This window comes from Parasphingomonas zepuensis (assembly GCF_036663735.1).
Taxonomy (GTDB): domain Bacteria; phylum Pseudomonadota; class Alphaproteobacteria; order Sphingomonadales; family Sphingomonadaceae; genus Sphingomonas.
In genome coordinates, this window is record NZ_JAXOJO010000001.1 from 623656 (window position 1) to 850370 (window position 226715).

Here is a 226715-nt window from a genome sequence, read left to right on the forward strand (position 1 = left end):
CTGTCGATCGCGGTCGGCGTGCAGGCCTCGGCACAAAAGGCGTTCGACGAGACGGTCGCCTTCACCAAGGATCGCAAGGCCTTTGCCGGGGTGGTGTTCGATTTCCAGAACACGCGTTTCGTGCTGGCCGATATCAAGGCCAAGCTGCAGGTCGGCTGGGCGCATCTCGACTGGGCGATCCGGCGGCATCTGGCCGGCGAGCTGACCGCGACCGAAGGCGCCGCGGCCAAGTTGTGGCACACCGAGCTGCAATGGGAGGTGATGGACAAATGCCTCCAGCTCCATGGCGGCGCCGGATACATGAACGAATATCCGATCGCGCGGGCCTGGCGCGGCGCGCGGGTCAGCCGGATTTACGGCGGCACCAACGAGATCATGAAGGAACTGATCGGCCGGTCGCTCTGACCGCCCCAGCTCAGCTCGACAGACCGTTCAGCAGGGCGCGACGGTCCGGAAGGCGTGGCGCACCGTCGCATCGACTACTGGCTTGCCCAGCACGATCGCCAGCGCATCGCGCGGCGTGCAGGCTTCGGGCGTTGCGGTGATGAAGATCACCGGCAACGGCCCCATCTCGCCCTGGATCGCCTGGACGGCGTTCGGGCCGGTGCCTTCGCGCAGCATCACGTCGGACATGATCACGTCGGGCCGGTGCAAACGGGCGGCGGCCAGTGCCTCGAACTCGGTCTCGGCAAAGTCAAAGGTGGTGGCGCCGGCGGTCGACAGCATCTGCTGAAGATCGAGCGCGATCAGCGCTTCGTCCTCGATGATCAACACATGGCACACGGGTAGTCTCCCTAGTCTGTGCAAACGTCCCATTGCGGGAAACGGGTGCGGGAGGGCGCAAGATTATTGAATCAAAGCGATTCCTCGCGGCGCCGGCACGTTATGTCGCAGGAAGAGACGGCTCGGCGGGAATGAGCGGCTTGCGGCCCACCACGCCGGTGGCGCAGCCGAAGAAATAGCGCCGGAACGACACCTCCATGCCTTCCGCCCGCAACAGACTGGCCATGCCGGACGCATCGCCGAAATTCATGCTGTAGGTGCCGATCATCGCGAAATCGCGCGCACCGCTCAGCAACAGCCGCTCGACCAGCGGCAACACGATCCGCAGGTGGAACAGATAGAGCGGCCGCAGCCACCAGCCCTTCGGATCGGATGCCTCGATCAGCGAGAAGCTGCCGCCGGGTTTCAGCACATGCGCCATCAGCGCCGCGAGCCGGGCGTGCTGGGCCGCATCGAAGGTCTTCAGGCCGAAGGTCGAGATGACGAAATCGGCGCTGTCGCTTTCCAGCGCGCTGGCCAGCACGTCATCCTCGATGAAATCGATGCGGTGCGCGCGGTGGGCGTGCAGCCTTTCGAGCGCCAGCCGGTGCATGCCGCTCGAGATATCGACCGCGACGATTCGCCTGGTCGCGGGAAAGCGCGCCAGCAGATGCGGCCACGCCTCGCCGGTGCCCGCCATCAGATCATAACCGGTCGGCGCGGCGGCGCCAGGCTCCGGCATCGCCGCGACGCATTGCCGCCGCCAACGCTCGGTGAAGCCAAGCGAGCAGACGTAGCTGAACGCGATATAGCGCTGCGAGCAGCGATCGAACACGCCCTTCACAAAGGCCGGGGCATAGATGTCGTCACCGGGCATGGCCGCGCCTCCATGAAAGATGGCCGGCACCCTGAAGGCGCGAGCGTTAAAAATCGCCACGCTCGCGTCGCATTGACTTTTTGCACCGCAACATGCATATACGGCCCATCGAGGCGTCATGCAGCGTGATCGGACTTTCGGGTCCAAGCTCCGCCTCGGTCGTTTTTAACGGGCTTCCCTTTTCACGCGGGGTGTCATTCTCCCCCGCCACTCGTGCGTCCATCGGACTCGCGAGCCCGGCAAATAATGGACTGTCTATATCATGACTTTCGCTTATCTCGGCCTGGCCGAGCCGCTCGTCCGCGCGCTCGAAGCCAAGGGCTACACCACGCCGACCCCAATCCAGCAGCAGTCGATCCCGACCCTGCTCGAAGGCCGCGACCTGCTCGGCATCGCGCAGACCGGCACCGGCAAGACCGCCGCTTTCGTCCTCCCCTCGATCCAGCGCCTCACCAATGAGGGCAAGAAGGCATTGCCGACGCATTGCCGCATGCTCGTCCTCGCCCCGACGCGCGAGCTGGCCAGCCAGATCGCCGACAGCGCACGCGATTACGGGAAATTCTCGAAGATGTCGGTGGCCACCGTGTTCGGCGGCACCAGCATCAACAAGAACCGCACGGACATGGCGCGCGGCGTCGACATCCTCGTCGCCACGCCGGGCCGCCTGCTCGATCTGATCGAGCAGCGCTTCGTCAGCCTGGCCACGCTCGAGATCCTCGTCCTCGACGAGGCCGATCAGATGCTCGATCTCGGCTTCATCCATGCGCTGCGCAAGATCGTCCGCATGCTGCCCAAGCAGCGCCAGACTTTGTTCTTCTCGGCGACCATGCCCAACGCGATCCGCGAGCTGGCCGACCAGTTCCTGAAGGATCCGGCAACGGTGAAGGTCGCGCCCGTCGCGACCACTGCCGAGCGCGTCGACCAGCATGTCACCTTCGTCAGCCAGAGCGAGAAGCAGGCGCTGCTCACCATCCATCTCCGCAACCCGGAGATCGAGCGCTGCCTGGTCTTCACCCGCACCAAGCACGGCGCCGACCGCGTCGTGAAGCTGCTCGGCCATGCCGGCATCGCGTCCAACGCGATCCACGGCAACAAGAGCCAGCCGCAGCGCGAGCGCGCGCTGGGCGAGTTCAAGACCGGCAAGGTCAAGGTGCTGATCGCGACTGACATCGCCGCGCGCGGCATCGACGTGTCGGGCGTCAGCCACGTCTTCAACTTCGAACTACCCAACGTGCCGGAGCAATATGTCCACCGCATCGGCCGCACCGCGCGCGCCGGCGCGTCGGGCGTGGCGATCAGCTTCGTGGCGGATGACGAGCGGTCCTATCTGCGCGACATCGAGAAGCTGACGCGCGTGAAGGCCGATGTGAAGCCGCTTCCCGAGGATTTCCTCGCCGAGGCCGCCAAGATCAAGGCGAACCGCCCGGCCGGATCGGACGATGATCGTCGCCGCGACGAATCGGGCCGTCACCGCGCCCCGCCGCGCGCAACGCATGCCGCCCGCCCGACCGGGGCTCGCCCCGAGGGCGCTGGCCGTCCGCAGGGCGCTCGCCCTGAAGGCGCCGGCCGTCCCGCCGGCGGCGGACGTCCCGGTGGCCAGGGTCGCCCCGGCGGCCAGGGTCGTCCCGGTGGCGGTGGCCGCCCCGGCGGCGGCGGTCGCCAGCATTCGGGCGGCGGTCGCCGCTCGCCCGCAGCGGGCTAAGGGATATTAGCGACGTCCTGATGGTTTGATCCGGGGAAACCCGAGGAGACCATCATGGACGTCGCCACTACCCCGATCGCCGAACGGATCGCCCGCGTGCTCGCGGGCCAGCGCATCAGCGCCAACGCGGCGGGCGACGCCGAATCCGCCGCCGACCTGGTCGAGCGCGCCTGGACGCATCATCTCAGCGACGCGATCGCCGTCCTGCACACCTTGCGGGCACCGGACGCGACAATGGCCGCCGCCGGCGATCCCGCGATATGGGAACGCATGGTGCTGGCGGCACTTGAAGAAGCAAAACCGGAAACGGTCGTATTTTAGCTCCTCCTCGGAACGGGGAGGATCAGGAGGACCGCCGCTCCAGGCTCACCGACACCGCCAGGATCGCCAGCCCGCCCAACGCGAGGCCACAACCGACCCAGCCCGTCGAGGTCCAGCCGAACCCCGCCGCGATCGCGAGCCCGCCAAGCCATGGCCCGAGCGCGTTCGCCACATTGAAGGCGGAATGGTTCAACGCCGCGGCCAGCGCCTGCGCATCCCCCGACACATCCATCAGCCGCGTCTGCAGCACCGTCCCCAGCGCGCCGCCGATGCCGATCGCGCAGACGTCGATCAGCATCGTCCAGAAATTCTGCGCGGCGAGCGGATAGAGTGCCAGCGCGACCAGGCTCCAAACCAGCAACGCCGCTGCCGTCGGCATCAGCGCGCGGTCAGCGAAGCGCGGGATGATGAGATTGCCGGCCGTCATGCCAACGCCGAACACCATCAACACCACCGGCACGAGCAGCGGCGACACGCCGGTGACTTCGGTCAGCGTGGAGGCGAGATAGGTATAGACCGCAAACAGCCCGCCGAACCCGATCGCGCCGATGCCGAGCGTCAGCCACACCTGCCCGCGCTTCAGCGCATCGAGCTCGGCGAGCGGGCTGCGCGTCCGGTCCGGGAGGTCGCGCGGCGCGTAGATCGCGACGAGCGCCGCCGTCAACAGCGCCAGCACGCCGACGATCGCGAAGCTCCAGCGCCAGCCGATCGTCTGGCCGAGGAAATTGGCCAGCGGCACCCCGGCGATCGTCGCCACCGTCAGGCCGAGCAGCACGCGCGCCACCGCCTGGGTGCGCTTGCCCGGCGGCACCAGCGACGCCGCGACCAGCGTCGCGATGCCGAAATAGGCGCCGTGCGGCAGGCCACTGAGGAAGCGCAGGCCCATCATCATCGTGTAGCTGGGCGAGAGCGCGGTCAGCACATTGGCCACCGCATAGAAACTCATCAGCAGGATCAGCAAGGTGCGGCGCGACATGCGCGCCGAAAGCACCGCGATGGTCGGCGCCCCCACCACCACGCCCAGCGCATAGGCGCTGATGACATGGCCGGCGGTCGGCGCATCGATATGCAGGTCGCGCGCGAAATCGGGCACCAGGCTCATCGTCGCGAATTCGGTTGTGCCGATTGCGAAGCCCCCGACCGCAAGCGCGAGGTGCGTCAGGCCGACTCGGTGGGCCGGGGCGGCAGGTTCGGCGAGCAGCGCCGGTGCGGTCGTATCGAGCATCGGCCACAGGTGGCGATGCTGCAGTGCAGCGTCAATTGCGGAATCGAATCGCGGGCGAGCGTCTGGTGCAATTGGCTTTCATGCCGGATCAGCTCCGAACCGTCAGCCACTCCGCTTCCGGCGCCCGCGGACTCCGCAACCGGTTCGCCGGCTCGGCCTTATCCTCGAACCCGATCGCCATGCCACAGAACAGCATGCGCTCGGGCGGCGTCCCCAGGAATGTCGTCACCGCCTCCGGAAACACCGCCCAGCATTCCTGCGCGCAGGTGGCGAGCCCCGCCTCGACCGCCAGCAGCATGACGGTCTGCAGATACATGCCGAGATCGGCCCATTGCGGCGGCCCCATCTGCCGGTCGACGGTGCAGAACAGGCCGGCCGGCGCGCCGAAGAACTGGAAGTTCCGCGCGAACCACATCCGCCGCGCCGCCTTGTCCTCGCGCGGGATACCGATCTCGGCATACATCGCCTCACCGATCGCGAAGCGCCGGTCGCGATAAGGCGCGGTCAAGCCGGGCGGATAGATCGCGTAGGCAGGCTCCTCCATCGCGCCCGACAGCAGCTTCGCCATCATCATCGCCTTGAACTCGGCCATGGCCGAGCCGGTCACCAGATCGATATGCCAAGGCTGGAGATTGCCCCCGGTCGCCGCCCGCGCTGCCCTGGTCAGGATATCTTTCAACACATCGGTCTCGACCGGCCTGTCGAGAAATCCGCGTACCGATCGCCGCGCCGCTACGGCATCCGTCACATTCATCGCTTAGGCTCCACGTTTCGACGATCGGGTACGTCAGGGCACCCTTGCCGACCCGTTCCGATTGGGCAAGAGTGCGTTGCAAACAGGAACCTGATGGGAGAGTCGAGCATGGCCGAGGCCTATATCGTGCAGGCGGTACGCACCGCCGGCGGCAAGCGCGGCGGCCGGCTCGCTGGCTGGCATCCCGCCGATATGGCCGGCGCAGTGCTCGATGCGATCGTCGACGGCTCGGGCATCGATCCCGCGGCGATCGAGGACGTCATCATGGGATGCGTAAGCCAGGGCGGCGAACAGGGTTTCCAGATCGGGCGCGGCGCGGTGCTTGCCTCGAAGCTCCCCGAAAGCGTGCCCGCCGTCACGATCGACCGGCAATGCGGCAGCTCGCAACAGGCCATCCAGTTCGCGGCCCAGGCGGTCCTGTCGGGCACGCAGGACGTGGTGATCGCCAGCGGCGTGGAGAGCATGACGCGCGTGCCGATGGGCTCCACCGGCATGTTGTTCGCCCAGGCCGGCCTCGGCAAATCCAAGTCGCCCCGCCAGGAAGCGCGGTATCCCGGCGTTCAGTTCAGCCAGTTCCTCGGCGCGCAGATGATCGCCGACAAATATGGCTTCGACCGCGAGCAACTCGACCGCTACGCGCTGGAAAGCCACCGCCGCGCCGCCGAGGCTACCGAGCGCGGTGATTTCAGCGCCGAGATCGTCGGCCTGGAGATCGAGACGCCCGACGGCACCGCACTCCACACCACCGACGAGGGCATCCGTTTCGACGCGACCTTCGAGGGCATCCATTCGGTCAAGCTGCTGCAGGAAGGCGGGGTGATCTCCGCCGCCAATGCCAGCCAGATCTGCGACGGCGCCAGCGCAGTGCTGGTGGTAAGCGAACGCGCGCTGAAGGAGCACGGCCTCACGCCGCTGGCGCGCATCCATAATCTTACCGTCACTGGCGGCGATCCGGTGATCATGCTGGAGGAGCCGCTGTTCGCGACCGACAAGGCGCTGAAGCGTGCCGGCATGCGGATCGAGGATATCGACCTGTACGAAGTCAACGAAGCCTTCGCGCCCGTCCCGCTTGCCTGGCTTAAGCATGTCGGCGGCGACCCCGAGAAGCTCAACGTCAATGGCGGCGCGATCGCGCTCGGCCATCCGCTCGGCGCTTCCGGCACCAAGCTGATGGCCACCCTGGTCCACGCGCTGCACTCACGCGGGCTTCGCTACGGGTTGCAGACGATGTGCGAGGGCGGCGGCATCGCCAATGTGACGATCGTCGAACGGCTTTGATTCATCCCATTACTCCGGAGACCAACGCATGAAACTCGACTCGAACATTGCCGCCGTCGTCACCGGCGGCTCCTCCGGCCTCGGCGAAGCGACCGCGCGGGCGCTGGCCGCCAAGGGCGTGAAGGTCGCGATCTTCGACCTGCAGGCGGAGAAGGGCGAGAAGGTCGCGGCCGAGATCGGCGGCGTCTTCTGTGAGGTCAACGTGACGTCCGACGAAAGCGTCGACGCCGGCTTCGCCAAGGCACGCGCGGCCAACGGGCAGGAAAGCATCCTGGTCTGCTGCGCCGGCACCGGCAATGCGATGAAGACGGCGAGCCGCTCGCGCGAGGACGGCAGCATCCGGCACTTCTCGCTCGAGGCGTTCAACTGGCTCATCCAGATCAACCTGGTCGGCACCTTCCGCTGCGTCGCCAAATCGGCCGCGGGCATGCTCACGCTGGAGCCCGGCGAGGACGGCGAGCGCGGCGCGATCGTGATGACGGCCAGCGTCGCGGCCGAGGACGGCCAGATCGGCCAGGCCGCCTATTCCGCGTCGAAGGGCGGCGTGGTCGGCATGACCCTGCCGATCGCGCGCGACCTGATGGGCGAGGGCATCCGCGTCAACACCATCCTGCCCGGCATCTTCAACACGCCGCTGATGCAGGGCGCGCCGCAGCAGGTGAAGGACAATCTCGCTGCCTCGGTGCCGTTCCCGAAGCGGCTCGGCAACGCGCCCGAATATGCCCAGCTGGCGCTGGCGATGATCGAGAACAGCTATTTCAACGGCGAGGATGTGCGCCTCGACGGCGCGATCCGCATGGCCCCGCGGTGAGCCCTTGGCGCGACCCGATCCCTTTCGGCTGAACCTGCCGGCCTATCCGCACAGCGCGACGATCCAGACGCGCTTCCAGGATCTGGATCCGCTCGGGCACATCAACAATGTCGCGATGGCGGCCTTGTTCGAGAGCGGTCGGGTGCGCTTCAACCAGGCGATCGGGCTGGCCGGGTGGAAGGGCCATCGCTGGCTCGTCGCGCGGATCGAGATCAATTACCTCGCCGAGGGGAGCTTCCCCGCCGATGTCGAGATCGCGAGCGGCATCGGCGAGATCGGCACGCGCAGCTGGGAGATCCAGTCGGCCGCCTTCCAGGACGGTTTCGCCATCGCCACCTGCGACGCGTCGATCGTGCTCAGCGGCGCAACCGGCGCCTCCCGCCTCCCCGACGAGTTCCGCGCCGGGCTCGAACGCTACCGGATGAAGCTGTCGCCGCCTTTGCCTAATCTGTGAGGGGCGAGAGCTGCGGTGCCAAGCCCCCGCGGCTCCGGGTGGATGGTCGACTAGGACAGAGGCTGACGCTTTAGAGCGAGATGACGTCGCGCGGAATCGGCTTTCCTCTCCGTTCGTTTCGAGCGAAGTCGAGAAACCGCCAAGCAGCCCTCCACCAATGTTTCTCGACTTCGCTCGAAACGAACGGATCTAGCTAAGTCATCCCGCTTTAGCCGGCGTTCCGGCGCAATGTTTTCGCGATCAGCCAAAAATGGGCAAGCTGTATGGCAATGAAGAGTGCCCCCAGACCAAGTAGCGTAGGAAGCACGAGGCCTTCCTGCCCGGCTCTGGGCTTTACCGCCAACGACATGATGGCGACAAAGCTCAGAAGAGCGATGGCCAATGCTGGAATGAACGCCAGAGCCAGCCGGCGCGGCGCAGACCAGGTAACCTCCCCGCTCAGCCCCCATTGCATCGGCAGCCGATTCTCACCGCGAAAGCGTGTGTTTGCTCGATAAGCCAACGCACACATCACCAGACCGAAGATCCCTGCGACGCTCAGCATTTCCATAGAGCTACCCTCCAAAGCTGGCATAGCATATTTTGCGGCGACCGGCAGCTTTCAGGAAGACGCGGCGACCGATGCAACGGGGGTCGTTGGGGCGCCTCTTGTCAGGCAACTTCAGCCGAGGCGCGCGCAGGCGCCTCCCGCCTCTCCGACGAATCCGCGCGGGGCTCGAACGCTATCGGATGATAGCTGCCGCCGCCGTTGCCTAATTTGTGAAAGGCGTGGATCGCAGGGTTAAAGACGTGACTTACCGAGTGTGGCGGATGCGGTGGTTGGCGTTTATAGGGCTTCGACCGCAGCCATGCCGATGGCAGGAGCGGTTTCAATGGTCGCGGAGAAGCCTTCGCCGGGGCGGAGCAACCTGTGGACTACAACGCTTATCCAAGGACTATTTGCAAGTTGATCAGAGAGCGATGCAACCTGACGCGAAGTTATGGCGACATATTCGCCCACATATCTGCCGCTGATTAACCGTAACGGATATGCCTCTCCGCGCGGGAAAGTGGAGGTAAACCAAGGTTCGGACACGCGGAGACCGATCATCGGCTGACCGAAGAAATCCTGATCTCCATCACCGCCATCGATCTTAAAAGTCGAACCGATTTCGCCGCGCATTGCCCTTTATAGGCGATCATTCGAAAGCCCGCTACTGGGTGCTCGTGCCCGGCAACTTTCAGCGAACGGCGCGCAGGCAAGCCCCGCCCTTAATCCCGGAACGTCGGCACCCGCTTCTCCATATTGGCCATCACTGCCTCGATCTGGTTGGGCTGGCGGATCACCTTAAGCTGTTCGACCGTCTCCGCCGCCAGGATTTCCTTGGGATCGGCATCGGCGGCGAGGTTGAACAGCCGCTTCGATCCGCGCACGGCGTGCGGGCTGCGGCCGGCGATCTCGCCGGCCAGCGCCATCGCCGCCGCATGCGGATCGGCCTCGATACGGGTGACGAAGCCATAGCCAAGCGCTTCCTCGGCGGTGAATTCCCGCGCGGTATAGGTCAGCTCGCGCAGGACGTCGTCGCGCGCGAGCGTGCGCCATAACGCCACCCCGGCCATGTCGGGCACCAGGCCCCAATGGCCTTCGCGGATCGCCATGCGCGTGCCCGGCGCGGCGATGCGGATATCGGCGCCCGACATGATCTGGAATCCCCCGCCCAGCGCCACGCCGTGCACCGCGGCGATCACCGGCATCGGCAGCATCCGCCAGCCCCAGGACACCTGCTGCACCAGGTTCGCGCCGTCCGGCCGGCGGCTGCCCAGATCGATGCCCGATCCGCCGCCCGCCATGCTCTGCATGTCGAGCCCGGCGCAGAAACCGCGCCCCTCGCCCGACAGCACCACCGCGCGCACGCCCGCCATGCCGGTCAGCTGGTCGATCGCCGCCACGATGCCCTTGAACATCGCCGGATCGATCGCGTTCAGCTTGTCGGCGCGGGTCAGGCGGACATCGGCGATGTGATCGGCGACGGTGATGGAAACGCGGTCGGTCATGCTATTCTCCGTCAAACGATCCGCCCGCCCTCGACGCCCCAATAGCGATCGCGCAGCAGGCGCTTGTAGAGTTTTCCCGTCGCATGGCGCGGCAATTCTGCGGCGAAGTCGATCTGGCGCGGCGTCTTCACGCCGGACAGCTCGGCCCGGCACCAGGCGGTCAGCTCGGCCGCGAGATCCTCGCCCGCCTCGGCCATGTCGACCGGCTGCACCACCGCGACCACGCGCTCGCCCATTTCCGGGCAGGGTGCCCCGATCACCGCGACATCGGCGACGCGCGGATGGGTGATCAGCCGGTTCTCGATTTCCTGCGGATAGATGTTCACCCCGCCCGAGATGATCATGAAGCTCTTGCGATCGGTAAGGTAGAGATAGCCCTCGGCATCGATCCGCCCGATATCGCCGAGCGTTGTCCAGCCATTGGCGTTGCGCGCCTCCGCGGTCCTGGCCGGATCGTTATGATATTCGAACTGTCCGCCGCCCGCGAAATAGACCAGCCCCTCCTCGTCCGGCCCGAGCTCCTCCCCGGCCTCGTTGCAGATGTGGAGCGTGCCATAAGCGGCCTTGCCGACCGAGCCGCGGTGCGACAGCCACTGCGCCGAATCGATCGTGGTCAGCCCATTCCCCTCGGAGCCGGCATAATATTCGTACAGCACCGGCCCCCACCAGCCGATCATCGCTTCCTTGACCGGGACCGGGCACGGCGCCGCGGCATGGATCGCGACCTTCAGCGTCGACAGATCGTGCCGGGCGCGCGCGGCCTCGTCGAGCTTCAGCATGCGCACGAAATGCGTCGGCACCCACTGGCTCGCGGTGACGCCGTAGCGCTCGATCGCGGCAAGCGCTGCCTCGGGCGCGAAATGCTGCATCATCACCACCGTGCCGCCCAGCCGCTGCACCGTCATCGACCAGCGTAGCGGCGCCGCGTGATAGAGCGGCGCGGGGCTGAGATAGATGCTGTCCGGCCCGAGCCCGTACAGCCCCCGCGCCAGCATCGCGAGGACATTGGCCCCGGCGATATCCGGATCTTCGGGCAGCGCGACGCGCACGCCCTTAGGCCGGCCGGTCGTGCCGGAGGAATAGAGCATGTCGACCCCGGCGCGCTGGTCGGCGATCGGCGTGTCGGGCATCGCCGCCACCGCATCCTCCCAGGACGACCAGCCCGGCACGGCGCCGCCGACCGTGTAGCCCGCCACCGCCAGATCGGGCGCCAGCCGCCCGATCGCGGCGGCCAGCCCGGCCGAGGCGACCAGCAGCGAGGCGCCGCTGTCCCGCACGATATAATCCACCTCGGGCGCGGTCAGCTTGGTCGAGATGCAGACATAGAACACCCCGCTGCGCTGCGCGCCCCAGGCGATATCGTAGAATTCGGGGACATTCTCCAGGAACAGCGCGATCGTGTCGCCCACCGCCAGCCCGGCCGCGCGGAACAGCTGCGCGGCGCGGTTCGATCGCCGGTCGAGCTCGGCAAAGCTCACCGTCTCACCGGTCTCGGCTACGATCAGCGCCGGCTTGTCCGGCGTCGCCGCGGCATGGACGCTGGGATGCATCCGCCTCTCCATTGGTTGTTCTTTGCAACCGAAGCTAGACGGCCTCGGGCGCACCCGCAATCGCCATGTCGTCTTTGCGGATTCGCCGTGCTGCACTAGGGAAGCAGCAGATGACGAGCACCGACACCCCCCGTTTCGATCCCGAACGCTTTCTCCGCCACGGCATGGCCGGGCATGGCGGGCGGCTGGGCATGCATTATGCCGCCCACGGCGCCGACTGGGCCGAGCTTGCCCTGCCCTATGATCCCGCACTGATCGGCGATCCCGACAGCGGCGTGCTCGCCTCTGGCCCGATCCTCGCGATGATGGATATGGCGACCAGCCTCGCGGTATGGCTGAAGCTCGGCAGCTTCCGCCCGCACGCGACGCTTGATCTGCGCATCGATTATCTCCGCCCCGCGACCCCGGGCAAGACGGTGATCGGGCACGGCGAATGCTACCGCATCACCCGTTCCATCTCCTTCATCCGCGGCCAGGCGCATGACGGCGATCCGGACGATCCGCTCGCGCATGTCGCCGGCACCTATATGTTCCTGGAGGCGCTGCCATGAAGCTGCCGCCTTATGCCGATGTGCTCGGCCTGAGCCGCGATCCGGACGACCGGACGATCCTGGTGATGCCGTTCAGCGAGGACGTGCTCGGCCGTCCGGGCTTCGTCCATGGCGGCGCGATCGGCGGGCTGCTCGAGATGGCAGCAATCGTCGCGCTGAAGGAAGCGCTCGAGGCCGAGGGCGGCGGCCGGATCAAGCCGATCAACGTGACGGTGGATTTCATGCGCGGCGGCCGCGAAAAGCCCACGCGCGCGCAGGGCACGATCACCCGGCTCGGCAACCGCGTCGCCAATGTCGAGGCGACGGCGTGGCAGGACGACCGGACCCGGCCGATCGCGGCGGCGCGCATGAACTATCTGATCGCGCGCCCATGACCGGGCCCGCGGCCCAGGCTGCGGTCTATGCCGCCGAGGCGCAGCGCCTGCGCGACGCCGGCGATCATTATGAAGCGCTGGTCCGCCAGCGCCGCGCCGTTGCGCTGCTGCGCGACGCCGGGGATTCGCTCGCGCTCGCCCATGCCGTCCGCCACCTCGCCGATATCCTGATCGAGGCCGGCCAGGCTGCGGAGGCCGCCCCGGCAGTATCCGAAATGCTCGCGCTCTATCGCAGCGCGCCGGATGCCCCGCCGCTCGATGTCGCCAATGCGCTGCGCAGTGCCGCGCTGCAGGCCGAGGCGATCCAGGACAGCGACACGGCCTGGATCTTCTGGATCCAGGCCCGCGCCCGCTACGAACCGCTCGATGCGCTGTTCGAACAGATGACCGGCACCCCCGGCAACCCCGGCGTCGCCGAGGCCGACGCCCACCTCGCGCGGTTGCGGCTGTAGATCGTCGTTCGTTAAATCGGCGCCAACGGACACGCTCTTTTTTCTGCTTCCCCGGCGAAGGCCGGGGTCCAGTTGGGAAACGATCGCGGCGAAGGGCTGTGCGCTGTTATGACGACCTTTCCTATTGGGCCCCGGCCTCCGCCGGGGAAGAGCACCTGTACGAATGTTGGCCAGATTTAGCGCTCGCAACCGTGGCGGCACAGCCCCCCGATCAGCGCGGCGTGAGCTTGATCAGCCGCCCGCCGCCGCCGCGCGTGCCGTCTTCGATCACCCAGATCGCGCCGTCCGGGCCCTGCGCTGCCTCGCGGATGCGCGCGCCCATCGGCCATTGATCGCCCTTCTTCGCATTGGTGCCGTCCAGGTCGATGCGCAGCAGCGCCATGCTGGAAAGCCCGCCGATAAAGGCGTCGCCCTTCCACGCCGGGAACATGTCGCCCGAATAGATCATCAGCCCGCCTGGCGAGATCGACGGATTCCACCAGACCTTCGGCGCCTCGAACCCGTCGCCGGGCGCGTGATCAGGGATGTCCCGGTCGTCATAATGGCTGCCGTTGGAGGCCTTGGGATAGCCGTAGTTGCGGCCCGGGAGGATCAGGTTGACCTCGTCCCCACCCTTCGGCCCCATTTCCTGCTCCCACAGATTGCCCTGCGCATCGAACGCGATGCCGAGCAGGTTGCGGTGGCCATAGGACCAGATCTCCGGCCGCGCCCCGGCCTGTCCGGCAAAGGGGTTGCCCGGCGCCGGCTTGCCGTCGGGCGTCAGGCGCAGCACCTTGCCCAGCGTCATCGTCAGATCCTGTGCCGGATCGAATTTCTGCCGCTCGCCATTGGTGAAGAACAGATATTTGCCATCGGGCGAAAAGGCGATGCGGCCCGAATAATGGCCATTGCCTTCGACAGCCGGGCTGGCGCGGAAGATCACCGTAAAGAAGTCCAACCGAAGTCCACCGGGTTTCGAACAATCGGCGCCGTTTTCGGTCATGCAGTCAGCCGCGACGGAATCGACCAGATGCCCCCGCGCCAGCGCCACGCCCTTGCCGCCCGGACCATTTTCCGAGAAACTGAAATAGATCAGGCCATCCTTGGCGAAACCGGGCGAGAGCACCACGTCCATCAGCCCGCCCTGCCCGGCGCTGTCGACGCCCGGGATCGTCGCGATCGTCGCGATCTGCTTCGCATCGGCCGATACCAGCAACAGCTTGCCGGCCTTTTCCGTGACGAGCAGGCGCCCGTCGGGGAGGAAGGCGATCGCCCAGGGCGATTCGAAATCCGCCATCACTGTCTCGACGAAAGGCTTCTCCGCGGCCTTCGCGGCGGCCTGGTCCTGCGCCGGCGCGGTCGAAGCCGAGCAGGCAGTGGCAATCGCCGCGCAGAGCGGCAACAAGGCGTAGGCGGCAAATCGCGTCATTGCACCCTCTCAAAATATCCGTTTCCGGCGCGCCGCCAGGCGATTCGCCGCGGCCGCCGGAGCGTAGCCCGGCCATCCTAGAGCATCGAATCCCCGGATCAAGGAGGGGGATCGGCCATTCCACCAGCCAGATTGCCTGATCGCTTAGGCCCCTTGCCGCGCCGGCCATCCCACCGTATATCGCACTCGCATTCTCTACATCGTTATGGGTGAAGAGGTCGGAGCCGCTCGGTTCCGACGCCGAGAAGACATGTTTGGAGATCTATGACGGATATCGCGCAGCTATCGCGGATGATCGAGCCGGAGGCCAAAGCCCTGGGCTTCGATCTGGTGCGCGTGAAGCTGTTCGGCGCGGCCGGCGACATCACCCTGCAGGTGATGGCCGAGCGCCCCGACACCCGCCAGCTGACGATCGACGATTGCGCCGCCCTGTCGCGCCGCATCTCCGATCTGTTCGACGAGAAGGATCCGATCGAGGACGCCTATCGGCTCGAGGTCAGCTCGCCTGGGATCGATCGTCCGCTCACCCGCCTGTCCGATTTTGCCGACTGGGCCGGCCATGAGGCGCGCATCTTTCTCGCCGCGCCGGTCGATGGCCGCAAGCAGCTGACCGGCATCCTGAAGGGTGTCGCCGACGGGCGCATCACGATCGACGTGAAGAAACATGAGCCGATGACGATCGGCTTCGATCAGGTCGCCGACGCCAAGCTCTTGCTGACCGATGCGCTGATCGCCTCCACCCGGCCGCTTTCCACTGAAGGCGCCGACGAATTCGAAGACGAACCGGTGTCCGAGGATGCCGACATGAACCAGAACGAAGGGCAAGACTGATGGCCACTGCCGTTTCCGCCAACAAGGCAGAACTGATCGCGATCGCCAACGCGGTCGCCACCGAGAAGATGATCGACAAGGCGATCGTGATCGAGGCGATGGAGGACGCGATCCAGCGTGCCGCCCGCTCGCGCTACGGCGCCGAGAACGACATCCGCGCCAAGCTCGATGCGACCAGCGGCGATCTGCGCCTGTGGCGCGTGGTCGAGGTGGTCGAGGCCGTCGACGATTATTTCAAGCAGGTGAACCTGAAGGAAGCGCAGAAGCTTCAGCCGGGCGCGGTCGTCGGCGATTATATCGTCGATCCGCTGCCCCCGATCGAATTCGGTCGCATCGCCGCCCAGGCCGCCAAGCAGGTCATCTTCCAGAAGGTCCGCGATGCCGAGCGCGAGCGCCAGTACGAAGAATTCAAGGATCGCATGGGTGAGATCATCACCGGCGTGGTGAAGCGCGTCGAGTTCGGCCATGTCGTGGTCGATCTGGGCCGCGCCGAAGGCGTGATCCGCCGCGACGCGCAGATCCCGCGCGAAGTGGTGCGCGTCAACGATCGCATCCGCTCGCTGATCCTCAACGTGCGCCGCGAAAATCGCGGGCCGCAGATCTTCCTCAGCCGCGCGCATCCCGATTTCATGAAGAAGCTGTTCGCGCAGGAAGTGCCGGAAATCTACGACGGCATCATCGAGATCAAGGCCGCCGCGCGCGATCCGGGCAGCCGCGCCAAGATCGGCGTCATCAGCCATGACAGCTCGATCGATCCGGTCGGCGCCTGCGTCGGCATGAAGGGCAGCCGCGTCCAGGCCGTCGTGCAGGAAATGCAGGGCGAGAAGATCGACATCATCCCCTGGTCGCCCGACACCGCGACCTTCGTCGTCAACGCGCTGCAGCCCGCATCGGTCAGCCGCGTCGTGATCGACGAGGAAGAGGATCGCATCGAAGTCGTCGTTCCCGACGATCAGCTGTCGCTCGCGATCGGCCGCCGCGGCCAGAATGTCCGTCTCGCCAGCCAGCTGACCGGCAAGGCGATCGATATCCTGACCGAGGCCGACGCCTCGGAGAAGCGCCAGAAGGAATTCCTGGAGCGCACCGAGATGTTCCAGACCGAGCTCGACGTCGACGAGACGCTGGCTCAGCTGCTCGTTGCCGAAGGCTTTGGCGCGCTGGAAGAGGTCGCTTATGTCGAGGCCGAGGAAATCGCCTCGATCGAAGGGTTCGACGAGGATCTCGCGGCCGAGCTGCAGAACCGCGCGACCGAGGCGCTCGAGCGCCGCGAGGAAGCCAACCGCACGCTGCGCCGCGAACTCGGCGTGTCCGACGATCTCGCCACCATGCCTTATATCACCGAGGCGATGCTGGTGACGCTCGGCAAGGCCGGGATCAAGACGCTCGACGATCTCGCCGATCTGGCGACTGACGAGCTGATCCAGAAGAAGCGCCAGGAGCCGCGCCGCCGCAACGAGGACGCACCGAAGCGCCCCGAGGACAAGGGCGGCGTGCTCGGCGAATATGGCCTGAGCGACGAACAGGGCAACGAGATCATCATGGCCGCCCGCGCCCACTGGTTTGAGGACGAGGCGGCACCCGCCGCCGACTCCGCAAGCGAGGAAGCGTAAGCGCCCATGCCGTTCGTCAGCATCCGGATCGCGGGCACCGCGACGCGCGAGCAGAAAGCGGGGATCGTCGCCGACGTGACGCGCTCCCTGGTCGAGCGCCTCGGCAAGCCCGCGGGCGCGGTGCAGATCGCGATCGAGGAAATCTCCACGGAGAATTACGGCGCCGGCGGCCAGCTTCTGGCCGACCGCGACGCGCCCAAGCCATTGCAGGAGGACGCGCATGCGGAATCCTCGCAATGAAACGCTAGGGCTTCCACCCATAGTACCGTCACCCCGGACTTGTTCCGGGGTCCACGGTGCCGCGCTCTCCACGCTCGAGGCCCCTGCGGCACCGTGGATGCCGGAACGAGTCCGGCATGACGGTTTCGCCATGGGGCACGCACAATGACCGCCGCCGACCCCATCCGCCGCTGCATCCTGCTCGGCGACCGCGCACCGCGCGCGGCGCTGGTGCGGCTCGCGCTGTCGCCCGACGGCGATGTCCTGCCGGACGTCCGCGCCAAGGCCCCCGGCCGCGGCGCGTGGATCGGCGTGACGCGGTCCGAGCTGGAAACGGCGATCGCCAAGGGCAAGCTCAAGGGCGCGCTCGCCCGTGCCTTCAAGACGGGCCCGGTACTGATTCCCGATAATCTGCCGGCGCTGATCGAATCCGCGCTGGAGCGCGCCGCGCTCGACCGGCTCGGGCTCGAATCCCGCTCCGGCGGCGTGCTGATCGGTGCCGAGCGCATCGAGACGGCGGCCCGATCGGGCAAGCTGCGCCTGTTGCTTCACGCGTCAGACGCGGGCGAGGACGGCAACCGCAAGCTCGATCAGGCCTGGCGCGTCGGCAACGATGCGGAAGGCAGCGCTTTGAGGGGCTTGGCGCTGCCGGTGTCACGCACCATATTGGCCGTGGCACTAGGCCGGCAAAATGTGGTACATGTCGGTCTGACTGATCCCGATGCGGCGAAGCGGGTGGGCGAAGCGCTCCATCGCTGGCTGCATTTTATCGGCCCTGACCCGAGTACAGCGCCTTGCGAAACGGTCTCGCAGGGCGCAACGCCGTTTGAAACCGAGCCGACGGGCAATGGCACGCCCGATACGGCCGAAGATTGACCTACGAGGAATTTGAGTGAGCGATACCGACAACGAGAAGCCGAAACTGGGCATGCGCACGCCGCTTGGGCTGAAGCGCACGGTCGAGACCGGCAAGGTGAAGCAGAGCTTCAGCCATGGCCGTTCCAACACCGTGGTCGTGGAAGTGAAGAGCAGGCGTGTATTGCGGCGTCCCGGCGAGGCCGAAGCGCCCGTGGTCGAGGAAGCACCGGCGCCGGCGCCCGTCGCCGCTGCGCCCGTGCGCGCGCCGGAGCCGCCGCGCCCGGCGCCCGTCTCGCCCGCCAATTCGCTACTGTCCCGTCAGGAGCTGCAGGCCAAGCTGCTCCGCGAGGCCGACGAATCGCGCATGAATGCGCTCGAGGAAAATCGCCGCCGCGAGGAGCGCGAGCGCCTTGAGGCAGTCGAGGAAGAGCGCCGCCGCGCCGAGGAAAATCGCCGCGCCGGCGACGCGCCCGATTCCCCCGCCGCGCCGGACAAGCCTGCGGTCGAAGTACCGGCAGCGCCGGCGCCGGTTGTTGCCGAGGCCCCCTCTGCCGCTCCGGTTGTCGCAGCGCCCGCTGCTGCCGCGCCGGCTCCGGCCGCTGCGCCGGTGGCCCCACCTGCCCCGCCGCCCCCACCCCCGGCACCGCCCGCGCCGATCGGCATCACGCTCGATCCGAGCATGCCGGCCCCGCGCCGTTTCACGCCCGTCGCGCGCCCCGAGCGTCCGCGCCCGCCGCCCCCGCCCGTCGCGCCGGCGCCGGCTGCCGCCGCTCCGGCTGCGCCGTCCGGCACGGCAGCGCCCAAGCGCCCCGGTCCCGGCGGCGCCCCGGTCAATGACAGCCCGTCGCGGCCGCAACAGCGCGATCGCAAGGGCGATGACCGCCGCACCGCCGGCAAGCTCACCGTCAACCGCGCCCTGGGCGATGGCGACGGCGCGCGTGCCCGGTCGCTCGCAGCGCTCAAGCGTGCGCGCGAGAAGGAACATCGCCGGATGGGCGGCCCGCGCGAAGCGCAGGCCAAGCAGATCCGCGACGTCGTCGTGCCGGAAGCGATCACTGTCCAGGAACTCGCCAACCGCATGGCGGAAAAGGGCGCCGACCTGGTCAAGGCGCTGTTCAAGATGGGTATGCCCGTCACGATCAACGCCACGATCGACCAGGATACGGCTGAGTTGCTGGTCACCGAATTCGGCCACAACATCACCCGCGTCAGCGATTCGGACATCGATCTGGCGAACGACACGCACGAGGAAGAGGACGGCGCAGCCGTGCCGCGTCCGCCGGTCGTGACGATCATGGGCCATGTCGATCACGGCAAGACCTCGCTGCTCGACGCGCTCCGCGGTACGGACGTGGTGAAGGGCGAAGCCGGCGGCATCACCCAGCATATCGGCGCCTATCAGGTCACCCTGAAGGACAAGTCGAAGATCACCTTTCTCGACACGCCGGGCCATGAGGCCTTCACCGAAATGCGCGCGCGCGGCGCCAACGTCACGGATATCGTGGTGCTGGTGGTTGCGGCCGACGACGGCCTGAAGCCCCAGACGATCGAAGCGATCAACCACACCAAGGCGGCCGGCGTGCCGATGATCGTGGCGATCAACAAGGTCGACAAGCCCGACGCCAACCCGCAAAAAGTCCGCGAGGCACTGCTTCAATATGAAGTCGTGGTCGAGGAGATGTCGGGCGACGTCCAGGACGTGGAAGTGTCCGCGCTCAAGAAGACTGGCCTGGACGAGCTGATCGAGAAGATCCAGCTCCAGGCCGAACTGCTCGAACTGAAGGCGAATCCGGACCGCGATGCCGAAGGCACCGTGATCGAGGCGAAGCTCGACAAGGGCCGCGGCCCGGTCGCGACGGTCCTCGTCAACCGCGGCACGCTCAAGGTCGGCGACGTGTTCGTCGTCGGCGCCGAGAGCGGCAGGGTCCGCGCGATGACCAACGACAAGGGTCAGCAGATCAAGGAAGCCGGCCCGTCCATGCCGGTCGAGGTGCTCGGCCTGTCCGGCGTGCCGCGTGCGGGCGATCAGCTGACGGTCGTCGAGAACGAAGCTCGTGCCCGCGAAGTCGCCGAATATCGCCAGAGCGTGATCACCAGCAAGCGCACCACTTCCGCGCCGGCCAGCCTGGAGAGCATGTTCTCTGCGCTGAAGGACAAGCAGGCGATCGAATATCCGCTCGTCGTGAAGGCCGATACGCAAGGCTCGGTCGAAGCGATCGTCGGTTCGATCAACAAGATCTCGACCGCCGACATCAAGGCGCGCGTGCTGCACGCCGGCGTCGGCGGCATCACCGAGAGCGACGTGACCCTGGCGGGTGCGTCGGGCGCGCCGATCATCGGCTTCAACGTCCGCGCCAATGCCAAGGCGCGCGAGATCGCCGAACGCCAGAAGGTCGCGCTCAAATATTATGACGTGATCTACGACCTGATCGACGACATCCGCGCTGGCATGGCGGGCGAGCTTGGCCCCGAGGCATTCGAGACGGTCGTCGGCCGTGCCGAAATCCGCGAGGTCTTCTCCGCCGGCAAGCATGGTCGCGCGGCGGGTCTGCTCGTCGTCGACGGCTTCATCCGCAAGGCGCTCAAGGCTCGTATCACGCGCGACGACGTCATCATCTACAATGGCGAGATCGCGTCGCTGCGGCGCTTCAAGGACGATGTCCCCGAAGTCCGCGCCGGCCTGGAGTGCGGCGTGACCTTCGCCAGCCACACCGACATCAAGCCGGGCGACTTCCTCGAGACCTATGAAGTCGAGATGCGCGAACGGACGCTGTAACGATGCTGCGGTTGCGGACCGGTGCGGCACTGGCCCTTGGCCTGGTGCTGGCCGGCTGCGGCGAGCCGACGATCGAGTGGCAGCGGGCGGTCTCGCCTGACGGCAAGATCATCGCCACCGCCGAATATGACGCGCCGGTACTGGATCGGAAGGACACTTATGTGTTCCTCCAGTCCGGCCGGCCCTTCACCCGGCGGGCAGTGTACCGCACGCGACTGCACGATTGCGTGGTGCTGCGCTGGACCGGCCCCAACGCGCTGACGATCAGCCATCTGTCCGGTGCGCCGGTGCAGCGGGATCCGGAATGGACCCCGCTCTGGGGCGGCGACACGGTGAAGATCAGCTATCGCAATTTCAGCATAGCCGGGCTTGCGATGCCCGCCGAATGTATGGTGACTCAATGAGACCTGCCGAGACCCCCGAGACCCGTGCCGTCCGGCTGCTCCGCGTCGGTGAGCAGGTGCGCCATACGCTCGCCGACATCCTCGCGCGCGGCGACGTGCATGACGAGACGCTGGCCAAGCATGTCGTGACCGTCACCGAGGTGCGCATGTCGCCCGATCTGCGCCTGGCCACCGTCTTCATCAAGCCGCTGCTCGGCAAGGAAGAGGAGGCTGTGCTCAAGGCGCTGCGCACCAACACCGCCTATCTCCAGCGCGAGGTCGCCGCCCGCGTCAACACGCGCTACGCTGCCAAGCTGAAGTTCGTCGCCGACGAAAGCTTCGACGAAGGCAGCCATATCGACAAGCTGCTGCGCGACCCGCACATCGCGCGCGATCTGACGCCGGAGGGCGACGACGCGGCTTGACGAAAGCAGCGGTAAGACGCATCTTACCATCATGAATGCCAAGACAACCATGTCGGCCAAGGGCCAGGTCGTCATCCCCAAGGACGTTCGGGATGAGCTGGGCCTGCATCCCGGACAAGCGCTTGATGTCGTCAAGATGAACGGTGGCGTATTCCTGCGGCCCGTCGCGCAAAAGTCGGGCCGGTCGTTCGACGAAATCCTGCGAGAGATCAGGTCGCTTTACAAGCATGAGGGCCCGCCGGTGTCGATCGAGGAAATGAATGCGGCGGTAGATCAGATGTTTCGGGAAACATGGAAAGATTGATGGCGCGTGCGCTGGATACGAATGTCGTTGTCCGTTTCCTGATCAACGATCATCCCGAACAGACCGCCGTTGCTCAACGCCTGTTCCAGCAGGATTTCATTATCTCGGCCTCGGTCTTCATGGAATCGGAATGGGTGTTGCGGTCGGTCTTCCGATGGAACCGGACCAGCATTGCCACTGCTTTTCGCTCCATCCTCGATCTGCCGGCCTTGGTATCGGCGCCTCCCGATATCGGATGGGTGCTCGAACACTTCGCGGCAGGCGCGGATTTTGCCGACATGATCCACCTCACCGCCGCCCAGGGTGCCTCCGTCTTCGCGACCTTCGACAGGGCCATCGCGCCGATCGTCGGCACCGGCACGCCCATACCGATCGAGACCCTCGCCTGATGGCCAAGCTCTATTTCTACTACGCCTCGATGAACGCGGGCAAATCGACCAATCTGCTCCAGGCGGACTTCAACTATCGCGAGCGCGGCATGCGCACGATGCTGTTCACCGCCGCGATCGACGATCGCTTTGCCGCGGGCACCGTCACCTCCCGCATCGGGCTCGGCGCGGACGCCATCGCCTTCGAGCGCGATACCGATCTCGCCACCATCGTGGTGCGCGACGGCGAGACCCCACCGGCCTGCGTGCTGGTCGACGAAGCGCAGTTCCTCACCGCGGCGCAGGTTGATCAACTCGCGGCGCTCGCCGATTTTCACAATGTACCGGTGCTGGCCTATGGCCTGCGCACGGATTTCCAGGGGCAGCTGTTCGAGGGTTCGGCGCGACTGCTGGCGATTGCGGATTCGCTGATCGAGATCAAATCGGTCTGCGCCTGCGGGCGCAAGGCGACGATGAACCTGCGCGTCGATGCCGCCGGCAAGCCGATCAGCGAGGGCGCGCAGACCGAGATCGGCGGCAATGACCGCTATATCGCGATGTGCCGCCGGCACTTCGTCGAACGCATGGCCGGGCTGGGATAGCCCCGCTGGCGCGGGACCGCTCGCGTCCCTAGATGCAGGCGATGAACATCGGCTCCATCATCTATTCGGCCGCGATCTGGATCATTCCGCTGACCATCGCCATCGTGCTGCACGAAGTCTCGCATGGCTGGGTCGCCAATGCGTTCGGCGATCCGACCGCGAAGCGGCTCGGCCGCCTGTCGGTCAATCCCGTCACCCATGTCGATCCGGTCGGCACGATCCTGCTGCCGCTGTCGCTTGCCATCGCGCAGCTGCCGGTGTTCGGCTGGGCCAAGCCAGTGCCGGTCGTCGCCAGCCGGCTGCGCAATCCGCGCGTGCACATGATGATCGTCGCGCTGGCCGGGCCAGCGATGAACCTCGTCCTGGCCGTGATCGGCGCGCTCGCCATCGCGCTGTTCGTCAGCCTGTGGCCGGGCGGCCCGCTGACCGGCGCGAGCGAATTCGTGTTCAGGAATCTCATCAACTTCGTGATGATCAACGTCTTCCTGGCGATCTTCAACCTGCTGCCGATCCCGCCCTTCGATGGCGGCCATGTCGTCGAGGGCCTGCTGCCGCGCCCGCTCGCCGCGCGCTATGCGCAGATCGGGCGCTACGGCTTCCTGCTGCTGATCTTCCTGCTGGTGATCCTGCCGATGCTGGTGCCGGGCGCGAATGTGGTCGGGCGCATCGTCGGCCCGCCCGCCCAGGCGCTGATCGGCTTCCTGCTGCGCGCCGCCGGCGCCCTGGGCTGATCCGGTGCACGGCTGGATCATCCTCGACAAGCCGCTCGGTCTCGGCTCGACTCAGGGCGTGTCGGCGGTCAAGCGCGCGCTGCGCGACGGCGGCTATGGCAAGTTCAAGGTCGGGCACGGCGGCACGCTCGATCCGCTCGCCACCGGCGTGCTGCCGATCGCGATCGGCGAAGCGACCAAGCTCGCCGGGCGCATGCTCGACAGCGACAAGATCTATGATTTCACGATTCGCTTCGGCGTTCAGACCGCCACGCTCGACCTCGAGGGCGCTGAGATCGCTACCTCCGACGTACGCCCGACGCTCGCCCAGGTCGAAGCCGTGCTGCCCCGCTTCACCGGCCCGATCGACCAGGTCCCGCCAGCCTATTCCGCGCTCAAGGTCGACGGCCAGCGCGCCTATGCCCTCGCGCGGGCGGGCGAGGACGTCGTGCTGCCGAGCCGGTCGGTGACGATCCACTCTTTAAGCTCCTCCCCGGAACGGGGAGGGGGACCGCCGAAGGCGGCGGAGGGGGTTGGAGCGCGGGCCAGCAGTTCCGGGGAGGAACTCCAGGAAATCACCCTCACCGCCCATGTCTCGAAGGGCACCTATATCCGCAGCCTCGCGCGCGACATCGCGCTGGCGCTCGGCACGGTCGGCCATGTCACCATGTTGCGCCGCGTGAAGGCCGGCCCGTTCACCCTCGCTGACTCGATATCGCTGGACAAACTGGCCGAACTCGGCCATGGGCGCGCCCTTGAAGACAAACTCCTGCCATTGAGGGCGGGGCTGGACGACATCCCGGCTCTATCCCTCTCCCCCGATCAGGCAGGGCTGCTCCGACAGGGGCGGGTGTTGATCGGGATCGCCGCAGACGATGGCCTCCATTTCGCGACGTCGGACGATGTTCCGGTCGCTCTGGTGGAGGTTCTGGACCGCGAGGTCAGCGTCGTCCGTGGTTTCAACCTCTAATCGAAAGGATCACGATGTCGATCACGCAAGAGCGCAAGGAAGCGCTCGTCAAGGATCATAGCCGCGCCGAAGGCGATACCGGCTCCCCCGAAGTCCAGGTTGCGATCCTCACCGAGCGCATCCGCAACCTGACCGAGCATTTCAAGAGCCACAAGAAGGACAATCATTCGCGCCGCGGGCTGCTGATGATGGTCAACAAGCGTCGCTCGCTGCTCGACTATCTCCGTCACAAGGACGGTCAGCGTTATACCGATCTGATCGCGAAGCTCGGCCTTCGCAAGTAAAGGACGGCGCCCTCGTGGCGCCGTTTTTTCATCCCGACCTCACGGCCGGGACAACCCCATAAACCCCGCGCAAGCGGGGCTCCCAGCTCGAACCCGAGACTGGCCCTCCCGAGTGGAGGAACATGGACGAGAAGCAATTCGGCCGATCGTCCCGGGAGCGACAACTCGCTCCAGACCGCGCGGGCCGGCTTAGCCCGCACATTGGCCCCGGCCCGCATCTGGCGGCCGGCGTTGAAGGAAATAAAATGTTCGATACGAAAACTGTAAGCATCCAGTGGGGCGGCAAGACCCTCACGCTGGAAACGGGCCGCGTTGCCCGCCAGGCCAACGGCGCGGTGCTCGCGACGCTCGGCGAGACCGTCGTGCTGTGCGCCGTCACGGCTGCGCGCTCGGTCAAGGAAGGGCAGGATTTCTTCCCGCTCACCGTCCACTACCAGGAAAAATTCTCGGCTTCGGGTCGCATCCCCGGCGGCTTCTTCAAGCGTGAGCGCGGCGCCACCGAAAAGGAGACGCTGACCAGCCGCCTGATCGATCGCCCGATCCGTCCGCTGTTCCCGGAAGGCTTCTACAACGAGATCAACGTCATCGCCCAGGTGCTGAGCTATGACGGCGAGAACGAGCCGGACATCCTCGCGATGGTCGCCGCTTCCGCCGCCCTCACCATCTCCGGCGTGCCGTTCATGGGCCCGATCGGCGCAGCGCGCGTCGGCTATATCGACGGCGAGTACATCCTGAACCCGACCCTGGAACAGGCCAAGGAAGGCGAGCTCGATCTCGTCGTCGCCGCCACCGGTGGCGCCGTGATGATGGTCGAATCCGAAGCCAAGGAGCTTTCGGAAGAGGTCATGCTCGGCGCCGTGCAGTTCGCCCACAAGGCGTGCCGCGAAGCGTGCAACGCGATCATCGATCTCGCCGAGCAGGCCGCCAAGGAGCCGTGGGAAATGGCCGAGCAGGCCGATCTGTCGGCCGCCAAGGACAAGCTGAAGAAGCTGATCGGCAAGGACATCGCCGCCGCCTACAAGGTGACCGACAAGTCCAAGCGTTCGGACCTGCTGAACGCAGCCCGCGCCAAGGGCAAGACGGCGTTCGCCGATGCCGCCCCGCAGGACCAGATGGCTGCCGGCAAGCTGATGAAGAAGCTGGAAGCGGAAATCGTCCGCGGCGCCATCCTCAAGGACGGCCAGCGCATCGACGGCCGCACCACCACTCAGATCCGTCCGATCGAGGCAATGGTGCACTTCCTGCCGCGCACGCACGGCTCGGCGCTGTTCACCCGCGGCGAGACTCAGTCGATCTGCACCACGACCCTCGGCACGCGCGACAGCGAGCAGATGATCGACGGGCTGACCGGCCTGTCCTACGAAAACTTCATGCTGCACTATAACTTCCCGCCCTATTCGGTCGGCGAAGTCGGCCGCTTCGGTGCGCCGGGCCGTCGTGAAGTCGGCCACGGCAAGCTCGCCTGGCGCGCGCTGCACCCGGTGCTGCCGTCGAAGGAGGACTTCCCCTACACGATCCGCGTCCTCTCCGACATCACCGAGTCGAACGGCTCGTCCTCGATGGCGACGGTGTGCGGCGGTTCGCTGAGCATGATGGATGCGGGCGTGCCGCTGAAGCGGCCGGTCTCGGGCATCGCGATGGGCCTGATCCTGGAAGGCAAGAACTTCGCCGTCCTGTCCGACATCCTCGGCGACGAGGATCACCTCGGCGACATGGATTTCAAGGTTGCCGGCACGTCCGAGGGCATCACCACGATGCAGATGGACATCAAGATCGCGGGCATCACCGAAGAGATCATGCGCGCCGCGCTGGAGCAGGCCAAGGAAGGCCGAGCCCACATCCTGGGCGAGATGGCCAAGGCGCTCGATCACACCCGTGAGGAGCTGTCGGCTCACGCACCGCGCATCGAGACGATCACGATCGACAAGTCGAAGATCCGGGACGTCATCGGCACCGGCGGCAAGGTGATCCGCGAGATCGTCGCCACCACCGGCGCGAAGGTCGACATCGACGACGAGGGCGTGATCAAGGTGTCGTCGTCGGACGGCGCGCAGATCGAGGCCGCGATCAAGTGGATCAAGGGTCTCGTCGAGGAAGCTGAAGTCGGCAAGGTCTATGACGGCAAGGTCGTCAATCTCGTCGATTTCGGTGCGTTCGTGAACTTCATGGGCGGCAAGGACGGCCTCGTGCACGTCTCCGAGATCCGCAACGAGCGGGTCGAGAAGGTCTCGGACGTCCTGAGCGAAGGCCAGGAAGTCAAGGTCAAGGTCCTCGAGATCGATCCGCGCGGCAAGGTTCGCCTGTCGATGCGCGTCGTCGATCAGGAGACCGGTGCCGAGCTGGAAGACACCCGTCCGGCCCGCGAGCCCCGCGAAGGCGGCGATCGTGGTCCGCGCGGCCCGCGCCGTGACGGCGACGGCGGCCGTGGCCCGCGTGGCGACGGTGATCGTGGCGGCGGCGACCGTGGCCCCCGCGGCCCGCGCCGCGATGGTGACGGCGGCCGTGGCCCGCGTCGCGACGGCGGTGCCGGCGGCGAGCGGGGCCCGCGCCCCGAGCGTTCGGGCGGCGGCAATGATGACGGCCCCGCGCCGGAATTCGCGCCCGCCTTCCTGACCGGCGACCGCGACTAAGCGATCCGTCCGCATGGACAAGGAAAAGGGGCCCGGGAAACCGGGCCCCTTTTTCGTGCCCTCAGCCCGGCATGTTCTCGAACTGCGGCACGTCGAGCGGCGTAGCCCAGGCGAGTCGCCGCCTGGTGAACATCTCCACCATCGGCGCGATCTCCTGCGGCCGGTCGAGGCTGCCGAGCGTGACGAACACCGTCCCCGGGAAACTCTCGAGATTGCTGGAGAACACCCGCGCCCCGCATTCCGGGCAGAAGTTTCGGTCGAGCCCCTTGCCGGACTGGGCGACGTAATGGAACGCCTTGGGCGCCCCGCTGATCAGGGTGAAATCATCGTCGGGCACGCCGAAGAACGTCGCCGCTTCGCCGCCGGTCGCCCGCTTGCAGTCGAGGCAGTGGCAGACGGCAACGAAGCCGGGATCGGTGTCGAATTCGAACGTCACGGCGCCGCACGCGCACTGGCCTTTATGCTTCTTCGCCATAGGATCGCCTTTCCATCGAGGGGGTGGAGGACGCGACGCACCCCGCCGTCCGCAACACTGGCAAGGCTCCGCTGCATATCAACGAACGGCTTTGCGACGCAAACCGCCAGCGCGGGATTGCGCGATCCATAGCGCATCACACCGTCACCCGGACGTGTTCCGGGGTCCACCGTGGTACAAGCGCGGCGCTCCCGAAAAGCGCCGCGCCCCGCCGCGGAGTGGATGCCGGAACACGTCCGGCATTACGGGGGTGGGCTAAGCCACCAACCCCCGCACCGCCCTGGGCCGCCGGTCCTGCCCCACCGCGACGAACGCGAACACTGCCTGAGTCACCTTGTTCGCCGCGTCCGAATGCCGGTCGCGCGCCCAGGCCTCGACTTCCACCGACATCGACGTCCGCCCGACCTTGATCAGCCGTGCGAACACCGACACTTCGTCGCCGATGAACACCGGGCGGTGAAAGGCCATGCCCTCCACCGCCACCGTCACCGCGCGCCCGCCGGCATGCCGCGACGCGACCGAGGACGCGCCCAGGTCCATCTGGCTCATCAGCCAGCCGCCGAAGATGTCGCCATAGACATTGGCGTCGGCCGGCACTGCCGTCACGCGCACCGCGGGCTGTTCCTGCGGCATCGTCTCATGCGGCATCGGAAGCACCCTCCCGCATCGTTCGCGCCGCCGCGACCATCGCGATCAGCGCCGGGCGCACTTCGTCCCAGTGCCGCGTCTTCAGCCCGCAATCGGGGTTCACCCATAGCTGCCCCGCCGGCAGCCGCATGCCCGCCAGCGCGAGCAGCGTCACCATCTCCGCTTCGCCCGGGATGCGCGGCGCATGGATGTCGTACACCCCCGGCCCGATATCGTTGGGATAGGCATAGCCCGCGAACGCATCGAGCAATTCCATCTGCGACCGCGCCGTCTCGATCGAGATCACATCGGCGTCCATCGCGCCGATCGCCGGCAGGATGTCGTTGAACTCCGAATAGCACATATGGGTATGGATCTGCGTCTCGTCGCGCACCCCCGAAGCGGTCAGCCGGAAACACTCGACCGCCCAGTCGAGATAGGCCGGCCAGTCCGCCCGCCGCAGCGGCAGCCCCTCGCGCAGCGCCGCCTCGTCGATCTGGATGATCTGCGCCCCCGCCGCTTCCAGGTCGGTCACTTCGTCGCGGATCGCCAGCGCGATCTGGCGGCAGCTGCGCTCGCGCGGCTGATCGTCGCGCACGAACGACCAGTTCAGGATCGTCACCGGCCCGGTCAGCATGCCCTTCATCGGCTTGTCCGTCAGCGACTGGGCATAACGCCACCACTCGACCGTCATCGGCTTCGGCCGCGCCACATCGCCGTACAGGATCGGCGGCCGCACGCAGCGCGAGCCATAGCTCTGGACCCAGGCGCTGCGCGTGAAGGCGAAGCCGGACAGCTGCTCCCCGAAATATTGCACCATGTCGTTGCGCTCGAACTCGCCGTGGACGAGCACGTCGAGCCCGATCTGCTCCTGCCACGCCACCGTCTCGGCCGTCTCGGCGCGCAGGAAGGTCGCATAGGCAGCGTCGTCGATCTCGCCGCGAATATGCGCCGCCCGCGCCTTGCGCACCGCCTGGGTCTGCGGGAAGGATCCGATCGTGGTGGTCGGGAAGGCCGGCAGGCCGAGCCGCGCCTGCTGCGCTGCCTTGCGCCCGGCAAAGGGCGCCGCGCGCTCGGCCATCGCCGAATCCACCCCCGCCAGCCGCGCCGCGACCGCCGGATCATGGATCAGCGGCGAGGTCCTGCGCGCTTCCACCGCGGCCCGTGCCGCGGCCAGCTCCGCACTCACGGAATCAGCCCCCCGGTTCAGCGCCCGCGCCAGCACGGAAAGCTCCCCGATCTTCTGCACCGCAAAGGCCAGCCACTGAGTCACTTCCGGATCGAGCGCCGTCTCCAGCGCCAGATCGACCGGCACGTGCAGCAGCGAGCAGGACGGCGCGAGGATCAGGTTGCGCTCCGCCGCGATCGGCGCGATCCGCGCGATCAGCGCGTCGAGATCGGCCCGCCACACATTGCGCCCGTCGATCACCCCGAGCGACAGCAGCTGGTCCGGCCGCGCATGCTGCCACACCGCCTCGAGCTGCTCCGGCGCGCGCACCAGATCGATGTGCAGGCCGTGCACCGGCAGGTCGGTCGCCAGTTCCAGATTGTCGCCGAGCGCCCCGAAATAGGTCGCCAGCATCACCTTCGGCCCGTTCACGGACAGCCGCCGGTACGCCCGCTTCAGCGCATCGCGCTGCGCATCGTCGAGATCGAGCACCAGGCACGGCTCGTCGATCTGCACCCAGTCCGCCCCCGCCCGGGCGAGCTGCGCCAGCACTTCCTCATAGACCGGCAGCACCGCATCGAGCAGCGACAGCGGCGCCACATCCTTGCCCTTCGCCAAAGTGAGGAAGGTCACCGGCCCAAGCAGCACCGGCCGCGTGTGATAGCCGAGCGCCTTGGCCTCGACGAATTCGTCCAGCGCCTTGCGCGACGACAGCGCAAAGGCCTGCCCCGCGCTCAGCTCCGGCACCATGTAATGATAATTGGTGTCGAACCATTTGGTCATTTCCTGCGCGGTGCTGTCCAGCGCGTGGGAGCAGCCCTCATGCTCGCGCCCCTTCCCCTGCGCGCCCCGAGCAAGCGCGAAATAGGTATCGAGATCGACCTTGCCCCCGCTCCAGCCATAGCGCGCCGGCACCGCGCCGAGCATCGCCGAGGTATCGAGCACATGATCGTAGAGCGAGAAGTCCCCGCTCGGCAGGATATCGGCGCCCAGCGCGCGCTGCCGCGCCCAGGCGGCGGCGCGCAGCCCCTGCGCGGCGAGATCGAGCGTCCCCGCATCGGACTTGCCCGACCAATAATTTTCGAGCGCGAACTTCAGCTCGCGGCGCGGGCCGATCCGGGGGAAACCGAGGGTGGCAACGGAAATGGTCATCGTCTGGCCTTGCGTTGGGCAAGGTGAAGGCCGGACGCACGGCAACGGGCACGCGCCCTAATGACAAGCCGGGGCGCGGTGTTGCACGCGGCCTGACCGGGCACCCCGCCGGAGGACGTTATCTGACGAGGCAGGTCTCCTGGCTCGCGGGTCAGTGCGGCGATCCGGCCTTCCCGGTCCCTTGTCCGGACCAGTGACACGAAATGGATCGCCGCTCACCGCTCACAGTTGCGGGGGCAGCGCCGGAATAAGCCCAAAGGCCGCACCGGCTTCCCGTCTTAGCTCCGACCGGATAGACCCGGCCGAAGAACCTCGACCGTGCAAGGATAGCCCCTGCGACCGCCGCGTCAAGCATCATATAAAGAATTCTTTATATGATGCTTTTGGGGAACCACCACCTCTCCCATCCTCCACGTCACCCCGGACTTGTTCCGGGGTCCATCGTGCCTCAGGCGCGGCGGCGGCATCAGATCGTCGTGCGTCAAATCGGCGCCAACAGAAGTGCTCGCCTATTCTTCTTCCTGCTCCCCGGCGAAGGCCGGGGCCCAGCTGGGGGACGATCCTGGTGAAGCGCTGCGCACCGTACGACCGTCTTCCAGTTCGGCCGGCACCGGGTTGAACATGCCCCGCTGTTCGAGATGCCCTTCACGGGCGCGAATTTCCTGCTCTCCTTCTCGCAGCCCAACTTCTATTTCCACGCGACCACGACCTATGCGATCCTGCGCGCGCAAGGCGTGAAGCTGGGCAAGCGCGATTTCATTGCCGCGCCTGCTGCATCGTTCTATGTTCGTTCCATGCAGCCGGCTTATATCAGATTAGAGAGACTCTACGCTGACGTGTCCGCAAGGCGGTCCGCGGAGCAGAGACGTGCATAGGGGCGGGATCGCGGACAAGACTGGCAACCGATACGAGGCGCGCTGGCTGACCCATCAACTACTTGGCCTGCTAGACGGCACCGTTCAGTCGGTCACGATCGAGTCACTCAGCGATGAGGACGCGGGGTTCGAATTCTCGCTCGTGCATAGAGGCGGGACCGAATGGCATCAGTGCAAGCGGCAGACAGCATCGGGGACGTGGTCCGTCGCGACACTCGATGCCGCCGGAGTGCTCAGCGCGTTTCGCGTAAAGACGGAGGGCGGGAGCACGCGCTGCCTGTTCATCTCAAGCGATCCATCGCCGCAATTGAAGCTACTGAAGGACAAGCAGACTGCGACGCATAATCCGGAAGCGTTAGAGGCGAGCCTATCCAATAAGGAAACGCAGCATTGGTCTATGCTCAAGGAGCGGCTGGGCTGCGACGGCACGGGAGCGTTCCAGTTTCTGAGTGTGACCGATTTCAGGACCCTTTCCGAGCCCGATCTCGCCGACAATCTCCGGGCGCGGATCGCCTACTGGTTCAAAGGTGATCCCGACACGATCGCGGCGAGGCTCCGAACTTGGCTTGAGGAAGAGCGCAATTTCAACCGACCGCTTGGCTATGACGATGTAATCGACTTCATCCGTGGTGCGGGTATCGAGACCAAGCAATACGAACTCGACCGCGCTCTTCCCGGCCGCATACGCGATGCGACTTCGAGTTACCTCGGCTCCTATGCGCCGCTCGGCGCGGGCCTCTTCCGCATTGAGCGTTCTGCAGTGCGCGAAGTGCTTGCCGGTCTACAGGCGGGCGCGGGCGTGGTGGTGGTCGCCGGGGTCGCCGGCATCGGCAAGTCGGCGATTCTTGCCGATGTGATCGGGCAGTTGCGCGAGCGCGACACCCTCCATCTCGCCTTTCGTATCGATCAGGCCGGCGCGGTCGCGACACTCGACGAGCTTGGGGCGCAGACGGTTGGCACAGCCGACAATCCGGTAGTCATACTTGAGCAACTCGCCAACAAATCCGCAGTGCTCGTCATCGACCAAGCAGATGCCGTCAGCGAAGTATCGGGACGGATTGCCGAACTTCGCCGTGTCGTGCTCGACCTAGTCCGCAAGGCCGCACAATATCCCCGCGTCCAGCTCATCTTGGCGTGTCGCAGCTTTGACCTCGAAAACGATCACGCGTTCCGCGAGATCGCCGAGGCTAGGGGTAATGTTCGAGTCGACGTCGGGCCGCTCGAACGACCGGAGCTCGATCCAGTACTCGCTCAACTTGGCATCCTCCACGAGGCCGACAATGCCCGACTGATGGCACTACTGGCCCTGCCGATCGGCTTGTCGCTCGCCGCGGCGCTTGCGGCGAGCGGGATCAGCGACTTGCGCCGGGTTGAACATCTCTCCGAGCTCTATGGTCGGCTGCTCGCCGCGCGCGAGCAGGAGATCCAGCGCGACTTTCGCCCGGGGTGGAGTGTGTTCGCGCCGCTGACCGCGCTTGCGGCAGCAATGAGCGACCGTCAGGAGTTGGTCGCGCCAAGTGCGACGCTCGATCCGTTTGCTGGCGCGCTAGACATTCTCCAGCGCGCAGGTCTGATTGTTGTGCGGGGCCAACGGATCGGCTTCCACCATGAATCGTTGTTCGACTATCTCCACGCGCGCGGTTTCGTGCAGGAGCGCAGACCCCTGATCGATTTCCTGCTGGGCAGCGAGCAGACCTTGTTCCGCCGCACCCAGACGCGGCAGATTCTGTCCTTCGAGCGCGACCTCGAACGCGCGCGCTATCTTGGCGATCTTGAGACGATCCTCAACGACGCGCGTGTGCGCCCCCATGTTCGCGAGACGGTGGTGCGCTGGCTGGCAACGATTGCCGATCCGACGCCCCAGGAATGGGCGCTAGTGGCGCACTACGCCGCGCGCGACGGATTGCCGCTCAAGTCGGGCAACGTGATCTACGAACGCCGGCCCTGGTTCGAACTGTTGAACGCCAACGGCGTCATCGAGGCATGGCTCAGCAATGCAGGCGAAGATCTCGGCTGGGTAATGGGATTTCTACGGTCGGTCGCGCCGCTCGCTCCTGTCGAGGTTGCCAAGTTGATCGATGCTTTCCTCGGTCGCCAGCCCGGCCGTATCCGCGATGTTTTCGGCGCACTGCGCTGGATCGACCCCAAAGCTGATGGCAGTGCCCTCGCCGATTGCTTGATTGCGGCTCTGGGGCGCGCTGTGCCCGAGGACTGGGAAAATAACGGAAACGACTGGGGCGATTACTACGGATCCTGGATCAAGGCCGCGCCTGTGGAGGCCGCGCGCATTTTTGGCGCTCAACTGGCGCACTGGTTTCGGCGCAATCCGGAGGGGCATCCGTTCAAGCGCCGCTACGAGGAAGGCGGCAAGTCGTTGTACTGGCTGTCCGAACTCGCCAAAGCTGCGCCACTGCCCTTTCTGGCGCAGATTCTACCGTTTATGCGACTCGCCATGGAGCGTTCGGTCGAAGGCGCCGCGCGGCCCGCCAATGACAGCATATGGGGCTGGCGGCGCTGGGACCGTACAGATGTCCGCTCGTCCGACCTGCTCGATGTGGTGCGGATGGCGCTGGCTGAGGTAGCGCGCCACGACCCGCAATCTGCGGCGCGGCTTCTGCGTGCACTGGAGCCCGAGGCATTCGTCACCAGCCTCCATTTTCTGCTGGAAACAGTGCCCGCCAATCCGCAAGCGCTTCATAGCCTGCTCATCGAGCAAATTGATAACCGCGGATTGTTCGAGGCTGGTTGGTACGGCGCTGATGCGCATTCTGCGGGCCGTGCAATAAGCGCCGCAATACCCTGGCTAACGCCGGCAGAGCGCGCGCGGTGCGAGGCGACAGTGATGGCGATCCAACCCGAGCTCGATTGTGCGAAGCGGGCGTTGGCGCACCGGCAGTGCTCAGAAGGAGATGTCAGGTCGAAACCTACCCTCCAAGACTATCCGACATGGTGCATCAATGACTCGGGCAAGCGTGAATGGTCGGTGTTGCTCCAGATCGGCGCCGACCAGCTATCGCCGCTCGCGGCGAAGCGACTCGCCGAGCTCGGACGCAAGTTCAAAGACCAGAAACCCGAACAACCCGATGGTGCGCGCGGCGGCTGGGTGCGTTCGCCGATCGCGGGCGAGCGGACCAAGTTTATGGACGACGATGCTTGGCTAGGCGCGATCGTAAAGTTCAGCCGACCCCGCGACGAAATGCGATGGCGGGGGGGTGGACTGGTTGGCGGCGCGATGGAATTATCCCGCGAATTGAAAGAGCGCGCCAAGGAAGCACCCGAGCGCTTCATTGCCCTACTCAAGCGCTTTCCAGTGGGGACGCATCAGGATTTCGCTTGGGGAGTCACCGCAGGAATCGCCGAGGCAAAGCCCGATTCCGATATGATCGAGCGGGTCCTTGAAATCGGGGACGCGAACCCAGCGGCAAGGCCCGACGACCGTTCGCTGATCTGGATGATTCGAGCATGTGAGGGATCGATCGGCCCGCGCGCCGACGCTGTATTGCTGGCCGTTGCCACAAGCAGCGACGACAGCACAGGTATCTGCGAGATGGATCGGAACGAGGCTGAGAAGAAGCCAGATTGGAAGCGGGCTTTTGAGCTCGGTGGCGAGCTTGGCGGCAAGGCCATCAATTCGGCACGTGGTTCGGCGGTCGAGATGCTCGGGAGCATGTGCTGGCAGTCGAAGGAGGCATTTGAAAAATATCGACCCACGATCGACACGATTGTTGGCGCCCCAGCGGCCGCGCATGTCCAGTCTGCGATGAGCGGGTTGTTGATGAGCGCGCTCAAACACGAAGGAAAACGGGGCGTCGAGTGGGTGCAGCGTATCGCGCGCAGCTGCCCCGAGGCGCTTTATTCAAACAATGGCCAACAGATCGTCGGGTGGGTCGCCGATCTCGACCACGATGGCTTCGCACAGCTTATCAGCCTCTACCTGATCAACGACGACCCGCTCGCCCGGGGATTTGCCGCACTCGCAATTTTCCAACGCTGCCTCGACGATCCGAACTGGCTGCCGCTCGCCGAGAATCTGATCGGGACCGATGCCCAATATCGCTCCGCAGCTGCCGCGGTCGCTGCCGCCAATTTCGAGTCAGCGCGCTTTGGCACGACCTGTACAAACTGGTTGATCCGGTTGTTCGACGATGACGAAAAATTGGTGCGGCAAGAGGCCAGCGACTGCTTCCGTCGGATGGAAACCGAGAATATCTCCGCGCATGCCGGGTTGTTCGAGGCATATGCGGCGTCGAAATATTTCGAGGCCGACCGGACCTATTTCTTGCACCGGATCGAGCACGCGCCCCCAGATCTCGACGATCTTGTACTCAGGCTGCTCGAGGACGCGATTAGGCCGAACGACGCAGGCGCGCGCCATGATAGGGCCTATGAGTTGCACGAGATGGCCGAGCTGGTGCTCAAGCTCTACGCATCAAATATCGAGCACCCTGGACGCCGGAGCCGCACGCTCGACCTGATCGACCGCCTAGTCGAGCGCGGCGTAATGGGGATGCAAAAGCTAGAAGCCGCTTGATTACGATGTATTCGCGCAACTCTATCGTGGATTATGTTAAGTGTAATTTAGTTAGCAACCCATTTCATCATATGTTTGATTTTTAACGATAAATTTCGATTTCCTCCCAACCAAATAATGTCAGCAACAGCATGACATTTTCGCCCCCAACCCCATCGATTCAAACCACACTCCGCCCCCGTTATCCCTCCCCCATGATCTACAAAGCCAAATACGCCGACGAGGCCCGCATGATGTGCCGCCTGGGTGCCACCGACGAGGAACTCGCCCAGCATTTCGACGTCCGCGTTCGCACCATCTATCGCTGGCGCAACAAATATCAGGACTTCGCCGAGGCCGTCGTCATCGGCAAGGAATTCGCCGACGATCGTGTCGAGCGCGCGCTCTATTCCCGCGCCGTGGGGTGCAGCGTTCAGCGCACCAAGGTGTTCAAGACGGCCGCCGATCCCGATCCGGTCTATGCGACCTATATGGACCATCTGCCGCCCGACACCCAGGCGGCGCTCCACTGGCTCCGCGTCCGCCGGCCGAAGAGATGGGGCGTCCGCAAGGACATGCCCGAACAGGCCTTTGACGAAGGGGCCTGGGACGATGACGTCTGGGAGGAGGTCATCAGCCGGAAGCTGGACGAGGTCGTTCGCGAGCGGCAGATCAGGCAGTCCGCCCAGCGGCCGCGCAAGCCGCCTTCCGAGCCGCCATCGCAACCACAGCCGCCGCGCCCGGAAGCCGCCGCTCCGCAAGCCGCCCCAGCCCAGCGCCCGGCGCCCGCTCCGGTCTCGATGCCGTCCCGTGTCGAAGCCGCCCCGACCTCGCGCGAAACCCCTCCGCCAGGCGCACCCCCCGCCCTGAACGAAACCCCGGCGCCGCCGCCGGAAGAAGCGCCCGATCCCGATCGGGAAATCTACGCCCGGCTCGCCAGGCTGCTGGGGGAAGATCCGCCATGGAATCCGTGCCGGGATGACCCGTCAGTCACGACCTCGGTTTCGCCGCCGCAGGCAAACCCAGTTCCGCCGCCGGTTCGTGTTCGGACGCCGCGCCGGCTGTTCTAGCCCTTTCCTCGTCCAGGCGGCGGCTATGGGCCGCCGCCTACCGGCGGTTGATCGGCCGCGGAAGCAACGTCAGCGCCCGCCCCTGCCATGGCTATGGCTGAACGCGGGCGCCCCCGCGCCTCACTCCTTCGCATGGTCCATCGGGTGCGCGCCGGCCGCTGCCTCGGTCGCCATGTCGCCCTGCCCCAGCACGACCGCGACATTCTGCATCATGCCCTGGTCCTCATGGTCGAGGATGTGGCAGTGAATGACGAACTCGCCGATATAGCGCTGATACCGCGTCCGCACCTTCACCGTGTAGAAGCCGTTGGGCACGGTCGGCGCCAGGCCCTTGATCCACAGCGTATCCTTCCACACGCCCTTCAGCCCGGCATATTGCGGGTCAACCGTGCCGCCATCGGCATCGTCGATCGATCCGATCGCGCTCACATCCTTGCCGCTCGGGTCCGTGATCGAGACGACCTGGAACGGATTGACGTGAATGTGGAACGGATGGCTGCCGAGATGCGATTGCATGACCCATTCGTCGGCCGTGCCCAGGATCAGCTTGCGGTCGATCCGGTTCGGTTCATAGGCTTCGGCATCCTCGGTCTTCAGCGTGTTGCCCACCTCGAACTTGGTGTTGTTCGGGTCCTTGGTGTCGATGAAGAACACCAGCTCCTGCGGCGGGCCCTTGATCTCGCTGTCTTCGATGTCGGGATGCGGGGTGAATTGGGTGAGCTTCAGCCCGGCCTTCAGGTCCGCGACGATCGCCGGCTGCACCGCGGGCGGCATCGCCGCCTGAGCCCGGGCGACCAGCGTATCGGTCAGATAGGCGTTGATGTCCGGCACGGCCGTGCCGGCATCGACCGTCACCGTCCCCAGCAGCTGCGGCCCCGGCGTGTCGCCATTGACCGAACCCGCGCCCGGCGAGGACGCGTCGATCACGCAATAATCGCCCGCTTCCGGGAACACGACCAGCGCGTCGAAGCGATAGCCCGGCTGGAACGTCGCGAGGCGGGTCGCCTGCGCCGCGCCCATGGTCAGCCCGTCGGCCGCGACCAGGTTGTACGGGATCACTGCCCCGGTGCAGCTCTGCGCGATGAACTTGCGCTCGGCCGCCTCGCTCAGCCGCGCCGCGAGCTGCGCCTTTGGCTTCATCTTCACCAGCTTCAGGCTGATCGTGTCGTGCACCCCGGCATGGATCATGCGCCAGCGCTCCACCTGGCCCTGCTTCGCGCGGAAGGTCGGCAGGACGACGCCGTTGAGCGTGGTGTAGCGACCCGATTTGCCCCATTTGCGCTGGCCGAACTGGTCGTAACCCTCGATCTCGCCGGTATCGCCCACATCGCAGCGATAGGTGCCGTCGGGGTTGAGCTTGATCGGGCCGAGCTTGCCGCCCGTGCCCGGCTCGCGGCAGGCATATTGGATCTGCTGCATCACCAGCACGCGCTCCGGCATGCCCTTCACCAGCGTGTCGATATCGCCGTGGGCCGCGGCCGTGGGGAGGCGGTTGCCGCGCACGATCAGCGCGCCGGCCATCCCGCTCGACACCTGCAGCGCGGTCGATCCGTGGCGGTGCGTATGGTACCAGAAAGTGCCCGACGGATGATCGCCCGGGATGTTGTATTCATATTGGAAGCTGACGCCCGGGTTGATCGAGAGCAGCACATTGTCGCCATTGCCCGCCGGATTCACCCACAGGCCGTGCGTGTGGAGATTGGTGCCGTTGAAGCAATGCGGCTTGTTCGGCATGTGGCCGAGCATCAGGCCGCAGCTGCGGTCGACCGGCAGCTTGTTGTTGAGATTGATCCGGATCGTATCGCCCGGCACCACCTCGATCGTCGGCGAGACATAGGGCGCGGTCGGATCGACGTCCGTGCCGTTATAGCTGCGCAGATGGACCTTGTCGTAGCGCCCGGTCGCCGGGTTGAAGATCTGGCCGTCGGTATAGACCACGTCGAGATCGAGCACGCGCTCGTGCGGCAGGCCACCCACCCCCGGCACGGCCGCCAGCACCAGCTTCTCGTCGGCCGGCACGCCGGCCGGCTCCGGCGCCAGCAGGCGCGGGCTGACGATGTCGCGCGCCGCCGTCTGTGCGAGGCCGGCGGCGGGCAGGGCCGCCAGGCCGATGGTGAAAAGTCGCGCACCGCCGCGCGCGCCGCCGTGCCAGATCGTCCGGAAATCCGTCATGCCATCCCCCCTGTGTGCGCAGGCCCCCTGCCGCTCCCGCACCTCTGCGCGCCGGCAACCGGTCCGTCGAGCAGCGACGTACCCGATCTGGTTCAATCGTCCCGGGGTGCGCGCCCGTCAGGCCGGCGCCACATCCAGGTCGCGCAGATCCCCGCCGCGCGTCTCGCGGCCGAACCAGGCGACCAGCCCGAGCGCGAGCAGCGCCGGCGCCATGATGATCGTCGCCGCCAGCCCCATGCTCGGGATCAGCGCGGCGATGCTCAGGCCCTGGGCGAGCAGCCCGCCCGCCTTGGTGCACGCCGCGACCCAGCCGGTCGCCCGCCCGCGCACCCGCAAGGGGAAGCTCTCCGCGGTATAGGGCAGCAGGATCGCGAGGATGCCGTTCGATCCGACGATCAGCAGCGCGACCGGCAGCACCGGGCTGCCCGTCCCCGCCAGCTCGAGCCGCAGCACCCCGGCCAGCCCCGCCAGCGTCACCCCGATCATCGTGACGAGCGACCATTTCGTGCTCCACCGGCTATACATCAACGCGGCGAGGAACACGGTCGGGAACGCGATCAGCGAGCTTTCCGCGAGCAGCCGGCTCGACACCGCCACCGAATAGCCCTTGGCGACCAGATCGGCCGGCAACCACAGCAGCAGCCCGAAATTGATCAGCCCCCAGGTCAGCGCGGCGATCGTCAGCGCGGCCAGCTTGCCGATCATGCGCCGGCCGGTCAGCGGCCCGTGCGACACGCCCTTCGCCACCGGCGCCGGCCCGCGCCGTGCGGTCGCGCCGAAGCGCCGCATCACGACTTCGGCCTCCTGCGTGCGGCCGCGCGCGAGCAGGAACTTGGCCGATTCGGGGATCAGCGCGCCGAGCAGCACCAGGCTCAGCCCGGTCGGCAGGTTCGCCAGCCACAGGATGCGCCAGCCGAAGATCGGCTGCAGGATCGCCGAAAGCCCGCTCGCCGCGAAATAGCCGCCGACCGCACCCAGCCCGCCGACCAGCACCAGGCTCCAGCCGCGGTGCCGGTTGGGCATCATCTCGGCGAGCAGCGCATAGGTGACGGGCAGCATCCCGCCCGCCGCCGCGCCCATCATGAAGCACATCACGATATTCCAGGCGAGCGAGGGCATCGCGCCGCAGATCGAGGTGCCGACGAACATCACCGCAGACAGCAGGATCGATGCCTTGCGCCCATAGATGTCGGCGATCACGCCCCACAGCACCGATCCGACGACCGTGCCCATCAGCGCGAAGAACGGCACCAGCGATACGGTCGCACGCGGCACGCCATATTCGCTGATCATGCCCGGCACGGTGAAGCCGAGCGAGGCGGGCTTCATCACGTCGATGACGAGCGCCACCACCAGCACGATCATCAGCCGCCAGTGCGCCCAGCCGAGCACGGCATCCTCGGGCGCCGCGATGATGATGTCCCCCGCCGCCGCCCGCTGCGCGGCAAGGTTGCGCGGCAACAGGCCGTACGCCGCGACGATCACGCCGGCGACGATCAGGCCCATGCCCGCGATCATGCCCCAGTCCATCGGCATGCCCACCATGCGATAGCCCATATGTCGCGCCATCAGGAACATCGGCAGATGCAGCAGCACCCCGGCGGTGACCGCGACGCAGCCCAGCACGAACGCCCACAATGCCTGGCGATCGGACAAGCTGCCTGCGCGAATCATCATGGTGCATCCCCTCGCCACGACTGGTTCGCCGCGGTCCCCGGTGCCGATGATAACGCTATCATGCCGCGCTGGCTATGACCGGACCGGCCGTTTCAGGCGCCGTCGCGCACCTTTTCATGGTGGCGGATCACTTCGTCGATGATGAAGCGCAGGAATTTCTCGGAGAAGTCGGGATCGAGATCGGCCTGCTTGGCCAGCCCGCGCAGCCGCTCGATCTGCGCGTCCTCGCGGCCCGGGTCGGCCGGCGGCAGGCCCGCGGTCGCCTTGTAGCGGCCGACCGCCTGAGTCACCTTGAAGCGCTCGGCGAGCAGGAAGACGAGCGCCGCATCGATATTGTCGATGCTCTGGCGATAGCCGCTCAGCGTTTCGTCGGTCACCATCACGTCCCCACCAGTTCGGTCGCCTTTTGCGGACGTGCCGCGCGCCGCGCAACCCCGAAGCGGCGCGTTTTACCGCGGAAACACACGCGATTAACCACCCCAAGGCTTGCCTTTGCCCCCACCTGCGGCCACATCGCTCGGGACATGAGCGCCACGATCCACCGCCTCGATACCCAGCGCCAGCCGTCGCTCGAACCGATGGTCCAGCTGACGGCGGGCGACATGAATCTGGTCAACGCCGTGATTCTGTCGCGCATGCAGTCGGAAATTCCGCTGATCCCGGCGCTCGCCGGCCATCTCATCGCGGGCGGCGGCAAGCGCATGCGCCCGATGCTCACCCTCGCGAGCGCACGGCTGCTCGGCTATACCGGCACGCGCCACCATCTGCTCGCCGCCGCGGTCGAATTCATCCACACCGCAACCCTGCTGCACGACGATGTCGTCGACGGCTCGGATCTGCGCCGCGGCAAGCGCACCGCGAACCTGATCTGGGGCAATCCCGCCAGCGTGCTGGTCGGCGATTTCCTGTTCAGCCGCTCGTTCGAGTTGATGGTCGAGGACGGCAGCCTCAAGGTGCTCAAGATCCTGTCGAACGCCAGCGCGGTGATCGCCGAGGGCGAGGTCAATCAGCTCACCGCCGCGCGCCGCATCGATATCGGCGAGGAACGCTATCTCGACATCATCGGCGCGAAGACCGCGGCGCTGTTCGCCGCTGCCTGCCGCATCGCCGCCGTCGTCGCCGAACGGCCCGAGGGCGAGGAAGCCGCGCTCGACGCTTATGGCCGCAACCTCGGCATCGCCTTCCAGTTGGTCGACGACGCAATCGATTATGTCTCGGATGCCGGCACCATGGGCAAGGACGCCGGCGACGATTTCCGCGAGGGCAAGGCGACCCTGCCGGTCATCCTGGCCTATGCCCGCGGCGATACCGAGGACCGCGCTTTCTGGAAGGCGGCGATCGAGGGCCACCGGTCGAGCGACGCGGATTTCGCCCACGCCATCAGCCTGATCCGCGCGACCCGCGCGGTCGACGACACGCTCGCCCGCGCCCGCCACTACGGCCAGCGCGCGATCGATGCGCTGGGCAGCTTCGCCAACGGCAAGGCCAAGGACGCCATGGTCGAAGCCGTCGAGTTCGCCGTCGCCCGCGCTTATTGATAATTAAATCAATGATTTAGTGCGCATGTCCGGCCGTACAGGCCTGGGGCGCCTCGGCTTCTTCGCCCACGATCTCGACCTGCAGCGTGGCATGGCCGATCCCGAACTTCGCCGCCAGCATCGCCTGCGCCTCGCCCAGGAAAGCATCGCCCGGATGCCCGCCCGGCATCACCAGATGCGCGGTCAGCACCGTCTCGGTCGTGCTCATCGGCCAGATATGCACATGGTGCACCCGCGCCACGCCGGGCAGCGTGCGCAGCGCCATGCGCACCTTGTCGTAATCGATCCCCCGCGGCACCGCGCCGAGCGACATCTCGACCGATTCGTGCAGCAGCCCCCAGGTCTGCCAGAAGATCAGCCCGGCGATCGCGATGCTGACGATCGGATCGATCCACAGCGCCCCGGTCCACAGGATCGCGAGACCCGCGACGACCACCCCGGCCGAGACCGCGGCGTCCGCCGCCATGTGCAAGAAAGCGCCGCGGATGTTGATATCATGCGCCCGTCCCCGCACGAACAGCAGCGCCGTCGCCAGGTTCACCACGATGCCGATCGCCGCGACGATCGAGACCGTCCCGCCCTCGACCGGCGCCGGCGTCGCCATGCGCTGCGCCGCCGCCAGCACGATCGCGCCGAGCGCGACCAGCAGCAGCAGCGCGTTGGTCATCGCCGCCAGGATCGTCGTGCCCTTCAGGCCATAGGTGAACCGCTTCGACGCGGCCCGCCGCCCAAGCGCCACCGCGCCCCACGCGACCGCGAGGCCCAGCACGTCCGACAGGTTGTGCCCCGCATCCGCCAGCAGCGCGACCGAGTGCGCGATGAACCCGAACGCCGCCTCGGCCCCGACAAAGCCCAGATTGAGCGCAATGCCGATCGCGAACGCCCGGTCATGCCCGCCCCCTGCCGGCGCATGGCTATGATGGCCATGCCCGTGGCCATGGCCATGACTGTGCCCGTGGCTATGATCGTGGTCGCTCATCCCCGCATGCCTAACATCGCTTCCCGATGAGATACTAGGACTGTTGCCGCGGCGGCGGCCCGCCATCGTCGCGCTTGCCGGAAGGCGCCGACGGCAGGGGCAGATAGCGCACGAGATGCGCCGCGAAGCGCCAGGGCGTGTAGAGCCAGCGCAGTCCCCTGGGCAGCGGCAGGTCGAGATAGGCCTGCCAGGACGGCCTCAGGCTCTTCGTCGCGGCGCGGAAGCGGCGGACGGCGCCTTCGCGCTGGCGCCACTCGGTCGCGATCGTGCCGAACAAATGCCGCCAACGATAGCGGCGGTCGCTGAGCCGCGCATGATGCTCATGCTCGGGCGGCAGCGCGCCGGGTGTGAGGTAGGTGACGCATTCCCCAGCCATGAGCGACGCCAGCCCCACATCCTCCAGCACCTCTCCCGCGACCACTCCGGCGAGCAGCCGCGGCATGTCGAGACAGGCAAGCACCAGTTTCTCCATGCCCGCCGACACCGCCACGCGGCGGGTGGCGGCCCGGTCGAACTCTGGGGCGGCCGCGATCCGGCCGAGATCGGCCACCCAGTGCAGGCGCGACCATTGGTGCCGGCTATGGTGATAGCAGATATAGACGAACAGGTCCGCGGTCGACAGTACCGGGATGTCCGCCCCGGCGATCCGCACCGTCTCGGCGCGCCCGAACAGGCGGGCGGGCGGGAAATCGGCGCCGGTGAGATCGAGGTTGCGATGCAGGTCGATCATCACGCCCCCGGGCGATCGCAGCGCCACCTCGCAGTTGAGATCGCAGGCCGCTTCGATATGCGCCGCATGGCGCGCCGGGTCGTCCGGCAGCTCGAACGGCTCGCGCAGGACATAGCCCGCCGCGCAGAGATGGGCGACGGTCGGGGCGAAGTGCGGCCGGTCGATCAGGATGTCGAGATCGCGGCACGCCCGCCGGCCCACCGCGCCATAATAACGCTGGGCCAAAGTGACGCCCTTGACCGCGGCATAGCGAATCCCGTTCGGCGCCAGCCAGTCACGGTGCAGCTGCCCGAGCGTCCCGGCGATCCGCAAATTATGGCAGGCTACATCCAGCACCGCGGCCTCGAGCCGGGCGCGTGGTTCGGGCGGCAGAAGCTCGCCCAGACGCGCCTGCACCACCGGCAGGACGAAATGATGCGCCGCCTGTTCGAGGAAAGCATCCCAGTCGTCGACCGCCGCCGCCAGCGCGCGCAGCTGCTCACCCTCCATCAGGCCCTGATCGAGGCAGCAGGCAAGCAGGAGCCGGGCGGATGCCGGCAGCGCCTTCGCTTCGGGACAGCTGGTCAGGATGGCCGAGATACTCCCATGGGCCCGACGCGGATATCGGCGCGGCCGCCCGATGTCGCGCATTTCGGCGCAGCGGACAAGGTCGGGGAGGCCCATTGCGGTGAACCGCCACCGCCGGTTTCGGTGGAATCCTCGGTGTTTCCGACCTAGATTGGGGGCATGACCGGAGCGTTCGACCCAATGACCCCGCGGCGCTGCGCCGCGACGCAGGAATGCCGCTGACGTCCCTCCCGATCCATGCCGTACTGCCGGACCTGCTCGCCACGCTGCGCGCCGGATCGAACGCCGTGCTCGTCGCCCCGCCCGGCGCGGGCAAGACGACCGCGGTCGCCCCCGCCCTGCTCGCCGAGCCATGGTGCGGCGGCGAGATCCTGCTGCTCTCGCCGCGCCGCCTCGCCGCGCGCGCCGCGGGCGAACGCATGGCGATGCTGGCCGGGGAGCCGGTCGGCCGGACCTTCGGCTACGCGACCCGGATGGACAGCAAGCGCTCGGCCGAAACCCGCGTTACGGTCGTGACCGAGGGCATCTTCGTCAACCGTATCCAGGCCGATCCGGAGCTCGCCGGAATCTCGGCCGTCCTGTTCGACGAAGTGCATGAGCGCAGCCTCGACAGCGATTTCGGCCTGGCGCTGGCGCTCGACGCGCAGGGCGCGCTCCGGCCCGATCTGCGCATCGTCGCCATGTCGGCGACGCTCGATGGTGCGCGCTTCTCGGCGCTGATGGATGGCGCGCCGGTGATCGAGAGCGCCGGCCGCAGCCATCCGCTCACGCTCCGTCATATCGGCCGCGCCGCCGAGGCGCGGATCGAGGATTCCGTCGCGGCCGCGATCCGGCTCGCCCTGCGCGAGGAAACGGGCGGCATCCTCGCCTTCCTGCCCGGCGTGGCGGAGATCGAGCGCACTGCCGAACGGATCGAAGGGCTGGGCGGCGACATCGTGCTGCACCGGCTGCACGGCAGCCTCGACCCCGGCGCCCAGCGCGCGGCGATCGCGCCCGATCCGCAAGGGCGCCGCAAGATCGTGCTCGCCACCTCGATCGCCGAGACCAGCCTGACGCTCGACGGTATTTCGGTCGTGGTCGATTCAGGGCTGGCCCGCCGTCCGCGCTACGATCGCGCGGCCGGCATGACCAGGCTCGTCACCGAGCGCGCGAGCCAGGCATCCGTCACCCAGCGCGCCGGCCGCGCCGCGCGGCAGATGCCCGGCACTGCCTATCGCCTGTGGGAGGAAGCCGCGACTGCCGGCCTGCCGCGCTTCGATCCGCCCGAGATATTGGAGGCTGACCTCTCCGCGCTGACGCTCGACTGCGCGCTGTGGGGCGTGGCCGATCCGCGCAGCCTCGCCTGGCTCGATCCGCCGCCCGCGGCCGCGATCAACGAAGCGCGCACCCGGCTGACCGTGCTGGAGGCAATCGACACGGACGGCAGGCCGACCCAGCACGGCAAGGCGATCGCCCGGATGCCGCTGCCGCCAAGGCTCGGCCATATGCTGGTTCGCGCGGGGGAGATCGGGCTCGGCCAAGCGGCAGCCGAGGTAGCGGTTTTGCTCGGCGAGCGCGGACTTGGCGGCAATGACGTGGATCTGGAGAGCCGGCTCAGACGCTGGCGCACGGAACGCGGGCCACGGGCCGAAGTCGGAAGAAAACTGGCAAAGCGCTGGGCAAGCCTTGCGCCCTCTACCGCAAGCAGGAGGGGAGACGAAGTGGCGACCTGCATCGCCCTCGCTTTCCCCGACCGTATCGCCAAACGCCGCGACGCCAGCGGCGAAACCTGGGCCTCGGCCGGCGGGCGCGGCTTCAAGCTCGACCCCACCTCCTCGCTCGCCCGCAACGAATGGCTCGCCGTGGCCGAAACCCAGGGCATGGCCTCGGGCGCGCGCATCCTCTCCGCCGCGCCGATCGACCTCGCCACCGTGGAGTCGCTGTTCGGCGACCGGATCGAGACCCGGCGCAGCGTCCGCTTCGATCCCGCGACCGGCGGGGTGCAGGCGCTGCGGGAGCGTCGACTCGGTGCGATCCGCCTGTCGAGCGGGCCCGATTCCAACGCCGATCCGGAAGAGATGGCGGCCGCCCTGCTGGACGGCGTACGAGCCGGCGGCCTCTCGCTGCTGCCGTGGAGCGAAGCGGCACAAGCACTGCTCGACCGCATCGCCTTCGTCCGCGAGGCGGGCGCACCGGTGGACGAGATCGACGCTGCGCACCTGCTCGCCCGCGCCGATGAATGGCTGACCCCATTGCTCGCCGGCAAACGCCGCCTCGACACGCTCGACACCGGCGCGCTGGCCGAGGCGCTGCGCGGCGTGATCGGGTGGGATACGCTGCGCACGCTCGATGCGCTGGCGCCGACCCATTTCTACTCGCCCGCCGGGACCAGCCACCCGATCGACTATGCCGCCGAGGGCGGCCCGCGCGTCGAGCTGCGCCCCCAGCAATTGTTCGGTCTCGCCGCGCACCCGACGGTCGCCGGCGGGCGCGTGCCGCTGGTGCTCAGCCTGACTTCGCCCGCCGGCCGGCCGATCCAGACCACGCGCGATCTGCCCGGTTTCTGGGCGGGAAGCTGGGCCGCCGTCGCCAAGGAAATGCGCGGCCGCTATCCTCGCCACCCCTGGCCGGACGATCCCGCCGGAGCCGCCCCGACGACGCGGACGAAAAATGCGGATGCACGCCGGGCGCAACCGCGATAAGGGCGGTCGATCTTTCGAGGACAAGACCGATGGCCACCGCCCGCATCTACCAGCGCCCCAAGAATGCGATGCAGTCTGGCCGCGCGCAGACCGACCGCTGGGTGCTCGATTTCGAGCCCGGCGAAGCGAAGCGCCCCGATCCGCTGACCGGCTGGGCTGGCTCGGGCGACACGCGCGACCAGATCCGCCTCGGCTTCCCGACTCGCGAGGCAGCGATCGCCTATGCCGAGCGCGAGGGCCTTGCCTTCACCGTGATCGCGGCGCCCGAGCGCAAGCTCAAGCTTCAGGCCTATGCCGACAATTTCCGGTGACGCCGAAGGTCATCGTCCGGCGCTGGATCGCAGCGTTCAATGCCGGTGATGTCGACGCGCTGACGGCGCTGTACCGGCCCGATGCGACCAACCACCAGGTCGCGCTGTCCCCGGTGGTCGGCCGCGACGCGATCCGCGCGATGTTCGAGCGCGAGCTCGCCGGTGCCGAGATGGAGTGTATCCCGGAGAATCTGTTCGAGGACGGCGAATGGGCGATCCTCGAATGGCGCGATCCGAACGGCTTTCGCGGCTGCGGCTTCTTCCATGTGATCGACGACCATATCGCCTTCCAGCGCGGCTATTGGGACCGGCTGAGCCTCGAGGCCGCGCGCCAAAGCTGAGGCGCTATCCCAGGATCGACGGGCTCAGCAGCAACAGCATGCGCACGTCGATCGCCACGCCCTCGGCCCGCTTCGCCGCCACGAAATCGACGATCCCGCTCAGCGGCACGCGGTGCACGGTGATATCCTCGTCGCTATTGCCCCCGCCGTCGCTCACCTTGGTCAGGCCGGTCGCCCGGACCAGCGTGAAGCCCTCCGAGACCATGCCGGGCGACGAGTAGAAATAGCCGATCGTCTCGACCTGCGCCGGGCGATAGCCGGTCTCTTCCTCGAGCTCGCGGGCGGCCGAGGTCTCGGCCGATTCGCCGTCCTCTTCGTCGCCGACCAGCCCCGCCGGCAGTTCGAGGCTGCGCTGGCCGAGCGGCACGCGATATTGCTCGACCAGCAGCACCGCGCCCTCATCGACCGCCAGGATCACCGCGGCCTGAATGCCGCGCGCACGCGCGACATATTCCCAGGTCCCCTGCTTCTTCGCGACGATGTACTTGCCTTCCCAGACCGTTTCGGCGGGTTCGTTCATAGTTCTATCAGCCTGTCCGGGAGTTCGTTGCGGTCGGTTTCGGTCTTGGGGAAATTCTCCGACAGGATCGTGCCGATCTGCCCCACGGCGGCGGCCATGCCTTCGGCAGCCCGGCCGACCCGCACTTCGTCGATCAGCGCGGCCATGGCGTCGCCCCAGCGCTCCGCGGGCACTGCCTTGTGGATCGCCTCATCGGCGACGATCTCGGCCATGCGTTCGTCCAGCGAGAGATAGAGCAGGATACCGACCCGGGCGCTCGTCCGCCGCTCGGCCCCGACCTTGAAATACTGAATCGCCCGCCGCCGCACCCGCCGCGCGCGTGTGGTGCGCGGGGTAAGCGCGAGCCTGAGCGGGACCCAGGCAAGGGCGAAACGGAAGAGCAGAAAGGCGATCGTCTGGATGATCAGTAGCGCGAAGAGCAGGCCGCGCGCGTCGGGCTCGGCGCCCCAGCCATTCGATGACCAGCCAAGCTTCGTCTCCAGCGCAGCCGGGTTGATCGCGGCGAGCGCGACGACGAACAGGGTCGCTGCAACCGCATAGTGCAGCGCGACGTCATGATACGGATCGGAGCGTTCGCTGACGATCGTCACGATCTCGCCATCGGTGCCGGCCTCGGCGCGCGCGACCGCTTCGCCGACCAGCGCATGATCCGCTGCGCTTAACTTTGCCACCCGCGCCATCACCAGCCCCCCGAAGCGCCGCCGCCCCCGAAGGAGCCGCCACCGCCGGAGAAGCCACCTCCGCCGCCGCCGCCGCCCCAGCTGGAACCGCCACCGCCGCTCCAGCCGCTGCCCCAACTGCTACCCGATCCGCCGCCAAGGCCGGGTCCCCACAGGATGACCGGGGCGTGGCCACGGCGATAGCGCTTGCCCCCGGCCCCGCGACGGAGGCGCGACAGGACGACGAAGGCGATGACGATGATCCAGAAAATCAGCACGAAGGGAATGCCCCGTTCCTCCGAGTGCTTCGGCTTGGCCGTGACGACCTTCGCACCCCGCGCCTCGGCGGCTTCCAGCGGCAGTTTCATCTGCTCTGCGATCGCATCTGCCCCAGCAATGATGCCACCCGGCATGTCGCCCGCCTTGAACTTCGGCAGGATCGTTTCGTTGATGATCGTGCTCGACAGCGCATCGGTCATGATCGGCTCCAGACCATAGCCGACTTCGATCCGTACCTTCCGCTCGTTCGGCGCGACCAGCAGGATGATACCGTTATTGGAGCCGCCCTGCCCGATCTTCCAGGCACGGCCGAGCCGATAGCCGAAGTCCTCGATCGGATAGCCCTGCAGATCGGGGACGGTCGCCACGACGAACTGGCGCGACGATGCCTTTTCGATATCGTCCGACAACTGAGTGAGCTGCGCCTCCTGCTCGGGCGAGAGCAGGTCGGCTGCGTCGACCACGCGGCCCGAGAGAGGCGGGAACGTCTGAGCATGGGCTACCTGAACTGAGCCCAGCATCAGAACCATGAAAATCATGCGAAGGAACGTCACGCTGCCAACCTTTCAGGAGGCGAGATTTCACGGATTATGCCATCCACTCCAGCGGCGATGCCGCGCGGATAATTGCCGGCACGAAAGGCCGGCAGGATAGCGGTATCTATGATCGCCTTCGCTTCTTCGTCGCGCAAAGCCTTTTCGAGACCGTAACCGACCTCGATCCGCACTTTGCGTTCCTGGGGCGCGACGATCAGCAGCACCCCATCGTTGAAGTCTTTGCGCCCGATGCCCCATGTTCGCCCGAGCGTGACGCCATAGTCCTCGATCGGATGGCCCCCGAGGCCGAGCACCGTTACGACCACGAACTGATGGTGGGTGCGTGTCTCAAGCGCCGCCAGCTTTTCGTTGATCGCGGCACGCGATGCCGGCGGCAACAACTGCGCGGCATCCACGACGCGACCCGACAATGCCGGAAAGTCATATCCGGCCGGCGCGACCGACTTGGCCGGGGTGGCGGCACCGCACCCTGCCAGCATCAGCAACAGGGCGACGGATTTGATCAGTTGGTGTTACCAAAATTCACTGACGGCGCCGTGTCGGAACCAGGCGTCGTCGCCTGGAACGGGGCCATCGGTTTCGAGCCGTAGAAGACCTTGGCACCGATCGCGTCGGGGAAGGTGCGGATGCGGGTATTATACGCTTGGACCGCGTCGTTATAATCTTTCCGCGCGATGGTGATGCGGTTCTCGGTGCCTTCGAGCTGGCTCATCAGCGTCGTGTAATTGGCCTGGCTCTTCAGCTCGGGATAGGCTTCCTGCAGCCGCTGCAGGTTCAGCGTCACGCCGGCCTGCGCCCGCTCATAGGCAGCGACCTTCGCCGGATCGGTCAGGTCGTCGCCCGTAAGCTTCACCTGCGATGCGGCGGCGCGCGCCTGAGTCACCTGGACCAGGATGTCCTTCTCCTGCGCGCCAGCGGCCTTCACTGTCGCGACGAGATTGGGGATGAGATCGGCGCGGCGCTGATAATTATTCTGCACATCGGCCCAGCGTGCCTTGGCATTCTCCTCGGCGGTGGGGACACTGTTCAGGCCGCAGGCGGACAGGGCCAGGGCAGCTATCAGCGCGAACGTGGCACGGTAGTTCATGAACATCCTCCAACCCTTGCACGCCCATGATAAGCGAGTAGCGTGGCACGGCGGAAGTGAAATCGGATGGAGGCCCGCCATGTTCAAGGAGTTCAAGGCATTCATCGGTCGCGGCAACGTGCTCGACCTCGCCGTGGCCGTGATCATCGGGGCCGCCTTCGGCAAGATCGTCACGTCCCTCACGGACGACGTGCTGATGCCGGTGATCGGCCGGATTTTCGGCGGTCTCGACTTCTCCAGCTATTTCGTCGTGCTCGGCAAGGTGCCCGAGGCGCTGATCGGATCGACGGATTATGCGGCGCTGAAAAAGGCCGGCGTGCCGGTGTTCGGCTATGGCGCGTTCATCACCCAGGCGGTGAATTTCGTGATCCTCGCCTTCATCATCTTCCTGCTGGTGAAGGCCGCGAACAGGCTGATCGAGCGGCCCAGGGAAGAATCGGATGCGCCCGTGGCCGAGCCGGCCGACGTGGTGCTGCTGCGCGAGATCAGGGACGAGCTGAAGAAGCGGCCCTGATCCGGTCCCCTGAATCCGACAATGCCGGGGTTCAGGCCGCGGCCAGATCCTCGGCCGTGGCATCGGCCAGGCTGGTGCCGTCGAGGATCCGCGCGGTCTCGTCGCGCACCCGCATCATCGCATGGCGGATCGCGCAGGTTGCCTCGTCCTTGCAGTCGCGACACGAGCGATAGGCCGTGCGGCTGACGCAGGGCACCAGCGCCAGCGGCCCTTCGATCACCCGGATGATTTCCCCCAGCGAGATCAGGTGAGTCGGGCGCGACAGGCAGTAACCGCCCATCTTGCCGCGATGGCTGTGGAGGAAACCGGCTTCGCGCAGGTCGGCCAGGATCAGCTCGAGGAACTTGCGCGGCACGTTCGCCTCGGCCGCGATCCGGTTCATCGGAATTGGGGGGCCACCTGGGGGCGCTTCTGCCAGGAACATCATCGCGCGGAGCGCGTACCGGGAACGCTGAGTCAACATAGCATGCCCGATATGGGCTAATATTGTGGCGAGCGAAAGGCGGGCTTTTCATTATCTTCGGCCTCCCTATATTGGGGGTGCCGGGGTTCGCCCCGGATATGGCGATAAAGTGCGGCGTACAATAGATGCAGCGGACCCGGGGGCAGTACCCGGCGACTCCACCAAAACCGGCCCTTCGGGACCGGTCCTGACGGGGTCGAACCAGGATCGACGTGTATTGAAAAGCGCCGTTTTTGCCCGGGCTGAGTAACCTGTAAAAGGCTCAAAACCACAAGTGCTAACGATAACGAAGCACTCGCGATTGCCGCGTAAACCGGACCTAACGGTCTAGTTTACTAAGGACGAAAGCGCGGTTCGGGCCGCACCGGGCAACAGAAGCGGACACCGGCGGTACGGGGAGCACCGAGCAACAGAAGCTCCCCACTTCAAGCCATGCCGAAATGCGGCCCATGCCGGTCTGCAAAGCGCGCCGTACTGCGCTCCGGTGCTCACGTACGTGAAGTACGCTGCGCGCCGGTGCTCGCACGGCACGCTTTTCGACTCGACCTGGACCACATTTCGGCACGCCTTGCTCACTTCAATCCAGTCGGGTGCGCACCGCTTTTAGATCCTCCACGAATCTCGCATATTCCTCCTCGGCTGCGGTCTTGTCGGGGAGACGGAGGAGAAAGCTGGGGTGGATGGTGATCCACGCCTCGCCGCCGTCGGGCAGAATGTGCGGCCGACCCCGTTCCTTGCCGATGCCCATCACCTTGCCGAACAGCGATCGTGCCGCCGTCGCGCCGAGCGCCACCGTCACCCGCGGCTTCACGAGCAGGCGTTCCTGCTCGATCCACCAGCGGCACGCCGTGATCTCGCCGGCGTCCGGCTTCTGGTGGATGCGGCGCTTGCCGCGCTGCTCGAACTTGAAATGCTTCACTGCGTTGGTGACGTAGACGCCCGCCCGGTCGATCCCCGCCGCAGCTATCGCGCGGTCGAACACCTGGCCGGCCGGGCCGACGAACGGCGTTCCGGCCAGATCCTCCTGGTCGCCCGGCTGCTCGCCGACGAACATCAGCACCGCATCGACCGGCCCCTCGCCGAACACCGTCTGCGTCGCCTGTTTGTAGAGATGGCAGCGGGTGCAGCCCGCCGCCTCGTCGCGCAGCGCTGCCCATGCCGCCGCGGCATTGCCGCCAGTCCGCGTCCGTGCCTGCTCGATCATGCCGCTCTCCCGCGCCTGAGCGCTTGCGATCAATCCCGGCACCAACGCCGTTTCGGGCATGTTTTTCCAGTATCGCCGCGGCATTTCCTTCAGCATCGCGCCGATCTTCAGCCGCGCCGGATTGAAGATCGCGGCATAATAGGTCTTCCACACATCCTCGATCGGGTCGCCGTCCGGCACGTCGCCCTTCAACGCGCCGGGGCCCTCGCGCACGGTTTCGCCGTCCCAGTGGATCGACAGCTCGGGCGTCAGGATCGACCAGCGCATCGCGGCGAAGCGATCGACGAAGAAGCCGGCGTTGGCGCGCAGGATATGGTGTTCGGGCTCGAACCAGGCGACGAAGCGCGGGCCTTCGTCATCCTCGACTTCACGAAAGCGGAGGAAAGCGCGCATCTTGTGGATGTCGCGGCGAACCTCCTGCGCCAGGCGCGCCAGCCGCCGCACCAGCGGGTCGGCGGCGTCCTCGATCAGCTTGGGCTCGGCACGCAGCCGGGCCAGCAGCGTGTAGAGCAGGGCAAACCGCTCAGGCTCGCGGTGCAGGATCGCCTTGCCCGCCAGATCGAGAAAGGCCCGCGGCACCGAGAAGCCGGCAGCGGCCGGAGGCGCGGGCACCGCCTCCGCCGCGAACAGCTCGCCCGGCGCATCGCCGACCTGCCAGACCACGTCGACGGGCGGCACCTGCGCCGCGATCAGCCCGCGCGCCGCATCCCGCCAGCCCGCAAAATCGTCAGGCGCGGCGAGCCGGGCGATGCGCATCCCCGTTCGCGTTCCCTATTCGCGCTCATCGCCGCCCGGCGGCGTCGCCTCGGCGCGCTCGAGCTCCTTGGGCTTGCGCCGTTCGAATATTTCGGCAAGCCGCGCCTCGTCAGCGGCGGAGAGTTTCTCGGCGGCGGCGGGGAACATGTCTTCCTCCTCCTCGTCGATATGATGCTCGTAGCGATGGCGCATCTTCCCGAAGGTCTCGGTCCAGGCGTCGGAAGCGGGATCGAGTTCGGCCAGTTCGCCGAAGAAATCGTCGATCTCCTTGTGCTCCGAAACCGAATGGCGCGCATCGTCGCGCAGATCGGGGTTGGCGAGCATCGTCGCATAGAGCGACTCCTCCTCGGCCGCGGCATGCGCCGAGACCTCCACACGGAAGACCTCGAACAGCTCTGGCCGTTCGGTCTCCGCGGCGTCGCCGATCCGCGCGAGCAGTTCGCGGTGCCGGTCGTGATCGGCCTTGAGGTCGGCAAAGATGCGGGCGTCGGTCATGGCTGGCTCCTGATGGTTTCCCCAGCGCAGAACAAGCCGGCACGCGCTTGGTTCACTCCCACACGCTCTCATGCTGATCGGGCATGCCGCCGCAGCCAATAACCGCCTTTCCCTCCGCGGCGTTTTGCCGGACTATGCGCGCAGGAATCGCCACATCCCCGGGAGAGAAGCGCCATGTGCGACGACAAACACAAAGGCCTGGTTCCCTATACCGACTATAACCGCCGGCAGTTCGCGGCGCTCGCCATGGCCACCGCCGCGGCGGCGACCGTCCCCGGCATCGCCTGGGGACAAGGCAAGGTGACCGAGCGCACTGTGCAGATCAAGACGCCGGACGGGACGGCCGACGCGCTGCTGATACTGCCCGGCCGGAAATCGGCGCCTGGCGTGATCGTCTGGCCCGATATCGGCGGCTTGCGGCCGGCGACCGCCGATATCGGGCGCCGCCTTGCCGGCCAGGGCTATGTCGCTCTGGTGGTGAATCCCTTCTACCGGTCGGGCGATGCCGCCGCGGTCGCGCCGCGCGGGACCGGCCAGGACCCGGCCGAGCGCGAGCGCAAGAGCGCGATGCGCGCGCTGATCACGGACGAGGGCGTCGCCGGCGATGCCAGGGCCCTGGTCGCCTTTCTCGATGCGCTGCCCGAAACCTCCAACGCGAAGGTCGGCGTGCAGGGCTATTGCATGGGCGGGCCGCTCTCGTTCCGCACCGCGGCGGCTGTGCCGGGGCGGATCGGCGCGGTCGGATCCTTCCATGGCGGCGGCCTCGTCACCAAGGCGCCCAACAGCCCGCATCTGCTGATCGAGAAGACCAGGGCGAGCTATCTCGTGGCGGTCGCGAAGAACGACGACGCCAATGATCCGACCGCCAAGGACGTGCTGCGCGAAACCTTCGCCAAAACCGGCCGCAAGGCCGTGGTCGAGGTCTATGGCGGCAACCATGGCTGGTGCGTGCCCGACAGCTCGTCCTACGACCGGCCCGAGGCCGAGCGGGCCTGGGCGGCATTGACCGAGCTCTACAAGCGGGCGCTGGTCTGAGGACGGGACGGCCGGGGCTGGACGGCGGCACGATCCTGAAGCCCCGGCCCTTTCCTACCGCTTCGGCCAGTCCCAGCGCGGCGCAGATGCGCCCGGCACCTGAGTCTCGCCGAAATCCTTCTCCAGCAGGATTTCCACGGCGCCCTCGTCCCGGCCGAGCGCCGTCACGAGCGGCTCGCTGTGCGACACGACGATGACCTGGCATTTCTCCGCGGCCTTGCGCAGCAGGCGGGCCAGCGCGTCGAGCAGCGACGGGTGGAGGCTGGCCTCGGGCTCGTTGAGGATCATCAGTTCGGGCGGCCGGGGCGACAGGAGCGCCGCCACCAGCAACAGGTAGCGCAGGGTGCCATCGGACAGTTCCGAGGCGGCGAGCGGGCGGAGCAGGCCGGTCTGGTACATCTCGACGCTGCCATGCTCGTCGCCGCCGATGCCGACCTCCGATCCGGGAAAGGCATCGTCCACCGCGTCCCCGAACGCCCTCCGGTCGCCGATGGCGAGGATCGTGGCGATCGCCGCGGCCAGATCCGATCCGTCGCTCGCCAGCACCGGGGTATAGGTCATCACGTGCGGCCGGCGCGCCGGGGCGTCCTGGTCGGTGCGCAGGCTGTCGTAGAAGCGCCAGTTGCGCATCCGCTCGCGCATCAGCAGCAGTTCCAGGCCGTCAGCGGGATCGGCGCAATGCGTCACCATGCTGTCGAAGGTCGACAGATCGTTCATGCCGTCGCGCCATTCGCCGGTATCGTTCCGCCGCAGGCGCACGTGCGGGCCGCGGCGCTCCGCGAACAGGTTGCTGCGGCCCAGCAGTTCGCCGGTCCACATCGCTTCGACCTTGATCTCCGGATCGCGGGAAAACGGGCCGCCGGGCCTGGGCAGCCCCAGATCGATCGCATAGCCGAAGTCCGGGCCGGAAAAGCCTAGCTTGAGGCTCACCGGGCCGGAGCGGACGGTGCCCTGGACGGCATATTCGCCACTCCGCATCTCCCGGCTGATGCGCTCCGGCCCGGCCCACAGCGTCGACGACAGGCCGCCCTCCATGGCGAGCGAGGAGATCAGTCGGCCCTGCGCTGCCTCCGACAGCAGCCGCAGCGAGCGATACAGGCTCGATTTGCCGCTGCCATTGGCGCCCGTGACGATGTTGAGCGCGCCCAGCGTGAGGGTCAGGTTGCGCAGCGACCGATATCCCGAAACGGCGAGGTGCGTGATCACTCGGCTGGTCCTTCGCTCGGCACGGCGTCGATCTATCCGGAAATCGCGTGCTCATCCACAGCCCAGGCCTATGCGAAGAGCGTTGCCATGACCCTAACCGCCGATGTCCGGTTTACAGCGCGCCGCATCGCGATTATCGGGCCCGGCATGTCCATGGTGGTCAAAACGATTAGCCCGAAGCCGACCCGCATTTGCGGGGCGGTCCGGTCGTGCTGACGCTTAACCGCTAGCACCTGGACAAAGCCCCGCGGAAGCGCGGGGCGGCCTCACACGGCAGATCACACCCCGCGCCTCCGCACCAACAGGAGACGCAGTGCAATGACCTTCGAAAACGCAGCCGAGCTTCCCGCCAATCTCTTCAATGTGGGAATCGTGGGAGCGACTGGCCTGGTGGGCGGCATGATGCTGACCATGCTGGCCGAGCGCGACTTCCCCCTCAAATCCCTGCGACTGTTCGCGTCGAGCCGGTCGGCCGGCACATGCGTGCCGTTCCGCGACACCGAGATCGCCGTGGAGGATGCCGCGACCGCCGATTTCCGGGGGCTCGACTTCGTCTTCTTCTCGGCCGGCGGTTCGACCTCGCTGGCGCTCGCGGAAAAGGTCGCGCAGGCCGGTGCGATCGTGATCGACAACAGCTCGGCCTGGCGCAGCGATCCGGCCGTCCCGCTGGTCGTCGCCGAAGTGAATCCGCAGGCGCTGCGCCATATTCCCAAGGGCATCGTCGCCAATCCCAACTGCACGACCATGGCGGCAATGCCGGTGCTCAAGCCGCTGCACGACGCGGCGGGCCTGAAGCAGCTGGTGGCAAGCACCTATCAGGCGGTCTCCGGCGCCGGCATGGCGGGAGTCGACGAGCTCGACCGGCAGATCGGCGCTGCGGATACCGATCGCGCCGCGCTCGCGCTTGACGGCGGCGCGGTCGATTTCGGCGATATCCGCAAATGGGCCGTGCCGATCGGCTTCAACGTGGTGCCGTTCAACTATGTGCTCGCCGAGGACGGCTATACCGAGGAAGAGATCAAGCTGCGCGACGAGAGCCGCAAGATCCTCGACATCCCCGGCCTGCCCGTCTCCGCGACCTGCGTCCGCGTACCCGTCTTCACCGGGCATTCGCTGTCGATCAACGCCGCGTTCGAGCGGCCGATTTCGGCAGCCCAGGCGACCGATCTCCTGCGCGCGGCCCCGGGGGTGGAGCTGGCCGACGTGCCCAACCCGCTCTCGGCCGCCGGCAAGGATCCGGTGTTCGTCGGCCGCGTGCGCCGCGATCCGACGGTCGAGCATGGGCTCACCCTGTTCCTGAGCAGCGACAATCTGCGCAAGGGCGCCGCGCTGAACGCAGTGCAGATCGCCGAAGTGCTGGTCCGCGACCGGGCCGGCTGAAGACCGACACGGGCAATGGGCCGGAGCCGATGCAGAGCGACTCCGGCCCATCCGGGTGAATCCAGGCAGCGTCGATGCCGCGCGTGAACAACAGGTCATATTGCTTGAGCGGCAGCGGCTCGCGGATGTGTGTCAGCTGCAACGATCCGTCCCGTGCGACGCCGACATGGCAGGCGCTGAAGCCATCGCCGGCCATCAGTTCGATCAGCGCGACCGCGCTGCCACCGCGCAGCCTGAGCCAGGCATCGGTGATCTCGATCAGGAACGCCGTGTCGGGCCGCGCGCGGAGGGCCGGCATTCCGTGCAGCACCTTTTCCTCATAGCCTTCGACATCGATCTTCACGAACAGCGGCGCGCCATCCGGGATCAGGGGCAACAAGCTGTCCCCCGTCCTCATCGCGACGCCCTTGCCCTCCGCCAGATAGGTCTTGCCGTGATGGATCGGAACAGTGAGCGCGGTTTCGCCGTCCCGCTCGCCGATCGCCGCCTCGACGATCGCGACATTGCCGGTCGCGTTCCGCGCCAGCGTTTCCCGGAGCCGCGCGACCAGCACTGGATTCGGCTCGACATGGATCACCCGCCCCTTATCGCCGACCAGGACCGAGGCGGTCAGGCTGAGAAAGCCGAGATTGCCGCCGATATCGAGAAAGATGCTGCCCGGCGCCAGCCGCTGCTGAAGCACCAGCGTCGTATCGATCCCGTAGAAGAGACCCGTGATCGCAGCGCAGCGCTCCATCCAGTCGCTCAAATCGAGCCGCATGACATAACCATGCGGCCAGACGCGGCGCTCGACCCGATCGGCGAACACGCCGGCGCGGAAGGGCCGCCCAACGATGCCCCGGTAAAGCCGCAGTCGCCAATGCGGTGGCAGGGCGCGCAACAACGGACCGGCCATTCGCGCGACCTGCCATCGCAGGGCTATCGGGTCAGGCCGAAACGCGACCCGGGCGACAACGCTGTGCCCCATACATCCTCTTTGATGCGCGCGCAGATTCCAGTCGGCCCCATCCTGGGCTGACGACTCGGACTATAGCGACATCGCGTGTTTGCTACGCGAAAAGTTCGAGCTGCTCGCGCTTCGGCGCCACCAGCGGGCGCAGGTCTGCGCGGTCGCTCAGGGCGACCGGGCGCCAGTCCTCGGCGATCAGGAAGGGGCGCACCTTGGCGATCGACGCGGTCAGCCGGCCGACATCGGCCAGATGCAGTCGCCGCCAGCGTCGGGCGGCGAGGATCGCGCCGACGGCCTTCACGCCCAGCCCCGGCACGCGCAGCAGCATTTCGCGCGGGCCGCGATTGACGTCCACCGGGAAGCGATCGCGGAACTTGAGCGCCCAGGCGAGCTTCGGATCCATATCGAGCGGCAGCATGCCGGTGGCGCTGTCGGCGGCCGCGACGACTTCGGACGGTGCGAAATCATAGAATCGCATCAGCCAGTCGGACTGGTAGAGCCGGTGCTCGCGCAGCAGCGGCGGGCGCTGCAGCGGCAGGACGGTGCTCGCGTCGGGGATCGGGCTGAAGGCGGAATAATAGACCCGGCGCAACCCGAAGCGGCCGTACAGCGACGCGGCCTTGCGCACGATGTCGCCATCGGTCGCGGCGTCGGCGCCGACGATCATCTGAGTCGACTGGCCGGCGGGCGCGAATTTCGGGGCCGACTTGTAGCGCTTCGTCGCATCGCCGGTGTCGCTGATCGCAGTCTTCATGCCCTGCATCGCACCCTCGATCCGGGCCTCGGACTTTTCCGGCGCAAGCCGCTTCAGGCCGCTCGCGGTGGGCAGCTCGACATTGATCGACAGGCGGTCGGCATGCAGCCCGGCCTGGTGGACCAGCTCAGGATCGGCATCGGGGATCGTCTTGAGATGGATATAGCCGCGGAACTGATGATCCTCGCGCAGCGATCGCGCGACCTCGACGATCTGCTCCATCGTATAGTTGGACGATCGGATGATGCCCGAGGACAGGAAGAGCCCCTCGATATAATTGCGCCGGTAGAAAGCGAGGGTGAGCTGCACCACCTCGGCCGCGGTGAAGCGCGCGCGGCGGACGTTCGAGCTCTTGCGGTTGATGCAATAATGGCAGTCGAAGATGCAGCTGTTGGTCAGCAGGATCTTGAGCAGGCTGATGCAGCGGCCGTCCGGCGCATAGGCATGGCAGATGCCCATGCCGCCATCGGTCGAGCCGAGCCCCTTGCCGTCGCGCGACGTCCGCTTGACGCTGCCCGAGGAAGCGCAGGACGCATCATATTTGGCCGCGTCGGCGAGGATTTCGAGCTTTTGCTGAACGTCGAGCTGCGCCATATGTTCTTCATATGTTCACAACGGCGCGGCGTAAACCCCTGATTTGCAAGGGACCATCGTGACGGTCGGAAACGGAAGCCCGAGCCGCTACGGCGCGAAAGCCGGCGGTGGGAAGGCGAGGATGGCCGAGCCATAGGTCTCGGTCACCATGCTGAACGGCGTGCCGTCGGGCAGGGTCAGGATCGCCCGGTGCTCGATCAACTGGTCCGGGATGGCCAGCGTGCCGGCTGCGCCGCGCGGGATCGGGCCCGCCGCGCTGTCCCAGTCGGGCGGCAGCGGCGACCAGAGCAGCCGGGCCGAAAGCGTCCGGCGCTGGAAATGCAGCGGCTGCACGGCGCGGCCAAAGGCGATGTCGGTCGTCTCCAGCGCTGCGTTCATCGCCGGCGTCAGCCTGGCCGGCACATACCAGTTATCCGCTTCGGACAGGATCTGCGCGCCGCACCGCAGCCGCACCCGGCGGTAGCGAACCGGCTCGGCCGCGGCGATTCGCAATGTCTCGCGCTGCTCGGTCGTGATCGGCTTGTCGATGTCGCGCACGCGCTCGGCGACGATCTTGCTGCCCGTCGGCGCGAGTCGGTGCCGCGCGCACCAGTCGTCCAGCACGAGCGTGGCGCTATCATGGCTGAGCAGCGCCGATTCGAAGGATTGCAGGATAGCGAGCAGCTCGACGCGCGCCAGCGGCGTATCGGGCCACGCCGGAACGGACGCCGCCGCCGGCAGGGCGATAAACGCCGCCGCGGCCAGTAGCGGGCGGCGAAACGCGGTAAAATTCATGGCGTTGCTCCCGCGGCCGGCATGCGCCTCATTTCCCCGTGCAGCCGATTCGCGCCAGCCCGAATGACCGAATTCGGCCTGCGTGGTGCCGAAAAGATTGATCTTACGGCCAGGATACCGATATGGGGACCATGACCTTGATCGAGACCTATCGCGCGAACGCCGCAGCGCAGCGCGCTGCAGCGGAAAAAACTGACCTCCCCAACCGCCGGGAAATGCACGAGCGCTCCGCCCGGACCTGGGAAGCGATGGCGCTGAGCGCCGAGGACACGGCTGGCCGCGCGCAGGTCAATCTCGCCGCCAAGGCCGAGCGCGTCTGAGTCGCGGGGCCTGACGCACTGCGCTCAGGCCTCCATCATTACACCCTGATAGATCGGGTCTTCGAGCGCGCGCCCAGCGCCCATCGCCACGCATGTCAGTGCGTTCTCGGCAACGATCACGGGCAGCCCGGTCGCCTCGGCCAGCACTTCGTTGAGACCGTCGAGCAGGCTGCCGCCGCCGGTCATGACGATGCCCTGGTCGTAGATGTCGGCGGCCAGTTCCGGCTCGGTCTTCTCCAGCGCCGACAGCACCGTCTCCACCACCTGGCCGACCAGGTCCGCCAGCGCCACGGCCAGTTCGGCCTGGCTCACCTCGATCTCGGACGGCACGCCATCGACGAGATGCCGGCCCTTCACCCGCATCACCTTGCCGATGCCGTCGGCCGGCATGCGCGCCGTGCCGATCTCCACCTTGATTCGCTCAGCGGTCGATTCGCCGATCATCAGATTGTGCTTGCGCCGGATGCTCGATGCGATCGCCTCGTCCATCCGGTCGCCGCCGACACGCACTGACGTGCTGTACGCCAGCCCGCGCAACGACAGCACGGCAACTTCGGTCGTACCCCCACCGATATCGACCACCATCGCTCCGATCGGCTCCGTCACGGGCAGGTCGGCGCCGATTGCGGCCGCCATCGATTCCTCGATCAGATAGACCTTGCCCGCGCCGGCACTGGTCGCGGCCTGCTGGATCGCACGGCGCTCGACCGTCGTCGCGGCCGAGGGGATGCAGATCGCGATCTCCGGGCGACGCGGCAGCCGGCTCGGCCCGCCATGCGCCTTGTCGATGAAATGCTTGATCATCTGCTCGGCGACATCGATGTCGGCGATCACCCCGTCGCGCATCGGGCGGATGGTGCGGATGGTATCGGGCGTCTTGCCCAGCATCAGCTTGGCCTCGGCGCCGATCGCGCGCACCCGAGTCATCCCGTCGAGCGTCTCCAGCGCCACGACGGAGGGCTCGTTCAGCACGATGCCCCGGCCGCGGACATAGACGACGGTGTTAACCGTACCGAGATCGATCGCCATGTCGTTCGACGCGCGAGAGAAAAAACGGGAAAATCGCATGGCTTGGGTCAATCTGCTGGGGTGCGGCGGCCCGGGACGATCGGCCGCCGGGCGCGCGAGAGGCGAGACGGGGCGGGTGATCGCTCGCAGCCGGCAGGTCAAGCGCGCCTGCGCCCGAATGACCGGCACGGGCGGTGATCGGCGGAACCGCGTGACAATTTCGTGACCGGTCATGTCACATCGGCCGGGGCCTGTCTCGTCTTATGCTCGAACGCGCATGGGGCGCGTGGAGGACCCGCAAAATGACCGCACGACTGAACAACGCCTATAGCTACGCACCCGAAAGCATCGCGGCGATGATGGCGCTGGAAACAAGCTTCGGGCATAGCGGGCTCGAGCATGGCCTGATGGAGCTGGTTAAGATGCGCGCCTCGCAGATCAACGGCTGCGCCTTCTGCCTGCACATGCACGCGACCGACGCGCGCGCGCATGGCGAAACGGAGATGCGGCTCTATCTGCTCGACGCCTGGCGCGAATCCTCGCTCTACTCGCCGCGCGAACGGGCCGCCCTGGGCTGGACCGAAGCGCTGACCCGCCTCGCCGAGACCGGTGCGCCCGACGCCGATTACGCCCCGGTGGCCGAGCTGTTTTCCCCGGCCGAGCAGGTCAGCCTGACGCTGCTGATTGGATCGATCAACGTCTGGAACCGGCTGCAGGTCGGCTTCCGCTCGCCGCACCCGGTCGCTGCCCGTGCTGCCGCCTGACGCGGCGACCCAGCTGTTCGAGGCGCAGCGGCCCCGGCTGCTGCGCCTCGCCTATCGCATGCTCGGCTCGCTGTCGGAGGCCGAGGACGTGGTGCAGGATGCGTGGCTGCGCTGGCGGCGCGTCGATGCCGCGGTCGAAGCCCCGGCCGCCTATCTGTCGCGCATCGTCACCCGGCTGTGCCTCGACACGATGAAGTCGGCGCGTGTCCGCCGCGAGACCTATGTCGGCGCCTGGCTGCCGGAGCCGCTGTTCGATACGGCCGAAGCGCCGGACGATGCCGATGATCTCACCCTGACGCTGATGATGGCGCTCGAACGGCTGTCCCCGCTCGAACGCGCCGCCTTCCTGCTCCACGATGTGTTCGGCGTCGGCCTGGCCGAGGTAGCGACCACACTGGACCGCGCCGCGCCCGCCGTGCGCCAGCTCGCTGCCCGCGCGCGCCGCCATGTCGAGGCTGCAAGGCCGCGCTTCCCGGTCGCGCAGGACGAGGCCGATCGCATCGCCCAGGCCTTTTTCGCTGCCTCGCGCGATGGCGATACCGCGGCGCTCGGCCGGATGCTCGCCGACGACGTGGTGCTTCATTCCGATGGCGGCGGCCGCGTTCTCGCCTTCCGCAATCCGATCCGCGGAATCGATCGCGCGCTCCGGCTGTTCGCCGGACTCCGCCGCAAGTTCGGCCCAGACTGGGCACGCCAAGTCAGCCCGGTCCGCATCGACGGCCTCCCCGGCTATATCAGCAAGGAGCGCGGCGAAATCCTGCAGACCACGGCGCTTGGCATCGAGAACGGCCGGATCGTCGCGATCTATATCGTGCGCAACCCGGACAAGCTCCGTCACGTGGCGCTGATGCTCGACGCGCCCACGCCGCTGCAGTGAGCGCGGCCTCCGCTCCGGCCGGAGCGAGGTGTAGAGAAAAAGGGCGGGGCGTGAGCCCCGCCCTCCAACTTCAGGCACCCGCGAGCGAATGCTTCAGGTCGCGCATCTGGTCGTGCCCTGCGCGAACCGGGCCGTAAGCCTGCTGGATCACGGCCTTCACGTCGGGCGAAAGCGTCGCATCCTCCAGGGCGTCTTCAAACTTCGCCTTGATATGGTCCTCGCCGCGCTCGACTTCGTTGACGATCGCCTGATCGTCCTGGCCGGTCACTGCCGCCTTGAGGTTGAGGAAAGCGCGGTGCGCGCCGGCGAGCAGCGTGCCGTCATCCTCGGCATTGCCGCCGAGCCGGACGACCTCGGCCTGGAGCGAGCCCACCACCGTGCGGCGTTCGCCGGCGCGCGAGCGGAAAATCTCGGCAAAGCGGCCGCTCTCGGCATCGTCAGCCGCAGTGGTGTAGCCGTCCACGCTGTCGAGCGTGGTGGCGATCAGGCTGTTGAGGGTGCGGATGTCGTGGCTGGTGTCGGTCATGGGGATACTCCGATAAGCTACTGGGACCCGCACAACGCGCCGCGCGCGACTTGGGCCCATCCCATCTTCATCCGCGGGCCGACTTTTTTCCCGGTGGTTTCGAACGCAGTCCGGAAATATCGCTGGATCAGACGTCGCCCGCGTCCGGCTCCAGCTTCGCCCCGTCGAGCGTCCGGTCGATCCGCGCGAGCGCCTCGCGGGCCGCGCGCTTCTCGTCCCCGCTCTGGCCGAAGCGACGGCGATTGGCGGCGGCCGCGGCCTCCTTTTCGGCGCGGGCGCGGGCCTTGCGGGCGGTGCGCAGGTTGACGATCTCGGCCATCGCCCGGAACTATGCCGTCAGGCCGCGAAAGTCACTCCGCCGCCAGCAATGTCTCGGCCCCGCCGAGATCTACCGAGACCAGCCGGCTGACGCCCTGCTCGATCATCGTCACCCCGAACAGGCGGTGCATCCGGCTCATCGTCACCGCATTGTGCGTGACGATGAGATAGCGGGTCAGCGTCTCGCGCGTCATCGCGTCGAGCAGGTCGCAGAAGCGCTCGATATTGGCGTCGTCGAGCGGCGCATCGACTTCGTCGAGCACGCAGATCGGCGCCGGATTGGTCAGGAACAGGCCGAAGATCAGCGCGACCGCGGTCAGCGCCTGTTCGCCACCCGACAGCAGGGTCAGCGATTGCAGCTTCTTGCCGGGCGGCTGGGCCATGATCTCGAGCCCGGCCTCGAGCGGATCGTCCGAATCGATCAGCTCGAGATGCGCCTGGCCGCCGTTGAACAAGGTGGTGAACAGCCGGCGGAAATGCCCGTCCACCGCCTCGAACGCAGCGAGCAGCCGCTGGCGTCCCTCGCGGTTGAGCGTGCCGATCGAGCCGCGCAGCCGGTTGACGGCGAGTCCCAGCTCCTCGCGCTCGGTCGCGTTGCCGATGCTGGCGGCCTCGAGCTCGGCCAGTTCCGTTTCGGCGACGAGGTTGACCGGGCCGATGCGCTCGCGCTCGATCAGCAATTTGTCGTGCGCCGCCGCTTCGTCCGCCGGCGCGCGCACCGTCTCGGGCGGAAAACCCACGCGCTCGGGCAGCAGCACGGACGGGCATTGGAAGCGCTCGCCCGACAGGCGGTTCATCTCGACTCGCCGCCCCTCCTGATTCTCCGCCCGCGCCGCAGCGCCGGCGCGGGCCTCGCGCGCTTCGGCCAGCGTCTCCGCAGCGGCACGCGCCGTTTCCTCGGTGCGACGCAGCGCGACTTCGGCCTCGCGCTCGGCCGCCATCGCGATCTCGGCCTCGGCTCGCGCGCTGCCATGCGCCGCTTCGAGCCCGGCGATCTCGGCGGCGAGCGCAGCCGGCTTGCCGGCCAGCGCCTCGGCTTCCGCCGCCAGGTCAGCGTCGCGCTTGTCCATCTCGGCGATGCGCCGCGCTGCCTCGCCGGCGCGATTCTTCCAGCCCTTGCTCTCGGCGGTGCCCCCCGCCAGCCGCTCGCGGTCCTGCCCGATCGCCCGGTCGAGCGCGACGCGTTCCGCACGGGCGGTGGCGACGGTGGTACGGCGCGTTTCCGCCTCGGCGGACAGGACCGCCACCCGCTCGCGCGTCGCGCTGCCGTCCGGCAAAGCTGCCTTCGTCGCGGCCGCGCGCGTCACATCGGCCTGGGCTTCCTCATGCTCGGCGACGATGCGCTGGCGCCGCGTGTCGAGATCGGCGCGCTGCGCCTCGATCCGTTCGATCTGGGCGGCGGCGCGGTCCTCCGCCCGGGCGGCATCGCGCGCATTGGTCTCGGCGCCTTCGAGCAGCCGCCGGGCATCGACCGCGGCACGGCGCGCCTCGGCAATCGCCGCGTCGATCCGGGCCAGCTCGGCATCGCAGGCATCGACCGCGCGCACCGCCGCCGGCCGCGCCGCCTCGATCGCCCGCAGCCGGTTCATCCGTTCCAGCCGCGCCGCTGCCTCGGCCCCGCCGGATTTCGCGACATAGCCGTCCCAGCGCCGCAGCAGCCCGGCCATGGTCACCAGCCGCTGCCCGACCGCGAGCGGCTGCCCTGAATCGCGCTCGGTGACGAACACCTGTGCCAGCCGCCGGGCCAGCGCGGCGGGTGCAGAGACATGCCGGGCCAGCGCAACGGCGTCGGACGGGCCGGCCGGATCGCCCGGTGCCGGCGCCGCGCCCGCCCAGAAGCGCTCGGCGGCCGGATCGAGCCCTGCCTCCAGATCGTCGCCCAGCGCCGCCGCCAGAGCGCGCTCATAGCCGGGATCCGCCCGCAGCTGATCGAGCAATCGATCCTTGCCGTCGCGCCGGGTCGCCTTGGCCAGCGCCGCCGCCTCGCTGTCGAGCGCGCTCAGTTCGGCATGCGCCCCGGCGCGCGCCGATTGCGCTCGGTCGCGCGATCCGATCGCCTCGCGCTCGCTCGCGTCGGCGCGGGCCAGCGCGGTCCGCGCCGATTCGGCATGCCGCAGCGCCTGGGCGCGCGTCTCGGCCGCTTTGGTCTTCTCGGCCAGCAGCGGCGCCGGATCGCCCAGCGCCTTCGCCTCTGCCGTCACCCGGGCGAGATCGCGCTCGCTCCGCTCGGCCCGGGTCCGCGCCGCCGCCAGCGCTGCCTCGGCCACGCGGGCGTCGGCCGCCTCGCTGGCCTGCGCCGCCAGTGCCTGGGCCAGCGACACCTCCGCATCCCGCGCAGCACGCTCGGCCGCGGCGAGCGCCAGATCGAGCTGCGGGGAGCGCGCGGCCGCCTCGGCAATCCGCGCGTCGAGCTGCTTCGCTTCCTCGGCCAGCCGCGCGATCGCCTCGGCCGCGTCGCTGGCGAGCGAGCCCTCGCGCGCCCGGTCCTCGGTCAGCCGCGCGCGGCTGTCGGCCAGCTCGGCGATCCGCCGCCCGGCCGCGGCATGTTCGGTGCGCAGCGCGGCCAGCTGGTGGCCCGCCTCGCTTGCCCGGTCGCGCGCTGCCTGCGCCCCGGCCCGCGCCCCCGCCAGCGTCTCGGTCGCGTCGTGCTGATACGCCGCCGCCGCGCGCTGCGCTTCGGCTGCCTCGGCGACGCGCGTCTCGGCCGCCGCCGCCTCGGCCTTGGCGCTGTCGGCCGCGCCGGACGCCTCGCGCCAGCGGGCGAAGATCGTGCGTGCTTCGGTCAAGCGGATCTGGTCGGATAGCTGGCGATAGCGCTCGGCCTGACGCGCCTGGCGGCGGAGCGCGGCGGCGCGCGCATCCTGATCGGCGATCACTTCGTCGAGCCGGGTCAGGTTCGCCTCGGTCGCGCGCAGTTTCTGCTCGGCATCCTTGCGGCGCACATGCAGGCCGGCGATCCCGGCGGCTTCCTCCAACATCGCGCGGCGCTCGGCGGGCTTGGCGGCGATCACCGCGCTGATCTTGCCCTGGCTGACCAACGCCGGGCTGTGCGCACCGGTCGCCGCGTCGGCGAACATCAGGGCGACGTCCTTGGCGCGCACGTCGCGCCCGTCGATGCGATAGGCGGAGCCTGCGCCACGCTCGATCCGGCGGACCACTTCGGTCTCGCCGTCGGGAAGCTCGGTCAGGATCGAGACTTCGGCGAAATCGCGCGCCGGCCGGGTCGAGGTGCCGGCGAAGATCACATCGTCCATACCCGCACCGCGCAGCGACCGGGCGGACGTCTCGCCCATCGTCCAGCGCAGCGCTTCGAGCAGGTTGGATTTGCCGCAGCCATTGGGGCCGACGATCCCGGTCAGCCCAGGCTCGATGCGCAGGTCCGCCGGATCGACGAAGCTCTTGAAGCCCGTAAGCCTGAGCCGCTTGATCTGCACCCGGCGGTTACCCCCTGCGCCCGGCCGTTACAGGGCGCCCGCCGCCTTGAGCGACGGCTGCAGGCCCTTCCAGTCGGCCACATCGGGTACGATATCGCCGTTGACGATGAAGGCCGGCGTGCCCGGCACCTGATATTGCTTGTTCGCGGCATCGGCATTCTTGGCGATCTCGGCCAGCATGTCCTTGTCGGCCAGGCAGGCGCGCGCCTTGGCGTCGGGCACGCCGCGCTGCTTCACGAAATCGAGATAGCCGTAGAATTCGGCGAGATAGGCAGCGATCGCGGCGGGCGTCGCATTCTGCAGCCGGGCCTGATCGGCCTCGGGAATCTGCTTGCTGCCGTCGCCGAGCAGCGCCTGCTGCGACAGCATCATCTGTTCCAGCATCGGGAAGAACTGGTTCGGCTCGACGCAATGCCCCAGCAGGATCGGACCGAGATCCATCTGCGCATGGATCGGGAAATCGCGGAATTCATAACTCAGCTTGCCCGCGGCGATCGGGCCGCTCTTCAGCGCCGGAAGGCCCTCGGCGTCGAACGCGGCGCAATGCGGACAGGTGCGCGATCCATATTCGATCAGCTTCACGGCGGCATTGGGATTGCCCATGCGATAGCCGCCCTCGGGCGTCTTCGTGACGACATCGACCCATTTCTGCCCGGCCGGTGCCGGCACGGCGGCGACGGGCGCCGCGGCCGGCGCGCTGCTGTTGCCGCCGGTGCCGCCCGAGCCGCAACCGGCGAGAAGCAGGGCCGGCAGGGCGGCATAAGCGATACGGAACTTCATGTCGGGTCTCTCCGTGTTGAAACTATTATCTGGCGCCGGCCGCGCGGAGACTCTTCTCCAGCTCGACCCACTCAGTGGTGTCGATCGTCTTGCCGTTCACCTCGAAGGCGGGCGTGCCGTGGATCTTCGCCCAGGACGCGCTGGTGTTCTTCACCACCACCGCGACCTCGGCTTCGTTGGCGAGACAGGCTTCGATCGCGGCATCGGTCATGCCGCGCCCGCGCACCAGCGCACTCAGGCCCGATCCGTCGGCCAGCGCGCGCAGCTGCGCCGGCTGCGGATACGTCGCCATGCGCGCACCGTTGACGGCCTCGTACTGGCCGCCCCGCTCCAGCCAGTCGTTCTGGGCCGCCATGATCGCATCGGTCGTACCGAAGAACCGCGTCGGCCCGCTGCACCGCGCGAGCAACGCTGCCGCCAGATCGAGCTTGTCGCGCACGGCGTTGCGCAGCTCGACGCTGGTCGAGCCGGACCGTACCAGCCGCCCGCGCAGCCCGACCGCCGACTCGGCGATGAAATGCGCACAATGCGGGCAGGTATAGCTGATATATTCGACCAGCTTCACCTTCGCCCTGGGATTGCCGAGGACATAGCTGCCGTTCGGCGCCCTGGTGACCGTCGCGGTCCAGTCGCGCTGGCCCTGCGCCGCGGCAAAGGATCCAAGGCCGGCGAAAAGCGCCACCAGGGCAAGCAGATAGCGCATCGTTCCTCCGCGATTGAATCGTTTGGCGTTCATTCCTCGGGCTGCCCGATCACCGGCGGGCCGCGCGACGCGGCGACGCCGGCGGCCAGCGCCTCGAGCACGGCCTTCAGTTCCGGATCGGCGATCGTGCGCAGGCTCGCGCCGAGATCGACCGGGACCGGCTTCAGCGACGGCGGCGCGGCGCGCACGCGCGGCGCGGCGACTTCGCCCTGGCGGATCTGCACCCGCGCGATCGCGCCATAGCCGAAGAAGCGGTTAACCCGCTCTACGATCTCCGGCGCGATATGCTGCATCATCGTCGCATGCGCGCCACGCACCACCAGGTTGAGCGTGCCGTCGGTGCGCTGGCCATGCGGGAACTTGATCGATTCGGGCGCCGACACGCCGGCATAGCGGCTGCCGACGATCTCCGGCCAGCGGCTGACGATCGCGCTCTGCACGAAGCCGAACTTGCGGAACGACGCGCGGCCGATATCGGGCAACAGCTCGGAAACCGCGCGCGCACGACCGCCCCGCGGCTTCTCGGCCGTCGCTTCGGGCTTGGGGGCCGGGACACCACGCTTGCTCATTATCCCGTCCATGCCATAGCGACGGCGTGCCCGCCAAGCTCCCATCGGATAGCGCCGCCGCTTCGCCCGCCGCCAGGCTGCTCGACTGGTATGATCGCAACGCCCGCGCCCTGCCGTGGCGCAGCCCGCCCGGCGGCCCGGCGCCCGATCCCTACCGCGTCTGGCTGTCCGAGATCATGCTGCAGCAGACCACCGTCGCCAGCGTCCGCCCCCGATTCGAAGAGTTCGTCGCGCGCTGGCCCGACGTCGAGTCGCTCGCGCGGGCCGACGATGCGACGCTGATGGCCGCCTGGGCGGGGCTCGGCTATTATGCCCGCGCCCGCAACCTGATCGCCTGCGCCCGCGCCGTCGTCGCCAGCGGCGGACACTTCCCCGGGACAGAACAGGGCCTGCGCGATCTGCCGGGCGTGGGCGCCTATACCGCCGCCGCCATCGCCGCGATCGCGTTCGGCGAGCGCGCGGTGGTGGTCGATGCCAATGTCGCCCGAGTCGTCGCCCGGCTGTTCGCGATCGCCGCGCCGCTGCCCGGCGGCATGCCGGCGGTGCGCGCCGCGACCGATTCGATCACCCCCGCCGCCCGCGCCGGGGATTTCGCCCAGGCCATGATGGATCTGGGCTCGGCGATCTGTACGCCGCGCGCCCCGCGCTGCCTGATCTGCCCGCTCGCGCCGACCTGCCGCGCCTATGCGCTGGGCAATCCCGAGGCCTGGCCGGTCAAGGCCACCCGCGTCGCCAAGCCGCAACGCTACGGCACGATCTTCTGGGCCGAGCGCGAAGGCCGCGTCCTGCTCGTCCGTCGCCCGCCCAAGGGCCTGCTCGGCGGCATGCGCGCCTTGCCGACCGGGCCCTGGGCGGATGCGCCGCCCGGGCTGGCCGATCCGCCCTTCCCTACCGGCTGGCGGCTGCTTGGCGACACGGTCGCGCATGTCTTCACGCATTTCCGCCTCGAACTCGCGCTTGCGGTCGCGCCGGCCGAGGCGCATTCGGGCGCGGCCCATAATATGGGCGAATGGTGGCCGGTGGCCGAGGTCGATTCGGCCGGGTTGCCGACGGTCTTCGCGAAAGCGGCGGCCGCGATCAGGAGAGCGGAATGAAGGTTCGGGCAGTGATATCCGGCGGCGTGCTGATTGCCTTGCTGGCCGGCGGCGCCTTCGCCTTCGCGGCAGCACCCCAGGCAGCGCCCGCCCCGCGGACCCTCCCCGCTCCCGACGTGACGCTGCCGGCGACGCTCGCCTCGACACGCGCGCTGTTCGACTCCTATGTGGCGGAACACAAGCTGCCCGGCATCGTCGGCGCCTTCGGCTATCGCGATCAGCCGACCATCTTCGTCAGCGCCGGCCGCATCTCCGATGATCCCGCCGCCGCCCCGGCCGGACCGGACAGCCTGTGGCGCGTCTATTCGATGACCAAGCCGGTCACCGCGATGGCAGCGATGATCCTGATCGAGGAGGGCAAGATGAGCCTCGACCAGCCGGTCAGCGATTTCATCCCGGCGTTCCGCACGATGCGCGTCCAGATCAGCCCCGATTCGCTCGAGACCCGCCCCGCCGCGCGGCCGATCACGATCCGCAACCTGCTGACCCACACCGCCGGCCTCGGCTACAGCATCATCACCAAGGGGCCGCTGCTCGGCGAATATAACCGGCTCGGGCTCAATCCCGGCGCGATCAGCGCCCCGCTCGAAGCGGCTGCGCGCCGCACCCGGCCAGCAACGCTCGCAGCCTTTGCCGACCGAGTCGCCGAAGCGCCGCTGATCGCCGATCCCGGCACGAAATGGAGCTATTCGATCGGGCTCGACGTGATGGGCCGGGTGATCGAAGTTGCCTCCGGCACCAGCTTCGATGCGTTCGTCCAGCGCCGCATCTTCGATCCGCTCGACATGAAGTCCAGTTACTGGACGGTCCCGCGCAGCGAAGTCGGGCGCTTCGCCACCAATTACATCTTCCAGCGCGAGGCGATGCAGCAGTTGGCCGGCGGCAGGCCGATCGACGTGTCGAAGATCGACCGGAAGGCGCGCCTGCCGATCGATCCGGCCGCGACATCGGTATGGCTCTCCCCGCCCAGCTTTCCCTATGGCGGCGCCGGGCTGGTGATGTCGGCGCGCGATTATGATCGCTTCCTCCACACGCTGCAGGATGGCGGCGCGCTCGACGGCAAGCGCGTGCTCAAGCCGGCAACCGCAGCGCTGATGATGTCCAACCTGCTGCCGCCGGGCGTTACCTATGGCACCCGGCCGTCGGGCGAACCGCTCGCGGTGAAGAGCGGCTATGGCGCGGGCGGATCGGTCACGCTGGAGGACCAGCCGGGCGGCGCGCGCAAGGGCACTTATGGCTGGGGCGGGGCAGCGGGGACCACCGGCTGGGTCGATCCGGCGCGGCACATGCGCGGGACGATCATGGTCAATTATTTCCCGTCCGAGCAATGGCCGGTGCGCGAGCAGACCGTCGCCGCGCTGCTAGCCGATCTCACCCACCACCAGTGAGTTTTTCCACCATGCATCAGCCCGGTTTCACCGGCGGTCTGCTCGACCGTGCCGATCCGCTGCGCCAGAATCCCGATTTGCTCGCCGCCGCCATCGCGGACTGGCGCGCCCGCCTGCTCGTGCTCGACAATTACGAGCCCGAGGTGGACGCCGACGGCCGGCTGGTCTGGACGACCATGGCTGACGTGCCGGAGGGGTCCGAACTGATCCTGCTCGGCCTCGACGAGGGCAAGCCCTGCTTCGCCGCGCTCACGCCCGGCATGAAGCCCCCGGCGGGCCGGCCGATGCGCCTGTTCGCCATGATCGAACAGCTCGCCCCCGGCGAAGCCGCGACCTATGCCGCGGCGCGCAGCGTGCTCGACTGGCATACCCGCCACCGCTTCTGCGCCAATTGCGCCACGCCTACCGTCCCGTTCCATGCCGGCTGGGGCCGGCGCTGCCCCAATTGCAACGCGGAGCATTTTCCCCGCGTCGATCCGGTGGTGATCATGATCGCCGAGCATGACGGCCGCGCGCTGCTCGGCCGCCAGCCCGCCTGGCCCCCCGGCCGCTATTCGGCGCTGGCCGGCTTTCTGGAGGCCGGCGAATCGATCGAGGGCGCCGTCGCGCGCGAGATCATGGAAGAAGCCGGCGTGCGCGTGTCCAACATCCGCTACGTCGCCAGCCAGCCCTGGCCGTTCGCATCGTCGCTGATGATCGCCTGCACCGCCACCGCTGCCGACGATGTGCTGACGCTGGACAGGCATGAGCTGGAAGACGCGATCTGGGTATCGCGGGAGGTGGTGCGCGAAGTGCTGGCCGGGGGCGACGGCCCGTTCCTGCCGCCGCCGCCCTACGCCATCGCATTCACGCTGCTGACCGAGTGGGCGAACGCCTGATTTCCCGTTCCTTCCCAAAATCTCCCATTCCTTCCCAAACTTGCTGTAGGGCCGCGCGCTTCTTCAACGAATGATGGAGGGGCGATCAGCCGTCGGCGGTCGGGGCGGGCCATAGCCGCCGCCGTTGCGGGAAAAGAGCTCGAACAGCGGGCGCGGCGGCGGAGCGGGAGCCGGTGGCGGTGGAGGTGGCGTTCGTGAGGGCGCGGCCGGGCTCTCCTTCGGGGGCATGGCAGTGGCCGGGGGCGGCGGATCATCCCGTTGCGGATCGTGTGGCGGGTCTTCCTCCAGCCTCGCCGGCTCTGGATAGATCTGCAGATCGGGATGCGGCGCGCCCCCTGTCGGGGGTGGCGCGGGGGCGTCGTCCATAGCCGGCGCTGCGCCTGACGCAGGCGTTGGGCGCGAAGCCGAGCTGGCATGGACACCGGACGGCGCTCGCGCCGCTTCTGGCTGCGGGCGCCGGGCCGGGGCGGGTTGCGGAGCGGCGGCTTTCGGGCGCGGGGGCGCCGGCGGGGGCGCCGGCGGGGGCGGGGGCGGGGGCGGGGGCGGAGCTACGCGTGCGGACGACGCGGAAGGCGGCTGGGGTGACTGCTGGGCGGAACGCCTTTCCCCACTCTCGCGCAGCGTCTGGCACATCCTGCGGATAAAGGCTTCGTCCCACTCGTCATCGTCCCAATTATCCTCGTCCCAGTCCGGATCGTTCCAGGCTTCCTCTATGGTCTTGGAGAAGGGTTCCTTGCGCACGCCCCATTTCTTCGGCTGGCGGACGCGGAGCCAGTGCAAAGCGGCCTGGGTGTCGGGCGGGAGATGATCCGTATAGGTCGCATAGACCGGATCGGGATCGGCGGCCGTCCTGAACACCTTGGTGCGCTGAACGCTGCACCCCACGGCGCGGGAATACAGCGCCCGCTCGACGCGATCATCGGCGAACTTCTTGCCGGCGACGATCGCCTCGGCGAATGTCACATAGGTGTGGCGCCAGCGATAGATGGTGCGGACGCTGACCCCGTAATGCTCGGCGAGTTCCTCGTCGGTGGCGCCGAGCTGGCACATCTCGCCCGCCTCTTCGGCGAATTCGTGTTTGTAGATCATGGGACGGGGATAGCGGGGGCGGCGGGTGGTTTGAATCGATGGGGTTGGGGGCGAAAACGTCATGCTGGTTATGACATTTTTTCAGAGTCGGATTTCTAGTAAGTAATTGATTTATCATGCCTAAAATTCAGTTGGGATGTCGCCGGCACGCAGATATCGTGGAAGGTTCCGGGTCGTCCGACGCCAGCCAGTCATGTTCTGGCCTGGCTCGGTGCCGAGGCCAGGCGCGCGATCACGAGATCGAGCAGGGCGCGCAGCCTGGCGAGACGGCGCAAGTCCCGGTGATAGCCGACATAGGTGTCCCGCCCGGGTGGCGGCGCGCCGATGTCGATCCGCCGGAGGCCCGGCATGGCGTCGCCGAGCGGCCGGGGGAGGACGGCGAGGCCAGCTCCCTGTGCGCAGAGCACCGCCTGCACGTCCCGGTTGTTGCTCCGCATGGCGATCTGCGCCTTGGGCAGCGTGCGCGCCAGCCACCGCGCATCCGGCATGTCGGCAAAGGCCGTATCCATCGTGACGACCCTGATCCCCTCCCCATCGCCGTCGATCGTCGCGGGGCCGTCCAGCGGGCCGTAGAGCGCATAGGCTATGTGCACGAGGCGACGGGAGATGACCTCCGGCTCGTCGAAAGGGCGGATGCGAAAGACCAGGTCGGCCTCGCGCCGGGGCAGGCTGTAAAGCCGCGCGTCGGTCAGGAGTTCGATGCTGACCTGCGGATGGAGAAGACCGAATTCGGCCAGCACGGGCGCCAGCATCAGCCGGCCGAACCAGTCGGAGGACGACAGTCTCAGGAAACCGTCGAGCTGCGCCTGCGTACCGGCCAGACGCCGCTCGAAGGCGAGCGCCTCTTCCTCCATCCGCTCGGCATGGGCGAGCACGGCCGTGCCTTCATGCGTAAGGACGAAACCCTCGGACGTGCGCTGGAACAGAGTCTGGTTCACCGAAGCTTCGAGCGCCGACAGCCGTCGCCCCATGGTGGGCTGCGACAGGCCAAGCCGGCGGCCGGCCGCGCCAAGTGTGCCCGCGCGTGCGATCGCGAGGAAAATCCTCAGGTCGCTCCATTCCATTGCTGCGTTCCTGAAATCCTTAAACCGGCCACGCTTGGACCCATTCATATTTGAATGGATCACATTCAGTATCGATAATTTCCATGCATCCCACAAGGAGCCATGTAGGCGCCACCAGACAGGAGGTTCCGATGACCGCATTCATGAAGGCCGCCATTCTCCAGGAAGTGAGGTCGCCACTGTGGCTTGTTTCCGTCGCCCGTCCCACACCGGGGACGGGCGAGGTGCTGGTCCGCATCGCCGCAGCCGGCACGAACCCGCTCGACGCCAAGATCCAGGCCGGCGAAGCCGCGCATGCCAGGCAGCCGGCACCGGCCATCCTCGGGTTGGACATGGCCGGTACGGTCGAGGCCGTCGGATCGGGCGTAACGCGCTTTCGTGTCGGTGACGACGTCTATGGCATGGTCGGCGGGGTCGGCGGCAACCCCGGCACCCTCGCCGACTATGTGAGCGCCGACGAACGGCTGCTCGCGACCAAGCCGGCCAATCTCACCATGCGCGAGGCCGCGGTCCTGCCGCTGGTGACGATCACTGCGTGGGAAGGATTGGTCGACCGAGTCGGCGTCAGGGCCGGGCAGAGCCTGCTGGTGATCGGGGGTGCGGGCGGCGTCGGCCATGTCGTCGTCCAGCTTGGCCTTGCCTTCGGCGCGGACGTCCATGCCACCGGCAGTCCGGAGAGCCGGTCCGTCATCGAGCGCCTCGGCGCCCACTTCATCGATCGGAACGCGCCGGTCGCGGACGCTGTGAGGGACCTGACGGGCGGACGCGGCTTCGACATCGTCTATGACACGGTCGGCGCGCTCGATATCGCCTTCGCCGCGGTCGCCCGGTTCGGCCATGTCACCTCATCCCTGGGATGGGGCACGCATCCGCTCGCGCCTTTATCGTTCAAGGGCGGCACCTATTCCGGCGTCTTCACGCTGACGCCGCTGATCGAGGGCGAGGGCCGCGAGCATCATGGCGAGATCCTCGAACAGGCCCGGCTGCTGGTCGAGGCCGGCAAGCTCCTACCGCTCGTCGACCCGCGCCGGTTCACGCTCGATGAGGTCAATGCGGCCTATGCGGCGCTGAAACAGGGCGATGGCGTTGGGAAAATCGCGATCGATGTTTCAGCCGGGGCTTAGGCGGAGGTCGGCAATGAGATTGACCGGCGCTTTCGCGGCGCGTGAGCAAAGGGTCGCTGGGACACTGCGCATAGATCGGGGCGCTACCCTGATTTTTCTTAGCCACGGAGCCAGGATGGCCGCGGTTTTTCAGGGCTGTAATTAGTATAGTGGCCCTTTTTCTTCTTTGATGCCAACACAGTATTGCGCGGCATAATTAGTATAGTGTCCCCTTTTCTCCCATGGTCGGCGGGGTCGGCGGCAACCCCGGCACCCTCGCCGACTATGTGAGCGCCGACGAACGGCTGCTCGCGACCAAACCGGCCAATCTCACCATGCGCGAGGCCGCGGTCCTGCCGCTGGTGACGATCACTGCGTGGGAAGGATTGGTCGACCGAGTCGGCGTCAGGGCCGGGCAGAGCCTGCTGGTGATCGGGGGTGCGGGCGGCGTCGGCCATGTCGTCGTCCAGCTTGGCCTTGCCTTCGGCGCGGACGTCCATGCCACCGGCAATCCGGAGAGCCGGTCCGTCATCGAGCGCCTCGGCGCCCACTTCATCGATCGGAACGCGCCGGTCGCGGACGCTGTGAGGGACCTGACGGGCGGACGCGGCTTCGACATCGTCTATGACACGGTGGGCGCGCTCGATACCGCCTTCGCCGCGGTCGCCCGGTTCGGCCATGTCACCTCATCCCTGGGATGGGGCACGCATCCGCTCGCGCCTTTATCGTTCAAGGGCGGCACCTATTCCGGCGTCTTCACGCTGACGCCGCTGATCGAGGGCGAGGGCCGCGAGCACCATGGCGAGATCCTCGAACAGGCCCGGCTGCTGGTCGAGGCCGGCAAGCTCCTACCGCTTGTCGATCCGCGCCGGTTCACGCTCGATGGGGCCAATGCGGCGTATGCGGCGCTGAAACGGGGCGATGGCGTCGGAAAGATCGCGATCGACATTTCAGCCGGTGCCTAGGCGGAGGTCGGCAATGGCATCGTCGCCTTCGGGGCGGGTGAGCAACCAGACCGTGCTGGATAGAGCTGGCATTGTGCTGGACCATTGATCGCGGCGCTCAGTTGGCATAGAGCCCGCCGCACTGTTTCTCGAACCAAGGAAAGGAGTGAGCAAATGCGAACCGCGACCGCACCCGACATCACTCCCCATTCCCGAGTTCAGGAACACATGACATGGGCAAGTCCCTTGCGGGTGACTGCGGTCGCCTGACCCTTTTGCGTGGCCATTTGGCCGCGCCACTTTTCAATATCTTCGGTCTGCCAATTGGCGCTTCCGCTTTGCAGGAGGTTCGCCATGCGTGCTGACATGTTCAAGGTCATTGTCGAGCGTCCCCGCTGGGGCGCCGGCCATGCGCCTCCCGTGAAACTGAAGAAGGACAGGAACGAGTTCAAGCAAATCGGTCTCAAGCGGCACGCCAGGGAGCAGGCTGCGTACACGAAATCGCTCAACGAGAATCTTGCGCCACTCGTCCGCTTTATCCAGCGGCGGGTGGGCCGGCGCTGGGACGATGTGTTCAGTGAAATCTGCGAGCATCTCGACACCGGCAGCACCGTGAAGATGCATGTCCGCCAGCATCTGCGCGATTTCGTGCTGTTCGGCATCTCGCGCGGACGGCACGGCGAATTGCTGCGCGAGGGGCATGTTCTGCGTCCCGACCGGCGCAATTGCCGGGGCCGTGAATTCTATGTCGATCCCGGTGACGGGGTGCTGAAAGATCGTGTCTGGTTCTGGCGCGATCAGGGGCAGATTGTCGCGCCCGGCAAACGCCACCTCGGGTGGAAGGATGCCGCACGATGACTGATGCACGCATCCATGTGGTTGCCTCGCCCGAAAGCTGGATCGAGCAGGCGGCTGTGGACCAACTCCACCAGACTGCAAGACTCGAAGGCATCAGTCGCATCGTAGGGCTGCCGGACCTGCACGCCGGCCGCGGTATCGCGGTGGGTGCGGCATTCTGGTCACCCAGCCATGTCTATCCGCACCTTGTCGGCAGCGACATCGGCTGCGGGATGGGCCTGTGGCGCGCCGCCATGCCGCTGCGCAAGTTTCGGGTAGACGTGGCCGAACGCAAGCTGTTCGGGCTGGAAGAGCCTTGGCCGGGCGATCATGCCGCCCGTCTCGCCGAGGCCCGACTGTCTCCCGACTTGGCGGGTGCAGCGCTCGGCACGATCGGCGGCGGCAACCATTTCGCCGAACTGCTGCGGGTCGATACGCTGTACGGAGATGCAGAAGTCGATCCGGCGGCGCTTTACCTGATGGTTCACAGCGGTTCGCGCGGGCTGGGCCAGGCAATCCTCGAGCGGCATCTGGCTCGGCACAATGTCGACGGTTTGATCGCCGGCGAAGCGGCGTGTGCACGCTATCTGTCCGCGCACGACGATGCCATGGCTTGGGCTGTCCTCAACCGCGAACTGATCGCCGAACGCTTCCTCGATCGGCTTGGCACCATCGGCGAACGGATGCTCGACATCTGTCACAACAGCGTCACCCCACTTCGCGACGGCTGGTTGCACCGCAAGGGCGCGGCACCGGCGGACAAGGGGCTGGTGGTGATCCCCGGGTCACGCGGGGACATGACGTATCTGGTCCGTCCCCGGCTGGAGCGGGCGGACGAGGCACTGCATTCGCTGGCACATGGCGCGGGTCGCAAATGGAGTCGCCGCGAGGCGAAGGACAAGCTCGTCCGGCGCTTCAGTATTGCGGAACTGGAGCGCACCAAACTCGGTAGCCGGGTTATCTGCGAGGACCGCGACCTGATTTATGAGGAGGCGCCACAGGCATACAAGGATATCCACCAGGTCGTACGCGATCTCCAACAGGCCGGGCTGATCGACTTGATCGCGACGCTCCGACCGCTCCTCACTTACAAGACGAGGCGCGCATGACCGAAATCATCCTGCATCTATCGTCCGGGCAGGGCCCGAAAGAATGCGAATGGGTGGTTGCTGAATTGGCCCATGCTCTTTGCCGTGAAGGTGCAATGGCGGGGCTGGAATGCGAACCAGTCGAGCCGATAGAGGGTCCCGTGACGTCGGCGTTGCTGCGAATATCGGGAGCCGAGGCCGAGGCGTTCGTCGCGGCTTATATCGGCACCATCCGTTGGGTGGGCAAAAGCAGGTTCCGTCCGCTGCACAAGCGCCGCAACTGGTTTGTCGGGGTGCAACGCGTTCGGGCGGATGCGGAGAGGCCCGACTTGCGCGACGAGGACATTCGTTATCAGACGCTCCGCGCTTCAGGGCCGGGCGGACAGCATGTCAACAAGACCGACAGCGCAGTTCGCGCAACCCATCTGCCCACCGGCCTCACTACCCTGTCGCAGGATCAACGGTCGCAATTTGCCAACAAGAAGATCGCTCGGCTCAAGCTGGCAATACTGCTCGACGACCGGCGGCGCCTGGACGAAGCCGGAGGCAAGCGGGCGCTTTGGAACCAGAACCGCGAACTGGAGCGCGGCAACGCAGTCCGCACGTACGAGGGAGAGCGGTTCAGGCGCAGTTAGCTGATGGCATGGCTGCGAGAAAGCGATCGTGGCGGTGCCGAAGAAGGCGCCCAATCCTTCTGCTCAATTTGATTATAACCCGCTTTTCGATTATATTTTAATCGAACTGATAGCGGGTGATTAACATGGCTACCGAGACGAAAGTGTTGACCGCGCATGTCCCCCTGGCCCTCGCGGAAAAGGTCGAAGCGATGGCGGCGCGGCTCGAACGTTCTCGCGGCTGGGTGATGAAACAGGCGCTCGCCGCCTGGGTCGATCAAGAGGAGGAACGCCACCGGATGACGCTGGAAGCCCTGGCGGATGTCGATGCGGGCCGGGTAATCGACCATCAGGCCATGCTGGCATGGGCCGACAGCCTCGGAACGGACAAGCCGCTGCCGTCGCCGGTCAAATGAAGATCCAGTGGACCCGCAAGGCGTCGTCGGACCTTGTGCGCCTGCATGAGCATCTCAATCCGGTCGCACCCGAAGCGGCGGCGCGGGTCGTCCGGCAGCTCGCCCGTGCGCCTAATCGGCTGCTCGACTATCCGAGGATCGGCGAGAAGCTGGAAGCCTATCAACCGCGCGAGGTCCGGCGGATCATCGTCGGCGACTATGAGATGCGCTACGAGATCGCGACCGCGACCATCTTCATCCTGCGCCTGTGGCATTGCCGCGAGAACCGCAGCTTCGATTCGGGGAATGCGTGATGGCGCGGAAGAGGCGGCATAACCCCCTTCGCCCTTGCCAAAAATCCCCCGCCTCGCCACAGCGCGACGACCGCGGCTGACCAGTGCAAACGCCGGTGGCGCATCGCCAATAGCCGTTCTTGAGGACCAGGCAGCTGACCACGCATCCGCGCCTTCGCCACGGTATCGGCCTGCTGCGCGCCGGCCTGCCCTTGCTGCCGATGGCCCTCATCGCGATCCTGCTGTTCCTTTGGGCCTATCATCCGGCGATGCTCGATCCGACTCAGCTCGGCTGGGTGCTGCGCGGCGGGGACAATGGCGAGAATGCGCTGGGCATGCATGCCTTTCTGCATCACGCCGATGGGCCGTGGCACACGCCGCTGCTCAACGCGCCGGAGGGCGTCTCGCTGTTGTTCACGGACAGCAATCCGCTGCTGGGGCTCCTGCTGTGGGTGGTCTCGCCGCTGCTGCCGGGGGACGCGCAATATGTCGGCCCGTGGATGCTGCTGTGCCTGTTCCTGCACGTCTTCTTCAGCTGGAAGCTGTTGCGGCCCTATGCGCCCGCGGTGATTCCGCTCTGGGCGGGGGTGCTGCTGCTGACCCTGCTGCCCAGCCTGTTCAACCGCTACGTCCATGTGAACCTGATGGCGCACTGGCTGATCCTCTGGGCGCTGTGGCTGTTCGTCGATGCGCGGCGCGCGGGCAAGCTGCTGGCCTGGGCCGCCGTGATGATCGTGGCGGTGCTGATCCACAGCTATCTGTTCGTGATGGTCGCGGCGATCTGGGGCAGCGCGATGCTCGAGCGGTTCTTCGCCGCGCCTGATTGGCGGGAGCGTGGGCGGTTGCTGCTGGGCGCTGCGCTGATCCTGGCGGCGAGCGGCGGCATCGGCGTGATGCTCGGCGCCGGCGGGGACTTCATGCGGCCTTACGGCTACGGCAAGTTCGCGATGTCGCTCGATGGCCTGTGGAACCCGAATTTCCCGGGGTTTTCGATGTTCCTGCCGGTGACCCCGCCGAGCGGCCTGCGCCCCTATGAGGGGTTCCAGTATCTTGGCGTCGGCTTGCTGATCCTTGCGGTGGTGGGGCTGGCGGCCGGCCTGACGGCGAAGCCCCGAGCGGCCGAGGGCGATCTCTGGCGCCGGCTCCTGTGGCTGCTGCCGGCGCTGCTGGTGCTGACGCTGATCGCGCTCAGCAACGAGCTCGAATTTGCCGGCGTCGCGGTGGCGAGCGTGCCGCTCCCCGCATTCCTCAACCCGGTCACGGACGCGCTGCGCGCCTCGGGCCGGCTGTTCTGGCCGTGCAGCTATGTGCTGGTGTTTGCCGCGATCGTCGCCGTCTATCGCTTCAGGCCGCTGCTGAGCGAGCTGATGCTGGCCGCGCTGGTCCTCGTGCAACTGATCGACATTTCCGGGATGATGAACAGCATCCGGGCCTATCATTATGGCGAGATGCGAGTGCCGCTGAATAATTTCACGCGGGATCCGCGCTGGGACACACTGATCGCTTCCTCCCGCGATATCAGTTTCGACGCGCCGGACGTGACGCGCGATCTCGGCCGGTTCCAGGAGATTGCGTGGCGCGCGGTGAATCACGGCGTGCCGGTGCGCCAGGCCTATGTCGCGCGCTGGTCGACCGCGACGATGGAGCGCTATCAGCGCGAAAGCACCGCCTTCCGGGCGGGCGAGCGCGTGCCGGGCCGGCTTTACGTGATGCTCAATGGAACGACCGCGCCGATCGGCGCGGATGTCGAGATCGTCGACGCGGTGGTGGTGGTGCGGCCGGCGAAGCGTTGAGGCGGGGCGGTCGACGACGGATGGCGAAGCTCCCGTAGCGGTCGCTCGACGACAAACGCCAAGACGACTCCGTCACCCCGGCCTTGTGCCGGGGTCCACTGTCAACCGCGAGAGCCGCTGGAAGCTCAAGGATCGCGCTGGCGGAGGCGTGGACCCCGGCACAAGGCCGGGGTGACGGGTTTAGGGCGGGATGACTTAGCTAGATCCGTTCGTTTCGAGCGAAGTCGAGAAACATTGGTGGAGGGCTGCTTGGCGGTTTCTCGACTTCGCTCGAAACGAACGGAGAGAAGCCGATTCCACGCGATGTCATCTCACTCTAAAAGACGGCTATAGGCCCACTTCCGTCGTTCAGCTCGGTTGCCGATTCGCCGCGAAGCGACCATTCGTCCCATCCGCGGCGAAACTTCCGTCCTGCGGTGCGTTGGTGGCGGTGGCGACCGGCGTAAGGTCGCCGTGGAGAATCGGGTGTCGGATGCGTGAATCAGTCCATCTTCGGCGTCGGACCACCGTCCGCGCATTCCTGCCGTTCGCTCTTGTCACCGGCCTGTTCGGGAGCGCTGCTGCCTCCGCCCAGGATTATACGATGCACGATATCGGCCCCTGGAAAGTGGCCGCGAGCACGGATCAAAAAGGCTGCTTCCTGACCAGGACCTATGGCGGCGCCGGGGAAACCACCCTCCTGCTCGGCCTCGATATCGATGGCGGCAATCATCTGTCGGTGCTGAACGAGAACTGGTCGATCAAGCCGAAGGACCGTCAGAAACTCACCTTTCGACTGTCCAACGGCGGTTATCCCGGCCAGCCCGTGGTCGGCATGGCGTCCGGCGAGAAGAGAGGCTTCGTCACGAACTTCGAACCCAAATTCATCACCTATTTCGCCACATCCGAAAAACTCCACATCTTTCGCGGCGACGTGCCGGTCGAGCAGCTGAGCCTGGACGGGAGCGGCGCGGCCGTCGCCGAGCTGCGCCGCTGTGTCGCCATCTACAAGGCCAGGCCGACGACGGGTGCCCGGGAGACGGGCCGTTCCGACAAGATCCCGAGGGACCCGTTTGCGCCAGACGTTAAGCGGGGCTCGGAGGATCGGGCGGGCAAGCGGTGAACCTAACGGCCCGTTCGGGCTGAGCTTGTCGGGCCGCAGGCCAATCCTTGTTATTCTCTTCCGCAGAAGGAAGAACGGCCCTTCGACGATCTCAGGGCGAACGGAGAGGTAACTCCAGCCAACCGAACCCTGCAATAGAACGAAACCTAGCCCCGCGCGCGGGCCTGCCGGTACGTCCCCAGCACCCGCACCCATTTCGAATGGAAGCCGAGCTCGGCGATCGCGTTATCCAGCCGCGGGTCGCCCGGCTTGCCTTCTACATCGGCGTAGAATTCGGTCGCCGCAAAGGTGCCGCCGCGCTGATAGCTTTCCAGCTTGGTCATGTTGACGCCGTTGGTCGCGAAGCCGCCCATTGCCTTGTAGAGTGCGGCGGGCACGTTCTTCACTTCGAAGATCAGCGTCGTCATGAACGGCCCGTCGCCAATCGGGGCATGGCCGGCGCGCGCCAGCACCAGGAAGCGCGTGGTATTATGATCGGCATCGGCGATGCCGTCGGCCAGCACCGTCAGGCCATAGATCGGCGCGGCCATCGGCGGGGCCAGCGCGGCGACGGCCGGATCGCCGATCTCCGCCACCAGCGCGGCGGCGCCAGCGGTATCGGGATAGGCGACCGGCTTGATCCCGCGCTCGCGCAGCCAGTGGCGGCACTGGCCGAGCGCCTGGGGATGGCTCGTCGCCTCGCGCACGCCCTCGATCGGGCCGGTGCCCATCAGCGCATAGTGAATCGGCAGGAAATGCTCGCCGGTGATCGTCAGGCCCGATTCGGGCAGCAGGAAATGCATGTCGGCGACGCGGCCGTGCAGCGAATTCTCAATGGGGATGACGGCGCAGTCGGCCTTGCCGTCGCGCACCGCGTCGATCGCGTCGGCGAAATCGAAACAGGGCAAAGGCAGGCAGTCCGGAAAGGCCTGCAGCGCGGCGATGTGGGAATTGGCGCCGGGCGCGCCCTGGAAGGCGACGGCGCGGTCGGGATGCGCGGCGGCTTCCGCGATCATTCGCGCCACGATCGGGCGCGCGGGGGCTGCAAAGTTTTCCATCGGAAGCGCGCGCTTACCGGCCTGTCCTCACGCGCACAAGCGTGGTTGCAGCCAAAGCGTGCGGCGCGGCTTGCGGTAGCCCGCTGCCGAATCTAAAGGGAGCCGACTTTCCGACAGGGGCAATTTGGCATGGACAATCGCACGAACACGATCGCGGGCTGGGTGCTCGGCGCATGCGGCGTGGCGCTGGGGCTTTCGATCGTGGGCGGGATGCTGTTCCAGCCCGGGCATTCGGAGAAGCAGGGCTACCCGATCGAGGGCGTCGCTGCCGAGGGTGAAGGCGGTGCCGCCGCTGCCGTGCCGATCGCGACTCTGCTCGCGTCGGCCGATCCGGCCAAGGGCGCCGAGGTCTTCAAGAAGTGCGCCGCGTGCCACACGATCAACCAGGGCGGCCCGAACGGCATCGGCCCGAATCTCTATGCGACGATGGGTGAAGCCGTCGCCACCGGCAAGGGCGGCTTCGCCTTCTCCGATGCACTGAAGGCCAAGGGCGGCAAGTGGGACTTCGACGCGATGGACCATTGGCTGACCAGCCCGCGCGCCTTCGCCCCCGGCACCAAGATGACCTTTGCCGGCCTCGGCAATGCGCAGGACCGCGCCAACATCATCGTCTATCTGAACGCGCAGGGCTCGAACCTGCCGCTCCCCGCAGCCCCTGCTGCAGGCGCTGCCCCGGAGGCTGGCGCCGACGCCAACGCGGCCGCCCCGGCCGAAGTCAACGTTACCGGCGCGGCGAACCTTTCCGAAGCCGCCACCCCCGCCCCGGGCGCGCCCTCGGTCGATCCCAACGCAGCGGTTCAGGCCGAGCGGAAGAAGTAACGCGCGCGTACGGAATAGGGACACCAAACTCCGTTCGCCCTGAGCTTGTCGAAGGGCCGTTCTTTCTTCCACGGAAGAGAAGAACAGGGCTTCGACGAGCTCAGCCCGAACGGATGTCAGGAGCCCCGAACGAGTGTCGGAGCGGGACTATCCCGCCCGATTCACTCCCCGCCCTCACTCCACCGTATCGTCGCGGTAGAAATCCTTCACCACCGCCCAGGCCTCCTCGGCCGTCTCGACGAAGGTGAAGATGTCGAGGTCGCGGGCCGAGATCACGCCTTCCTCGACCAGCGCGTCGAAATTCACCACCCGGTTCCAGAAGGCGCGGCCGAACAGCAGCACCGGGATCGGCTTGATCTTGCCGGTCTGGATCAGCGTCAGCAGCTCGAACAGCTCGTCGAACGTGCCGAAGCCGCCCGGAAACGCTGCCAGCGCGCGCGCGTGGAGCAGGAAGTGCATCTTGCGCAGCGCGAAATAGTGGAACTGCATGCTGAGCGAGGGCGTCACATAGGGGTTCGGCGCCTGTTCGTGCGGCAGGACGATGTTGAGCCCGATCGATTCGTGCCCGGCCTCCGCCGCGCCGCGATTCGCCGCTTCCATGATCGATGGGCCGCCGCCCGAGCACACCACGAAATGCCGCTTGCCGGCCTCGTCGCGCGGAAAGGCGCTGGCGAGCTGGGCGAGCTCATAGGCGACGTCGTAATATCTGGATTTGGCGACCAGGCTCTCGGCGATGCGAATGGCGTCCTCGCCCTGTGCCAGCTCGAGCAGCGCCTTGGCCTTGGCCGGCTCGGGGATGCGCGCCGATCCGTACATCACGAAGGTGGAGGCGATGTTCGCTTCCTCCAGGATCAGCTCGGGCTTGAGCAGTTCCAGCTGGAAACGGACCGGGCGGAGATCCTCGCGCAGCAGGAAATCCATATCCTGAAAGGCGAGGCGATAGGCCGGGTTCTCGGTCTGCGGCGTGCTGATCCCGGCGTTGGCGGTCTCGGCATCCTGGCGGGCGCGCGGGAAGACCCGCGACGGTACATGGGTATCTGTCATTTGATCAGGCCCTAGCGGAAAACGCCGCCAAGATGAAGATCAGCGGCAGAAGCGCGCTTTGTCGTCCTCCAGGTGGAAATGATTGGCGTGCGCGGCATTATAGTCCGGGCTCAGCACCGTGCCGAAGCGCTTGCACGCCGATTTGTGGATCACCTCGAGGAATTCGCGCACGCGCGGGTCGGTCGAGCGCCAGCCGCCGAGCAGGGTGATGCGCCGCCCGTCCTGCAGCACGAAGCCGGAGACGTCGACGGCGTTGGCGATGGCGTGGCCCGACAGGCGGCTGGCGTTGGCGGGTGAACCCACCACGTTGCGGCAGGCATAGGTGCCCATGCTCTCGATCCGCACCAGGTCGCTGCCCAGGATCTGCCGCGCGGCCGGTGCTACCGCGTACCGGGTCCAGCCGATGAAGGTGCGGGCGAGGCCGCAGCGCATGCCCTTCAGGTTGGTCACCGGCACGCCGATGTCGATCAGCTGCACCGCGCCGATCTGCTGGCAGCCGCCGCCATAATCCCGGTCGGGCAGCGGGCTGAAGCGCACCGTCTCGCGCGACAGGTCGGCAAAGCACGCCTGAGTCTCGCGCGAGGTCGGCAGGTTGAGCGTCACCGGCTTGCTGCCCACCGGACGCGGCGGCGGCGGCCGATCGTCACCGCGACCGCACGCGGCAAGCGCCAATGCCAGCGCCACGATGGAGAGGCCCTTTGCGCGCCCGGTTCCACGGTCCGTCCGGACTTCTACAGCACGCATCACAAGCACCCCAACATCGGCGTCCCACAGGATGGCTGCCCGTCCGGGATAAGGCAATGACGCAGCGGTCCGACACGCCGCGCCGTTGCCCGATCGCCACGGGCCGTGCGTTCGTTTCGCCGCATCGCAGCGGAAAACGCATTGACGCGCGCGCCCACATCGCTAGGGCCGTCGACGGGCCACGCGGTCCCAACGCCGCGCGTGCTCTCTGTAAGGAGAGACTACATGACTGAGTTACCTGCGCCTCCGGCGACGAAGCCGACGCGTCCCTATTTTTCTTCCGGTCCCTGCGCCAAGCCGCCGGGCTGGACCCCCGAAAAGCTCCAGACTGAAGTGCTCGGCCGGTCGCACCGCTCGAAGCTCGGCAAGACGCGTCTGCAATACGCGATCGACCTGATGCGCGAGATGCTCCAGCTGCCCGACACGCACCGCATCGGCATCGTCCCCGGTTCCGACACCGGCGCGTTCGAGATGGCGATGTGGACGATGCTGGGCGCCAAGCCCGTCACCGCGCTCGCCTGGGAAAGCTTCGGCGAAGGCTGGGTGACCGACGCGGTCAAGCAGCTCGAGCTCGATCCGACCATCCTCCGCGCCGATTACGGTCAGCTTCCCGACCTCACCCAGGTCGACTGGTCGAACGACGTGCTGTTCACCTGGAACGGCACCACTTCGGGCGTGCGCGTGCCGAATGGCGACTGGATCCCCGACGACCGCGAAGGCCTGAGCTTCGCCGACGCGACCAGCGCGGTGTTCGCTTATGACATTCCGTGGGACAAGATCGATGTCGCCACCTTCTCCTGGCAGAAGGTGCTGGGCGGCGAAGGCGGCCACGGTGTCCTGATCCTCGGCCCTCGCGCGGTCGAGCGGCTGGAAAGCTACACGCCGAAATGGCCGCTGCCGAAGGTGTTCCGCCTCGTCTCCAAGGGCAAGCTGACCGAGGGCGTGTTCAAGGGCGAGACGATCAACACCCCGTCGATGCTCGCGGTCGAGGATGCGATCTTCGCGCTCGAATGGGCGAAGGGCCTGGGCGGACTGCAAGGCCTTATCGCGCGCAGCGACGCCAATGCCGCCGCGCTCGACAAGATCGTGGCGGATCGCCCATGGCTCGGCCATCTCGCGCTGGACGAGGCCTCGCGCTCGAAGACCAGCGTTTGCCTGACGGTCGAGGGCGCCGACGAGGCGCTGATCAAGAAGCTCGCCGGCCTGCTCGAAGCCGAGCATGCCGCCTATGACATTGCGGGTTACCGCGATGCCCCGGCGGGCCTGCGCATCTGGTGCGGCGCGACCGTCGACACCGCCGATATCGCGGCGCTCGGCCCCTGGCTCGACTGGGCCTACGCCTCGGTCACCGTCTCGGCCTGACCCCTCTGCGTCCCCGCCGCAGCGGGGACGCCCTTCCCAGACTCCCGCGCCCGAACCGGAGCGCGCTCATTGAAAGGCAATCCCATGCCAAAAGTCCTCATTTCCGACAAAATGGATCCCAAAGCCGCGCAGATCTTCCGCGAGCGCGGCGTCGAAGTCGACGAGATCACCGGCAAGACGCCCGACGAACTGAAGGCGATCATCGGCCAATATGACGGCCTGGCGATCCGCAGCTCGACCAAGGTGACCAAGGATATCCTGGCCCACGCCACGAACCTGAAGGTCGTCGGCCGCGCCGGCATCGGCGTCGACAATGTCGATATCCCCGCTGCTTCCGCGCAGGGCGTGGTCGTCATGAACACGCCGTTCGGCAACTCCATCACCACCGCCGAACATGCCATCGCGCTGATGTTCGCGCTCGCCCGCCAGCTGCCAGAGGCCGATGCCTCGACTCAGGCCGGCAAGTGGGAAAAGAACCGCTTCATGGGCGTCGAGCTGACCTCGAAGACGCTCGGCCTGATCGGCGCGGGCAATATCGGCTCGATCGTCGCCGACCGCGCGCTCGGCCTCAAGATGAAGGTGATCGCCTATGATCCCTTCCTCACCCCCGAACGCGCGATCGAGATGGGCGTCGAGAAGGTGACGATCGACGAGCTGCTCGCCCGCGCCGACTTCATCACGCTGCACACGCCGCTGACCGAGCAGACCCGCAACATCCTCTCCGCCGAGAATCTGGCGAAGACCAAGAAGGGCGTGCGCATCATCAACTGCGCGCGCGGCGGGCTGATCGACGAAGTGGCGCTGAAGGCGGGCCTCGATTCGGGGCATATCGCCGGCGCCGCGCTCGACGTGTTCGTGACCGAGCCGGCGACCGAATCGCCCTTGTTCGGCACCCCCAATTTCGTCTCCACGCCGCATCTCGGCGCCTCCACGTCGGAAGCGCAGGTCAATGTCGCGATCCAGGTCGCCGAGCAGATGGCGGACTATCTCGTCTCGGGCGGCGTCACCAACGCGCTCAACCTGCCGAGCCTGTCGGCCGAGGAAGCGCCGAAGCTGAAGCCGTACATGGCACTCGCCGAGAAGCTCGGCAGCCTGATCGGCCAGCTCGCGCATGGCGGCCTGTCCGGGATCGCGATCGAGGTCGAGGGCGCGGCGGCAGCGCTCAACCAGAAGCCGATCACCAGCGCCGTGCTGTCGGGCCTGATGCGGGTCCATTCGGACACCGTGAACATGGTCAACGCCCCGTTCCTGGCGAAGGAGCGCGGGATCGACGTGCGCGAGGTGCGGCACGACCGCGAGGGCGATTACCACACGCTGCTGCGCGTGACGGTGAAGACCGACGCCGGCGACCGTTCGGTCGCAGGCACGCTGTTCGGCGATGCCGCGCCGCGCCTGGTGGAGCTGTTCGGGATCAAGGTCGAGGCAGATCTGGTCGGCCACATGCTCTATGTCGTCAACGAGGATGCGCCGGGCTTCATCGGCCGGCTCGGCTCGCTGCTCGGCGAGCAGGGGGTCAACATCGGCACCTTCCATCTCGGCCGCCGTTCGGCCGGCGGCGAGGCAGTGCTGCTGCTCTCGGTCGACGAGCCGGTGACGCCGGAGCTGATCGCCAGGGTCCGCGCGCTGGCCGGCGTGAAGACCGTGATGGGGCTCAGCTTCTAAAAGCCATTTGGGCGGGCCTGTCGAAGGACGGTTTCTTTCTTCGCGCGGAAGGAAGTACAGGGCTTCGACAGGCCCGGCCCGAACGGGCGTTTTGGACAAGTTTTCCCCGCTTATGACGCATGCCCTGCTCCCCGAAGGTTTCCGCGACCGGCTGCCGCCGTTCGGCGATGCCGCCGCACGCCTCGAGGCGGCGGTGCTCGGGGCCGCTCATGCGCATGGCTATGAGCGCGCCGATCCGGCCCTGGCCGAGTTCGAGGCTGGCCTTGCCGGGCGGCTGAAATCGGCGCGGGCGCAGGATGCGGTGCGCTTCGTCGATCCGGTTTCTCAGGCGACGCTCGCGATCCGGCCCGACATGACCGCGCAGATCGGCCGAATCGCCGCGACGCGCATGGGCCATCATCCGCGCCCGGTGCGCCTGTCCTATGCCGGCCCGGTGCTGAAGCTGCGCGCCTCGCAGCTCAGCCCCGAGCGCGAACTGCGCCAGATCGGCTGCGAGCTGATCGGCCTCGACACAGTGACGGCCGCCCAGGAAATCGTCGGCGTTGCGGTCGAGGCGCTGGAAGCGGCCGGGGTGCGCGGCATCTCGATCGATTTCACCCTGCCCGATCTGGTGTCGATCCTCGCGGCCGGCCCGTTGCCGATCGACCCGGAGCTGATCGAGCAGCTCAGCGACCGGCTCGACGCCAAGGATGCCGGCGGCGTCGCGGAGATCGCGCCTGCCTATCTGCCGCTGATCGAGGCCGCTGGCCCGTTCGACGCGGCGCATGACCGGCTTTGCGCCTTCGACGTCGGCGGGGCGCTCCGCTCGCGGCTCGACGGGCTGTGGCAGATCGCGTCGGGCCTCAAGGGCCGGACCGCCCTGACCCTCGACCCGACCGAGCGGCACGGCTTCGAATATCAGACCTGGCTCGGCTTCTCGATTTTCGCCGACGGCGTTCGCGGCGAGATCGGGCGCGGCGGCAGCTACACCATCGTCCATGAGAATGGTGCCGAGGAAGCCGCGACCGGCTTCTCGCTTTATGCCGACGCGATCGTCGCGGCGGGCCTGACCGAAGTCGATCGCCGCCGGCTGTTCGTGCCCATGGGGACCGATCCCGCCATCGCGGCGGGGATGCGGGCGGATGGCTGGGTCACCGTCGCGGCGCTCGAAGCGGGCGACACGCCCGAGGCGCAGCTTTGTACCCATATATTGCTGGAGGGCGCGGCTCGGGCGCTCTAGGCGCGCCACCCGCCTCATTCGAAGGAACTGAAATTGGCAAATGTTGCAGTGATCGGCGCCCAGTGGGGCGATGAGGGCAAGGGCAAGATCGTCGACTGGCTCGCGGAGCGTGCCGACGTCGTCGTGCGCTTCCAGGGCGGGCACAATGCCGGCCATACGCTGGTCGTCGGGGAGAAGGTCTACAAGCTGTCGCTGCTGCCGTCGGGCATCGTGCGCGGCACCCCTTCCGTGATCGGCAACGGCGTGGTGCTCGATCCCTGGGCATTGCAGGCCGAGGTGGAGAAGCTGCGCGGCCAGGGCGTGACGATCACCCCCGAGACGCTGATGATCGCTGACAATTGCGCGCTGATCCTGCCGTTCCACCGCGATCTCGACGGGCTGCGCGAGGACGCCAGCGGATCGGGCAAGATCGGCACCACCCGGCGCGGCATCGGCCCTGCCTATGAGGACAAGGTCGGCCGGCGGGCGATCCGGGTGTGCGATCTCGCGCATCTCGACGCGCTCGATTCGCAGCTCGACCGGCTGACCGCACACCACGACGCGCTGCGCGCCGGTTTCGGCGAGCCGCCTATCGACCGCGCCGCGCTGGTCGAGGAACTGCGCGCGATCGCCGGCTTCGTGCTGTCCTTCGCCAAGCCGGTCTGGCGCAACCTCAACGAAGCGCGCGCACGCGGCCGGCGGATCCTGTTCGAGGGCGCGCAGGGCGTGCTGCTCGACGTCGATCACGGCACCTATCCGTTCGTCACCTCGTCCAACACCATCTCCGGCACGGCGGCCGGCGGATCGGGCCTCGGCCCAAGCGCGGTCGGCTTCGTGCTGGGCATCGCCAAGGCCTATACGACCCGGGTTGGCTCTGGCCCTTTCCCGACCGAACTGGAGGATGCGACCGGCGAGCGACTGGGCGAGCGCGGGCATGAATTCGGCACCGTGACCGGGCGCAAGCGCCGCTGCGGCTGGTTCGATTCAGTGCTGGTGCGCCAATCGGCGGCGGTGGGCGGCATCACCGGCATCGCGCTGACCAAGATCGACGTGCTCGACGGGTTCGACGAAGTGAAGATCTGCACCGGCTACACGCTGCGCGGCGAGACGCTCGATTATTTCCCGGCGCACGCGGCCGATCAGGCAGCGGTCGAGCCCGTTTATGAAACGATGCCGGGCTGGCAGGAATCGACCGCGGGCGCGCGCAGCTGGGCCGACCTGCCGGCGCAGGCGATCAAATATATCCGGCGTATCGAGGAATTGATCCACTGCCCGGTGGCGCTGGTGTCGACCAGCCCCGAGCGCGAGGACACGATCCTGGTGCGGGATCCCTTCGCGGACTGAGCCAGGGGACTCGAAGGTCGCCGGCTTTATCGCGGTTCCCCGGGCCTGTTCCGGTCAGCGCCCGGTCTGCGCCCGGTGCAGCAGCTTCTGGTCGGCGAGCACCAGCGCGACCATTGCCTCGACCACCGGCGCGCCGCGGATGCCGACGCAGGGATCATGGCGCCCTTTGGTCATGATCTCGGTCGCCTCGCCGCTGCGCGTGATCGTTTCCACCGGGGTCAGGATCGAGCTGGTCGGCTTGAACGCGATGCGGAGGCGGATCGGCTGGCCGGTCGCGATGCCGCCGGCAATGCCGCCGGCATGGTTGGCGAGGAATTCCGGCCCATCGGCGCCCGGCCGCATGGCATCGGCATTGTCCTCGCCGCGCAGGCGGGCCGCATCGAAGCCGTCGCCGATCTCGACGCCCTTCACTGCATTGATGCTCATGCAGGCCGAAGCCAGCTCGGCATCGAGTTTGGCATAGAGTGGGGCGCCCCATCCCGCGGGTACGCCGGTCGCCTCGCACGCGATCACCGCGCCAAGCGACGAGCCGGCCTTGCGCGCGCCATCGACCAGCGCCTCCCAGCGCGCGGCGGCATCGGCATCGGGGCAGAAGAACGGGTTCGCATCGATCTGATCGGGATCGAAACTGGCCGGATCTATCGCATCGCCGCCGATCGCCTCTACCCAGGCGCGGATGCGCACTTCCGGGATGACGAGCCGGGCCACGGCACCGGCCGCGACGCGCGACGCCGTTTCACGCGCCGAGGAGCGCCCGCCGCCGCGATAATCGCGAAAGCCGTATTTGGCGTCATAAGCATAATCGGCATGGCCCGGGCGATAGGCCTGGGCGACCTCCGAATAGTCCTTCGAGCGCTGATCGACATTCTCGATCATCAGGCTGATCGGCGTGCCGGTGGTCCTGCCCTCGAACACGCCCGACAGGATGCGGACCTGATCCGGCTCCTGCCGCTGCGTGGTGAAGCGCGAGGTGCCCGGGCGGCGCTTGTCGAGAAAGGGCTGGAGATCGGCTTCGGAAATGGCGAGCCCCGGCGGGCAGCCATCGACCACTGCGCCGATCGCGGGCCCATGCGATTCGCCCCAGGTGGTGAACCGGAAGACCCGGCCGAAGGTGTTGAAGCTCACTTACCCTCTCCGTGAAGCGGAGAGGGGCTATGCGGAGCCTGGGAGGGCAAGCGTGGACCACTCGACCTGACATATTTGATCATGGCTTGTCGCCCTCACCCTTCCCACCGCTGCGCGGCGGGCCCCTTCCCTCTCCCGATGGGAGAGGGAGACAGTTTACGCCAGCGCGATATCCGGCGCGTCTTCGGCCTTCATGCCGATCACGTGATAGCCGGCATCGACATGGTGCGTCTCGCCGGTCACGCCGCTGGCGAGGTCGCTCAGCAGGTACAGGCCGGCACCGCCGACATCCTCGATCGTCACGTTGCGCTTGAGCGGCGAATTCAGCTCGTTCCACTTCAGGATCAGGCGGAAATCGCCGATGCCCGAGGCAGCGAGCGTCTTGATCGGGCCGGCCGAGATCGCGTTGACGCGGATATTGTCGCGCCCGAGATCGACCGCGAGATACTGCACGCTCGTCTCGAGCGCGGCCTTGGCCACGCCCATGACGTTGTAGTGCGGGATCACCTTTTCCGCGCCGTAATAGCTGAGCGTCAGCAGCGAGCCGCCGTTGGGCATCATCGCCGCCGCGCGCTGCGCCACCGCGACGAAGCTGTAGACCGAGATGTTCATGGTCTGCAGGAAATTGTCGAGGCTGGTGTCCATGAAGCGGCCGCGCAGCTCGTTCTTGTCGGAAAAGCCGATCGCGTGAACGACGAAGTCGATCGTCGGCCAGTCCTTGGCGAGCTCGGCAAAGGCGGCGTCGAGTGCCGCCATGTCGGAGACGTCGCAGTCGATCAGCTTCGTCGGTCCAAGCTGCTCCGCGAGCGGCCGTACCCGCTTCTCCAGTGCCTCGCCCTGATAGCTGAAGGCCAGCTCGGCGCCCGCTTCGCTCAATTTCCTGGCGATTCCCCAGGCGAGCGACCGATCATTGGCCAGGCCCATGATCAACCCGCGCTTGCCTTCCATCAATCCCGTCACGCTGCTGCCGCCTCCTGTTTGTTGCTGCCGCCGAGGTCCTCTACTCCCTCATCATCGGCTTCCGCCAGTGCCGCGTTCAATTCGGCGCCAACGACCAGGCCGAGCCCGACGAAGAAGAAGAAGATCAGCGCGATCATCACGCCCGCCAGGCTGCCATAGGTAAGATCGTAGCTGCCGAGCATCCCGAGCACCACGGGCAGCAGCGCCGTCACCAGCAGCCACCAGCCGGCAGTGAACAGCGCGCCCGGCCATTTCGGGCATTTGCTCTCGCGATATTTGCGCGGCGTCAGCGAATAAAACACCATGTACAGCGCGGCGAACAGCGCGGCCGCCGGCGCGATCCGCCCCACCGACACGATTGTCGCCGCGCCCCCCAGATCGGGCAAGACGCGCAGGATGAACTGTTCGACCGCGAGCAGCATGATCTGGAAGCTGAACGCGACGAGGATCAGGATCATCGACGCGAGGATCAGCCCGATCGACCAAAGGCGATATTGCCAAAAGGGCCGGATCGACTTCACGCCATATGCGCGGCGCATGATGTCCCGGATCGTTTCGATGAAGCTCGCCGTGGTCCACAGGCCGACGATCGCGCCGAACCATAGCAGCGAGCCCGACCGGGCCGTGAGCACATCGGTGATCGGCCGCTGCAGCACCTGGGCGACCCCCGGCGGCACGGTGCGCAGGAATGCCTCGACCGCGTGGAGCCCCTCGCCCGTCTGCCCGAACAGCCGCGCGACCGCGGCCGCGACGATGAAGAAGGGGAACAGGGTGAGCAGCGAGAGATAGGCGAGATTGCCGGCATGGACGAAGCCGTCATTATACACGCCGACCACGACCCGCTTGGTTACTTCGCGGGCATAACTGCCCGGCCGCATGAACGCCATGCGCCGGCTGAGCTTCAGCCCCCCGCCGCCCGGCCTCTTGCGGCGCTCCTCGGGCGATTGGGGTGATACTTCCTGCACGTCCGATTAAACGCCCATGGTCCCGCGCGGGTTGCTCTTGTCGCGATCGGCCCAGCCGCGGACGAATTCGATCAGTTCCTCGTCATGCTTCGGCAGATCGACCATCAGGGTCACCAGTTGATCGCCGCGGCTGCCATCCTTCTTGTGGAAGCCGCGGCCGCGCAGGCGCAGCACCTTGCCCGAGCTCGATCCGGCGGGGACCGTCAGCATCACGGCACCCTCGACCGTCGGCACGCGCACCGACGCGCCGAGCACGGCCTCGGGCAAGGTAACCGGAAGATCCAGCCGCACATCGAAGCCATCCCGGGTGAAGAAACGGTGCGGCTGGACGTTGATCGTGACGATCCCGTCGCCCGCGCCGCCCGGGCCGGGCTGGCCTTTGCCCGCGAGCCGCATCTGCTGACCGTTCTCGAGGCCGGCCGGCAGCTTGAGATCGATCGTCTTGCCGTCGGCCAGGGTGATCCGCTGCGGCGCGAGCGTCGCCGCATCCGCGAAGGAGACGTTCAGCTTATAGGCGACGTTCGCGCCCTTGGGCTGGGGCTTGCGTCCGAAACCGCCGAAACCGCCGCCAAAGCCGCCGCCCTTGCCGCCCGAGAACATGCCTTCGAAGATGTCGCTGAGATCGGGGCCATCGGCCTCGAACGGCGATCCGGCAGGGCTGGGCCGGAAACCGCCTTGGCCGCCACCGCTGCCGAAACCGAACGGCGCCGCGGGATTGCCGTCGCCGTCGATCTCGCCGCGATCGAAGCGCGCCCGCTTGTCCTTGTCGGTCAGCAGGTCATAGGCATTGGTGACCTGGCTGAAGCGCTCGGTCGCCTGCTTGTTGTCCTTGTTGCGATCGGGGTGCAGCTCTTTCGCCAGCTTCCGATACGCCTTCTTGATGTCAGCCTCGCTGGCGGTGCGCGCTACGCCCAGCGTTGCATATGGATCGGCCACTTTTGTCCCCGGTTTCTGGTCTGGTGCCTATTTGGGGGATCGCATCCGGAAGCGCAAACCCCCAACCGCGCGCCCGCGCTATGCGACGGCCTCGAGCACCGGCGCGACATCCACCGACACGTCCATCTTCTGCGCGCCCGATCCGAGCACCACGCCGTCGATCGGCGCGATCTCGCCATAATCGCGGCCGATCGCCATGATGATATGGTCGCCCGCCATCCAGATGCCGTTGGTCGGATCGACCCCGACCCAGCCCAGATCGGCCCCGCACCACAGCAGCACCCAGGCATGAGTGGCGTCGGCACCGACCAGGCGCGGCTGGCCGGGCGGCGGAATGGTGCGGATATAGCCCGAGGCATAGGCCGCGGGCAGGCCGGCGGCGCGCAGGCCGGTGATCATGATCTGGGCGAAATCCTGGCAGACGCCGCCGCGCTTCACAAAGGCTTCGTGCGGCACGGTATCGACCAGGGTCGCATCGGTATCGAAGGCGAATTCGCGCTGGATGCGCCGAGCCAGCGCGATCGCCGCCTCCAGCGCAGGCCGGTCCGGTCGCAGATCCTCGGCGCACCAAGCCGCGATATCGTGATCGAGCGGGATCAACGGCGAGGGGAAAAGATAATTGGCGGGCCCCGCCGGAGACGCATCCCGGCTCGCGCGGGCGGCGATCGCGATCTCGGCGAGCGTCGGATCGCTGTCGGACGGCATCGGCACCGGCCGGTCGACCGCGATGCGCGACACGCTCTCGATCACCAGATGCCGCACCGGTTCCTCGATGACCAGCCGCACGACATTGGCGAGCCCCGCCTCGGCCCGCGCGGGCGAGGTGCGGCCGGAGGGGCTGATGACCAGCCGGTAGGAGCGCAGATCCTGCCCCGACCAGTGGATCGGCTTCAGCCGCAAATTGCAGCGCGCGAACTTGACCGAGGCGCCGTAATCGAAGCGCGTCACGTGGCGGATATCGTAGATCATACGGGCAAGACGATCGGACTACTCATGCGAGCGTAAGCCCGCCGGCACGCAGAGGCTCAGCGCCCTGCAGGAAATAGCGCCGCGCGACGGCATCCGACAGGGCGAACAGCCGGCGTTCGAGATCGCCAAGGACGCCCTCGTCAAGCTCGGCCGCCGTCGCGGTCGAGATGATCGAGACGAGCGCGATCGCATGGGCCTGTTGCGGCTCGTCCATGCCATCGTCGCCCAGCACCGGCAGCGCGCGCATATGTTCGCAGATACGTTCGATCTGGAAAGCAAGCGAGCGGGGGTTGCCCGGATCGAGCGCGACCAGATCGACCACCGGCACCCGGGCGATGCCGGTCAGGTAGCGCTGGCGATAGCTGATCTGGCTGTCGGCGAGATCGAGCAGAGTCGAGAGGTCGTCGACCGAACCGCTGGGCATGCCGAGCACACGCACCGCGCGCGTCACCATCATGGCGCGTTCGATGCGGCGACCGAGATCGTGGAAGCGCCACGCCGCCGTCCGCCCCATATGCTCGGCCGAGAGGCCCGACAGGGCGGCATAGCGGCGCTGGAGTGTGCCGGCGCGATCGAGCATGCCGCCTTTCGTGGGAAAGGGCGCATCGAGCAGCTTGACCATGTCCGCCGCGAGACGATCGCGCGAGCCCTGCCCGATACCGCGCGCGAGGCGGTTGATCGTGCGCACGCTGTGCCAGCCGCCCTCGCCCGATTCCATCGCAGTGCGGGCGAACATCGTCAGATCGGCGCGGCGCAGACTCGCCGGATGCGGCGCCGCGCCGCCATTGACGACCAGCCCGACCAGGCGACCGATCGTTTCCGGCCCGAGCGCGGCGCCGGCATCGGCGTCGATCGAATTGCCCAGCATCACCCGGATCACGCCGAGCAGGGCCTCGCCGCGCTCCAGATAACGGCCCAGCCAGAAGAAATTGTCGGCGACCCGGCTCGGCAGGGTGCCGGGATTGCGGCGGACATGAATCGAATCGCTCGGCGGCAGCAGCGACACCGGCGCGACCGGCTCTGGCCCATGGACCGCGACATCGGCCGACCAGTTGCCTTCGCCCATCACCGCGGCGCGCGGATCCTTATGCTCGCCGATCCGGGCGAAGCCGCCGGGCAGGACCGACCAGCTGCCGTCGGCGCCGCGCGCCGCGAAGACGCGCAAAGTGAAGGGGCGGGCGGCGAGGCCATCGTCGGTGACGACCGGCATGGTCGAGAGGCGGATGATCTCCTGCCCGACATAATCCTGCGGCCGGCGCGCCATGTCGTCCAGCAGCGCCGCGCGCGCCGCGCCGGTGATCTCGGCGCCGGGGCGCGGGGCGATCCCGTCAAGGCCGAGCGGCTGGACGCCGAAGGCCGGGCCGATCAGCAGCTGATCGAAATCCTCGATCACGCGCGCGCATTCCCGTTCCTGCCCGCACCACCAGGTGGCGATATTGGGGAGCAGCAGATCACGACCGGTCAGGCGGGTTGCGAGCATTGGCAGGAAAGCGGCGAAGGCGGGGGATTCCAGGACGCCCGCGCCCGGCACGTTCGAAATGACGACATTGCCCGCCGCCATCACATCGATCAGGCCGGGCACGCCGATGCCCGAATGCGAATCGAAGGCAAGCGGATCGAGCAGGCGGGGATCGAGCCGGTTCCACAGCGCGTCGATCCGCTTCAACCCGGCGATGGTGCGGACATAAACCCGGTCCTCGAGCGCGGCGAGATCGGCGCCCTCGACCAGCAGCAGCCCGAGATAGCGGGCGAGATGTGCCTGTTCGGGATAGCTTGGATTGTAGCGCCCCGGCGTCAGCAGGCCGATACGCGGCTCGGTGCGGCGGCAGGCGGCGGCGAGACCCTCGCGATAGGCAGCGAAGAAGGGCGCGTGGCGCTCGACGTTGAGACGACCCTGCAGCCCCCCGAGAGTCCGCGCGATCGCCAGCCGGTTCTCCAGCGCATAGCCAGCGCCGACCGGTGCGCGGAGATGGTCTGCGAGCACGCGCCATTCGCCGGTCGGCCCGCGGCCGAGATCGATCGCGATGAAATGGAGATGATGCCCGCCCGGCGGGACGAGCCCGGCCATCGGACGCAGATAGAAGGGGCTGCCGCCGACCAGCGCCGCGGGGATCAGCCCGCGCTCGATAAAGGTGGCGTCGCCGTAAAGGTCAGCAAGGATCGTCTCGAGCAGTTCGGCGCGCTGGGCGACGCCGGCGGCGATCCCGGCCCATTCCTCCGCCTCGATCAGCAGCGGCACCGGAGAGAGCGGCCAGGCGCGTTCCTCGCTTTCGCCGATGATGCGGAAACCCGTGCCGATATCGGCCGCATGGCGCTGCACCCGTTCGCGCGCATGGACCAGATCGTCGCCGGCGATCGCCGCCAGCTCCTCGAACATCGCCGTCCAGGCTTGATCGTCACGGCCGTCGCAGAGCACATCGCCCTGTTTCTCCCGCGCGCAATAATCCGCGATCCAGCGCGCAGCATGGATCGACGGATCGAGCAGGGAGGGGGCGGCGAGCGTGGCCATGGGATGAAGTTGTTCTCCAACGAACGCCGGCGACTCGACCACAATCCCTTCGCGCGTGCAACAAGGATCAGAGATCCGGCAGCACCTGATCGGCAAATCCCCACCCCGCCAGTTCGCGCGAATTAGCGCGTTGGAGCAATTCGGCACCGTCGCGGACGCCCCAGCGATGGGCGCTCTCGATGTCGCGCAATTCGGCCCAGGTAACCGGAGCGGCGACCGGCGCGCCCGACCGCGCCCGCGCGACATAGGGCAGGACGGCGGTCGAGCCGCGCTGGTTGCGCAGATAATCCAGGAAGATGCGTCCCTTGCGTTTCGCCTTGGACATGTTGGCGACATAGCGTTCCGGCTCGGCCTCAGCGAGCGCGCGGCAGAAGCGTTCGGCGAAGTCCCTCACGGCCGGCCATTCGGCCTGGGGTTTGAGCGGCACCACGACATGCACGCCCTTGCCGCCCGACAGCATCGCGAAGCTGACCAGCCCGATTTCCGCGAGCTGGTTCTTGATGTCCTCGGCCGCCTTCTTGACCACATCGAAGCCGAGCTCCTCGTCGGGATCGAGATCGAACACCATGCGATCGGGCTGTTCGAGCGTCGCGACCGACGATCCCCAGCCATGGAATTCGATCGTGCCCATCTGGACGCACATCACCAGGCCGTCGGCATCCTCGATATAGATATAGTCCTCGGTCGATCCGTCCTTTTCGCGGATCGGCACCTGATGGACATAGTCGCCAAAGGTGCCGGCATCGTGCTTCTGGAAGAAGCAGCGCTTGGCGCGGCCCTGTGGGCAGCGGACCAGGCTGATCGGGCGATTGGCTGCCCAGGGCAGCATGGCGGGAGCGATCAGCGCGTAATAATCGGCGAGATCGCCCTTGGTGACGTCCGAATCGGGAAAGATCAGCCGCTCCCGGCTGCTGACCTTCACATGCACGTCGGGCACCTCCACCGTATCGGCCGCCACCGGCTTCTCCGCGACGACGTCCTTTGCCGCCTTGTCCTCGCGCAGGCCGAGAAAGCTCGAATGGCGCAGCACGCCGTCAGGCGTGATTTCGGCAAAGGCGATCTCGGCGACCAGCTTCGGCTCGACCCAATGCGCGCCGCGCACTGCCGCGCGGGGGGCCTCGACGGTCGGCTTCTTGACCTCGAGCTTCGCCAGCTTCGCGCTCAGATCCAGCATCGTGTCGGTATCGAAGCCGGTGCCGACCTTGCCGGCATAAAAGAAACCGTCCGGCCCGTTCAGACCGAGCAACAGCGCACGGAAGCCGCGCGACTTGTCCGACGGCGTCCAGCCGACGATCACGAATTCCTGGCGCCGGATGCATTTGACCTTGAGCCAGCTTTTGCTGCGCTGCCCACGATAAGGCGCGTCTGCGAGCTTGGAGACGATCCCCTCATAGCCTTCGCGGCACATCGTTTCGAACAATTGCTCGCCCGAGCCGAGGATGTGTTCCGCGAATTGCAGGCGCGCGTCGGCGCCTTCGATCAGGGGCCGCAGCCGTTCCTTGCGCTGGACGTTGGGCAGCGCGGCGATATCCTCGCCGTCCAGTTCGAGCAGGTCGAAGGCGAACAGGGTCATGTCGCCGCCATTGGCGATCGCGTCCTGCAGGGTGGAGAAACTGGGCTTGCCGTCTTTGAAGGCGACCACTTCCCCGTCGATCAGGGCGCTGCCGACATTCAGGGTCGCGGCGGCTTCGGCGATGCCGGGGAATTTCCCGGTCCAGTCGAGGCCCGAGCGGCTGTAGATCTTCACCTTGCCACCGGCGATCGCGATCAGCACGCGATAGCCGTCATATTTCACTTCGTGCAGCCAGCGGCTGCCGGCGGGGACGCTGTCGACCAGCGTGGCGAGCTGAAAGTCGCGGAATTTGGGCAGTGTGCCGGGAGTCGGTTTGCCACCGGCAGCGCGTTTGGGGCCCCCTCCACCAGCTTCGCTGGTCCCCCTCCCCCGCTTCGCAGGGGAGGATTTGGGTTTGGCGCCTTCCGCGATCTCGACCATGGTTCGGCCTGTGGCGACGCTGGTCAGAGCGGTTTCGACCAGCGTATCCGTCGCTCCGGCCTCAGCGTCATCGATCTTGCGCAACAGCCAGTTCTCGCTCTTTTCCTTGCCGCGCGGTTTGAGGCGGATCAGCAGCCATTCGCCCTTCATGCGCTCCCCATCGAGCACGAAATGGAGATGGCCCTTCTCCAGATCCTTGGCGCTCTTGCCCTTGATCGGGGACCATGTGCCGCGATCCCACAGCATCACCGTGCCGCCGCCATATTGGCCCTTGGGGATGGTGCCCTCGAAGGTCGCGTAGGATAGCGGGTGATCCTCGGTGCGGACCGCGAGGCGCTTCTCGCCCGGATCCAGACTCGGGCCGCGAGTGACGGCCCAGCTTTTCAGCACGCCGTCGATTTCGAGCCGGAAATCCCAGTGCAGCCGCGACGCATCATGCTTCTGCACCATGAAGCTGTTGCCATGGCCCGGCGCCAGGGTGCCGGCCGGCTCCGCCGTCAGCGCGAAATCGCGCTTGGCGTTGTAGCGTTCGAGCGGGTCGCGATCAGGCACGTTTCTTCACCGCTGGTTTCCTGGCGGGGGCTTCGGCATCCGCTTTTTTGGCCGCAGGTTTCTTCGCGGCAGGCTTTTTCGTCGGCGCTGCTTCCTTGGCGGGGCTGGCACCGGGGCGCTCCATCGACTTCTTGAGCGCGGCCATCAGGTCGACCACGTTCGAGCCCGAGCGGCCGCTCGGCTCGTCGCTGGTATCCTCGATGATCTTGCGCCCCTTGGCCTTGCGCTTGCGCTCGACCAGACCCTTGAGCGCCTCGACATAATGATCGTGGAAGACGGCGGGATCGAAGCTGCCGGTCTTTTTGGCGATCAATGCTTCGGCGAGATCGAGCAGATCGTCATCGGGCTTCGAATCGGGGATGTCGCGGAAATAGCCCTGCGCCTTGTTGACCTCATCGGCGTAGCGCAACGTCTCCAGCACCATGCCGCGTCCGCACGGCTTCAGGCTCACGACATATTCGCGGCCGCGCATTGCTAGCTGGCCAAGACCGACTTTCTTCGTCCGCCTGAGTGCCTCGCGCAGCACGATGAAGGCTTCCTCCGCCAGATCGTCGGCGGGGACGACGAAATAGGGCTTTTCGTAATAGAGCACGTCGATCTCGCTCGCGTCGACGAACTGGGTGAGCTCCAGCGTCTTCTTCGATTCGAGTTTCACCGCATCGATCTCGTCCTGTTCGAGCAGGACGAACTCGCCCTTTTCATATTCGAAGCCCTTCATGATTTCGTCGGTATCGACCGGACCGATGCCGGTGACGACCTTCTCGTAATGGATCGGCTTTCCGCTCGGTTCGTGGATCTGTTTGAAGCTGACCTGCGCGCCCGATTTGGTGGCGGTATAGATCTCCACCGGAATCGACACGAGCGCGAGCCTAATCTGTCCCTGCCAATAGGCGCGTGCGGCCATGTCCCGTTCCTTCGTTCCGAAGCCGACTCAATCCCCGGCGCGGCGAGTCGTTCCGGTTTCTCGACACTAAGGCAGGACAGCCGTAAAGCGCGAGCCATGGCCGACGACCCCTTCAAGCTGTTCGGCGCCTGGTACACCGAGGCGCGCGGGACCGAGATCAACGATTCGAACGCGATGGCGCTGGCCACGGCGGATGGGGCGGGGCGGCCGGCCGTACGCATGGTGCTGCTGAAGGGGCATGGGCCGGACGGGTTCGTCTTCTACACCAATCGCGAGAGCCGCAAGGCAGCGGACATCGCCGCCAATCCGCAGGCTGCCCTGCTGTTCCACTGGAAGTCGCTGCGCCGGCAGATCCGGATCGAGGGCCCACTCGCTCATGTCAGCGATGCCGAATCCGATGCCTATTTCGCCAGCCGCAGCCGCGATTCGCAGTTGGGCGCCTGGGCATCGGACCAGTCGCGGCCGCTCGATGCGCGCGCCACGTTCGAGGCGCGCTTCGCCGAGGTGCAGGCGCGTTTCGACGGCGGCGCCGTGCCGCGGCCGCCGCATTGGGGCGGATACCGGCTGACGCCCGACCGGATCGAGTTCTGGCAGGACCGCGAACACCGGCTTCACGAGCGCCGCCTGTTCGTGCGCGCCGGGGACGGCTGGGACGAAGGACTGCTCTACCCGTGACCGAGGACCAGCGCCGCGCCATTCCCTATGTCGTGCGCGCCGCGCTTGCCAGCGTCGCGATGGCGCTGTTCCTGCTCGGGCTGAAGGGGTTCGCGGCCTGGCATACCGGATCGGTCGCGATGCTCGGATCGCTGGCTGACACCACGCTGGATCTGCTCGCCTCGCTCGTCACGCTTTACGGCGTCCGGCTCGCGGCGACGCCGGCCGATCACGACCACCGGTTCGGCCATGGCAAGGCCGAGGCGCTGGCCGCCCTGTTCCAGGTGATGCTGATCACGGCATCGGCCGCCGCCATCGCGTGGCGCGCGATCCAGGCGTTCGGCGCCAAGAGCGCCACACGGGATGCCGATTTCGGCATCGGCGTTTCCGTGATCGCGATCCTCGCGACGATCATGCTGCTGGTCTATCAGCGCAGCATCATCCGGCGCACCGGATCGGTCGCGATCATGGCGGACAACATGCACTATCAGTCCGACGTGCTGCTGAACGGATCAGTGATCGTTGCCCTGATTCTCGATCAGTATCTCGGCTGGAGCCGCGCGGACCCGCTGTTCGGCATCGTCATCGCGGCGTGGCTGGCCTTTGGCGCGTTTCGCGCATCGAGCAACGCGATCGACCAGCTGATGGACAAGGAATGGCCCGAGGAGGAGCGCACGCGCTTCATCGAGGCGGCGGCGCAGCATCCCGAGCTGCGCGGCATCCATGATTTCCGCACCCGCCGCTCCGGCGCGCATGATTTCGCGCAGTTCCACATGTATGTCGCACCCGACATGACGATCGCCGAGGCGCATGTCGTGATGGACGCGGTCGAGGCGAAGATCCGCCGGCAATTCCCCAAGGTCGAGATCCTGATCCATCTCGATCCCGAAGGGCATGTCGATACCGACAACCCGCTGATCGAAGCGGACGTCACCCCCCATTGGTTCGGGAAGCGCCTATGAGAATCCCCTTCGTCCAGATCGATGCGTTCGCCGCCAGCTCGTTCGAGGGCAATCCGGCGGCGGTGATGCCGCTCGCCGCCTGGCTCGACGATGCGACGCTGCAGGCGATCGCGGCTGAGAATAATCTTGCCGAAACTGCCTTCATCGTCTCCGCTGAGACCGACGGGAGCACATTCGAGCTGCGCTGGTTCACCCCGACGACCGAAGTGGTGCTGTGCGGCCATGCGACGCTGGCGAGCGGGCATTTCGTGCTGTCGAGCGACCCGTCGATCGACACCGTACGGTTCAGCACCCGCAAGGCGGGCATGCTCGAGGTGACGCGCGCCGGTGATGGTTATGAGCTCGCGCTGCCGGCATGGCCGGCGGCACCGGCACCGTTGCCCGCGATCCTGGCCGGACTGGGGCTGGACGGCGCGGTCGAAACGCTGTGGCGCGATGGCGGCTATGCGCTGATCGTGCTTGAGGACGAGGCGCAGATCCGCGCGCTGGCGCCCGATTTCCGCCGGCTCGCGGCCGAGGGCGACGTGCTGACGATCGTGACAGCGCCGGGCGTGGAGACCGACATCGTCAGCCGCGTGTTCGCGCCGGGCGCCGGCATCGACGAGGACCCGGTGACGGGATCGGCGCACGCCGTGTCCGTGCCGTATTGGGCGAAGCGGCTGGGCCGCGATAGCTTCACCGCTTTCCAGGCGAGCGCGCGTGGCGGGCGGCTGACCTGCCGGCTGGACGGCGAGCGGGTGCTGCTCGGCGGCACCTGCGTGACGGTGATCGAAGGGACCTTCTTCCTCTGATCGGCGCCGCGGACGTGGCGCGGTTGCGCCTGACTGCACTGGACGACAGAAGCATCATTCGATTTCGGAGAGCCGACCCATGCGCCTGATCGATCGCGCCGAAGTGCGCGAACGCCTGACCTACGCGATGTGCATCCCGATCGTGCGCGAGGCGATGATCGCGTTTTCGACCGGCGAGACGCGCCAGTTGCTGCGATCGATCATCCCGCTGGCCGAGGGGCGGCTGTTCGGGATCATGCCCGGTGCGCTCGCCGCCGACGGACCGTTCGGGGCCAAGCTGATCAGCGTGTTCGCCGGCAATGCCGCGCTGGGCCGGCAGTCGCACCAGGGGGTTGTGGTGATCTTCGATCCGGAGACGGGTGAGCCTGTGTGCATCGCCCATGCCGGCGAAGTGACCGCGATCCGGACCGCCGCGGCAAGCGCCGTGGCGACCGATGCGCTGGCTCGCCCCGAGGCGCACCGGCTCGCGATACTCGGCACTGGCGAGCAAGCCGCCACGCATATCCGCGCGATCGCGACGGTGCGCCAGCTCGATTCGGTGCGCATATGGGGGCGATCGGCGAGTCGCGCGGCCGCACTCGCCCAGCGCATGCGCGACGAACTGGCGATCGACATCGCCGCGACCGAGGATGCGCGGGCGGCGGTGGCCGAGGCCGACATCGTGTGCACGGTTTCGGGTTCGGCCGAGCCCATCCTGCACGGCGCCTGGGTGCGGCCGGGCACGCATCTCAACCTGGTCGGGTCGAGCTATGCCGGGCCGGTCGAGGTCGACAACGACCTGGTCGCGCGATCGCGCTTCATCGCCGACAGCCGCGCGGGCGTGCTGGCCCAGGGGGCCGAGTTCCTCAACGCCAAGGCAGCCGGACTGATCGGCGACGAGCATCTCGTGGGCGAGATCGGCGACGTACTGGCCGGCCGAGTCGCGGGGCGCACCTCAGCGGAGGAGATCACGGTCTATAAATCGCTCGGGCATATCGCGCAGGACCTGGCCAGCGTCTGGGCGCTTTACCGCTCTACCGGGTGATCGCCGCGCGTCAGTTGCCTCCCGCGAGACCATGCGCCCAATCGAACGCGTGCAGCGCCTGAGTCGGCGTGCCCAGCACCGCGGCGCGGGCCTGGACGCTGGCGCGCAGGAACGGCGTGTTCATTGCCAGGAAACGGCGTGGGGTCATGCCGAGGAACCGGTTGGCGTCGCGCAGGAAGTGCGAGACGTCGCAATAGCTGGGATCGATCAGCAGGCCGTCATAACCCTGCCCCTGCGCGATCATCCGCATGAACGATCGCAGGAAGCGCGCCCGCATCAACAGCAGCTTGGGCGAGAGGCCGAAATAGCGCACTGCGATCCGCCGCAGCGTATGGCCGGACAGGTTCATCCGGTCACTGATGGTGGCGATGTCGACCGGCCCGTCGATCGCCAGCAGCGCGATCAGCGCCCGGATCGCCGGCTCGTCGCGGTGCGGCACCCGCAGCATCGGCCGCAACAGCTCGTCAAGCAGCGGCTTGACCAGATGCTCGCCATCGGTTTGCGAAAGCAGCTCAACCAGGCGATCGGCAAAGCCGCCGCCCCATGCCTGACCCAGCGGCACGATCCGGTTGTGCACCGCGCCGGCGGAATCGCGCGTCAGTCGCGCCCAGCCAAGCGCGCTGATCCCGAAGCCGATCATCAGCCCGCCATGCGTGGTCGCCCGGAGCGCGTGGCTGGTCGGGCCGAACAGGCTGGCTTGCGGCAGCGGATTGAACACGCGCCGGCCGATCCTGACCTCAATCGGATCCGCCGCGAAGGCGACCCGGATATTCGCGGTGGCCGGCAAGAACCAGTCGACCTGCCCGGCCGGCGCGACATTCCGCAGCCCATAGACGTGATAGCCGGTGATGAAATCGCGAATGTCGTCCGCCGGCTGATCGTACCGGATCGTCATGCCGGGCGGCATGGCGAACACGGCATCCGGAATCCCGGGTTTTTCAGTGCCACCCCTGATGGCGTCCAGATCGAATTTGGGCACGGTCGCGTCCGTCCTTCCTGCCGGATGGACGCGACAGATCGACCGCACTCCCCCTTTTGTTACGAATATTATAGGGTTACGGATCGTCGCTGCAAAGACCAATTCGTGCCCGCGACGCAGCGTCGCGCGTAACAATGCTGCGGCGGCCGGATCGGGCCGGTCGTGCGACCCGCGTCCCCGAAGCAGGGCTCCGGGAACGCGGCGTGCCGATCAATGCGCGGCGGCGCGGCTCACCGTGCGCATGTCGTTGAACAGGGCCGCGCGACTCGGCCTGAGGTTGGACAGTTCGAGCGGGCCGGGCTCGCCCCAGGCACCTTCGGGACGGATCGTCACCATCGGTCCGCTGCCGATGCCGATCGGGTCTTCGAACGCTTCGCCGTCCAGCTCCATCTCGCGATAATCGACGTCGGCGAATTTAAACGGCGCGCGGTCAGTCAGTTCGCGGAAACCGAACATCGCCCAGAACGGCACCAGATCGAGCCGGGCATGACCGTAGAAGCGGCGGAAGCCCTTTTGCCGCGCCAGCGCCAGCGCTTCGCGCACCAGCTTGAACGCGAGCCGGCTGCGGCGATATTCCCGGCGCACGGCGAGCCGTTCGACCTTCACGAAATCGCCGAAATAGCGCATCCGGATGCAGCCGGCGGGATCGCCGTCGATGAAGCCGATCAGGTGAGTCGCGCAGAAATCATTGCCGTCGAACTCCTCCGAATAGAGGCAGAACTGCTCGCTGATATAGGTCGCCGACCGCACCGCGAAGATCATCGCCATGTCTTCGAACGAGCGGACCGGGCGCACGTCTATCTTCGGCGGGGCCGGCGGGCAGGCCGCGATCTCCTTGCGCACCGGCGCCATCTCGCCTTCGGGCAGCACGACCAGCAACCAATCAGGCGCGCCGGGATAGATCCGCGCCGCCGGCTCGAACCCCATGCCGGTGTGGATCCGCACCGAGTGATCGGTCGCGGCACGCGAGAATAAAGGGCAGCCATCCGGCGTCAGCGACGAGAAGATCTGCGCCATCGCCGGCAGCGACCGTGCCAGCGTGCCCGGCGTCCACGCCATCCAGATATAGATGGCGGTCGGGACCTCGTTTTCGGCGACGATCCATTCGGGCTGTGGATTGGTCCCGTCGAGGCGGCCGTCGAGCAGCAATTCCGCCCCTTCCGCCGACAGCGGCAGATAGGCCAGCATCGCCGCTTCGTTGCCCGCCCCCAGGCCTTCGATCATCCGGACGACCCCGGGATTGCGCACGCGCATCCGCTGGACGGCTTCGAACGACGCAACCGGGAAGAGGCGTGACGCCGCCGCCAGGACTGACCCGATCTCCGCATCCGTCGCGATGCGCGAAACGGGTGCGGCCTTGGCCCGGGCCAATGTGCGCTCCACCTTTTCGGAGAAGCGCAGGCGGCCAAAGCTATCGCGATTTCGTATGTATGGCTCCGCTCGCATTTTCCTGCTCCCACTGTTAAGGCAATCGTGGACAGGAGTGTAATGGCGAGCAAGCGACCGGCCGCGATCCAAAATCCAGATCATGGTGTTCCCCGCTGGAACGCCAGCCACGTCCGCACGCTCGTTCGCGACCTGGACTGGGACGATCTGCGCGCCCTCCTGCTGGTTACAGAGCATAACAGCTTTCGCGCGGCGGCCGACAGCTCGCGCCTGTCGCTGAACACGCTACGCCGGCGGATCGAACGACTCGAGGACCGGATCGGCACCAAATTGCTGGGCCGCTCGCGCAGCGGCGTCGTGCCCACCGATATCGGGCTGATGCTGGCGCGCGCCGCGCGTGAGATGGCTGGCGCAGCCTTGTCGGCCGAAGCGGACGGCGACGGCGAGGCCAACGTCCTGATCAACCCCGGCGAGCTGACGATCGGCTGCACCGAGGGGCTGGGCAGCCTGTGGCTGACGCCGCGGCTCAACGATCTATCACCGGCGCTGTCGAACCTGACCGTGTCGCTTCAGCTGGATTATGATTCGGCGCGCGACCGCAGCGACCATGTCGATGTCGGCGTCGCCTTCAGCGAGCCGCATCACCGCGACGTGGTGCGCGCCAAGCTCGCCACGGTCCACTACATGCTGTTCGCGTCCGAGGCCTATATCCGCAAGCACGGCGCGATGACGGCGCTCGACCAGTTCCGCAACCACAAGTTCATCGAGCAGAGCGGCCCCGGTTATAATTCGAGCCTGGTCAAGTTCCTGGTCGGATCGGACTGGCCCGACGGGTTCATGCCGATCCGCTCCAATTCCGCCTTGTCGGTCTACTGGGCAGTGGTCAACGGCGCCGGCATCGCCGCGCTGCCGACCTATGCGCGGGCGGTATCGAAGCACCTCATCCCGCTCGACGTGCCGCTGCCGCTGCGATTCGACCTGTGGTATTATTTCCATGCCGAGGCGCGGCATTCGCCGGCGGTGCGCGCGACTGTCGACTGGCTCAAGGCGGCGTTCGATCCGGCGCTCTATCCGTGGTTCGCCGATCATTTCGTCCATCCACGCGATTTCGAGAAGAACCGGACCGGCAAGGTCGTCCGGCTGTTCGAAGGGCTGCTCGACCCGCAGAAATAGCTCAGGGCCGCCGCGCCCAGGCGCAGCGGCCCGCGACATAGGTCCTGGCGATCGCGCGGTCGTCCCCCAATATCTGCAGCGCGAACAGCCGCTCGGCGAGGCTCGCGCCAGCTGTGCGGCGCGCAAGCAGCGGCGTGGCGGCACAATCGAGCACCACGAAATCGGCCTCCTGCCCGGGCTGCAGCCCGCCGATCCGATCGCCCAGCCCGAGCGCACGGGCGCCGCCCGCCGTCGCGAGATGCAGCGCGCGGAACGGATCGAGGCTCTGCCCGCGCAGCTGGCCGACCTTGTACGCTTCGCCAAGGGTCGCAAGCAGCGAGAAGCTGGTGCCGGCGCCAACATCGGTGCCCATCCCGGTCTTCACGCCATGCGCATCCGCGCGGGTGAGATCGAACAGGCCTGACCCGAGGAACAGGTTGCTGGTCGGGCAGAAGGCAATGCTCGCCCCGGCCGCGCCCATCCGCACCAGGGCGCGATCGTCGAGATGCACGCAATGGGCGAAGACCGAACGCGGGCCGACCAGGCCGAACCTGTCGTAGACGTCGAGATAGTCGCGCGCGGTGGGAAAGCGGGCGGCGACGGCAGCAATCTCGCCGGTGTTCTCGGCGAGATGGGTGTGCATCAGCACGTCCGGATGCGCCGCGACCAGCGCGCCCGCACCGGCAAGCTGCGCGTCGGAAGAGGTCAGCGCGAAGCGCGGCGTGACCGCATAGCCGAGCCGCCCGCGCCCGCGCCACCGGGCGATCAGCGCTTCGCTCTCGGCCCGGCCGCTTTCGGGCGAATCATGCAGCGACGCGGGGCCGAGATCCATCAGCACCTTGCCCGAGACGATTCGCATGTCGCGGGCAAGCGCCGCCTCGAACAGCGCGTCGACCGAGGCGGCATGGACAGTCGCAAAGACCAATGCGCTGGTGGTGCCGTTGCGCAGCAGCTCGTCCAGGAAGAAGCCGGCGACCTCATCGGCATGAGCGCGGTCCGCGAACGCAGCCTCGGCCGGGAAGATATGGCGTTCGAGCCATTCGAGCAGCTGCGCCCCGTGTGCGGCGATGCGATCGGTCTGCGGATAATGGATATGCGTGTCGACGAAGCCCGGGACGATGAGGCCGGCGGGAAAATGCTCGACCGGCACATCGGCGAAGCGCGGCGCGAGATCGGCATGGGCGCCGAACGCCACGACCAGGCCGTCCTCGACAACCAGCAACCCATCCTCGTGGTGACGGATCGTGCCGCCCTGCGCCGGATCGTCGGGCACGCTGAGCAGGTTGGCGCGGAACGCGGTGCGAGTCATTCCGGCCGCAGCCCGAGCGACAGGATCTGGGCAAGCACGGCGATCGCGATCACCGCCGGTTCCTTACCCGCGATGGCGGGCAGGCCGATCGGGCAGACGAGGCGCGCTGACTCCACGCCATCGGCAGCGAGTCGCGAGAGGAAGCGGGCGCGCTTGGTGGCCGAGCCGATCAGCCCGACATAGCGTGCCTGACCGGACAGCGCGGCGGCGGTGAGGCGGTAATCGAAGGCGTGATCATGCGTGACGATCAGGATCGCGGCGTCGGACGGTGCCGTGCGCGCGCATTCGATCATCGCGCCTTCCTCGGCCAGCATGACGCCGGGATAGTCGGCCATGGCTGTGCGGCTGTCGAACCAGGCGACCCGCAAGGGAAGGCCCGGCGCGCGATCGGCGATGGCGCGGCCGACATGCCCCGCGCCAAGAAGGATGACCGGAGAGCCGATGGTTTCCACCGGTTCGACGAACTCGATTCCCGCTTCGGGGAGCGGCCCGCGCGCCACGAGGCTGTCCCGCCGAAGCGGCGCCGGATCATTCCGGTCGATGCCGCGCCGCCCGGCGTCGTGGATCGGACTCCGCTGGATCGCGGCGTCTCCCAGCCTGGCCACGACCTCGTCGCCCTGGCCGAGCGCGTCGAGCCAGTCCCCTGCATCCGGACTCAGCCGCTCCACCAGCAGCCGCACCCGGCCGCCGCAACATTGCCCAAGCAGCGGCCCAAGCGGATAATCCTGCACGCGCCAGCTGCCCGGCGGCAGGGCAAGGATTGCCCGCGCCTGTTCGGTCACGCGATATTCGAGCGTCCCGCCGCCGATCGTGCCGTGCAGGGTTTCCCGCGTCACGACCATGCGCGCGCCGGCGCCGCGCGGGGCCGAGCCTTCGGTGGCGAGGATCGTCACCAGCGCGGCGGGACCCTGGGCCAGCGCAATGCGCGCCGCTTCCGGCCAGTCAGCCATGAAGCGCCTTCAATCCGGCGATGGCAGCGAGGATGCGTTCGGGTGTCGCGGGCGCATCGAGATCGGGCAGGCCACGCCCCGGCGCCGTGGCGGCGACCGCCTGAGTCAGTGCCGAGAAGACCGAGATCGCCAGCATAAAGGGCGGTTCGCCGACCGCCTTGGAGCGGTGAATGGTGGGCTCCGTATTGCGGCCGCGATCCCACAGCCGGATATCCATGTGCCGCGGCCGATCGCCGGCAGTCGGGATCTTGTAGGTCGACGGGGCGTGGGTGAGCAGCCGGCCGCGCGCGTCGTACACCAGCTCCTCGGTGGTCAGCCACCCCATGCCCTGGACGAAGCCGCCCTCGACCTGGCCGAGATCGATCGCCGGATTGAGCGACCGCCCGACATCGTGGAGGATATCGACCGCCAACACCTTGTGCTCGCCGGTCAGCGTATCGATCACCACTTCCGACAAGGCGGCGCCATAAGCGAAATAGAGGAAGGGCCGGCCGCGATGAGTCTTGCGGTCATAGGCGATGTGCGGCGTGGCGTAGAAGCCGGTCGCGGAAAGCGAGACCCGGCCGAGATGCGCGAGCCGGCAGAGCGTGTCGAACGGCGTTACCTCGCCGCCCGCGACGACGCCGTCGCGGGTAAAGCGGACGGCCTCGGGGGTGCCCCCGAACTTGCTCGCGGCGAACTCGGCGAGCCGCGTGCGGATCGTCTCCGCCGCATTGAATGCCGCCATGCCGTTGAGATCGGCGCCCGACGATGCGGCGGTTGCCGACGTATTCGGCACCTTGTCCGTGCGCGTCGCGACGATGCGTACCCGCTCGACCGGCACGGCGAAGACGTCGGCGACGACCTGCGCCACCTTGATCATCAGCCCCTGCCCCATCTCGGTGCCGCCATGGTTCAGGTGAATCGAGCCATCGGCATAGACCAGCACGAGGGCGCCGGCCTGGTTGAGATGCGTAGTGGTAAAGCTGATGCCGAACTTCACCGGGGTGAGCGCCAGGCCCTTTTTCAGCACCTTGTGACCGGCGTTGAACGCCTCGACCGCGGCACGCCGCGCGGCATAGTCAGTGCGCGCCGCCAGCTCGGCGATCAGCTCGGGCGCGACATTGTCGGTGACCGTCATGTGATAGGGCGTGATGTCCCGGCCCGGCGCGTAGAGATTGGCGCGCCGCACGGCGAGCGGATCGAGCCCGCGCGCCACGGCGACCGCGTCCATCACGCGTTCGATCGCCATCATGCCCTGCGGTCCGCCGAATCCGCGAAACGCCGTGTTGGAAACTGTGTGCGTTTTCAGGCGGTGGCTGACGATCTCGACCGCAGGCAGCCAGTAGCAATTGTCCGCGTGGAACATCGCCCGATCGTTGATCGCGGGCGAGAGATCGGCGGTGGCGCCGCAGCGCGACGCGAGCGCGATGCGGATACCCTCGATCCGCCCCTGATCGTCGAAACCGACATCGTACGCGACCTCGAACTCATGCCGCTTGCCGGTCAGGACCATGTCATCGTCGCGATCGAGGCGGATCTTGGCCGGCCGCCCGGTCTTCGCCGCGACGAGCGCGCAGGCAACGGCGCAGGCGGCCGCCTGAGTCTCCTTGCCGCCGAACGCGCCGCCCATCCGGCGGACCTCGACCGTGACATCGGCATGGCTGAGGCCAAGCACCTTGGCGGCGAGGTGCTGCACTTCGCTCGGATGCTGAGTCGAGGACAGGATATGCACCTGACCGCCCTCGCCCGGCGTCGCCAGCGCGGCCTGGCCTTCGAGGTAGAAATGTTCCTGCCCGCCCATCTCCAGCCGGCCCGACAGGCGATGCGGCGCGGCGGCGAGCGCGGCATCGGCGTCGCCGCGGGCCATGCGCTGGGTGTCTTCGATCACTGATCCGGCAGCGCGAGCCTGAGCGATGGTGACGAGCGCCGGAAGCGGCGCGGTCTCCACCTTGCCGAGGCGGGCGGCCCGACGGGCGGCCGCGACGCCGGTGGCGGCAACCACGAACAGCGGCTGGCCGGGATAGAGGATCTCGTCTTCGGCGAAGAGCGGATCGTCACCGGCGACCGGGCTGACATCATTGAGGCCGGGGATGTCGGCGGCGGTCAGCACCGCGACCACGCCGGGCGCAGCGCGGACGGCAGCGAGATCCAGCGAGAGGAGTTTCGCATGACCGTCCGTCGCCAGGCCGAAGGCGAGGTGGAGCAGGCCCGGCGACTCCGGCACGTCGTCGACATAATGGGCGCGGCCGGCGACATGCGCCTCGGCACTGTCATGGCGCAGCGGCTGGTGGACTGCACCGGCGGGGCGATCGACGTCAGCCATCGAGCAAGACGCCGGTTGGCTCGCCTGACTGCTCGGCCCAGAGGCGGCGCAGCAGATTGGCCGCGACGATCGCGCGATAGGCGCTCGACCCGCGCGCATCGGTGAGCGGCGTGTAATCGTCCGCCAGTGCGGCGGCCGCGGCTTCGATGGTCGCTTCGGACCAGTCCTGCCCGATGAGCGCGGCTTCGCACCCGGTAGCCCGCGCCGGCGTGCCCGCCATGCCGCCAAAGGCGATGCGGGCAGCGGTCACCCTGCCCTGTTCGGCCGTGATGGCGAAGGCGCCGCAGACCGCCGATATGTCGCTGTCGAAGCGCTTCGACAGCTTCACGATGCGGACGATGGTGGTGGCGCCGGGACGCGGCACATGGACGCTTTCGACGAACTCGCCGGGTGCGCGATCCTGCACGCCGTAGCGGATGAAAAAGTCTTCGAGCGGGATGACGCGCCGGGCGTCGCCGCGCCGGAGCGTGAGCGTCGCGGCGAGCGCGATCAGCGCGGGCGGCATGTCCCCGATCGGCGACCCATTGGCGATATTGCCGCCGATCGTGCCGGCATTGCGGACCTGAAGCCCGCCGATGCGGCGAACCAGCTCGCCGAGATCTGGATGCAGCCGGGCCAGCGCCGCCCTCGCCTCGGTGTATCGGACACCGGCGCCGATGGTGAGGCCGGCTTCATCCTCGGCGACGGTCCTGAGATCGGCGATGTCGCCGATGAAGATGACGGTGCCGAGATCGCGGTGCTGCTTGGTGACCCACAGGCCGACATCGGTGCCGCCGGCGACGATGCGGGCGTCCGGGTGGGTAATCAGCAGCGCGGCGAGCTCGTCGGCAGTGCGGGGGGCGAACCAGTCGCTCCCGGTCCCGTCCCGCGCGATGCCGCGCAGCCGTGTAACGACCGCTGAATCGTCCGCTTCGCCGGGCGGCACTGCCTCACCCGCATCGAGGATCGGGCCATAGCCGGTGCAGCGGCAGAGATTGCCGGCGATCACATCGGCGACCGGCTCGTCCCTCGTCCCGGCCGAACCGATGCTGCGGCCGTAGAGCGACATCACGAAGCCCGGCGTGCAGAAGCCGCATTGCGAGCCGTGGCGCTCGACCAGCGCACGCTGGACCGGATGGAGCGCGCCGTCGGGCGACAGGCTCTCGACCGTGCGCAGCGCCTTGCCGTCGAGCATGGGCACGAACAGGATGCAGCTGTTGACCGCCCGCCATTTGATGGTCTCGCCATCAAGCTCCCCGAGCAGCACGGTGCAGGCGCCGCAATCGCCCTCGGCACAGCCTTCCTTGGTGCCGGTGCGGCGCAGGCGGTAGCGCAGCAGATCGAGCACGCTGGCGGTGGCCTGGGCGTTGTCGATCGTGACGATCTCGTCGTCGAGAAGGAAGCAGACGTTATTCATAGCGACGATCTTCCCTTCTCCCCCTTTGGGAGAAGGTGGCGCGAAGCGCCGGATGAGGGGGAGTGAGGTTCGGAACACTAACCAGTGTCCCCCTCACCCTTCCCACTGCCTTCGGCAGCGGGCCCCTTCCCTCTCCCACAAGGGGAGAGGGAGTTTGGGATGATGGGCGCGGGCTGATCATCTCAACTGCCACGGTAGGTCGAATAGCTGAAAGGCGAGACCAGCAGCGGCACATGGTAATGACCGCCCGCATCCGCCACGCCGAAATCGATCGTCACCAGATCGAGGAACGGCGGCTCCGGCAGCGTGACACCAGCGGCGCGGAAATATTCAGCCACCGCGAATTCCAGCCGGTAGCGGCCCACAGCGATCTGCACTTCGTCCAGCAGCGCCGGACAGCGGCCATCGGCATTGGTGGTGCCCGAGAAGATCAGCCGGTCCCCAGCGAACAGCCGGATGCTCACCCCGGCAGCCGGGCGGCCATGCGCGGTATCGAGGACGTGAGTGGTGAGGCCAGTCATTCAGCTGCCTCCTGCGCAGGCCATTGGGCGGTGAACTCGACCTCCTCATAGGCGTGATAGGCAGCCAGGATCGCGGGCGCGTCGTCCCGGAACAACTGGTCGGCGACGCCGGCCGCGAGGCGGGGCAGCGCATGCTTCAGCCCCGACAGCGCGGCGGCCGAGAGCCCGTGGCTGATCAGCGCGGCATAGTTGAATGCGAACAGGCCGTGGACCGCGGGCGCATCTTCGGGCCGGCGCGGCAGGAATTCGAAACCCGGGCCGAGATAGGGATGCGCGTCGAGCACCGGGTTGGCGATCGCGGCGGGCGGTGTGTAGCGATCGGCCCAGCGCGCAATGCCGGGCGCGACCATCGCCAGTTCCGGCCGCAACGCGCAATCCGTGACGAGGCCGGTGGAGAGCACCAGGAAATCATAGTCGAACGTGCCCTGCGGGGTGGTGACCCGCACCGCATCGCCCGCCGCCGCGACATCGAGCCACGGGCTGCCGGTGTGGAGCGCAAAGCCGGGGAAGGAAGCGGCATGATCGAACATGTCGGTCGTCGGCGGCTGGTTGCGGCCGAAAAAGCTGGCCATCACCTCATATTTCGCCGCATCGCCGAGCGCCGGGAAGCGCGGGATGAAGCCGTTCGCTTCCATGAAGCGGATCACGTTGATGCGCGGAAGCGCCGGCCCGCGGATATGAACGTGCGCGGCGGCAACGCCGGCCTCGAGCGCGGTCGCGGCATTGTCGAACGCCGACGCGCCGCCGCCGAGGATTGCGACGCGCTTGCCGGCCAGCGCTGCGTAATCGATCGGCTCGGACGTGTGCGCGTAACGGTCGCGCGGCAGCTTTTCGGCGATGAAGCGCGGGACATGCCATTGCCCGCCACCCTGAATGCCGGTCGCCAGCACCACTTTCCGGGCGAGCAGGGCCGATCCGTCGTGCAGGTGCAGGCGGTGGACGCCGCCCGGCTGCGGCTCGATCAGGTCGAGCCGCGTGTCGTTGCGCACCGGCAGGCCAAGCACGGTACGATACCAGCGCAGATAGGCCATCCAGTCACGGCGCGGGATCTTGCCGATCGCGGCCCAGCTTTCCGGCCCGTGCTGCGCTTCCCACCAGGCCCGGAAAGTGAGGCTGGGAATGCCGAGATCGATGCCGGTCAGTTCCTTCGGCGTGCGCAGGGTGCGCATCCGCGCATAGGTATCCCATGGTCCTTCGAAGCCGGTCGGGTTCTCGTCGAGGATTAGTATATTGGCGATTCGCTCGCGCTGGAGCGCAAAGGCCGCGGCGAGGCCGCTTTGCCCACCCCCCACGATCACCACGTCGATGACGCCTTCACGGGGATGCAGCCAGTCCGGCGCGCCGTGGTTCAGCGTGGCGAGATCATGAGCGACCCGCGCTTCATGCTCGGCGAGGCTCATGCCAGGTCCCTCAACCGCAACCGGACGATCTCGCCGATCTCGGCGATGGCGGTGGCGATCTCGGTCTCGCGGTCGTTGCCCAGCCGCTGCTCCATCGCGGCGAGGATGCCGGCCTTGTCGGTCAGGCGCACGCAGATGATGAACGGGAAACCGAAGCGCTCGCCATAGGCGGTGTTGAGCGCATGGAAGCGATCGAACTCTTCGGGCGTGAGGCGATCCAGCCCGGCCGACGCCTGTTCCGCCGCGGATTCCGCCGTCAGCGTGCGATCGATCGCGGCCTTGCCAGCCAGCTCCGGATGCGCGCGGATCAGCTTGAGCTGCTCCTCCGGCGTCGCCTCGTGCACCACGGCCATCAGCCCGGCATGGACGTCGCCAAGCGGCAGACGCGCCGCGGCGCGCATCACCACCCAGGGACTATGCTCGAACAGCGCGCCATAATGGCGGATGAAGGCATCGGGATCGGCATCGAGGCTCATGAGCCGGATCCTTCGATCGAGACATGCGCCGACACCACTTTCCATCCGTCCGGGAATTTCACCCAGGTCTGGCTCTGCCGGCCGCGCAGATCGCTGCCCTCGCGGAAGAATTCGGCATTGGCGGTGGCGACGCTGTCGCCATAGCTGGTGATTGCGACCCGGCCGAGCCGCCGTTGCGGCGAGCCCCCGCGGCCTCGGCGAAAGGCGCGGATCTCGTCTGCGCCGTAGAGCACCTCGCCGACACCGTAGCGCACCGTGGTTGGCGCATCGGCGAACAGCCGGTCGAGCGCGGGCACGTCGTCCGCCATCAGCGCGCGTTCGTAATCGTGAAACGCCGCACTGACCTCTGCCAGGACCTGGGGATCGTCGATCGTCACGCCGGATAAAGCTCCAGCCAGTGCCGGGCGATGTCGCTACGGCGCGCGATCCACGCATCGCCGCTTTCCAGCACATGATCGAGGAACTGCGCCACAGCGATGGCGCGGCCCGGCCGCCCGGCGATGCGCCCGTGCAGGCCAACCGACATCATCCGCCCGCCCTCGGTTCGCAGCTGCTCGAACGTGTCGACCAGGTAGCGGAAGAACTGCACGCCCTCCGTAAAGCCGTTCAGCGCGACCATCTTCATGTCGTTGGCGTCGAGCGAATAGGGCACGATCAGCTGTTTGCCATGGCGCAGATCATAATAAGGCAGATCGTCGGCATAGCTGTCCGCATCGTAGAGGAAGCCGCCTTCCTCCGCGACGAGCCGCGCGGTGTTGGGCGAGGTGCGGCCCTGGTACCAGCCGAGCGGGCGGGAGCCGGTCAGGCGCGTGTGGAGATCGATCGCCCGGGCGATATGCTCGCGCTCGACATCTTCCGGGACAGGCTGATAGTCGATCCAGCGATAGCCGTGGCTGGCGATCTCCCATTCGGCTTTGAGCATCGCCTCGACCGCCGCCGGGTTGAGCTCCATCGCCGTGGCGACGCCGAACACGGTGATCGGGATGCGACGCTCGGCGAACAGCCGGTGCAGGCGCCAGAAGCCGGCGCGGCTGCCATATTCGTACAGGCTCTCCATCGCCATCGCGCGCGCGGGATGGCTGGTCGCGCCGACCATTTCCGAGAGGAACGCCTCCGAGCCCTTGTCGCCGTTGAGGATATTGTTCTCGGCGCCCTCCTCGTAATTGAGGACGATCTGGACGGCGACGCGCGCATTATTGGGCCAGCGCGGGTTGGGCGGCGTGGCGCCATAGCCGACGAGGTCCCTCACTCTCATCGCCATTCCCCAAGCGCCGCGTCCACCCCAGCCCCCGGCGGCGTCGCGAAGCCTTCCGCCCGCAGCACGGCTTCCAGCGCGCCAAGCGTGAGCGCCACCTTATGCTTCATCGCATTATAACCCATCGCCCCGATCCGCCAGATCCGGCCCTGCAGCGGCCCGAACGCCGCGCCGATCTCGATCTCGAAATCCTCGCGCATGCGGCGGCGCACGGCCTCGCCGTCGACGCCGTCGGGGATCAGGATGCCGGTGACGTTGGTCATGCGGAACGCGTCATCGCCGAACACCGTCAGCCCCATCGCCCGCGCGCCCGCCACGACCGAGCGCCCGGCCGCCGCGTGCCGCGCGAACCGGGCCTCCAGCCCTTCGCCCAGCGCGACCCGCGCACATTCGCGGGCGCCGTAGAGCATGGTGGTCGCCTCGGTATGATGGTTGAGGCGCTTCTCGCTCCAATAATCCATCACCATGGCGAGATCGAAATAATTGGAGCCGATCCGCACGCCCGAGCCATTGGCGATATCGTCGCGGACGATGCCCTTTTCGACATGTCGACGCGCCGCGATATGCTCGGCGGCACGGTCCGAAATGGTGATCGGGGCCGAGCCCGAGGGCCCGCCGAGGCATTTCTGCAGGCCGCCGGTGACCACATCGACGCCCCACAGATCTGCCTCGATCGCCATGCCGCCGATCGTCGCGGTCGCATCGACATAGGACAGCGCACCGGCCGCGCGGCACAAAGCGCCGAGGCCGGCGAGCGGCTGCGCCATCGTGGTCGAGGTGTCGCCGTGCACGGCTGCCACGACTTTGGGCCCGGTACGCTCGATCGCGGCGGCAATGGCGTCGACGGGCACGACCTCGCCCCATGGCGCATCGACCGTCTCGATCCGGCCGCCGATCCGCTCGACGATCTCCCGCAGCAGCAGCCCGAAGCGGCCGAAATTGACGATCAACACTGTGTCGCCCGGCGCGACCAGGCTGACCAGCGCGGCCTCGATCGCGGCGCGCGCGGTGCCGTCGATCAGGAAGGTCCAGTGGTTCTGCGTGCCGAAGATCGGCCGGTAGAGCGCCATGACCTGGTTCATGTACGCCGTCATCTCGGGATCGAACTGGCCGAGCAGATCAGCCGACATCGCCCGCAGCACGCGCGGATGCGCGTTGACCGGGCCCGGGCCCATCAACAGCCGCTGCGGCGGATCGATCTCTCCGAACAAATCGGGCGTCAAACCGTCTCTCCTACATACCAGGCTTCGAGCCGATCAATGAAGCCGAGCATCACTCGCCGCGCGACCTCAACGTCCGCCGGCCGCACATGTTCGGCGGGGTTGTGGCTGATGCCGCCGGCGCAGCGGATGAACAGCATAGCGGTCGGGCAGAGCGATGCCATCACCATCGCATCATGTCCGGCGCCGCTGGCCAGGCGGCATTCCCGCTGCTCCTCGGCGATCATCGCGGCGGCGAGCAGGTCCATCAGACGCGGGTGGCACGGAACGGCTGGCAGTTCATGGACTTGCCTGGCCGTCACGCCGATGCCGCGGCGCGCGGCGATCGTCCTGATCTCGGCGAGGATCGCCCGCGCCGCGGCGTCACGCATCGCCGGATCAAGCGACCGGATGTCGATCGAGAAATCGACATGGCCGGGGATGACGTTGACCGCACCGGGCGAGACATCGCACCGGCCGACCGTCGCGACCACGCCCGGCAGGTCTTCGCAGACGACACGCTCGACGGCCAGGATCGCCTCGGCCGTTGCTACCAGCGCGTCGCGGCGCAGGTCCATTGAGGTGGTGCCCGCATGGCCCGCCATCCCCTCCATCACGACGCGGTAACGCAATTGCGCCGCGATGCCGGTGACCACCCCGACCGCGAGCCCCTCCGCCTCGAGCGCCGGGCCCTGTTCGATATGCGCCTCGAGATAGGCGAGGACCGAACCGGGCGGGCGGGCGGCCTCGGCGAAGCGATCCGGGGCGTAGCCATTGGCGATCAGCGCCTGTTCGACGGTCGCGCCGTCGCGCCCGACGACCGCGAGACCCGCCGGATCGAAGCTGCCGGCGACGGCGCGGCTGGTCAGCATCGGCGCGGGGAAGCGCGAGCCCTCCTCGTCGCCGAAGGCGATCACCTCGATGGCGAAGGGCAGGCGCCGGCCCGCCGCGTTCAGCGCGGCGACGCATTCGATGCCGAGCATGATGCCGAGCGGCCCGTCATAGCGACCGGCATCGTTGACGCTGTCGAGATGGCTGCCGATCAGCAACGCAGGCGCATCCGGAGTGAGTCCTTCATAGCGGCCAATCAGGTTGGTCGCCGGATCGATCCGAACCGTCATGCCCGCCTCGGCCATCCAGCCGGCGACTGCGCCGTGCGCGGCGGCAAAGGCGGGGCTGAGCCAGGCGCGGAACAGGCCGTGCGGCAGATCGCTGTGCGGCGCGACGCCGAGCGCATCGCAGCGCTCCACCGCGCGCAGGCCGCCAGAGATATGCGTGTTCACCACGCCGCCACCTGGCCGTCGCTGCGCGGATCGGTGGCGCCTTCGAGCACGCCATCGGCGTGGCGTACGATCGCGCCGGCATGGCCCATCGTCGCAGTGAAGGCAGGCAGCAGCTCGACCAGGTGTCCCGCCGCACTGAGCTCCTCGTACAGCTCGGGGGCGAAGCGGTCCTCGATCTTCAGGCTCGTGCTGTCATCGCCCCAGGTCCGCCCGAGCAGCCAGCGCGGGCGCGTGATCGCCTCCTGAAGGCCGATGCCGTAGCGGGCATAGCGGGTGAAAATCGCGGCCTGGGTCTGCGGCTGACCCTCGCCGCCCATCGTGCCATAGGCCATCACCCGGCCATCGTCGAAGCGCGCCAGCGCCGGGTTGAGCGTGTGGAAGGGCTTGCGCCACGGCCGGAGCGCGTTCCAGCCCTGCTCGGCGAGGCGGAAGCTGCTGCCGCGATTCTGCCAGGTGATGCCGGTTTCGGGCAGCACCAGCCCGGAGCCGAATTCGAAATAGGTGCTCTGGATGCAGCTGACCACGCGGCCCTCGGCATCGGCCGCGCCGAACCAGCAGGTGTCGCCCGCCGCGGGCGGCTGCGGCCAGGCGAGCGCGCGTTCGGGATCGATCCGCCGCGCCAGTTCGTCGAGGCCGGCGCCGTCGTCGAGCACTGCCTGCGGATCGATCGTCATATAGGCCGGATCGCCGACATGCCGGTCGCGGAACAGAAAGGCCTGCTTGGTCGCCTCGACCAGGCCGTGAATATGCTCGAACCCCTCGGGCGCGTCGGCCTGCAGACGATCGAACAAGGCGAGGATCAGCAGCGAGGCCATGCCCTGAGTCGGCGGCGCGGTGTTGAACAGGGTCGCGCCGACGATGTCGAGCTGGAGCGGCGCCGGACGCATGGCACGGTGCGCGGCGAGATCGACCGCCGAGACCGGGCTGCCGAGCCGGGCGAGATCGGCGGCAATCGAGCGGGCGAGCGGCCCCTGATAGAAGCCCGCCAGACCGTCGCGGGCGAGCAGGGTGAGCGTCGCGGCGAGCATTGGCTGGCGCAGGATATCCCCTTCCTCCAACGGACGGCCTGCCGGCTCGAAGACCTGCGCCCAGGCGCCGGGTTGGCCGCGCAGCTCGGCACCCTTGGTCGCGGCGATCTCGGCGCCGCCGCGCGTCACCACCACGCCCGCCTCGGCATGCTGGATCGCATCGTGGAACAGGCGCGCGAGCGGCAGCGTGCCACCGCTCGATTCCAGCGCGGCCGCCCAGCCCGAGATCGTGCCGGCCACGGTGTTGGCGGCGAGCGGCCCGCGCCACGGAATCGCATCATGGCCACGATAGAGATCGAGCGTCGCGGTCGCCGCCGCGGCGCCGCAGGCGTCGATCGCATGAGTCCGACCGTCGGGTTCGGCGATGAGCCAGAAGCCATCGCCACCGATCCCGGTCATGTGCGGATAGACCACCGCGAGGCAGGCAGCGATCGCGACGGTCGCCTCGACCGCATTGCCGCCGTCCTGCAGCACGCCAAGCCCGGCCTGCGCGGCGAGATGATGCGGCGCGGTAACCATCCCGCGCAGGCTCCTCACCTCATGCCGCATCGCCGGCTCCGGCGCGCTGTTCCAACCCGATCATCACGCCATCATGAACCCGTCCCGCCGATCACGCCACCGCCAGCCAGGCGAAGCGCACCACGAACAGCACCGCGAGCACCAGCAGCAGCCAATCCGTCCGGGTGATCTTGCCGCGGATCAGCTTGAGCACGGCATAAGCGGTGATACCGAAGGCCAGGCCGTTGGCGATCGAGAAGGTCAGCGGGATCAGCGCGACGGTGAGGAAGGCCGGGATGGCGATCTCGGGATCGTCCCACGCCACCTCCGCCAGCGGCATCATCATCAGCGCACCGACCAGGATCAGCGCCGGCGCGGTCGCGGCGAGCGGCACGAGCTGCGCGAAGGGCGCGACGAACATCGCCGCGAGGAACAACAGCCCGGTGACGACCGCGGTCAGGCCGGTGCGGCCGCCCGCCTCGACCCCGGCCGCGCTCTCGACATAGGAAGTGACCGTGCTGGTGCCGGCAAAGGCGCCGACGATCGTCGCGATCGCATCGGTGAACAGGATGCGGTTGAGCCGCGGGATGCTGCCATCGGGGCGGACCAGCCCGGCGCGCTTGGTCACCGCGACGAGGGTGCCGATATTGTCGAACAGGTCGACGAACAGGAAGACGAACAGGATCTCGATCAGGCCGATGCCGTGCCCGCCTTCGGCCCCGAACACGCCGCCGAGATCGAGCCGGAACGCCGTCTGGGTCAGCGCCTCGAACGAATAGGGCTGAGGCGTGAAGGTGACGAGGCCCATCGCCCAGCCGATCAGGGTCGTCACGACGATGCCGATCAGCACTGCGCCGCGCACCCGCCAGATGCTCAGCGCAGCGACCAGCACGAGGCCGATCAGCGCGAGCGCGGCGCCCGGCGCGTGGAGATCGCCGAGCGCCACGGTGGTCGCCGGGTTGCTGACGACGATGCCGGCATTCTTCAACCCGATGAAACCGATGAACAGGCCGATGCCCCCTGCCACCGCTGCGAGCAGGTGCGGCGGGATGGCAGCCAGGATCAGCTGGCGGATGCCGGCCGCGGTCAGCACCAGGAACGCGACGCCGGAGATCAACACGCAGCCGAGCGCGACCGGCCAGGGCACACCCATGCCTTGCACCACGGTGAAGCTGAAATAGGCGTTGAGCCCCATGCCCGGCGCGAGCGCTAGTGGGACATTGGCGAAACAGCCCATCAGGATGCTGGCGACGCCGGCGGCAAAACAGGTCGCCGCTGCCACTGCGGCGACCGGCATGCCGGCCTGGCCGAGGATCGCCGGATTGACGACGATGATATAGGCCATGGTCAGGAAAGTGGTAGCGCCGGCCAGCACCTCCGTCCGCGCAGTCGTGCCGCGGCCGGCAAAATCGAACCAGCTCGCCAGCCTTCCCTGATTTCCCTGCACGTCCTCGGTCGTCGACATTGGCGGTCCCCCCGGTTGCCCCGATCCGCCCCTGCCGTCTTCCGGTCGGCGCCGGATCAACCGATGCGAGCATAGCGCCCCTTTCCGCGAACGGAAGAGGGCTCAGCCGGGCTGGCTGAAGCCGATCACGCCCTCGCCCTCGAGCCGCTCGGCGAGCGCGAACAGCGCGCCTTCGCGGCCCGGCGCGCCGACGAGCTGAAGCCCGAGCGGCAGCTGGCCCGGGCGCAGCAGCGGTACCGCGATCACCGGCAGGCCGATGAAGCTGAGCGGCTGGGTGAGCCGGCCGAGATGGGCGCGGGCGGGCACGCGCTCGCCGTCCACGGTGACGAAGGGATCGTCGATGCGGGGCGCGACATCGCTGACGCACGGCGCGATCAGCACGTCATGGCGCTCGAACAGGGCATCCACGGCGGCGCGGAAGGTCGTGCGAAACGCCTGGGCCGCGAGATAATGCGGTGCGGGCACCATGGCGCCGGCGATCAGGCGGTCGCGCGTGGCGGGATCGAAGGCGAGCGGCCGGCGGCGCAATTCGGGCAAATGCCGCGCCCCGCCCTCGGCCGCCGTCATCAGGAAGGCGGCGGAGCGGGCGCGATCGACCTCGGGGAATTCAACCGTCTCGAGCCCGAGCGATGCCAGCGCGGCCGCCAAATCGGGCGACAGGTTGCGATCGAACCAGCCGCCGAGCCGGGCGACCCGGGCCGGCGCCGGCCCGCCAACGCCGCCCAACACTTCCCAGGCGAGCCTGAGATCGGCGATCGAGGTGGCAAACGGGCCGATATCGTCGAAGCTGTCGACGAACGGATAGACGCCCCGCATCGGCAGGCTGCCATGGGCCGGCTTCAGGCCGTAGAGGCCGCAGAGCGCAGCCGGCACGCGGATCGAGCCGTTGGTGTCCGATCCGAGCGTCAGCGGCAGCATGCCGCTCGCCACCGCGGCGGCCGAGCCGCCGGAGGAGCCGCCGGCGAGCCGGTGGCGATCGTGCGGGTTGCGGGTAGTGCCGAAGGCCGCGTTGACGGTCGCGAAGCCATAAGCGAACTCGTCCATGTTGAGCGTCGCGACCAGCACGGCGCCGGCGCCGCGCAGGCGACGGATCGCCTCGGCATCAGCCGTGGCGGGCGGCGCATCGCGCAACATCGCCGCGCCGGCCGTGGTCGGCAGGCCGGCCACGTCGAACAGGTCCTTCACGCCGTACGGCACGCCCGCGAGCGGCCCGGGGTCGCCGCCCGCCGCGACGATCGCATCCACCGTAGCGGCCTCGGCCAAGGCGCGGCCGTCGAGCAGGCGCGTCACCGCGCCAATCGGGCCATCGCGCTCGCGGATACGCGCGATCGCTGCTTCGGCGACCGACACCGCCGAGCGCCGGCCGCTGCGCACCGCTGCGGCAATGGCGATGACGCTCTCAGTCATCGACCTGCCCGACCAGTTCCGCATGCCCGGCGAGGACAGCGAGATTGCTCCGGACGCCCGGAAGGCATTCGGGCGGGATGTCCAGGTCGAGCAGCGCACGGGCCAGCTCGACGATCGCCGCGTCAGTCAATGGAGGTTCCTGCATGGCTCCGTTTAGAGCGAAAAGGCCCCGGCTGCGCAAATGCATTGCGGCCCGCGACCGATCGCGCGAAGGGGCGGCATGCTGAAGCGCTTCCTCGTCATCTTCGAGCCGTTCATCCTGATGCTGATCGGCACCGTCGTCCTCGCCTCGCTGCTGCCGCCGCGCGGCGGCGCCGTGCCGCTGTTCGGGGCGTTCGCCGATATCGCGATCGTGCTGCTGTTCTTCCTGCACGGCGCGAAGCTGTCGCGCGAGGCAGTGATCGCCGGCATGAGCAACTGGAGGCTGCACCTCGCCGTGTTCGCCGCGACCTATGCGCTGTTCCCGCTGCTCGGGCTGGGCGTCGCGGCATTGCCCTTCCTCGCCCCGCCTGTTGCGATGGGCATGTTGTTCCTGACATTGCTGCCCTCGACCGTGCAATCCTCGATCGCCTTCACCGCGATCGCGCGGGGCAATGTCGCGGCGGCGGTTTGCAGCGCTTCGATCTCCAACCTGCTCGGGATCGTGATGACGCCGGCGCTGACCGCGCTGCTGATCCATTCGAGCGGCAGCGCCAGCGTGTCGCTCTCCTCGATCCAGTCGATCGTGTTTCAGCTGCTGCTGCCGTTCGTCGCCGGGCATTTGTTGCGGCCGTGGATCGGCGCCTTCGTCACGCGGCAGAAGAAGCTGCTGACCGTGGTCGATCGCGGATCGATCCTGCTGGTCGTCTATACCGCGTTCGGCGCGGCGGTGGTCGACGGGATCTGGCACCGGCTGTCGGCGAGCGAGATCGGCGTGCTCCTGGCGGTCTGCACGTTGTTGCTGGTGCTGGTGCTGGTGGCGACCTGGGGGGCGGGCAAGCTGATGGGGCTGAGCCGCGAGGATGCGATCGTGCTGGTATTCTGCGGATCGAAGAAAAGCCTCGTTTCCGGCGTGCCGATGGCCGGCGTGCTGTTCGCACCGGCGCAGGTCGGCCTCGTCATCCTGCCGCTGATGCTGTTCCACCAGCTCCAGCTGATCGCCTGCGCGATCATCGCGCGCCGTTATGCGGACGATCCGGTCGCGTAATCTTCAGGCTGAGAAGGAACGCGTCTGTGTCCCACTATCGCCCCAAGGGTTGAATCGACGCCTGTTCGGTCACGCGCGCGGCAGGATGATCCCGTCGATCGCCGCGGCCACACCGTCAGCGTCATTGCCAGCCGTCACGAAATCGGCCTTGTCCCGTACCTCGGCCGGCCCCTGCCCCATCGCGACCGACAGGCCGGCGCGGGCGAACATCGCCAGGTCGTTGCCTTGATCGCCAATCACTGCGGTCTGCGCGAGGGGGGTATCAAGCGCCCCGGCCAGCAAGGCGACGCCGTCACCCTTGTTGGCGGCGAGCGCCGTGACGTCGAGATAATAGGTCTGCGACTGGACCACGGTCGCGCGGTCGCCGAACGCTTCGCCGACGCGCCTGGTCAAATCGCCGAGCAGCGCCGGATCGTCGCTGACGAAGGTGAGCTTGTCGACGCGGTCGTACAAAGCGCTGAAGTCGCGGCTGACGATCGGGGCCTGGTTCGACGAGACTCGTTCCGATGCGACATGGGCGCCCTGATCGGTGCTGGCATACCAGCGATCGTCAGCGAACACCCAGTGATCGACCGCCGCATCCGCAACAAGCGCAAACACGCCGCTCACCACATCCGGATCGACCCGGTGATGGCACAGCACGGTCCCGTCGCGGCGAAACACCGTGCCGCCGTTGAACGCGCCCATCGCATCGTCGATCGCCAGCGCATCGGCGATCGGCATCATGCCGGAGCGCGGCCGCGCGCTGATGATGGTGAAGCCGAGGCCGGCATCGCGCAGCCGGCCGACCGCCGCGATGGTGCCGGGCGTCAGCTGCTTCTTCCGGTCGACCAGCGTGCCATCCACATCCGAGACGAGCAGCCGGATCTGATGCGTCACTGCGGCATCTCGACATGGCCGCCGAAGCCGAAGCGCATTGCCGAGAGCAACTTGTCGCCGAAGGTGTGATCGACACGGCTGCGATACCGCGCGAACAGGGCGGCGGAGAGCACGTTGACCGGCACTGCCTCCTCCATCGCCGCCTCGATCGTCCAATGGCCTTCGCCCGAATCGGCGACCTTTCCGGAGAATTGATCGAGTGCCTGATCCTGCGCCAGCGCCGCGGCCGACAGATCGAGCAGCCAGGAAGAGATCACGCTGCCCCGCCGCCAGACTTCGGCGATATCGGTCAGGTTGAGATCGAAGCGCTCGTCCTCGGGCAGCTTGTCGGAGGATTTGCCCTTGAGGATATCGAAGCCCTCGGCATAGGCCTGCATCAGGCCATATTCGATGCCGTTATGGACCATCTTCACGAAATGGCCCGCGCCCGCCGGGCCGGCATGGATATAGCCCTTTTCGGCCCGTGCATCCTCGCCCTCATTGGCCATGCGATTGGGCGTGCGCGGGATGGTGCCGAGGCCGGGCGCGAGAGCATCGAGGATCGGATCGAGCAGGTCGACCGCTCCCTTCTCGCCGCCGACCATCATGCAATAGCCGCGTTCGAGCCCCCAGACGCCGCCCGAGGTGCCGACATCGACATAGGCGATGCCCTTTTCCGCGAGCGTCTTCGCGCGGCGGATATCATCCTTGTAGAAGCTGTTGCCGCCGTCGATGACGATGTCACCGGACTTCGCACAGCCTGCGAGGGTCGCGATGGTGTCCTCGGTGGGGGCGCCCGCCGGCAACATCACCCAGAAGATCGCCGGGCTGGCGAGCTTGGCGTGCATATCCTCCAGCGACTCCGCCGCGACAGCACCGTCGGCGACCAGCTCCTCGATCGCCGAGGCGTTGCGGTCGAACACCACCGTCTCATGGCCGGCGCGCATAAGGCGCCGCGCAATGTTGCCGCCCATCCGGCCAAGGCCGATCAGTCCGATACGCATGGCAATCTCCGGATAGGCAGGGGTTTCAGTTGGCGGTTTCGGGATGTTTCGCGGCGATCGCCCCGAGCAGATCGTCGAACGCTTTCGAGAAGGAGGTAACGCCCTCCTCCACCAAAGTGTCCGTGATCTCCCCCAGATCGAGACCGAGCCGTTCGGCCTCGGCCAGCACGTGCCGCGCGCCATCGACATCGGCGGTCAGCGTGGCTGCGGCGGTGCCGCGCTCGCGGAACGCATCGAGGGTCTTGGGCGGCACGGTATTGACCGTGTCCTTGCCGATCAGCGTGTCGAGATAGAGCGTGTCGGGATAGTCCGGGTTCTTGGTGCCGGTCGACGCCCAGAGCAGGCGCTGCGGCATCGCGCCCTTGGCGGCGAGCGCCTGCCAGCGATCCGAGGCGACAAATTCCTCATACCAGGCATAAGCCAGCTTGGCGTTGGCGATGGCGACCTTGCCGCGCACGGCCTTCAGCGCTTCGGCATCGGCATCGCCGTCCTTCACGCGCGCATCGATCTTGTCGTCGATCTTGCTGTCGATGCGGCTGACGAAGAAGCTGGCGACGCTCGCGATCTTGTCGATCGGCTCGCCGCGCGACACGCGATCCTCGAGCCCGTCGACATAGGCCAGCGCGACCGACTTATAGGCATCGAACGAAAAGAGCAGCGTGACGTTGACGTTGATCCCGGCATCGATCGTCGCCGCGATGGCGGGGACGCCGGCGGGGGTGCCCGGAATCTTGATCATCAGGTTCGGCCGGTCGACCGCAGCCCACAATTTCTTCGCCTCGGCGATGGTGCCGTCGGTATCATTGGCGAGATAGGGGGACACTTCGAGGCTGACATAGCCGTCCTTCGCGCCGAGCCGGTCATAGACCGGGCGCAGCGTATCGGCCGCGGCCTGGATGTCCTGGATGGCGAGATGCTCGTAGCGCTGCATCGCTGGTGCGCCGGGATGCGCGCGGTCGAACTCGGCCAGGGCCTCGTCATAAGCGGTGCCATGGCCCATCGCCTTTTCGAAGATCGACGGGTTGGAGGTGACGCCGGTCAGCCCGTCCTCGTCGACGAGCTTCTGCAGCCCGCCCTCGGCGAGGAACTTGCGGTCGACAAAGTCGAGCCAGACGGCCTGGCCCTGTGCGGCGAGATCGTTGAGACGGCCCATGATCAATCCTTTCCGAGCAATTCGCGGGCAACCTTGACGACATTGTCGACGGTGAACCCGAACTTGTCCTGCAGCTTCGCGATCGGGGCTGAGGCACCGAAGGTCGACATGGTTATCGTCCTGCCATCCAGCCCGACATAACGATCCCAGCCGATCTCCCCGCCCATCTCGATCGCGATGCGGGCGGTGACACCCTTGGGCAGGACCGATTCCTTATAGGCCCGATCCTGCAGCTCGTAACGATACCAACTGGGCATCGAGACGACGCGCGAGCGCACGCCCTGTGCCGTCAGCGCCTCATGCGCCGCCACCGCGAGCGAAACCTCGCTGCCGGTGGCGATCAGGATCACTTCGGGATCGGCATCGCCGGCGAGAATATAGCCGCCCTGCATCAGCCCTTCGGCCGAGGCGTATTTCGTCCGGTCGAGCGTCGGCAGCGCCTGGCGCGACAGGATCAGGCTGGTCGGACGATTCTTGTCTTCGAGCGCGGCACGCCACGCCCAGGCCGTCTCGTTGGCGTCGCCGGGGCGAATCGTGTCTAGGCCGGGGATCGCGCGGAGCGTGGCGAGATGCTCGATCGGCTGATGCGTCGGGCCATCCTCGCCCACGCCGATCGAATCATGCGTGAAGACGAAGATCGAGGGCAGCTCCATGATCGCGGCGAGCCGGATCGGCGGGCGCATGTAATCGGCGAACACCATGAAGGTGGAACCGTAAGAGCGCAGGTGCGACAGCGCCATGCCGTTCACCACCGCGCCCATGCCATGCTCGCGCACGCCGAAATGGAAGTTGGAGCCGTCATAGCTGCCCGCCTCGAAGCTGGGCTTGCCCTTGATGTCAGTCTTGGTCGAGGGCGCGAGATCGGCCGAACCGCCGATCAGGAACGGCACGCGGTTGGCGATGGCGTTGAGCACCTTGCCGCCCGCGTCGCGCGAGGCGACGCCCTTCTCATCAGCGTCGAAGGTCGGGATATCGGCATCCCAGCCATCGGGCAGATCGCCCTTCAACAACAGGTCGAGTTCCCCAGCCAGATCGCCATTGGCCTTGCGATAGTCGGCAAACGTCGCTTCCCACGCTTCGCGCAGCGGCCGGCCGCGATCGGCGATCGATTTCTCGAAGGCTTCGGCGACGCCGGCCGGGACGAGGAAGTCGGCATCCTCGGGCCAGCCATAGGCCTTTTTGGTCGCCTTGATGTTGTCGGCGCCGAGCGGCTCGCCATGCGCCTTCTCGCTGCCGGCGCGGGGGCTGCCCCAGCCGATGATCGAATGCACGACAATGAAGGTCGGGCGGTCGTGCGTCGCCTTGAAGCTGGCAAAGGCGTCGGCCAGCGCGCCGCAATCATTGGCGTCGTCGACATGAATGACGTTCCAGCCATAGGCCTGGAAGCGCATGCCGACATCCTCGTCGAAAGCGAGATTCGTGTCGCCCTCGATGCTGATCTGGTTGCTGTCGTAGATCCAGCACAGGTTGGAGAGCTTGAGATGGCCGGCGAGCGAAGCCGCCTCGGCCGAGACGCCCTCCATCATGTCGCCGTCGCCGCACAGCGTATAGACGTCATGATCGAACAGATCGAAGCCGGGCTTGTTGTAGCGCGCGGCGAGCCAGCGCTCGGCGATCGCCATGCCGACGGAGTTGCCGCAGCCGGCACCGAGCGGGCCGGTCGTCGTCTCGACGCCCGTGGTGTGGCGATATTCGGGGTGGCCCGGCGTCTTCGAGCCGAGCTGACGGAAATTCTCGATATCCTCGAGGCTCACCGCGAGCTTGCCGGTCGGCTTGCCGTCGCGATCGACTTCCTTGACGCCGGCGAGGTGCAGCAGCGCGTAGAGCAGCATCGAGGCATGGCCGACCGAGAGCACGAAACGGTCACGGTTGGGCCAGTCGGGCTTGTCGGGATCGGTGCGCAGGAATTGCGACCAGAGCGTGTGGCCGACGGGCGCCAGCGCCATCGGCGTGCCGGGATGGCCCGAATTGGCTTTCTGGACGGCATCCATCGAGAGCGTGCGGATCGTGTCGATCGCCAGGCGCTCCGGCGAACCGTCTTCGTGGAGGCCCTTGACGGGTGCACTGGCCGTTGCGGCGTCTGCCATGGAGAATTCGCTTTCGTACTGTGATGGCCCAACGCCACCGGATGCTGGAAGTTGCTATCTGTCGAGCCGGATCACGCGGCCGCTGTCGCCGATATAGGCGCAATCCACCTCGTCAAGGAAAAGGCCGTGCCCGAGCACGCCGGGAATCGCCGAAATGGCCGCGGCAAGGGCCGAAGGGTCGGGCATGTCAGCGAAAAAACAGTCGATCAGCGCATTGCCCTGATCGGAGCGGGCGTCGCGGATTTCGGTACGCGCGCCGAGCCCCGCCAGCCGATTCGCGACGAAGGCCAGCCCGAACGGCAGCACTTCGACCGGCAGCTTCGCCCGGCCGATCCGGTCGACCCGCTTCGCCGAATCAGCGATGACGATCATGCGGCGCGAGGCAGCAGCGACGATCTTTTCGCGAAGCATGGCGCCACCGGCGCCCTTGATGGCGAAGAACCGGCCGTCGATCTCGTCGGCGCCGTCGATCGTCAGATCGACCGAATCGATCGTCGCGAAATCGAGCAAGGCGATGCCGGCGGCGCGCGCAAGTGCCTCCGAGCGCAGCGAAGTGGCGACCGCGCCGATATCGAGCCCGCCGCGCACCAGCTCGCCCAGCCGCTCGATCGCGAAGGCCGCGGTCGAGCCGGTGCCGAGGCCGACCAGCATGCCGGGGCGCACCTCGGCCACCGCGGCATAAGCCGCGGCGCGTTTGTCGTCGTCGATCATCGCTGCGCCGTCATGAGGGCGGATATAGGGACGATTCGCCCCGGGACAGGCCGAAACCGCCGGACGCCCGCATATTTTCCACTGGCGAGGAACGCGCGCTTCGTCGAAAGGGGGAACCCATGATCGAGAAAATCCTCGCGATACTCGCGACCTTCACCATCGCCGTCATCTCCAAGGGGGGCTATCTCGGCATCGTCCTGCTGATGGCGATCGAATCGGCCTGCATCCCGTTGCCGTCCGAGATCATCATGCCCTTTGCCGGCTATCTCGTCTCGACCGGGGAGTTCAACCTGTATCTCGCGGCGACCGCCGGGGCGATCGGGTGCAATGTCGGATCGATCTTCGCCTATGAAGTGGGCAAGCGCGGCGGCCGGCCGCTGGCCGAGCGCTGGGGCCGCTATGTGCTGATCGGCCCGGGCGAGCTCGACATGGCCGACCGTTTCTTCGATCGCTGGGGCAATCATGCCGTGCTTATCGGGCGGCTGCTGCCGGTGATCCGGTCGTTCATCGCCTTTCCCGCCGGCGTCGCGCGGATGAAGCTGGTGCCGTTCCACATCTACACTTTCATCGGATCCTGGCCCTGGTGCTTCGGCCTGGCCTGGGTCGGCATGGTGCTGGGCGAGAAATGGAACAGCGATCCCCGCGTCAAGACGGCGTTCCATAGTGCCGACGCGCTGATCGGCGTGGTGCTGGTCGCCCTTGTCGGCTTCTATATCTGGCACCGCGTGCGCGGCATGAAGGCGAAGCCGAAGCCATAGTCTTCGTGGCGGAGGCCGAAGTGAAGGGCGCGCCGTGCCGCTGGCGGGCGCCCAATATTCAGGGATTTTTGTCTGGCCACGTCGACCCAAAATTTTCGCGATTTTGCCGATGGGGTGCGTGGTTTTTATTCGATGCAGGGAAGCCTGTTCGTGACCGACGGGAACCTCTTGGCAGAATCGTGATTTTGGCTTTCGCCCGTTAGCGGCGCGTTACTTGGCGAATTATGAGAATGCGTCCGCGAATTCGCGGTTTCATTCGAGATCGTCTTGCGCATGACCGGGGCCCGTGTCGTTGCTTCTCCCCTAGGATAAAGCTGCCGAAGCCCGCAGTGAATCGACCGAAGAGGTCACGCCGCCGGCTTGCGCCATTCCATGATGAGGAACCACGGCGCGCGCCGATAGCGCTCCACGCTCGCCGGATCGCCGCCATAGGGCGAGGGTTCGGCGAAATGCGTCAGGACCAGCCCCTGACCAAGCAGCAGCGCCATGTAGGTGGAGAGCGGGCGGTGCCAGTTCTGGATGTGGATGCCCCGCCAGCCGACCCATTCGGCGCGTTCGTCGAGATAATGATCGATCGCGAAGCGGGCCGTGCCGTCCGGCCCGACCTGCCAGCCATCGACCTGCCCGGCGGTGTTGAAGCTGGTGAGGTTGGCGATCAGCAGCACGCCGCCAGGCCGCAGGACGCGCGCCATCTCGGCGATAGCGCGCGCGATATCGGGAATGTCGATCAGCGACAGATAGCTTACCACCAGATCGATGCTGCCATCGGGCACATCCAGCGCCTCGGCCCGGCCCATACGATAGTCGCCCGCCGGATCGCGCCGCCGCGCCTCGGCGATCAGGGCTTCGGTCGGATCGATGCCGATGGCTTTGACGCCGCGCGCGGCGAGCTGGCGGCAGAAACGGCCCTCGCCGCAGCCGATATCGAGCGCGGTGGCGAAGGGCCGCGCGGCGACGCGATCGAGCATTGGCCGATCGAGCACACAGGCGCGGCCGAAATCGCCCTGCTCGCCCATGTCGGCGATCCAGGCGTCCGCGGATTCAGTCCAGCCGTCCGACATCATGACTTCCCCCATCTTCGCTCGTCGTCAGCCGGTAGCGGCGGCCATCGCCCGGGCAGCCGCCAGGGTGCGCGCGTCGCGATCCGGCGCGCTGCGGGCGACCATCGCCCGGTACCCGGCGATCGCCCCGGCATCTGCGCGTTCCGGCGATCCCGAATCGAACGGCGGCTGCGGATCATATTCGAGGCTGAGCTGGACCAGCTTGGCATGCGCCTCGCCGCGGATTGCGGCGGTCAGGGCCAGGCCGAAATCGATCCCTGCCGTCACCCCGCCGCCCGTCACGCGGTTGCGATCGAACACCACGCGTTCCTTCACCGGCACTGCGCCGAAGGCAGCGAGATGATGGTGCGAGCCCCAGTGCGTCGTCGCGCGATAGCCCCGGAGCAGCCCGGCCGCGCCGAGCAGCAGCGCGCCGGTGCAGACGCTGGTCACCCAGGTGGCGCCGGCCGCCGCCTGCCGGACCCAGGCGAGGGTGGCCGGGTCCTCCATCGCATCCGTCACGCCGAAACCGCCGGGGATGCAGAGAATGTCGGGCTGGACCGCACCGGCGAAGGTCACGCCGGGCAGCAGCGGGAAGCCAGCATCGGTCGGCACCGGCGCCAGATCCCCGGCGACGAGATCGATCGTGGCGTTGCCGAGCCGTGACAACACCTGGGCCGGGCCAGTCAGATCGAGCTGGGTGACGTTGGGGAAGATCAGGAAGGCGACGCGGATCGGCGACAGATCGGGCATGGGGACGCTCCTGTTGTCCAGAGATCTGCCCAGGCGAGCGGCTTCAATCTACCCCGCGCTTCCTTGTGGTGCTCCACGATTCGCCAGTCACGCTGGAGGCAGACGAATATCCCCGGTTTCCGCCCCCGACAAGCTGGCGGGCCCGATCGGCCATCCGCTGCTAATCCCTCGACCCGAATCCCGGATCGTTGCAGAAGGTCGGGCGGATAGCCGGAGAGATCGTCATGCACCGAATTTGCGCCTTGCTCGCGGCGGCGTTCCTTGCGCTGGCATGGCAGGCCCCTGCCGCAGCGAGCGGCGATTACGGCTGTTCGCCGTCGTGGAAGCTGAAGCACCGCGACATGAGCGGCTGCGACGATATGGCCGTGCTGGGCCCGGCGAACGATACGCGCGTGAACCTCAGCCTGTTGTTGCTCGACCGGCGCGGCGGCCGACCGCGCGGCACAACGCCCGCGCTGGCGCCGACGGCGCTGTTCGACTGGCGCAGCTTCAGCGCCCAGGCCTTTCCCGGGCCGGAACAGGCGACGACCATCAGCTATGCCGAAGGCGAAGGATCGCGTTGCCGCAGCAATGACAGCGGGATCGCCGCGTTCGCCGCTGCGGTCAACGGCACCCCCCAGGTGCCGGAGGAGGAACGACAGGCGCTGATCGCAGCGCGGCGCGCCTTCAAGCCAAGTTGCACCGAAGGCAGCGGGGAAGCGCCGATTGCCATGGACGGGCGCATCCGATCGGCCATGGGCAAGGCGTTCGCCGTCTATCTGCGCGGCGCCTCCGCTTTCTATGCCGGCGACTATGATGCCGCGGCAGCGAGCTTTGCGGCGTTGCGCAGCGTGAGCCAGCCCTGGCTGAAAGAAACCGCTTCTTACATGATTGGCCGGATCGAGGTGAATCGCGCGCAGATCGATGCGTTCGATGCCTATGGCTATCCGAAGGGCGCGGCGCAGGCCGACCGAAAGGCGCTCGCCGATGCCGAGGCGGGCCTGCGCGCCTATCTGCGCAGCTATCCGGGCGGTCTTTATGCGGCATCCGCGCGCGGGCTGTTGCGGCGGGTCTATTGGCTCGGCGGAGACACCGACCGGCTGACGAGCGCCTATGTGGAGGCGCTCGGGCAGGCCGGGGGCAATGTCGGCGATCTCGCCGACGAGATCGACAACAAGCTGTTGCCGGGCCTGATCGCGGCAAAACCGAACGATCCGATCCTGCTCGCGGTGCTGGATCTCCAGCGCATGCGCGAGGGAGCGGTCTCCCCGATCACCCGGGCCGAGATCGAGGCGCAGCGGCCGCATTTCTCGGGCGACGCTGCCTTGTTCGACTATCTGCTCGCCGCTTATGCCTGGTTCGTCGAGGACAAGCCGGATGCGGTGCTGAAATTGATCCCCGATGCGGCGCGGCAGAAGAATTTCAGCTATCTCCAGTTCAGCCGCCAGATGCTGCGCGGGGCAGCCCTTGATGCGCTCGGGGACCGCAACGCCCGCGGATTCTGGCTGGAGATGATTTCAGGCACTACCCAGCCTTTCCAGCGGCCGGCGGCCGAGCTTGCCCTTGCCCTGCATGATGAGCGAAACGGCAAACTGGACGGGCTGTTCGACGCAGCTTCTCCGGTGCGCACCCCTGCGATCCGGGAGATATTGCTGACCAAGGTGGCGGGGCCGGCGCTGCTGCGGCGGCAGGCGAAGGACAGCGCCGCACCGCGGCACGAGCGCGACGTCGCGCTGTTCGTGCTGCTCTACAAGGATCTGACCCGGGGCGCCTATCGCGACTTTGTCGCGGACGAGGCGCTGGTGCCGGCTGGTGGCAGCACGGACGGCAGCATCTCTGATCTGGTGGGGGGCGAACAGCCGCCCATCGGCATCTTCAGCCAGAACAAGAGCGTGGGCGGCTATGACTGCCCGGCGCTGAAGGCGGTGGCTCGTCAGCTTGCCGCGGAGCCCCGCAACGCCGGGGCTCAGCTGTGCCTCGCCGATTTCATGCGGGTGACCGGCTTCGACAATTATGCCCTGGACGAGCCAACTCCCGCGGACGAACTGGGCGGGACCGCATCGCGGTTTCCAGGCCCGCCCGTCTTTTCCAGGCTCGATCTCTACCGGGCGATCATCGCTGACGCCAAGGCACCGGCGCCCGACAAGGCCTATGCGCTGTACCGGGCGATCAATTGCTATGCGACATCGGGCAACAACAGCTGCGGCAGCGCCGGCGTCCCGATCGCGCAGCGCAAGGCGTGGTTCCAGCGGCTGAAGAAGGATTATCCCGCGTCGCGCTGGGCGCAGGAGCTGCGCTATTACTGGTAAGCCATGATCCGGCTCGCCGCCGCGCTGTTGCTGACGCTGGCCGCGCCCGGCCCGGCACAGCGCGTCGATGCCGCGCATTATGACGCGTTCTGGCTATGGGCCGGGGTCAAACCCCAGCCGGTGCTGGCTGGCGCGCGTACCGTCTATCTTCTCCAAGGCCAGGTTTCGGCCAATCCGGTGCGGCTGATCGCGCAACGGCCCGCGGTGCCGCGGGTGCGGGGGCCGGACGTCTGGATGGTCGTACGGGTGGAGACGCTGCGCTGGCCCGAGCTGGTCCATGCCCAGGTGATCACTCAGCTGACCCGGTGGCGTGCCGCGGGGAACCGGGTGGTTGGGCTGCAAATCGATTTCGATGCCCGCACGCGGCACCTGGAGGACTATGCCGGGTTCCTGAAGGATTTACGCCGCCGGCTGCCGCGCGACTGCCGGTTGGGCATCACCGGCCTGCTCGACTGGAGCAGCAATGGCGATCCGCAGGGGCTGGACGCGCTGGCCGGTGCGGTCGACGAAGTGGTGCTGCAGATCTACCAGGGGCGCCGCGTCATTCCCGGCTATGCCGGCTATCTCGAACGGCTTGGCCGGTTGAAGATTCCGTTCCGGATAGGGCTGCTACAAGGCGGTGAATGGCAGGCACCCGAGGGTCTCGAGGCGAACCCGCATTTCCGCGGTTATGTGGTGTTCCTGCAGAACCCGGTGCGGCGTTAGACAAGCCGGATAGCGACGCCGGTTACGCGGCAGCCGATCGGCTGCCCAGCGGCACTGCAGCCGGCTGGCCGAGCTGGCGGATCAGCCACCACAGCAACGGCGCTGCGACGACGAGCCACGGGATGAGGCCGAGGCCCGCCGACCAGCCCCAATAATCCCCCGCGATCGTCCGGATCTCGCCGCGCAGGAACATCGGCATGATCGGATTGACCAGCGGAAAGCGGAAACCCTGCGGCGCGGCGATCTCGGCCGCCGCGATGGCGAGGTTGATGATCATGCCCGAGGCGATCAGTCCGGCGATCCAGCCGCGCCCGGACGCACGCCAGCCCTGCCACAGCGGCGCCAGCCCCAGAGCGAGAAAGCCGATCGCCGGCACTGAATGGCGCGGGCCCGTGGCATAGCCACCGTCCCAATAGACATAGGCCGAATTGTAGAGGAGCACGCCGATCGCGATTGCAGTGCAGAGCCAGCCGAGATCGCGCGTGGCCGGGTTCCGGATCAGCCGGGCCAGCCCGAACGGCGCGAGCATCAGCACCGGGGCGACCCAGACCAGGCCGCGTTCAGTGCCGAAGACGATCTGCGCCAGCACCTCGATCTTGGGATAGGTGAGGCCGAAGAAACCCTGCTTCATGCCGTTGAAGCCGACCACGCCTTCATAGCCCACCTTGAACGGCGTGCCGAAGGCGATCTGGTTATACACCAGCAGCGGCACCAGCGCGACGAGCCCCGCCGCCGCCGCGAGCCCGAACAGGCGCGCGCGAACCGGCCAGGCGACCGCGCGCGTCCGCCAGATCGTCCAGAGGACGATGGGCAGCCCGGGAATGACCACGGAGAATTCTACGACCAGCGCCCAGCCGAGCGCCGCCCCCGCCAGCAACGGATAGCGCCATTGGCCGATCGCATCGCCCGAGGTGCCCCGCCAGATCGCCCAGGTAGCGATCAGCATCAGCGCGCCGACCGGCGCATGGCCGAACAAGGTGGTCGACCAGCCCCAGACCGGCGTCGCCAGGGCATAAGCGAGCGCCGTGACGAACCCGGCGCTGGCGCTGCCGGTGATGCCGGTCGCGAGATCGAGCAACAGCACCGTGGCGAGCGCCGTGAGCACCGCGACCGTCATCGCCACCGCGATCCGCTGGCGCAGGCGCATATAATCCCACAGGCCGGGATCGCCCATCGTCTTGGCGAGAGGCGCGGCGGTGGTGCCGGTGAGCGTGTCGGCGATCCACACCGCCGGCATCGCCATCACCGTCATGCCGGGCGCCTTGTCGAGATAGGTGTGCTTGCCGAATTCCGCCTTGTCGATCGTCAGCTTGCCGAATTCGTCAATCGTCGCATCGCCCTGCTCGACCAAAGAGACCGCCGCGAACAGCCGGGTCGAGTTGTTGGGATTATATTCCGACGAGCCGAACCAGATGATCGAGAACCAGACGAGCACGAACAACCCGAAGGCAAGCTTGCGCGGCCCGCGGACGGGGAACTGGCCGGTCGGCATATCGATCATGATTTCAGCCAAACAGCCATGCGCCGAGCATCCGCCCGAACGGGAAAGTGAAGAAGCCGGCGACGAGCAAGGCGCCCGTCACCATGCCGCGCACCTGGGTGCGGTGGCGCGCGACGCGGTGATTCCGCGCATTCCACCAGATCAGCGGCGCGACGACGATCACATAGGCCGAGATGAGATGGATAATGCTGAGCCCGCCCTGGCGACTTTCGCGCACGCCGAAGGACAGGATCGCCGTCAGCAGCATCGCCGCCACCCAGATTTTGCCGAGCAGCCGATGCGGCCGATCGCCGCGCGGGCGGAGCAGCATCACCGGCGTGAGAGCAAGCGCTGGCAGGATGGTGGCGAGATGCGCCCAGACCAGTGGCGGGACGGCGCCCCAGTGCGGATAACCCCGCGCCAGCGCGACGAGCACCGCCGCCAGCAGCACGATCGCGGCTACTGCCAGGAATTTCTCATATCCATCAGCCGCGAGCGGTTTCGCCCGCGTTCCGGCCTGCACCGTCGCCATCGTATGTCCCGCTCCCCGAGGAGACTGCCTCCTAACCGAAGCGCCCGCCCCCGGTCAAAGCGTCAGGGAAGCGAATCCTCGAGGCTCTGCTGAGCGGCCTTTTTCTGCTGGTTCTCGCGCTTCGGCTGTCGCGCCTGCTGAAGGAAGCAGCCGCTCTGGCCGCCGGCGCCCACGGTGGAACAACTGCCCACGCCGCCGGCAACGGTGGGGTCGTCGACCAGGCCCTGTGCCCGGACCGCCCAGCTCTGGTTTTCGGGCGTGATCTGCAGTTCGCGCACGTCCTTGGGGATGCGGAACTGCTCACTGGGGGTGCCGCGCACGCACACCACGACTTCGGCGCCGTCGGCATTGGTCGGGCAGCGTTCGTTGCCGAACAAGGTCAGCACACCGTTCACCGGCGCGCTGCGCGACACCTCGGCCGGCCCTTCGGGCGCCGCCGGGCGCGCGCCCGGCAGCATCGGGCCAGCGACCTGCGCGCCGGCCGGGCTGAGCGCGGCCAGCGCCAGCGCCCCTGCCATGATCCTGAGCATCGTCATTCTCCCGTTCAAATCCGCTTGGCCGTCGCGATGGCCGCCTTGCAGCCGAGGCGGATCAGGCCGCTCAGCAGGGGATAGCCAAAGGCGCGCTCGGCGCCGGAGGCGAGCGCGGTGTCGCGATGCTCGACCTCTTCAGCCTGAAAATCCGCGATTGCGGCCGATAGTTCCGGGTCGCTCTGCGCCAGGGTGGCGAGCTGCTCCGAATAATGTTTGTCGATCTCTGTCTCGACTGCGGCGGTGCAGGCCATCGCCGCCTCCGGTCCGATCGCCGCCGTCACCGCGCCGAGCGCGAAACCGGCGACGTTCCAGATGGGCTGGAGCAGAGTCGGCCGCACGCCGCGCCGCGCCATCATCGCATCGAAAAAGGCGCGGTGGCGCTCCTCCTGCCCGGCCATGCCGGCGATCTTCCGCGCGGCCGGCGTCCGATCGCCCATCACGGCGAGCTGGCCGGCATAGATGCGCGTGGCGCCATATTCGCCGGCCTGATCGACCCGGATCATCGATTCGGTCGCGCGTTTCGCGTCGCCGGGGCGCCAGCCGCTCACCGGGCGAACGCCGAAACCCGCCGCCGACGGCGCATCAGCCACAAGATGGCGATGCCGCCGGCAAGCGAGAAGATCGCGTTGAATCCGGCGAGCGAGATACCGAACAGCGACCATTGCGGGACGTCGCAGCGCACCACGGGGGCGGCCATGATCCGCTTCAGCATGTCCTCGACCGATCCGCCGCTGCCCTGCATCGTCGTGGCGCAGGCTGTAATCCCGTCCCACCAATGATATTCGACGCCGGCGTGGAACACGCCGATCCCGCCGCTCACCAGAATCGCAAGCGCCGCCGCGGCGACCAGCGCGCGCTTGCTGGCGGTGCCGGGCGCGACAAAGGCCATCGCAGCAAGCGCGATCGCGGCATAATGCGGCCAGCGCTGCCAGTGGCACATCTCGCACGGGAACAGCCCGCCGATGAATTGCGAGCCGAGCGCGCCGGACATCAGCGCCAGCGGCAGCAGCAGCGCGAGCCAGCGCGCGGCGACGAAACGATCGCGGATCATGCCGCGGGCCGGGGGCAATGGCGGGGGAATAGGCTCATTTGCGGGCCACCGCCGCGACCTGGGGCTGCGGCACGGCGCCGAGCCGGCCGAGCGTCTTCAGCGCGTAATCGAGCTGGAAATCCTCGATTCCCTTCGCCTTGAGCTGATCGGGCGTGGCGGCGAAGCGCGGATCGGTCTTGGTATCTTCCTCGAGCACCGAATTGTCGGCCTTCACTTCGTTGATCAGGTGACGGCGCAGATCGGCCTCGCGGAACACCGGGCGCGATTTGTAGTCGGGATCAGAAATCTGCGGCACCTTGATGTCCGGCTCGATCCCGCCTTCCTGCACCGAGCGGCCCGACGGCGTGTAATAGCGCGAGGTGGTCAGGCGCAGCGCGGTGGCGTTGCCCAGATCGAGCACGGTCTGCACTGATCCCTTGCCGAACGAGCGTTCGCCCATGACCAGCGCGCGGTGATGATCCTGCAGCGCGCCGGCGACGATTTCCGAGGCTGACGCGGTACCGGCATTGGTCAGCACGATCACCGGCAGGCCGCGGGCATAATCGCCGTTGCGGGCATAGAAACGCTGGATATCGTTCTTCTCGCGGCCGCGTTCGGAGACGATCTCGCCATAATTCAGGAAATTGTCGGCGACGCTGACGGCTTCGTCGCGCAGGCCGCCGCCATTGTCGCGCAGATCTACGATATAGCCGAGCGGCGGACGGCCGAGCGACTTCTCGATGCCCAGGATCGCCGCCTTGGTCGCTTCGCCGGTATTTTCCGAGAAGGTGTTGATGTTGATGATGCCGATGCCGTTCTTCACTTCCCACTTGACCGGCTTCTGCACGATCTTCTCGCGCACCATCGACAGCTCGATCGGCTTGTCGCGGCCGGGCCGGATCAGGGTCAGCTGGATCTTGCTGCCAGGCGGGCCGCGCATCTCGGTGATCGCCTCGTCGAGCGTCTCGCCGTAGATCAGTTTGCCGTTGATGTGGGTGATATAGTCGCCCGACTTGACCCCGGCGCGCCAGCCCGGCGTGTCCTCCTGCGGCGAGATCACCTTGACCGCGCCGTCCTCCATCGTGACCGTCAAGCCGAGCCCGCCATAGCTGCCCGAGGTCTGGATTCGCAGATTGTCGTAATCGAGCCCGGTCTCATAGGCGCTGTGCGGATCGAGTGCCGCGAGCATGCCCGAGATCGCACCCTTGATCAGCGTCTTGTCGTCGACCTTGTCGACATATTCGACCTTCACGCGATTGAAGACGTCCATGAACTGGTCGATCTCGCGGTACGTGCCGCTGTCGACTGCAGCCATGGCGCTGGTGCCGATGGGAATGATCGCGAGGACCGCAGCAATCGCAGTGGCCTGAAGAAGGGCGCGTGACATAAGTTACTACCTAGGAAACCGGTTTGGGGCATCGTAGCGGTATTTGGCCCCCGATCAAATGCCCTGGATCAAAGCGCAACGCGGCTGAACGGGAGGTGACTTCCGATTTCCAGCCGGAACGGGCGGGCACGATCAGCCGAGCAGCGCCGTCATGTCGATCGCGCGATCCCGGCGGCGCAGCTCGACCGTGACTCGGGGATCGTCGCCCGTGCCCGCGCGGCCGACTGGCGCGCCCTGCGCCACCGTCTGCCCGACCCGGGCGGAAAGCGCTCCGAGCCCCGTTATGAGCGAGGTCCAGCCGCCGCCATGATCGACGATCACGATCATGCCATAAGCGCGGAACGGGCCGGCATAGGCGATCCGGCCGGCGGCGGGCGCGACCACCGCCGCCCCCGACGCGGTGACGATGGTCAGCCCGCGCGAGCGCACCCCGGCATCGGACAGTTCGCCGAGCCCGGTCACCACCCGCCCCGTCACGGGAAGCCGGTAGGGCGGCGTGCCGCCCGCCCAGGATAATGTCTCGATCGGCGACGCCACCTCGCCGGGCCGTAGCGGACGGGGTACCGGGCCCGGCAGCGATTCGAGCGCCTCGCGCGTCGCCGCCTGGTTGCCGAGCTGGTCCATCAGGTCGACGATGTCGCGGGCGGTTTCGCCCAGCGCGATCGCGCGATCCGATTCGAACAGCGCATCGCGGCCGAGCGCACGCGCCTGCAGCCGGTGCGCCGCGGCGAGCCGGGTCAGTGCCAGGCGCTGCTGATCGAGCCGGCTGCGGCTTTCCGCAAGCGACCGGGCGGCACCGGCGGCGCTGGCCTGGAGCTGGCGGGTACGGGCAAGATCGCCCCGGATATCGGCGGTGCGCGCACGGACCACCGGCAGCGTGCTGGCCAGCACCGCGCGGACATGGACCATGTCGCTGACCGAACCCGGCTGGACGATGCCGACCAGCGCCGGCCGCCGGGCAAGCGATTGCAGCGCTGCGACCAGCCGCGTGACCGGCCCCTGCCGCGCCGCGAGATGCGCGCGCTGTGCCGCAAGCTGCCGGTCGACCAGGGCGATCCGCGCCTGCCCGGCGGCGATATCGGCCTCGGCCTGCTGGATCCGGGCCGCCACCGCGGCCTCGAGCGCGCGCGCCTGCGCCGCCTGGTCGGTCGCGCGCGCGGCCGCCCGTTCGAGCCGGGCCGAACGCGCGGCGGCAGCGGCCGACTGCGCCATGGCCTCGTTCAGCCGCTGGCGTTGCGCGGCGGCCGGATTGGGGGGGCGGGGAACCGGGGTCGCAGCCATCGCGGCACCGGCCAGGATAACGGCAGCGGCAAGCGATGCTGTCCCGATCAAGCGCATGCGCTCAACCTTCACGGTGATAGGGATGGTTGGCAAGGATGCTCGTCGCGCGCCACAATTGCTCGGCGAGCATCGCGCGGGCGAGCAGATGCGGCCAGGTCGCGCGGCCGAACGACAGCAGCAGATCGGCACTGGCGCGTTGTCCGTCGTCGAAGCCGTCGGCCGCGCCGATCAGGAAACGCGTCTCGCGCACACCGCCGTCACGCCATTTCTCTAGCCGGTCGGCAAAAGCGCGCGAACCGAGCATCTCCCCGGTTTCGTCGAGCATGACGATCCGCGTGCCGGGATCGACCGCCGGTATCTTGCCGCCGGTATCGGGCAGTTCGGTCAGCTTCACCGGCCAGGCGAGGCGCTTCACATAGCGATCGACCAACTCGGCCTCGGGCCCACGCCCGATCCGGCCGCGCGCGACGATATGGAGCAGCAACGCGGCTTACGCGTCAGGCGTGGGGGCCGCCGGGGTGGGAGGCGCATCGCCGAAAGCCCACATCCGCTCGAGATTGTAGAAGCTGCGCACTTCCGGGCGGAACAGGTGGACGATCACGTCGCCCGCATCGATCAACACCCAGTCGGCGGTCGGCAGCCCCTCGATCCGGGTCGACCGGCCAAGCTCGCCCTTGATCTTCTCGGCGAGCTTCGAGGCCATCGAGGCCACCTGGCGCGTCGAACGGCCGCTCGCGATCACCATGTGATCGGCGATGCTGCTCTTGCCCGCGAGCGGGATCGAGATGGTGTCGACGGCCTGATCGTCGTCGAGCGACGCCAGGACGAGCTTGTGCAGCGCCTCCACCTCATCGGGTTCGGACGCACGATACGCAGGGGAAGATGAGGCCAAGACGATTCCTATGTTGAGGGTGGGAGTGGCTCTGGCGGCGCAAAACGGCGCTGCCAGGCGGGATCGGCCATACGAAGCCGGGTCGCAGAGGTAGGGTCGGGGCGGAATCGCAACAGCACGAGTGCCGGCATTCTCCACTTCGTCCAGCTCTTGGCCTGGTCCACGGGCCGCATGAAGCGCCGCAACCAACCCATCGCGGGGGCCGCGTGGGCAGCACCGTCATAGCCCGGACGCGCGACAACCGCAATCGGAACCTCGCGCGCTATGCCGCGCCAATCTTTCCACCGGTCGAACTGGGCGAGATTGTCCGCGCCCATCAGCCAGATGAAGCGGTTTTTGGGGTAGCGCCGGACGAGCGCGCGGACGGTATCGATGGTGTAGCGCGTGCCGAGCTGCAGCTCGATCGCGCTCGGGCGGATCGGCGCGTGCCGCGCCATCGCCCTGGCCGAGGCGAGGCGGACGGCGAGCGGCGCCATGTCGCTTGCCTTCTCCTTGAGCGGATTGCCGGGCGAGACCAGCCACCACACTTCATCGAGCCCGAGCGCGCCGATCGCGGCAAGGCTGATCGCGCGGTGGCCACCATGCGCCGGATTGAACGAGCCGCCAAGGATGCCGATGCGGGTCATTCGGCCAGCCAGTCGGCCGCGCCGTGGCGGACGCGACGGATTTCGATCTCGTTCCCGCGCACCGTGTAGAGCAGTAGGAAGGGCGTGTGCCGCACCGTCCATTTACGTACGCCGGCCTTTGCAATGACGCGGCCGATCTTGGGATTCGCCAGCAGGGGCGCCGCAGCGCCCTCAATCTGGTCGACGTTCGATTCGGCGAGCGCAGGATCGATCCCGTCATAATAGGTGGCGATGGCAAAGACATCGTCGCGGGCCGGCCGCGACCAGATGACACGCATTAGGCTGCGCGCTGCCTGCTAAGCTTCCATTGCCTGACCTCGGCGACCATTTCGTCGTGCGTCAGATAGTCGCCGCGGTCGATCGCATCCTCCCCTTCCTTCAGAAAGGCGAATTGCTCATGCTCTTCGCGGACGAAGCGTTCGATCGCCTTACCCACGAGCCAGGCGCGCGTGCGTTCCTGCATGGCGGCCAGCTCGTCCAGCGAGGCAAGCGTGTCCTGATCGATGCGAGCGGTGATGACGGCGCTTTTGGTCATGTATCGAATGTATACATCCGAATACGCGGAATCAACTTTTCCGTGATTGTCGACAACGCGTCGCCCGATAATCGCAAATCAGCGGAAGCGCGCCTCAGGGCCGCGTCTGCCCCGTGCCGCGCACGATCCACTTATAGGTCGTCAGCCCCTCGAGCGCGACGGGGCCGCGGGCGTGCAGGCGGCCGGTGGCGATGCCGATCTCGGCGCCGAGCCCGAATTCGCCGCCGTCGGCGAATTGAGTCGAGGCGTTCCACAGCACGATCGCGCTGTCGACACCGGCAAGGAAGCGGTCGGCCACGGCCTCGTCATCCGCCACGATCGCATCGGTATGGTGCGATCCGTGCGCCGCGATGTGCGCCATGGCCCCGTCCACGCCGTCGACGATCGCGACCGAAGCGATCGCCTCGAGATATTCGGTGTCCCAATCGGCCGCATCGGCAGCGCCGACCCCCGGCACCAGCGCGCGGATCGCGGCATCGCCGCGCACCTCGCAGCCCGACTCGGCCAGCGCCGTCACCAGTTCGGCAGTGTGGGGCCAGGCGCGGTCGACCAGCAACGTCTCCATCGCGCCGCACACCCCGGTGCGCCGCATCTTGGCATTGATCGTAATCGCCTGCGCCATCGCCGGATCGGCCGAGCCATCGACATAGACATGATTGATCCCGTCGAGATGCGCGAGCACCGGCACGCGCGCCTCTGCCTGGACCCGCGCCACCAGGCTCTTGCCGCCGCGCGGCACGACCAGATCGATCGCGCCCTCCGCCCGGAGCATCGCGCCGACCGCCGCGCGATCGGTGATCGGCACGAGTTGCGCCGCGTCGCCCGGCACGCCGGCGCTCTCCAGGCCGGCGACCAGCGCCGCATGAATCGCGCGGTTGCTGCCGATCGCCTCGGTGCCGCCGCGCAGGATCACGGCATTGCCCGATTTGATGCAGAGCGCCGCGGCGTCGGCCGTCACATTGGGGCGGCTTTCATAGATGATCCCGATCACGCCGATCGGCACGCGGATGCGCCGCAGCACCATGCCATTGGGCCGGCGACTCTCGTCGATCAGTTGGCCCACCGGATCGCGCAGATCGGCCACCGCAGCCACGCCGGCCGCCATGGCCTCGATCCGCCCGGCATCGAGCCGGAGCCGATCGAGCATCGCGTTCGACAGGCCGGCCGCCTCGGCACGAGCCATGTCCTCGGCATTGGCGGCAGCGATTGCCGGCGCAGCGGCGCTAATCGCCTTGGCGGCCGCCTCGAGCGCGCGGCATTTCGCCGCGCTCGACAGGGCGCCCAGCACGCGCGCGCCGGCACGGGCCCGGCGGCCCATATCGGCGATCAGCGCCGCGGAATCGATATCGGCATCGGCCATGGCCGCGTCGCTACCACGACGAACGCGGCCCGCGCAAAGCCCTATCGCCTTTTCGCCGCGCAAGATGATATTCACAGGCGATGAGCGGGGGAATCGAAGCAGCCGGCGATATCGCCACGGGAGCCCTGATCGGGCGCGCGGTAGAACCACACACGGGGGCGGCCCATGCCGGCGGGGCGCAACACGGCCTGTGCCTCAATTGCGGCACCGCCCTTATCGGCGATTATTGCCACGCGTGCGGCCAGGCGGAACATGTCCACCGGTCGCTTGCCTCTATCGGGCACGATCTGCTCCACGGCGTGTTGCATTTCGAGGGCAAGATATGGCGCACCCTGCCGATGCTGGCCTTCCATCCGGGTGCGCTGACACGGCGCTATGTCGCGGGCGAGCGGGCGCGCTTCGTCTCGCCGCTGGCGCTGTTCCTGTTCTCCGTCTTTCTTATGTTCGCGTCGATCCACACGTTCGACGGCGATCTGGAGACGCCGGACATCAGGCCGGCGCAACGCCAGGAGCAGCTTGCCGAGATCGACGCGCAGCTCGCCACGGCGCGGATCGAGCTGAAGGCGGCGGAGGCGGCCCCTGGCCCTGTCGGCGCACCCGACGGACGGCTGCTTGGCGCTCAAGCGGTGGTCAAGTCGCTGACCGCAGCCCGCGCGACCTTGCTTGCCGGCGGGGACATCGTATCCAACGGGTTCGAGACGAAGATCGGCTGGCCCGCGCTCGAAAAGGGCCTCAACAAGGCCAAGCACAATCCCGGCCTGGCGCTCTACAAGCTGCAGACCAGCGCCTATAAATATTCCTGGGGGCTGATCCCCATTTCGGTGCCGTTCGTGGCCTTGCTGTTCCTGTGGCGGCGGCGCTTCAAGCTGTACGATCACGCGATCTTCGTCACCTACTCGCTGGCGTTCATGATGCTGCTGGTGGTGGCGCTCAGCTGGGGCAGCTGGCTCGGCCTGTCGAGCGACGTGATCGCGCCCGTCGCGATGATCGCCCCGCCGGTGCACATGTTCGCGCAGCTGCGCGGCGCCTATTCGCTGCGCAAGCGATCGGCGCTGTGGCGGACCATCGCGCTGATGGTCTTCGCGTTCCTGGCGCTCGTCGCCTTCTCGATGCTGCTGCTAGTGCTCGGCTTGATGAAATGAGCGCCGGGCTCAGCGGCAGGGATAGCGTTTGTCCATGAAGCTGAAAAAGGCCGTCCGCAGACTCGTCCCGCGTTGCGCCCGGGGGATCTTCTGGAAAGCGGCGATCAGCGTGGCCGAATCGATCTTCGCCTGGCCCTTGGGCGGCGGACAGGAACGTGGCTTGCCGCCCGTCGCCCGCGCCGAATCGATCACCGCGCGATAGGCCTCGGCCGCCGTTCTGATCTCGTCGCGGAGCTGGCCGAGCTCGGGCGCCGGCGCTGCCGGCCCTTTGTCGCGGAGCGCGGCGGCCCTGGCGAGGAACTCCTCGACCGTCATCGCCTGCGCCGCCACGGGCAGGATCAGCAGCGCCAGAGCGCCCAGTGCCAGTGATCGCCGCATCCCGTCCCTCCCGTGATCCTGCTCGGTTGGGCGCCGGCCGGGTGAACCGAAAATGAACTGAATCGCCGCATCGGCCAAACGGCCGCTTCACCGCTGCGAGCCGTGCGGTTATGCGGTTGAAATACCGGCGGGGAAGCAGACGCAATGATCATCGGAATCGATCTCGGCACCACCAACAGTGCCGCGGCGGTGTGGCAGGACGGCGCGGCGACGCTGATTCCCAATCGCCTGGGCCAGACGTTGACGCCCTCCGCGGTCAGCATCGACGACAATGGCAATGTGCTGGTCGGCGTCGCCGCGCGCGACCGGCAGGCGAGCCATCCCAAATCCACCGCCACCGCCTTCAAACGCTATATGGGGACGAGGCGCACCACCCGGCTCGGCGGGCGCGACTACAGCGCGGAGGAACTCTCGGCGCTGGTCCTGCGCAGCCTGAAGGAAGATGCCGAGGCGTATCTGGGCGAGCCGGTCGCCGAGGCAGTGATCACGGTGCCCGCCTATTTCAACGACCAGCAGCGCAAGGCGACTCACCGCGCCGGCGAGATCGCCGGCCTGCGCGTCGAGCGGCTGATCAACGAACCGACCGCCGCCGCGCTTGCCTACGGCATCCAGAATCTGGACCGTGAGGCGCGCTTCTTCGTGTTCGACCTGGGCGGCGGCACCTTCGACGTGTCGATCGTCGAGATCTTCGAAGGGATCATCGAGGTCCGCGCCTCGACCGGCGACAACCAGCTTGGCGGCGAGGATTTCAACGAGGTGCTGGTCGGCATGATGCGCGCCGCCTTCGCCGATGACTGGAAGACGGACGAGCGCAGCGATGCGCTCTACCAGAAATTGCGCGAACAGGCCGAGCGCGCGCGCCGCACGATGACGACCGCGCCATCGGCGACGATGCGGCTCGTCTGGAACGGCGTTTCCTGCGAGCATGAGGCGTCCACCGCGGCATTCGAGGAACAGGCCGCGCCGCTGGTCGAGCGGCTGCGCGAACCCGTGCTGCGCGCGCTGCGTGACAGCAACCTGCGGCCCGAGGCGCTGTCCGACATCATCCTGATCGGCGGCGCGACACGCATGCCGGTGGTGCGCCGCGCGGTGGCGCGGATGTTCGGCCGCTTCCCCAACGCGACGATCAATCCGGACGAGGCGGTGGCGCTGGGCGCGGCGGTCCAGGCCGGGCTCAAGGCGCGCGATTCGGCGCTGAAGGAAGTCGTCGTCACGGACGTCTGCCCCTATTCGCTCGGCGTCGAGGTCAGCCGGCAATTGCCGGGCGGCACCTATGAGCACGGCCTGTTCGCGCCGATCCTCGAGCGCAACACGGTGATCCCGGCGAGCCGGGTCCACAGCTTCTCCACCATGCACGCCAACCAGACCGAGGTGGTTTTCGGCATCTACCAGGGCGAAGGCCGGCTGGTCCGCGACAACGTCAAGATCGGCGAGACCAAGGTGAAGGTGCCGCGCGGGCCCGCGGGCGAGCGGATCGACGTGCGCTTCTCCTATGACGTGAGCGGGCTGCTCGAAGTCGATATCCTGGTCGAGAAATCGGGCCTGCGCACGCAGTTGCTCATCAACGACGATCCGGCCGGCGACGCCGCCGCGATCGCCGAGCGCCGCGCCACGCTCGCCGCGCTCAAGACGCATCCGCGCGAGGACGAACTGAATCGCGCGGCTCTGGCGCGTGGCGAGAAATGCTTCGAGAATTTCCTCGGCGAGGAGCGCGCGGCGATCGATTATCTGATCGGGCAGTTCCAGCAGGTGCTCGACGCGCAGGATCCGCGTGCGGTCGAGCATGCGCGGACCGAGTTCCACGCCGCGCTCGACCGGATCGAGGGCGAGCGGTTCCTGTGACGAGCGTCTGGGACGTCCTGGAGATCCCCAGCGGCAGCGACCGCGATGCCATCCGCCGCGCCTATGCGAAGAAGCTGCGGGTCACGCACCCGGAGGACGATCCCGAAGGGTTCAAGCGGCTGCGCGCCGCCTATGAAGCGGCGCTCGATCAGCATGATTATGCCGTGCGCTGGGCCGACTATGAGGATTCGGAAGAGGAAGAGGCCGACGAAGCGGTCGATCCCGCGCCCCATGACTGGAACATGCCGGTCCAGCCTGTCGAATCCCCGGATGCGACATACGCCCCCGCCGTCGCGACGCCCGAGCTCGACGCGATGCTCGCCGAACGCGAGGCAGAGCTGGCGGCCCTGCGCGCGGCCATGGCCGACCTCGAAGCCGGGCTGCGCGGCCCCTGGCGCCCCGGCGATGCAGTGCTGGAGGAGCGGCTGAACGCCATCCTCGCATCGCCCGCCATGGGCGAAATCCGCATCCGCGACGATGTCGAGCCCTGGCTCGCCGACCTGCTTGCCGCGACCGTCCCGCATAGCGACGCGGTGCTGCTGCAGTCGGTCCAGGCGTTCGGCTGGGGTGGGGACAACCATCATCTGCGCGGTACGAGCTGGTCGATCTCGACGGTGCTCGGCCGGCTCGACGAGTGGCGGATCATCGAGGGGCTCAATCACCACAGCCACGCTTATCATCCGGCGTGGCGATCGCTGACCCGCCCGCCCGGGGCCTGGTGGTCGTGGCGGCTCGACGCGTTCCGGCCCGGCATGATCGACGGGGTCGAGGCACTGCTCGGCGAGCATGGCGACGTCGCGCCGGGCCTGCACCATTCGTTCAAGGCCGCCTCGGTCGACCGCTGGCGGCGATTCCTCGCCAAGCCACGCCTGACGCTCGGCATTCTCGCGATGATTCCGATCGCGTTCCTCGCCACCCTGTGGCTCGGCTATGTCGTGGCGGGCACCGGCTTGGTGAGCGACGCCTGGATGATCGGGGGCATCGCGTCCATCGGCTTCCTGACGCCCGCCGCCATCCTGTACACCTTGGCACCGTGGCGGAAACGCTGGCGTGCTTCGGAAAATCATCCGCGCTGGCAACGCGAGGGCTGGCTCGGCGCGTTTGCACTGCTGGCGTTCGCCGCCGCGGTGCTGCCGCGCCCATGGTGGCCCGCGCTGATTCTCCTGCCCGCCATGGTGGTCGCCGCCTGGACCTATGTGGCGGCGCAGCGCACCGAGCCCGGTCCCTTGGGGATGCGCGGTGGCGCCGCGACTGTCGCCGCGGCCGCATTCTTCAGCCTGGCGATGATCGACCAGCTGGCGCCGGCCGAGTCCTTCGCGCTTGGCACGGTTGCGGCGTTGCTCCTCTATTTTCGAATCGCAACCTGGCCGGCGGTGCGGATCGCGCTTGAACACCTGCTGTGGCGACACCGCGAATGGATCATCCTGGGCTGCGTCGTCGCCGGGCTTGGCGCAGCGGCCGGCATCTGGTGGGTGCGCAGCCTGTGGCAGCCCGTCGTGCCCTTCTATCCTGTGGCGCTGGTCGCCATGGCGCTCGTACCGCTGGTCGGCGCGCCGGATCGCGGCTTTGGGGGTCCGCCGCGCTGGATCGCGCGTGTCCTGCTGATGCTCGCCTTTCTCTGGGCGCTCGGGGCTTCGCTGCCGCCCGTGAAACGTACCGCGGCGCCGCCCGACCGTTCCGTCGTGACCGCGCCGGTGGACCCGTTGCAGGCCCCGCTGCCCCCGGAGCAGTCGGAGCGATCGAGGCTGGAGAACCGTGAAACGGCCGCTCTGGAGAGCATCGATGCCACCATGGCGATGCTGGAGCGCGAGCAGCCCGGCTTCCGCCAGGTACGACAAGGCAACAGACCACTCTACGCCAAGGTCCGTGACGTGATGACGCGCTATTATCGATATGAAATCACCCGCGACAAGGCCGACGCCCTGGTCGGAGCGCTGATCGATGAGGCCTATGACCGGATGGCGCCGGATGCGGACAGCGCATTGCTGATCGAGGGGCTACGCCTCCGGCTGGAACGGGAGCAGATTCTGCGGCAGAGCGACCCCGCCGCCTGTGCCTCGGGCGCAGCGCCCGGCGACGATCAAGCCCTGCCGGACGCGTTGCGCAAACGCCAGAACGCGCACTTCTTCGCCGTCGTCTCGACGCCGCCGGCCACCCGCCGGGAGATTGCCGCCGGCACCGCCATCAGTGGGACGGCCCTCTCGTCTCGAGTCGCGACTGCGCTCCATATCGACGCGCAGACGCTGAACGACCGGATCATGGGCAAGCAGGGGCCCGTAGCGAAATGCGAAGTGCGCATCGCCGTCACCCAGGCGCTGCTCGACCATCGCCTGGACGACCTCGCGGCGACGCTGCGCCGGGACTTGCGGCGGCTGCGTGACAGGAAATCCGCCGAACCCGGAACGACAAAGGCCGGCGACCGCCAGGAGCAGTCGCCGGCCTGAAGCCGCGGGGTCGGGCAGGCCTTACGCGCCCTGAGGCGCTGGCGTGCCGAACGGGCCCTTGGGCCGCCGCGTGCGCGGGATCGACGTGCCGCCGGTCGGTATCGCGGGGCCCTTGGGTCCACTGTCCATCCGGCCGATTTCCTCTCCGGCGATCAGCTTCTTGATCTCGTCGCCGGACAGGGTTTCATATTCGAGCAGCGCGCCGGCCAGCAGATGGAGCTGGTCGAGATGCTTGCTCAGCAGTTCCTTGGCGCGATTGAGGCCGCCTTCGACGATCGTCTTGATCTCGTCGTCGATCAGCTGAGCCGTCTGGTTCGACATGCGCATCGGGCGGCTTGACGAATAGCCCAGGAAGCTCTCGCCCTCGGGCTCGGCATATTCGAGCGGGCCGAGCTTGTCCGACATGCCCCAGCGCGTGACCATGTCGCGGGCCAGGCCAGTGGCGTACTGGATATCGCTCGATGCGCCGGACGAGACCTTGTCGTAGCCGAAGATCACTTCCTCGGCGACACGCCCGCCCATCGAGACGGCAAGGTTCGCGTACATCTTGTCGCGGTGATAGCTGTACGAATCGCGCTCCGGCAGCCGCATGACCATGCCCAGGGCGCGGCCGCGCGGGATGATCGTTGCCTTGTGGATCGGATCGGACGCCGGCTCGTGCAGCGCGACGATGGCATGGCCGGCCTCATGATACGCGGTCATGCGCTTCTCGTCGTCGGTCATCACCATGGAACGCCGCTCGGCGCCCATCATGACCTTGTCCTTGGCTTCCTCGAACTCGGCCATGGCGACCAGCCGCTTGCCCTTGCGTGCCGCAGTCAGCGCCGCCTCGTTGACGAGGTTGGCGAGATCGGCGCCCGAGAAGCCCGGCGTGCCGCGCGCGATGGTGCGCGCGTCAACGTCCGGCGCCAGTGGCACCTTCTTCATATGGACCTCGAGGATCTTCACACGGCCCTCGATATCCGGTCGCGGCACCACGACCTGGCGATCGAAGCGGCCCGGCCGCAGCAAGGCGGGATCGAGCACGTCGGGACGGTTGGTCGCGGCGATGATGATGATGCCTTCGTTCGCCTCGAAGCCGTCCATCTCGACCAGCAGCTGGTTCAGCGTCTGCTCGCGCTCGTCATTGCCGTTGCCGAGGCCGGCACCGCGATGGCGGCCGACCGCGTCGATCTCGTCGATGAAGACGATGCACGGCGCCGATTTCTTGGCCTGCTCGAACATGTCGCGCACGCGGCTTGCGCCCACGCCGACGAACATCTCGACAAAGTCCGAACCGGAAATGGTGAAGAAGGGCACGCCCGCCTCACCCGCAATGGCACGGGCGAGCAGCGTCTTGCCGGTGCCGGGCGAGCCGACCAGCAAGGCGCCCTTTGGAATCTTGCCGCCGAGCCGGGCGAATTTGGTCGGGTCCTTCAGGAACTCGACGATCTCCTCGAGCTCCTCGCGCGCTTCGTCGATGCCGGCCACGTCGGCAAAGGTCACCTTGCCCTCGCGCTGAGTCAGCATCTTCGCGCGGCTCTTGCCGAAGCCCATCGCGCCGGAGCCAGAATTCTTCTGCATCTGGCGCAGCACGAAGAAGGCGATGCCGAGGAACAGCAGGAACGGCAGCGACTGGACCAGCAGATACTGCCAGATCGGCGGACCATCCTCCGGCTTGGCCGTGATCGTCACGTTCTTCTCGCGCAGGCGATCCGTCAGCCGGGGATCGGCCGGTGCGTAGGTCCGGAACTTGGTGGTGTCCTTCAGGGTGCCGGTGATCACCTCACCCGCGACATTGACGTCCTGCACGGTGCCCGCCTCGACCTTGTCGAGGAACGCCGAATACGGGATCGTGCTGCTCGCCGCCGGCTGGGCGCGACCATCGATCATGGTCACGAACAGCGCCAGGCCGACGAGGATGCCGACCCAGATCAGCAAGCTCTTCATCCAGGGGTTGCCGCCCCCGCTATCCGGGCTGGGCTGCTTGTCATTGTCGTTCATGGGTATCCGGTACCTTTCGGCCTACAAGATAAGCGGTGTGCGGTTAATGGCAATGGACCAGCGTCATGCTTTCGGCGATCAGTGTGATCGGCGCGGCGGGGCAAGTTCGAAGCGCCAGCGCCGGCCCGCACGCGCGGCGACCTCCGCCAGCGTGCCATGCTCGCCGGCATCGAGCGCGGCCACCAGCCGGTCGAGCCCCGTGCCGCGCCAGACGCCGGGAACATCGAATTCGAATCGGATATACTCGATCGCCCTGTGAACGAGGCGACGACGCAGTTCATAGGGAAGGCCCGAGACGTCGAGCCAGACCGTCTCATGGTCCTCGATCGCGGCGCGCGCGTTCCATTCGCGCGCCACGATCCATTCGAGCGCGTCCTCCGCATGGCGCAGATTCTGCGCGGCCAGGGCCAGCCGGTCAGGCGGCAGATCGGGCGACGCATCAATCAGCTGGCGGATTCGACTGCGGTCGAAGCGCGGATGCACGTTCGACGGATCGGCCACCGGGACGATGCCGGCCGCGGCCACCACACCAGCAAGCTCGACATGCGACCAGCCGAGCAACGGCCTGAGCAGCCGGGGACCGGGAAGGCCGCCCGGAAACTCCTGGACCGCCGCCATCGCGGCGAGCCCGCCGACGCCGGCACCCCGACGGGCGCGCATCAGGAAGCCCTCGGCCACGTCGTCGCGGTGATGCGCGGTCGCGAAAAACTCCACCCGCCACGGACGATCGCCGCGGACCGTGCCCGACCCGGCCCAGAAGCCAAGCAGGCTGTAACGCGCGCCGCGCGCCTGATCCTGCAGATTGCCGCTAACGATCAGGTTCGGCGGCACGGTCAGCACCGCATGCGGCACACCGAGCCCCCGACAGATTCCGGTGACGAACGCTGCCTCGCCGGCCGCCTCCGGCCTGAGGCCGTGATCGACCGTCGCGGCCTCCACCGATCCCGGATATGCAGCGGCGGCGAGCAGCAGCAGCGCGAGGCTGTCCGCGCCGCCCGACACGGCCACGCCGAGCTTGCGGCCCGGTTCCGGAACGCCTTCCCCCAGCCGCTCGAAATCGCGCCTGAACCGCGCGACGAGTGCCGGATCGGGAGCGCTCACCTCACTTGCACTTCGCCTCGGTCCGGCCGCGGGTTATGTCCGCCTTCATCGTGGCGCTGATCCGCGCGCCATAGACGTCGCCGAGCTCGCCATAAACCTTGCAGGCGTCGGCCGGCTTGCCGAGCTTCATCAGCGACTGGGCGAGATAATAAAGGCTGTCGGGCGCGCGCTCGCCGTCGGGCATCTTCTTGTAATTGTCGTAAAAGGCGATCGAGGCGAGCGACGGCTTGCCTTCGTCGAGATAGGCGCGACCGAGCAGGTTCTGCGCGAAGCTGGCGCGCTTGTGCTTCGGATAGGTGGCGACGACCTTCTTCAACTGCACCTGCGCCTCGGGATAGAATTGCCCCTGCCACAGCCGGTAGCCGTAGAGATAGGCGTCCTCCGCCGGATCGTCGGTGGCTGGCCGTTCGAGCGCCGCGATCTTCTGCGCGCGCGCAGGATCCCTGGACGGCGTCGTCGGCTTTTCGACCGTCGCGGCCGGCGGCTTGCCCGCGGCCGGTTTCGTTGCGACCGGCGGCCTGGCTGGCGTGCCGAAGGGCTGCTGCTCGCTCGCCGCGGTCGCGCCGGTCGGGCCCGCGCCTTCTTCCAGCGCTTTCAGCCGGGCATCGACCGTGCGCTTATAGGCCTCGAAGGCGCGCTCGAGCTCGCGGATACCATATTGGTTGGTCTCGATCTGGCCGGTCATGCTGGTCATCTGCGCCTCGAGCGCGTTCAGCCGCGCGTCGAGATCGGCGACCGGAGTGCCGGACGGGCTGCCCGGGATGACCTGAGTGGGGGCGGCCGCCGTGATGTCGGGCTCGACCAGCTGGCCCCTGGCGCCCGGAAACACCTTGCGCTGCACCGCGCGCATCTCGCTTTCGAGCTTGCCGACCCGGCCCTCGATGCCAGCCTGGGCCTGCGCGACCTGGGGCGCCAGGCCGAAGCCCGCCATCATCGTCGCCGTCGTCGCCATCATCACAAATTTACGCATAAACATCCCGGTACGGTGAAGGGCCGGACAATAGCTGACACCATTATCCTGTCGCCAGCCTTAAGGCGTGGTGGTCGGCGCGGGCGCCGGCGCGAAGGCGGGCGGAGTCGCGTCGGTCGCGCCGGGGGTCGGCGTGCTTTCAGCCTGCGGCTGGCGCTGCGCCGCCCGGCGAGTCGCCGAAGTCGCGGCCGGCGTCGGCGCGGCGCTGGCGTCGATGCGGGCGCGCAGAGCGGCGGCGCTGATCCCGACATCCTGGATCGCGCGCGATCCGTCACCGAGCGGGGCGACCTGCGATCCGTTGAGCATCACCTGGATCTTGTCGGGCCGGCCGACATTGATCATCGGGTTATCGGCATCGGCAGGCACGTCATAGCGGTCGCCCGGCTTCAGCGTATTCTCGTACAGCGTCTTGCCCGCCGCATCGTAGATTCGCACCCAGACCTCGTCAGTCGCGGTCAGCGAGACCTGCCCGGCCGTGGCGGGCGCGGGCGTAGGCTCGGGCTGTGCCTCTTCGACATTCTCGATCGCCGCTGGCACCAGCACTTCCTCGCCGCGGAACCAGGTGGTGCCGTACCAGAGCCCACCCGCGATCACGAGCAACACGAAGAGCACACTGGAGATCAGCAGGACGCTTCTGTTCGGCACGCGCGACGCCTCGCTCACCTCATAGGTTTCATAGTCGGTGCGCCGGGCCGTCACATTGTTCTGGCTGCGCACGTCGCGTGCGATCGCGACCTCGTCGGCGCCGACCGCACGGGCATAGGCCTTGGCGAAGCCGACTGAATAGGTGATCGACGGCAGCGCCGCATAATTGGACGCCTCGATCGCCTCGAGCTGGCGGACCGGAATGCGGGTCCGCGCCGCGATCTCGGCCAGCGACAGGCCCTGCGCCTCGCGCGCCTCGCGCAGGCGCTCGCCCGCCGTCTTGGGAAACAGGGTCGCTTCTTCGCCGGGGTCGGTATCGGTCATGCTGGTCTCCGGCGAGGCAGGTTGCGGCCCTAGTTTATGTTCCTACGCCGCCGCGTGTCTCACAAAGCGCTCGCACCCTGTCAACGGCTGGCGGCGCCGCCCGTCACGCTATCATGCCAGTTCGACGCCGCTTTTCGCCGCCCAGGCAGCCAGCGCCCCGCGCATGTCGCGCGGCGGGGATGCCAGCAGCCCGGACATATACTCCATCAGCGCGCCGCGATCGAGCGAGCGCACCATCGCCTTGATCGGCCCTACCGCGGCGGGGGTGATCGAGAGCCGGTCGATGCCGAGCCCGATCAGCGCCATCGCCTCGAGCGGCCGCCCGCCCATTTCGCCGCACACCGCCAGTTGCACGTTCGCGCCACGCGTCGGCCCGACCAGGCGGCGCAGGAAGCGCAGGATCGCCGGGCTCAGCCAGTCGTAGCGCTCGGCCAGCTTGGGATTGGCGCGGTCGGCGGCGAACAGGAACTGAGTGAGATCGTTGGTGCCGACCGACAGGAAATCGATATTGGGCAGCAGCAGATCCAGCTGCTCGGCCAGCGCCGGCACTTCGAGCATCGCGCCGTAGCGAATCTCCGCCGGCAGCTTGCGGCCGCGCGCGGCCATCCAGTCGCGCTGAGTCTCGAACAGGGCGCGCGCCTCGTCGAACTCCCACGGCTCGGACACCATCGGGAACATCACGTTGAGCGTCCGCCCCGCCGCCGCCTCGAGCAGCGCGCGCGCCTGCACCTTCATCAGGCCCCCGCGATCGAGCGCGAGCCGCAGCGCGCGCCAGCCCATCGCCGGATTCTCCTCGTCGGCATCTTCCTTGTTGAGATAGGGCAAGGCCTTGTCGCCGCCGATATCGACGGTGCGGAAGATCACCGGCCGGTCGCCCGCCGCGTCGAGCACGTCCTTATAGAGCCGCAACTGCCGCTCGCGCGCGGGCAGCGCCGCCGAGATGAGGAACTGGAACTCGGTGCGGAACAGGCCGATGCCGTCGGCGCCCGTCACGTCGAGCGCGGCGACATCGTCGCGCAGCCCGGCATTGACCATCACCGTGATCCGGTGATCGTCCTTGGTAATCGGCAATTCGGTCTTGAGCGCGGCAAAGGCGGCGCGGCGCTTCTGGCGCAGCTGCAGCTTCGTCTCGAACGCTTCCTCCATCGCCGAGGACGGCCGGGCGAAGACATTGCCCTCGGTCACGTCGAGCAGCAGCAGATCGCCCTCGCCGATCAGGCGCCGCACGCTCTTCACGCGGCCGAGCACCGGCACGCCCATGGCGCGCGCGACGATGGTGACGTGCGCGGTGAGCGATCCTTCCTCGAGCACGACACCCTTCAGCCGGCGCCGGTCATATTCGAGCAGTTCCGCCGGCCCGAGATTGCGCGCGATCAGGATCGTGTCCTGGCGCAGGCCCATCTGCGCCGCGGTGCCCATCTGGCCCGAAACGATGCGCAGCAGCCGGTTGGACAGGTCCTCCAGATCGTGCATCCGATCGGCGAGCAGCGGATCGTCGATCTGGCGCATGCGCATGCGGGTGCGCTGCTGCACGCGCTCGATCGCCGCCTCGGCGGTCAGGCCGGAATCGATCGCCTCGTTGATACGGCGGCTCCAGCCCTCGTCATAGGCGAACATCTTGTAGGTCTCGAGCACCTCTTCATGCTCGCCGCCCACGCCGAACTCGGCCTGGGCGGAGATGCGCTCGATCTGCTCGCGCATCTTGTCGAACGCGGCATAGACGCGGTGCCGCTCGGCCTCGGCATCCTCTGCGACGGTATGCTCGATGGTGATGCGCGGCTGGTGATAGACGGCATAGCCGCTGCCCATGCCGTCGACGAGCTTGAGCCCCTGAATCCGCATCGGCGCGGTCGATTGCGGGCGAGTCGAGGCAGCGCCGGTGGCGTCGGCGAGATCGGCATTGGCGATCAGCTCGCTCAGCACCATCGCGACGGTCTGCAACGCCTCGATCTCGACATCGTCATAGCGGTGCGGATCGGCATGCTGGACGCACAACACGCCCACCGCGCGTTCGCGCCGGATGATCGGCACGCCGGCAAAGCTGTGGAATTTCTCCTCGCCAGTCTCGGGCTTGTAGGCGAAATCGGGATGGCTCGCCGCCTCGTCGAGGTTGAGCGTCTCGACTTCCTGCGCAATCGTGCCGACCAGCCCCTCGCCGAGCGCGAGCTTGGTGACGTGCACGGCCTCCTGCGCCAGGCCGCGTGTGGCATAGAGTTCGAGCACGCCGTCGCGCAGCAGATAGATCGAGCAGACCTCGCTGGTCATCGCCTCGCCGACGATCTGCACGACGGAGTTGAGCTTCGCCTGGGCGGCAGTGCGCGACGCCATCAGATCGTGGAGGCGGACGAGGATTTCTCGGGCGGAGGCGGCGGCCGTTGGCATGTTCGAGGCGCTATCAGATTGTAGGAGGCTGAGCCATCATGCGGCGCAACATGATAAAACCATTACTGAAAATAACAGGCAAACGCGATAGCGCCGAGGTCGTATAGGGTGAGTCGAAGGTCATTCGCGCGCCCTGGGTTCGCGGCACCGAAAGATATGGGGCACTGGCATGTCCCATATCTATGGCTCTCGACCCTTAAAAGTCCTTATTCATCAGTGATTTAGATGGACTCTATCCGCCGCGGCGGAACCGGCCGAACAGGCGCGCCAGTGCGCTGCGGCGTGGCGCCTCATCAGCCACCGGCTCGGTCGCGCTGATGCGCTGTCGGAGCGTCTGGGCACTCGCAGGATAGGCGGTCGGGTCGTCGCGGGGCACCCAGGGCTTCATGCTCAGCGTGGCGAAGCCCGGCTGGGCCGGCGCGGCACGCGCGGACGCGGCGATGGTGGGCCGCTCCGGCCCGAGGATCGCGACGAAATCCGCGCTCGTCCCGATCGTCCCGGCGATTAGCCGGCAGCCTTCTGGGATGCTTTTGTCGGATACCGCCCGTTCGGCCGCCTGGAGGAAGCGCGTGGCCAGCAGCCAGCTGGCGAGCACGAATTCGACATAGCCCCCGGGCGCCCGGCCCTCGACCCCGTCACGGCCATCGCGCAGGAAATAGCGATGCATGCAGTTGATGATCGCGGTGTTGAGCTCCGCCAGGCCCGAGAAGGTCAGATGGAATTCGACATCCTCTTCGGCATCGAACCAGGCCGGCAGTTCCTTGCCGCACTCGGCCAGAATATCGGCCTTGCTCGCCTCGCTGAACCGGAACGCTTCGTCTGAATACAGCCCGAGCATCAGATCGGGCTCGCTGGCTTCTCCGCTCTCGAAAACCAGATCCCGCTGGTTGGTGAGGCCGAGCGTGATCGCCGTGATCGGCGGCCCTTCCCATTCGGCGAGGATCGGGAGGAGATCCTCCCAGCCCGAGAGCAGGCCATCGTCGGCCGACGTCGCCTTGCACAGCTGGGCCAGCGCACCGTCGAAGCCGGCAAGATCGGCCATGAGCCGGGCATCGGCTTCCGCGGCGCGTCCGGTCGCGAGCAGGCCGCGGATGGTCGCCACCCAGGCTTCCTCGCCGGCCGCTTCGAGGAAGGTGATCTGCAGCGGGCACGGTTCGGCCGGCTCGCGGTAGAAGCGCACGCCCTTGGTGCTCGCATCGGGAATGGATGCCATTTCCGGAAGTCCGGCGTCAATGGACAAATGAACAGTCATCGCGATCCCCCTCTCACCGCAGCTCACGCCGCAATCGCCCGGCTTGTGTAGCGCGAGACCGTTAAGCGATGATGTGGAACGCGGGTGGCAGTGGAGCCGGCTTGCGAAAGCCGGTCAGTCGAACAGCCCGTCCTGGCTGTTCGCGGGCGGATTGAGCCCGAGATGCTTCCAGCCGCCCGCGTTGAGGCAGCGCCCGCGCGCGGTGCGGGCGATCAGGCCGAGCTGGATCAGATAGGGCTCGATCACTTCCTCGACCGTGTCGCGCGGCTCGCTCAGCCCGGCGGCGAGCGTCTCCACCCCGACCGGGCCGCCGCGATAGACGTCGGCGATCATCATCAGATAGCGCCGGTCCATCGCGTCCAGGCCGAGCTTGTCGACCTCGAGCCGGTTGAGCGCAGCATCGGCCGCAATCGCATCCACCGTCTCGCGCCCCGCGACATTGGCGAAATCGCGCACCCGCCGCAGCAGCCGCCCGGCGATGCGCGGCGTGCCGCGCGAGCGGCGGGCGATTTCGTGCGCGCCGTCGGGCGAAACGTGCAGGTCGAGCAGCGCCGCCGCGCGCGTCACGACCTTTTCCAGCTCGTCGACGGTGTAGAAATGCAGCCGCACCGGAATGCCGAAGCGATCGCGCAGCGGCGTGGTCAGCAGGCCCTGCCGAGTCGTCGCGCCAACCAGGGTGAAGCGCGGCAGATCGATCCGCACCGAACGCGCCGACGGCCCTTCGCCGATCATCAGATCGAGCGCGCGGTCCTCCATCGCAGGATACAGCACTTCCTCGACCGCGGGCGCGAGCCGGTGAATCTCGTCGATGAACAGCACGTCGCCATCCTCGAGATTGGTCAGCAGCGCCGCGAGATCGCCCGATTTGGCGATGACCGGACCCGAGGTGGCGCGAAAGCCGACCCCCATCTCGCGCGCGATGATCTGCGCCAGCGTGGTCTTGCCGAGCCCGGGCGGGCCGAAGAACAGCACATGATCGAGCGCTTCGCCGCGCGATCTCGCCGCGGTGATGAAGACGCGCAGATTCTCGCGCGCCGCCTTCTGCCCGACGAACTCGTCGAGCGTCTTCGGGCGCAGCGCCGCGTCGATATCCTCGGGCTTGCGCGCGGGCGTCAGGAGGCGGTCGCTGTCAGTCACGTCACGGCGATAGCGCGCGGACGCTGGCGGGGGCAAGGCGCGCGCGGTAGGAGGGCGCGATGAGCGATCTTCCCGACCTGTATTTGCCCGCCCAGATGGCCGGGACCCTGATGGACGAACTGGCGAAGCGCTTCGTCGTGCACCGCGACAATCCGCCGCCCACCACGCGGGCGATCGTCGGGGGCGGCAGCGTCCTGGTCGACCGGGCGCTGCTCGATCGGCTGCCCGCGCTGGAGATCGTCTCGGTCAACGGCGTCGGATACGAACGGATCGATCTCGACGCGGTGCGGGCGCGCGGCGTGCGCGTGACGACGACGCTCGACATATTGACGGACGACGTCGCCGATCTCGCCATCGGCCTGATGCTCGCGGTCGACCGGCGGATCGCCGTCAATGATCGCGCGGTGCGGGCCGGCGGCTGGAACGTGCCGCTCGGCCGGCGCAGCAGCGGCCGGCGGATCGGCATCTTCGGCTTCGGCACGATCGGCCAGGCGATCGCCCGCCGCGCCGCGGCGTTCGCAAGCGAAGTGCTCTACACCGCCCGGCACGAGCGGCCGGATTCGGGCTATCGCTTCATGCCCGATATCGGCGCGCTGGCGGAGAGCTGCGACACGCTGATCCTGATCGCGCCCGGCGGCGCGGCAACCCGCAACATCGTCGACGCCGCGATACTGGCGAAGCTCGGCCCGAACGGGGTGCTGATCAACGTCGCGCGCGGCAGCCTGGTCGACGAGCCGGCGCTGATCGCGGCGCTGGCGAACGGCACCATCGCCGGGGCCGGCCTCGACGTGTTCGCCGACGAGCCGCATGTGCCCGAGGCGCTGCGCGAGATGGACCAGGTCGTGCTGGCGCCGCACCAGGGCAGCGCGACGGTGGAGAGCCGCACGGAGATGGCGGCGCTGGTGGTTGCCAATCTCGACGCGCATTTCGCGGGAAAGCCGCTACTGACGCCGATCGTGTAACCCTTTCCTTCCCCGGCGAAGGCCGGGGCCCAGTTGGGGAACGATCACGGTTGAGCGCTGCGCTCCGTGACCACGACCTCTCCACCGCGCCCAGACCTTCGCCGGGGAAGCGCAACTAGAGCGAGATGACATCGCGTGGAATCGGCTTCCCTCTAGCTAGAGTCATCCCGCTCTAGCCGGCGTTCTATTCGTCATGCACCTCGTAATGGATGACATGCGGCTCGAGCTCGATCAGGAAATCCCGGTCGAAGTCGTAATATTTGGCGACCTCATGATCCTCTCCGGCGAAGCGCCTGATCGCGGCGATATCGGGCCAGAAGCTGAGCATCTGGACATGCACGACGTCGCCCTCGGCGCGGTGCAGGCACCAGGCGCCGAGATTGCCCGGCGTCGCCTTGTAATCCGGAATGGCGACGCTGCGCATAAGCGCGAGATAGGTCTCCGCCTTGGCCGCCGGGACAGCCCCGTGCCAAAGCCGCGCGATCACGCACGCGACGCCTTGCGCAGCGCGAGGCGGACCAGCGCGTCGAGCGTCGGGTTCCCGCCAAGCTCCTCCTCCGCCGCTGCCACCGCGGCGCTTGCCTCGGCCGGGCGAAAGCCGAGATTGAGCAGCGCAGAGACCGCGTCCGAACCCGAACTGCCCGCCACGACCGGGCTTGCCCCGCCGATCGCGACACCGCCGATCTTGTCCTTCAGCTCGCGCACGATGCGTTCGGCGAGCTTGGGGCCGACGCCGTTGGCGCGCGCCACCATAGCCTTGTCCTGCGCGGCAATGGCGCGGCTCAGATCGGCCGGATCGAGCGCTGACAGGATCGCCAGCGCGACCCGCGCGCCGACGCCCTGCACGCCGGTGAGCAGCCGGAACCAGTCCCGCTCGCTCGCGGTGGCGAAACCGACCAGGCGGATGAAATCCTCGGCGACGAGCATCTCGGTGTGGAGCATCGCTGCCTCCCCGACCGGGCCGATCGCGGCAAGCGTCTTGGACGAGGCGCCGACGAGATAGCCGACGCCGCCGACATCGATCACCGCATGGTCGATGCCGAGGGAGTCGAGGCGGCCTTTGAGATGGGCGATCATGGAATGGTGCTAGCAGGTCCTCCCCGGCACGGGGAGGGGGCGGATCAGGCTTTGGGGATGCGCCGCGCGCTCGCCACATGGTGCGCGTGGCAGATCGCCACCGCCAGCGCGTCGGCCGCATCGGCACCGTCGATCTTCACGCCGGGCAGCAGCCGCCCGATCATCGCATGGACCTGCTCCTTTTCCGCGGCGCCGGTGCCAACCACTGCCTTCTTGACCAGCCGCGCGGCATATTCGCCCACCTCGATCCCCGTGCGCGCCACCGCGCACAGCACCACGCCGCGCGCCTGGCCGAGCTTCAGCGTCGATTGCGGGTTGGCGTTGACGAACACCTCCTCGACCGCGGCGGTGTCTGGTGCGTGATCGACGATCAGCGCCGAGAGCATCGCATCGAGATGCGCGAGCCGGCGCGGCAGCGGGGCGGCCGCGTCGGTCTTGAGCCGGCCATTGGCGAGGTGCGACAGGCGGTTGCCGTCAGCACGAATCAGGCCCCAGCCGGTCGTGGCAAGCCCGGGATCGAGGCCCAGGATGATCACTTCTTCCTCCCCTCCCGCTCGCGGGAGGGGACCGAGGGGTGGGCTCGCGTTCTCCTCAAGCGGACCGCTTGCGTTGGCCGGGCGCCCACCCCTAGTGCGGCAGCAGCCCTGTCCCCCGGACAGGGCAAAGGGCCGCCGCACTCCCCTCCCGCAAACGGGAGGAGAGGAAGGGAGGTCACCCTAATTTCTCCAGGATCGCATCCGAGACTTCGTAATTGCCCCAGACCTGCTGGACATCGTCATCCTCGTCGAGCGTATCGATCAGCTTGAACAGCAGCCCGGCATCGTCCTCACCCACATCGACCATGGTCTGCGGCTTCCAGGCCAGCTTGGCGCCCTCGGGCTCGCCGAGCACCGGGGTGAGCGCGTTGACCACCTCGTGCAGCGCTTCGTTCGAGGTCCAGATCTCATGGCCGTCCTCGCTCGACTGGACGTCTTCCGCCCCGGCCTCGAGCGCCGCTTCGAACACCTTGTCGGCATCGCCGGCGCTGGCCGGATAGGAGATCAGGCCCATCCGGTCGAAGCCATGGCTGACCGATCCGCTCGCGCCGAGATTGCCGCCATTCTTCGCCACCGCGACGCGCACATTGGTCGCGGTGCGGTTGCGGTTGTCGGTCAGCGCCTCGATGATCAGCGATACGCCGCCGGGGCCGAAGCCCTCATAGCGGATTTCCTCGTAATTCTCCGCATCGCCCCGCGCGGCCTTGTCGACCGCGCGCTGGATATTGTCCTTGGGCATCGACTGCGCCTTGGCAGCGTTGATCGCCGCACGCAGCCGCGGATTCATGTCCGGATCGGGCGTGCCCATCTTCGCCGCGACGGTGATTTCGCGGCTGAGCTTCGAAAAGGCGGCGGACCGTTTCTTGTCCTGCGCGCCCTTGCGGTACATGATGTTCTTGTATTTGGAATGGCCTGCCATGGGACGTCCTGAAAACTAACCGTTCGGGCCGAGCCTGTCGGCGCCCTGCCCTTGCTGCACCCGAGGTAGAAGAAAGAACAGTCCCTCGACAAGCTCGGGGCGAAAGGAAAAGGGGTGGCTCAGTCGAGCCCGAGTGCCGCCTTGTAGGTATCGAGCAGCATCTCGGCCTCGTCGCGGTGATGCTTCTCCATCTTGCGCAGCTTGACGATCGTGCGGATCGTCTTGACGTCGAAGCCGGTCGACTTGCACTCGGCATAGACGTCCTTGATGTCGTCGGCGATGCCCTTTTTCTCTTCCTCGAGCCGCTCGATGCGCTCGATGAAAAGGCGAAGCTGGTCGGCGGCGATCACGTCGCTCATTGCATAGTCCCCGGATTTTGATTCGTTGGAAAGGTGGGGGGCTTTAGGCGACCCGGGCGCGCGCGTCACGCATTCTTCGCGACGCTTTCGGCCATGCGCGCGAGCTGCTCCGGGGTCGCCTCGCCCTGGTGATGCGCCTTCCACTCGGCATAGGGCATGCCGTAGATCGCCTCCCGCGCCGCCTCCCGGTCGAGCGCGCCGCCCGACGCTTCCTGCACCCAGTCCGACAGGCAGTTGCGGCAAAAGCCGGCCAGGCCCATCAGATCGACATTCTGCGCATCCTCGCGGTGGCGCAGGTGACGCACCAGCCGGCGGAAGGCAGCCGCCGCCACCCCATCGTCGATTGAATCCAAATCCGTCATTTCCCATGCTCCACGGTTGATCGAATGGAGATAGGGGTTAGAGCCAAGCGCGCACAAGACGAGGAATGTCATGACCAAGGCCATCAGTCCGAGATCGCGAAAAGTGCGCGTGCTCGCGACCCTCGGGCCCGCCAGCAGCACCGCAGAGATGATCGGCAAGCTGTTCGAAGCGGGCGCCGACGCCTTTCGCGTCAACATGAGCCATGGCGATCAGCAATCGAAGATCGCGGTGATCCAGGCGATTCGCAGCCTCGAGAAGAAATATGGCCGGCCGACGACGATCCTGGCCGATCTCCAGGGGCCGAAGCTGCGCGTCGGCAAGTTCGAGGGCGGGCGGACCGAGCTCGTCACCGGATCGACCTTCGTGCTCGACCGCGACAAGACGCCGGGCGACGCGACCCGGGTCGAGCTGCCGCACCGCGAGATCTTCGAGGCGATCGAGCCAGGCGCCCGGCTGCTGCTCGACGACGGCAAGCTGGTGCTGCGGGTCGAGCGCCATGACGAGACCAGCATCGTGACGACCGTGGTGGTCGGCGGCGCGCTGTCCAACAACAAGGGCCTGAACGTGCCCGACGTGGTGGTCCCGATGGCTGCGCTCACCGTGAAGGACCGCAGCGATCTGGCCTTTGCGATCGATCAGGGAGTCGACTGGATTGCGCTCAGCTTCGTCCAGCGCCCCGAGGATCTGGCCGAGGCGCGCAAGCTGATCCAGGGCAAGGCCGCGCTGATGGCCAAGATCGAGAAGCCGTCGGCGATCGAACGGCTGGAGGAGATCGTCGAGCAATGCGACGGCGTGATGGTCGCGCGCGGCGATCTCGGCGTCGAACTGCCGCCCGAATCGGTGCCGCCGCTGCAGAAGCGCATCGTCGAGACGGCACGCCGGCTCGGCCGCCCGGTGATCGTGGCGACTCAGATGCTCGAATCGATGATCACTGCGCCCACGCCGACCCGGGCCGAAGTCTCGGACGTCGCCACCGCGGTCTATGACGGCGCTGACGCGATCATGCTGTCGGCGGAAAGCGCTGCGGGCGCCTGGCCGATCGAATCGGTGGCGATGATGAATTCGATCGGCGAAGCGGTCGAGCGCGATCCGATGCACGGCGACCGCATACACTTTACCGTCACCCGTCCCGATCCGACCACTGCCGACGCGCTGGCCGAGGCAGCGAAGAACATCGCCGCGACCGTGACGGCGGCGGCGATCATCTGCTTCACTTCGTCCGGCTCGACCGCGCGCCGCGTCGCGCGCGAGCGCCCGTCAGTGCCGCTGCTGGTGCTGACCCCTAAGATCGAAACCGCACGGCGGCTCGGCCTGCTGTGGGGCACCCATGCCGTGCACACCCGCGATGTCGAATCGTTCGAGGACATGGTCGCCAAGGGCAAGCGCATGGCGCTGCGCCACAATATCGCCAAGGCCGGCGACCGGCTGATCATCATCGCCGGCGTCCCGTTCCGCACGCCGGGATCGACCAACGTGCTGCACGTCGTGCGCGTGATCGGCGACGAGTTGAAGGGCTATGGCGGCTAGCAGCTGATTGCGAGTGGGTGAGCCATCAGCAGCTTGTCGCGGGTGAGCAGCCTGGCCCCAAGTTGCGCGGCGTGGACGAGCAGCATCTCGTCGAACGGGTCCTTGTGTCCAATGGGTGGATCGAGCGACGCAGCGCAGTGTTCGCTGGTCAGCGGCGCCATTTCGATTTCATTTTTCGTGACATAACTCAATGCTGCTTCAGGGCTGATCAACCCCTTGGGCCGGCCGTTCCGATCGAGGCTGTTCCATTTCATTCTGATTTCCCAAATCACTATCGGCGAGATCAGCAGAGTGACGTCGCCGCGCCCGAGCAGCTCGAGTTCCGCGACGCTCAACCGCGCGCGATCCTGCATCATCCACAGGAGGAAATGCGTATCGAGCAGCAGCCTCATCGGCGCGTCGGATCCCAGTCATCGTCGAGCCCGAACAGCTCCCGCCCCCAGGCAGGATCGTCGAATTGCTCGCGCCATGCCTCGTCCAGCACTGGCGTCGGCAACGTATCCAACCCCAGTTCCTTGCGCACGCGATCGGCGCGTTCCCAGTCGAATCCCTTCTTCACCGGCGGCGCCACCAATTCAGCGACGGGCTTGCCATTCTTGGTGATGGTCACCCGTTCCCCGCGCTCGACCGCAGCCAGCGCCGCGGCAAACTGGGCCCGTGCCTCGCGAACCGACATTTCCATGATCGTCTCCAGATATGTACACGGTGTACACAAATCACGTCGGGGCAAGCAACCTCGATTCAACCCGGCTGCCGATCATGAGAGGGTGACGCGTCCGCAACCCGGGCTCGCTCTTTGACATGACTGGATGATGTTGGACGAGACCGGCGCGGTGCCTCCGTCCTGCCACGCGGAAAACCCGCGCCGTTTTCGACCTTCTTTCGGCATTTTTTCCGCTGTTAGCCCGTAACAGGGAAAAGCGGCATCAACCCGCTGGAATCAAACAAATAAATCGGGCCGGGATTCCAACATAACAGCGGAAGAAAAAAATGGGAGCGGCGTAAGAGCGAAAAACCGAGTCGCTGTTGGACGAAATCAGGCGCCGAGTAGCCCCAACCGGCTCAGCTGGCCGCGCAGGGTCGGCGCGTCGACGAACTCCAGGCCGTGCATGCCGACATCATTCGCGGCGGCGATATTGTCGGCACGGTCGTCGATAAACACCGCCTCGCCAGGCTGAAGCCCGAACCGGTCGAGCGCGAGGTGGTAGATGGCGGGATCGGGCTTCACCAGCCGCTCGTCGCCGGAGACGACGATGTCGCGGAAGCGATCGAAGATCGCGGCTTCGCGGTCGCGGAACGGGCGCCAGAATTCGCCGGAGAAATTGGTGATCGCGAACAGCGGCACGCCGGCCGAATCGATCTCGGCGACCAGCTCCGCCATGCCGGGCAGCATGCCGGGAATCGTCTCGCTGAAGCGCGGGCCCCAGTGAGCGATCAGCTCGGCATGCTCGGGATACAGGGCGCTCAGCTCCGCCGAAGTCTCGGCGAAGGGGCGGCCCTCGTCATGCTGGAAATGCCATTCCCTGGTCGCGACATCGCGCAGGAACGCATCGAGCGCCCGATCGTCCTCGATCAGGCGCTCGTATAGGAACCGGGGGTTCCAGTCATACAGGACGTTGCCGACGTCGAAGACGACGGCAGCCGGCCGGCTCACTTAGCCCTGGCGGGCCTTGAAGCGACGGTTCGTCTTGTTGATGACATAGGTGCGGCCACGGCGGCGAATCACGCGGTTGTCGCGGTGACGCCCCTTGAGCGACTTCAGGGAATTGCGGATCTTCATGATCGATTCGCTTCTTTGATTCTCGGGTGTTGGAAAGAGGCGCCCGCATATGGACGGGAGGGTCCCAAGTCAACCCGCGCGACACGGAACCCGGAACGTCCTATCGAGCGTTATCGGGGGAGCGTTACCGGTTCGCAACAATCGATTTGAAGGACATGCAGGATGAAGGCGCCACGGATATTGCTGATCGGGCTCGCCGCGACGAGCCTTGCGGGCTGCGCCGCCTCGACGGTGAGCGGGCCGGTCGAGGTAACGCGCTTCCACCTCGGCGCACCGATCGAGCGCGGCACGATCGCGGTCGAGCCGTTGCCGGGCGGCGGACCGGCCAGCCTTGAATTCTCCACTTATGCGGGCGCCGTCCAGTCCGAGCTGGTCCAGTCGGGCTATACCCCCGCAGCCACTGGAGCTGGCGGCCAGTATCTCGCCGTAGTCGGCTTCACCCGCACGACGCTGGAGGGGGCGCCGCGCCCTGCGCCGTTCACCGTTGGTCTCGGCGGCGGTTCCTATGGCGGCGGCCGGGGCGGCGGCGTCGGGCTCGGCGGCGGCATTTCCTTCCCGATCGGCAAGAGCAAGTCGCGCTATGTCGTCGCGACCGAGCTGTCGGTGCAGATCCGGCGGCGCAGCGACGGCACCGTGATCTGGGAGGGCCGCGCCCAGACCCAGGCCGACGACCGGGCGCCCGAGGCACAGGCGACGGCAGCGGCCGGCAAACTCGCCCATGCCCTGTTCCTGGGCTTCCCCGGCGAATCCGGCCGTTCTATCACCGTCAAATGAGCATTCAGATCAACGCCGCCTTCGACGGCGGCAATATCCGTCTGGTCGCCATTGCCGGTGATCGCGTCGACCTGGAAATCGTGCAGGACCATCAGTCCGATTTCTACCAATGGTTCTATTTCCGCGTCGCCGGCGCGCGGGGGCGCAAGCTCACCTATCGCATCGTGAACGCGGGCAGCTCGGCCTATCCGTTCGGCTGGCCCGGCTACAAGGCACGTGTCTCGACGGACCGGATCGACTGGCGGATGACCGAGACGCGCTATGCCGACGGCGTGCTCGAATTCGACTGGGAAGGTGACAGCGAGCTGGTGTGGTTCGCCTATTTCGCGCCTTATACGATGGAGCGCCACGACGCGCTGGTCGCGGCGACCGCGGCACAGCCTGTCGTCACGCACCGCCAGCTCGGCCAGTCGCTCGACGGCCGTGCGATCGACTGTCTGAAGATCGGCACCGGCCCGAAGCAGGTCTGGCTCTATGCCCGCCAGCATCCCGGCGAATCGATGGCCGAATGGTGGATGGAAGGCGCGCTGGAGCGGCTGACCGATACCGACGATGCGGTGACGGCGGCACTGCTTGCCAAGGCGACGTTCCATGTCGTGCCGAACATGAACCCTGACGGCAGCTTTCGCGGGCATCTGCGCACCAACGCCGCCGGCGTGAACCTCAACCGCGAATGGCATGCGCCATCGGCGGAGAAGAGCCCCGAAGTGCTATGCGTGCGCAACGCCATGGACGAGACCGGCGTCGCCTTCGCGATCGACGTGCACGGCGACGAGGCGATCCCGGCGAACTTCCTCGCCGGTTTCGAGGGCATCCCGAGCTGGACTGACGCACAGGGCGAGAAATATTACGACTATGCACGCCGCCTCGCCGCCCACACGCCCGATTTCCAGATCGAGAAGGGCTATGACAAGTCGAGCCCGGGCAAGGCCAACCTGACCATGTCGACCAACCAGCTCGCCGAGCGCTTCGGCGCGGTCGGCATGACGCTGGAAATGCCGTTCAAGGATCACGATCCCAATCCGGACCCCGAATTCGGCTGGTCACCCGAACGCAGCAAGCAGCTCGCGCATTCGTGCCTCGAAGTGCTGGCCGAGGTGATCGATACGCTCTGAGCGATCGCCTCAGGCGAACAGTTCCGTCAGGAAATCCTGCATCGCCTGCCAGCTGCGCCGGTCGGCACGTTCCTCGTAGAAGACGCCGGGGCGGTTGCCCTTCACCGCGGCATGGTCGGTAAAGGCGTGGCCGGCATTGCCATAGGCATGGATCTGCCAGTCGGCCTCGCCTTCGGTCAGCTCGCGGGCGAGGCCGACCATGGCGTCGGGCGGTGCGATCGGGTCTTCCCACCCATGGCAGATCAGCAGCTTCGCCTCGATCGGCGCGACATTGGCATAATCGGGCCGGTCATAAACGCCGTGGAAGCTCACGCCGCCGCGGAAATCCAGCCCGGCGCGCGCCATGTCGAGCACGCATTTCCCGCCGAAGCAGAAGCCGGTCGCGGCGGTCTTCGCCGGATCGACCCGGTCGAACCCCTTCAGCGTTTCGAGCGACGCGGCGAGCCGGTCGCGCAGCTGCGCCCGATCGGCGTTCATCTCCTTCATATAGACGGCGATATCGGGCGATTCCGGCGTCGTGCGCTTGCCCTGGCCGAACACGTCGCAGGCGAAGCCGACATAGCCGAGCTTCGCCAGTTCCTCCGCCTTCAGCACATCGGCTTCCTTCAGGCCGCGGACATTGGGTATCACCAGCACGCCGGGGCGCAGCGTCCGTATTTCGTCCTCATAGGCGATCACGCCCTCGAACGGGCCGCCCGGGCCGCCATAAACCAGTGTCTGCCGCACGATCGCCATGGCGTTTCTCCTTGCCGTGCGCATGCCATGACGTTCCCGCACACGGCAAGTTGCCTCAGCGCCGCCAGTCGCTAGAGGAGGGCGCGTCATCGACCATCCGGGAGCCAGCATGCCGACCCTAGTCCTGATCCGCCACGGCCAGTCGGCCTGGAACCTCGAAAACCGCTTCACCGGCTGGTGGGACGTCGACGTGACCGAAAAGGGCGCCGAGGAAGCCCGCGCCGCGGGCCGGCTGATGAAGGAGAAGGGCCTGGATTTCGACCTGACCTTCACCAGCCTGCAGACCCGCGCGATCAAGACGCTCAACCTCGCGCTCGAGGAAATGGGCCGGCTGTGGCTGCCGGTCGAGAAGGACTGGCGGCTGAACGAGCGGCATTATGGTGGCCTGACCGGGCTCAACAAGGCGGAGACCGCAGCGAAGCATGGCGACGCGCAGGTCCATATCTGGCGCCGCAGCTTCGACATCCCGCCGCCGCCGCTCGAGGAGGGGAGCCCGTTCGACCTGTCGCAGGACCGCCGCTATGCCGGCATCGATATCCCCGACACGGAGAGCCTGAAGGACACGATCGCCCGGGTGCTGCCTTATTGGGACGGCCGCATCGTACCGGCGCTGAAGGACGGCCAGCGCGTGCTGATCTCGGCGCACGGCAATTCGCTCCGCGCTCTGGTCAAGCATCTCTCCAATATCCCCGACGACGAGATCACCAGCCTCGAAATCCCGACCGGCCAGCCGATCGTGTACGAGCTGGACGACGCCCTGAACGCGACGGATCGCTATTATCTGAGCGAGCGCTGATCTTCTTGAGCTCCTCCCCTTCAGGGAGGAGCTTTAGTAAGTTGCCCTTACGGCGTCCCGTGGCTAGGAAACCGCTCCTTCCACCGGGGTAGCGCATGACGGATCATCCCCTTGTCGGCATCATCATGGGCAGCGCCTCCGATTGGGAGACGATGCGCCACGCCGCCGATGCGCTCGCCGAACTTGGCGTGCCGCACGAGACCAAGGTCGTCTCCGCCCATCGCACCCCGCAGCGGCTCTATGATTATGCCGCCCAGGCCGAGCATCGCGGGCTGAAGGTGATCATCGCCGGCGCCGGCGGCGCGGCGCATCTGCCCGGCATGGCGGCGGCGCTGACGCATCTGCCCGTGCTCGGCGTGCCGGTCGAATCCAAGGCGCTGAAGGGCATGGATAGCCTGCTTTCGATCGTGCAGATGCCCGGCGGCATCCCGGTCGGCACGCTGGCGATCGGCAAGCCCGGCGCGAAGAATGCGGGCCTGCTCGCCGCCGCGATCCTGGCGACGCACGACGCGCTGCTCGCCGAGCGACTGAAGAAATGGCGCGCCGCCCAGACGGAGAGCGTGGCGAGCGATCCGGCATGACAGCCCTCCCGCCCGGCTCGACGATCGGCATCCTCGGCGGCGGGCAGCTCGGGCGCATGCTCGCCGCCGCGGCCGCGCAACTCGGCTATCGTACCCAGGTCCTCGCCCCCGACGCAGAGAGCGTCGCGGCGCAGACCGCGTCCAGCTTCACGCGCGCCGATTATCACAGCCGGATCGTGCTCGACGAACTGGCCTCCTCAGCCGACGTCGTCACCTACGAGTTCGAGAATATCGGGCTCGAGCCGCTGCAATATCTCGCCACGCGCATCCCGGTACATCCCCTGCCGGCCGCGCTCGCGGTCGCGCAGGACCGCGCCACCGAGAAGAGCTTCGTCGATGGCCTGGGCGGCCGGACCGCGCCGTGGCGCAAGGTCGATACGATCGAGGAACTGGAGGCAGCGCTGGCCGAGATCGGCGCGCCCGCGATCCTGAAGACGCTCCGGCTCGGCTATGATGGCAAGGGCCAGGTCCGCATCGGCAGCGCCGGCGAGGCCGCCGCCGCCTGGGCGGCAATCGGCGCGCGGCCTGCGATCCTCGAAGGTTTCGTCCAGTTCTCCCACGAATTCTCGATCATCCTGGCGCGCGGTGCGCACGGTGCGATGGTCAGCTATCCGCCGCCCTGGAACGAGCATGTCGAGGGCATCCTCGCCCGCTCCTCGCTCCCCGCGCCCGTCGAGATCGCGCGGCACTGGGCGGAAGCGGCGGCGCTGGCCGGGCGTGTGGCCGACACGCTGGACTATGTCGGCGTGCTCGCCTGCGAATTCTTCGCGACCGATCAGGGCCCGGTGTTCAACGAGATGGCCCCGCGCGTGCACAATTCGGGGCATTGGACGATCGAGGGCGCGGTCACCTCACAGTTCGAGAACCATATCCGCGCGATCTGCGGCCTGCCGCTCGGCGATACCGGGCTGATGGCGCCACGGGTCGAGATGGAGAATCTGATCGGCGACGACGCCAATCGCTGGGCAGAGATTCTCGCCGAGCCGGGTGCGCATTTGCACCTCTACGGCAAGACGATACGCCCCGGCCGCAAGATGGGGCATGTGACGCGCCTCGCGCGATAAGGTCGTTCCACCGGATCCGGGACGAGTCAGCAAAAAGGCCCACCGTCTCGCGACGGCGGGCCTCTTCGTATCGCGATCGCGGTGCGGTTATGCGGTGCGCGTGCCCGACAGCGGGAAGCTGCCGAATGCGCCGGCGCCGACCGTTCCGGTCAGCGTGTCGCCGTCTGCGGTCGCGGTGCAATCGAGGCTCATCGGCATCGGAACGGTGATGTTCATCGTCCACTTGATCGTGTTGCCATCGACCGTGCCGCTGATATCCGTGGAGCCCATCGCGCCGGCGTTGGTGCCGGTGAAGGTGCCACCGTCGGTCTTCACCGTCAGCGTCATCTTCTGATCGCCGAGCGGCGACTTAACGGTGGTATCCCAGGTGCCGTCGACTTCAGCCATTTCGTCTCTCCTGATCTTAGAATCCCTAGCGCACGTCCGCAACGGACGCCGCTGGCACCACCTCAACCGGCAGTCCGAGGCTGTCAAGCTGAGGCCGGACGGTCTTCGCGTCGCCCACGACGACCCAGATCAGCTTCGACGGGTCGATTGCCGCGCGTGCCGCAGCGTCAAGCTGATCGGATTTGAGCGTGCGATAAACTTTCGGCAGCGTCGCATAATAATCGTCCGGCCGCTTGTAGAGGCTGTTCGACTGCAGGCCCGACAGCACGGCGCCGGCGGTTTCGAAATTGCCGGGCAGTGAGCGAATCGTGCCGGCGATCGTCCGGTCGAACTCGATCGGAGTGATTCCCTTGGTCGTCAGGAAATCCCCAACGTCGGCGCGCAGCGCCGCGATCGACGCGCCGGTCTTGTCCGCCTGCACCGGCGCCTGGATGACATAGGGCGCCGCGAATTCGGCACGCTGGAAACCGCCCGACGCGCCATAGGACCAATGCTTGTCCTCGCGCAGATCCATGTTGATCCGCGACAGGAAGCCGCCGCCCAGCGTGTCGTTGGCGGCAAGCAGGGGCACGAATTCGTCCGTTCCCTTCAGGCTCGTCGGCGTCGCCGCATAGATCAGCGATTGCGGCGAATCGGGCCGGTCGATCAGCACGATACGCGGCGTGGCGGGCTGCGGCGGCGTGGAGAAATCCTTCACGCCGGCCGGGCCGGTCGACTGCCAATCCCCGAAACGCGTCTCCAGCGCTGCCTTCACCTCGGCCAGCGGTCGATCGCTGACGACGAATATCCGTGCCTTGTCCGGCCGGAGCCAGGCATGCTGGAACGCGATCAGATCGTTGCGGGTCAGCACCGCGACTGCCTTGGGATCGCCGCTGCCGAACGACTTGGCATAGGGCGAAGCAGGGCCATGGACGAGCCGCGGCATCACGCGCGAGGCGAGGCCACCGGGGCTGGTCAGTTCGGCCGAGATCTGGGCGAGCTGCTGGTTGCGGACTCGGTCGACCTCGGCCGGGGCGAAGGCCGGATTGCGCACCACATCGGCGAAGAGATCGAGCCCGGGCGCCAGATTGGGGCTGGGCGCCGAGAAGGTCAGGCTCGTACGGTCGAGACTCGCCCCGGAACCAATGCTCGCGCCGAGCCGCTCCTTCATCTCGGCGATCGTCACGGAATCCTTGGTGGCCGTCCCTTCGTCCATCACGCCGAGCGTCAGCTGCTGCGTGCCGAGCTTGCCCGTCGGATCGGCCGCGGCCCCGGCGTCGAAGCTGATCACTGCCTGGGTGATCGGCACGGCATCGCGCTGCGCATAGACCAGTTCGATGCCGTTGCTGAGGCTGGTATGCACGGCCGATGGGAAGACGATGTCGGAGATTGTGCCGACCGCCGGCATCTCGCCGCGCGTGCCCTTGGCGGGCACGTCGGTCGCCGGCTTCGGCTCGACCGCCGCCGCCTCGACATAGGCCTCGCGCGCGCCGGGCTCGACCGTCAGCGCATAGACCGGGCGCTTGAGCCACTTGGCGGTTGCCGTCCTGACCTGCGCCGGGGTTGCCCCCGCCAGCGTCGCGAGCTGCTTCTTGTAATAGGCCGGATCGTCCGAATAGAGCGCGCCCTGCGCCAGGGTCGCTGCCTTGCCGCCGAAGCCGCCGACCGATTCGAGCCCCTGGATGGTGCTCGTCACGCTGCCGGTGGCAACGCGCAGCACCTCGTCGGCGGTCGGGCCGTTGGCGATCAGATCGGCCACCACTTCATCGAGCCGCTTGGCGACCAGCGCCGGATCGACGCCCGGCTTCACATCGGCATAGACTTCGAACATGCCGAGCTGGGCGAAGGTCTGGTTGCTGGCCGAAACGCGGACCGCGATCTTCTCCTTGCGCACCAGCGCATTGTCGAGGCGCGAGCTGGACAGGCCGCCGAGCACGCCGGCCGTGACGTCCAGCAGGATCGCGTCCTTGTCGTTCACCCCGGGCACCGTCCAGCTGCGATAGATGCGCGTCGTGGCGACGCGGTCCTTCATCACTTCGCTGGTGGCGGCGGGCAGCGTTGGAACGTCGGCCTTGGGCACCACGCTCTGCGGGCCGCGCGGGATCGCCCCGAAATATTGCTCGACCAGCGGCTTCGCCGTGGCGGCGTCGATATCCCCGGCAAGCACCAGGATCGCGTTGTTCGGCGCGTAATGATCGTGGAACCAGTCCTTCACCGTCGCGAGGCTGGCGGCGTCGAGATCGGCCATCGAGCCGATCGTCGAGTGGCGATAGGGATGGCCTTCCGGGAAGAGCGCGGCGAGCTGGCTATATTCGACCAGGCCATAGGGCTGGTTGTCGCCCTGGCGCTTCTCGTTCTGGACGACGCCGCGCTGCTCGTCGAGCACGCCCTGAGTCACCGCGCCGGCGAGATAGCCCATGCGGTCGCTTTCGAGGAACAGCGCCCGCGCCAGCGCCGGGGTCGGTACCGTCTCGAAATAATTGGTGCGATCGAACCAGGTCGTGCCGTTAAGGTCGGTCGCGCCGACTTCCTTCATCGGCGCGAAGAAATCACCCGGCGCATTCTCGCTGCCGTTGAACATCAGATGCTCGAACAGATGCGCGAAGCCGGTCTTGCCGGCCGGCTCGAACTTGGAGCCGACATTGTACCAGACCGAGACCGCGACGATCGGCGCCTTGCGATCGGTATGGACGATCACGCGCAGGCCGTTGGGGAGCGTGAATGCCTGGTAAGGAATGTCGACGCTCTTCGCGAGGACGGAAAGCGGCGCCGGCTTGACCGGGGCAGACTTGGCGGCAGCGACGGGAGGTGCGGCCACAACGGGGGTCGCGAGCGCAGCCATCGCCACGCCGGCAAGCGCGATCAATTTGGTGTTCATGGAAGATACGTCCTCGAAGAAGCAATTATATTACACAGGTATAGCGCAGCCAATCTGCGACGCAATCCGGGGCATCACGGCCGGTAAATCCGTTCGACATGCCCCTTGAGCTGCGCCGGATCGAACCATACCGGCTTCATCTGATGGCGGACGAACAACGGGGCCTGATCGGCATAATGCGGCGAATCGGGGCGGGTCGTCGCGGCGCCGAAAGGCTGAATCGATTGCGAGCTCACCCTGCCCTGCCGATCCCAGGCGACGAACATGATGAAGCTGTCGCCGTGGCGGACGGCGAGCCGGCCGTCGGGCGCCTCGTCCCACAGCGCGGCGGCGCGCAGAACGTCGGGGCCGCCGTCCATCGGCAGGTCGATCTTGCCTTGACGAACGCGCAGCACCGTGCCGAGCGGCGGATCGAGCCGGCCGAAATGCTTCGTCAGATAGGCAGCGGCCGTTGCGAGTTCCTCGCGAGGATCTGCCTTCGGCCGGCGCTGGTAGTGCCATTTGTTGCCGGCGCGCAGCAGCAGCGCGGCGATCGAATCGGCCGGGCCCTTGCCATCATAATTCCAGTCCCATTTCGCCAGGAGCGTCTGGGCCGCGATCAGCGATCGGTCACCCTTCGGGTCGACCGCAGCCAGATCCGCGAACCATTTCGCGGCCCAACTCACCCGGCTGACGCCGGTATCGAACTTGATCCGGTGGAGCTCTTCGTCAGTGATCGACGGATCGGCGCTCATCAACTCAAGTGCGCGGGTCGCGCGATTGGTCGTGTCGGTCTCGATTCCGAGCAGTGGCGAATAGACCGCCGGATTCATCTCCGAGCCTGTCCCCGCCGCCTGGAAAGGCGTATTGTTCGCGTTTATCAGGAAGCCCGATGCCGGGTTCACGTTGCGCGGCACCCGCTCCCAGGGGACGGTGCCGGCGGCCAGGTCGCGCGCGGTGTCGCCCGGCAGGACCTTTGTATAATCATAGCCCGGCTTCCGGTTGGGGAAGCTCGCATTGTAGAAATAGGCGATGTTGCCCGCCGCGTCGGCATAGAGGAAATTGGTCGCCGGCACGCCCTGGATCGCCAGCGCCCGCTGCCATTCGCCGAAATCGCGCGCGCGGTTGAGCCGGTAATATTCCTCGACCATCTTCAGCTGGTCGGCACCGCCATAGCGCAACGCGAACGCGCCCTTGGCCGTCGCGATCACCGGCCCCTGCACCGAGCGCAGCACCGTCTTCGGTACGGGCAGCACGAACGGGCCCCACAGCTTTACCGGCAACCACACCCGGGTCTTTTGGAGCGGCCGCCACTGCCCCTCGAAGCGATAGGCATCGCCCGCCGGATTGAGCACCAGCTTGTAGATGTCGATCAGATCGGGCCGGTTGACCGTGTTGGTCCAGCCGAGCGTTCGGTTATGCCCGAGCAGCGGATAGGGCGCGCCCGGGAACGTCGCGCCGGCGAAGTTCCAGCCGGCTTGCGAATGCACTACCAGCTCATACCAGGCGACGCCGCCACGCCAGGGCTGGTGCGAATTGGAGACGAGCCGAGTGAAGCCGTCCGCCGATCGCTTCGGCGCGACGACGAAGGCGTTCGAGCCGTTCTCGGTGCCGTCCGGGCCGACCGGCGTGATATCCGGCGCATCGGGCACCGGGCCGGCGCTTTCCGGCGGCAGCGGCGTGTCGCCGGCAAGCGCCCCAAGCACGCCGTCCAGCCCGAAGAAGAAAGGCGAGCGCAGCACAAAGCCGACGGCAACGTCCCGCCCGTCGACCGGGAAGAGCTTCGCCAGCCGCACTTCGCCCGGATGCTTCTCGGCATAACGGTTCAGTCCCGAGGCGTAACCGTCGAGCAGCGCGCGCACATCGGCGGGCTGCTTCCTATAATCGCGCGCCACCGTCTCGCGCGCGCCGAGCAGGTGCAGGACATAATCGGTCTTCGCCCCGTCCCCGCCGGTCATCGCGCCGAGCCGCCCGCGCGTCATCGCGAGCACTTCCTGCAGAGTCGCGAAATCGTCCTCGGCATGCGCGAAGGCGATGCCATAGGCGACGTCTGGATCGGTCTTGCCGAAGATGTGCGGCACGCCGAACGTGTCGCGCGCGATCTTCACGTCATAGGCGTGGGCGGGTGGCGCCGCGGGAGCCGTGGCGGTCAGCGGCTCCCAGGTTGCGAGGCCGATCGCTGCCAGGATCAGGAGGACGACCAGTCCGGTCGCGCCCCGCACGAGATGTCGCCGCATCGATCCTCACCCGCCTTGTTTTGCGGATGGTCTAGGCGCGGCGCCCGGCCACGACAATGGCGCCGAGCACCCCTGTTCCGGCTTCAAGTCGGCACCGCTCCCGCCGGGGTGGGAGCGGTGCCGGGGATCAGAAGCCGGTCTTCAGGGTCACGAAGAACTGCTGCGGGGCACCGGCGAGCAGCGTCTGGTTGTCGCCGCTGTTGCCGAAGCCGTTCGACCCGATCGTCGCGACATATTTCTTGTCGAGCAGGTTGGTCGCGTTGAGCTGCACCTCGACCTGCCGATCGCCCGGCAGGGTAACGCGGGCGCCGATGCTCGCGTCGAACAGCACCTGTCCGGGCACCGATTGATCGTTGGTATAGGTGAAGTAGCGCTTGCTCATATAGTTCGCGCCGATCCGCCCGAAGAACATGCCCTTGTCGTACGTGATCTCACCCTTGGCGAGGTGCTTCGGGCTGTCGACGGTGGTCTTGCCGGCGGTTGCGATCGAAGGGCGCTGAGTCGGCGGATTGGTGGACAGATCGGGCGCGACCGGGACGTCGTCGCGATAGGTCGAGTCGTTATAGCTGTACGACGCGAACACCCCGAAGCCGTAGCCGAGCTTGGCCTCGACCGCGCCCTCCACGCCATAGGAGCGGACCGAGCCGACGTTCGACAAGGTCGCGAGATTGCCGATGATGCCGGCGCCGACGGTGGTCGCGATGATGCGGTTGCTGAAATCGACATAATAGACGGCGAGCAGGGCGTTGAAACCGCCGTTGCGATACCGCCCACCGGCCTCGAACGTGTTCGATTCCTCCGGCTTCAGCTTGTTGGTCGTCAGCAGCGCATCGAACCCGGCCTGCGATGTCGCGAACGGTCCGCTGGTCGCGGCCGAGACGAAGGCACGCTTGGCCTGGGTGAAATCGCCGAACAACTCGGCATTCTCGCTGAGCTTGTAGTTCAGGCCGGCGTGCGGCTGGAACCAGTCGGTCGTCTTGATCTTGCCCGAAGCGAGGCCGCCGCCGACGATCGGCGTCGCCTTGTTGCGGACTTCGAACCCCTTCCAGCCGAGATTGATCGTCAGGGCGCCGAGCGCGATCTTGTCCTGCACGTGATATTGCAGCGTCTCGGTCTCGTAATTGAGCGCCCATTGCGTGAAGAACGGATTCTGCTGGAAATCCAGCGAATCACGCGTCGGGGCGAGCCGGCTGGTAAGGCCGTAGAAGCGGCGCGCCTGGCGGAAATCATTCTTCTCGTACCAGCCGCCGACGGTGATGTCGTTGAAGGCGATCTTGCCGCCGAGCGAGCCGAACACACCCTTGCGATGGATGTCATATTCGGTGGTGCGCACCGAGATCGGCGCACCGCCGGGCGTCGGCGCATAGGGCGTGTACCAGAGCCCCTGGCCATGGTTCGAATGATAATAGGCCTTCAGCTCGCCATGGATCGGCGCATCCTTCGCGGTTTCGACGCCGATCGACGCGAGATAATCCTGCCGCAGGCCGGCCGCGTCGAAATAGACGTCGTCAGCCGAGGTGTAAGGCGCTGGATAAGGCAGCGGCGATCCCGGATTGGCGGTATTGTGCGCCAGGATATCGGCGATCGCGACGGCAAGCGTATATTTATCCGAGATATTGTCGACATCATAGCCGAGCCGGCTGATCATGCCGAGCGACAGATCCTGGTAATCATTCTCGCGCCGATCCGAATAATCGAACGTGCCGACGAGGCGGACATCGGCGATCGGCGCGACGAACTTCGCGTTGATCTGATGCTGGCGCTGCGAGCCATAGCCCTTCCATTTATCGGTATCGAGGAAGCCATAGGAGACATAGGCGCTCGGCCCGTTGTCGCCGAGCACGCCGGTATCGAGCCGGCCGAACGCGCGCACCGTATTTTCGCTGCCATAGGTGCCGTTGAGCGTCAGGCCGAAGGTGGATTTGGGATCGCTCGAGATGAACTCGATCGTGCCACCGAGATTGTTGGTCGCCTGGGTGCCGATCGAGCCGGCGCCCTGCGACACGATCGTCTGCCCGATATTCTCCGACGAGATCGCCCGGCTGATGTGCAGGCCGTTGGTGTTGCCATAGCTGCCGTCACCCAGCGGGATGCCGTCGAGTGTGAAGCCGATCTGGTTCTGGTTGAAGCTGCGGATCGAGATGCGTTCCGACCATTCATAGGCGCCGAAGGCATCGGCTGCCGCGAAATTGACGCTGGGCAGCTTGGCAATCGCCTTGAGCGGGCTGGTCCCGGGCGCCAGAATCTCGATATCGGCCTGGCTGATGCGCTGCACCTGCCGCGTCTCGCCGCGGCCGATCACGATGATATCGGCAGCCTCGGCGGGCGTCTCCGAATCAGCCAGCGGGGCGGGATCAGCGACGGCGGCGCGCGGTTCTTCGGCGGCATGAGCGCCGAGCGGCCAGCACAGAGCAGAGCCGGCCAGCAGGCAGGCGGTCAGATGGCGCATTGATGGAGTCCCCAATTATAGTGTCGAATCACCAGCGCCGCTGAGCGCCGTGGTGGCGCGTAGGCGCGCTGCGTTGCAGCATCATGCGAGCGTGATGGCGGTGCGATGACAGTTTCGGGTCGGGCTTGTTGCATCTACGTATCGACCCGGTTGCGGGTGAAGTGCGATGACGAACCGGGGACTTGTGTTGCATATCTGCCACACCATATCGCGGTGGCGAGCGACACTGGAATGAGAGGGACGCTGATGAATCTGGAAAAATTTACTGACCGCGCGAAGGGTTTTCTTCAATCGGCGCAGACGGTCGCGATCCGGATGAGCCATCAACGGATTTCGCCCGAGCATATCCTCAAGGCGTTGCTCGAGGACGAGCAGGGCATGGCCGCCGGGCTTATCACCGCCGCCGGCGGCGATGCGAAACGCGCGGTGACCGAGACCGACGCAGCGCTGGCTAAAGTGCCGGCAGTGTCGGGCGGGGGCGCGCAGCAGACGCCAGGCCTCGACAATGATGCGGTGCGCGTGCTCGATCAGGCCGAGCAGATCGCGACCAAGGCGGGCGACAGCTTCGTCACGGTCGAGCGGCTGCTCGTGGCGCTGGCGCTCGCCTCCACCACGGCGGCGGGCAAGGCGCTCGCCGCAGCGGGTGTGAAGGCGGACGCGCTGAACGCAGCGATCAACCAGATCCGTGGCGGCCGCAGCGCCGACAGCGCGGGCGCCGAGGACCGGTTCGACGCGCTCAAGAAATTCGCGCGCGACCTGACTCAGGCGGCGCGCGACGGCAAGCTCGATCCGGTGATCGGCCGCGACGAGGAAATACGCCGCACCATCCAGATCCTCGCCCGGCGCACCAAGAACAATCCCGTGCTGATCGGCGAGCCGGGCGTCGGCAAGACCGCGATCGCCGAGGGGCTGGCGTTGCGCATCGCCAATGGCGACGTGCCCGATACGCTGAAGGATCGCCGCCTGATGTCGCTCGACATGGGCAGCCTGATCGCCGGCGCCAAATATCGCGGCGAATTCGAGGAGCGACTGAAAGGCGTGCTCGACGAAGTGAAGGCCGGCGAAGGCGAGATCATCCTGTTCATCGACGAGATGCACACGCTGATCGGCGCGGGCAAGACCGACGGCGCGATGGACGCTTCCAACATGATCAAGCCGGCGCTGGCGCGCGGCGAGTTGCACTGCGTCGGCGCGACCACGCTCGACGAATATCGCAAATATGTCGAGAAGGACGCAGCGCTCCAGCGGCGCTTCCAGCCGGTGTTCGTCGGCGAGCCGACGGTCGAGGACACGATCTCGATCCTGCGCGGGCTGAAGGAGAAATATGAGCTGCACCACGGCGTGCGCATCACCGATGCGGCGATCGTCGCTGCCTCGACTCTGTCCAACCGCTACATCACGGATCGATTCCTGCCCGACAAAGCGATCGACCTGATGGACGAGGCAGCCAGCCGGATCCGCATGGAAGTCGAATCCAAGCCCGAGGAGATCGAGACGCTCGATCGCCGCATCATCCAGCTCAAGATCGAGCGCGAGGCGCTGAAGCGCGAGACCGACGCGGCATCCCGCGACCGGCTGGCGACGCTGGAGGGCGAGCTGGCCAATCTCGAGCAGCAATCGGCCGAGCTCACCACGCGGTGGCAGGGCGAGAAGGACAAGATCAACGCCGAGGCGAAGCTCAAGGAGCAGCTCGACGCAGCGCGGCTCGAGCTCGAGCAGGCGCAGCGCGCGGGCGATCTCGCCAAGGCCGGCGAGCTCTCCTACGGCACCATACCGCAGCTGACCCGGCAGCTCGACGAAGCGCAGGCGACCACCAAAGGCGCGATGCTGCGCGAGGAAGTGACCGCCGACGATATCGCCGCCGTGGTCAGCCGCTGGACCGGCATTCCGGTCGACCGGATGCTGGAGGGCGAGCGCGCCAAGCTGCTCGGGATGGAGGAAGCGCTGGGCAAGCGCGTGATCGGCCAGGCCCAGGCGGTCCGCGCCGTCTCGACGGCCGTCCGCCGAGCCCGCGCCGGGCTGCAGGAGCCGAACCGGCCGCTCGGCTCGTTCCTGTTCCTCGGCCCGACCGGCGTCGGCAAGACCGAGCTGACCAAGGCGCTCGCCGAATTCCTGTTCGACGATCCCGCCGCGATGGTGCGCATCGACATGAGCGAGTTCATGGAGAAGCATGCGGTCGCGCGGCTGATCGGCGCTCCTCCCGGCTATGTCGGTTACGAGGAAGGCGGCGTGCTGACCGAGGCGGTGCGCAGGCGGCCCTATCAGGTGGTGCTGTTCGACGAAGTCGAGAAGGCGCATGGCGACGTCTTCAACATCCTGCTCCAGGTGCTCGACGACGGCCGGCTGACCGACGGCCAGGGCCGCACGGTGGATTTCAGCAACACGCTGATCATCCTGACGTCCAATCTCGGCAGCCAGTATCTGACGACGCTGGCCGACGGCGCCGACGTGTCGACCGTCGAGCCGCAGGTGATGGAGATCGTGCGCGGGCATTTCCGCCCCGAATTCCTGAACCGGCTCGACGAGATCATCCTGTTCCACCGGCTCGGGCAGAGCGAGATGGCCCCGATCGTCGATATCCAGGTATCGCGCGTGCAGAAGCTGCTGGCCGATCGCAAGGTCGTGCTGGAACTGACCGACGCCGCGCGAGCGTGGCTCGGCCGGGTCGGCTATGATCCAGTCTATGGCGCGCGGCCGCTCAAGCGGGCGGTGCAGCGCTATCTGCAGGATCCGCTGGCCGACCTGATCCTGCGCGGCGACGTGAAGGACGGCGCGACGGTGAAGGTCGATGAGGGGGATGGGAAGCTGGAGCTGGCGGTCGGGTGATCCAAGCGCCAGCTATCGGCGGACAATTTCCTGTCAGGAGGGGCCCGTCTTGAGGGCGGCGCCCCCGCCTTTGTCGAACTCCAGGAGCTGGATATACGCCTCAGCAGCCTGACTTTTTCATGCAGGATCCAAGTTGCGTTCTGTTCACGAGGTCACGATCGGCTTGCCTCTGTTCGGCCCATTCGCTTCGCGTTCTGCAGACTCTTCGCAACGCCAGCCGGCTACCGAGAACCTCCTGCTTTTCGCAGACTACCTCGTTCGGGTCGCTCTTTTTCTTCGCAGGGCGCACCTCATTCTGCCCCAGTACCGGCATGGTCAGGGCGAAGCTGATCATCGCCCCCAACGCAGCCCGCGCCATCACAGGTGTCATCATCGACCCTTTCAAGAATGTGAGTCGGACCGATCCTGCAGCAGCTCAAGGCGCGAAACCAGCGCTTTTAAATGACGTTTCAAGACTCACCGCGCGGCAACAGCGAATACCGACCACACGCTAGCGTGGTGGGGCGACATCGAACGCGATGGTGAGTCTTTCGCCCTCGGCAAAGGGCCGCGTTCCATGCCACATCCAGGAGGGAAACAATACCAGCTGCGCCACGCGAGGCTCGACCGCGCGCGTCGGACATAGATCGAGGCCCAGTGTCGCCTGCGGCTCCCCCAATGTCAGCCAGCCGGCATCGACAGCCTCCCCTGGCTGCCGCGGTGGAAGCGCGACATACAACGCCGAACTGATCCAACCCTGCGGATGCACATGATTTGCATGATGACCGGCATCTCCGAGTCGAACCGACCAGCTACCTGCGAAACGGACTCTGCGATCACGACGGTGCGCCAATAGCGGATGTGAGGAATCCGTCGGCGGAAGCTGTCTAATATAGCGCTCAACAGCGCGCGTCATAGCAGCGCGGACGGCACGGATCGCCGGATCTATCCGGCTGAACAATGGCCCATCAGTCTGCGTACCACCCCGCACCGACTGATCGAGGTACTCGCCTTTCGCCACATGCAGCGAGCGCAGATGAACGGCCAACCGATCGACTGCGGGAAACTCCTGGCCGAGATTCATTACCACAACAAATCGTTCGTCGCCTTCCAGCCATGCACTGCGAGGGTCGCCCGTCAATCGCCACGCGGCCGCGGCATAGGGCCAGACCGCGGTCCCACGGTCCGCCTTCAGTTCAGCGTCGATGAGCGCAAGCGCCTGGTCGGCCCGCGTGGTTCGCAGCAGGTGACGAATGCGCCACAGTGCGAGCCTTGGCTGCGCCGCTCCGGGGGCCTTGTCGAACAGCGCGTCCGCGTGCTCCGCACCCAGTTCCGAAGCGACGATCGCCTCATATTCGGCGCACAGCTCACTCATCTGACCCGCCGTCCGCGCCCGGGTCAGCACGTTACCAAGCTCCGCGTAATTTTCGCGGCGCAGGTACAGGTCGAACAGGCCGCGCCACAGCGTGGCTTCGCCGGGTAGCTGCGACAGCGCCCGTTCAAGGGAGGCGGCCACGATATTCCCCTGTCCTATCGTGGAGCGGAGCTGTGCGAGCTGCATATGCCCCTGGAGCCACAGCGGTGCCGCAGCAAGAACCGCATCGAGGCCGGCGGCCGCCTCCTCGCCTTTCCCGATGGCCATTTGTGCGGCCGCCAGACCAATCAGCACGTCTCCGCTTCCGGGGGAGAGACGACGCGCTTGCTGGAACAACGAGACCGCGTCGATGCCCGCCTCAAACGCTACATGGGCACGGCCATGGGCAATACCGGAATCCGACGGAGCAAGCCGCGCCGCCCGGGCGAATGATTGCAATGCGGCGTCATGTTCATCCAGGGCTCGCTGCAAAAGACCAGTCCACTGCCATGTCCGGGCATCGGTGCCCTGCCGGGCACCACGCATCAGCCACGGCAGCGCCTGCTCCTCGCCACCTTCGGCGAGCGCCAGCCGAGCGAGGTTGGCAAGGTTCTCCGCGTTCACCGCGCCCCTGCAAACCGATGCCAGCTGAGCGGCGAAGTTCATAGGCCAGCCGCGGGAGGACCTCCATCCGCAGCGACGAGAGCGGAGACCGCCTCGCGTTCAACTGCGCTGAGATCGGGGTGCCAGAGGTCGAAGATGAAGACGACGCGAAGCTGGTCGCTCGGATTTGCCGCCTCGTGCTCGATCGTATCATCGAATACGAACGCGTCGCCCCGCCGCCAGCCTCGGGTTTCCGCACCGACGCGGAACCAGCAGCCCTCCGGCACCACGAGAGGCAGGTGGCAGACCAGCCGTCCGTTGCTGACACCGACATGCGGCGGAATCTCTGTCTTCGGCGCGAGCAGGGAAAACATCGCATTGGGCGATGCGCCGGCAATTACCGGTTGAGGAAGCCGTTCGAGCAACGCGACGGTGCGCGGGCAATGGCGGGCGTTCGCCTCAACTTTCCGGCCGTTCCGCCACAGGTGAATGGCGGTCCAATCGGCATTGTGGTTCAAAGACCGCCACTGACGAAGCGGAAGATGTTCCGCATATTGAATATACGGAACAAGCTCGGCCCGCTCGGCCGCCATCACGATCTCCAGTTCGGCAGCGATGGCGTCGGTTGCCGCCTCGAGCTCAGCCAACCACGGGAACATGCGGCGCGGGTGGAATTCGCGCTCGGCCAATCCGGGGAAATGGAAGTGCGTGGGTTCGCTATGATAGTGTCGGGTACGACGTAACGCATTACTCCTGAAGCGGCCTATGCGCCCCAGTTCTTCTTCGTCCGCGCACTGTTCTGCGGCGGCCATCGCCGTTTTCAGTCTTATTTCCCGTGCATCGATCCACGCCGCATGGCGGCGCTCCCCTTCGGCCAGGGCCGCGGTAATCTGGGGCGGCAAATCGCCTTCCGGCTGCTGGGCGATTGCGTGGCCCCAGGCTTCTCCGGCTGCGGCATCTCCCAGCCGATCCAACAGGTTCGCCCGCATTAGCAATGTCGTGAAATCTAGGGGGGAGATGGCGAGCGCCCGATGCACGGCATCGAGGGCGACATATGGTTGGCCCGCAGCGCGACTCACCCCGGCGAACCTCAGCAGGATCGAGAGGTCGTCAGGCCGCTCGATGGCCGCGGCGCGGAGCAAGGTCTGAGCACGTGCAAAATCTTGGGCCCCTGAAGCCCGGTCCGCCTCGGCCAGCAACATCGGCACATCCGCGCTCACAGCGTGTAACCGAACTTTGCGACCCAAGGTTCGAGAACGGGAAGAATCGGCTCCAGATGCTGTCGATAACGCTCCCAACGGCCGGACGCACGCTTGTAGATCGGCTCGGTCACCTGCGAATAGCTCGCGGTCGTGATCAGACCCCGCGCCTTGGCGGTGCGGCGATGGTCAAGCGCGTCTTCGTGCCAATCCAGCCCCAGAAAGTCGAACAACGGGCGAACCTCTCCTTCGACGTCTTCGACTAGTCGCTCGTACGAGATCGTGTGGATATTGAGCGGAAACAGCGCCCGCGAACGCTCCCAATGCTGAAAGGTCAGATCATATAGCTCGGCGGCATTTTCGAGCCGGAGAAAATTGGACATGGCCGGGTTCAACCGGAAGTTGCTCATGAAACAACTCAGTAAGACGTCACACGGATGCCGCAGCGCGAGGATGAAACGCGCGTTCGGAAATAGCCGTTGGATGAGCGGAGCCTTGTTGAGAAACAGCGGCGATTTGTCGATCAACAGGCTGGACGGCCCGATCGCCTGGATTTTCTCCACCTCCGTGTAATATTTCTGGCGAGCAGCGACAATGCCCGCGGCGTCTAGGGATGGAATGCCGGCGAGCCCACCCAGTGCCTGGTCGACAAGGTTCAGCGGCGGCTTTTCTTCAAGCACCACGGTGCGTGGATGGCCCATCAAAATCGTATCAAGCAGCGTTGTCCCGGACCGCGGAAAGCCGACCAGGAAAACCGGATCAGCGCGGTCCGAGACGCCATCCTCGTGCGACCAACTTGCGGCCCAGTCAGGCGTAAGAAACTGGATTTCGCCACGAAGTTCCGCGCGCAACTCGGCTGCACGCACCAGAGGTTCCGTTGGATGCATCTCGTGCAGCCGATTGGTTTCTTCGAATGCGGCAAAGGCCTCATCCGACCGTCCGAGGCGATCGAGGATGGTCGCACGGATGTGCGCGCTTCGCTCGGGCTCGATCGTCGCCGGCACGGACATCAGGCTTTCGAGCCCCTCTTCGAACCGCCCGGCGCGCCGGTGCTCCAGCGCGCGCAGGAAGCCGAGCGCTCCGTCCTCCAGGCCGTTTGCCTCGCCGAGGGCAATCAACGGGGCGAACTCTTCTTCCCGGTTGGTATGTTCATATTGCACGGCGAGGCCCAGATACGCATCCACCACCGAAGGATCTATGGCGATCGCCCTGCGAAAGGCCTGCTCGGCATCCTCGATCCGCATTACCAGCCCACATTCGATGGCAAATTTGAGCTGAAGATTCGCGTTGTCGGGGTCGCGAGATACGGCCTCTTCCAGGACCGGTAACGCCTGTTCGTGTTTTCCGTCCCGTTTGAATTGCACGTAGAGATCGTGCAGGGCTCGAGCGTCCTCGGGAAAATCCGACGCGGCCGCGCGAAGGATGCTTTCGGCCTCGGCCGGACGATCCGCCGCGCGCAAGGCGACCGCCAGGTTCAAGCGTGTCGGGGGTGCGAGCGGATCGAGTTCCACGGCGCGCCGCAATGCTGAAACACTGCCGTCGAAATCGCCCAACGCCGACCGCGCATTGCCAAGGTTGTTGAAGCTTTCGAAATCATCCCGCGCGCGCTCAACTACATGTTCATATGCTTCGACCGCCTCGGGGAATCGCTCAAGCGACTGAGCTATAAACCCCCGGTAGCGCGCGATCCGCAAGGTGGCGTCGGAATACGCGAGTTCGCGCGTCGCAACGTGGAATGCCCCCGGGAGGTCGGCTGAGTCGATCAGGGCCGAGATTAGGTTGCATGCGATAGTCGCATCCCTGGGTCGGCCGCGATGAGCGCGCCTGAGGTGGCGAATGGCATCGGCGGAATCTCCCGCCCTCGCCCGAACCATGCCGAGGAAGGCGTTGAGCGCGACCACGTCACCGCCTTGCGCCAGTCCGCCCTCGGCCAATCGACACGCGCGCTGTAGGTCACCGGCCTGGGCGGCGCCCATCGCGTGCCTGAGGACATCGGCGGTCCGTGGATCGAGCATGGATGCGGTTGCCACTTTCACTGTTTGGACCGCTCCGCCATCTCGATGCAAACATATTGCTGTCATCGTGGCACAGACGGGCAAAAAAAGGGGCGGCAGGTCCGAAGACCGGCCGCCCCATGATCAACATCCTGAAGGAATGTTAGAAGTCGAGCGTGACACCCGCATAGAAATAACGCCCCAGGGCATCCCAAGTGGCGGGATAGGTGTTGCCGTTGCACGGGCCGGTTGGGCAAAGGTTCGAACCCGAACGCCCAGCATTGCCCGACGTGACCAGCGGTGGTTGCTTGTCGAACATGTTGTTGACGCCAAGCCGGAAGTTGAACGAGTCGCCAACGCGGAAAGTCGTGGCGAGATCGAAATAGTTATACGGCTTGATACGCAGGCCCGGATCGTAATTGAAATCGCCGTGGAGCGATTCATTGTCGACGAGGGTCTCGGCCTTGACCTTGCCGATGTAGCGCCACTGGAGGGAAACGCCGATGCCCAGCGGCGTCTGCAGCGTTGCGCGCACCTTGTGCCGCCACTTGGGAAGCGGCGCGCCGCTTTGCGTGGTGCCGCCGGCACTGCAAGTCGGACCATAGAGGCCGGCGCAATCATAGGGTTGCGTCAGACCGTTATCGACACGGTACGCGTCCAGATAAGTCCCAATCATGCTGAGCGACAACGATCCGATGCCGCCAAGGTCTTGTGAGAAAGCACCGTTGACCTCGATACCCTTGGTCTGAACCTGACCAACATTGTTGGGCAGGTCGGTCACAAAGCCACCCGGGGTCAGCCAGAGCGAATCCGCCGCGTCACGGTTGATGAGGCTGCACGATTCTGGCGTGAAGGTCGCAGTGGCGTTGGCGACGCAATCCGACAGGGTCGCATCTTGACCGTAGGCGCGGATCGCATTGTCGATCTTGATGTCAAAATAATCGACCGTCAGGGTGAAGCGCTTCAGGAACGTGGGCTGAAATACCACACCTAAGGTCTTGGTGGTCGCCTTTTCGGGCAACAGATCGGGGTTGCCGCCGATCAGGCCATTGTACTGGCCAGCCGGATTCTCCGCAGTCGACTGACCAACCGCAAGGCCCTGAGCGAGACAGCCATATTCTGTGGCTGTGATCGCGTGGCCGGCGCATGGATCATTGGAACCGTTCAGACCCACGGTGTTCGTGGCAAACAGTTCCTGGATATTCGGAGCGCGGACTGCACGGTTATAAGCGGCGCGGAAGCGAATATCGCGGATCGGCGCAAACTCGCCACCGACCTTGAACGTATCGGTATCATAGCTGCGGCTTGCACTCGTCTTGTAGGACGACCTGCGATACCCGGCGGTCAACGCAAGATCGTAGATGAAGTTATCGTGGACCAGCGGGATCTGCGCTTCACCGAAGAAATCATAGACGCGGAAGCTGCCCGACAAAGGCAGGGTGGCGCCGCCCTGCCCAGTAAGATCCCCGGTCTGGAAGGCGTTGTCGGTCTGGAGTTCAAGTGCTTCCCGGCGCCACTCGACACCGACGTTCACGGCAAGGCCATCTTCCGCCCAAGGCGTCCGAATGCCATATTCGCCCAGCAAGCCCGTGAACGAGACGTTCGCCACCTGCTCCGAGGTCTGGCCTTTCTGGAAACCAGTCGCCGACAGATAGGCGATCGAGGCGGCGCTGGCGGAGCCCGCTCCCCCAAACACGTTATAGGGCACGCAGTTCGGGTCGGTCCCGTCGCGGACCGAACGGCAAATGGGCGCACCATTTGGTCCTACGACGACATCGAGCGCGCGGTTGAGACGCGCCACTGAGAACTCGTTCGAATAGACCTGCGTGTAGTTCGACCGGCCGTACTGATAATACGCATCGTAAGACCAGGCCGAGCCGAGATCGCCCTTCGAACCGATTACAGCGCGGAAGTTGGTGTGCTGCAGATCCGATTGGCGCGCTCCACCCTCAACATTGCGGCGAAGCAGCTGGAAGAATGCCTTCTGATAGGTCTGCCCGGTCGTCGGATCGACGAAGTTAAGGGCTGCCGCTCCGGGATTGGGATTGTAGGGAGCCCCGACGGCCAGCGGGAAGTTTCCAAGGAAACCGTTGATCAGGTTTTCCTGCCCGAAAATTACCGCGCTCTGCGCTGGGGAGATCAGAGGGTTGTCCGAGTTGATCGTCAGCGTGTTGCCGAAGTCTCCCGACGGCGCGATCTGGGCAACCGTACGATCGTCCATGAACATGAACTCGAGATAAGGCTTGATCGAGTCATTTATCTCATAGTTTGCGAAAAGACCTGCGGTGTAGCGCTCGTCCGGCCGCTGAAAATGATTGGTCGGAGCGAAGTTATACAGGCTCGTGGAGTTGTTGAAGGCCCCGTTCGGGCCAAAGGTATAAATCGTCGATGTCGCATTCGCGCCGCCGAAATTGTCGAACACGATCGCATTGCCGTTGTCCGACGTGGCCGAACCGCCACAACGCGGCGCGCCGGTTCCGGTGTTCTGCAGGACGCAGGCGCTGAAGTCGCGCCTGGACTGAAGAATGGCCTTGGCCTTGCGATAGCCGAAATAAACGACCGCATGGCCGCGATCATCGTCGAACTTGGTGCCCATCGAAATCGTGGCATCGACCGTACCGCCATCCGTGACGACGCCGCCGGGATAGCCATAGCCGGCAAGACCTGCTGCCTGACGGTTGTCCAGAAGCGGCGGCAGGACCTTGTTGCGATTATCGTGCTGGAAAAGGCTATATTGGCCGTCGACGCGAATACCCGTGAAATCGGTATCAACGATGAAGTTGACGACGCCTGCGACCGCGTCGGCGCCGTAAGTCGAGGACGCGCCACCAGTCAGAACTTCGACCCGCTTCAGGATCGAAGCCGGAATGATGTTGATATCCGCGGCGGAACCGCTGGTTGGGCTTGGATCGCCCGGAAGCAGGCGGCGGCCATTTATCAGGCTGAGCGTACGGCTCGAACCCAGGCCGCGAAGATCGACCGATGCCGTGCCGTCCGCACCGTTGGCGAGCGTCGACGCCTGACTGGCGAAAACCGCCGGCATCGAGTTCAGCAGGTCCTCGATCTTCGTCGTGCCCTGGAGTTTGATGTCCTGGTTGCTGACGACGGTAACGGGACTCACCGACTCGAGGTTCGGCTGCGGAATGCGCGAACCCGTGACAACGATGTCCGGCGCGCCACTTTCAGCCTGATCGGCAGGCAGAGAATCGGTAGTCGGCGCAGTCTGGGCTTGTGCCTGCGCCGAAAGCAGAGCGAGACCCAGGACGATCGGCGCTGCGCCGTTCCTGAGCGTAGAAATCGTTGCGAGTTTGCTCACTTTCCCCATTCCTTTTCATACCGCGGCCCTGACCGCGGATTGAGGTCGATGCTTGGCTTGAGGCCAATGCCCGACAATAGGGTATTCAGTGCCTAGCCGAAGTTGGACTGTAAAACGCTTAGTGTCGCCGTTGAAAAAATTGCCCCCTAGTGTTGCGCCGCGGCAACAATCGTACAACGTGCTGCTGAGCTAAGATCCGGAGGATATATGAAGGTAGTTTACTCTATCCTGTTAGCCGCGCTCGCAGTGGCACCAGCAGTAGCGGGACAGGAGGTTCCGGCCCGAGCCCACGCATTCCAGCGGCTGGTCGATTGCCGCGCCATCGGCGACGCCCTCGCCCGCCTTGCCTGCTTCGACCGCGAAGTGGCGGTGCTTGACGCTGCCGAGAAAACGAAAAGTATCGTGATTCTGGACAAGGAACAGGTCCGCGATACGAAACGCACGCTGTTCGGCCTGTCGCTTCCACGTCTCAACCTCTTCGACGGCGGAGATGAGGCCAATCAGGTCGAACAGATCCAGTCCAAAATTACCTCCGCCCGCGAGGACGCGAACGGCTGGACCATCGGCTTGGCGAACGGCTCGGTCTGGCGGCAGATCGACGTCAGAGCGTTCTCCCGCTCACCTAAGCCCGGCCTTGACGCTATCGTGAAGCGCGCAAGCCTTGGCAGCTTTATGATGCGGATTGAGAGTGCGCCGGGCGTGCGGGTAAAGCGGATATTGTGATTTCGAAGGGCGCGGACGCACTTCCAAAGCGAAATCAGGGCGCAACGCTGCTCGCGTAAACTTTCTGTGCGACCCAAACCCTGCTTGGCCGGAGATCAATTCTCCGGACCAGTCCAGTGCGAGAAGGCGCGCGCCCTGATCCACCGCGTGGCGAGCCATTTGGTGCCCCGCACCACCGGCTCCCCGCTGTGGCGCATGGAAGGATCGGGCACCCCCGCGGCATCGACGTTCCTGAACAGGATCGCGTCGCCGGGCCGGGCAGTGATTTCCAGCCGGTGCGCGGGAAAGGTCGTGCGCCCCCCTTCGAAGCCCGCATTGAGATAAACGAGAACCGTCGCGATACGTTGATTCCGGGTATTCGTCAGAACATCGGAATGCAGTCGAAACTGTTGCCCGGGACGATAGCGCAACACCGTCAGCGGCTCGCCCTGCGCCGTGTCGGTACCGCTGATCGCCGCAATACGTTTATTGAGCGCCTGCACCACCAGGTCTTCGCGCGCTGGGCCGATCGGCGCCTCGTCTGCGGCCCGGATCGGATGTGCGATCCAGCGACCGGTGCGCGGATCGACTACTCGAGCCGGCGCGAGCATATCGACGGCAAGGTTCGCGACATGCGCGCATTCCGCCGGCGTGAACAGGCGCGGGAAACGCAGGATGCGCGATCCCGCGTCAAGCATTTCAGGTTCGGGCAAGCTGCCCGGATTGCCTTCCACATCGATCTGCATCGCATCGAACAGCTTGAGTTGGGCCTCGGCCACTGGATCGCTCACAGCGGCAGTTCGCAAAAGCGAGACGGCACCGGTCCAGTCCGGCGCGCCGCCGCTGCCGTTCGCGGTCAGCGCGATTTCCATCAGCGCTGCATCGACATGGCCGATCGAAACGGCTCTGCGCAGCAAGACGCGTGCCTTAACGAGGTCCCGCTGCACCGGATCCCCTGCCAGATGCCACACGGCCAGTTGCATCAGGGCGTCGACATCTCCTGCATCCGCGGCCCCGGTGAGCAGCGCAATCGCTTCCGCAATCGCGCCCGACGCGACAAGGCTATTGGCGTGGGTGACAGGCGTTTGTGACATCGCGCCCTTCTAACGGGATCGCAGGACAAAAAAAAAGGGCCGGAGGATATTCCTCCGGCCCTTCGATCATAATCGACCGATCAGAACTTCGCGTTGGCACCCACGAAGAAGAAGCGACCGCGGTTGTCATAGATGCCCGAGCCCGCGCCGATGCCGGTGAGGCCGTAAGGAGGCTTGACGTTGCCGATATTGGTGACGCCGCTGTAGAATTCGAACTTGTCGTTCACGTCATAGCTGGCACGAATATCGTTATAGGTCACCGTCGGATACTGCTCGATGACGGCATAATCCAGGTTCTGCGCCGGCTGACCATTGACGCCGTTATAATCCTCCCACGTGTTGAGGTACATCTTGTCCAGCCAGCGCAAGGTGTGGCCAATGGTGAACTTGCCGAACTGCAGGTCCGTCGCGATCCGGAAGGAATCGGATGGAATACCCAGTTCCCCATTCACGACGTTCTTGAAATTCGGCCGGGCCGGATCCGTAAAATCGTCACGCTGGATGGTGTGGCTCCACACGCCGTCAACGCTTGCCTTCAGGAAACCAAAGTCATGGTTGAAGGTGACGGTGGTGTCGATACCCCGCGCCTTGAGCTTGGCGTAGTTCTGCGGCGAATCGATGAAGGTACCATCGATGATGCGGTACGGCGTGCCGGTCTCGTCGCCAGCCGCATTGTCACGCTGGAACAGGGCGCAGAACTGATTGTCCAGCGAAGGCGCATCGTAGCAGGCGTTCAACGCCTGCTGCACCGTGGGCGAGGTGATCACGTCATCGACGGTGATGTCGTAATAGTCCACCGACAGGGTCAGGCCGCGCACGAAGCTCGGCTGATAGACGCCGCCCAGGGTCCAGGATTTGGACGTTTCCGACTTCAGGTTCGGGTTGCCGCCGCTGAGGATCTCCAGCGACGAGGTGAACACATAGTCGTACGTCGTCGGGATGCCGGCAGCCGCGCAATTGGCAGCGCGCGTGGACGAACCTGTGCCGATGTTGCGCAACGAGCAGGGATCGTTCGGCGCTGGCGTAAAGTTCTGCCCGGGTACCGAATACAGATCACCGAGATAAGGCGACCGTACCGACTTCGAGTAGGAACCGCGTAACAGCAAGTCGCTAACGGGCCGCCAAGTTATGCCGCCGCTATAAGCGTAGACCGTACCCACGCTGCCCTTGTAATCCGCGACCCGGGCCGATCCGTTGAGGGTGAGTTCCTTCAGCAGGAAAACGTCCTTGACCAGCGGAACGGAAACTTCAGCAAAGGCTTCCTTCACCTCGAAAGCGGGCGACTCGAATGCCGGGATCGCGTTGTAGAACGCGTATCCCGCCTGGGTCATGTCATCCAGATCGTAGGTCAGGGTCTCGCGGCGATATTCGCCACCGACCGAGAAGCCGATCGGGCCGCCAGGCAGTTCGAACAGCTTGCCGAGATTGCCCGAAACGAAGCCGCTCGCAACGAACTGAGTCGCCTTGCCAGTCGCGATCGTCGGCATCAGCAGATAGGCCTTGGCCGCATCGCTGACATTGCCCTGACCGAACGGGTTGAGCGGAACGCAGGCAGCGACGTCGGCCGCGAGCTGCGCTGGGTTGCCGCCAACATCCTCACCGGCATAAGCGCCGGTGACCTGCGAACGGCAGACGATCTGCCCCTGGGCATTCCGCGTCGTGTCAATCGCCAGCAGATAACGCTGGGTGTTGACGTTCCCAGTGATGACGTTGTGTTCCTTGTGCTCGCCATAGTTGACCGAGACTTCGTAGTTCCAGTCGTCGTTGAAGTCGCCGCGAACACCGGCCACCGCGCGGAAAACCTCACGCTTGATCTGCTCATCGCGCGTGCCGAGATCGACCCAGTTACGCTTGGACGAGAAACGGAAGGTCCCCGCCGCAACCTGCGCAAGTGCCAGGGCGGCGTTGGCGTCTGCCGCTGCCTGGGTGTTCGTCGCAGTCTTGTACGCAGTGCCCGTGTTGGGGTTGACGCCCGAATTGATAGCTGCCGTCAACTGCTGTGCGATCGTGGTGCGTGCAGCCGCCGACAGATAGGGGTTGTCGACCCGAATTCCCTCTCGATTCGTGAACGCGGTATTGCCCCCGCTGTTCGCATAGGAACGATCGGTGAAACCGGGGATTTCCGTGAAATCTCCCAGGGTCTGCCCCTGCGAGAAGAACGGGCCGCTCTGCGAGCCGGATGCTTCGGTCCGCACATATTTTGCTTCGAAGAACGGAACGAAGGCCGGCGAGATCTCGAAATGACCGAGCGCGTTGAAGACGTAGCGCTTCAGATCGGGCGACAGCACCATCAACTTGCCTTCGCGGCTGCTTGTGCCGTTGCCGCCGATGAAGTTGCCGTTCGGGCCAAGGCCAACGCGCAGCCCGGTCTGCCGGACGAGGTCGCCATTGGGCTGGAACACATAGGCGCAGGTGAACGACGAGCCCACTGCATCCACGCCGCAGGGCGCGCTAGGGCTATTGCCATAACGAAAGCCGAGCTGGCCACCGAGCGAGATCGTCGCGCTGCGGATATCGCGATAGTAGAAGCGATCCTTCACATCGTCGGCCGGCGCAGCGGCACCATCCGTGTCGACCACCACGAACCCGTCGTTCTGACGCAGGTTCGGACGGCCCGACGCGTAATAATCCTGCTGATGCGCGAACTCGGCGTTGATCGCGATGTTGCCGCGGCCTTCCGCGAAATTGGTGCCTGCGACCACCGAGATATACTGGTTGCCCGCGTCGCCATATTTGCTCACGCCCGTCTGGCCGTGGAGTTTCAGTCCCTGGAAATCATCCTTGAGGATGAAGTTCACGACGCCGGCGATCGCGTCCGATCCATAGATCGACGAATTACCGCCCGTCACGATATCGATGCGATCGACCAGGTCGGTCGGCAGCGTATTGATATCGACAGCGTTGCCGTTGTTGATGATGTCGGCCGTCACCTGGCGCCGGCCGTTGATCAGCACCAGGGTACGCGAGCGACCGAGGCTGCGAAGGTCGAGGAAGTTGAGGCCGCGCGTGCCGAGCCCCGAGGTGGAGTTCTGCGAGCCGAGCGAGCTGCGGAGCTGCGGCATCTCGTTGAGCACATCACCGATCGAGATACGGCCGGTCTGAAAAATCTGATCGGCGGGAACTGTGGTGATCGGCACAGGCGAATCGGCATTCGGCAGGCGAATGCGCGAACCGGTGACGATGACGGTATCGCCTTCATCTTCGACCGCATTGGCGGCCGTATCGCCCGCCGGGGTGGTTGCCTGCGCAAACGCCGGCGACGCAACGAATGCGAGCGACAGCGGCGCCACGGTGGCGAGCAACCGCAGCTTCCGCGCGAAAAGACTGTTCTGAATCACGTAATTTTTCCCTCGCTTGACCCTTCCGTCCGCATTTTCGCGATCCGGTGAAGTCGTTGCCAAGCCCCCGTCAACCGCACGCAATACGGCTCAAGAGACATGCCGGATTGATGGGGCAATCCGTCCGCGCCTGTAAAGGTGGCGTTCATCTTCGCCGCGCGGCTTTCGATTCATCTGTATCCAAAAAGACACAGAACCGACGTCTTTCTGCAGGATTCCAGCACTGGCGGGCAATATGGCGCTGTGGTCGCGAACGCCCGAACGATACCCGAACCGTTACTTCGCCGCCGGCATCGGCCCCGCGACAAGCAACGGATCGATCCGGGAATCCCGCCACTTCATGCTCCAATGGAGATGCGGGCCGGACGCACGTCCGGTCATCCCGATCAGCCCGACCAGCTGCCCGCGGCGCACCCGCTCGCCCACCCGGACGCTGATCTTCGACAGATGAAGGAAGGCGGTATTCAGCCCCATGCCGTGATCGATCATCAGCAGGTTTCCCTCCAGCGTGAAGGGGTGGTCCGCGGCGAGGATGACCACGCCGTCCGCCGGGGCCACCACCGGCGTGCCGGTCGGGCGGGCGATATCGAGGCCGGAATGATAGCTCCCGGCCTCGCCGTTGCGGTAGATGCGCTGCGATCCGAACAGCGTCGAGATCCGTCCAAGCACCGGCCACATGAAGGGCTGCCGCCAGCCCTCCGCATCCGTCACGATCCGGCGGGCGGCACTGATCTGGGCGAGCTCGGCTGGGCGCAGCGTCTCGAACACCGGCTGCGGGACTGGATATTTGGGCACGCTGTCGAGCCGGGAGATATCCCAGGCGCGCGGTGCAACGGTGAGCAGGTCGCGGACTTCGCGGCCGTCGTCGAGGGTCGCGACGAGCGTTGCGGTCGGCTTCGCATCACGGTCGAACGCGATCAGGAAACGGCCGTCCGGCGCGATCGGGATCGCGATTCCGTCGAAGGTGAGCGCAGCGGTGCCGCCAGGCGCGACGCCGGTCACCATCCCCCCCTGGATCATGCTGCCCGAATAGCTGAAACCGACCGGTACGCGCTGCGGCGGCGCAGTGGGTGGCGCCACGCGCGCAACGGGGACCGGGGTGGGAAGCGATGCCGGCACGGCGGCGCAGCTTGCGGCAATCATCAGCGCGGCGCCCGCCAGCACCCCGCGCCGGGCACGCATCATTGCGGCGTCAGTGCCTGCGTCGCGAGCTCGGGGGTGGCATAGGCTTCCTGCCGCGCGACGCTCCAGTAGCGCAACTCCTCGAGCGCGACGCGCTGGCCGGAAATCGCGCAGACGACATGATCGCCCGTCGACAGCACGCGGAAGCCATTGGCCATATAGTGGAGCCGGGCGGGGCGATCGGTATTGGACATCAACATCACGGTTCTGCTTACAAGAGGGTCGGCTGCTCGGGATTTTCCCTGTCATATGCCTTGCCGCCCGCGCGCTCAACCCGCGCATCGAGCGGCCCGTCCCGGAAGTGCAGCGTGATGGCGCCGGCGGTCCGGGCTGCCGCGCTGGTGGTGACCACCACGCCAGAAGGGCGCGCCGAGACCCGGACATAGCCGCGCTCCAGCAACCGGTCCGGATTGAGCGATTCCGCCAGGCGCCACGTCCGGTCGAGCCGGATCTTCGCATCCTCCAGCCGCCGGTCGAGCACTGAAAGGCGGAGCGCCCCGGCCGACCGATCGAGCACGCCGCGCGCCAGCGTCACCCGTCGTTCGAGCCCGCGATCGAGCCGCGCGCCGAGATCGTCGGCGCGCTGGCGCTGCGGGCCAAGCAACGCATCCCGCTTCGGGATCACCCGGATCAGCGCGTCGAGCCGCTCCCGCGCGCGCTCGTGATAACGCCGGGCGCAACGTTCGGTCCGCTGGCCCATCGCGGCCAGGGTCAGGCGCAGATCGGCCAGCACCGGCACTGCCATCTCGGCCGCGGCACTCGGCGTCGGCGCGCGCAAGTCGGCGGCGAAATCCGCGAGCGTGGTGTCGGTCTCGTGCCCCACAGCCGAGATGATCGGGATCGGGCAGGCGGCGATCGCCCGCACCACGATCTCCTCGTTGAACGCCCAGAGATCCTCGATCGAGCCGCCGCCCCGGGCGATAATGATCAGGTCGGGCCGCGGCACCGGGCCGCCCGGCTGGATCGCGTCGAAGCCACGCAGCGCCGCCGCCACCTCGGCCGCCGCGCCGTCGCCCTGCACCTTGACCGGCCAGACGAGGACATGCGTCGGGCACCGGTCCTCGAGCCGGTGGAGGATATCGCGGATCACCGCGCCGGTCGGCGAAGTGATCACGCCGATCACGCGCGGCAGAAAAGGCAGGACCTGCTTGCGGCGATTGTCGAACAGCCCCTCGGCGGCTAGGCTAGCCTTGAGCTTCTCGAGCAGCGCCATCAGCGCCCCCTCGCCCGCCAGCTCCATGCGCTCGATCACGATCTGGTATTTGGAACGGCCCGGATAGGTGGTGACCTTGCCGGTCGCGATCACTTCGATCCCGTCCTGCGGCTGGAACGGGATCAGCGACACCTGCCCTTTCCAGATCACGCCGTCGATCACCGCGCTGTCGTCCTTCAGACTCAGATAGGCATGGCCGGAGGCGACGCGCTTATAGCCCGAAATCTCGCCACGCAGCCGGACATGGCCGAACTCGCCCTCAACGACGCGCTTGAGCTTCATCGCCAGTTCGCCGACGCTTACCGGTGCAGCGTTGTCGCCCGACACCTCCTCGGCTAGGAGCCGCGCGGGTACGTCGGAAAAGGGGTCGGCCATGAATATCCTGCTGATCGGATCCGGGGGCCGCGAACATGCCCTTGCCTGGCGGCTGGCGCAATCGCCGCGCCTCACGAAACTCTTCGCCGCACCCGGGAATCCGGGCATCGCGGAACATGCCGAGCTGGTCGCGCTTGACCCGGCCGATCACCGCGCGGTGATCGATTTCTGCCATCGCCATTCGATCGGGCTGGTCGTGATCGGGCCGGAGGCGCCGCTGGTCGACGGGCTGGCCGACAATATCCGGATGATGGGCATTCCGGTTTTCGGCCCGAACAAGGCCGCCGCCCGGCTCGAAGGCTCGAAGGGCTTCACCAAGGATCTGTGCAGGCGCGCGGGCATTCCGACCGCCGGCTATGCGCGAGTCACCTCGCGCGACGGCGGTATTGCCGCGCTCGGTGATTTCGCGCTCCCCGTCGTGGTCAAGGCCGATGGTCTGGCCGCCGGCAAGGGCGTGACGGTCGCGATGAGCCGGGAGGAAGCCGAGGCAGCGATCGCCGAGCTGTTCGCGGTGCGCGGCGCCGAGGCCGTGATCGAGGAGTTCCTCGACGGTGAGGAGGCGAGCCTGTTCGTGCTGACGGACGGCGACGCGATCCTGCCCTTCGGCTCGGCGCAGGATCACAAGCGCGTCGGCGACGGCGATACCGGCCCCAATACCGGCGGCATGGGCGCCTATAGCCCGGCGCGGGTGCTCACGCCCGAGCTCGAGCGACAGGCGATCGAGGAGATCATCCTGCCGACCGTTGCGGCGATGAAAGCCGCGGGCATGCCCTTTTCGGGCGTGCTCTACGCGGGATTGATGCTGACCGCGCAGGGCCCCAAGCTGATCGAATACAACGCCCGCTTCGGCGATCCCGAATGCCAGGTGCTGATGATGCGGCTCGACGAGGATCTGCTCGAGCTGCTGCTCACGGTCGCCGAAGGGCGGCTCGGCGACCGCGGCCCCGCGCGCTTCTCGGCCGATACGGCGTTGACCGTGGTGATGGCGGCCAATGGCTATCCGGGCACGCCCGAAGCGGGCGGCACGATCGCCGGGATCGAGGCGGCCGAAGCGATCGGCGCCCTTGTCTTCCAGGCCGGCACGCGCCGCGACGGTGCGGCGCTGGTCGCGGCGGGCGGACGCGTACTCGCGGTCACCGCCACCGGCCCTGACGTGGCGGCCGCGCGGGATACCGCCTATGCCGCAGTCGACCTGATCGACTTTCCCACCGGCTTCTGCCGTAGCGATATCGGGTGGCGCGAGATCGCGCGCGAGCAGGGATGACGGTTCGGCAGTGGCGTTTGCCCGTCGTCGTGCGGTAAGGCAGCGTCCATATCAGCACGGAGCGTATCATGGACTCGACCACCGCCAGTCAGACCCCCGCAGGCGCGGCGATGCTGGGCACGATCACGACTGCCCAGCTCGTCCTGATCGCGCTTCTCGCGCTGGTCACGCTCATCGGCATCTGGTGGGGCGTAAAGCTCCGGCGCCAGCGCGCCACCGCTGCCCGGGATTTCGCCGCCAGCCGCGACGCCGCCGAGCTGGGATCGCCGGGATCGACGCACGCACCGGCTGAGCCGGCCAGCCCGCCGCCTTTGGCCGACGAACCGATCGCCGCCGCCGCGGCCTTCGACGCGACGCCCGCCTCGATCGCGGCGGATGTGCCCGAGCCTGCGCCAACGGAACCACCGGTGGCGGAGCCGCCGGTATCCGAACCCGCTACCTCGGATCTGGGCCAGCTGAAAGGTCTCGGCCCGAAGCTCGTCGCCAAGCTGGCCGAGCTCGGCATCACCGGGATCGACCAGATCGCCGCGCTCACCCCGGACCAGGCCGAAGCGCTCGATGCTAGGCTGGGCAATTTTCGCGGTCGCCTCGCCCGCGATCGCTGGATCGAGCAGGCCCGCCTGCTCAGCGCCGGCGACCGGGCCGCTTACGAAGCTGAATTCGGCAAATTGGGCTAGGCGCCAAGGGTCACAAACCGAGCTTCTTTTCCAGCCACCGCGCTGCCGCCTCAGGCGATGCCTTGTCGGTATCGCGATCCACCATATAGTTCGCCTCGCGCATCGCCTCGACGGGCACGTGGCCGATCAGCGGCGTCACCGCGGCGACGAACCGTTCATCCCGCGCGCGTTTCGGCGCGAGCAGCAGGATCGCGTCATAGCCCGGGATCGCGCCCTTCGGATCCGTCAGCACCGTCAGCTTGTCCGCGGCGATCCGGCCGTCCGAGGAAAAGGCCGGGATCACATCCGCCGTGCGGCTGGTCAGAGCGCGGTACATGAAGGTGGGCTGATAGGGATGGGCTTCCCTGAAGGACAAGCCATAGGCGCGCTTCACCGCGGCCCATTCGGGGCGTTCGAGGAATTCGATGTCGGTGGCGAGCCGGAGCTGCGGCGCCACGGGCACGAGATCGGAGATGCTGCGAATCCCGCGCCGCGCGGCATCGTCGCCCCGCATGGCGAAGGCATAGCTGTTCTCGAAACCGAGCGTGCCGAGCAGCCGGACGCCGTGGTTGCGCTGCGCCCAATCCGCCACGCCCTTCACGATCGCCGCGCGGGGCGGCACGTCGGTGCGCTTCATGCCGTTGGTCCAGACCGTGCCGGAATAATCGACATAGATATCGATATCGCCGCCCGCGACCGCGGAGAACGCGACGACCGAGCCAAGCCCGTCGCGATATTCGACGCGGTACCCCGCCTTTTCAAGGCGGTGGCCGATTACGCGGGCGAGGATATATTGCTCGGAAAAGCTCTTGGCGCCGATCACGACCGTCTCGCCGCCCTTCGGCCAGAGCGGGGCGAGCGCCGCGACTACGCCGAGCGCGAGCAGGGCCGCGGCGATCCATACGCGCACGAACCGGCGCAGCGCGATGCCGCGCTCGATCACGCCGAGCAGTGCATCGACCGCGAGCGCCAGCGCCGCCGCCGTGAGACAGCCGGCCAGCACCAGCGCCCAGTTCTGCGTCTGCAGGCCGGCGAAGATCATGTCGCCAAGGCTCGGCTGGCCGACCGTTGTGGACAGCGTGGCCGCGCCGATCGTCCACACCGCCGCGGTACGGATGCCGGCCATCAGCACCGGCGCGACCAGCGGCGCCTCGACCAGCCGGAGCTTCTGCCACGCCGTCATGCCGACGCCGTCGGCAGCCTCGATCACTGCCGGATCGATGCCGGCAAGCCCGGTCACGCCGTTCCGCAGGATCGGCAGCAGCGCATAGAGCGTCAGCGCGAGCAGCGAGGGCAGGAAGCCGAGCGCGGGAATGCCGCCGCCGACCAGAGTCGAGAGCGAGAGCAGCAGCGGATAGAAGAGCGCGAGCAGGGCGAGCGACGGGATGGTCTGTATGAGGCTGGCGAAGCCCAGCGCGATGCGGGCGACGGCGGGGCGCCGCGCCGACCAGATGGCGAGCGGCAGGCTGATGATCAGCCCCAGCACCAGCGCCGAAGCCGCCAGCAGAAGATGGGCGGCAAGCAGATCGGGCACGCGTGACAATGCTTCGAGGAAGGGACTCATGCGCCGCCCTCAAGCGCATGGAGCCGGCGCGCCTGTTCGCGCGGGACGGCGACCAGGGCATCCGCTTCGGCCCCGCCTTCGCCGGCGAGCAGCGCTTTCGGCGTGGCGTCCGCGACGATCTTCCCCGCGGCCATCACCAGCACGCGATCGGCGAGCAGCAGCGCCTCGGCCATGTCATGCGTGACCATGATGGTGGTGAGGCCAAGCCGGTCGTGCAGCGCGCGGATCGCGGCGCCAAGCTGGTCGCGCGTCACCGGATCGAGCGCACCGAACGGCTCGTCCATCAGCAGCAGCCCCGGCGCGGTGGCGAGCGCCCGGGCGACCCCGACGCGCTGGCGCTGGCCGCCCGACAGGGCATCGGGCATGCGCGCACCGAAATCGCGCGGCAGATCGACCAGATCGAGCAGTTCGGCGACCCGGCCGGCGCGATCGCGAGCGCCGGCCAGGCGCAGCCCGATCCCGATATTGTCGGCGACGGTCATGTGCAGGAACAGGCCGATATTCTGGAAGACATAGCCGATCCGGCGGCGCAGCGCGTGCGGCTCGGCACCGGTGACATCCGCACCATCGATCGCGATGGTGCCGGCGCTGGGCTCGATCAGGCGGTTGACCATCTTTAGCAGTGTCGATTTGCCCGATCCCGACGCGCCGACCAGTGCGACGAAGCTGCCCCCGGCGATGTCGAGCGACACGGCATCCACCGCGACCGTGCCGCCGGAATAGCGTTTCGCGACGCCATCAAAGGCGACCGAGGGGCCGGGCCGGTGCGGTGCTGCTGGCATCAGCACAGGTTGTGCGGAAAGCGGCGATGCGTCAAATCATGACGGTCACCCCGGGCCGGTTCAGGCCATGATAGGATGCGGAAGCACTTGCGGGCGACAGCGGAGGATATTGATGACCGGGCCGAAATCGATCTTCATCACCGGCGGCGGATCGGGCATCGGGCAAGCGACCGCGAAGCTGTTCGCCAGCCGCGGCTGGCGTGTCGGCCTGGCCGATGTGAATGCGGCCGGGCTGGCCGCGACCGCGGCGATGCTGCCGACCGGCATGGTCGAGACCTATGAGATGGACGTGCGCGACCGCGACGCCTGGGTGGCGAGCCTCGACGCCTTCACCGCGCCGGCTGCCGGCACGCTCGACATACTGTTCAACAATGCCGGGATCGGCACCGGCGGGCCGCTCGCCGAGATGAGCTTCGAGGATATCGACCGGACGGTCGCAATCAACCTGACCGGCGTGCTGAACGGCGCGCGGATCGGCTATGCCTATCTCGCGCGCACGCCGGGATCGTGCCTGCTCAACACCGCCTCGGCCTCGGCGATCTACGGCTCTGCCGGGCTCGCGCCTTATTCGATGACCAAGTTCGGCGTGCGCGCGATGACCGAGGCGCTCGACGGCGAATGGTATGGCGCCGGGATCAAGGTGCGCGATCTGATACCGAGCTTCATCGAGACGCCGCTGCTCAATTCACCGACCGGCGGATCGAACCGCTCGATCCGGGAATCGGTGACGGCGGCCGGGCTCGAGCTGACGCCGGTCGAGGCAGTCGCCGAGGCCGCCTGGGCCGCAGTACATGGCGACCGCCTGCACAGCTATGTCGGCAAGACCGCGCTGCGCATGGCGTTCGCCGCCCGCTGGATGCCGGGCAAGTTGCGCAAAATGATGCGACGGGGCGTAGCGCCAGTGAAATGACAGGATACGGGCGGGTTCAGTCCGTCAGCAGATCGATCGCTTCCGCCATATCCACGTCGCGCTGGGAGAGGCCGCCTGCGTCATGCGTGGTCAGCAGGATATCCACCCGGTTCCACACATTCGACCATTCGGGGTGATGGTCCGCCTTTTCGGCGAGCAGCGCGACGCGCGTCATGAAGGCGAACGCCTCGCTGAAATCGGCGAAGGTGAAGCTGCGCGTGATCGCATCGCGCGCTTCGTCGAAGTCCCATTCGTCGAGCGCATCGAGCGCCGCCGCGCGTTCTTCCTCGTTCAGCTGCTCGATCGCCACGTCTTCCTCCTGCCGGCACTTCGCCCTAAGGCATAGCCCATGCCAGCATCCGTTCAACCGCGCACCGCGCCCGATGCCGATGCGATCCGCGCGATCGCCCTGAAGGCGCTCAACGCCCTGCCCGCCGAATTCCGGACGCATCTCGGCGACGTCGTGCTGATCGTCGAGGAGATCGCCGACGACGAAACACTCGACGCGCTCGGCATCGAGCATCCGCTCGATCTGAGCGGGCTCTATCATGGCCGGCCGTTGGGCGAGAAATCGTCGATGGAATCGGGCTCGCTGCCCGATCGCATCCACCTTTATCGCCGCGCGATCCTGGAGGAATGGATCGAAACCCGCGTCGGGCTGGACGAGCTGGTCGCGCATGTGATGATTCATGAGGTCGGCCATCATTTCGGCCTGTCCGACGACGACATGCACGCACTGGAGGACATGGTGGGCGACGCGTGAACGGCGCGCTTGCGTTTCGGGACGTGACCTGCGCCCGGGGCGGGCGGCTGCTGTTCGAAGGCCTGTCCTTCGCGATCGAAGCGGGCGGCGCGGCGCTGGTCACCGGGCCGAACGGGGTAGGCAAATCAAGCTTGATCCGCGTCGCCGCCGGACTGCTGAAACCAGCACACGGCACGGTCGACGGATCGGACGGACGCGCGCTGATGGCGGAGGCGAGCGCGCTCGATGGCGAGCGGCGGCTGGGCAGCGCGCTGCGCTTCTGGGCTGCGCTCGACGATGACGCCGGCGATCCGGGCGGGCGGGTCGCCGCTGCGCTCGACGCCACAAACCTCGCCGCGCTCGCCGAGGTGCCGGTGCGCCTGCTCTCGACCGGGCAACGCCGCCGCGCCGCGCTGGCGCGGGTGGTGGCGAGCGCGGCGCCGGTCTGGCTGCTCGACGAACCCGCCAACGGCCTGGACGATGCAAGCGTGCGCGTGCTCGAAACGCTGATCGCTGGGCACCGCGACCGCGGCGGCGTGACACTGGTCGCGACTCACCTCCCGATCGACGTGCCAGGTGCCACGCCAATCCCGTTGGGTGCCGCGTGAAGGCGCTGCTCACCCTCGTGGCGCGCGATCTCGGCCGGGCCTGGGCGGGCGGGAGCGTGACCTATACGCTCGCCTTCTTCCTGCTCGTCGCGATCCTGTTTCCCTTTGCGATCGGGCCCGACGCAGCCTTGCTCGCGCGGGTCGGTGGCGGCGTGATCTGGGCGGCCGCCTTGCTCGCGGCGCTGATGCCGGTCGAGCGGCTGATCGGGCCTGACGCGGAGAGCGGCGTGTTAGATCAGATGGCAGTGCGCGGGCTCAGCCTGGCGGGCGTCGCCGCGGCCAAGATCGTCGCGCACTGGCTGGCGTTCGGGCCGCCGCTGATGCTTGCCGCGGTGATTGCGGCGGGACTGCTCGATCTGTCAGGCGAGACGTTGGTGCGGGTGGAGATCGGGCTGCTGATCGGCACGCCCGGGCTGGCGGCGCTAGCGGTCGCCACCTCGGCACTGGTGGCGGGGCTGCGCGGCGCCGGGGCGGTGGCCGGGCTGGTGATGCTGCCGCTGGCGGTGCCGCTGCTGATCTTCGGCGCGGGCTCGATCGACGGCGGGATGGGGGTAGTGAAGCTCCTCGCCGCCGTCAGCCTGACGTTGGTGGCGGGGGCGCCCTTCGTGGCTGGGGCGGCGATGCGGGCCGGGATGGACTAGGTGGTGGGGAATGTCATGCTGGTCGATGACATTTTCTAAAAGATATTATATATTTTTTACAATGATTTACCAATCAGCGCGACCACCGCGCCCAGATCGCCGTCGGGAGGAGCAGACCGCGCGCTTCCTCGCGCACTGCCAGCTCGCCCGCCTCGATCTTGCCGCCGAGGTCGCCTAGCGCCTGGTTGAGCAGCTCGCCGATCGCGAGCGCCGACATGCGCACCGCATAGACCGTCAGGAACAGGAAGCGCGATTCGGCGTCGAGCAGCTTGCGGCAATCGGCGATCAGCCCGGGCAAGCCCTCTTCCAGCTTCCACACTTCGCCTTCCGGCCCGCGGCCGAATTTCGGGGGATCGAGCAGGATGCCGTCATAGCGACGCCCGCGCCGCACTTCGCGGGCGATGAACTTGGTCGCGTCGTCGGTCATCCAGCGGATCGGCTTGTCGCCCATGCCCGAAAGCTGGGCATTGGCGCGCGCCGCCTCGACCGATTTCTTGGAGGCGTCGACATGGACCATCTTCGCGCCCTTGCTCGCCATGGCGAGCGTGCCGACGCCGGTATAGCCGAACAGGTTGAGGCATTCGGGCGCTTCCCCCGCGGCCAGCTTGTCGGCGACCTGCGCGCGCATCCAGGTCCAGACGGGCGCCATGTCCGGGAAGAAGCCCAAGTGGCGGAAGGGCGTGGTGGACGCCGTGAATCGGACATCGTCCCATGTGAGCGGCCAGCCCTCGCGCGGGACCGGCTCGGCGAACTCCCAGCGGCCACCGCCATCCTCGTCCGAGCCGGGCACGAACTCGGCCTGGGCGCGCCAGTCGTCCCGCGCCGGCGCCCAGAGCGCCTGGCCCTCCGGGCGGATGAAGCGGAAACGGCCATAGCGTTCGAGCTTTCGCCCATTGCCCGAATCGATCAGGCCATAATCGGCCCAGGGCTCCCCGATGAGCGTTTCGAGATTCATCGCCCTTCTCCGTCCTTTTCGAGCGGGAAGAGAATCGTCACGCCTTCGCCACCGCCCGCTCGGCGATATAGCCGGTGACCGCCGCTAACGTGGCTGGAAGCTCGGCATAGCGTTCCTCACGATCGAACAGGCTGCCAAGGCGCGCCGGCAGCGCGGGCCGGATGCCCGTCGCACGCTCGACCGCGTCGTCGAACTTCGCTGGATGCGCGGTGGCGAGGGTCACCACCGGCACCGTGGGGTCGAGATCGGCGCGCCGCGCGGCGGCGAGGCCGATGGCGGTATGCGGATCGATCACCTGGCCCGAGCCATCACAGGCCCAGCGCATCGCGAGCGCCATGTCGTCGAGATCGATCCGGTCGCTGGCGAACAGGCCGGCCGCGCCTTCGCGTTGAGCGTTGGTGAGGCGCATTGCCCTGCTGGTTTCGAAGCCACGCATCTGCTCCCGCGTGGCGCTGCCGTCGCGGCCGCCGAGATCGAACAACAGGCGTTCGAAATTGCTCGACACCTGGATGTCCATCGACGGGCTTGGCGTCGGCACCACGCTGCCCTGGCTGTAATCGCCCTGCGCGAGCGCGCGGTGGAGGATGTCGTTGACATTGGTCGCCACGATCAGCTTCGCCACCGGAAGCCCCATCCTGGCCGCGACATAGCCGGCGAAGACGTCGCCGAAATTGCCGGTCGGCACCGCAAAGGCGACTGGCCGGTCCGGCGCGCCGAGCCGGACGGCGGCGTAGAAATAATAGACCACCTGCGCCATCAGTCGCGCCCAGTTGATCGAATTGACCGCCGAGAGCGCGAACCTGCCCGAAAAGCTCGGATCGTTGAACATCGCCTTCACCAGCGCCTGGGCATCGTCGAAGCTGCCGTCGATCGCAATGTTGTGGATGTTCGGCGCGAACACCGTCGTCATCTGGCGACGCTGCACTTCGGACACGCGGCCCCTGGGGTGGAGCATGAACACATCGACGCCGTGGCGACCGGCCAGCGCGTCGATCGCGGCCGAGCCGGTATCGCCCGAGGTGGCGCCGACGACCGTCAGGTGCCGGTCCGAGCCGGCGAGGAAGCGTTCGAACAGCAGGCCGAGCAGCTGGAGCGCCACGTCCTTGAACGCCAGGGTCGGGCCGTGGAACAGCTCGAGCAGCCAATGCTGATGATCGAGCTGCACGAGCGGCGTGACCGCCGAGTGCGCGAACCGGCCATAAGCCTGGGCACATAGCTCGCGCAGCTCTTCGCGGCTGAGAATACCCTCGACGAACGGCATCATCACGACGACGGCCGTATCGACATAAGAAAGACCGCGCAGAGCGGCAATCTCGTCCCGGCTCAGGCTTGGCCAGGTCTCCGGAACATACAGGCCACCGTCGCCGGCAAGACCGGCGAGCGTAACCTGCTCGAAATCAAGGATGGGGGCCGCCCCACGGGTGCTGATATAGCGCATGCCCAAGCGCCTAACCGCGGCAGGGCAAAGTCACAAGCGTATCAGGGCTTCAGGCGACGCCTAAGCGCGATCGCGTAGATCACACCAGCCACCAGGGCGAAGAGGAACCATTGCACCGCATAAGCCAGATGGTTGTTGGGGACGGCCGAAAGATCCGGCTTGGGATTGGCATCGAGGCCGGCAGCCGGCGGATCGGCCACCAGCATCAGGGTCTTGGGCGCATGCGAGAAGAGCCCGGCGATCATCGGCCGGTGATCGGGCGCGTGCGTGATATAGCCGCTGACTTCGCCCCCACTCCAGGCCGGCTTGGCATCGGGCGTGCGGGCGACGCCGATCTGAACGGTCAGGCCGGGCCCTTCGGCGCCGGTGCGACACTGGGCGATTCGCCGCCACCCGTGCTGGCCTGCGGCATTGCGCCCGCCCTCCATGGTATAGCTCACGGCCTGCAGGCAGAAGGCGCTGGCGCGGCGAAACAACAGGGTATCGTCGACCGGGATGCGCGGGAAGGCGATCGGCGGCAGCGAGCGATTCGCTTCGAGCTGAGCGATCAGGGCCTCCTTCTGAGCCTTGCGTTGCAACTGCCACACGCCGAGGCCGATCATCGCCGCGATGGCGAGGCCGACCAGAATCGTCGCGACGACCGGAAACCGTTTCATTCGTCCGCGATCCGTCCCTCGCCCGCCGCATTGCGATATTCGAGCGCCAGCAGCGCGCCCTTGGCGATGCGCAGCGATCCCATCACTGCGACCGTGGCGAGTGGGATCAGAATCAACGCGAGCAGCCATAGCGGGGGCTCGACCGTCAGCTGCAATGTCACGGCCACCCCGACAAGCAAGCCGCCGACGATCAGCGTCAGGAAGGCGGCCGGGCCGTCGCCTACATTGAATTGCGTGAAATCGAGGCCGCAGGCGCCGCAGCGCTCGGCGAACCGCGTTGGCCCGGCGAACAGCGTGGCTGCGCCGCAGCGCGGACACAGTCCCTTGAAGGCGACCTGAGCTGGCGCGGGCCGGACCGGCGGGGACTCAGGCGCGGCCAAAGCACCACGGATCTGGCTGCATGTCGATCGGCGCCCCAGGCAGACCGGGCGCGGGGAAGCGGGCCTTGAAGGTGAAGGCGCGGTCGCTCGGCCCGAAGCGGTCAAGCAGCCAGAGGCGCGCAAGCCCTTCGTCGACGGTCGGCTCGGTGCCAGCCGGAATCCACCACAGCGCCTGATAGGCGCCGTCGAAACGCGCAAACCACTGACGCCGCTGCGCCATCACCGGCGTGTGCGCGGTGCGATACACGAAATCGAAGAGCGCCGCAGCGTCTTCCCAGACCGACATGTTGACGATCAGTTGCGGATCCGGCGTGGGCTGCAGGTCGGTCGCGCTGTTTCCCTCGCCCTGCAGCCGCCAGACGAACCCCGCGCTCACCTCGGCGAGCGCGTTGATCCGATCGAGTTCAGCGAAGAAGCCGGCAACCTGCGGATCACCGGACGGCGCCACCAGCCGTCCGATATTGATCTGCGCCAGCTGCCAGCCAGTCTTCACCCGGTCAGCCGCCGTGGACCGGTGCGCCCCAGCCGCCCCAGACATAGATGGTGACGAACAGGAACAGCCAGACGACATCGACGAAGTGCCAGTACCAGGCAGCTGCCTCGAAGCCGAAATGCTGGCGCGGCGTGAAATCGCCCTTGTAGGCGCGGATCAGGCACACGATCAGGAAGATCGTGCCGATGATCACATGGAAGCCGTGAAAGCCGGTCGCCATGAAGAAGGATGCGCCATAGTTGATTCCCTGGAAGGGGAAGGGCGCCTCGGCATATTCATAAGCCTGGATCGACGAGAAGAGCAGGCCCAGGATGATGGTGAGCCACAGGCCCTTGAGCACGCCGTCGCGGTTGCCCACGCCGAGCAGGCCCCAGAGGCCAGTCTTCTCGCCGCCGCGCTGCCCATGGATCAGCGCATGATGCGCCCAGGTCACCGTGGTGCCCGAGGTCAGCAGGATGAGCGTGTTGAGCAGCGGGAACTTGAAGGCGTCGATCACCTCGATGCCCTTGGGCGGCCAGGTGCCGACGGCGGCATCGGTGACCAGGCTGACCGTCTCGTTCACATATTGGACCGGGGCGGGGAAGAGCGAGAAATCGAAGAACGCCCAGAACCAGCCGACGAAGAACATCACTTCGGAAGCAATGAACAGGATCATGCCGTAACGCAGGTGAAGCTGCACCACCGGCGTATGATCGCCGGCATGCGCTTCCCGGATCACGTTGCTCCACCAGCTGAACATGGTGAGCAGGACGGCCGCGACGCCGATGAAGAACACCACGCCGCCGCCAATGCCGAACACGCTGCCGGAGTGCATCCACATGATGCCGCCGATCGCCATGGTCAGCGCGGAGAACGCGCCGACGAACGGCCAGATATCGGGTGGCAGGATATGGTAATCGTGGTTCTTGGCGCCGGCCATTCTTCGGTCCCCGTTATAGGCTGTCGATCACGCTCTAGCTTGCAGCTTTCGCGGAATCCACAGGGTAAAAAGTGTAGCTGAGGGTGATTGTCTTCACGTCCGCCGCGTCGGGATCGGTCAGGATCTTCGGATCGACGAAGAAGATCACCGGCATCCGCGCGGTCTCACCCGGCTTCAGCGTCTGCTCGGTGAAGCAGAAGCACTGAATCTTGGTGAAATATTTGCCCGCCTGCGAAGGCGTGACGTTGAACGTGGCGGTGCCGGTAATGGGCTTGTCGCTCGTGTTCGTCGCCGTGAAGAAAGCCATGTCGCGCGCGCCGATCGCGATCGTTTCGGACGGCACTTCGGGCTTGAAGATCCAGGGCAGCTTGGGGGCGACATTGGCGTCGAAATCGACGCGTACCTGCTCATGCCCGACCGCGCCCGGCGCCTTCAGCGCGCGCTGCGTCGTGCCGTTCAGCCCGGTCGCCTCGCAGAACATCCGGTACAGCGGCACGCTCGCGAAACCGAGCCCGGTCATGCAGCACACGCCGATGCCGGCGAGCAGCGCCGTGCGCAGCGTGCGGGTCAATGCGGAACCCCCGCCCTGATCTTCGCGATGGTGATCGCGAATACCAGGATGGCGAAGGCGCCGAGCAGCACGCCCATCACGATCGCGCGCGAGCGCTGGCGGGCGCGAATCTGGTCGTCGTCGTTCGGCATCAGCTGACCCACTTGTCGACGACGAGCGCGCCAAAAATGATGAAGAGATACAGCACCGACCAGGCGAACAGCCGCTTTTCCGGCCGCATCGCGTCATCGACACCCTTGGTGCGCAGGCTGACCTGCAGCGCCAGAGCTCCAAAGATCGCTGTCGTCGCGATCGCGGTGACGCCGTAGACGATGCCCGCCAGCCCGAGCGCCCAGGGCGCCACGGCGACGATCGCCATCGGGATGGTGTAGAGCCCGATCTGCACCCGCGTCGCCCGCTCGCCCGCTACGACCGGCAGCATGGGGACGCCGGCGGCGGCGTAATCGGCCTTCATGAACAGGGCGAGCGCCCAGAAATGCGGCGGGGTCCACAGGAACACCAGCGCGAACAGCAGCACCGGCAGCGTCGCGACGTCGCCGGTCGCCGCGGCCCAGCCGATCAGCGGCGGGAATGCCCCGGCCGCGCCGCCGATGACGATGTTCTGCGCCGTGCGCCGTTTCAGCCAGACGGTGTAGACCAGCACGTAGAACAGGATCGATACGGTCAGGATCGCGGCGGCAAGGACGTTCAGCGCCAGGCCCATCAGGATCACCGAGAAGACCGCCAGCCCGACCCCGAAATGCAGGGCGGATTGCCGGTCCATGCGGCCGGCCGGCAGCGGCCGCTGCCGCGTCCGCTTCATCTTCGCGTCGAGATCGGCCTCATACCATTGATTGAGCGCACCCGCCGCACCCGCGCCGAGCGCGATGCACAGGATGGCGGTGAAGCCGAGCACCGGATCGATCCCGACCGGCGCGGCCAGCATCCCGCACAGGCCAGTGAAGACGACGAGCGTCATCACCCGCGGCTTGGTCAGCGCGAGGAAATCGCGCCATTCCGCGGGAAGGGTGACTGGCTGTGCGGTCGTCGTGTTCATAGGTTCAACTCTCCCCTCCCGCGTGCGGGAGGGGCCGGGGGTGGGCTCGCGCAATCCGCGCTCGTTACGTTCACGGTGAGCGGGAGGCCCACCAATTCAGGCCGTGCCGCCGCGGGCGGCTCCGGTCGTCAGTCTATCCGCGGCAGCGTTTCGAACTGATGGTAAGGCGGCGGGCTCGACAGCGTCCATTCGAGCGTCGTCGCGCCTTCGCCCCAGGGGTTGTCGCCCGCCTTCTTGCCCGCGAACAGCGACCAGAACAGGTTGACGAAGAACACCCCCATGCCGGCGAGCATGATCGCATAGCCGACCGAGGCGACCCAGTTCCAGTGCGCCAGCGCATCGGTGTAATCCGGGATACGCCGCTGCATCGCCTGCAGGCCGAGGAAGTGCATCGGGAAGAACAGCACGTTCACGCCGATGAAGAACACCCAGAAGTGCAGCTGGCCGAGGAACTCGTTGTACATCCGGCCCGACATCTTCGGGAACCAGTAATAGAAGCCAGCGAACAGGCTGAACACCGCGCCGAGGCTGAGTACATAGTGGAAATGGGCCACCACGTAATAGGTGTCCTGCATGTAATCGTCGACGCCGCCATTGGCGAGCACGACGCCGGTCACGCCGCCCACGGTGAACATGAAGATGAAGCCGATCGCCCAGACCATCGGGGTCTTGAACGACACCGAGCCGCCCCACATCGTCGCGATCCAGGAGAAGATCTTGATGCCGGTCGGCACCGCGATCACCATCGTCGCGGCGGTGAAATACATCTTCACGTTCACGCTGAGGCCGGTGGTGAACATGTGGTGCGCCCACACGACGAAGCCGACGACGCCGATCGCGACCATCGCATAGGCCATGCCGAGATAGCCGAAGACCGGCTTCTTCGAGAAGGTCGAGATGATCTGGCTGACCATGCCGAAGCCCGGCAGGATCATGATGTAGACTTCAGGGTGGCCGAAGAACCAGAACAGATGCTGGTACAGCACGGGATCGCCGCCGCCCGCCGGATCGAAGAAAGCGGTGTGGAAGTTGCGGTCGGTCAGCAGCATCGTGATCGCCGCGGCGAGCACCGGCAGCGCGAGCAGCAGCAGGAATGCCGTCACCAGCACCGACCACACGAACAGCGGCATCTTGTGCAGCGTCATGCCGGGCGCGCGCATGTTGAAGATCGTGGTGATGAAGTTGATCGCGCCCAGGATCGAGCTTGCGCCCGCCAGATGGAGCGACAGGATCGCCATGTCGACCGACGGCCCGGGCTCGCCATAAGTGGAAAGCGGGGCATAGACCGTCCAGCCGGTACCCGCGCCGCCGAAGAAGGGCGACGAGAAGAGCAGGATCATCGCGGGAACGAGCAGCCAGAAGCTGATATTGTTCATCCGCGGGAAGGCCATGTCCGGCGCGCCGATCATCAGGGGCACGAACCAGTTGCCGAAGGCGCCGATCATCGCCGGCATCACCATGAAGAACACCATGATGAGGCCGTGCGCCGTCACCAGCACGTTCCAGAAGTGCAGCGATTCATCGAGGCTCTGCGGCCCGCCATGAATGAAGCTGGCCCATGCGCCGAGATACTGGATGCCGGGCTCGGCAAGCTCGAGCCGCATCAGGCCGGAAATGCCGCCGCCAACGATCCCCGAGAAAATCGCGAAGATCAGGTAGAGCGTGCCGATGTCCTTGTGGTTCGTCGACATGAACCAGCGCGCGAAGAAGGCCGGCTTGTGATCGGCATCGTGATGGGCGTGGTCGTCGTGATGCGCATCGAACGCGGACGGGTGAAGGGCGGTATCGGTCATTGTCTTACTGTCCAGCGTTGCCGGCGCCGGCGGGGTTGCCCGTGGCGGCCTGATTGGTAGCGGGAGCGGCGCTGGTCGCGTTCTCGACCGGTCCGGCGGCATTGGCGGCTTCGGTGCCGTTCTCGGTCACGTCGGCGCCGGGCTGCGCGGGCGCTGCCGTCGACGGCGCCGCGGCGTTGCCCGGCATCGTGCCGCCCTTCGCCTTGACCCATGCGGCGAACACTGCCGGCGTCACTGCCTGGACGGTGATGGGCATGTAACCATGGCGCGCGCCGCACAGCTCGAAGCACTGGCCGTAATAGACGCCCGGCTTCTCGATGGTGAAGCTGGTCTCGTTCAGCCGGCCCGGGATGGCGTCAAGCTTGATCCAGAAGGCCGGGACACCCCAGGCGTGAATCACGTCGTTGGACGTGGTGATCAGGCGGATCGGTACGCCGACCGGCAGGACGATGCGATTGTCGGTGGCCAGCAGGCGCGGACCGTCGGCATCCGTACGGGCACGCTCGCCGGGCTGGACCTGATCCTTCTCCTTCAGCATGTTCGCGGTGATCTCGAACCCGCCATTGTCCGGATACTGATAGGTCCAGTACCATTGGTTGCCGATCGCCTTGAGCGTGACGGCATTGGCCGGCGCCGGCTTGAACTGGGCGGCGAGCAGGCCGATCGACGGCGCCGCGATCAGCGCCAGGATGACGACTGGCGCCAGCGTCCAGACGATCTCGATCGCGGTGTTGTGCGAGGTCTTGGAGGCGACCGGGTTGGCGGCGCGGCGGTAGCGGAACACCACCCACATCAGGAGAAAGAGCACGAACAGCGAGATGATGGTGATCATCGGAAAGAGAATCACATCGTGGAACCACAGCGCGCGGCGGCCATTCGGCGTCACCTGCGGCTGGATCGTCACCTTGCCGTCCACCGGCATCCCGACCCCGGGCTCCGGCAATGTCATCGGCGCACCGTCGAGCGCCAGCATCGGATCGACTGGCCCAGTCACTGCAGGCGTCGCTGCAGGCGCGGCCGCAGGCGTAGCGGCAGTCGTCGATGCGGCTTCGGTCGCGGTGGGCGTGGCTGCCTGTGGCGCCGGTGCCGCGGCTTGACCGATACCCGCTATCGCGAGTCCGGCCGCCAGGACGATCGACTTCAACCCCTTACTGCGCATGCGTCTCGTCACCCCTGATTGCGCCTTTCCATCACTGGCGCGCGAGCGGGAATACGCTCGTTGCGATGGGCCTATACGCGCGGTATGCAGGTGTCTCAAGCATGTCCGGGCGTTTTTTGCCACATGCCCCGGCGCGGACGTTGCGCGGCCCCTGTCGCGCCCCTATCAACCGCTCGCTCCACGAAAGACCGCGCGCATGACCGATGACGAGATTCTGGCCGAGTTCCGGGCGGCCGACGCCCTGCTCGAGGGGCATTTCATCCTCTCCTCCGGGCTGCGCTCCTCGCGCTACCTGCAGTGCGCGCGCGTGCTGATGGATCCCGCACGCGGCGCGCGGCTCGCCGCCGAACTGGCGACGCGCCTTCCGGCCGATCTGCGCGCGCGGATCGGCGCGGTGGTCTCGCCCGCGATGGGCGGGGTGATCGCCGGGCACGAAATGGCGCGGGCGCTCGGGGTCGAGGCGATGTTCCTCGAACGGCCCGAAGGCGTGTTCGAGCTGCGCCGCGGATTCCGCCTCGCGCCCGGCACCCAGGTCCTGATGATGGAGGATGTCGTCACCACCGGCCTGTCCTCGCGGGAGGCGATCGCCGCGATCGGGCGCGCCGGCGGCGAGACGATCGTGGCGGCATCGCTGGTCGATCGCTCGGGCGGTGCCGCCGATCTCGGCGTGCCGTTCTTCCCGCTGATCCGGCTCGACGTGCCGACCTATGCCGCCGATTCGCTGCCGCCCGAACTGGCCGCCCTGCCCGCGATCAAGCCCGGCAGCCGGGCCGCGGCATGAGCGGTTTCCTGCGGCTCGGGGTCAACATCGATCATGTCGCGACCGTCCGCAACGCGCGCGGCGCGGGCTATCCCGATCCGGTGCGCGCCGCCCTGCTCGCCGCTGAAGCGGGCGCCGACGGCATCACCGCGCATCTGCGCGAGGACCGCCGCCATATCACCGACGACGACATTGCCCGGCTGTCGGAGCAGCTGACGATCCCGCTCAACCTGGAAATGGCGGCCACGGACGAGATGCTGGCGATCGCGCTGCGCCACCGCCCCCATGCCGCCTGTATCGTCCCGGAAAAGCGCGAGGAGCGCACCACCGAGGGTGGGCTCGACGCGGCCGGCCAGCATAACCAGCTCCAGCATCTCGTCGGAGAACTGGGCGCGGCGAAGATCCGCGTGTCCTTGTTCATCGAGCCCGACGCCCGGCAGATCGAGGCAGCGCTGCGCCTCGGCGCGCCGGTCGTCGAACTCCATACCGGCCGCTATGCCGAGCTGGAGGGCGAGGCGCAGGCCGCCGAGCTGCGCCGCCTCGCCGATGCGGCCGCCCTGGCCGCCAAGAACGGCATCGAAGTCCATGCCGGCCACGGCCTGACCTACGCCAATGTCGCGCCGATCGCTGCCATCCCGCAGGTCCGCGAGCTCAATATCGGCCATTTCCTCGTCGGCGAGGCGATGTTCGTCGGGCTGGGCGAGGCAGTACGCACGATGCGCGCCGCGATGGACGCGGCACGGTGAAAGGCGCCCCCAATGCCTCCCCAGGGAGGAATGCGTCATGATCATCGGCCTCGGCTCGGACCTGTGCAATATCGAGCGCATCCAGGCCTCGCTCGACCGGTTCGGCGCGCGGTTCGAGCAACGCGTGTTCACTGAGACCGAGCGCGCCAAGGCCGATCGGCGCCCCTTCACCAAGGCCGGCACGCTGGCCAAGCGCTTCGCCGCGAAGGAGGCCTTTTCGAAAGCGGTCGGCACCGGCTTCAAGCGCGGGGTCTTCATGAAGGACATCGGCGTGGTTAACGCCCCCTCGGGTGCGCCGACCCTCGCGCTGACCGGGGGCGCCAGGGCGAGGCTTGACGCGTTGACCCCAGCGGGCCACGTCGCCCAGGTACATCTGACGCTCACCGACGATCACCCATGGGCGCAGGCTTTCGTGGTTATCGAAGCGATCAGGATCGAGACTGAAGCATGAGTGAGGAGTTGGCGTTGGACGGAGTGCCCGAGCCGGAGGCAGTACCCGCACCGGAGAAGACGACCGATGCGCGCCGGACGACTGACTGGTGGGGCGAGGTGAAGGGGATCCTCTGGCTGGTCCTGGCCGTGCTCGGCTTCCACAGCTTCATCGCCAAGCCCTTCTACATCCCGTCCGAATCGATGCTGCCGGGGCTGCAGGTCGGCGATCAGCTGATCGTCACCAAATATGCCTATGGCTGGTCCTTCGTTTCCCCGACGATCCCCAATCCTGTCGCGATGTTCCGCAGCCTGGTGCTGCGCCAGCCTGACGTCGAGAGCTGGGGTGTGCAATTGCCCTTCATCTCCGGCCGCCTGTTCGGCAAGATGCCGGAGCGCGGCGATGTCGTCATCGTCACGCCGCCGGGGCGCAACACCGATTACATCAAGCGCCTGATCGGCCTGCCGGGCGACAAGCTGCAGGTGATCGACGGCACCGTCTTTCTGAACGGCACGGCGGTGAAGCGCGGGCCGCCGCACGACACGCTGATCCCGGTCGACGCAAAGACGGTGTGCGATCCCGATCAATATCCCGGCGCGCTGGAGACCGGCCCCGACGGCAAGTCCTATTGCCGCCTGACGCTCGTCACCGAGACGCTGCCCAATGGGCGCCACTACGACACGGTCGAATCCGGCCCGCGCGACGGCGACAATTACGGCCCGATCGTGATCCGCCCGAACCATGTGTTCCTGATGGGCGACAATCGCGACCATAGCGCGGACAGCCGCTTTGCCGTTTCCGCCATGGGTCTGGGCGGCGACGTGCCTTGGGAGAATCTGGGCGGCCGCGCCGAGTTCATCACCTTTTCCAAGAGCGGCAACGGGAGCTGGAATCCGCTGACCTGGGGCGAAAGCTTCCGGTCGGGACGCGCGGGAACGTCGCTCCACGCCGCGCGGGACAATCCGAAGGACTGACGATGGCCGAAGCACGCGCAGCGATCGATCCCGAGCCCGGTCCCAATGAATTGCGCGATCCCTTCGTCCGCAAGGAGCTGAAGCGCGCGGTCGTGTGGCTCGGCCTTGCCGCGGCGATGGCGCTGGTGGTGCTGCTGATCCAGCCGCTGCTGATCATCTTCGCCGGGCTCGTCTTCGCCGCGATGCTCGATGGCGGCGTGCGGCTGCTCGGGAGGATTCTGCCGATCGGGCGCGGCTGGCGCCTGCTGATCGTCATGCTCTGCACCATCGCCTTCATTCTCGGCGTCTTCTACATGACCGGCGTTCAGGTCACGGCCCAGGCCGAGCAGCTGCGCGTGACGCTCGAGGTGCAAGCGAATCGCCTCGTGGCCTGGGCTTCCGACATGGGAATCATGCCCGGCCATGCTGAGGTCAACGGGATGGTGCAGCAGGCGATGGGATCGTTCGGCAAGCTCACCTCCTGGGTCGGCACGGCGCTGGGCGCGCTCACCAGCCTGTTCATGGTGCTGGTGATCGGGTTGTTCGTGGCGATGGACCCGCGGCTCTACGATCGCGGCCTGCAATGGATGGTGCCGTCGGACGTGCGCCCCGAATTCGCCATCACGGTCGATCGCATGGCGGCGACGCTCCGGCGCCTGCTCGCCGGGCGCCTCGCCGGGATGCTGTTCGAAGGCGTGCTGACCTGGCTGTGCCTGTGGGCGGCCGGCGTGCCGATGGCGCTGCTGCTCGGCATCATCACCGGCGTGCTTGCCTTCGTGCCCAATATCGGCGCCCTGACGAGCGGCGTCCTGATGACGGCGGTCGGCTTCAGCGCCGGCGTCGATACCGGCCTGTGGGCGATCGCGATCTATTTCATCGTGCAGACCTTCGACGGCTATGTCGTGATCCCGATGGTCGCGAAAAGCACGGTCGATCTGCCGCCCGCGCTGACCCTGTCGTCCCAGATCCTCGCCAGCACCCTGTTCGGCGTGCTTGGCCTGGCGCTCGCCGATCCGATCGTGGCGATGATCAAGACCGCGCTCGAGCGCAATTCGGAGCGGGCGATCGAGGACAGCGCAGCATGATCCGGCTGTACGATTACTGGCGATCCTCGGCCGCCTATCGCGTCCGGATCGCGCTCAACCTCAAGCATGTGCCCTATGAAAGCCAGGACGTCGGGCTGCTCGAGGGGATTCAGCGCTCCCCCGAAAACCTCGCCCGCAACCCGCAGGGGTTCGTGCCGACGCTCGAGGTGGACGGCCAGCCGATCACCCAGAGCCTGGCGATCATCGATTATCTCGACGCGCTCTATCCCGATCCGCCGATGGTGCCGCGCGATCCGCTCGCCCGCGCCCGCGTGCTCGCCCAGGCGCTGGTGATTACGGCGGACGTGCACCCGGTGAACAATCTGCGTATCCTGAAGCGGCTCGAAAGCCAGTTCGGCGCCGATCAGGCAGCGAAGGACGAGTGGTACCGCCACTGGATCGTCGAGGGCTTCACCGCGCTCGAGGCGCTCGCCGGGCCGGGCCCATTCCTCGGCGGCGACGCGCCCAATCTCGCCGATCTTTGCCTGGTGCCGCAAATGTTCAATGCCCGGCGCTTCGCCGTCCCGCTCGACGCTT

219 protein-coding genes, 1 other RNA gene, 1 pseudogene and 2 riboswitches (2 of these 223 only partly in view) are annotated in these 226715 nt (G+C 67.0%); of the genes and pseudogenes, 87 read left to right on the forward strand and 134 right to left on the reverse strand.

All coding sequences use genetic code 11. The features are described 5' to 3' along the window. A protein-coding gene (locus U1769_RS03000; protein WP_332711727.1) for an acyl-CoA dehydrogenase family protein crosses the window boundary here: on the forward strand, nucleotides 1-405 show its final stretch. 750 nt of this gene lie to the left of the window's left edge; the window shows 405 of its 1155 coding nt (coding positions 751-1155); its start codon lies off the left edge, out of view; it ends in the stop codon at nucleotides 403-405. Between the two features lie 27 nt (nucleotides 406-432). Here the strand turns inward: U1769_RS03000 and U1769_RS03005 are convergent, their stop codons facing one another. Both U1769_RS03005 and U1769_RS03010 read right to left on the reverse strand, forming a co-directional pair. After that, nucleotides 433-783, reverse strand: coding sequence for a response regulator (locus U1769_RS03005; protein ID WP_332711730.1), 351 nt, complete (start codon nucleotides 781-783; stop codon nucleotides 433-435). A 100-nt stretch (nucleotides 784-883) separates the two neighbouring features. Beyond that, complete coding sequence (locus U1769_RS03010; RefSeq protein WP_332711732.1) at nucleotides 884-1639, reverse strand: class I SAM-dependent methyltransferase; 756 nt, start codon at nucleotides 1637-1639, stop codon at nucleotides 884-886. A 262-nt stretch (nucleotides 1640-1901) separates the two neighbouring features. Between U1769_RS03010 and U1769_RS03015 the strand changes: the two genes are divergently transcribed. Both U1769_RS03015 and U1769_RS03020 read left to right on the forward strand, forming a co-directional pair. Then, nucleotides 1902-3341 (forward strand): DEAD/DEAH box helicase, encoded by a 1440-nt coding sequence (locus U1769_RS03015; protein ID WP_332711734.1) that lies wholly within the window; start codon nucleotides 1902-1904, stop codon nucleotides 3339-3341. A gap of 54 nt (nucleotides 3342-3395) precedes the next feature. Next, nucleotides 3396-3662: a hypothetical protein gene (locus tag U1769_RS03020; protein WP_332711737.1), complete on the forward strand. Its 267-nt coding sequence runs from the start codon at nucleotides 3396-3398 to the stop codon at nucleotides 3660-3662. Between the two features lie 22 nt (nucleotides 3663-3684). On the opposite strand, the gene U1769_RS03025 is transcribed toward U1769_RS03020, so the two are convergent. Both U1769_RS03025 and U1769_RS03030 read right to left on the reverse strand, forming a co-directional pair. Beyond that, nucleotides 3685-4887: an MFS transporter gene (locus U1769_RS03025; protein WP_332711740.1), complete on the reverse strand. Its 1203-nt coding sequence runs from the start codon at nucleotides 4885-4887 to the stop codon at nucleotides 3685-3687. 88 nt (nucleotides 4888-4975) lie between these two features. Beyond that, nucleotides 4976-5641, reverse strand: coding sequence for a nitroreductase (locus U1769_RS03030; protein ID WP_332711743.1), 666 nt, complete (start codon nucleotides 5639-5641; stop codon nucleotides 4976-4978). A 108-nt stretch (nucleotides 5642-5749) separates the two neighbouring features. Between U1769_RS03030 and U1769_RS03035 the strand changes: the two genes are divergently transcribed. From U1769_RS03035 to U1769_RS03045, 3 genes are read left to right on the forward strand one after another with little or no spacing between them, the layout of a single operon-like run. Next, nucleotides 5750-6919, forward strand: coding sequence for an acetyl-CoA C-acetyltransferase (locus U1769_RS03035; protein ID WP_332713627.1), 1170 nt, complete (start codon nucleotides 5750-5752; stop codon nucleotides 6917-6919). Between the two features lie 28 nt (nucleotides 6920-6947). After that, complete coding sequence (locus U1769_RS03040) at nucleotides 6948-7730, forward strand: SDR family NAD(P)-dependent oxidoreductase (RefSeq protein ID WP_332711746.1); 783 nt, start codon at nucleotides 6948-6950, stop codon at nucleotides 7728-7730. Between the two features lie 4 nt (nucleotides 7731-7734). Next, nucleotides 7735-8184 carry an acyl-CoA thioesterase gene (locus U1769_RS03045; protein ID WP_332711749.1) on the forward strand — a complete coding sequence of 150 codons (450 nt, stop codon included), beginning with the start codon at nucleotides 7735-7737 and terminating at the stop codon, nucleotides 8182-8184. A 208-nt stretch (nucleotides 8185-8392) separates the two neighbouring features. Here the strand turns inward: U1769_RS03045 and U1769_RS03050 are convergent, their stop codons facing one another. The 4 genes from U1769_RS03050 to U1769_RS03065 all read right to left on the reverse strand — a co-directional run bounded on the left by U1769_RS03050 (nucleotide 8393) and on the right by U1769_RS03065 (nucleotide 11768). Beyond that, nucleotides 8393-8734 carry a hypothetical protein gene (locus U1769_RS03050; protein ID WP_332711752.1) on the reverse strand — a complete coding sequence of 114 codons (342 nt, stop codon included), beginning with the start codon at nucleotides 8732-8734 and terminating at the stop codon, nucleotides 8393-8395. Between the two features lie 276 nt (nucleotides 8735-9010). Beyond that, nucleotides 9011-9346, reverse strand: coding sequence for a hypothetical protein (locus tag U1769_RS03055; protein WP_332711755.1), 336 nt, complete (start codon nucleotides 9344-9346; stop codon nucleotides 9011-9013). A gap of 89 nt (nucleotides 9347-9435) precedes the next feature. After that, on the reverse strand, nucleotides 9436-10218 hold the full coding sequence (locus U1769_RS03060; protein ID WP_332711758.1) for a crotonase/enoyl-CoA hydratase family protein: 783 nt from the start codon (nucleotides 10216-10218) through the stop codon (nucleotides 9436-9438). A gap of 11 nt (nucleotides 10219-10229) precedes the next feature. Beyond that, nucleotides 10230-11768, reverse strand: a complete 1539-nt coding sequence (locus tag U1769_RS03065) for an acyl-CoA synthetase (protein ID WP_332711760.1) — start codon at nucleotides 11766-11768, stop codon at nucleotides 10230-10232. A gap of 110 nt (nucleotides 11769-11878) precedes the next feature. Here U1769_RS03065 and U1769_RS03070 point away from each other — a divergent pair, with 110 nt between their 5' ends. From U1769_RS03070 to U1769_RS03080, 3 genes are read left to right on the forward strand one after another with little or no spacing between them, the layout of a single operon-like run. Then, the gene (locus U1769_RS03070) at nucleotides 11879-12319 is read left to right on the forward strand and encodes a PaaI family thioesterase (protein ID WP_332711763.1); all 441 of its coding nucleotides are present in this window, start codon (nucleotides 11879-11881) and stop codon (nucleotides 12317-12319) included. Beyond that, nucleotides 12316-12693 (forward strand): PaaI family thioesterase, encoded by a 378-nt coding sequence (locus tag U1769_RS03075; RefSeq protein ID WP_332711766.1) that lies wholly within the window; start codon nucleotides 12316-12318, stop codon nucleotides 12691-12693. The genes U1769_RS03070 and U1769_RS03075 overlap by 4 nt, the downstream gene beginning before the upstream one ends. Then, the gene (locus U1769_RS03080) at nucleotides 12690-13145 is read left to right on the forward strand and encodes a hypothetical protein (RefSeq protein ID WP_332711768.1); all 456 of its coding nucleotides are present in this window, start codon (nucleotides 12690-12692) and stop codon (nucleotides 13143-13145) included. The genes U1769_RS03075 and U1769_RS03080 overlap by 4 nt, the downstream gene beginning before the upstream one ends. A 211-nt stretch (nucleotides 13146-13356) precedes the next feature. Here U1769_RS03080 and U1769_RS03085 read toward each other — a convergent pair whose 3' ends face one another. After that, on the reverse strand, nucleotides 13357-14553 hold the full coding sequence (locus tag U1769_RS03085; RefSeq protein ID WP_332711771.1) for a PQQ-dependent sugar dehydrogenase: 1197 nt from the start codon (nucleotides 14551-14553) through the stop codon (nucleotides 13357-13359). Nucleotides 14554-14817: 264 nt separating this feature from the next. Between U1769_RS03085 and rimP the strand changes: the two genes are divergently transcribed. The 14 genes from rimP (at nucleotide 14818) to pnp (ending at nucleotide 27523) form a co-directional block, all read left to right on the forward strand. Continuing rightward, entirely contained in the window at nucleotides 14818-15384 is a 567-nt protein-coding gene (rimP, locus tag U1769_RS03090) for a ribosome maturation protein RimP (protein ID WP_332711774.1), read from the forward strand. After that, nucleotides 15384-16994: a transcription termination factor NusA gene (nusA, locus tag U1769_RS03095; RefSeq protein WP_332711777.1), complete on the forward strand. Its 1611-nt coding sequence runs from the start codon at nucleotides 15384-15386 to the stop codon at nucleotides 16992-16994. Before rimP ends, nusA begins: the two co-directional genes overlap by 1 nt. A gap of 6 nt (nucleotides 16995-17000) precedes the next feature. Continuing rightward, nucleotides 17001-17234 (forward strand): tautomerase family protein, encoded by a 234-nt coding sequence (locus tag U1769_RS03100; RefSeq protein ID WP_332711781.1) that lies wholly within the window; start codon nucleotides 17001-17003, stop codon nucleotides 17232-17234. A gap of 144 nt (nucleotides 17235-17378) precedes the next feature. Continuing rightward, nucleotides 17379-18089 (forward strand): DUF448 domain-containing protein, encoded by a 711-nt coding sequence (locus tag U1769_RS03105; protein ID WP_332711784.1) that lies wholly within the window; start codon nucleotides 17379-17381, stop codon nucleotides 18087-18089. A gap of 16 nt (nucleotides 18090-18105) precedes the next feature. After that, nucleotides 18106-20847: a translation initiation factor IF-2 gene (gene infB, locus U1769_RS03110; protein WP_332711786.1), complete on the forward strand. Its 2742-nt coding sequence runs from the start codon at nucleotides 18106-18108 to the stop codon at nucleotides 20845-20847. Between the two features lie 2 nt (nucleotides 20848-20849). Next, the gene (locus U1769_RS03115) at nucleotides 20850-21251 is read left to right on the forward strand and encodes a hypothetical protein (RefSeq protein WP_332711788.1); all 402 of its coding nucleotides are present in this window, start codon (nucleotides 20850-20852) and stop codon (nucleotides 21249-21251) included. After that, the gene (rbfA, locus tag U1769_RS03120; RefSeq protein ID WP_332711790.1) at nucleotides 21248-21655 is read left to right on the forward strand and encodes a 30S ribosome-binding factor RbfA; all 408 of its coding nucleotides are present in this window, start codon (nucleotides 21248-21250) and stop codon (nucleotides 21653-21655) included. Before U1769_RS03115 ends, rbfA begins: the two co-directional genes overlap by 4 nt. 49 nt (nucleotides 21656-21704) lie before the next feature. Further along, entirely contained in the window at nucleotides 21705-21959 is a 255-nt protein-coding gene (locus U1769_RS03125) for an AbrB/MazE/SpoVT family DNA-binding domain-containing protein (RefSeq protein WP_332711793.1), read from the forward strand. Further along, a complete protein-coding gene (locus U1769_RS03130) occupies nucleotides 21959-22348 on the forward strand; it encodes a type II toxin-antitoxin system VapC family toxin (RefSeq protein ID WP_332713630.1) in 390 nt (129 codons plus the stop codon). Before U1769_RS03125 ends, U1769_RS03130 begins: the two co-directional genes overlap by 1 nt. After that, the gene (locus U1769_RS03135) at nucleotides 22348-22929 is read left to right on the forward strand and encodes a thymidine kinase (protein WP_332711795.1); all 582 of its coding nucleotides are present in this window, start codon (nucleotides 22348-22350) and stop codon (nucleotides 22927-22929) included. Before U1769_RS03130 ends, U1769_RS03135 begins: the two co-directional genes overlap by 1 nt. 41 nt (nucleotides 22930-22970) lie before the next feature. Next, nucleotides 22971-23660 (forward strand): site-2 protease family protein, encoded by a 690-nt coding sequence (locus tag U1769_RS03140; RefSeq protein WP_332711797.1) that lies wholly within the window; start codon nucleotides 22971-22973, stop codon nucleotides 23658-23660. A gap of 4 nt (nucleotides 23661-23664) precedes the next feature. Further along, nucleotides 23665-24609, forward strand: a complete 945-nt coding sequence (gene truB, locus U1769_RS03145) for a tRNA pseudouridine(55) synthase TruB (protein ID WP_332711800.1) — start codon at nucleotides 23665-23667, stop codon at nucleotides 24607-24609. A gap of 14 nt (nucleotides 24610-24623) precedes the next feature. Next, nucleotides 24624-24893 carry a 30S ribosomal protein S15 gene (rpsO, locus tag U1769_RS03150; protein ID WP_332711802.1) on the forward strand — a complete coding sequence of 90 codons (270 nt, stop codon included), beginning with the start codon at nucleotides 24624-24626 and terminating at the stop codon, nucleotides 24891-24893. Nucleotides 24894-25138: 245 nt separating this feature from the next. Then, nucleotides 25139-27523 (forward strand): polyribonucleotide nucleotidyltransferase, encoded by a 2385-nt coding sequence (gene pnp, locus U1769_RS03155; protein ID WP_332711805.1) that lies wholly within the window; start codon nucleotides 25139-25141, stop codon nucleotides 27521-27523. 61 nt (nucleotides 27524-27584) lie between these two features. Here the strand turns inward: pnp and U1769_RS03160 are convergent, their stop codons facing one another. The 4 genes from U1769_RS03160 to U1769_RS03175 form a co-directional block, all read right to left on the reverse strand. Next, nucleotides 27585-27998, reverse strand: coding sequence for a GFA family protein (locus U1769_RS03160; RefSeq protein WP_332711808.1), 414 nt, complete (start codon nucleotides 27996-27998; stop codon nucleotides 27585-27587). Nucleotides 27999-28253: 255 nt separating this feature from the next. After that, a complete protein-coding gene (locus U1769_RS03165; protein WP_332711811.1) occupies nucleotides 28254-28646 on the reverse strand; it encodes an acyl-CoA thioesterase in 393 nt (130 codons plus the stop codon). Next, entirely contained in the window at nucleotides 28636-30945 is a 2310-nt protein-coding gene (gene metE / locus U1769_RS03170; protein WP_332711814.1) for a 5-methyltetrahydropteroyltriglutamate--homocysteine S-methyltransferase, read from the reverse strand. Before metE ends, U1769_RS03165 begins: the two co-directional genes overlap by 11 nt. Nucleotides 30946-31057: 112 nt before the next feature. Further along, nucleotides 31058-31275: riboswitch (cobalamin riboswitch) on the reverse strand. Between the two features lie 179 nt (nucleotides 31276-31454). Then, the gene (locus U1769_RS03175) at nucleotides 31455-31643 is read right to left on the reverse strand and encodes a hypothetical protein (RefSeq protein WP_332713712.1); all 189 of its coding nucleotides are present in this window, start codon (nucleotides 31641-31643) and stop codon (nucleotides 31455-31457) included. On the opposite strand from U1769_RS03175, the pseudogene U1769_RS03180 reads away from it, so the two are divergent. The 3 genes and pseudogenes from U1769_RS03180 to U1769_RS03190 form a co-directional block, all read left to right on the forward strand. After that, a pseudogene (locus U1769_RS03180) lies at nucleotides 31578-31712 on the forward strand (DUF1993 family protein); the annotation flags it as partial. The gene U1769_RS03175 and the pseudogene U1769_RS03180 overlap by 66 nt on opposite strands. Nucleotides 31713-31812: 100 nt before the next feature. Next, the gene (locus U1769_RS03185) at nucleotides 31813-36351 is read left to right on the forward strand and encodes an nSTAND1 domain-containing NTPase (protein WP_332711816.1); all 4539 of its coding nucleotides are present in this window, start codon (nucleotides 31813-31815) and stop codon (nucleotides 36349-36351) included. 194 nt (nucleotides 36352-36545) lie between these two features. Next, nucleotides 36546-37400, forward strand: coding sequence for a hypothetical protein (locus tag U1769_RS03190; RefSeq protein WP_332711819.1), 855 nt, complete (start codon nucleotides 36546-36548; stop codon nucleotides 37398-37400). Between the two features lie 120 nt (nucleotides 37401-37520). On the opposite strand, the gene U1769_RS03195 is transcribed toward U1769_RS03190, so the two are convergent. From U1769_RS03195 to U1769_RS03205, 3 genes are all read right to left on the reverse strand, one after another. After that, the gene (locus U1769_RS03195) at nucleotides 37521-39572 is read right to left on the reverse strand and encodes a multicopper oxidase family protein (protein WP_332711822.1); all 2052 of its coding nucleotides are present in this window, start codon (nucleotides 39570-39572) and stop codon (nucleotides 37521-37523) included. A gap of 117 nt (nucleotides 39573-39689) precedes the next feature. Beyond that, a complete protein-coding gene (locus tag U1769_RS03200; RefSeq protein ID WP_332711824.1) occupies nucleotides 39690-41249 on the reverse strand; it encodes an MFS transporter in 1560 nt (519 codons plus the stop codon). 92 nt (nucleotides 41250-41341) lie between these two features. After that, nucleotides 41342-41629: a chorismate mutase gene (locus U1769_RS03205; protein WP_443030202.1), complete on the reverse strand. Its 288-nt coding sequence runs from the start codon at nucleotides 41627-41629 to the stop codon at nucleotides 41342-41344. A 144-nt stretch (nucleotides 41630-41773) separates the two neighbouring features. Here U1769_RS03205 and U1769_RS03210 point away from each other — a divergent pair, with 144 nt between their 5' ends. After that, on the forward strand, nucleotides 41774-42787 hold the full coding sequence (locus U1769_RS03210) for a polyprenyl synthetase family protein (protein WP_332711830.1): 1014 nt from the start codon (nucleotides 41774-41776) through the stop codon (nucleotides 42785-42787). 16 nt (nucleotides 42788-42803) lie between these two features. On the opposite strand, the gene U1769_RS03215 is transcribed toward U1769_RS03210, so the two are convergent. Further along, nucleotides 42804-43766: a cation diffusion facilitator family transporter gene (locus U1769_RS03215; protein ID WP_332711833.1), complete on the reverse strand. Its 963-nt coding sequence runs from the start codon at nucleotides 43764-43766 to the stop codon at nucleotides 42804-42806. A gap of 34 nt (nucleotides 43767-43800) precedes the next feature. Next, on the reverse strand, nucleotides 43801-45159 hold the full coding sequence (locus U1769_RS03220) for a nucleotidyltransferase domain-containing protein (RefSeq protein ID WP_332711836.1): 1359 nt from the start codon (nucleotides 45157-45159) through the stop codon (nucleotides 43801-43803). Nucleotides 45160-45275: 116 nt separating this feature from the next. On the opposite strand from U1769_RS03220, the gene hrpB reads away from it, so the two are divergent. From hrpB to U1769_RS03235, 3 genes are read left to right on the forward strand one after another with little or no spacing between them, the layout of a single operon-like run. Then, the gene (hrpB, locus tag U1769_RS03225) at nucleotides 45276-47744 is read left to right on the forward strand and encodes an ATP-dependent helicase HrpB (protein ID WP_332711839.1); all 2469 of its coding nucleotides are present in this window, start codon (nucleotides 45276-45278) and stop codon (nucleotides 47742-47744) included. Nucleotides 47745-47773: 29 nt separating this feature from the next. Then, nucleotides 47774-48055: an ETC complex I subunit gene (locus U1769_RS03230; RefSeq protein ID WP_332711841.1), complete on the forward strand. Its 282-nt coding sequence runs from the start codon at nucleotides 47774-47776 to the stop codon at nucleotides 48053-48055. Next, nucleotides 48052-48396 carry a nuclear transport factor 2 family protein gene (locus tag U1769_RS03235; RefSeq protein WP_332711844.1) on the forward strand — a complete coding sequence of 115 codons (345 nt, stop codon included), beginning with the start codon at nucleotides 48052-48054 and terminating at the stop codon, nucleotides 48394-48396. The genes U1769_RS03230 and U1769_RS03235 overlap by 4 nt, the downstream gene beginning before the upstream one ends. Nucleotides 48397-48400: 4 nt before the next feature. On the opposite strand, the gene U1769_RS03240 is transcribed toward U1769_RS03235, so the two are convergent. The 5 genes from U1769_RS03240 to U1769_RS03260 form a co-directional block, all read right to left on the reverse strand. Continuing rightward, nucleotides 48401-48916, reverse strand: a complete 516-nt coding sequence (locus U1769_RS03240; protein WP_332711846.1) for an NUDIX hydrolase — start codon at nucleotides 48914-48916, stop codon at nucleotides 48401-48403. After that, entirely contained in the window at nucleotides 48913-49596 is a 684-nt protein-coding gene (locus U1769_RS03245) for a TPM domain-containing protein (RefSeq protein WP_332711852.1), read from the reverse strand. Before U1769_RS03245 ends, U1769_RS03240 begins: the two co-directional genes overlap by 4 nt. Beyond that, entirely contained in the window at nucleotides 49596-50393 is a 798-nt protein-coding gene (locus U1769_RS03250; RefSeq protein WP_332713633.1) for a TPM domain-containing protein, read from the reverse strand. Before U1769_RS03250 ends, U1769_RS03245 begins: the two co-directional genes overlap by 1 nt. 11 nt (nucleotides 50394-50404) lie before the next feature. Beyond that, entirely contained in the window at nucleotides 50405-50806 is a 402-nt protein-coding gene (locus U1769_RS03255; protein ID WP_332711855.1) for a TPM domain-containing protein, read from the reverse strand. Between the two features lie 107 nt (nucleotides 50807-50913). Further along, on the reverse strand, nucleotides 50914-51498 hold the full coding sequence (locus U1769_RS03260) for a LemA family protein (RefSeq protein WP_332711858.1): 585 nt from the start codon (nucleotides 51496-51498) through the stop codon (nucleotides 50914-50916). Between the two features lie 79 nt (nucleotides 51499-51577). On the opposite strand from U1769_RS03260, the gene mscL reads away from it, so the two are divergent. After that, the gene (gene mscL, locus U1769_RS03265; RefSeq protein ID WP_332711861.1) at nucleotides 51578-52012 is read left to right on the forward strand and encodes a large conductance mechanosensitive channel protein MscL; all 435 of its coding nucleotides are present in this window, start codon (nucleotides 51578-51580) and stop codon (nucleotides 52010-52012) included. 31 nt (nucleotides 52013-52043) lie between these two features. On the opposite strand, the gene U1769_RS03270 is transcribed toward mscL, so the two are convergent. Further along, nucleotides 52044-52475, reverse strand: a complete 432-nt coding sequence (locus tag U1769_RS03270) for an RrF2 family transcriptional regulator (RefSeq protein ID WP_332711863.1) — start codon at nucleotides 52473-52475, stop codon at nucleotides 52044-52046. A gap of 41 nt (nucleotides 52476-52516) precedes the next feature. On the opposite strand from U1769_RS03270, the gene ssrA reads away from it, so the two are divergent. Beyond that, nucleotides 52517-52861, forward strand: a transfer-messenger RNA (tmRNA) gene (ssrA, locus tag U1769_RS03275). Nucleotides 52862-53052: 191 nt separating this feature from the next. Here ssrA and U1769_RS03280 read toward each other — a convergent pair. After that, a complete protein-coding gene (locus U1769_RS03280) occupies nucleotides 53053-54435 on the reverse strand; it encodes a UdgX family uracil-DNA binding protein (RefSeq protein ID WP_332711866.1) in 1383 nt (460 codons plus the stop codon). 15 nt (nucleotides 54436-54450) lie between these two features. Further along, nucleotides 54451-54930: a hemerythrin domain-containing protein gene (locus U1769_RS03285; RefSeq protein ID WP_332711869.1), complete on the reverse strand. Its 480-nt coding sequence runs from the start codon at nucleotides 54928-54930 to the stop codon at nucleotides 54451-54453. Nucleotides 54931-55104: 174 nt separating this feature from the next. On the opposite strand from U1769_RS03285, the gene U1769_RS03290 reads away from it, so the two are divergent. Further along, nucleotides 55105-55965 carry a dienelactone hydrolase family protein gene (locus tag U1769_RS03290; RefSeq protein ID WP_332711872.1) on the forward strand — a complete coding sequence of 287 codons (861 nt, stop codon included), beginning with the start codon at nucleotides 55105-55107 and terminating at the stop codon, nucleotides 55963-55965. A 54-nt stretch (nucleotides 55966-56019) separates the two neighbouring features. On the opposite strand, the gene U1769_RS03295 is transcribed toward U1769_RS03290, so the two are convergent. Further along, the gene (locus U1769_RS03295; RefSeq protein WP_332711875.1) at nucleotides 56020-57171 is read right to left on the reverse strand and encodes an AAA family ATPase; all 1152 of its coding nucleotides are present in this window, start codon (nucleotides 57169-57171) and stop codon (nucleotides 56020-56022) included. A gap of 318 nt (nucleotides 57172-57489) precedes the next feature. On the opposite strand from U1769_RS03295, the gene U1769_RS03300 reads away from it, so the two are divergent. Then, a complete protein-coding gene (locus U1769_RS03300; RefSeq protein ID WP_332711878.1) occupies nucleotides 57490-58551 on the forward strand; it encodes an aspartate-semialdehyde dehydrogenase in 1062 nt (353 codons plus the stop codon). On the opposite strand, the gene U1769_RS03305 is transcribed toward U1769_RS03300, so the two are convergent. From U1769_RS03305 to U1769_RS03315, 3 genes are all read right to left on the reverse strand, one after another. Further along, nucleotides 58457-59446: an FkbM family methyltransferase gene (locus U1769_RS03305; RefSeq protein WP_332711881.1), complete on the reverse strand. Its 990-nt coding sequence runs from the start codon at nucleotides 59444-59446 to the stop codon at nucleotides 58457-58459. The genes U1769_RS03300 and U1769_RS03305 overlap by 95 nt on opposite strands. A 154-nt stretch (nucleotides 59447-59600) precedes the next feature. Further along, a complete protein-coding gene (locus U1769_RS03310) occupies nucleotides 59601-60848 on the reverse strand; it encodes a putative DNA modification/repair radical SAM protein (RefSeq protein WP_332711884.1) in 1248 nt (415 codons plus the stop codon). Between the two features lie 87 nt (nucleotides 60849-60935). Continuing rightward, the gene (locus tag U1769_RS03315) at nucleotides 60936-61622 is read right to left on the reverse strand and encodes a hypothetical protein (RefSeq protein WP_332711887.1); all 687 of its coding nucleotides are present in this window, start codon (nucleotides 61620-61622) and stop codon (nucleotides 60936-60938) included. Between the two features lie 131 nt (nucleotides 61623-61753). Between U1769_RS03315 and U1769_RS03320 the strand changes: the two genes are divergently transcribed. After that, entirely contained in the window at nucleotides 61754-61942 is a 189-nt protein-coding gene (locus tag U1769_RS03320) for a hypothetical protein (protein WP_332711890.1), read from the forward strand. Nucleotides 61943-61966: 24 nt separating this feature from the next. Here U1769_RS03320 and U1769_RS03325 read toward each other — a convergent pair whose 3' ends face one another. Then, nucleotides 61967-63010, reverse strand: a complete 1044-nt coding sequence (locus U1769_RS03325; protein WP_332711892.1) for a rod shape-determining protein — start codon at nucleotides 63008-63010, stop codon at nucleotides 61967-61969. 242 nt (nucleotides 63011-63252) lie between these two features. Between U1769_RS03325 and U1769_RS03330 the strand changes: the two genes are divergently transcribed. Together U1769_RS03330 and U1769_RS03335 are read left to right on the forward strand one after the other, a co-directional pair. Continuing rightward, nucleotides 63253-63714: a carboxymuconolactone decarboxylase family protein gene (locus U1769_RS03330; protein WP_332711895.1), complete on the forward strand. Its 462-nt coding sequence runs from the start codon at nucleotides 63253-63255 to the stop codon at nucleotides 63712-63714. Next, nucleotides 63701-64591 carry a sigma-70 family RNA polymerase sigma factor gene (locus U1769_RS03335; RefSeq protein WP_332711898.1) on the forward strand — a complete coding sequence of 297 codons (891 nt, stop codon included), beginning with the start codon at nucleotides 63701-63703 and terminating at the stop codon, nucleotides 64589-64591. The genes U1769_RS03330 and U1769_RS03335 overlap by 14 nt, the downstream gene beginning before the upstream one ends. A gap of 70 nt (nucleotides 64592-64661) precedes the next feature. Here the strand turns inward: U1769_RS03335 and U1769_RS03340 are convergent, their stop codons facing one another. From U1769_RS03340 to U1769_RS03365, 6 genes are all read right to left on the reverse strand, one after another. Next, a complete protein-coding gene (locus U1769_RS03340; protein ID WP_332711901.1) occupies nucleotides 64662-65117 on the reverse strand; it encodes a PA2169 family four-helix-bundle protein in 456 nt (151 codons plus the stop codon). 127 nt (nucleotides 65118-65244) lie between these two features. Continuing rightward, entirely contained in the window at nucleotides 65245-65436 is a 192-nt protein-coding gene (locus U1769_RS03345; protein WP_332711903.1) for a DUF4169 family protein, read from the reverse strand. Nucleotides 65437-65467: 31 nt separating this feature from the next. Next, entirely contained in the window at nucleotides 65468-68869 is a 3402-nt protein-coding gene (locus tag U1769_RS03350; RefSeq protein ID WP_332711906.1) for a chromosome segregation SMC family protein, read from the reverse strand. 27 nt (nucleotides 68870-68896) lie between these two features. Continuing rightward, nucleotides 68897-69649, reverse strand: a complete 753-nt coding sequence (locus tag U1769_RS03355) for a thioredoxin domain-containing protein (protein WP_332711909.1) — start codon at nucleotides 69647-69649, stop codon at nucleotides 68897-68899. A gap of 25 nt (nucleotides 69650-69674) precedes the next feature. Further along, nucleotides 69675-70352 (reverse strand): thioredoxin domain-containing protein, encoded by a 678-nt coding sequence (locus tag U1769_RS03360; RefSeq protein WP_332711912.1) that lies wholly within the window; start codon nucleotides 70350-70352, stop codon nucleotides 69675-69677. 29 nt (nucleotides 70353-70381) lie between these two features. Further along, nucleotides 70382-70933, reverse strand: coding sequence for a DUF721 domain-containing protein (locus tag U1769_RS03365; RefSeq protein WP_443030168.1), 552 nt, complete (start codon nucleotides 70931-70933; stop codon nucleotides 70382-70384). 65 nt (nucleotides 70934-70998) lie between these two features. Between U1769_RS03365 and U1769_RS03370 the strand changes: the two genes are divergently transcribed. From U1769_RS03370 to nudC, 3 genes are read left to right on the forward strand one after another with little or no spacing between them, the layout of a single operon-like run. Beyond that, a complete protein-coding gene (locus U1769_RS03370; protein ID WP_332713636.1) occupies nucleotides 70999-72015 on the forward strand; it encodes an A/G-specific adenine glycosylase in 1017 nt (338 codons plus the stop codon). Continuing rightward, entirely contained in the window at nucleotides 72012-73403 is a 1392-nt protein-coding gene (locus tag U1769_RS03375; RefSeq protein WP_332711918.1) for a serine hydrolase domain-containing protein, read from the forward strand. The genes U1769_RS03370 and U1769_RS03375 overlap by 4 nt, the downstream gene beginning before the upstream one ends. An 11-nt stretch (nucleotides 73404-73414) precedes the next feature. After that, nucleotides 73415-74281 (forward strand): NAD(+) diphosphatase, encoded by an 867-nt coding sequence (gene nudC, locus U1769_RS03380; RefSeq protein WP_332713640.1) that lies wholly within the window; start codon nucleotides 73415-73417, stop codon nucleotides 74279-74281. 63 nt (nucleotides 74282-74344) lie between these two features. Here nudC and U1769_RS03385 read toward each other — a convergent pair whose 3' ends face one another. Together U1769_RS03385 and U1769_RS03390 are read right to left on the reverse strand one after the other, a co-directional pair. Continuing rightward, the gene (locus tag U1769_RS03385; RefSeq protein WP_332711921.1) at nucleotides 74345-75370 is read right to left on the reverse strand and encodes a helix-turn-helix domain-containing protein; all 1026 of its coding nucleotides are present in this window, start codon (nucleotides 75368-75370) and stop codon (nucleotides 74345-74347) included. A 191-nt stretch (nucleotides 75371-75561) separates the two neighbouring features. Next, entirely contained in the window at nucleotides 75562-76434 is an 873-nt protein-coding gene (locus U1769_RS03390) for a LysR family transcriptional regulator (protein ID WP_332711923.1), read from the reverse strand. Between the two features lie 131 nt (nucleotides 76435-76565). Between U1769_RS03390 and U1769_RS03395 the strand changes: the two genes are divergently transcribed. Together U1769_RS03395 and U1769_RS03400 are read left to right on the forward strand one after the other, a co-directional pair. Beyond that, nucleotides 76566-77558, forward strand: a complete 993-nt coding sequence (locus U1769_RS03395) for an alcohol dehydrogenase catalytic domain-containing protein (protein WP_332711926.1) — start codon at nucleotides 76566-76568, stop codon at nucleotides 77556-77558. 221 nt (nucleotides 77559-77779) lie between these two features. Beyond that, nucleotides 77780-78502, forward strand: a complete 723-nt coding sequence (locus U1769_RS03400; RefSeq protein ID WP_332711929.1) for a zinc-binding dehydrogenase — start codon at nucleotides 77780-77782, stop codon at nucleotides 78500-78502. Nucleotides 78503-78699: 197 nt separating this feature from the next. Here U1769_RS03400 and U1769_RS03405 read toward each other — a convergent pair whose 3' ends face one another. Continuing rightward, on the reverse strand, nucleotides 78700-78837 hold the full coding sequence (locus tag U1769_RS03405; protein WP_332711931.1) for a hypothetical protein: 138 nt from the start codon (nucleotides 78835-78837) through the stop codon (nucleotides 78700-78702). On the opposite strand from U1769_RS03405, the gene U1769_RS03410 reads away from it, so the two are divergent. The 7 genes from U1769_RS03410 (at nucleotide 78836) to U1769_RS03440 (ending at nucleotide 84603) form a co-directional block, all read left to right on the forward strand. Beyond that, nucleotides 78836-79339: a hypothetical protein gene (locus U1769_RS03410; protein WP_332711934.1), complete on the forward strand. Its 504-nt coding sequence runs from the start codon at nucleotides 78836-78838 to the stop codon at nucleotides 79337-79339. The two genes, U1769_RS03405 and U1769_RS03410, sit on opposite strands and share 2 nt — an antisense overlap. Beyond that, nucleotides 79336-80427 (forward strand): RNA ligase RtcB family protein, encoded by a 1092-nt coding sequence (locus U1769_RS03415; RefSeq protein WP_332711937.1) that lies wholly within the window; start codon nucleotides 79336-79338, stop codon nucleotides 80425-80427. The genes U1769_RS03410 and U1769_RS03415 overlap by 4 nt, the downstream gene beginning before the upstream one ends. After that, entirely contained in the window at nucleotides 80424-81041 is a 618-nt protein-coding gene (prfH, locus tag U1769_RS03420) for a peptide chain release factor H (protein WP_332711939.1), read from the forward strand. Before U1769_RS03415 ends, prfH begins: the two co-directional genes overlap by 4 nt. 125 nt (nucleotides 81042-81166) lie before the next feature. Beyond that, entirely contained in the window at nucleotides 81167-81436 is a 270-nt protein-coding gene (locus U1769_RS03425; RefSeq protein ID WP_332711941.1) for a CopG family ribbon-helix-helix protein, read from the forward strand. Further along, the gene (locus U1769_RS03430) at nucleotides 81433-81729 is read left to right on the forward strand and encodes a type II toxin-antitoxin system RelE/ParE family toxin (protein ID WP_332711944.1); all 297 of its coding nucleotides are present in this window, start codon (nucleotides 81433-81435) and stop codon (nucleotides 81727-81729) included. The genes U1769_RS03425 and U1769_RS03430 overlap by 4 nt, the downstream gene beginning before the upstream one ends. Nucleotides 81730-81848: 119 nt before the next feature. Beyond that, on the forward strand, nucleotides 81849-83501 hold the full coding sequence (locus U1769_RS03435; protein ID WP_332711946.1) for a DUF6311 domain-containing protein: 1653 nt from the start codon (nucleotides 81849-81851) through the stop codon (nucleotides 83499-83501). Nucleotides 83502-83973: 472 nt separating this feature from the next. After that, a complete protein-coding gene (locus tag U1769_RS03440; RefSeq protein WP_332711948.1) occupies nucleotides 83974-84603 on the forward strand; it encodes a hypothetical protein in 630 nt (209 codons plus the stop codon). A gap of 146 nt (nucleotides 84604-84749) precedes the next feature. Here U1769_RS03440 and U1769_RS03445 read toward each other — a convergent pair whose 3' ends face one another. Beyond that, nucleotides 84750-85640 (reverse strand): prephenate dehydratase, encoded by an 891-nt coding sequence (locus tag U1769_RS03445; protein WP_332711951.1) that lies wholly within the window; start codon nucleotides 85638-85640, stop codon nucleotides 84750-84752. A gap of 129 nt (nucleotides 85641-85769) precedes the next feature. Here U1769_RS03445 and U1769_RS03450 point away from each other — a divergent pair, with 129 nt between their 5' ends. Further along, nucleotides 85770-86459: a c-type cytochrome gene (locus U1769_RS03450; RefSeq protein WP_332711954.1), complete on the forward strand. Its 690-nt coding sequence runs from the start codon at nucleotides 85770-85772 to the stop codon at nucleotides 86457-86459. 174 nt (nucleotides 86460-86633) lie between these two features. Here the strand turns inward: U1769_RS03450 and U1769_RS03455 are convergent, their stop codons facing one another. Both U1769_RS03455 and U1769_RS03460 read right to left on the reverse strand, forming a co-directional pair. Continuing rightward, nucleotides 86634-87503 (reverse strand): LOG family protein, encoded by an 870-nt coding sequence (locus U1769_RS03455; protein ID WP_332711957.1) that lies wholly within the window; start codon nucleotides 87501-87503, stop codon nucleotides 86634-86636. A gap of 39 nt (nucleotides 87504-87542) precedes the next feature. Further along, nucleotides 87543-88247, reverse strand: a complete 705-nt coding sequence (locus U1769_RS03460; RefSeq protein ID WP_332711960.1) for an extensin family protein — start codon at nucleotides 88245-88247, stop codon at nucleotides 87543-87545. Between the two features lie 225 nt (nucleotides 88248-88472). Here U1769_RS03460 and U1769_RS03465 point away from each other — a divergent pair, with 225 nt between their 5' ends. From U1769_RS03465 to U1769_RS03480, 4 genes are all read left to right on the forward strand, one after another. Beyond that, nucleotides 88473-89609, forward strand: coding sequence for a phosphoserine transaminase (locus U1769_RS03465; protein ID WP_332711962.1), 1137 nt, complete (start codon nucleotides 88473-88475; stop codon nucleotides 89607-89609). An 84-nt stretch (nucleotides 89610-89693) separates the two neighbouring features. Continuing rightward, a complete protein-coding gene (gene serA, locus U1769_RS03470) occupies nucleotides 89694-91271 on the forward strand; it encodes a phosphoglycerate dehydrogenase (RefSeq protein WP_332711965.1) in 1578 nt (525 codons plus the stop codon). Nucleotides 91272-91383: 112 nt separating this feature from the next. Then, a complete protein-coding gene (locus U1769_RS03475; protein WP_332711968.1) occupies nucleotides 91384-92490 on the forward strand; it encodes an ATP phosphoribosyltransferase regulatory subunit in 1107 nt (368 codons plus the stop codon). Nucleotides 92491-92523: 33 nt separating this feature from the next. After that, a complete protein-coding gene (locus U1769_RS03480) occupies nucleotides 92524-93813 on the forward strand; it encodes an adenylosuccinate synthase (protein WP_332711971.1) in 1290 nt (429 codons plus the stop codon). Nucleotides 93814-93867: 54 nt separating this feature from the next. Here the strand turns inward: U1769_RS03480 and aroC are convergent, their stop codons facing one another. The 8 genes from aroC to ku all read right to left on the reverse strand — a co-directional run bounded on the left by aroC (nucleotide 93868) and on the right by ku (nucleotide 104726). Further along, nucleotides 93868-94938 (reverse strand): chorismate synthase, encoded by a 1071-nt coding sequence (gene aroC, locus U1769_RS03485; protein ID WP_332711973.1) that lies wholly within the window; start codon nucleotides 94936-94938, stop codon nucleotides 93868-93870. Between the two features lie 156 nt (nucleotides 94939-95094). Next, on the reverse strand, nucleotides 95095-95898 hold the full coding sequence (fabI, locus tag U1769_RS03490) for an enoyl-ACP reductase FabI (RefSeq protein WP_332711975.1): 804 nt from the start codon (nucleotides 95896-95898) through the stop codon (nucleotides 95095-95097). Next, a complete protein-coding gene (locus U1769_RS03495) occupies nucleotides 95895-96863 on the reverse strand; it encodes a YihY/virulence factor BrkB family protein (protein WP_332711978.1) in 969 nt (322 codons plus the stop codon). Before U1769_RS03495 ends, fabI begins: the two co-directional genes overlap by 4 nt. A 6-nt stretch (nucleotides 96864-96869) precedes the next feature. After that, complete coding sequence (locus tag U1769_RS03500; RefSeq protein WP_332711981.1) at nucleotides 96870-97799, reverse strand: DnaJ C-terminal domain-containing protein; 930 nt, start codon at nucleotides 97797-97799, stop codon at nucleotides 96870-96872. 78 nt (nucleotides 97800-97877) lie between these two features. After that, on the reverse strand, nucleotides 97878-98768 hold the full coding sequence (locus U1769_RS03505) for a transglutaminase family protein (protein ID WP_332711983.1): 891 nt from the start codon (nucleotides 98766-98768) through the stop codon (nucleotides 97878-97880). A gap of 22 nt (nucleotides 98769-98790) precedes the next feature. Continuing rightward, nucleotides 98791-101277: a circularly permuted type 2 ATP-grasp protein gene (locus U1769_RS03510; protein ID WP_332711986.1), complete on the reverse strand. Its 2487-nt coding sequence runs from the start codon at nucleotides 101275-101277 to the stop codon at nucleotides 98791-98793. Nucleotides 101278-101344: 67 nt separating this feature from the next. Then, nucleotides 101345-103822, reverse strand: coding sequence for a DNA ligase D (gene ligD, locus U1769_RS03515; protein ID WP_332711988.1), 2478 nt, complete (start codon nucleotides 103820-103822; stop codon nucleotides 101345-101347). Beyond that, nucleotides 103815-104726: a non-homologous end joining protein Ku gene (gene ku, locus U1769_RS03520; RefSeq protein WP_332711991.1), complete on the reverse strand. Its 912-nt coding sequence runs from the start codon at nucleotides 104724-104726 to the stop codon at nucleotides 103815-103817. The genes ligD and ku overlap by 8 nt, the downstream gene beginning before the upstream one ends. 96 nt (nucleotides 104727-104822) lie before the next feature. Between ku and pdxH the strand changes: the two genes are divergently transcribed. The 4 genes from pdxH to U1769_RS03540 all read left to right on the forward strand — a co-directional run bounded on the left by pdxH (nucleotide 104823) and on the right by U1769_RS03540 (nucleotide 108157). Beyond that, nucleotides 104823-105401, forward strand: coding sequence for a pyridoxamine 5'-phosphate oxidase (gene pdxH, locus U1769_RS03525; protein WP_332711994.1), 579 nt, complete (start codon nucleotides 104823-104825; stop codon nucleotides 105399-105401). Further along, nucleotides 105398-106342, forward strand: a complete 945-nt coding sequence (locus U1769_RS03530) for a cation diffusion facilitator family transporter (RefSeq protein ID WP_332711997.1) — start codon at nucleotides 105398-105400, stop codon at nucleotides 106340-106342. Before pdxH ends, U1769_RS03530 begins: the two co-directional genes overlap by 4 nt. Continuing rightward, complete coding sequence (locus U1769_RS03535) at nucleotides 106339-107133, forward strand: PhzF family phenazine biosynthesis protein (RefSeq protein ID WP_332711999.1); 795 nt, start codon at nucleotides 106339-106341, stop codon at nucleotides 107131-107133. The genes U1769_RS03530 and U1769_RS03535 overlap by 4 nt, the downstream gene beginning before the upstream one ends. A gap of 79 nt (nucleotides 107134-107212) precedes the next feature. Next, entirely contained in the window at nucleotides 107213-108157 is a 945-nt protein-coding gene (locus tag U1769_RS03540) for an ornithine cyclodeaminase family protein (protein ID WP_332712002.1), read from the forward strand. Between the two features lie 10 nt (nucleotides 108158-108167). On the opposite strand, the gene U1769_RS03545 is transcribed toward U1769_RS03540, so the two are convergent. After that, nucleotides 108168-109136: a helix-turn-helix domain-containing protein gene (locus U1769_RS03545; protein WP_332712005.1), complete on the reverse strand. Its 969-nt coding sequence runs from the start codon at nucleotides 109134-109136 to the stop codon at nucleotides 108168-108170. A gap of 210 nt (nucleotides 109137-109346) precedes the next feature. Further along, entirely contained in the window at nucleotides 109347-110507 is a 1161-nt protein-coding gene (locus U1769_RS03550; protein WP_332712007.1) for a GNAT family N-acetyltransferase, read from the reverse strand. 117 nt (nucleotides 110508-110624) lie between these two features. Here U1769_RS03550 and U1769_RS03555 point away from each other — a divergent pair, with 117 nt between their 5' ends. Continuing rightward, nucleotides 110625-111695: a LysR family transcriptional regulator gene (locus U1769_RS03555; protein ID WP_332712010.1), complete on the forward strand. Its 1071-nt coding sequence runs from the start codon at nucleotides 110625-110627 to the stop codon at nucleotides 111693-111695. Nucleotide 111696: 1 nt separating this feature from the next. Here U1769_RS03555 and guaD read toward each other — a convergent pair whose 3' ends face one another. From guaD to U1769_RS03630, 15 genes are all read right to left on the reverse strand, one after another. After that, nucleotides 111697-112983 (reverse strand): guanine deaminase, encoded by a 1287-nt coding sequence (gene guaD / locus U1769_RS03560; protein ID WP_332712013.1) that lies wholly within the window; start codon nucleotides 112981-112983, stop codon nucleotides 111697-111699. Continuing rightward, complete coding sequence (gene xdhC, locus U1769_RS03565; RefSeq protein WP_332712016.1) at nucleotides 112980-113933, reverse strand: xanthine dehydrogenase accessory protein XdhC; 954 nt, start codon at nucleotides 113931-113933, stop codon at nucleotides 112980-112982. The genes guaD and xdhC overlap by 4 nt, the downstream gene beginning before the upstream one ends. Further along, on the reverse strand, nucleotides 113926-116238 hold the full coding sequence (gene xdhB, locus U1769_RS03570) for a xanthine dehydrogenase molybdopterin binding subunit (RefSeq protein ID WP_332712019.1): 2313 nt from the start codon (nucleotides 116236-116238) through the stop codon (nucleotides 113926-113928). Before xdhB ends, xdhC begins: the two co-directional genes overlap by 8 nt. After that, nucleotides 116231-117634 carry a xanthine dehydrogenase small subunit gene (gene xdhA / locus U1769_RS03575; protein ID WP_332712022.1) on the reverse strand — a complete coding sequence of 468 codons (1404 nt, stop codon included), beginning with the start codon at nucleotides 117632-117634 and terminating at the stop codon, nucleotides 116231-116233. The genes xdhB and xdhA overlap by 8 nt, the downstream gene beginning before the upstream one ends. Before the next feature lie 182 nt (nucleotides 117635-117816). Next, complete coding sequence (uraH, locus tag U1769_RS03580; protein WP_332712025.1) at nucleotides 117817-118155, reverse strand: hydroxyisourate hydrolase; 339 nt, start codon at nucleotides 118153-118155, stop codon at nucleotides 117817-117819. Further along, complete coding sequence (locus U1769_RS03585) at nucleotides 118152-119555, reverse strand: FAD/NAD(P)-binding protein (protein WP_332712028.1); 1404 nt, start codon at nucleotides 119553-119555, stop codon at nucleotides 118152-118154. The genes uraH and U1769_RS03585 overlap by 4 nt, the downstream gene beginning before the upstream one ends. Beyond that, entirely contained in the window at nucleotides 119552-120031 is a 480-nt protein-coding gene (gene uraD / locus U1769_RS03590) for a 2-oxo-4-hydroxy-4-carboxy-5-ureidoimidazoline decarboxylase (RefSeq protein ID WP_332712031.1), read from the reverse strand. The genes U1769_RS03585 and uraD overlap by 4 nt, the downstream gene beginning before the upstream one ends. Continuing rightward, a complete protein-coding gene (hpxZ, locus tag U1769_RS03595; RefSeq protein WP_332712033.1) occupies nucleotides 120028-120408 on the reverse strand; it encodes an oxalurate catabolism protein HpxZ in 381 nt (126 codons plus the stop codon). Before hpxZ ends, uraD begins: the two co-directional genes overlap by 4 nt. Next, complete coding sequence (gene puuE / locus U1769_RS03600; RefSeq protein ID WP_332712036.1) at nucleotides 120405-121286, reverse strand: allantoinase PuuE; 882 nt, start codon at nucleotides 121284-121286, stop codon at nucleotides 120405-120407. Before puuE ends, hpxZ begins: the two co-directional genes overlap by 4 nt. Beyond that, complete coding sequence (locus U1769_RS03605) at nucleotides 121283-122461, reverse strand: pyridoxal-phosphate-dependent aminotransferase family protein (protein WP_332713642.1); 1179 nt, start codon at nucleotides 122459-122461, stop codon at nucleotides 121283-121285. Before U1769_RS03605 ends, puuE begins: the two co-directional genes overlap by 4 nt. Nucleotides 122462-122505: 44 nt before the next feature. Then, nucleotides 122506-123768, reverse strand: coding sequence for an allantoate amidohydrolase (locus tag U1769_RS03610; RefSeq protein ID WP_332712039.1), 1263 nt, complete (start codon nucleotides 123766-123768; stop codon nucleotides 122506-122508). Further along, the gene (locus U1769_RS03615) at nucleotides 123765-125345 is read right to left on the reverse strand and encodes a gamma-glutamyltransferase family protein (RefSeq protein ID WP_332712042.1); all 1581 of its coding nucleotides are present in this window, start codon (nucleotides 125343-125345) and stop codon (nucleotides 123765-123767) included. Before U1769_RS03615 ends, U1769_RS03610 begins: the two co-directional genes overlap by 4 nt. A gap of 61 nt (nucleotides 125346-125406) precedes the next feature. Further along, nucleotides 125407-126759: an NCS2 family permease gene (locus U1769_RS03620; RefSeq protein WP_332712045.1), complete on the reverse strand. Its 1353-nt coding sequence runs from the start codon at nucleotides 126757-126759 to the stop codon at nucleotides 125407-125409. Between the two features lie 102 nt (nucleotides 126760-126861). Further along, a complete protein-coding gene (locus U1769_RS03625) occupies nucleotides 126862-128166 on the reverse strand; it encodes an AtzE family amidohydrolase (RefSeq protein WP_332712048.1) in 1305 nt (434 codons plus the stop codon). Next, a complete protein-coding gene (locus tag U1769_RS03630) occupies nucleotides 128159-128296 on the reverse strand; it encodes an AtzG-like protein (RefSeq protein ID WP_332712052.1) in 138 nt (45 codons plus the stop codon). Before U1769_RS03630 ends, U1769_RS03625 begins: the two co-directional genes overlap by 8 nt. 90 nt (nucleotides 128297-128386) lie before the next feature. Between U1769_RS03630 and U1769_RS03635 the strand changes: the two genes are divergently transcribed. Further along, the gene (locus U1769_RS03635) at nucleotides 128387-129352 is read left to right on the forward strand and encodes a bile acid:sodium symporter family protein (protein ID WP_332712055.1); all 966 of its coding nucleotides are present in this window, start codon (nucleotides 128387-128389) and stop codon (nucleotides 129350-129352) included. A 69-nt stretch (nucleotides 129353-129421) separates the two neighbouring features. Here the strand turns inward: U1769_RS03635 and U1769_RS03640 are convergent, their stop codons facing one another. The 5 genes from U1769_RS03640 to rpiA are packed head-to-tail and all read right to left on the reverse strand — an operon-like array spanning nucleotide 129422 to nucleotide 135165. Next, complete coding sequence (locus U1769_RS03640) at nucleotides 129422-130231, reverse strand: Cof-type HAD-IIB family hydrolase (protein ID WP_332712058.1); 810 nt, start codon at nucleotides 130229-130231, stop codon at nucleotides 129422-129424. Beyond that, a complete protein-coding gene (gene gnd / locus U1769_RS03645) occupies nucleotides 130228-131214 on the reverse strand; it encodes a phosphogluconate dehydrogenase (NAD(+)-dependent, decarboxylating) (protein ID WP_332712061.1) in 987 nt (328 codons plus the stop codon). Before gnd ends, U1769_RS03640 begins: the two co-directional genes overlap by 4 nt. Nucleotides 131215-131239: 25 nt before the next feature. Then, the gene (gene tal / locus U1769_RS03650) at nucleotides 131240-132367 is read right to left on the reverse strand and encodes a transaldolase (RefSeq protein ID WP_332712063.1); all 1128 of its coding nucleotides are present in this window, start codon (nucleotides 132365-132367) and stop codon (nucleotides 131240-131242) included. 2 nt (nucleotides 132368-132369) lie between these two features. Next, entirely contained in the window at nucleotides 132370-134454 is a 2085-nt protein-coding gene (gene tkt, locus U1769_RS03655) for a transketolase (RefSeq protein ID WP_332712066.1), read from the reverse strand. A 54-nt stretch (nucleotides 134455-134508) separates the two neighbouring features. Continuing rightward, on the reverse strand, nucleotides 134509-135165 hold the full coding sequence (rpiA, locus tag U1769_RS03660; RefSeq protein WP_332712068.1) for a ribose-5-phosphate isomerase RpiA: 657 nt from the start codon (nucleotides 135163-135165) through the stop codon (nucleotides 134509-134511). A 119-nt stretch (nucleotides 135166-135284) separates the two neighbouring features. On the opposite strand from rpiA, the gene U1769_RS03665 reads away from it, so the two are divergent. After that, entirely contained in the window at nucleotides 135285-135923 is a 639-nt protein-coding gene (locus U1769_RS03665; RefSeq protein WP_332712070.1) for a DedA family protein, read from the forward strand. 347 nt (nucleotides 135924-136270) lie between these two features. Here U1769_RS03665 and U1769_RS03670 read toward each other — a convergent pair whose 3' ends face one another. After that, on the reverse strand, nucleotides 136271-136999 hold the full coding sequence (locus U1769_RS03670; RefSeq protein ID WP_332712073.1) for a class I SAM-dependent methyltransferase: 729 nt from the start codon (nucleotides 136997-136999) through the stop codon (nucleotides 136271-136273). A 12-nt stretch (nucleotides 137000-137011) separates the two neighbouring features. Then, nucleotides 137012-137716: a DJ-1/PfpI family protein gene (locus U1769_RS03675; protein ID WP_332712076.1), complete on the reverse strand. Its 705-nt coding sequence runs from the start codon at nucleotides 137714-137716 to the stop codon at nucleotides 137012-137014. Nucleotides 137717-137736: 20 nt separating this feature from the next. Beyond that, a riboswitch (ZMP/ZTP riboswitch) is annotated at nucleotides 137737-137817 on the reverse strand. A 123-nt stretch (nucleotides 137818-137940) separates the two neighbouring features. Here U1769_RS03675 and U1769_RS03680 point away from each other — a divergent pair. Beyond that, nucleotides 137941-140004: a PA5441 family protein gene (locus tag U1769_RS03680; protein WP_332712079.1), complete on the forward strand. Its 2064-nt coding sequence runs from the start codon at nucleotides 137941-137943 to the stop codon at nucleotides 140002-140004. Between the two features lie 3 nt (nucleotides 140005-140007). Continuing rightward, the gene (locus tag U1769_RS03685; protein WP_332712082.1) at nucleotides 140008-140709 is read left to right on the forward strand and encodes a DUF3142 domain-containing protein; all 702 of its coding nucleotides are present in this window, start codon (nucleotides 140008-140010) and stop codon (nucleotides 140707-140709) included. Nucleotides 140710-140731: 22 nt separating this feature from the next. Here U1769_RS03685 and U1769_RS03690 read toward each other — a convergent pair whose 3' ends face one another. The 13 genes from U1769_RS03690 to U1769_RS03750 all read right to left on the reverse strand — a co-directional run bounded on the left by U1769_RS03690 (nucleotide 140732) and on the right by U1769_RS03750 (nucleotide 150365). After that, a complete protein-coding gene (locus tag U1769_RS03690) occupies nucleotides 140732-142210 on the reverse strand; it encodes a hypothetical protein (protein WP_332712085.1) in 1479 nt (492 codons plus the stop codon). A 4-nt stretch (nucleotides 142211-142214) separates the two neighbouring features. After that, nucleotides 142215-142721, reverse strand: a complete 507-nt coding sequence (locus tag U1769_RS03695; protein ID WP_332712088.1) for a DUF2306 domain-containing protein — start codon at nucleotides 142719-142721, stop codon at nucleotides 142215-142217. 62 nt (nucleotides 142722-142783) lie between these two features. Further along, nucleotides 142784-143251: a hypothetical protein gene (locus tag U1769_RS03700; RefSeq protein ID WP_332712091.1), complete on the reverse strand. Its 468-nt coding sequence runs from the start codon at nucleotides 143249-143251 to the stop codon at nucleotides 142784-142786. Nucleotides 143252-143265: 14 nt separating this feature from the next. Beyond that, nucleotides 143266-143757, reverse strand: coding sequence for a demethoxyubiquinone hydroxylase family protein (locus U1769_RS03705; RefSeq protein ID WP_332713645.1), 492 nt, complete (start codon nucleotides 143755-143757; stop codon nucleotides 143266-143268). A 41-nt stretch (nucleotides 143758-143798) separates the two neighbouring features. Further along, complete coding sequence (locus tag U1769_RS03710; protein ID WP_332712093.1) at nucleotides 143799-144305, reverse strand: disulfide bond formation protein B; 507 nt, start codon at nucleotides 144303-144305, stop codon at nucleotides 143799-143801. Nucleotides 144306-144339: 34 nt separating this feature from the next. Continuing rightward, the gene (locus tag U1769_RS03715; protein ID WP_332712095.1) at nucleotides 144340-145671 is read right to left on the reverse strand and encodes a S41 family peptidase; all 1332 of its coding nucleotides are present in this window, start codon (nucleotides 145669-145671) and stop codon (nucleotides 144340-144342) included. 132 nt (nucleotides 145672-145803) lie between these two features. After that, entirely contained in the window at nucleotides 145804-147009 is a 1206-nt protein-coding gene (locus U1769_RS03720) for a murein hydrolase activator EnvC family protein (protein WP_332712097.1), read from the reverse strand. Nucleotides 147010-147013: 4 nt separating this feature from the next. After that, complete coding sequence (locus U1769_RS03725; RefSeq protein ID WP_332712099.1) at nucleotides 147014-147436, reverse strand: 23S rRNA (pseudouridine(1915)-N(3))-methyltransferase RlmH; 423 nt, start codon at nucleotides 147434-147436, stop codon at nucleotides 147014-147016. Between the two features lie 6 nt (nucleotides 147437-147442). After that, complete coding sequence (rsfS, locus tag U1769_RS03730; RefSeq protein WP_332712101.1) at nucleotides 147443-147844, reverse strand: ribosome silencing factor; 402 nt, start codon at nucleotides 147842-147844, stop codon at nucleotides 147443-147445. An 8-nt stretch (nucleotides 147845-147852) separates the two neighbouring features. Then, complete coding sequence (locus tag U1769_RS03735) at nucleotides 147853-148470, reverse strand: nicotinate-nucleotide adenylyltransferase (RefSeq protein ID WP_332712104.1); 618 nt, start codon at nucleotides 148468-148470, stop codon at nucleotides 147853-147855. Then, nucleotides 148467-148748 carry a type II toxin-antitoxin system RelE/ParE family toxin gene (locus U1769_RS03740; protein WP_332712107.1) on the reverse strand — a complete coding sequence of 94 codons (282 nt, stop codon included), beginning with the start codon at nucleotides 148746-148748 and terminating at the stop codon, nucleotides 148467-148469. Before U1769_RS03740 ends, U1769_RS03735 begins: the two co-directional genes overlap by 4 nt. Then, nucleotides 148748-149005: a CopG family ribbon-helix-helix protein gene (locus U1769_RS03745; protein WP_332712110.1), complete on the reverse strand. Its 258-nt coding sequence runs from the start codon at nucleotides 149003-149005 to the stop codon at nucleotides 148748-148750. Before U1769_RS03745 ends, U1769_RS03740 begins: the two co-directional genes overlap by 1 nt. Nucleotides 149006-149099: 94 nt before the next feature. Further along, nucleotides 149100-150365: a glutamate-5-semialdehyde dehydrogenase gene (locus U1769_RS03750; protein ID WP_332712113.1), complete on the reverse strand. Its 1266-nt coding sequence runs from the start codon at nucleotides 150363-150365 to the stop codon at nucleotides 149100-149102. A gap of 80 nt (nucleotides 150366-150445) precedes the next feature. Between U1769_RS03750 and U1769_RS03755 the strand changes: the two genes are divergently transcribed. Then, nucleotides 150446-151507, forward strand: coding sequence for a DUF3667 domain-containing protein (locus tag U1769_RS03755; protein ID WP_332712116.1), 1062 nt, complete (start codon nucleotides 150446-150448; stop codon nucleotides 151505-151507). Nucleotides 151508-151516: 9 nt separating this feature from the next. Here U1769_RS03755 and U1769_RS03760 read toward each other — a convergent pair whose 3' ends face one another. After that, nucleotides 151517-151885 (reverse strand): hypothetical protein, encoded by a 369-nt coding sequence (locus U1769_RS03760; protein WP_332712119.1) that lies wholly within the window; start codon nucleotides 151883-151885, stop codon nucleotides 151517-151519. 144 nt (nucleotides 151886-152029) lie between these two features. Here U1769_RS03760 and U1769_RS03765 point away from each other — a divergent pair, with 144 nt between their 5' ends. Continuing rightward, nucleotides 152030-153727, forward strand: a complete 1698-nt coding sequence (locus tag U1769_RS03765) for an Hsp70 family protein (RefSeq protein ID WP_332712122.1) — start codon at nucleotides 152030-152032, stop codon at nucleotides 153725-153727. Beyond that, complete coding sequence (locus U1769_RS03770) at nucleotides 153724-156171, forward strand: hypothetical protein (RefSeq protein WP_332712125.1); 2448 nt, start codon at nucleotides 153724-153726, stop codon at nucleotides 156169-156171. The genes U1769_RS03765 and U1769_RS03770 overlap by 4 nt, the downstream gene beginning before the upstream one ends. Before the next feature lie 21 nt (nucleotides 156172-156192). On the opposite strand, the gene ftsH is transcribed toward U1769_RS03770, so the two are convergent. The 7 genes from ftsH to ruvB all read right to left on the reverse strand — a co-directional run bounded on the left by ftsH (nucleotide 156193) and on the right by ruvB (nucleotide 165965). Continuing rightward, the gene (ftsH, locus tag U1769_RS03775) at nucleotides 156193-158154 is read right to left on the reverse strand and encodes an ATP-dependent zinc metalloprotease FtsH (RefSeq protein WP_332712128.1); all 1962 of its coding nucleotides are present in this window, start codon (nucleotides 158152-158154) and stop codon (nucleotides 156193-156195) included. Between the two features lie 78 nt (nucleotides 158155-158232). After that, entirely contained in the window at nucleotides 158233-159255 is a 1023-nt protein-coding gene (gene tilS, locus U1769_RS03780; protein WP_332712130.1) for a tRNA lysidine(34) synthetase TilS, read from the reverse strand. A gap of 1 nt (nucleotide 159256) precedes the next feature. Next, nucleotides 159257-160225, reverse strand: a complete 969-nt coding sequence (locus tag U1769_RS03785; protein ID WP_332712133.1) for a hypothetical protein — start codon at nucleotides 160223-160225, stop codon at nucleotides 159257-159259. A 60-nt stretch (nucleotides 160226-160285) separates the two neighbouring features. After that, a complete protein-coding gene (locus U1769_RS03790) occupies nucleotides 160286-161194 on the reverse strand; it encodes a helix-turn-helix domain-containing protein (protein ID WP_332712135.1) in 909 nt (302 codons plus the stop codon). A 111-nt stretch (nucleotides 161195-161305) separates the two neighbouring features. Then, nucleotides 161306-163576, reverse strand: a complete 2271-nt coding sequence (gene ptsP / locus U1769_RS03795) for a phosphoenolpyruvate--protein phosphotransferase (protein ID WP_332712138.1) — start codon at nucleotides 163574-163576, stop codon at nucleotides 161306-161308. Between the two features lie 232 nt (nucleotides 163577-163808). After that, the gene (locus U1769_RS03800; protein WP_332712140.1) at nucleotides 163809-164789 is read right to left on the reverse strand and encodes a hypothetical protein; all 981 of its coding nucleotides are present in this window, start codon (nucleotides 164787-164789) and stop codon (nucleotides 163809-163811) included. Between the two features lie 153 nt (nucleotides 164790-164942). Next, entirely contained in the window at nucleotides 164943-165965 is a 1023-nt protein-coding gene (gene ruvB / locus U1769_RS03805) for a Holliday junction branch migration DNA helicase RuvB (protein ID WP_332712143.1), read from the reverse strand. Between the two features lie 59 nt (nucleotides 165966-166024). On the opposite strand from ruvB, the gene U1769_RS03810 reads away from it, so the two are divergent. Then, on the forward strand, nucleotides 166025-166927 hold the full coding sequence (locus U1769_RS03810) for a 2-hydroxyacid dehydrogenase (RefSeq protein WP_332712145.1): 903 nt from the start codon (nucleotides 166025-166027) through the stop codon (nucleotides 166925-166927). Between the two features lie 184 nt (nucleotides 166928-167111). On the opposite strand, the gene U1769_RS03815 is transcribed toward U1769_RS03810, so the two are convergent. The 6 genes from U1769_RS03815 to U1769_RS03840 all read right to left on the reverse strand — a co-directional run bounded on the left by U1769_RS03815 (nucleotide 167112) and on the right by U1769_RS03840 (nucleotide 170180). Next, the gene (locus U1769_RS03815) at nucleotides 167112-167414 is read right to left on the reverse strand and encodes a hypothetical protein (protein ID WP_332712148.1); all 303 of its coding nucleotides are present in this window, start codon (nucleotides 167412-167414) and stop codon (nucleotides 167112-167114) included. Continuing rightward, complete coding sequence (ruvA, locus tag U1769_RS03820; protein ID WP_332712152.1) at nucleotides 167411-168004, reverse strand: Holliday junction branch migration protein RuvA; 594 nt, start codon at nucleotides 168002-168004, stop codon at nucleotides 167411-167413. Before ruvA ends, U1769_RS03815 begins: the two co-directional genes overlap by 4 nt. A 44-nt stretch (nucleotides 168005-168048) precedes the next feature. Further along, nucleotides 168049-168540 carry a crossover junction endodeoxyribonuclease RuvC gene (gene ruvC / locus U1769_RS03825; protein ID WP_332712155.1) on the reverse strand — a complete coding sequence of 164 codons (492 nt, stop codon included), beginning with the start codon at nucleotides 168538-168540 and terminating at the stop codon, nucleotides 168049-168051. 175 nt (nucleotides 168541-168715) lie between these two features. Then, the gene (locus U1769_RS03830) at nucleotides 168716-169459 is read right to left on the reverse strand and encodes a YebC/PmpR family DNA-binding transcriptional regulator (protein ID WP_332712158.1); all 744 of its coding nucleotides are present in this window, start codon (nucleotides 169457-169459) and stop codon (nucleotides 168716-168718) included. Nucleotides 169460-169578: 119 nt separating this feature from the next. Next, nucleotides 169579-169818, reverse strand: coding sequence for a DUF2312 domain-containing protein (locus tag U1769_RS03835; RefSeq protein ID WP_332712161.1), 240 nt, complete (start codon nucleotides 169816-169818; stop codon nucleotides 169579-169581). Nucleotides 169819-169883: 65 nt separating this feature from the next. Further along, complete coding sequence (locus U1769_RS03840; RefSeq protein ID WP_332712163.1) at nucleotides 169884-170180, reverse strand: DUF1244 domain-containing protein; 297 nt, start codon at nucleotides 170178-170180, stop codon at nucleotides 169884-169886. Between the two features lie 70 nt (nucleotides 170181-170250). On the opposite strand from U1769_RS03840, the gene pyk reads away from it, so the two are divergent. Next, the gene (pyk, locus tag U1769_RS03845) at nucleotides 170251-171708 is read left to right on the forward strand and encodes a pyruvate kinase (RefSeq protein WP_332712166.1); all 1458 of its coding nucleotides are present in this window, start codon (nucleotides 170251-170253) and stop codon (nucleotides 171706-171708) included. Here pyk and U1769_RS03850 read toward each other — a convergent pair. The 4 genes from U1769_RS03850 to ykgO all read right to left on the reverse strand — a co-directional run bounded on the left by U1769_RS03850 (nucleotide 171705) and on the right by ykgO (nucleotide 173488). Beyond that, nucleotides 171705-172100, reverse strand: coding sequence for a type II toxin-antitoxin system VapC family toxin (locus U1769_RS03850; RefSeq protein ID WP_332712169.1), 396 nt, complete (start codon nucleotides 172098-172100; stop codon nucleotides 171705-171707). The two genes, pyk and U1769_RS03850, sit on opposite strands and share 4 nt — an antisense overlap. Then, on the reverse strand, nucleotides 172097-172390 hold the full coding sequence (locus U1769_RS03855) for a type II toxin-antitoxin system Phd/YefM family antitoxin (RefSeq protein WP_332712172.1): 294 nt from the start codon (nucleotides 172388-172390) through the stop codon (nucleotides 172097-172099). The genes U1769_RS03850 and U1769_RS03855 overlap by 4 nt, the downstream gene beginning before the upstream one ends. A gap of 354 nt (nucleotides 172391-172744) precedes the next feature. Beyond that, nucleotides 172745-173362 carry an HAD family hydrolase gene (locus U1769_RS03860; protein WP_332712175.1) on the reverse strand — a complete coding sequence of 206 codons (618 nt, stop codon included), beginning with the start codon at nucleotides 173360-173362 and terminating at the stop codon, nucleotides 172745-172747. Next, nucleotides 173363-173488 carry a type B 50S ribosomal protein L36 gene (gene ykgO, locus U1769_RS03865; RefSeq protein ID WP_004210176.1) on the reverse strand — a complete coding sequence of 42 codons (126 nt, stop codon included), beginning with the start codon at nucleotides 173486-173488 and terminating at the stop codon, nucleotides 173363-173365. Nucleotides 173489-173650: 162 nt separating this feature from the next. On the opposite strand from ykgO, the gene U1769_RS03870 reads away from it, so the two are divergent. Then, complete coding sequence (locus tag U1769_RS03870; RefSeq protein ID WP_332712179.1) at nucleotides 173651-174262, forward strand: DUF4136 domain-containing protein; 612 nt, start codon at nucleotides 173651-173653, stop codon at nucleotides 174260-174262. After that, nucleotides 174259-175377 (forward strand): M14 family metallopeptidase, encoded by a 1119-nt coding sequence (locus U1769_RS03875; RefSeq protein ID WP_332712182.1) that lies wholly within the window; start codon nucleotides 174259-174261, stop codon nucleotides 175375-175377. The genes U1769_RS03870 and U1769_RS03875 overlap by 4 nt, the downstream gene beginning before the upstream one ends. A 9-nt stretch (nucleotides 175378-175386) precedes the next feature. Here the strand turns inward: U1769_RS03875 and U1769_RS03880 are convergent, their stop codons facing one another. Continuing rightward, entirely contained in the window at nucleotides 175387-176112 is a 726-nt protein-coding gene (locus tag U1769_RS03880) for a dienelactone hydrolase family protein (protein WP_332712185.1), read from the reverse strand. A gap of 109 nt (nucleotides 176113-176221) precedes the next feature. On the opposite strand from U1769_RS03880, the gene gpmA reads away from it, so the two are divergent. The 3 genes from gpmA to U1769_RS03895 all read left to right on the forward strand — a co-directional run bounded on the left by gpmA (nucleotide 176222) and on the right by U1769_RS03895 (nucleotide 178553). Continuing rightward, on the forward strand, nucleotides 176222-176908 hold the full coding sequence (gpmA, locus tag U1769_RS03885; protein WP_332712188.1) for a 2,3-diphosphoglycerate-dependent phosphoglycerate mutase: 687 nt from the start codon (nucleotides 176222-176224) through the stop codon (nucleotides 176906-176908). A 95-nt stretch (nucleotides 176909-177003) separates the two neighbouring features. Next, complete coding sequence (gene purE, locus U1769_RS03890; RefSeq protein ID WP_332712191.1) at nucleotides 177004-177489, forward strand: 5-(carboxyamino)imidazole ribonucleotide mutase; 486 nt, start codon at nucleotides 177004-177006, stop codon at nucleotides 177487-177489. Continuing rightward, complete coding sequence (locus U1769_RS03895; protein ID WP_332712194.1) at nucleotides 177486-178553, forward strand: 5-(carboxyamino)imidazole ribonucleotide synthase; 1068 nt, start codon at nucleotides 177486-177488, stop codon at nucleotides 178551-178553. The genes purE and U1769_RS03895 overlap by 4 nt, the downstream gene beginning before the upstream one ends. Nucleotides 178554-178640: 87 nt before the next feature. Here the strand turns inward: U1769_RS03895 and U1769_RS03900 are convergent, their stop codons facing one another. The 4 genes from U1769_RS03900 to U1769_RS03915 form a co-directional block, all read right to left on the reverse strand. After that, on the reverse strand, nucleotides 178641-178940 hold the full coding sequence (locus U1769_RS03900) for a hypothetical protein (RefSeq protein WP_332712196.1): 300 nt from the start codon (nucleotides 178938-178940) through the stop codon (nucleotides 178641-178643). A gap of 25 nt (nucleotides 178941-178965) precedes the next feature. Continuing rightward, nucleotides 178966-181797 carry a M16 family metallopeptidase gene (locus tag U1769_RS03905; RefSeq protein ID WP_332712199.1) on the reverse strand — a complete coding sequence of 944 codons (2832 nt, stop codon included), beginning with the start codon at nucleotides 181795-181797 and terminating at the stop codon, nucleotides 178966-178968. Nucleotides 181798-181871: 74 nt separating this feature from the next. Further along, nucleotides 181872-184013, reverse strand: coding sequence for a penicillin acylase family protein (locus tag U1769_RS03910; RefSeq protein WP_332712202.1), 2142 nt, complete (start codon nucleotides 184011-184013; stop codon nucleotides 181872-181874). A gap of 127 nt (nucleotides 184014-184140) precedes the next feature. Further along, on the reverse strand, nucleotides 184141-186462 hold the full coding sequence (locus U1769_RS03915; RefSeq protein ID WP_332712205.1) for a TonB-dependent receptor: 2322 nt from the start codon (nucleotides 186460-186462) through the stop codon (nucleotides 184141-184143). A gap of 246 nt (nucleotides 186463-186708) precedes the next feature. Between U1769_RS03915 and clpB the strand changes: the two genes are divergently transcribed. Further along, nucleotides 186709-189288 (forward strand): ATP-dependent chaperone ClpB, encoded by a 2580-nt coding sequence (gene clpB / locus U1769_RS03920; RefSeq protein WP_332712208.1) that lies wholly within the window; start codon nucleotides 186709-186711, stop codon nucleotides 189286-189288. Between the two features lie 490 nt (nucleotides 189289-189778). Here clpB and U1769_RS03925 read toward each other — a convergent pair whose 3' ends face one another. The 4 genes from U1769_RS03925 to U1769_RS03940 form a co-directional block, all read right to left on the reverse strand. Continuing rightward, nucleotides 189779-191287, reverse strand: coding sequence for a putative 2OG-Fe(II) oxygenase (locus U1769_RS03925; protein WP_332712211.1), 1509 nt, complete (start codon nucleotides 191285-191287; stop codon nucleotides 189779-189781). Then, nucleotides 191284-192426 (reverse strand): aspartyl/asparaginyl beta-hydroxylase domain-containing protein, encoded by a 1143-nt coding sequence (locus tag U1769_RS03930; protein ID WP_332712214.1) that lies wholly within the window; start codon nucleotides 192424-192426, stop codon nucleotides 191284-191286. The genes U1769_RS03925 and U1769_RS03930 overlap by 4 nt, the downstream gene beginning before the upstream one ends. A gap of 14 nt (nucleotides 192427-192440) precedes the next feature. After that, nucleotides 192441-194453: a tetratricopeptide repeat-containing sulfotransferase family protein gene (locus tag U1769_RS03935; protein WP_332712217.1), complete on the reverse strand. Its 2013-nt coding sequence runs from the start codon at nucleotides 194451-194453 to the stop codon at nucleotides 192441-192443. Between the two features lie 127 nt (nucleotides 194454-194580). Then, nucleotides 194581-197742: a TonB-dependent receptor domain-containing protein gene (locus tag U1769_RS03940; RefSeq protein ID WP_443030169.1), complete on the reverse strand. Its 3162-nt coding sequence runs from the start codon at nucleotides 197740-197742 to the stop codon at nucleotides 194581-194583. A gap of 198 nt (nucleotides 197743-197940) precedes the next feature. Between U1769_RS03940 and U1769_RS03945 the strand changes: the two genes are divergently transcribed. After that, on the forward strand, nucleotides 197941-198456 hold the full coding sequence (locus tag U1769_RS03945; protein ID WP_332712222.1) for a hypothetical protein: 516 nt from the start codon (nucleotides 197941-197943) through the stop codon (nucleotides 198454-198456). 95 nt (nucleotides 198457-198551) lie between these two features. Here the strand turns inward: U1769_RS03945 and U1769_RS03950 are convergent, their stop codons facing one another. The 5 genes from U1769_RS03950 to xseA form a co-directional block, all read right to left on the reverse strand. Then, entirely contained in the window at nucleotides 198552-199529 is a 978-nt protein-coding gene (locus U1769_RS03950; RefSeq protein WP_332712225.1) for a 2OG-Fe(II) oxygenase, read from the reverse strand. A gap of 80 nt (nucleotides 199530-199609) precedes the next feature. Further along, entirely contained in the window at nucleotides 199610-202867 is a 3258-nt protein-coding gene (locus U1769_RS03955; RefSeq protein WP_332712228.1) for a TonB-dependent receptor domain-containing protein, read from the reverse strand. 276 nt (nucleotides 202868-203143) lie between these two features. After that, nucleotides 203144-204049 carry a peptidoglycan DD-metalloendopeptidase family protein gene (locus U1769_RS03960; RefSeq protein ID WP_332712231.1) on the reverse strand — a complete coding sequence of 302 codons (906 nt, stop codon included), beginning with the start codon at nucleotides 204047-204049 and terminating at the stop codon, nucleotides 203144-203146. Beyond that, nucleotides 204049-204249, reverse strand: coding sequence for a DUF2093 domain-containing protein (locus U1769_RS03965; RefSeq protein ID WP_332712234.1), 201 nt, complete (start codon nucleotides 204247-204249; stop codon nucleotides 204049-204051). Before U1769_RS03965 ends, U1769_RS03960 begins: the two co-directional genes overlap by 1 nt. An 11-nt stretch (nucleotides 204250-204260) precedes the next feature. After that, the gene (gene xseA / locus U1769_RS03970) at nucleotides 204261-205637 is read right to left on the reverse strand and encodes an exodeoxyribonuclease VII large subunit (protein ID WP_332712237.1); all 1377 of its coding nucleotides are present in this window, start codon (nucleotides 205635-205637) and stop codon (nucleotides 204261-204263) included. Here xseA and purD point away from each other — a divergent pair. Together purD and U1769_RS03980 are read left to right on the forward strand one after the other, a co-directional pair. Continuing rightward, nucleotides 205636-206901: a phosphoribosylamine--glycine ligase gene (gene purD, locus U1769_RS03975; protein WP_332712240.1), complete on the forward strand. Its 1266-nt coding sequence runs from the start codon at nucleotides 205636-205638 to the stop codon at nucleotides 206899-206901. The two genes, xseA and purD, sit on opposite strands and share 2 nt — an antisense overlap. 68 nt (nucleotides 206902-206969) lie before the next feature. Next, a complete protein-coding gene (locus tag U1769_RS03980; protein ID WP_332712243.1) occupies nucleotides 206970-207578 on the forward strand; it encodes a helix-hairpin-helix domain-containing protein in 609 nt (202 codons plus the stop codon). A 10-nt stretch (nucleotides 207579-207588) separates the two neighbouring features. On the opposite strand, the gene U1769_RS03985 is transcribed toward U1769_RS03980, so the two are convergent. Together U1769_RS03985 and U1769_RS03990 are read right to left on the reverse strand one after the other, a co-directional pair. Next, nucleotides 207589-209121, reverse strand: a complete 1533-nt coding sequence (locus U1769_RS03985; protein ID WP_332712247.1) for an ABC transporter permease/substrate-binding protein — start codon at nucleotides 209119-209121, stop codon at nucleotides 207589-207591. Then, nucleotides 209118-209903: an ATP-binding cassette domain-containing protein gene (locus U1769_RS03990; RefSeq protein ID WP_332712250.1), complete on the reverse strand. Its 786-nt coding sequence runs from the start codon at nucleotides 209901-209903 to the stop codon at nucleotides 209118-209120. The genes U1769_RS03985 and U1769_RS03990 overlap by 4 nt, the downstream gene beginning before the upstream one ends. Before the next feature lie 112 nt (nucleotides 209904-210015). Here U1769_RS03990 and U1769_RS03995 point away from each other — a divergent pair, with 112 nt between their 5' ends. Beyond that, complete coding sequence (locus U1769_RS03995) at nucleotides 210016-210813, forward strand: SDR family oxidoreductase (protein WP_332712252.1); 798 nt, start codon at nucleotides 210016-210018, stop codon at nucleotides 210811-210813. A 16-nt stretch (nucleotides 210814-210829) separates the two neighbouring features. Here U1769_RS03995 and U1769_RS04000 read toward each other — a convergent pair whose 3' ends face one another. Further along, nucleotides 210830-211123, reverse strand: a complete 294-nt coding sequence (locus tag U1769_RS04000) for a 4a-hydroxytetrahydrobiopterin dehydratase (protein ID WP_332712256.1) — start codon at nucleotides 211121-211123, stop codon at nucleotides 210830-210832. Nucleotides 211124-211162: 39 nt separating this feature from the next. On the opposite strand from U1769_RS04000, the gene U1769_RS04005 reads away from it, so the two are divergent. Genes U1769_RS04005 through U1769_RS04015 form a run of 3 tightly spaced genes read left to right on the forward strand, consistent with a single transcriptional unit; the run spans nucleotide 211163 to nucleotide 212804 of the window. Next, entirely contained in the window at nucleotides 211163-211576 is a 414-nt protein-coding gene (locus tag U1769_RS04005; RefSeq protein WP_332712259.1) for a metallopeptidase family protein, read from the forward strand. Continuing rightward, complete coding sequence (gene ccmA, locus U1769_RS04010; RefSeq protein WP_332712262.1) at nucleotides 211573-212163, forward strand: heme ABC exporter ATP-binding protein CcmA; 591 nt, start codon at nucleotides 211573-211575, stop codon at nucleotides 212161-212163. Before U1769_RS04005 ends, ccmA begins: the two co-directional genes overlap by 4 nt. 5 nt (nucleotides 212164-212168) lie before the next feature. Next, nucleotides 212169-212804 (forward strand): heme exporter protein CcmB, encoded by a 636-nt coding sequence (locus U1769_RS04015; protein WP_332713648.1) that lies wholly within the window; start codon nucleotides 212169-212171, stop codon nucleotides 212802-212804. Nucleotides 212805-212877: 73 nt separating this feature from the next. Here U1769_RS04015 and U1769_RS04020 read toward each other — a convergent pair whose 3' ends face one another. From U1769_RS04020 to coxB, 11 genes are all read right to left on the reverse strand, one after another. Beyond that, the gene (locus tag U1769_RS04020; RefSeq protein WP_332712265.1) at nucleotides 212878-213759 is read right to left on the reverse strand and encodes a class I SAM-dependent methyltransferase; all 882 of its coding nucleotides are present in this window, start codon (nucleotides 213757-213759) and stop codon (nucleotides 212878-212880) included. Between the two features lie 37 nt (nucleotides 213760-213796). Then, entirely contained in the window at nucleotides 213797-215197 is a 1401-nt protein-coding gene (gene thrC, locus U1769_RS04025; RefSeq protein WP_332712270.1) for a threonine synthase, read from the reverse strand. Between the two features lie 41 nt (nucleotides 215198-215238). Further along, entirely contained in the window at nucleotides 215239-215853 is a 615-nt protein-coding gene (locus tag U1769_RS04030; RefSeq protein WP_332712273.1) for an SURF1 family protein, read from the reverse strand. Beyond that, nucleotides 215850-216233, reverse strand: a complete 384-nt coding sequence (locus tag U1769_RS04035; RefSeq protein WP_332712276.1) for a DUF983 domain-containing protein — start codon at nucleotides 216231-216233, stop codon at nucleotides 215850-215852. The genes U1769_RS04030 and U1769_RS04035 overlap by 4 nt, the downstream gene beginning before the upstream one ends. After that, complete coding sequence (locus tag U1769_RS04040; RefSeq protein ID WP_332712279.1) at nucleotides 216220-216726, reverse strand: DUF3291 domain-containing protein; 507 nt, start codon at nucleotides 216724-216726, stop codon at nucleotides 216220-216222. The genes U1769_RS04035 and U1769_RS04040 overlap by 14 nt, the downstream gene beginning before the upstream one ends. Nucleotides 216727-216730: 4 nt before the next feature. Beyond that, on the reverse strand, nucleotides 216731-217645 hold the full coding sequence (locus tag U1769_RS04045; protein ID WP_332712282.1) for a cytochrome c oxidase subunit 3: 915 nt from the start codon (nucleotides 217643-217645) through the stop codon (nucleotides 216731-216733). A 34-nt stretch (nucleotides 217646-217679) separates the two neighbouring features. Beyond that, nucleotides 217680-218216, reverse strand: a complete 537-nt coding sequence (locus U1769_RS04050; protein WP_332712285.1) for a cytochrome c oxidase assembly protein — start codon at nucleotides 218214-218216, stop codon at nucleotides 217680-217682. Beyond that, nucleotides 218213-218347 (reverse strand): cytochrome c oxidase system small membrane protein, encoded by a 135-nt coding sequence (locus U1769_RS04055; RefSeq protein ID WP_332713715.1) that lies wholly within the window; start codon nucleotides 218345-218347, stop codon nucleotides 218213-218215. Before U1769_RS04055 ends, U1769_RS04050 begins: the two co-directional genes overlap by 4 nt. Beyond that, the gene (locus U1769_RS04060; protein WP_332712288.1) at nucleotides 218347-219252 is read right to left on the reverse strand and encodes a heme o synthase; all 906 of its coding nucleotides are present in this window, start codon (nucleotides 219250-219252) and stop codon (nucleotides 218347-218349) included. Before U1769_RS04060 ends, U1769_RS04055 begins: the two co-directional genes overlap by 1 nt. Nucleotides 219253-219380: 128 nt before the next feature. Continuing rightward, nucleotides 219381-221045 (reverse strand): cytochrome c oxidase subunit I, encoded by a 1665-nt coding sequence (gene ctaD, locus U1769_RS04065; protein WP_332712292.1) that lies wholly within the window; start codon nucleotides 221043-221045, stop codon nucleotides 219381-219383. Between the two features lie 4 nt (nucleotides 221046-221049). Then, nucleotides 221050-222204: a cytochrome c oxidase subunit II gene (gene coxB, locus U1769_RS04070; protein ID WP_332712298.1), complete on the reverse strand. Its 1155-nt coding sequence runs from the start codon at nucleotides 222202-222204 to the stop codon at nucleotides 221050-221052. A gap of 196 nt (nucleotides 222205-222400) precedes the next feature. On the opposite strand from coxB, the gene pyrE reads away from it, so the two are divergent. The 6 genes in view from pyrE to maiA are tightly spaced (at most 37 nt apart) and all read left to right on the forward strand, a layout consistent with a single transcriptional unit that may run on beyond the window. Beyond that, nucleotides 222401-222985 (forward strand): orotate phosphoribosyltransferase, encoded by a 585-nt coding sequence (gene pyrE, locus U1769_RS04075; RefSeq protein WP_332712301.1) that lies wholly within the window; start codon nucleotides 222401-222403, stop codon nucleotides 222983-222985. After that, nucleotides 222982-223710 (forward strand): pyridoxine 5'-phosphate synthase, encoded by a 729-nt coding sequence (locus U1769_RS04080; RefSeq protein WP_332712304.1) that lies wholly within the window; start codon nucleotides 222982-222984, stop codon nucleotides 223708-223710. Before pyrE ends, U1769_RS04080 begins: the two co-directional genes overlap by 4 nt. 37 nt (nucleotides 223711-223747) lie before the next feature. Beyond that, a complete protein-coding gene (acpS, locus tag U1769_RS04085; protein ID WP_332712310.1) occupies nucleotides 223748-224161 on the forward strand; it encodes a holo-ACP synthase in 414 nt (137 codons plus the stop codon). Then, nucleotides 224158-225114, forward strand: a complete 957-nt coding sequence (gene lepB, locus U1769_RS04090) for a signal peptidase I (RefSeq protein ID WP_332712311.1) — start codon at nucleotides 224158-224160, stop codon at nucleotides 225112-225114. Before acpS ends, lepB begins: the two co-directional genes overlap by 4 nt. Nucleotides 225115-225116: 2 nt before the next feature. Beyond that, nucleotides 225117-226178, forward strand: a complete 1062-nt coding sequence (locus U1769_RS04095; protein WP_332712314.1) for an AI-2E family transporter — start codon at nucleotides 225117-225119, stop codon at nucleotides 226176-226178. Continuing rightward, nucleotides 226175-226715, forward strand: partial view of a maleylacetoacetate isomerase gene (gene maiA / locus U1769_RS04100; RefSeq protein ID WP_332712316.1) — the 5' portion only. It continues 89 nt past the right edge of the window; the window shows 541 of its 630 coding nt (coding positions 1-541); it begins with the start codon at nucleotides 226175-226177; its stop codon lies off the right edge, out of view. The genes U1769_RS04095 and maiA overlap by 4 nt, the downstream gene beginning before the upstream one ends.

Bases quoted from the DNA above. Each gene is read 5' to 3' on its own strand.
- U1769_RS03670 (WP_332712073.1), bottom strand. From the start codon at position 136,999: ATGGGGGAAGTCATGATGTCGGACGGCTGGACTGAATCCGCGGACGCC.
- U1769_RS03280 (WP_332711866.1), bottom strand. From the start codon at position 54,435: ATGCGCATCGCCCGGCTCGCCGCGCCTGACGATTTTGCGGGCTGGCGG.
- ku (WP_332711991.1), bottom strand. From the start codon at position 104,726: ATGGCCGCACGCGCCTATTGGCAGGGACAGATTAGGCTCGCGCTCGTG.
- xdhC (WP_332712016.1), bottom strand. From the start codon at position 113,933: ATGGCTGACTGGCCGGAAGCGGCGCGCATTGCGCTGGCCCAGGGTCCC.
- U1769_RS03605 (WP_332713642.1), bottom strand. From the start codon at position 122,461: ATGGGCCCGGGCCCGGTCAACGCGCATCCGCGCGTGCTGCGGGCGATG.
- uraD (WP_332712031.1), bottom strand. From the start codon at position 120,031: ATGAGCCTCGATGCCGATCCCGATGCCTTCATCCGCCATTATGGCGCG.
- U1769_RS03375 (WP_332711918.1), top strand. From the start codon at position 72,012: ATGAAGGTTCGGGCAGTGATATCCGGCGGCGTGCTGATTGCCTTGCTG.
- U1769_RS03230 (WP_332711841.1), top strand. From the start codon at position 47,774: ATGGCCACCGCCCGCATCTACCAGCGCCCCAAGAATGCGATGCAGTCT.
- U1769_RS03160 (WP_332711808.1), bottom strand. From the start codon at position 27,998: ATGGCGAAGAAGCATAAAGGCCAGTGCGCGTGCGGCGCCGTGACGTTC.
- U1769_RS03715 (WP_332712095.1), bottom strand. From the start codon at position 145,671: ATGTCACGCGCCCTTCTTCAGGCCACTGCGATTGCTGCGGTCCTCGCG.
- mscL (WP_332711861.1), top strand. From the start codon at position 51,578: ATGTTCAAGGAGTTCAAGGCATTCATCGGTCGCGGCAACGTGCTCGAC.
- U1769_RS03410 (WP_332711934.1), top strand. From the start codon at position 78,836: ATGCGTGCTGACATGTTCAAGGTCATTGTCGAGCGTCCCCGCTGGGGC.
- U1769_RS03320 (WP_332711890.1), top strand. From the start codon at position 61,754: ATGACCTTGATCGAGACCTATCGCGCGAACGCCGCAGCGCAGCGCGCT.
- U1769_RS03925 (WP_332712211.1), bottom strand. From the start codon at position 191,287: ATGAACTTCGCCGCTCAGCTGGCATCGGTTTGCAGGGGCGCGGTGAAC.
- U1769_RS03245 (WP_332711852.1), bottom strand. From the start codon at position 49,596: ATGGCGCGGGTGGCAAAGTTAAGCGCAGCGGATCATGCGCTGGTCGGC.
- U1769_RS03900 (WP_332712196.1), bottom strand. From the start codon at position 178,940: ATGGCTGAAGTCGACGGCACCTGGGATACCACCGTTAAGTCGCCGCTC.
- U1769_RS03340 (WP_332711901.1), bottom strand. From the start codon at position 65,117: ATGACCGACACCAGCCACGACATCCGCACCCTCAACAGCCTGATCGCC.
- U1769_RS03365 (WP_443030168.1), bottom strand. From the start codon at position 70,933: ATGGACGGGATAATGAGCAAGCGTGGTGTCCCGGCCCCCAAGCCCGAA.
- U1769_RS03285 (WP_332711869.1), bottom strand. From the start codon at position 54,930: ATGACCGACGCCCGCATCTTTGCCGACCTCAAGGCCGATCACGACCGG.
- U1769_RS03040 (WP_332711746.1), top strand. From the start codon at position 6,948: ATGAAACTCGACTCGAACATTGCCGCCGTCGTCACCGGCGGCTCCTCC.
- U1769_RS03390 (WP_332711923.1), bottom strand. From the start codon at position 76,434: ATGGAATGGAGCGACCTGAGGATTTTCCTCGCGATCGCACGCGCGGGC.
- U1769_RS03685 (WP_332712082.1), top strand. From the start codon at position 140,008: ATGATCCGGCTCGCCGCCGCGCTGTTGCTGACGCTGGCCGCGCCCGGC.
- U1769_RS03990 (WP_332712250.1), bottom strand. From the start codon at position 209,903: ATGCCAGCAGCACCGCACCGGCCCGGCCCCTCGGTCGCCTTTGATGGC.
- serA (WP_332711965.1), top strand. From the start codon at position 89,694: ATGCCAAAAGTCCTCATTTCCGACAAAATGGATCCCAAAGCCGCGCAG.
- U1769_RS03960 (WP_332712231.1), bottom strand. From the start codon at position 204,049: ATGCGTGCCCGGCGCGGGGTGCTGGCGGGCGCCGCGCTGATGATTGCC.
- lepB (WP_332712311.1), top strand. From the start codon at position 224,158: ATGAGTGAGGAGTTGGCGTTGGACGGAGTGCCCGAGCCGGAGGCAGTA.
- U1769_RS03360 (WP_332711912.1), bottom strand. From the start codon at position 70,352: ATGCGCTATCTGCTTGCCCTGGTGGCGCTTTTCGCCGGCCTTGGATCC.
- rpsO (WP_332711802.1), top strand. From the start codon at position 24,624: ATGTCGATCACGCAAGAGCGCAAGGAAGCGCTCGTCAAGGATCATAGC.
- U1769_RS03750 (WP_332712113.1), bottom strand. From the start codon at position 150,365: ATGGCCGATGCCGATATCGATTCCGCGGCGCTGATCGCCGATATGGGC.
- U1769_RS03905 (WP_332712199.1), bottom strand. From the start codon at position 181,797: ATGAACACCAAATTGATCGCGCTTGCCGGCGTGGCGATGGCTGCGCTC.
- U1769_RS03945 (WP_332712222.1), top strand. From the start codon at position 197,941: ATGAAGGTAGTTTACTCTATCCTGTTAGCCGCGCTCGCAGTGGCACCA.
- U1769_RS03325 (WP_332711892.1), bottom strand. From the start codon at position 63,010: ATGCGATTTTCCCGTTTTTTCTCTCGCGCGTCGAACGACATGGCGATC.
- U1769_RS03830 (WP_332712158.1), bottom strand. From the start codon at position 169,459: ATGGCAGGCCATTCCAAATACAAGAACATCATGTACCGCAAGGGCGCG.
- tal (WP_332712063.1), bottom strand. From the start codon at position 132,367: ATGGGCCGTCTCAACGATCTCGCCGCACAGGGCCAGGCCGTCTGGCTC.
- U1769_RS03330 (WP_332711895.1), top strand. From the start codon at position 63,253: ATGACCGCACGACTGAACAACGCCTATAGCTACGCACCCGAAAGCATC.
- U1769_RS03985 (WP_332712247.1), bottom strand. From the start codon at position 209,121: ATGAGTCCCTTCCTCGAAGCATTGTCACGCGTGCCCGATCTGCTTGCC.
- U1769_RS03385 (WP_332711921.1), bottom strand. From the start codon at position 75,370: ATGATCTACAAACACGAATTCGCCGAAGAGGCGGGCGAGATGTGCCAG.
- U1769_RS03460 (WP_332711960.1), bottom strand. From the start codon at position 88,247: ATGCGTGCTGTAGAAGTCCGGACGGACCGTGGAACCGGGCGCGCAAAG.
- U1769_RS03355 (WP_332711909.1), bottom strand. From the start codon at position 69,649: ATGAAGTTCCGTATCGCTTATGCCGCCCTGCCGGCCCTGCTTCTCGCC.
- U1769_RS03950 (WP_332712225.1), bottom strand. From the start codon at position 199,529: ATGTCACAAACGCCTGTCACCCACGCCAATAGCCTTGTCGCGTCGGGC.
- pyk (WP_332712166.1), top strand. From the start codon at position 170,251: ATGACCAAGGCCATCAGTCCGAGATCGCGAAAAGTGCGCGTGCTCGCG.
- U1769_RS03840 (WP_332712163.1), bottom strand. From the start codon at position 170,180: ATGACGGATTTGGATTCAATCGACGATGGGGTGGCGGCGGCTGCCTTC.
- U1769_RS03735 (WP_332712104.1), bottom strand. From the start codon at position 148,470: ATGACCCGCATCGGCATCCTTGGCGGCTCGTTCAATCCGGCGCATGGT.
- U1769_RS03450 (WP_332711954.1), top strand. From the start codon at position 85,770: ATGGACAATCGCACGAACACGATCGCGGGCTGGGTGCTCGGCGCATGC.
- U1769_RS04045 (WP_332712282.1), bottom strand. From the start codon at position 217,645: ATGGCCGGCGCCAAGAACCACGATTACCATATCCTGCCACCCGATATC.
- U1769_RS03050 (WP_332711752.1), bottom strand. From the start codon at position 8,734: ATGGAAATGCTGAGCGTCGCAGGGATCTTCGGTCTGGTGATGTGTGCG.
- U1769_RS04060 (WP_332712288.1), bottom strand. From the start codon at position 219,252: ATGAACACGACGACCGCACAGCCAGTCACCCTTCCCGCGGAATGGCGC.
- U1769_RS03010 (WP_332711732.1), bottom strand. From the start codon at position 1,639: ATGCCCGGTGACGACATCTATGCCCCGGCCTTTGTGAAGGGCGTGTTC.
- puuE (WP_332712036.1), bottom strand. From the start codon at position 121,286: ATGAGAGTGAGGGACCTCGTCGGCTATGGCGCCACGCCGCCCAACCCG.
- U1769_RS03115 (WP_332711788.1), top strand. From the start codon at position 20,850: ATGCTGCGGTTGCGGACCGGTGCGGCACTGGCCCTTGGCCTGGTGCTG.
- U1769_RS03680 (WP_332712079.1), top strand. From the start codon at position 137,941: ATGCACCGAATTTGCGCCTTGCTCGCGGCGGCGTTCCTTGCGCTGGCA.
- pnp (WP_332711805.1), top strand. From the start codon at position 25,139: ATGTTCGATACGAAAACTGTAAGCATCCAGTGGGGCGGCAAGACCCTC.
- U1769_RS03070 (WP_332711763.1), top strand. From the start codon at position 11,879: ATGACGAGCACCGACACCCCCCGTTTCGATCCCGAACGCTTTCTCCGC.
- U1769_RS04055 (WP_332713715.1), bottom strand. From the start codon at position 218,347: ATGCCGAACGACGACGACCAGATTCGCGCCCGCCAGCGCTCGCGCGCG.
- U1769_RS03910 (WP_332712202.1), bottom strand. From the start codon at position 184,013: ATGCGGCGACATCTCGTGCGGGGCGCGACCGGACTGGTCGTCCTCCTG.
- U1769_RS03400 (WP_332711929.1), top strand. From the start codon at position 77,780: ATGGTCGGCGGGGTCGGCGGCAACCCCGGCACCCTCGCCGACTATGTG.
- U1769_RS03440 (WP_332711948.1), top strand. From the start codon at position 83,974: ATGCGTGAATCAGTCCATCTTCGGCGTCGGACCACCGTCCGCGCATTC.
- U1769_RS03290 (WP_332711872.1), top strand. From the start codon at position 55,105: ATGTGCGACGACAAACACAAAGGCCTGGTTCCCTATACCGACTATAAC.
- U1769_RS03625 (WP_332712048.1), bottom strand. From the start codon at position 128,166: ATGACTGAGAGCGTCATCGCCATTGCCGCAGCGGTGCGCAGCGGCCGG.
- U1769_RS03870 (WP_332712179.1), top strand. From the start codon at position 173,651: ATGAAGGCGCCACGGATATTGCTGATCGGGCTCGCCGCGACGAGCCTT.
- rimP (WP_332711774.1), top strand. From the start codon at position 14,818: ATGACGGATATCGCGCAGCTATCGCGGATGATCGAGCCGGAGGCCAAA.
- guaD (WP_332712013.1), bottom strand. From the start codon at position 112,983: ATGACTCGCACCGCGTTCCGCGCCAACCTGCTCAGCGTGCCCGACGAT.
- U1769_RS03940 (WP_443030169.1), bottom strand. From the start codon at position 197,742: ATGGGGAAAGTGAGCAAACTCGCAACGATTTCTACGCTCAGGAACGGC.
- U1769_RS03445 (WP_332711951.1), bottom strand. From the start codon at position 85,640: ATGGAAAACTTTGCAGCCCCCGCGCGCCCGATCGTGGCGCGAATGATC.
- U1769_RS03310 (WP_332711884.1), bottom strand. From the start codon at position 60,848: ATGGCGCAGCTCGACGTTCAGCAAAAGCTCGAAATCCTCGCCGACGCG.
- acpS (WP_332712310.1), top strand. From the start codon at position 223,748: ATGATCATCGGCCTCGGCTCGGACCTGTGCAATATCGAGCGCATCCAG.
- U1769_RS03240 (WP_332711846.1), bottom strand. From the start codon at position 48,916: ATGAACGAACCCGCCGAAACGGTCTGGGAAGGCAAGTACATCGTCGCG.
- U1769_RS03020 (WP_332711737.1), top strand. From the start codon at position 3,396: ATGGACGTCGCCACTACCCCGATCGCCGAACGGATCGCCCGCGTGCTC.
- U1769_RS03880 (WP_332712185.1), bottom strand. From the start codon at position 176,112: ATGGCGATCGTGCGGCAGACACTGGTTTATGGCGGCCCGGGCGGCCCG.
- U1769_RS03395 (WP_332711926.1), top strand. From the start codon at position 76,566: ATGACCGCATTCATGAAGGCCGCCATTCTCCAGGAAGTGAGGTCGCCA.
- U1769_RS03855 (WP_332712172.1), bottom strand. From the start codon at position 172,390: ATGGAAATGTCGGTTCGCGAGGCACGGGCCCAGTTTGCCGCGGCGCTG.
- U1769_RS03695 (WP_332712088.1), bottom strand. From the start codon at position 142,721: ATGGCGACGGTGCAGGCCGGAACGCGGGCGAAACCGCTCGCGGCTGAT.
- U1769_RS04005 (WP_332712259.1), top strand. From the start codon at position 211,163: ATGCCAGCATCCGTTCAACCGCGCACCGCGCCCGATGCCGATGCGATC.
- U1769_RS03615 (WP_332712042.1), bottom strand. From the start codon at position 125,345: ATGCGGCATGAGGTGAGGAGCCTGCGCGGGATGGTTACCGCGCCGCAT.
- U1769_RS03345 (WP_332711903.1), bottom strand. From the start codon at position 65,436: ATGGCCGAGATCGTCAACCTGCGCACCGCCCGCAAGGCCCGCGCCCGC.
- U1769_RS04095 (WP_332712314.1), top strand. From the start codon at position 225,117: ATGGCCGAAGCACGCGCAGCGATCGATCCCGAGCCCGGTCCCAATGAA.
- U1769_RS03105 (WP_332711784.1), top strand. From the start codon at position 17,379: ATGACCGCCGCCGACCCCATCCGCCGCTGCATCCTGCTCGGCGACCGC.
- U1769_RS03060 (WP_332711758.1), bottom strand. From the start codon at position 10,218: ATGACCGACCGCGTTTCCATCACCGTCGCCGATCACATCGCCGATGTC.
- xdhA (WP_332712022.1), bottom strand. From the start codon at position 117,634: ATGAATAACGTCTGCTTCCTTCTCGACGACGAGATCGTCACGATCGAC.
- U1769_RS03165 (WP_332711811.1), bottom strand. From the start codon at position 28,646: ATGCCGCATGAGACGATGCCGCAGGAACAGCCCGCGGTGCGCGTGACG.
- U1769_RS03415 (WP_332711937.1), top strand. From the start codon at position 79,336: ATGACTGATGCACGCATCCATGTGGTTGCCTCGCCCGAAAGCTGGATC.
- U1769_RS03065 (WP_332711760.1), bottom strand. From the start codon at position 11,768: ATGCATCCCAGCGTCCATGCCGCGGCGACGCCGGACAAGCCGGCGCTG.
- U1769_RS03690 (WP_332712085.1), bottom strand. From the start codon at position 142,210: ATGATCGATATGCCGACCGGCCAGTTCCCCGTCCGCGGGCCGCGCAAG.
- U1769_RS03455 (WP_332711957.1), bottom strand. From the start codon at position 87,503: ATGACAGATACCCATGTACCGTCGCGGGTCTTCCCGCGCGCCCGCCAG.
- U1769_RS03270 (WP_332711863.1), bottom strand. From the start codon at position 52,475: ATGTTGACTCAGCGTTCCCGGTACGCGCTCCGCGCGATGATGTTCCTG.
- uraH (WP_332712025.1), bottom strand. From the start codon at position 118,155: ATGACTGGCCTCACCACTCACGTCCTCGATACCGCGCATGGCCGCCCG.
- U1769_RS04030 (WP_332712273.1), bottom strand. From the start codon at position 215,853: ATGAAACGGTTTCCGGTCGTCGCGACGATTCTGGTCGGCCTCGCCATC.
- U1769_RS03915 (WP_332712205.1), bottom strand. From the start codon at position 186,462: ATGCGCCATCTGACCGCCTGCCTGCTGGCCGGCTCTGCTCTGTGCTGG.
- U1769_RS03800 (WP_332712140.1), bottom strand. From the start codon at position 164,789: ATGGCATCCATTCCCGATGCGAGCACCAAGGGCGTGCGCTTCTACCGC.
- U1769_RS03125 (WP_332711793.1), top strand. From the start codon at position 21,705: ATGTCGGCCAAGGGCCAGGTCGTCATCCCCAAGGACGTTCGGGATGAG.
- tkt (WP_332712066.1), bottom strand. From the start codon at position 134,454: ATGGCAGACGCCGCAACGGCCAGTGCACCCGTCAAGGGCCTCCACGAA.
- U1769_RS03745 (WP_332712110.1), bottom strand. From the start codon at position 149,005: ATGACCAAAAGCGCCGTCATCACCGCTCGCATCGATCAGGACACGCTT.
- U1769_RS03260 (WP_332711858.1), bottom strand. From the start codon at position 51,498: ATGAACTACCGTGCCACGTTCGCGCTGATAGCTGCCCTGGCCCTGTCC.
- U1769_RS03250 (WP_332713633.1), bottom strand. From the start codon at position 50,393: ATGATTTTCATGGTTCTGATGCTGGGCTCAGTTCAGGTAGCCCATGCT.
- U1769_RS03980 (WP_332712243.1), top strand. From the start codon at position 206,970: ATGGACTCGACCACCGCCAGTCAGACCCCCGCAGGCGCGGCGATGCTG.
- U1769_RS03965 (WP_332712234.1), bottom strand. From the start codon at position 204,249: ATGTTGATGTCCAATACCGATCGCCCCGCCCGGCTCCACTATATGGCC.
- U1769_RS03710 (WP_332712093.1), bottom strand. From the start codon at position 144,305: ATGATCCGCGATCGTTTCGTCGCCGCGCGCTGGCTCGCGCTGCTGCTG.
- U1769_RS03210 (WP_332711830.1), top strand. From the start codon at position 41,774: ATGAGCGCCACGATCCACCGCCTCGATACCCAGCGCCAGCCGTCGCTC.
- U1769_RS03220 (WP_332711836.1), bottom strand. From the start codon at position 45,159: ATGGGCCTCCCCGACCTTGTCCGCTGCGCCGAAATGCGCGACATCGGG.
- gnd (WP_332712061.1), bottom strand. From the start codon at position 131,214: ATGCGTATCGGACTGATCGGCCTTGGCCGGATGGGCGGCAACATTGCG.
- nusA (WP_332711777.1), top strand. From the start codon at position 15,384: ATGGCCACTGCCGTTTCCGCCAACAAGGCAGAACTGATCGCGATCGCC.
- U1769_RS03635 (WP_332712055.1), top strand. From the start codon at position 128,387: ATGCTGAAGCGCTTCCTCGTCATCTTCGAGCCGTTCATCCTGATGCTG.
- U1769_RS03665 (WP_332712070.1), top strand. From the start codon at position 135,285: ATGATCGAGAAAATCCTCGCGATACTCGCGACCTTCACCATCGCCGTC.
- U1769_RS04020 (WP_332712265.1), bottom strand. From the start codon at position 213,759: ATGAATCTCGAAACGCTCATCGGGGAGCCCTGGGCCGATTATGGCCTG.
- U1769_RS03075 (WP_332711766.1), top strand. From the start codon at position 12,316: ATGAAGCTGCCGCCTTATGCCGATGTGCTCGGCCTGAGCCGCGATCCG.
- U1769_RS03425 (WP_332711941.1), top strand. From the start codon at position 81,167: ATGGCTACCGAGACGAAAGTGTTGACCGCGCATGTCCCCCTGGCCCTC.
- U1769_RS03505 (WP_332711983.1), bottom strand. From the start codon at position 98,768: ATGATCTACGATATCCGCCACGTGACGCGCTTCGATTACGGCGCCTCG.
- U1769_RS03030 (WP_332711743.1), bottom strand. From the start codon at position 5,641: ATGAATGTGACGGATGCCGTAGCGGCGCGGCGATCGGTACGCGGATTT.
- U1769_RS03055 (WP_332711755.1), bottom strand. From the start codon at position 9,346: ATGCGCGGCGAAATCGGTTCGACTTTTAAGATCGATGGCGGTGATGGA.
- U1769_RS03785 (WP_332712133.1), bottom strand. From the start codon at position 160,225: ATGCGTAAATTTGTGATGATGGCGACGACGGCGACGATGATGGCGGGC.
- xseA (WP_332712237.1), bottom strand. From the start codon at position 205,637: ATGGCCGACCCCTTTTCCGACGTACCCGCGCGGCTCCTAGCCGAGGAG.
- U1769_RS03465 (WP_332711962.1), top strand. From the start codon at position 88,473: ATGACTGAGTTACCTGCGCCTCCGGCGACGAAGCCGACGCGTCCCTAT.
- purE (WP_332712191.1), top strand. From the start codon at position 177,004: ATGACGGATCATCCCCTTGTCGGCATCATCATGGGCAGCGCCTCCGAT.
- gpmA (WP_332712188.1), top strand. From the start codon at position 176,222: ATGCCGACCCTAGTCCTGATCCGCCACGGCCAGTCGGCCTGGAACCTC.
- U1769_RS03140 (WP_332711797.1), top strand. From the start codon at position 22,971: ATGAACATCGGCTCCATCATCTATTCGGCCGCGATCTGGATCATTCCG.
- ftsH (WP_332712128.1), bottom strand. From the start codon at position 158,154: ATGAACGACAATGACAAGCAGCCCAGCCCGGATAGCGGGGGCGGCAAC.
- rbfA (WP_332711790.1), top strand. From the start codon at position 21,248: ATGAGACCTGCCGAGACCCCCGAGACCCGTGCCGTCCGGCTGCTCCGC.
- hrpB (WP_332711839.1), top strand. From the start codon at position 45,276: ATGCCGCTGACGTCCCTCCCGATCCATGCCGTACTGCCGGACCTGCTC.
- coxB (WP_332712298.1), bottom strand. From the start codon at position 222,204: ATGCGCAGTAAGGGGTTGAAGTCGATCGTCCTGGCGGCCGGACTCGCG.
- U1769_RS03035 (WP_332713627.1), top strand. From the start codon at position 5,750: ATGGCCGAGGCCTATATCGTGCAGGCGGTACGCACCGCCGGCGGCAAG.
- ykgO (WP_004210176.1), bottom strand. From the start codon at position 173,488: ATGAAGATCCGCAATTCCCTGAAGTCGCTCAAGGGGCGTCACCGCGAC.
- U1769_RS03205 (WP_443030202.1), bottom strand. From the start codon at position 41,629: ATGGTGACCGACGAAACGCTGAGCGGCTATCGCCAGAGCATCGACAAT.
- U1769_RS03100 (WP_332711781.1), top strand. From the start codon at position 17,001: ATGCCGTTCGTCAGCATCCGGATCGCGGGCACCGCGACGCGCGAGCAG.
- U1769_RS03850 (WP_332712169.1), bottom strand. From the start codon at position 172,100: ATGAGGCTGCTGCTCGATACGCATTTCCTCCTGTGGATGATGCAGGAT.
- U1769_RS03755 (WP_332712116.1), top strand. From the start codon at position 150,446: ATGAGCGGGGGAATCGAAGCAGCCGGCGATATCGCCACGGGAGCCCTG.
- prfH (WP_332711939.1), top strand. From the start codon at position 80,424: ATGACCGAAATCATCCTGCATCTATCGTCCGGGCAGGGCCCGAAAGAA.
- U1769_RS03215 (WP_332711833.1), bottom strand. From the start codon at position 43,766: ATGAGCGACCACGATCATAGCCACGGGCACAGTCATGGCCATGGCCAC.
- U1769_RS03510 (WP_332711986.1), bottom strand. From the start codon at position 101,277: ATGGCCACGCTCGCCGCCCCCTCCCTGCTCGATCCGTCGATCCATGCT.
- U1769_RS03015 (WP_332711734.1), top strand. From the start codon at position 1,902: ATGACTTTCGCTTATCTCGGCCTGGCCGAGCCGCTCGTCCGCGCGCTC.
- U1769_RS03895 (WP_332712194.1), top strand. From the start codon at position 177,486: ATGACAGCCCTCCCGCCCGGCTCGACGATCGGCATCCTCGGCGGCGGG.
- U1769_RS03135 (WP_332711795.1), top strand. From the start codon at position 22,348: ATGGCCAAGCTCTATTTCTACTACGCCTCGATGAACGCGGGCAAATCG.
- U1769_RS03765 (WP_332712122.1), top strand. From the start codon at position 152,030: ATGATCATCGGAATCGATCTCGGCACCACCAACAGTGCCGCGGCGGTG.
- U1769_RS03190 (WP_332711819.1), top strand. From the start codon at position 36,546: ATGATCTACAAAGCCAAATACGCCGACGAGGCCCGCATGATGTGCCGC.
- U1769_RS03810 (WP_332712145.1), top strand. From the start codon at position 166,025: ATGAGCGATCTTCCCGACCTGTATTTGCCCGCCCAGATGGCCGGGACC.
- pdxH (WP_332711994.1), top strand. From the start codon at position 104,823: ATGGCCGACGACCCCTTCAAGCTGTTCGGCGCCTGGTACACCGAGGCG.
- U1769_RS03475 (WP_332711968.1), top strand. From the start codon at position 91,384: ATGACGCATGCCCTGCTCCCCGAAGGTTTCCGCGACCGGCTGCCGCCG.
- metE (WP_332711814.1), bottom strand. From the start codon at position 30,945: ATGACCATTTCCGTTGCCACCCTCGGTTTCCCCCGGATCGGCCCGCGC.
- U1769_RS03195 (WP_332711822.1), bottom strand. From the start codon at position 39,572: ATGACGGATTTCCGGACGATCTGGCACGGCGGCGCGCGCGGCGGTGCG.
- U1769_RS03430 (WP_332711944.1), top strand. From the start codon at position 81,433: ATGAAGATCCAGTGGACCCGCAAGGCGTCGTCGGACCTTGTGCGCCTG.
- U1769_RS03025 (WP_332711740.1), bottom strand. From the start codon at position 4,887: ATGCTCGATACGACCGCACCGGCGCTGCTCGCCGAACCTGCCGCCCCG.
- thrC (WP_332712270.1), bottom strand. From the start codon at position 215,197: ATGCGCTATATCAGCACCCGTGGGGCGGCCCCCATCCTTGATTTCGAG.
- U1769_RS03585 (WP_332712028.1), bottom strand. From the start codon at position 119,555: ATGAGCCTCGCCGAGCATGAAGCGCGGGTCGCTCATGATCTCGCCACG.
- U1769_RS03995 (WP_332712252.1), top strand. From the start codon at position 210,016: ATGACCGGGCCGAAATCGATCTTCATCACCGGCGGCGGATCGGGCATC.
- U1769_RS03620 (WP_332712045.1), bottom strand. From the start codon at position 126,759: ATGTCGACGACCGAGGACGTGCAGGGAAATCAGGGAAGGCTGGCGAGC.
- U1769_RS03130 (WP_332713630.1), top strand. From the start codon at position 21,959: ATGGCGCGTGCGCTGGATACGAATGTCGTTGTCCGTTTCCTGATCAAC.
- U1769_RS03200 (WP_332711824.1), bottom strand. From the start codon at position 41,249: ATGATGATTCGCGCAGGCAGCTTGTCCGATCGCCAGGCATTGTGGGCG.
- U1769_RS03930 (WP_332712214.1), bottom strand. From the start codon at position 192,426: ATGTTGCTGGCCGAGGCGGACCGGGCTTCAGGGGCCCAAGATTTTGCA.
- U1769_RS03315 (WP_332711887.1), bottom strand. From the start codon at position 61,622: ATGAATTTTACCGCGTTTCGCCGCCCGCTACTGGCCGCGGCGGCGTTT.
- U1769_RS03535 (WP_332711999.1), top strand. From the start codon at position 106,339: ATGAGAATCCCCTTCGTCCAGATCGATGCGTTCGCCGCCAGCTCGTTC.
- U1769_RS03720 (WP_332712097.1), bottom strand. From the start codon at position 147,009: ATGCGCTTGATCGGGACAGCATCGCTTGCCGCTGCCGTTATCCTGGCC.
- rpiA (WP_332712068.1), bottom strand. From the start codon at position 135,165: ATGATCGACGACGACAAACGCGCCGCGGCTTATGCCGCGGTGGCCGAG.
- U1769_RS03760 (WP_332712119.1), bottom strand. From the start codon at position 151,885: ATGCGGCGATCACTGGCACTGGGCGCTCTGGCGCTGCTGATCCTGCCC.
- ruvA (WP_332712152.1), bottom strand. From the start codon at position 168,004: ATGATCGCCCATCTCAAAGGCCGCCTCGACTCCCTCGGCATCGACCAT.
- U1769_RS03835 (WP_332712161.1), bottom strand. From the start codon at position 169,818: ATGAGCGACGTGATCGCCGCCGACCAGCTTCGCCTTTTCATCGAGCGC.
- xdhB (WP_332712019.1), bottom strand. From the start codon at position 116,238: ATGGCTGACGTCGATCGCCCCGCCGGTGCAGTCCACCAGCCGCTGCGC.
- U1769_RS03555 (WP_332712010.1), top strand. From the start codon at position 110,625: ATGGCGAGCAAGCGACCGGCCGCGATCCAAAATCCAGATCATGGTGTT.
- U1769_RS03700 (WP_332712091.1), bottom strand. From the start codon at position 143,251: ATGCTCAGGATCATGGCAGGGGCGCTGGCGCTGGCCGCGCTCAGCCCG.
- pyrE (WP_332712301.1), top strand. From the start codon at position 222,401: ATGACCGATGACGAGATTCTGGCCGAGTTCCGGGCGGCCGACGCCCTG.
- U1769_RS03675 (WP_332712076.1), bottom strand. From the start codon at position 137,716: ATGCCCGATCTGTCGCCGATCCGCGTCGCCTTCCTGATCTTCCCCAAC.
- U1769_RS03300 (WP_332711878.1), top strand. From the start codon at position 57,490: ATGACCTTCGAAAACGCAGCCGAGCTTCCCGCCAATCTCTTCAATGTG.
- U1769_RS03405 (WP_332711931.1), bottom strand. From the start codon at position 78,837: ATGGCGAACCTCCTGCAAAGCGGAAGCGCCAATTGGCAGACCGAAGAT.
- U1769_RS03305 (WP_332711881.1), bottom strand. From the start codon at position 59,446: ATGGCCGGTCCGTTGTTGCGCGCCCTGCCACCGCATTGGCGACTGCGG.
- U1769_RS04080 (WP_332712304.1), top strand. From the start codon at position 222,982: ATGAGCGGTTTCCTGCGGCTCGGGGTCAACATCGATCATGTCGCGACC.
- U1769_RS03085 (WP_332711771.1), bottom strand. From the start codon at position 14,553: ATGACGCGATTTGCCGCCTACGCCTTGTTGCCGCTCTGCGCGGCGATT.
- U1769_RS03875 (WP_332712182.1), top strand. From the start codon at position 174,259: ATGAGCATTCAGATCAACGCCGCCTTCGACGGCGGCAATATCCGTCTG.
- purD (WP_332712240.1), top strand. From the start codon at position 205,636: ATGAATATCCTGCTGATCGGATCCGGGGGCCGCGAACATGCCCTTGCC.
- U1769_RS03705 (WP_332713645.1), bottom strand. From the start codon at position 143,757: ATGATCCGGGTCGATCAGGCCGGCGAATATGGCGCCACGCGCATCTAT.
- nudC (WP_332713640.1), top strand. From the start codon at position 73,415: ATGCATCAGCCCGGTTTCACCGGCGGTCTGCTCGACCGTGCCGATCCG.
- U1769_RS03790 (WP_332712135.1), bottom strand. From the start codon at position 161,194: ATGACCGATACCGACCCCGGCGAAGAAGCGACCCTGTTTCCCAAGACG.
- U1769_RS03540 (WP_332712002.1), top strand. From the start codon at position 107,213: ATGCGCCTGATCGATCGCGCCGAAGTGCGCGAACGCCTGACCTACGCG.
- U1769_RS03080 (WP_332711768.1), top strand. From the start codon at position 12,690: ATGACCGGGCCCGCGGCCCAGGCTGCGGTCTATGCCGCCGAGGCGCAG.
- clpB (WP_332712208.1), top strand. From the start codon at position 186,709: ATGAATCTGGAAAAATTTACTGACCGCGCGAAGGGTTTTCTTCAATCG.
- ctaD (WP_332712292.1), bottom strand. From the start codon at position 221,045: ATGACCGATACCGCCCTTCACCCGTCCGCGTTCGATGCGCATCACGAC.
- ptsP (WP_332712138.1), bottom strand. From the start codon at position 163,576: ATGCCAACGGCCGCCGCCTCCGCCCGAGAAATCCTCGTCCGCCTCCAC.
- U1769_RS03740 (WP_332712107.1), bottom strand. From the start codon at position 148,748: ATGCGTGTCATCTGGTCGCGGCCGGCCCGCGACGATGTCTTTGCCATC.